At 63.6% G+C, this 211,228-nt stretch carries 201 protein-coding genes, 3 tRNA genes and 3 pseudogenes (1 of these 207 only partly in view); 103 read left to right on the top strand and 104 right to left on the bottom strand.

Annotated features, from left to right (window positions below; translation table 11 throughout):
* A partial coding sequence (locus G3I74_RS15650) for a hypothetical protein (protein WP_203594496.1) occupies window positions 1–1,631 on the bottom strand: 1,631 nt, incomplete at its 3' end.
* A gap of 76 nt (window positions 1,632–1,707) precedes the next feature.
* On the opposite strand from G3I74_RS15650, the gene G3I74_RS03925 reads away from it, so the two are divergent.
* The 6 genes from G3I74_RS03925 to G3I74_RS03900 all read left to right on the top strand — a co-directional run bounded on the left by G3I74_RS03925 (window position 1,708) and on the right by G3I74_RS03900 (window position 7,434).
* On the top strand, window positions 1,708–2,493 hold the full coding sequence (locus G3I74_RS03925; RefSeq protein ID WP_164209507.1) for a type I secretion C-terminal target domain-containing protein: 786 nt from the start codon (window positions 1,708–1,710) through the stop codon (window positions 2,491–2,493).
* 182 nt (window positions 2,494–2,675) lie between these two features.
* A protein-coding gene (gene prfB / locus G3I74_RS03920; RefSeq protein ID WP_164210291.1) for a peptide chain release factor 2 occupies window positions 2,676–3,777 on the top strand; the annotation gives its coding sequence in 2 pieces (ribosomal slippage) (window positions 2,676–2,750 and window positions 2,752–3,777; 1,101 coding nt in all).
* A 125-nt stretch (window positions 3,778–3,902) separates the two neighbouring features.
* Window positions 3,903–5,411 carry a lysine--tRNA ligase gene (lysS, locus tag G3I74_RS03915; protein WP_338063053.1) on the top strand — a complete coding sequence of 503 codons (1,509 nt, stop codon included), beginning with the start codon at window positions 3,903–3,905 and terminating at the stop codon, window positions 5,409–5,411.
* A complete protein-coding gene (locus G3I74_RS03910) occupies window positions 5,408–5,962 on the top strand; it encodes a lipocalin family protein (protein WP_164210252.1) in 555 nt (184 codons plus the stop codon). The genes lysS and G3I74_RS03910 overlap by 4 nt, the downstream gene beginning before the upstream one ends.
* Window positions 5,952–6,935: an NAD(P)/FAD-dependent oxidoreductase gene (locus G3I74_RS03905; protein WP_164210251.1), complete on the top strand. Its 984-nt coding sequence runs from the start codon at window positions 5,952–5,954 to the stop codon at window positions 6,933–6,935. Before G3I74_RS03910 ends, G3I74_RS03905 begins: the two co-directional genes overlap by 11 nt.
* Before the next feature lie 22 nt (window positions 6,936–6,957).
* Window positions 6,958–7,434, top strand: coding sequence for a UDP-N-acetylglucosamine-transferase (locus tag G3I74_RS03900; RefSeq protein WP_239056574.1), 477 nt, complete (start codon window positions 6,958–6,960; stop codon window positions 7,432–7,434).
* Here G3I74_RS03900 and lpxH read toward each other — a convergent pair.
* Both lpxH and G3I74_RS03890 read right to left on the bottom strand, forming a co-directional pair.
* Window positions 7,412–8,164 carry a UDP-2,3-diacylglucosamine diphosphatase gene (gene lpxH / locus G3I74_RS03895; RefSeq protein WP_338063052.1) on the bottom strand — a complete coding sequence of 251 codons (753 nt, stop codon included), beginning with the start codon at window positions 8,162–8,164 and terminating at the stop codon, window positions 7,412–7,414. The genes G3I74_RS03900 and lpxH overlap by 23 nt on opposite strands.
* A 31-nt stretch (window positions 8,165–8,195) precedes the next feature.
* A complete protein-coding gene (locus tag G3I74_RS03890) occupies window positions 8,196–8,792 on the bottom strand; it encodes a peptidylprolyl isomerase (RefSeq protein ID WP_164210249.1) in 597 nt (198 codons plus the stop codon).
* Window positions 8,793–8,895: 103 nt separating this feature from the next.
* Here G3I74_RS03890 and mtnA point away from each other — a divergent pair, with 103 nt between their 5' ends.
* Window positions 8,896–9,921 (top strand): S-methyl-5-thioribose-1-phosphate isomerase, encoded by a 1,026-nt coding sequence (gene mtnA, locus G3I74_RS03885; protein WP_164210248.1) that lies wholly within the window; start codon window positions 8,896–8,898, stop codon window positions 9,919–9,921.
* Window positions 9,922–9,958: 37 nt separating this feature from the next.
* Here mtnA and G3I74_RS03880 read toward each other — a convergent pair whose 3' ends face one another.
* Entirely contained in the window at window positions 9,959–10,381 is a 423-nt protein-coding gene (locus G3I74_RS03880) for a TonB-dependent receptor (RefSeq protein WP_164210247.1), read from the bottom strand.
* 89 nt (window positions 10,382–10,470) lie between these two features.
* On the bottom strand, window positions 10,471–11,094 hold the full coding sequence (locus tag G3I74_RS03875) for a hypothetical protein (protein ID WP_164210246.1): 624 nt from the start codon (window positions 11,092–11,094) through the stop codon (window positions 10,471–10,473).
* Window positions 11,095–11,266: 172 nt separating this feature from the next.
* On the opposite strand from G3I74_RS03875, the gene G3I74_RS03870 reads away from it, so the two are divergent.
* The 3 genes from G3I74_RS03870 (at window position 11,267) to G3I74_RS03860 (ending at window position 19,737) form a co-directional block, all read left to right on the top strand.
* Complete coding sequence (locus G3I74_RS03870; protein WP_164210245.1) at window positions 11,267–13,672, top strand: SUMF1/EgtB/PvdO family nonheme iron enzyme; 2,406 nt, start codon at window positions 11,267–11,269, stop codon at window positions 13,670–13,672.
* Window positions 13,673–13,868: 196 nt separating this feature from the next.
* Window positions 13,869–16,442, top strand: coding sequence for a DNA gyrase subunit A (gyrA, locus tag G3I74_RS03865; protein ID WP_164210244.1), 2,574 nt, complete (start codon window positions 13,869–13,871; stop codon window positions 16,440–16,442).
* 28 nt (window positions 16,443–16,470) lie between these two features.
* Window positions 16,471–19,737 (top strand): S41 family peptidase, encoded by a 3,267-nt coding sequence (locus G3I74_RS03860; protein ID WP_164210243.1) that lies wholly within the window; start codon window positions 16,471–16,473, stop codon window positions 19,735–19,737.
* A 275-nt stretch (window positions 19,738–20,012) separates the two neighbouring features.
* Here G3I74_RS03860 and gcvP read toward each other — a convergent pair whose 3' ends face one another.
* The 5 genes from gcvP to G3I74_RS03835 are packed head-to-tail and all read right to left on the bottom strand — an operon-like array spanning window position 20,013 to window position 26,101.
* Entirely contained in the window at window positions 20,013–22,922 is a 2,910-nt protein-coding gene (gene gcvP / locus G3I74_RS03855) for an aminomethyl-transferring glycine dehydrogenase (RefSeq protein ID WP_164210242.1), read from the bottom strand.
* Window positions 22,923–22,926: 4 nt separating this feature from the next.
* Window positions 22,927–23,829 carry a heme o synthase gene (gene cyoE, locus G3I74_RS03850; protein ID WP_164210241.1) on the bottom strand — a complete coding sequence of 301 codons (903 nt, stop codon included), beginning with the start codon at window positions 23,827–23,829 and terminating at the stop codon, window positions 22,927–22,929.
* Window positions 23,826–24,827, bottom strand: coding sequence for a COX15/CtaA family protein (locus tag G3I74_RS03845; RefSeq protein ID WP_164210240.1), 1,002 nt, complete (start codon window positions 24,825–24,827; stop codon window positions 23,826–23,828). Before G3I74_RS03845 ends, cyoE begins: the two co-directional genes overlap by 4 nt.
* A 9-nt stretch (window positions 24,828–24,836) precedes the next feature.
* Complete coding sequence (locus G3I74_RS03840) at window positions 24,837–25,409, bottom strand: hypothetical protein (RefSeq protein WP_164210239.1); 573 nt, start codon at window positions 25,407–25,409, stop codon at window positions 24,837–24,839.
* Window positions 25,406–26,101: an SURF1 family protein gene (locus tag G3I74_RS03835; RefSeq protein WP_164210238.1), complete on the bottom strand. Its 696-nt coding sequence runs from the start codon at window positions 26,099–26,101 to the stop codon at window positions 25,406–25,408. The genes G3I74_RS03840 and G3I74_RS03835 overlap by 4 nt, the downstream gene beginning before the upstream one ends.
* Before the next feature lie 70 nt (window positions 26,102–26,171).
* On the opposite strand from G3I74_RS03835, the gene G3I74_RS03830 reads away from it, so the two are divergent.
* A complete protein-coding gene (locus tag G3I74_RS03830; RefSeq protein WP_203594494.1) occupies window positions 26,172–26,408 on the top strand; it encodes a DUF2909 domain-containing protein in 237 nt (78 codons plus the stop codon).
* A gap of 36 nt (window positions 26,409–26,444) precedes the next feature.
* Here the strand turns inward: G3I74_RS03830 and G3I74_RS03825 are convergent, their stop codons facing one another.
* From G3I74_RS03825 to ygfZ, 9 genes are all read right to left on the bottom strand, one after another.
* Window positions 26,445–26,927 carry a peroxiredoxin gene (locus tag G3I74_RS03825; RefSeq protein ID WP_164210236.1) on the bottom strand — a complete coding sequence of 161 codons (483 nt, stop codon included), beginning with the start codon at window positions 26,925–26,927 and terminating at the stop codon, window positions 26,445–26,447.
* Entirely contained in the window at window positions 26,924–27,295 is a 372-nt protein-coding gene (locus G3I74_RS03820) for a response regulator (protein WP_164210235.1), read from the bottom strand. Before G3I74_RS03820 ends, G3I74_RS03825 begins: the two co-directional genes overlap by 4 nt.
* Window positions 27,296–27,306: 11 nt before the next feature.
* On the bottom strand, window positions 27,307–28,314 hold the full coding sequence (locus tag G3I74_RS03815) for an acrylyl-CoA reductase family protein (RefSeq protein ID WP_164210234.1): 1,008 nt from the start codon (window positions 28,312–28,314) through the stop codon (window positions 27,307–27,309).
* Window positions 28,315–28,342: 28 nt separating this feature from the next.
* Window positions 28,343–29,770, bottom strand: coding sequence for a dihydrolipoyl dehydrogenase (lpdA, locus tag G3I74_RS03810; RefSeq protein ID WP_164210233.1), 1,428 nt, complete (start codon window positions 29,768–29,770; stop codon window positions 28,343–28,345).
* Between the two features lie 30 nt (window positions 29,771–29,800).
* Window positions 29,801–30,991, bottom strand: coding sequence for a dihydrolipoyllysine-residue succinyltransferase (sucB, locus tag G3I74_RS03805; protein ID WP_164210232.1), 1,191 nt, complete (start codon window positions 30,989–30,991; stop codon window positions 29,801–29,803).
* Between the two features lie 14 nt (window positions 30,992–31,005).
* Window positions 31,006–33,813 carry a 2-oxoglutarate dehydrogenase E1 component gene (locus tag G3I74_RS03800; RefSeq protein ID WP_164210231.1) on the bottom strand — a complete coding sequence of 936 codons (2,808 nt, stop codon included), beginning with the start codon at window positions 33,811–33,813 and terminating at the stop codon, window positions 31,006–31,008.
* Between the two features lie 102 nt (window positions 33,814–33,915).
* Window positions 33,916–35,295 (bottom strand): adenylosuccinate lyase, encoded by a 1,380-nt coding sequence (purB, locus tag G3I74_RS03795; protein WP_164210230.1) that lies wholly within the window; start codon window positions 35,293–35,295, stop codon window positions 33,916–33,918.
* A gap of 23 nt (window positions 35,296–35,318) precedes the next feature.
* A complete protein-coding gene (locus G3I74_RS03790) occupies window positions 35,319–36,095 on the bottom strand; it encodes a PhnD/SsuA/transferrin family substrate-binding protein (RefSeq protein WP_164210229.1) in 777 nt (258 codons plus the stop codon).
* 109 nt (window positions 36,096–36,204) lie between these two features.
* Entirely contained in the window at window positions 36,205–37,002 is a 798-nt protein-coding gene (gene ygfZ, locus G3I74_RS03785) for a CAF17-like 4Fe-4S cluster assembly/insertion protein YgfZ (RefSeq protein WP_164210228.1), read from the bottom strand.
* Between the two features lie 42 nt (window positions 37,003–37,044).
* Between ygfZ and G3I74_RS03780 the strand changes: the two genes are divergently transcribed.
* The 17 genes from G3I74_RS03780 to der all read left to right on the top strand — a co-directional run bounded on the left by G3I74_RS03780 (window position 37,045) and on the right by der (window position 50,955).
* The gene (locus G3I74_RS03780; RefSeq protein WP_164210227.1) at window positions 37,045–37,212 is read left to right on the top strand and encodes a DUF1674 domain-containing protein; all 168 of its coding nucleotides are present in this window, start codon (window positions 37,045–37,047) and stop codon (window positions 37,210–37,212) included.
* 39 nt (window positions 37,213–37,251) lie between these two features.
* Window positions 37,252–37,629: a succinate dehydrogenase, cytochrome b556 subunit gene (gene sdhC, locus G3I74_RS03775; protein ID WP_164210226.1), complete on the top strand. Its 378-nt coding sequence runs from the start codon at window positions 37,252–37,254 to the stop codon at window positions 37,627–37,629.
* Window positions 37,626–38,006, top strand: a complete 381-nt coding sequence (gene sdhD / locus G3I74_RS03770; protein ID WP_164210225.1) for a succinate dehydrogenase, hydrophobic membrane anchor protein — start codon at window positions 37,626–37,628, stop codon at window positions 38,004–38,006. Before sdhC ends, sdhD begins: the two co-directional genes overlap by 4 nt.
* A gap of 1 nt (window position 38,007) precedes the next feature.
* Window positions 38,008–39,798, top strand: coding sequence for a succinate dehydrogenase flavoprotein subunit (gene sdhA / locus G3I74_RS03765; protein ID WP_164210224.1), 1,791 nt, complete (start codon window positions 38,008–38,010; stop codon window positions 39,796–39,798).
* 54 nt (window positions 39,799–39,852) lie between these two features.
* Window positions 39,853–40,638, top strand: a complete 786-nt coding sequence (locus G3I74_RS03760) for a succinate dehydrogenase iron-sulfur subunit (protein ID WP_164210223.1) — start codon at window positions 39,853–39,855, stop codon at window positions 40,636–40,638.
* 7 nt (window positions 40,639–40,645) lie between these two features.
* Window positions 40,646–40,903 carry a succinate dehydrogenase assembly factor 2 gene (locus G3I74_RS03755; RefSeq protein ID WP_203594493.1) on the top strand — a complete coding sequence of 86 codons (258 nt, stop codon included), beginning with the start codon at window positions 40,646–40,648 and terminating at the stop codon, window positions 40,901–40,903.
* A gap of 25 nt (window positions 40,904–40,928) precedes the next feature.
* The gene (locus tag G3I74_RS03750) at window positions 40,929–41,285 is read left to right on the top strand and encodes a hypothetical protein (RefSeq protein WP_164210222.1); all 357 of its coding nucleotides are present in this window, start codon (window positions 40,929–40,931) and stop codon (window positions 41,283–41,285) included.
* A gap of 69 nt (window positions 41,286–41,354) precedes the next feature.
* Window positions 41,355–42,464, top strand: a complete 1,110-nt coding sequence (locus G3I74_RS03745) for a PilT/PilU family type 4a pilus ATPase (RefSeq protein ID WP_164210221.1) — start codon at window positions 41,355–41,357, stop codon at window positions 42,462–42,464.
* A gap of 18 nt (window positions 42,465–42,482) precedes the next feature.
* Window positions 42,483–42,854, top strand: coding sequence for a PilZ domain-containing protein (locus G3I74_RS03740; protein ID WP_164210220.1), 372 nt, complete (start codon window positions 42,483–42,485; stop codon window positions 42,852–42,854).
* Between the two features lie 136 nt (window positions 42,855–42,990).
* Window positions 42,991–43,410, top strand: a complete 420-nt coding sequence (gene ndk / locus G3I74_RS03735) for a nucleoside-diphosphate kinase (protein WP_164210219.1) — start codon at window positions 42,991–42,993, stop codon at window positions 43,408–43,410.
* A 22-nt stretch (window positions 43,411–43,432) separates the two neighbouring features.
* Window positions 43,433–44,551, top strand: coding sequence for a dual-specificity RNA methyltransferase RlmN (gene rlmN, locus G3I74_RS03730; RefSeq protein ID WP_164210218.1), 1,119 nt, complete (start codon window positions 43,433–43,435; stop codon window positions 44,549–44,551).
* Window positions 44,548–45,339 carry a type IV pilus biogenesis/stability protein PilW gene (gene pilW, locus G3I74_RS03725; protein ID WP_164210217.1) on the top strand — a complete coding sequence of 264 codons (792 nt, stop codon included), beginning with the start codon at window positions 44,548–44,550 and terminating at the stop codon, window positions 45,337–45,339. Before rlmN ends, pilW begins: the two co-directional genes overlap by 4 nt.
* Complete coding sequence (locus G3I74_RS03720; protein ID WP_164210216.1) at window positions 45,332–46,297, top strand: helix-turn-helix domain-containing protein; 966 nt, start codon at window positions 45,332–45,334, stop codon at window positions 46,295–46,297. The genes pilW and G3I74_RS03720 overlap by 8 nt, the downstream gene beginning before the upstream one ends.
* Before the next feature lie 82 nt (window positions 46,298–46,379).
* On the top strand, window positions 46,380–47,657 hold the full coding sequence (gene hisS / locus G3I74_RS03715) for a histidine--tRNA ligase (RefSeq protein WP_164210215.1): 1,278 nt from the start codon (window positions 46,380–46,382) through the stop codon (window positions 47,655–47,657).
* Window positions 47,658–47,712: 55 nt separating this feature from the next.
* Window positions 47,713–48,366, top strand: a complete 654-nt coding sequence (locus tag G3I74_RS03710; RefSeq protein ID WP_164210214.1) for a YfgM family protein — start codon at window positions 47,713–47,715, stop codon at window positions 48,364–48,366.
* Complete coding sequence (gene bamB, locus G3I74_RS03705; protein ID WP_164210213.1) at window positions 48,363–49,529, top strand: outer membrane protein assembly factor BamB; 1,167 nt, start codon at window positions 48,363–48,365, stop codon at window positions 49,527–49,529. The genes G3I74_RS03710 and bamB overlap by 4 nt, the downstream gene beginning before the upstream one ends.
* A gap of 10 nt (window positions 49,530–49,539) precedes the next feature.
* Window positions 49,540–50,955, top strand: coding sequence for a ribosome biogenesis GTPase Der (gene der, locus G3I74_RS03700; protein ID WP_164210212.1), 1,416 nt, complete (start codon window positions 49,540–49,542; stop codon window positions 50,953–50,955).
* Here der and G3I74_RS03695 read toward each other — a convergent pair.
* On the bottom strand, window positions 50,952–51,440 hold the full coding sequence (locus tag G3I74_RS03695; protein ID WP_203594492.1) for a glutathione peroxidase: 489 nt from the start codon (window positions 51,438–51,440) through the stop codon (window positions 50,952–50,954). The genes der and G3I74_RS03695 overlap by 4 nt on opposite strands.
* Before the next feature lie 62 nt (window positions 51,441–51,502).
* Here G3I74_RS03695 and folD point away from each other — a divergent pair, with 62 nt between their 5' ends.
* From folD to G3I74_RS03680, 3 genes are read left to right on the top strand one after another with little or no spacing between them, the layout of a single operon-like run.
* Window positions 51,503–52,372, top strand: a complete 870-nt coding sequence (gene folD / locus G3I74_RS03690) for a bifunctional methylenetetrahydrofolate dehydrogenase/methenyltetrahydrofolate cyclohydrolase FolD (RefSeq protein ID WP_164210210.1) — start codon at window positions 51,503–51,505, stop codon at window positions 52,370–52,372.
* 15 nt (window positions 52,373–52,387) lie between these two features.
* A complete protein-coding gene (locus G3I74_RS03685) occupies window positions 52,388–52,912 on the top strand; it encodes a TRAP transporter small permease (protein WP_164210209.1) in 525 nt (174 codons plus the stop codon).
* A 6-nt stretch (window positions 52,913–52,918) separates the two neighbouring features.
* The gene (locus G3I74_RS03680) at window positions 52,919–53,869 is read left to right on the top strand and encodes a hypothetical protein (protein WP_164210208.1); all 951 of its coding nucleotides are present in this window, start codon (window positions 52,919–52,921) and stop codon (window positions 53,867–53,869) included.
* A gap of 9 nt (window positions 53,870–53,878) precedes the next feature.
* Here the strand turns inward: G3I74_RS03680 and G3I74_RS03675 are convergent, their stop codons facing one another.
* The 3 genes from G3I74_RS03675 to G3I74_RS03665 all read right to left on the bottom strand — a co-directional run bounded on the left by G3I74_RS03675 (window position 53,879) and on the right by G3I74_RS03665 (window position 58,095).
* A complete protein-coding gene (locus tag G3I74_RS03675; protein ID WP_203594491.1) occupies window positions 53,879–55,360 on the bottom strand; it encodes an acetyl-CoA C-acetyltransferase in 1,482 nt (493 codons plus the stop codon).
* Window positions 55,360–57,426: a 3-hydroxyacyl-CoA dehydrogenase NAD-binding domain-containing protein gene (locus tag G3I74_RS03670; RefSeq protein ID WP_164210207.1), complete on the bottom strand. Its 2,067-nt coding sequence runs from the start codon at window positions 57,424–57,426 to the stop codon at window positions 55,360–55,362. Before G3I74_RS03670 ends, G3I74_RS03675 begins: the two co-directional genes overlap by 1 nt.
* An 87-nt stretch (window positions 57,427–57,513) precedes the next feature.
* On the bottom strand, window positions 57,514–58,095 hold the full coding sequence (locus G3I74_RS03665; RefSeq protein WP_164210206.1) for a Maf family protein: 582 nt from the start codon (window positions 58,093–58,095) through the stop codon (window positions 57,514–57,516).
* Window positions 58,096–58,165: 70 nt separating this feature from the next.
* On the opposite strand from G3I74_RS03665, the gene G3I74_RS03660 reads away from it, so the two are divergent.
* The 15 genes from G3I74_RS03660 to G3I74_RS03590 all read left to right on the top strand — a co-directional run bounded on the left by G3I74_RS03660 (window position 58,166) and on the right by G3I74_RS03590 (window position 70,474).
* Complete coding sequence (locus tag G3I74_RS03660) at window positions 58,166–58,669, top strand: YceD family protein (RefSeq protein WP_164210205.1); 504 nt, start codon at window positions 58,166–58,168, stop codon at window positions 58,667–58,669.
* 29 nt (window positions 58,670–58,698) lie between these two features.
* Complete coding sequence (gene rpmF / locus G3I74_RS03655) at window positions 58,699–58,899, top strand: 50S ribosomal protein L32 (RefSeq protein ID WP_164210204.1); 201 nt, start codon at window positions 58,699–58,701, stop codon at window positions 58,897–58,899.
* 23 nt (window positions 58,900–58,922) lie between these two features.
* Entirely contained in the window at window positions 58,923–59,927 is a 1,005-nt protein-coding gene (gene plsX, locus G3I74_RS03650) for a phosphate acyltransferase PlsX (protein ID WP_164210203.1), read from the top strand.
* Between the two features lie 23 nt (window positions 59,928–59,950).
* The gene (locus G3I74_RS03645) at window positions 59,951–60,916 is read left to right on the top strand and encodes a beta-ketoacyl-ACP synthase III (RefSeq protein ID WP_164210202.1); all 966 of its coding nucleotides are present in this window, start codon (window positions 59,951–59,953) and stop codon (window positions 60,914–60,916) included.
* Window positions 60,916–61,869, top strand: a complete 954-nt coding sequence (gene fabD / locus G3I74_RS03640) for an ACP S-malonyltransferase (RefSeq protein WP_164210201.1) — start codon at window positions 60,916–60,918, stop codon at window positions 61,867–61,869. The genes G3I74_RS03645 and fabD overlap by 1 nt, the downstream gene beginning before the upstream one ends.
* On the top strand, window positions 61,866–62,603 hold the full coding sequence (gene fabG, locus G3I74_RS03635) for a 3-oxoacyl-ACP reductase FabG (protein WP_164210200.1): 738 nt from the start codon (window positions 61,866–61,868) through the stop codon (window positions 62,601–62,603). The genes fabD and fabG overlap by 4 nt, the downstream gene beginning before the upstream one ends.
* 153 nt (window positions 62,604–62,756) lie before the next feature.
* Entirely contained in the window at window positions 62,757–62,996 is a 240-nt protein-coding gene (gene acpP, locus G3I74_RS03630) for an acyl carrier protein (protein ID WP_164210199.1), read from the top strand.
* Between the two features lie 63 nt (window positions 62,997–63,059).
* Window positions 63,060–64,316, top strand: coding sequence for a beta-ketoacyl-ACP synthase II (gene fabF / locus G3I74_RS03625; protein WP_164210198.1), 1,257 nt, complete (start codon window positions 63,060–63,062; stop codon window positions 64,314–64,316).
* Between the two features lie 28 nt (window positions 64,317–64,344).
* A complete protein-coding gene (locus G3I74_RS03620; RefSeq protein WP_164210197.1) occupies window positions 64,345–65,688 on the top strand; it encodes an aminodeoxychorismate synthase component I in 1,344 nt (447 codons plus the stop codon).
* Window positions 65,685–66,500, top strand: a complete 816-nt coding sequence (locus G3I74_RS03615; RefSeq protein ID WP_164210196.1) for an aminotransferase class IV — start codon at window positions 65,685–65,687, stop codon at window positions 66,498–66,500. Before G3I74_RS03620 ends, G3I74_RS03615 begins: the two co-directional genes overlap by 4 nt.
* Window positions 66,491–67,492 (top strand): endolytic transglycosylase MltG, encoded by a 1,002-nt coding sequence (gene mltG / locus G3I74_RS03610; protein WP_164210195.1) that lies wholly within the window; start codon window positions 66,491–66,493, stop codon window positions 67,490–67,492. The genes G3I74_RS03615 and mltG overlap by 10 nt, the downstream gene beginning before the upstream one ends.
* Window positions 67,489–68,115: a dTMP kinase gene (gene tmk, locus G3I74_RS03605; protein WP_164210194.1), complete on the top strand. Its 627-nt coding sequence runs from the start codon at window positions 67,489–67,491 to the stop codon at window positions 68,113–68,115. Before mltG ends, tmk begins: the two co-directional genes overlap by 4 nt.
* Window positions 68,112–69,056, top strand: coding sequence for a hypothetical protein (locus tag G3I74_RS03600; RefSeq protein ID WP_164210193.1), 945 nt, complete (start codon window positions 68,112–68,114; stop codon window positions 69,054–69,056). The genes tmk and G3I74_RS03600 overlap by 4 nt, the downstream gene beginning before the upstream one ends.
* 4 nt (window positions 69,057–69,060) lie before the next feature.
* Window positions 69,061–69,399, top strand: coding sequence for a PilZ domain-containing protein (locus G3I74_RS03595; protein WP_164210192.1), 339 nt, complete (start codon window positions 69,061–69,063; stop codon window positions 69,397–69,399).
* A 13-nt stretch (window positions 69,400–69,412) separates the two neighbouring features.
* The gene (locus tag G3I74_RS03590) at window positions 69,413–70,474 is read left to right on the top strand and encodes a DNA polymerase IV (RefSeq protein WP_164210191.1); all 1,062 of its coding nucleotides are present in this window, start codon (window positions 69,413–69,415) and stop codon (window positions 70,472–70,474) included.
* Here the strand turns inward: G3I74_RS03590 and G3I74_RS03585 are convergent.
* Window positions 70,471–72,156: an AMP-binding protein gene (locus G3I74_RS03585; RefSeq protein WP_164210190.1), complete on the bottom strand. Its 1,686-nt coding sequence runs from the start codon at window positions 72,154–72,156 to the stop codon at window positions 70,471–70,473. The genes G3I74_RS03590 and G3I74_RS03585 overlap by 4 nt on opposite strands.
* 147 nt (window positions 72,157–72,303) lie before the next feature.
* On the opposite strand from G3I74_RS03585, the gene G3I74_RS03580 reads away from it, so the two are divergent.
* The 3 genes from G3I74_RS03580 to G3I74_RS03570 are packed head-to-tail and all read left to right on the top strand — an operon-like array spanning window position 72,304 to window position 77,703.
* The gene (locus G3I74_RS03580) at window positions 72,304–74,223 is read left to right on the top strand and encodes a CBS domain-containing protein (protein WP_164210189.1); all 1,920 of its coding nucleotides are present in this window, start codon (window positions 72,304–72,306) and stop codon (window positions 74,221–74,223) included.
* Window positions 74,220–74,660, top strand: a complete 441-nt coding sequence (locus G3I74_RS03575; RefSeq protein WP_164210188.1) for a nuclear transport factor 2 family protein — start codon at window positions 74,220–74,222, stop codon at window positions 74,658–74,660. Before G3I74_RS03580 ends, G3I74_RS03575 begins: the two co-directional genes overlap by 4 nt.
* Before the next feature lie 28 nt (window positions 74,661–74,688).
* Window positions 74,689–77,703, top strand: coding sequence for a DEAD/DEAH box helicase (locus G3I74_RS03570; RefSeq protein WP_203594490.1), 3,015 nt, complete (start codon window positions 74,689–74,691; stop codon window positions 77,701–77,703).
* Here the strand turns inward: G3I74_RS03570 and G3I74_RS03565 are convergent.
* Genes G3I74_RS03565 through G3I74_RS03545 form a run of 6 tightly spaced genes read right to left on the bottom strand, consistent with a single transcriptional unit; the run spans window position 77,700 to window position 82,583 of the window.
* Window positions 77,700–78,560 (bottom strand): cytochrome c oxidase subunit 3, encoded by an 861-nt coding sequence (locus G3I74_RS03565; protein ID WP_164210186.1) that lies wholly within the window; start codon window positions 78,558–78,560, stop codon window positions 77,700–77,702. The genes G3I74_RS03570 and G3I74_RS03565 overlap by 4 nt on opposite strands.
* A gap of 22 nt (window positions 78,561–78,582) precedes the next feature.
* Window positions 78,583–79,149 (bottom strand): cytochrome c oxidase assembly protein, encoded by a 567-nt coding sequence (locus tag G3I74_RS03560; protein ID WP_275401444.1) that lies wholly within the window; start codon window positions 79,147–79,149, stop codon window positions 78,583–78,585.
* Window positions 79,146–79,280 (bottom strand): hypothetical protein, encoded by a 135-nt coding sequence (locus tag G3I74_RS16075; protein WP_275401442.1) that lies wholly within the window; start codon window positions 79,278–79,280, stop codon window positions 79,146–79,148. The genes G3I74_RS03560 and G3I74_RS16075 overlap by 4 nt, the downstream gene beginning before the upstream one ends.
* 20 nt (window positions 79,281–79,300) lie before the next feature.
* On the bottom strand, window positions 79,301–80,914 hold the full coding sequence (gene ctaD, locus G3I74_RS03555; RefSeq protein ID WP_164210184.1) for a cytochrome c oxidase subunit I: 1,614 nt from the start codon (window positions 80,912–80,914) through the stop codon (window positions 79,301–79,303).
* Window positions 80,915–80,961: 47 nt separating this feature from the next.
* Window positions 80,962–82,110: a cytochrome c oxidase subunit II gene (coxB, locus tag G3I74_RS03550; RefSeq protein WP_164210183.1), complete on the bottom strand. Its 1,149-nt coding sequence runs from the start codon at window positions 82,108–82,110 to the stop codon at window positions 80,962–80,964.
* Window positions 82,111–82,112: 2 nt separating this feature from the next.
* Entirely contained in the window at window positions 82,113–82,583 is a 471-nt protein-coding gene (locus tag G3I74_RS03545; protein WP_164210182.1) for a DUF2244 domain-containing protein, read from the bottom strand.
* 294 nt (window positions 82,584–82,877) lie between these two features.
* Here G3I74_RS03545 and putA point away from each other — a divergent pair, with 294 nt between their 5' ends.
* The 6 genes from putA to G3I74_RS03515 all read left to right on the top strand — a co-directional run bounded on the left by putA (window position 82,878) and on the right by G3I74_RS03515 (window position 91,486).
* Window positions 82,878–85,982 carry a bifunctional proline dehydrogenase/L-glutamate gamma-semialdehyde dehydrogenase PutA gene (gene putA, locus G3I74_RS03540; protein ID WP_203594489.1) on the top strand — a complete coding sequence of 1,035 codons (3,105 nt, stop codon included), beginning with the start codon at window positions 82,878–82,880 and terminating at the stop codon, window positions 85,980–85,982.
* 2 nt (window positions 85,983–85,984) lie between these two features.
* Entirely contained in the window at window positions 85,985–87,556 is a 1,572-nt protein-coding gene (locus tag G3I74_RS03535) for an AAA family ATPase (RefSeq protein ID WP_164210180.1), read from the top strand.
* A gap of 4 nt (window positions 87,557–87,560) precedes the next feature.
* The gene (locus G3I74_RS16170) at window positions 87,561–88,439 is read left to right on the top strand and encodes a general secretion pathway protein GspB (protein WP_164210179.1); all 879 of its coding nucleotides are present in this window, start codon (window positions 87,561–87,563) and stop codon (window positions 88,437–88,439) included.
* 2 nt (window positions 88,440–88,441) lie between these two features.
* The gene (locus G3I74_RS03525) at window positions 88,442–89,146 is read left to right on the top strand and encodes a rhomboid family intramembrane serine protease (protein ID WP_164210178.1); all 705 of its coding nucleotides are present in this window, start codon (window positions 88,442–88,444) and stop codon (window positions 89,144–89,146) included.
* Window positions 89,147–89,308: 162 nt separating this feature from the next.
* Window positions 89,309–89,854: a hypothetical protein gene (locus G3I74_RS03520; protein ID WP_203594488.1), complete on the top strand. Its 546-nt coding sequence runs from the start codon at window positions 89,309–89,311 to the stop codon at window positions 89,852–89,854.
* Window positions 89,855–89,878: 24 nt separating this feature from the next.
* Window positions 89,879–91,486 carry an AbgT family transporter gene (locus G3I74_RS03515; protein ID WP_203594487.1) on the top strand — a complete coding sequence of 536 codons (1,608 nt, stop codon included), beginning with the start codon at window positions 89,879–89,881 and terminating at the stop codon, window positions 91,484–91,486.
* 28 nt (window positions 91,487–91,514) lie between these two features.
* On the opposite strand, the gene G3I74_RS03510 is transcribed toward G3I74_RS03515, so the two are convergent.
* The 3 genes from G3I74_RS03510 to gpmI are packed head-to-tail and all read right to left on the bottom strand — an operon-like array spanning window position 91,515 to window position 95,042.
* Entirely contained in the window at window positions 91,515–92,375 is an 861-nt protein-coding gene (locus G3I74_RS03510) for a divergent polysaccharide deacetylase family protein (protein WP_164210176.1), read from the bottom strand.
* The gene (locus tag G3I74_RS03505) at window positions 92,372–93,523 is read right to left on the bottom strand and encodes a murein hydrolase activator EnvC family protein (RefSeq protein ID WP_164210175.1); all 1,152 of its coding nucleotides are present in this window, start codon (window positions 93,521–93,523) and stop codon (window positions 92,372–92,374) included. Before G3I74_RS03505 ends, G3I74_RS03510 begins: the two co-directional genes overlap by 4 nt.
* On the bottom strand, window positions 93,510–95,042 hold the full coding sequence (gene gpmI, locus G3I74_RS03500; protein WP_164210174.1) for a 2,3-bisphosphoglycerate-independent phosphoglycerate mutase: 1,533 nt from the start codon (window positions 95,040–95,042) through the stop codon (window positions 93,510–93,512). The genes G3I74_RS03505 and gpmI overlap by 14 nt, the downstream gene beginning before the upstream one ends.
* Window positions 95,043–95,160: 118 nt before the next feature.
* On the opposite strand from gpmI, the gene G3I74_RS03495 reads away from it, so the two are divergent.
* The 3 genes from G3I74_RS03495 to G3I74_RS03485 are packed head-to-tail and all read left to right on the top strand — an operon-like array spanning window position 95,161 to window position 97,246.
* A complete protein-coding gene (locus G3I74_RS03495) occupies window positions 95,161–95,652 on the top strand; it encodes a rhodanese-like domain-containing protein (RefSeq protein ID WP_164210173.1) in 492 nt (163 codons plus the stop codon).
* A gap of 59 nt (window positions 95,653–95,711) precedes the next feature.
* A complete protein-coding gene (gene secB, locus G3I74_RS03490; protein ID WP_164210172.1) occupies window positions 95,712–96,233 on the top strand; it encodes a protein-export chaperone SecB in 522 nt (173 codons plus the stop codon).
* An 8-nt stretch (window positions 96,234–96,241) separates the two neighbouring features.
* Window positions 96,242–97,246 (top strand): NAD(P)H-dependent glycerol-3-phosphate dehydrogenase, encoded by a 1,005-nt coding sequence (locus tag G3I74_RS03485; protein ID WP_164210171.1) that lies wholly within the window; start codon window positions 96,242–96,244, stop codon window positions 97,244–97,246.
* Between the two features lie 7 nt (window positions 97,247–97,253).
* Here the strand turns inward: G3I74_RS03485 and G3I74_RS03480 are convergent, their stop codons facing one another.
* Window positions 97,254–97,736 carry a tRNA (cytidine(34)-2'-O)-methyltransferase gene (locus G3I74_RS03480; protein WP_164210170.1) on the bottom strand — a complete coding sequence of 161 codons (483 nt, stop codon included), beginning with the start codon at window positions 97,734–97,736 and terminating at the stop codon, window positions 97,254–97,256.
* 173 nt (window positions 97,737–97,909) lie between these two features.
* On the opposite strand from G3I74_RS03480, the gene G3I74_RS03475 reads away from it, so the two are divergent.
* Window positions 97,910–100,054 (top strand): adenosylcobalamin-dependent ribonucleoside-diphosphate reductase, encoded by a 2,145-nt coding sequence (locus G3I74_RS03475; protein WP_164210169.1) that lies wholly within the window; start codon window positions 97,910–97,912, stop codon window positions 100,052–100,054.
* Window positions 100,055–100,074: 20 nt separating this feature from the next.
* The gene (locus G3I74_RS03470; RefSeq protein ID WP_164210168.1) at window positions 100,075–100,833 is read left to right on the top strand and encodes a TSCPD domain-containing protein; all 759 of its coding nucleotides are present in this window, start codon (window positions 100,075–100,077) and stop codon (window positions 100,831–100,833) included.
* Between the two features lie 51 nt (window positions 100,834–100,884).
* Here G3I74_RS03470 and G3I74_RS03465 read toward each other — a convergent pair whose 3' ends face one another.
* The 5 genes from G3I74_RS03465 to G3I74_RS03445 all read right to left on the bottom strand — a co-directional run bounded on the left by G3I74_RS03465 (window position 100,885) and on the right by G3I74_RS03445 (window position 107,168).
* On the bottom strand, window positions 100,885–101,367 hold the full coding sequence (locus tag G3I74_RS03465) for a YajQ family cyclic di-GMP-binding protein (RefSeq protein ID WP_164210167.1): 483 nt from the start codon (window positions 101,365–101,367) through the stop codon (window positions 100,885–100,887).
* A 140-nt stretch (window positions 101,368–101,507) separates the two neighbouring features.
* Window positions 101,508–102,413, bottom strand: a complete 906-nt coding sequence (gene nrfD, locus G3I74_RS03460; protein WP_164210166.1) for an NrfD/PsrC family molybdoenzyme membrane anchor subunit — start codon at window positions 102,411–102,413, stop codon at window positions 101,508–101,510.
* Entirely contained in the window at window positions 102,410–103,012 is a 603-nt protein-coding gene (locus tag G3I74_RS03455) for a 4Fe-4S dicluster domain-containing protein (protein ID WP_164210165.1), read from the bottom strand. Before G3I74_RS03455 ends, nrfD begins: the two co-directional genes overlap by 4 nt.
* Before the next feature lie 26 nt (window positions 103,013–103,038).
* On the bottom strand, window positions 103,039–105,573 hold the full coding sequence (locus tag G3I74_RS03450; protein ID WP_164210164.1) for a molybdopterin-containing oxidoreductase family protein: 2,535 nt from the start codon (window positions 105,571–105,573) through the stop codon (window positions 103,039–103,041).
* A 269-nt stretch (window positions 105,574–105,842) separates the two neighbouring features.
* Window positions 105,843–107,168, bottom strand: coding sequence for a coproporphyrinogen III oxidase family protein (locus tag G3I74_RS03445; RefSeq protein ID WP_164210163.1), 1,326 nt, complete (start codon window positions 107,166–107,168; stop codon window positions 105,843–105,845).
* Window positions 107,169–107,317: 149 nt separating this feature from the next.
* On the opposite strand from G3I74_RS03445, the gene nhaC reads away from it, so the two are divergent.
* On the top strand, window positions 107,318–108,757 hold the full coding sequence (gene nhaC, locus G3I74_RS03440; RefSeq protein WP_164210162.1) for a Na+/H+ antiporter NhaC: 1,440 nt from the start codon (window positions 107,318–107,320) through the stop codon (window positions 108,755–108,757).
* Here the strand turns inward: nhaC and G3I74_RS03435 are convergent.
* The 4 genes from G3I74_RS03435 to G3I74_RS03420 all read right to left on the bottom strand — a co-directional run bounded on the left by G3I74_RS03435 (window position 108,726) and on the right by G3I74_RS03420 (window position 111,980).
* The gene (locus tag G3I74_RS03435; protein WP_164210161.1) at window positions 108,726–109,256 is read right to left on the bottom strand and encodes a hypothetical protein; all 531 of its coding nucleotides are present in this window, start codon (window positions 109,254–109,256) and stop codon (window positions 108,726–108,728) included. The genes nhaC and G3I74_RS03435 overlap by 32 nt on opposite strands.
* A gap of 149 nt (window positions 109,257–109,405) precedes the next feature.
* Complete coding sequence (locus G3I74_RS03430; protein WP_164210160.1) at window positions 109,406–109,807, bottom strand: periplasmic heavy metal sensor; 402 nt, start codon at window positions 109,805–109,807, stop codon at window positions 109,406–109,408.
* 128 nt (window positions 109,808–109,935) lie between these two features.
* Complete coding sequence (locus G3I74_RS03425; protein WP_164210159.1) at window positions 109,936–111,291, bottom strand: HAMP domain-containing sensor histidine kinase; 1,356 nt, start codon at window positions 111,289–111,291, stop codon at window positions 109,936–109,938.
* Entirely contained in the window at window positions 111,291–111,980 is a 690-nt protein-coding gene (locus G3I74_RS03420) for a response regulator transcription factor (protein ID WP_164210158.1), read from the bottom strand. Before G3I74_RS03420 ends, G3I74_RS03425 begins: the two co-directional genes overlap by 1 nt.
* 377 nt (window positions 111,981–112,357) lie before the next feature.
* Between G3I74_RS03420 and G3I74_RS03415 the strand changes: the two genes are divergently transcribed.
* Window positions 112,358–112,654 (top strand): type II toxin-antitoxin system RelE/ParE family toxin, encoded by a 297-nt coding sequence (locus G3I74_RS03415; protein WP_164210157.1) that lies wholly within the window; start codon window positions 112,358–112,360, stop codon window positions 112,652–112,654.
* Window positions 112,655–112,658: 4 nt separating this feature from the next.
* Window positions 112,659–112,943, top strand: a complete 285-nt coding sequence (locus G3I74_RS03410) for an addiction module antidote protein (protein WP_164210156.1) — start codon at window positions 112,659–112,661, stop codon at window positions 112,941–112,943.
* Here G3I74_RS03410 and G3I74_RS03405 read toward each other — a convergent pair.
* The 6 genes and pseudogenes from G3I74_RS03405 to G3I74_RS03380 all read right to left on the bottom strand — a co-directional run bounded on the left by G3I74_RS03405 (window position 112,937) and on the right by G3I74_RS03380 (window position 116,244).
* A complete protein-coding gene (locus G3I74_RS03405) occupies window positions 112,937–113,125 on the bottom strand; it encodes a type II toxin-antitoxin system RelE family toxin (RefSeq protein ID WP_164210155.1) in 189 nt (62 codons plus the stop codon). The genes G3I74_RS03410 and G3I74_RS03405 overlap by 7 nt on opposite strands.
* A gap of 100 nt (window positions 113,126–113,225) precedes the next feature.
* Window positions 113,226–113,615, bottom strand: a pseudogene (locus G3I74_RS16390) (transposase); the annotation flags it as partial.
* 48 nt (window positions 113,616–113,663) lie between these two features.
* A complete protein-coding gene (locus tag G3I74_RS16385; RefSeq protein ID WP_164210154.1) occupies window positions 113,664–113,915 on the bottom strand; it encodes a transposase in 252 nt (83 codons plus the stop codon).
* A 96-nt stretch (window positions 113,916–114,011) separates the two neighbouring features.
* Window positions 114,012–115,391 (bottom strand): alpha/beta hydrolase family protein, encoded by a 1,380-nt coding sequence (locus G3I74_RS03390; protein WP_164210153.1) that lies wholly within the window; start codon window positions 115,389–115,391, stop codon window positions 114,012–114,014.
* A 177-nt stretch (window positions 115,392–115,568) separates the two neighbouring features.
* On the bottom strand, window positions 115,569–115,781 hold the full coding sequence (locus tag G3I74_RS03385) for a helix-turn-helix transcriptional regulator (RefSeq protein WP_164210152.1): 213 nt from the start codon (window positions 115,779–115,781) through the stop codon (window positions 115,569–115,571).
* Entirely contained in the window at window positions 115,774–116,244 is a 471-nt protein-coding gene (locus G3I74_RS03380; protein WP_164210151.1) for a hypothetical protein, read from the bottom strand. The genes G3I74_RS03385 and G3I74_RS03380 overlap by 8 nt, the downstream gene beginning before the upstream one ends.
* Before the next feature lie 281 nt (window positions 116,245–116,525).
* Here G3I74_RS03380 and purT point away from each other — a divergent pair.
* Window positions 116,526–117,489: pseudogene (gene purT, locus G3I74_RS03375) on the top strand (formate-dependent phosphoribosylglycinamide formyltransferase); the annotation flags it as partial.
* A gap of 59 nt (window positions 117,490–117,548) precedes the next feature.
* Here purT and cmoB read toward each other — a convergent pair.
* Window positions 117,549–118,395: pseudogene (gene cmoB, locus G3I74_RS16280) on the bottom strand (tRNA 5-methoxyuridine(34)/uridine 5-oxyacetic acid(34) synthase CmoB); the annotation flags it as partial.
* Between the two features lie 153 nt (window positions 118,396–118,548).
* Window positions 118,549–118,749, bottom strand: a complete 201-nt coding sequence (locus G3I74_RS03365; RefSeq protein ID WP_203594485.1) for a class I SAM-dependent methyltransferase — start codon at window positions 118,747–118,749, stop codon at window positions 118,549–118,551.
* On the opposite strand from G3I74_RS03365, the gene G3I74_RS03360 reads away from it, so the two are divergent.
* From G3I74_RS03360 to G3I74_RS15645, 7 genes are all read left to right on the top strand, one after another.
* On the top strand, window positions 118,735–119,367 hold the full coding sequence (locus tag G3I74_RS03360) for an SIMPL domain-containing protein (protein ID WP_338063049.1): 633 nt from the start codon (window positions 118,735–118,737) through the stop codon (window positions 119,365–119,367). The genes G3I74_RS03365 and G3I74_RS03360 overlap by 15 nt on opposite strands.
* 284 nt (window positions 119,368–119,651) lie before the next feature.
* Window positions 119,652–120,902 carry an efflux RND transporter periplasmic adaptor subunit gene (locus tag G3I74_RS03355; RefSeq protein ID WP_164210148.1) on the top strand — a complete coding sequence of 417 codons (1,251 nt, stop codon included), beginning with the start codon at window positions 119,652–119,654 and terminating at the stop codon, window positions 120,900–120,902.
* Window positions 120,903–121,001: 99 nt separating this feature from the next.
* Entirely contained in the window at window positions 121,002–121,775 is a 774-nt protein-coding gene (locus tag G3I74_RS03350) for an ABC transporter ATP-binding protein (protein WP_164210147.1), read from the top strand.
* A gap of 34 nt (window positions 121,776–121,809) precedes the next feature.
* On the top strand, window positions 121,810–124,320 hold the full coding sequence (locus G3I74_RS03345) for an ADOP family duplicated permease (protein WP_164210146.1): 2,511 nt from the start codon (window positions 121,810–121,812) through the stop codon (window positions 124,318–124,320).
* A gap of 89 nt (window positions 124,321–124,409) precedes the next feature.
* A complete protein-coding gene (locus G3I74_RS03340) occupies window positions 124,410–125,792 on the top strand; it encodes a sigma-54-dependent transcriptional regulator (protein WP_164210145.1) in 1,383 nt (460 codons plus the stop codon).
* Entirely contained in the window at window positions 125,789–127,174 is a 1,386-nt protein-coding gene (locus G3I74_RS03335) for a sensor histidine kinase (protein ID WP_164210144.1), read from the top strand. Before G3I74_RS03340 ends, G3I74_RS03335 begins: the two co-directional genes overlap by 4 nt.
* A gap of 269 nt (window positions 127,175–127,443) precedes the next feature.
* Window positions 127,444–127,872, top strand: a complete 429-nt coding sequence (locus tag G3I74_RS15645; RefSeq protein WP_203594483.1) for a hypothetical protein — start codon at window positions 127,444–127,446, stop codon at window positions 127,870–127,872.
* Between the two features lie 1,059 nt (window positions 127,873–128,931).
* Here the strand turns inward: G3I74_RS15645 and ltrA are convergent.
* The 5 genes from ltrA to G3I74_RS03305 form a co-directional block, all read right to left on the bottom strand.
* Window positions 128,932–130,194 carry a group II intron reverse transcriptase/maturase gene (ltrA, locus tag G3I74_RS03325; protein ID WP_203594482.1) on the bottom strand — a complete coding sequence of 421 codons (1,263 nt, stop codon included), beginning with the start codon at window positions 130,192–130,194 and terminating at the stop codon, window positions 128,932–128,934.
* A 608-nt stretch (window positions 130,195–130,802) separates the two neighbouring features.
* Window positions 130,803–132,083 carry a hypothetical protein gene (locus G3I74_RS03320; protein ID WP_164210142.1) on the bottom strand — a complete coding sequence of 427 codons (1,281 nt, stop codon included), beginning with the start codon at window positions 132,081–132,083 and terminating at the stop codon, window positions 130,803–130,805.
* A 14-nt stretch (window positions 132,084–132,097) separates the two neighbouring features.
* A complete protein-coding gene (locus tag G3I74_RS03315; RefSeq protein ID WP_164210141.1) occupies window positions 132,098–133,009 on the bottom strand; it encodes an AAA family ATPase in 912 nt (303 codons plus the stop codon).
* Window positions 133,006–134,805, bottom strand: coding sequence for a hypothetical protein (locus tag G3I74_RS03310; protein ID WP_164210140.1), 1,800 nt, complete (start codon window positions 134,803–134,805; stop codon window positions 133,006–133,008). The genes G3I74_RS03315 and G3I74_RS03310 overlap by 4 nt, the downstream gene beginning before the upstream one ends.
* 59 nt (window positions 134,806–134,864) lie before the next feature.
* Entirely contained in the window at window positions 134,865–135,518 is a 654-nt protein-coding gene (locus G3I74_RS03305) for a hypothetical protein (protein WP_164210139.1), read from the bottom strand.
* Between the two features lie 385 nt (window positions 135,519–135,903).
* On the opposite strand from G3I74_RS03305, the gene G3I74_RS03300 reads away from it, so the two are divergent.
* From G3I74_RS03300 to G3I74_RS03280, 5 genes are all read left to right on the top strand, one after another.
* The gene (locus G3I74_RS03300; RefSeq protein WP_164210138.1) at window positions 135,904–136,380 is read left to right on the top strand and encodes a MerR family transcriptional regulator; all 477 of its coding nucleotides are present in this window, start codon (window positions 135,904–135,906) and stop codon (window positions 136,378–136,380) included.
* A gap of 92 nt (window positions 136,381–136,472) precedes the next feature.
* Window positions 136,473–137,513 (top strand): tyrosine-type recombinase/integrase, encoded by a 1,041-nt coding sequence (locus G3I74_RS03295; protein ID WP_164210137.1) that lies wholly within the window; start codon window positions 136,473–136,475, stop codon window positions 137,511–137,513.
* 267 nt (window positions 137,514–137,780) lie between these two features.
* The gene (locus tag G3I74_RS03290; RefSeq protein ID WP_164210136.1) at window positions 137,781–138,431 is read left to right on the top strand and encodes a thiopurine S-methyltransferase; all 651 of its coding nucleotides are present in this window, start codon (window positions 137,781–137,783) and stop codon (window positions 138,429–138,431) included.
* Between the two features lie 44 nt (window positions 138,432–138,475).
* Window positions 138,476–139,090: an inorganic pyrophosphatase gene (locus G3I74_RS03285; protein ID WP_164210135.1), complete on the top strand. Its 615-nt coding sequence runs from the start codon at window positions 138,476–138,478 to the stop codon at window positions 139,088–139,090.
* 61 nt (window positions 139,091–139,151) lie between these two features.
* Window positions 139,152–139,228, top strand: a tRNA-Asn gene (locus G3I74_RS03280).
* 152 nt (window positions 139,229–139,380) lie between these two features.
* On the opposite strand, the gene G3I74_RS03275 is transcribed toward G3I74_RS03280, so the two are convergent.
* Window positions 139,381–140,523: a PQQ-dependent sugar dehydrogenase gene (locus G3I74_RS03275; RefSeq protein ID WP_164210134.1), complete on the bottom strand. Its 1,143-nt coding sequence runs from the start codon at window positions 140,521–140,523 to the stop codon at window positions 139,381–139,383.
* Window positions 140,524–140,640: 117 nt separating this feature from the next.
* Window positions 140,641–141,711: a threonine aldolase family protein gene (locus G3I74_RS03270; RefSeq protein ID WP_164210133.1), complete on the bottom strand. Its 1,071-nt coding sequence runs from the start codon at window positions 141,709–141,711 to the stop codon at window positions 140,641–140,643.
* Between the two features lie 190 nt (window positions 141,712–141,901).
* On the opposite strand from G3I74_RS03270, the gene G3I74_RS03265 reads away from it, so the two are divergent.
* Together G3I74_RS03265 and G3I74_RS03260 are read left to right on the top strand one after the other, a co-directional pair.
* Window positions 141,902–142,966: an NAD(P)-dependent alcohol dehydrogenase gene (locus G3I74_RS03265; RefSeq protein ID WP_164210132.1), complete on the top strand. Its 1,065-nt coding sequence runs from the start codon at window positions 141,902–141,904 to the stop codon at window positions 142,964–142,966.
* Window positions 142,963–143,313, top strand: a complete 351-nt coding sequence (locus tag G3I74_RS03260; protein ID WP_164210131.1) for a hypothetical protein — start codon at window positions 142,963–142,965, stop codon at window positions 143,311–143,313. The genes G3I74_RS03265 and G3I74_RS03260 overlap by 4 nt, the downstream gene beginning before the upstream one ends.
* Before the next feature lie 27 nt (window positions 143,314–143,340).
* Here G3I74_RS03260 and G3I74_RS03255 read toward each other — a convergent pair whose 3' ends face one another.
* From G3I74_RS03255 to smc, 4 genes are all read right to left on the bottom strand, one after another.
* Window positions 143,341–143,781, bottom strand: a complete 441-nt coding sequence (locus tag G3I74_RS03255) for a universal stress protein (protein ID WP_164210130.1) — start codon at window positions 143,779–143,781, stop codon at window positions 143,341–143,343.
* A gap of 111 nt (window positions 143,782–143,892) precedes the next feature.
* Window positions 143,893–145,917, bottom strand: coding sequence for an NAD-dependent DNA ligase LigA (ligA, locus tag G3I74_RS03250; RefSeq protein WP_164210129.1), 2,025 nt, complete (start codon window positions 145,915–145,917; stop codon window positions 143,893–143,895).
* A gap of 17 nt (window positions 145,918–145,934) precedes the next feature.
* Window positions 145,935–146,690 carry a cell division protein ZipA gene (gene zipA / locus G3I74_RS03245; protein ID WP_164210128.1) on the bottom strand — a complete coding sequence of 252 codons (756 nt, stop codon included), beginning with the start codon at window positions 146,688–146,690 and terminating at the stop codon, window positions 145,935–145,937.
* Between the two features lie 70 nt (window positions 146,691–146,760).
* On the bottom strand, window positions 146,761–150,249 hold the full coding sequence (gene smc / locus G3I74_RS03240; protein WP_164210127.1) for a chromosome segregation protein SMC: 3,489 nt from the start codon (window positions 150,247–150,249) through the stop codon (window positions 146,761–146,763).
* Window positions 150,250–150,341: 92 nt separating this feature from the next.
* Here smc and queF point away from each other — a divergent pair, with 92 nt between their 5' ends.
* Window positions 150,342–150,731, top strand: a complete 390-nt coding sequence (gene queF / locus G3I74_RS03235; RefSeq protein ID WP_164210126.1) for a preQ(1) synthase — start codon at window positions 150,342–150,344, stop codon at window positions 150,729–150,731.
* 15 nt (window positions 150,732–150,746) lie between these two features.
* Here the strand turns inward: queF and G3I74_RS03230 are convergent, their stop codons facing one another.
* Window positions 150,747–151,571: a peptidylprolyl isomerase gene (locus tag G3I74_RS03230; RefSeq protein ID WP_164210125.1), complete on the bottom strand. Its 825-nt coding sequence runs from the start codon at window positions 151,569–151,571 to the stop codon at window positions 150,747–150,749.
* Window positions 151,561–151,833, bottom strand: coding sequence for a BolA family protein (locus tag G3I74_RS03225; protein ID WP_164210124.1), 273 nt, complete (start codon window positions 151,831–151,833; stop codon window positions 151,561–151,563). The genes G3I74_RS03230 and G3I74_RS03225 overlap by 11 nt, the downstream gene beginning before the upstream one ends.
* Before the next feature lie 189 nt (window positions 151,834–152,022).
* On the opposite strand from G3I74_RS03225, the gene G3I74_RS03220 reads away from it, so the two are divergent.
* The 3 genes from G3I74_RS03220 to G3I74_RS03210 are packed head-to-tail and all read left to right on the top strand — an operon-like array spanning window position 152,023 to window position 154,391.
* Complete coding sequence (locus G3I74_RS03220) at window positions 152,023–152,829, top strand: segregation and condensation protein A (protein ID WP_164210123.1); 807 nt, start codon at window positions 152,023–152,025, stop codon at window positions 152,827–152,829.
* Between the two features lie 16 nt (window positions 152,830–152,845).
* Window positions 152,846–153,562, top strand: coding sequence for an SMC-Scp complex subunit ScpB (gene scpB, locus G3I74_RS15820; RefSeq protein WP_164210122.1), 717 nt, complete (start codon window positions 152,846–152,848; stop codon window positions 153,560–153,562).
* Window positions 153,563–153,587: 25 nt separating this feature from the next.
* Window positions 153,588–154,391: a pseudouridine synthase gene (locus tag G3I74_RS03210; protein WP_239056560.1), complete on the top strand. Its 804-nt coding sequence runs from the start codon at window positions 153,588–153,590 to the stop codon at window positions 154,389–154,391.
* A 6-nt stretch (window positions 154,392–154,397) separates the two neighbouring features.
* On the opposite strand, the gene G3I74_RS03205 is transcribed toward G3I74_RS03210, so the two are convergent.
* The 3 genes from G3I74_RS03205 to G3I74_RS03195 all read right to left on the bottom strand — a co-directional run bounded on the left by G3I74_RS03205 (window position 154,398) and on the right by G3I74_RS03195 (window position 157,959).
* A complete protein-coding gene (locus tag G3I74_RS03205; protein WP_164210285.1) occupies window positions 154,398–155,027 on the bottom strand; it encodes a YiaD family glycine zipper/OmpA-like lipoprotein in 630 nt (209 codons plus the stop codon).
* Between the two features lie 80 nt (window positions 155,028–155,107).
* Complete coding sequence (locus tag G3I74_RS03200) at window positions 155,108–156,490, bottom strand: sigma 54-interacting transcriptional regulator (RefSeq protein ID WP_164210120.1); 1,383 nt, start codon at window positions 156,488–156,490, stop codon at window positions 155,108–155,110.
* Entirely contained in the window at window positions 156,487–157,959 is a 1,473-nt protein-coding gene (locus G3I74_RS03195) for an ATP-binding protein (protein ID WP_164210119.1), read from the bottom strand. Before G3I74_RS03195 ends, G3I74_RS03200 begins: the two co-directional genes overlap by 4 nt.
* A 133-nt stretch (window positions 157,960–158,092) precedes the next feature.
* Between G3I74_RS03195 and G3I74_RS03190 the strand changes: the two genes are divergently transcribed.
* Window positions 158,093–158,461 carry a DUF4168 domain-containing protein gene (locus G3I74_RS03190; protein WP_164210118.1) on the top strand — a complete coding sequence of 123 codons (369 nt, stop codon included), beginning with the start codon at window positions 158,093–158,095 and terminating at the stop codon, window positions 158,459–158,461.
* A 68-nt stretch (window positions 158,462–158,529) separates the two neighbouring features.
* Here G3I74_RS03190 and G3I74_RS03185 read toward each other — a convergent pair whose 3' ends face one another.
* From G3I74_RS03185 to G3I74_RS03170, 4 genes are all read right to left on the bottom strand, one after another.
* Window positions 158,530–159,096, bottom strand: coding sequence for a nucleoside deaminase (locus G3I74_RS03185; RefSeq protein WP_164210117.1), 567 nt, complete (start codon window positions 159,094–159,096; stop codon window positions 158,530–158,532).
* Entirely contained in the window at window positions 159,096–159,830 is a 735-nt protein-coding gene (gene rlmB, locus G3I74_RS03180) for a 23S rRNA (guanosine(2251)-2'-O)-methyltransferase RlmB (protein WP_164210116.1), read from the bottom strand. The genes G3I74_RS03185 and rlmB overlap by 1 nt, the downstream gene beginning before the upstream one ends.
* Window positions 159,827–161,959 carry a ribonuclease R gene (rnr, locus tag G3I74_RS03175; protein WP_164210115.1) on the bottom strand — a complete coding sequence of 711 codons (2,133 nt, stop codon included), beginning with the start codon at window positions 161,957–161,959 and terminating at the stop codon, window positions 159,827–159,829. The genes rlmB and rnr overlap by 4 nt, the downstream gene beginning before the upstream one ends.
* Window positions 161,960–162,024: 65 nt before the next feature.
* Complete coding sequence (locus G3I74_RS03170) at window positions 162,025–162,453, bottom strand: CBS domain-containing protein (protein WP_164210114.1); 429 nt, start codon at window positions 162,451–162,453, stop codon at window positions 162,025–162,027.
* Between the two features lie 150 nt (window positions 162,454–162,603).
* Between G3I74_RS03170 and G3I74_RS03165 the strand changes: the two genes are divergently transcribed.
* Window positions 162,604–163,107: a CBS domain-containing protein gene (locus tag G3I74_RS03165; protein WP_203594480.1), complete on the top strand. Its 504-nt coding sequence runs from the start codon at window positions 162,604–162,606 to the stop codon at window positions 163,105–163,107.
* Here the strand turns inward: G3I74_RS03165 and nqrM are convergent.
* Genes nqrM through G3I74_RS03125 form a run of 8 tightly spaced genes read right to left on the bottom strand, consistent with a single transcriptional unit; the run spans window position 163,091 to window position 170,258 of the window.
* Window positions 163,091–163,306: a (Na+)-NQR maturation NqrM gene (nqrM, locus tag G3I74_RS03160; RefSeq protein ID WP_203594479.1), complete on the bottom strand. Its 216-nt coding sequence runs from the start codon at window positions 163,304–163,306 to the stop codon at window positions 163,091–163,093. The two genes, G3I74_RS03165 and nqrM, sit on opposite strands and share 17 nt — an antisense overlap.
* On the bottom strand, window positions 163,307–164,365 hold the full coding sequence (locus G3I74_RS03155) for an FAD:protein FMN transferase (RefSeq protein ID WP_203594478.1): 1,059 nt from the start codon (window positions 164,363–164,365) through the stop codon (window positions 163,307–163,309). It abuts the gene before it with no gap.
* On the bottom strand, window positions 164,346–165,581 hold the full coding sequence (gene nqrF / locus G3I74_RS03150) for an NADH:ubiquinone reductase (Na(+)-transporting) subunit F (protein ID WP_338063048.1): 1,236 nt from the start codon (window positions 165,579–165,581) through the stop codon (window positions 164,346–164,348). The genes G3I74_RS03155 and nqrF overlap by 20 nt, the downstream gene beginning before the upstream one ends.
* Window positions 165,578–166,198, bottom strand: coding sequence for an NADH:ubiquinone reductase (Na(+)-transporting) subunit E (gene nqrE / locus G3I74_RS03145; RefSeq protein ID WP_164210113.1), 621 nt, complete (start codon window positions 166,196–166,198; stop codon window positions 165,578–165,580). The genes nqrF and nqrE overlap by 4 nt, the downstream gene beginning before the upstream one ends.
* Before the next feature lie 19 nt (window positions 166,199–166,217).
* Window positions 166,218–166,886 (bottom strand): NADH:ubiquinone reductase (Na(+)-transporting) subunit D, encoded by a 669-nt coding sequence (locus G3I74_RS03140; protein WP_164210112.1) that lies wholly within the window; start codon window positions 166,884–166,886, stop codon window positions 166,218–166,220.
* Window positions 166,887–166,888: 2 nt separating this feature from the next.
* Window positions 166,889–167,668 carry a Na(+)-translocating NADH-quinone reductase subunit C gene (locus G3I74_RS03135; protein ID WP_203594477.1) on the bottom strand — a complete coding sequence of 260 codons (780 nt, stop codon included), beginning with the start codon at window positions 167,666–167,668 and terminating at the stop codon, window positions 166,889–166,891.
* On the bottom strand, window positions 167,658–168,914 hold the full coding sequence (locus G3I74_RS03130) for an NADH:ubiquinone reductase (Na(+)-transporting) subunit B (RefSeq protein ID WP_164210110.1): 1,257 nt from the start codon (window positions 168,912–168,914) through the stop codon (window positions 167,658–167,660). Before G3I74_RS03130 ends, G3I74_RS03135 begins: the two co-directional genes overlap by 11 nt.
* Window positions 168,915–170,258, bottom strand: coding sequence for a Na(+)-translocating NADH-quinone reductase subunit A (locus G3I74_RS03125; protein WP_164210109.1), 1,344 nt, complete (start codon window positions 170,256–170,258; stop codon window positions 168,915–168,917).
* A 307-nt stretch (window positions 170,259–170,565) separates the two neighbouring features.
* Here G3I74_RS03125 and G3I74_RS03120 point away from each other — a divergent pair, with 307 nt between their 5' ends.
* The 3 genes from G3I74_RS03120 to G3I74_RS03110 are packed head-to-tail and all read left to right on the top strand — an operon-like array spanning window position 170,566 to window position 173,769.
* The gene (locus G3I74_RS03120) at window positions 170,566–172,080 is read left to right on the top strand and encodes a LysM peptidoglycan-binding domain-containing protein (protein ID WP_164210108.1); all 1,515 of its coding nucleotides are present in this window, start codon (window positions 170,566–170,568) and stop codon (window positions 172,078–172,080) included.
* Window positions 172,073–172,885, top strand: a complete 813-nt coding sequence (locus G3I74_RS03115; protein WP_338063047.1) for a M23 family metallopeptidase — start codon at window positions 172,073–172,075, stop codon at window positions 172,883–172,885. The genes G3I74_RS03120 and G3I74_RS03115 overlap by 8 nt, the downstream gene beginning before the upstream one ends.
* Window positions 172,882–173,769: a hypothetical protein gene (locus tag G3I74_RS03110; protein ID WP_164210107.1), complete on the top strand. Its 888-nt coding sequence runs from the start codon at window positions 172,882–172,884 to the stop codon at window positions 173,767–173,769. The genes G3I74_RS03115 and G3I74_RS03110 overlap by 4 nt, the downstream gene beginning before the upstream one ends.
* 10 nt (window positions 173,770–173,779) lie before the next feature.
* Here G3I74_RS03110 and folE2 read toward each other — a convergent pair whose 3' ends face one another.
* From folE2 to G3I74_RS03055, 11 genes are all read right to left on the bottom strand, one after another.
* Complete coding sequence (folE2, locus tag G3I74_RS03105; protein WP_164210279.1) at window positions 173,780–174,724, bottom strand: GTP cyclohydrolase FolE2; 945 nt, start codon at window positions 174,722–174,724, stop codon at window positions 173,780–173,782.
* Window positions 174,725–174,869: 145 nt separating this feature from the next.
* Window positions 174,870–174,946 (bottom strand) — tRNA-Pro (locus G3I74_RS03100).
* 48 nt (window positions 174,947–174,994) lie between these two features.
* Complete coding sequence (locus tag G3I74_RS03095; RefSeq protein WP_164210106.1) at window positions 174,995–175,351, bottom strand: MerR family transcriptional regulator; 357 nt, start codon at window positions 175,349–175,351, stop codon at window positions 174,995–174,997.
* Entirely contained in the window at window positions 175,332–175,631 is a 300-nt protein-coding gene (locus tag G3I74_RS03090; protein ID WP_164210105.1) for an integration host factor subunit alpha, read from the bottom strand. The genes G3I74_RS03095 and G3I74_RS03090 overlap by 20 nt, the downstream gene beginning before the upstream one ends.
* A 4-nt stretch (window positions 175,632–175,635) precedes the next feature.
* Window positions 175,636–178,011 carry a phenylalanine--tRNA ligase subunit beta gene (gene pheT, locus G3I74_RS03085; protein ID WP_164210104.1) on the bottom strand — a complete coding sequence of 792 codons (2,376 nt, stop codon included), beginning with the start codon at window positions 178,009–178,011 and terminating at the stop codon, window positions 175,636–175,638.
* Between the two features lie 11 nt (window positions 178,012–178,022).
* Window positions 178,023–179,027: a phenylalanine--tRNA ligase subunit alpha gene (gene pheS, locus G3I74_RS03080; protein ID WP_164210103.1), complete on the bottom strand. Its 1,005-nt coding sequence runs from the start codon at window positions 179,025–179,027 to the stop codon at window positions 178,023–178,025.
* Window positions 179,028–179,031: 4 nt separating this feature from the next.
* The gene (rplT, locus tag G3I74_RS03075; protein ID WP_164210102.1) at window positions 179,032–179,388 is read right to left on the bottom strand and encodes a 50S ribosomal protein L20; all 357 of its coding nucleotides are present in this window, start codon (window positions 179,386–179,388) and stop codon (window positions 179,032–179,034) included.
* An 18-nt stretch (window positions 179,389–179,406) separates the two neighbouring features.
* Window positions 179,407–179,604, bottom strand: coding sequence for a 50S ribosomal protein L35 (gene rpmI, locus G3I74_RS03070; RefSeq protein WP_164210101.1), 198 nt, complete (start codon window positions 179,602–179,604; stop codon window positions 179,407–179,409).
* 132 nt (window positions 179,605–179,736) lie between these two features.
* On the bottom strand, window positions 179,737–180,255 hold the full coding sequence (gene infC, locus G3I74_RS03065; RefSeq protein ID WP_164210278.1) for a translation initiation factor IF-3: 519 nt from the start codon (window positions 180,253–180,255) through the stop codon (window positions 179,737–179,739).
* A gap of 46 nt (window positions 180,256–180,301) precedes the next feature.
* A complete protein-coding gene (gene thrS / locus G3I74_RS03060; protein ID WP_164210100.1) occupies window positions 180,302–182,239 on the bottom strand; it encodes a threonine--tRNA ligase in 1,938 nt (645 codons plus the stop codon).
* A gap of 144 nt (window positions 182,240–182,383) precedes the next feature.
* A tRNA-Val gene (locus G3I74_RS03055) sits at window positions 182,384–182,460 on the bottom strand.
* A 163-nt stretch (window positions 182,461–182,623) separates the two neighbouring features.
* Here G3I74_RS03055 and mfd point away from each other — a divergent pair.
* Genes mfd through G3I74_RS03040 form a run of 3 tightly spaced genes read left to right on the top strand, consistent with a single transcriptional unit; the run spans window position 182,624 to window position 188,232 of the window.
* Complete coding sequence (mfd, locus tag G3I74_RS03050) at window positions 182,624–185,980, top strand: transcription-repair coupling factor (RefSeq protein ID WP_164210099.1); 3,357 nt, start codon at window positions 182,624–182,626, stop codon at window positions 185,978–185,980.
* A gap of 28 nt (window positions 185,981–186,008) precedes the next feature.
* On the top strand, window positions 186,009–186,902 hold the full coding sequence (locus G3I74_RS03045; RefSeq protein WP_164210098.1) for a CsiV family protein: 894 nt from the start codon (window positions 186,009–186,011) through the stop codon (window positions 186,900–186,902).
* A 1-nt stretch (window position 186,903) separates the two neighbouring features.
* Complete coding sequence (locus tag G3I74_RS03040) at window positions 186,904–188,232, top strand: MFS transporter (RefSeq protein WP_164210097.1); 1,329 nt, start codon at window positions 186,904–186,906, stop codon at window positions 188,230–188,232.
* Between the two features lies 1 nt (window position 188,233).
* On the opposite strand, the gene G3I74_RS03035 is transcribed toward G3I74_RS03040, so the two are convergent.
* Both G3I74_RS03035 and G3I74_RS03030 read right to left on the bottom strand, forming a co-directional pair.
* Window positions 188,234–188,578 (bottom strand): histidine triad nucleotide-binding protein, encoded by a 345-nt coding sequence (locus tag G3I74_RS03035; RefSeq protein WP_164210096.1) that lies wholly within the window; start codon window positions 188,576–188,578, stop codon window positions 188,234–188,236.
* Window positions 188,578–189,261, bottom strand: a complete 684-nt coding sequence (locus G3I74_RS03030) for an SDR family NAD(P)-dependent oxidoreductase (protein WP_164210095.1) — start codon at window positions 189,259–189,261, stop codon at window positions 188,578–188,580. Before G3I74_RS03030 ends, G3I74_RS03035 begins: the two co-directional genes overlap by 1 nt.
* Before the next feature lie 108 nt (window positions 189,262–189,369).
* On the opposite strand from G3I74_RS03030, the gene G3I74_RS03025 reads away from it, so the two are divergent.
* A complete protein-coding gene (locus G3I74_RS03025; RefSeq protein WP_164210094.1) occupies window positions 189,370–189,657 on the top strand; it encodes an FmdB family zinc ribbon protein in 288 nt (95 codons plus the stop codon).
* Window positions 189,650–190,147, top strand: a complete 498-nt coding sequence (locus tag G3I74_RS03020; RefSeq protein ID WP_338063046.1) for a Slp family lipoprotein — start codon at window positions 189,650–189,652, stop codon at window positions 190,145–190,147. Before G3I74_RS03025 ends, G3I74_RS03020 begins: the two co-directional genes overlap by 8 nt.
* 4 nt (window positions 190,148–190,151) lie before the next feature.
* Here G3I74_RS03020 and G3I74_RS03015 read toward each other — a convergent pair whose 3' ends face one another.
* From G3I74_RS03015 to efp, 6 genes are read right to left on the bottom strand one after another with little or no spacing between them, the layout of a single operon-like run.
* Window positions 190,152–190,970, bottom strand: coding sequence for a squalene/phytoene synthase family protein (locus G3I74_RS03015; RefSeq protein WP_164210092.1), 819 nt, complete (start codon window positions 190,968–190,970; stop codon window positions 190,152–190,154).
* 2 nt (window positions 190,971–190,972) lie between these two features.
* Window positions 190,973–191,857, bottom strand: coding sequence for an Hsp33 family molecular chaperone HslO (gene hslO / locus G3I74_RS03010; protein WP_164210091.1), 885 nt, complete (start codon window positions 191,855–191,857; stop codon window positions 190,973–190,975).
* 5 nt (window positions 191,858–191,862) lie between these two features.
* Window positions 191,863–192,525: an HAD family hydrolase gene (locus tag G3I74_RS03005; RefSeq protein ID WP_164210090.1), complete on the bottom strand. Its 663-nt coding sequence runs from the start codon at window positions 192,523–192,525 to the stop codon at window positions 191,863–191,865.
* Between the two features lie 5 nt (window positions 192,526–192,530).
* Window positions 192,531–193,253: a bifunctional 2-polyprenyl-6-hydroxyphenol methylase/3-demethylubiquinol 3-O-methyltransferase UbiG gene (gene ubiG / locus G3I74_RS03000; protein ID WP_164210089.1), complete on the bottom strand. Its 723-nt coding sequence runs from the start codon at window positions 193,251–193,253 to the stop codon at window positions 192,531–192,533.
* 7 nt (window positions 193,254–193,260) lie between these two features.
* On the bottom strand, window positions 193,261–194,595 hold the full coding sequence (locus G3I74_RS02995) for a TRZ/ATZ family hydrolase (protein ID WP_164210088.1): 1,335 nt from the start codon (window positions 194,593–194,595) through the stop codon (window positions 193,261–193,263).
* A 6-nt stretch (window positions 194,596–194,601) separates the two neighbouring features.
* Window positions 194,602–195,171, bottom strand: coding sequence for an elongation factor P (efp, locus tag G3I74_RS02990; RefSeq protein ID WP_164210087.1), 570 nt, complete (start codon window positions 195,169–195,171; stop codon window positions 194,602–194,604).
* Window positions 195,172–195,230: 59 nt separating this feature from the next.
* Between efp and epmB the strand changes: the two genes are divergently transcribed.
* A complete protein-coding gene (gene epmB, locus G3I74_RS02985; RefSeq protein ID WP_338063045.1) occupies window positions 195,231–196,268 on the top strand; it encodes an EF-P beta-lysylation protein EpmB in 1,038 nt (345 codons plus the stop codon).
* 76 nt (window positions 196,269–196,344) lie between these two features.
* Window positions 196,345–198,402 carry an EAL domain-containing response regulator gene (locus G3I74_RS02980; RefSeq protein ID WP_164210085.1) on the top strand — a complete coding sequence of 686 codons (2,058 nt, stop codon included), beginning with the start codon at window positions 196,345–196,347 and terminating at the stop codon, window positions 198,400–198,402.
* Between the two features lie 10 nt (window positions 198,403–198,412).
* Here G3I74_RS02980 and htpX read toward each other — a convergent pair whose 3' ends face one another.
* Window positions 198,413–199,294, bottom strand: coding sequence for a protease HtpX (gene htpX, locus G3I74_RS02975; protein WP_164210084.1), 882 nt, complete (start codon window positions 199,292–199,294; stop codon window positions 198,413–198,415).
* Between the two features lie 49 nt (window positions 199,295–199,343).
* Here htpX and gluQRS point away from each other — a divergent pair, with 49 nt between their 5' ends.
* The 4 genes from gluQRS to G3I74_RS02955 are packed head-to-tail and all read left to right on the top strand — an operon-like array spanning window position 199,344 to window position 202,888.
* Window positions 199,344–200,288, top strand: a complete 945-nt coding sequence (gluQRS, locus tag G3I74_RS02970) for a tRNA glutamyl-Q(34) synthetase GluQRS (protein WP_239056524.1) — start codon at window positions 199,344–199,346, stop codon at window positions 200,286–200,288.
* Between the two features lie 26 nt (window positions 200,289–200,314).
* A complete protein-coding gene (locus G3I74_RS02965) occupies window positions 200,315–201,274 on the top strand; it encodes an acetyl-CoA carboxylase carboxyltransferase subunit alpha (protein WP_164210083.1) in 960 nt (319 codons plus the stop codon).
* Window positions 201,255–202,583 (top strand): tRNA lysidine(34) synthetase TilS, encoded by a 1,329-nt coding sequence (gene tilS, locus G3I74_RS02960; protein ID WP_164210082.1) that lies wholly within the window; start codon window positions 201,255–201,257, stop codon window positions 202,581–202,583. The genes G3I74_RS02965 and tilS overlap by 20 nt, the downstream gene beginning before the upstream one ends.
* A gap of 26 nt (window positions 202,584–202,609) precedes the next feature.
* The gene (locus tag G3I74_RS02955; RefSeq protein WP_164210081.1) at window positions 202,610–202,888 is read left to right on the top strand and encodes an exodeoxyribonuclease VII small subunit; all 279 of its coding nucleotides are present in this window, start codon (window positions 202,610–202,612) and stop codon (window positions 202,886–202,888) included.
* Window positions 202,889–202,909: 21 nt separating this feature from the next.
* Here G3I74_RS02955 and G3I74_RS02950 read toward each other — a convergent pair whose 3' ends face one another.
* Window positions 202,910–203,518 (bottom strand): alpha-ketoglutarate-dependent dioxygenase AlkB family protein, encoded by a 609-nt coding sequence (locus G3I74_RS02950; RefSeq protein ID WP_164210080.1) that lies wholly within the window; start codon window positions 203,516–203,518, stop codon window positions 202,910–202,912.
* 84 nt (window positions 203,519–203,602) lie between these two features.
* Between G3I74_RS02950 and G3I74_RS02945 the strand changes: the two genes are divergently transcribed.
* Window positions 203,603–203,941, top strand: coding sequence for a high-potential iron-sulfur protein (locus tag G3I74_RS02945; RefSeq protein ID WP_164210079.1), 339 nt, complete (start codon window positions 203,603–203,605; stop codon window positions 203,939–203,941).
* Between the two features lie 40 nt (window positions 203,942–203,981).
* Here the strand turns inward: G3I74_RS02945 and lptG are convergent, their stop codons facing one another.
* Genes lptG through G3I74_RS02925 form a run of 4 tightly spaced genes read right to left on the bottom strand, consistent with a single transcriptional unit; the run spans window position 203,982 to window position 208,042 of the window.
* Complete coding sequence (gene lptG, locus G3I74_RS02940) at window positions 203,982–205,052, bottom strand: LPS export ABC transporter permease LptG (RefSeq protein ID WP_164210078.1); 1,071 nt, start codon at window positions 205,050–205,052, stop codon at window positions 203,982–203,984.
* Window positions 205,049–206,113, bottom strand: coding sequence for an LPS export ABC transporter permease LptF (gene lptF, locus G3I74_RS02935; RefSeq protein ID WP_164210077.1), 1,065 nt, complete (start codon window positions 206,111–206,113; stop codon window positions 205,049–205,051). Before lptF ends, lptG begins: the two co-directional genes overlap by 4 nt.
* Window positions 206,107–206,898, bottom strand: coding sequence for an NTP transferase domain-containing protein (locus G3I74_RS02930; RefSeq protein WP_164210076.1), 792 nt, complete (start codon window positions 206,896–206,898; stop codon window positions 206,107–206,109). The genes lptF and G3I74_RS02930 overlap by 7 nt, the downstream gene beginning before the upstream one ends.
* 13 nt (window positions 206,899–206,911) lie before the next feature.
* A complete protein-coding gene (locus tag G3I74_RS02925; RefSeq protein ID WP_164210075.1) occupies window positions 206,912–208,042 on the bottom strand; it encodes an N-acetyltransferase in 1,131 nt (376 codons plus the stop codon).
* Window positions 208,043–208,173: 131 nt separating this feature from the next.
* Here G3I74_RS02925 and G3I74_RS02920 point away from each other — a divergent pair, with 131 nt between their 5' ends.
* The 4 genes in view from G3I74_RS02920 to spt are tightly spaced (at most 16 nt apart) and all read left to right on the top strand, a layout consistent with a single transcriptional unit that may run on beyond the window.
* Window positions 208,174–209,967: a fatty acyl-AMP ligase gene (locus G3I74_RS02920; protein WP_164210074.1), complete on the top strand. Its 1,794-nt coding sequence runs from the start codon at window positions 208,174–208,176 to the stop codon at window positions 209,965–209,967.
* Window positions 209,968–209,983: 16 nt separating this feature from the next.
* Complete coding sequence (locus G3I74_RS02915) at window positions 209,984–210,916, top strand: NAD-dependent epimerase/dehydratase family protein (RefSeq protein WP_164210073.1); 933 nt, start codon at window positions 209,984–209,986, stop codon at window positions 210,914–210,916.
* Window positions 210,913–211,167 carry an acyl carrier protein gene (locus G3I74_RS02910; protein ID WP_164210072.1) on the top strand — a complete coding sequence of 85 codons (255 nt, stop codon included), beginning with the start codon at window positions 210,913–210,915 and terminating at the stop codon, window positions 211,165–211,167. The genes G3I74_RS02915 and G3I74_RS02910 overlap by 4 nt, the downstream gene beginning before the upstream one ends.
* On the top strand, window positions 211,164–211,228 hold the 5' end (the start) of the coding sequence (spt, locus tag G3I74_RS02905) for a serine palmitoyltransferase (RefSeq protein ID WP_164210071.1). Its footprint extends 1,120 nt past the window's final position; 65 of the gene's 1,185 nt are visible here — the first part of the coding sequence; the start codon lies at window positions 211,164–211,166; the stop codon falls past the right edge of the window. Before G3I74_RS02910 ends, spt begins: the two co-directional genes overlap by 4 nt.

The raw sequence follows: 211,228 nt of genomic DNA, 5'->3' as shown, positions 1-211,228 counted from the left end.
ACCGATACCGATACGGACTCGGATTCCGACTCCGACAGCGACTCGGACTCTGACTCTGACAGCGACTCAGATTCGGACACCGATACCGATACGGATACGGATACCGATACGGACTCCGACAGCGACAGCGACTCGGACTCTGACTCCGACAGCGACTCGGATTCGGACACCGATACCGATACGGATACCGATACGGACTCTGACTCCGACAGCGACTCGGACTCGGACTCCGACAGCGACAGCGACAGCGACAGCGACTCGGATTCGGACACCGATACGGATACCGATTCCGACAGCGACTCGGACTCCGACAGCGACAGCGACTCGGATTCGGACACCGATACCGATACCGATACGGATACGGATACGGATACGGATACCGATACGGACTCCGACAGCGACAGCGACTCGGATTCAGATACCGACACCGATACGGATACCGATTCCGATAGCGACTCGGACTCGGACTCCGACAGCGACAGCGACTCGGATTCGGACACCGATACCGATACGGATACGGATACCGATACGGACTCCGACAGCGACAGCGACTCGGATTCGGATACCGACACCGATACGGATACCGATTCCGACAGCGACTCGGACTCGGACTCCGACAGCGACTCGGATTCGGACACCGATACGGACTCCGACAGCGACAGCGATTCGGACTCTGACTCCGACAGCGACTCTGACTCCGACAGCGACAGCGACTCGGATTCGGACACCGATACGGATACCGATACGGATACCGATACGGATACCGATACGGATACCGATACGGATACCGATACGGACTCGGATTCCGACAGCGACAGCGACTCGGATTCAGATACCGACACCGATACGGATACCGATACGGATACCGATACGGATACCGATACGGATACCGATACGGATACCGATACGGATACCGATACGGATACCGATACGGATACCGATACGGATACCGATACGGATACCGATACGGACTCGGATTCCGACAGCGACTCGGACTCTGACTCCGACAGCGACTCGGACTCTGACTCCGACAGCGACTCGGACTCGGACTCGGATTCGGATTCCGACAGCGACAGCGACTCGGATTCGGACACCGATACGGATACCGATACGGATACCGATACGGATACCGATACGGACTCGGATTCCGACAGCGACAGCGATTCGGACTCCGACAGCGACAGCGACTCGGACTCTGACTCCGACAGCGACAGCGACTCGGATTCGGACACCGATACCGATACGGATACCGATACGGATACCGATACGGACTCCGACAGCGACAGCGATTCGGACTCTGACTCCGACAGCGACTCGGATACGGACACCGATACCGATACGGATACGGATACCGATACGGACTCGGATTCCGACTCCGACAGCGACAGCGACTCGGATTCAGATACCGACACCGATACGGACACCGATACGGACACCGATACGGATACCGATACGGACTCGGATTCCGACAGCGACAGCGACAGCGATTCGGACTCTGACTCCGACAGCGACAGCGACTCGGACTCTGACTCCGACAGCGACTCGGATTCTGACTCCGATAGCGACTCGGATGACGATGATGAGTCAGACCCAGGCGGTGAGTCCGACGATGGCGGCAAGGGGGATGGCAAGGGTCCAGGCTTGGATCGTTACACGGAGCCTTCAGCTGAACCCGATACCAATGATGACTCAGAGTTGGAGCGTCCCGTGGGAAGCGGTTTGCCACAGAATGCGTCGCATGCTCTCTACCTGGTTCTGGGCGATACCGGTGACTACGGCACCTTGAAGGTTGACTCGGAAAGCGCCCCAGAACTGCAGAAGGGCTGGTCGGTTGTTGACTGGGTGTCAGAAGGAGAAGGAACCTTCTACGATTCAGCGGGCGAGGAGATCGGCACTGAACAGCTTCCTGATTGGGCTGTTTTGGATGAAAGCGGATTGACGCTCGAAACTGGCACCTGGGATGCCGTATCAGGCGAAGCTGCTGAAGGTCAGAAAGTCGAAAGCCCGACTAATCTTAATGATCTGCTAGCTGAAGAGTCTGTCGATGATACTGTTGATCTGAGTTCTTCAGCTTCGGGCGGGTTGGCTGCAGATGTGGGTGACGAGTTCGCAAGCCTTGAGTCTCCGATCACGACCGGCCAAGCGACTGACCAAAGTCTTCTGGGAAGTGCAGAAGCGGTTGAATTGCCTCTAGCAGATGGAGACGGATCAGTTGACACCGATGTCGACGTGATGTCGGAGGTCGGCAGTGCAGCTGGTGAGCCCCTGAACTTAGGGGATCTTGTCGAAGGCGCGACGATAGATACCATCTCGGATTATCTGACCCTTAACTTCGACGGCAATGACACGATCATCGACGTCCAGCCGACTGCTCCAGGGGAAATGTCTCAGCAGTTCGTCCTGGCGGGTGTGGATATCACCGGTATGGGAGATACTGATCAGGAAATTCTGACTAACATGATTGAAGACGGCATGCTCAAGATCGATACCTGATCGATAGCGCTTCACGCAGTAAATCGGGGAGGCTCTTCGGGGCCTCCCCTTTTTTGGGTTCGGGCTTCGCGCCGGGATCGATGCCGGGCGCCCGCCGGGGGGTGGATTCGGGCGGCCTCGACCCGTTCGGGCCGTCGAGCCGGTAGAATCGGGACTTTCGCAAGAACACCGGAGACAATCGCCTGATGGAACAGACCGCGATCAAGACCCTGCTGGACGATCTGCAGCGCCGCGTGGCGGCGCTCAGGGGGTATCTTTGACTACGATGGCCGCGTAGAACGACTCGAGGAAGTCACCCGCGAGCTCGAGGATCCATCGGTCTGGGACGACCCGGAGCACGCCCAGGCGCTGGGCAAGGAGCGCTCCGATCTCGATCGCTCGGTCAGCGACCAGAAGACGGTGCTCGACGGCGTGGCCGACGCGGCCGAGCTGCTTGACATGGCCCTGGCCGAGGACGACGAAGACACCCTGGCCAGCGTCGCCAAGGATCTGCAGACGCTGGAAAAGCGGGTGGCCGACCTGGAGTTCCAGCGCATGTTTTCCGGCGAGATGGACGGCCGGCCCTGTTTCATCGATATCCAGGCCGGCTCCGGCGGCACCGAGGCCCAGGACTGGGCCGAGATGCTGCTGCGCATGTATCTGCGCTGGGCCGAGCAGCGGGGCTGGAAGTCCGAGCTGATCGAAGTCTCCGAGGGCGATGTGGCCGGCGTCAAGAGCGCGACCATCCGGGTGGAGGGCGACCACGCCTTCGGCTGGTGTCGTACCGAGACCGGCGTGCACCGGCTGGTGCGCAAGTCGCCGTTCGATTCCGGCAACCGCCGCCACACGTCGTTTGCCAGCGTGTTCGTTTCGCCCGAGGTCGACGACAGCATCGAGATCGATATTGATCCCTCGGACCTGCGCGTCGACGTTTACCGGGCTTCGGGCGCGGGCGGCCAGCACGTCAACCGGACCGAGTCGGCCGTGCGCATCACCCACGAGCCCACCGGCACCGTGGTCCAGTGCCAGACCGACCGCTCCCAGCACAAGAACAAGGACCGCGCCATGGGCCAGCTGCGCGCCAAGCTCTACGAGTTGGAGCTGCAGAAGCAGCGCGAGAAATCGCAGGCGGCCGAGGACGAGAAGGCCGATATCGGCTGGGGCAGCCAGATCCGCAACTACGTGCTCGACCAGTCGCGGATCAAGGACCTGCGCACGGGCGTGGAGCGGTCGGATACGCAGAAGGTGCTCGACGGCGACCTGGATGAATTCGTTGCCGCGCAGCTGCAGGCGGGGTTGGAGTGATCGGGTTACGGTTTACGGTTTACGGGTTCAGGAATTTGTGGCGGGCCGGGTTTTGGGCGCGTACTTGGTGATTTGACGGGATGATGGATGTGAGTGACAAGAAGGACAGTGGCGGTCAGGACACGGTGACGGTTGACGATGAAAACCGTCTGATCGCGGAGCGGCGGGCCAAGCTCAATGACCTGCGCGCAGCCGGTGCGGCGTATCCGAACGACTGGCAGCCGGATACCGAGGCGGCTGCCTTGCTGTTCCGCTTTGCCGACGAAGACACTTGGAGTCAGGAAGCGTTGGAGCGCCTGGACGAGACGTTCCGCCTGGCCGGGCGAATCATGAGCCGGCGCATCATGGGCAAGGCCAGCTTCGTCCATATCCAGGACGGGTCGGGCGAGAAGATTCAGCTCTATCTGCGCCGCGACGACCTGCCCGAGGGTGTCTACCAGGCCTTCAAGCAGTGGGATATCGGCGACCTGGTCGGGGTCTCGGGCCGGATGATGCGGACCCGGACCGGCGAGCTCAGCGTGCACGCCGATGATCTTTGCCTGCTGACCAAATCCTTGCGCCCGCTGCCGGAAAAATGGCACGGGCTGACCGACCAGGAGACCCGCTACCGCCAACGCTACGTGGACCTGATCGTCAACCCGCAGGTGCGCGAGACGTTCGTGCGCCGCAGCCGCATCGTGCGCGCGATCCGCGATTTTCTCGACCAGCGCGGTTTTCTCGAGGTCGAGACGCCGATGATGCACCACATTCCCGGCGGCGCCACGGCCAGGCCGTTCATTACCCACCACAACGCCCTGGACCTGGACCTTTACTTGCGCGTCGCACCCGAGCTGCACCTGAAGCGCCTGGTCGTGGGCGGGCTGGACAAGGTTTACGAGATCAACCGCAACTTCCGCAACGAAGGGGTCTCGACCCGCCACAATCCCGAGTTCACCATGCTGGAGTTCTACTGGGCGTACGCGGACTACAACCAGCTGATTCGGCTGACCGAGGACATGCTGCAGGAGATCGTGACCCTGATGCCGGGCCTCAAGGACGGGCGGGTGGAATACCAGGGCGAGGAGATCGATTTCGGTGGCACGTTCCGGCGCCTGAGCGTGGCCGAAGCGGTGGCCGAGCATTACCCTGACCTGGCCGAGGCAGACATGCGTGATGTGGGTCAGTTGCGCGCGGCCTGCGACAAGGACGGTATCCACGTCGAACCGGCCTGGGGCTGGGGGCGACTGCTGATGGAGCTGTTCGAGCACCGCGTCGAAGACCAGCTGATCCAGCCGACCTTTGTCACCGGCTACCCGATCGAGGTCTCGCCACTGTCGCGCCGCAACGACGATGACCCGGAGCTGGCCGACCGCTTCGAGCTGTTCGTGGCCGGGCGCGAGATCGCCAACGGCTTCTCCGAGCTCAACGATCCCGAAGACCAGGCCGAGCGCTTCCAGGCCCAGGTGGCCGCGCGCGACGCCGGCGACAAGGAGGCCATGCACTTCGACCACGACTACATCCGCGCGCTGGAATACGGCATGCCGCCGGCGGCCGGGGAGGGCATCGGCATCGATCGACTGGTGATGCTTTTGACCGACTCGCCGTCGATCCGCGACGTGCTGCTGTTTCCCTACCTGCGACCGGAGGCCGAATGAAAGCGCTGCTACACCTGCCGCTGGCCCTGGCCACGCTGACCCTGAGCACGCTGGGCATGGCGCGGGCGCCGCTGGAACTGGTCGACAACCTCGATCTTGAGCGCTACCAGGGCCGCTGGTACGAAATCGCGCTGCTGCCCAACCGTTTCCAGAAACGCTGCGTGTCCGATACCAGCGCGCTTTACGTCCTGCGCGACGACGGTCGCGTCCAGGTCACCAATCGCTGTCGCCAGGAAGACGGCCGCTGGCGGGAGGCCGAGGGCATCGCGCGCAAGGCCGACCCCGAAGGCCCAAACGCCGCGCTCGAAGTCCGTTTTGCCCCGAAGTGGCTGTCCTGGCTGCCGTTTGTCTGGGGGGATTACCGGGTCATCGCCCTGGACGAGGACTACCAGTACGCCATGGTCGGCTCGGACAATCGGAAATACCTGTGGATTCTGGCCCGCGAGCCCGGCCTGGACCAGCGCGTGTTTGATCGCTTGCGCAGCCAGGCCGAAGATCAGGGTTTCGACACCGAAAAACTGGTGATGAGCGAACACAGCGATGCCCCATGACGTCTGCGTGATCGGCGCTGGTTGGTCCGGCCTGGCCGCGGCAACGGAGCTGCAGAGGGCCGGACTGGACGTGGTCGTGGTGGAAAAAGCGCGCGGCCCGGGTGGGCGTTGTGCGACCCGCCGCCAGGACGGGTTCGCCTTCGATCACGGCGGGCAGTATTTCACCGCGCGCTCGTCGGCTTTTGCCGCGGCGGTGGAGGACTGGAAGCGGCAGGGACTGGTTGCGGCCTGGGCGCCGGAGATTCACGTGTTCGGACGGCGCCCGAAACTGGGCCAGTCGTCGCCGGCCGAGCGCCTGGTCGCCTTGCCGGGCATGAACGGCGTGCTCAAGCATCTTGCCGGTTCGCTGGATTGCCGCTTCGGCTGGCGCGCCGAGCGGCTGGTGCACGATGGGTCGGAATGGAACATCCACGGCGCTTCAGGCGCCGAGCCCGTCAAGGCCGCGCAGCTGCTGTTGACGGCACCGCCGCAGCAGTCCGCCGACCTGCTGCGCGGGGTTTCTGGTCTGGCCGAGCGCATCGCGGCGGTGCCAATGAGTCCGTGCTGGGCGCTGATGCTGGGGTTCGAGCAGCCTCTGGAGGCCGGTTTCGACGCGGCTTTCGACAATGACGGCCCCTTGTCCTGGCTGGCGCGCAACTCGTCGAAGCCGGCGCGCGACGGCGAAGCCTGGATCGCCCACGCCAGCGCCCAGTGGAGCGCCGACCACCTGGAAGCGCCGGCCGAGGAGGTTGCCCGGGCCCTGTTGGCTGCCTTCCGGTCACGCGTACCGGCCGTCGCCGAAGTGCCACCGGCGTTGCTGAGCGCGCACCGCTGGCGCTATGCCTTGGCGCCCGAACCGCTCAACGAGGCCTGCCTGGTTAATCAATCCCGCGCCCTGGTCGTTGCCGGCGATTGGTGCGCGGGCAACCGCATCGAGGGCGCCTGGACCAGCGGACGCGCGGCTGCCGAGGTCTTGTCGCAATGGCGGGACTGACCGAAAGCGGCGCGTGACGGGCATGGAAAAAGCGTCGATTTTTGTCAGCATCGCGGCGTTTTGTGATCCGTTCCTGCGCTTCACGATCGAGTCGCTTTTCAAGCAAGCCTCTGTGCCGGAGACGCTGGTGCTGGGGGTGGTCGACCAGAGCGCCGAGCCGATTGGGCCATGGCTGGCGGCGCAGCCGTTTGCCGACCAGGTGCGCTACCTCCACATCGACCCGCTGCATTCGCGCGGGGTGTGCTGGGCGCGCCACCTGGCGCAGACGCTGTACGACGACGAGGCTTATTTCCTGCAGGTCGATTCCCATACCTGGTTCGCTGCGCGCTGCGACGATGCCCTACGCGCTGGGGACCGCAAGATCGCTGGAGGATTTCATCGAGCGCAGCGGCATCGATTATCTGAACCTGCGCATCGGCTCGCCCAAGTCAGACCTGGTCAAGGCGTTGCGGTGATGAGTGAACTGCGCCCGTGTCTCAGTCCCGGTCCCGGATGCTGAGCTCGATTTCGCCGGCCGCGCCGTAGCCAAGCTCGAGCAGGCTGACCCCGTCCGGATCAACGCGCACCGCGCTGCCGCGACCGCCATGCCAGTCGCCCAGCACGATGCGCGCTACCGGCTGTTGATCGATATGACCCCGGTGAATGGCGGGTCGATGGGTGTGGCCGTGGATCAGGCGCCGGGCGCCCAGCTGCCGGAAGGTCTCGGTGACCGTCTCGGCGTTGACGTCCATGATTCGGTCAGGCTTTCCGCGATTGCGGTACGCGCTGATGCGGCGCGCCAGTCTGGCCAGCAGGCGGCGCCACCACAGCGGTCGCGACAGCGCGCGGGCCTGCCAGGCCGGGTCGCGCACGCGGGCGCGAAAGCGCTGGTAATCGTGGTCGTCCGTGCACAGGCTGTCGCCGTGGAGCATGGCGGTGGCCGGTGAGGCGCCGGGCAGCATGACCGGCTCTTCCAGACGCCGCATGCCGGCCAGCCGGCAGTAGTCATCGCCGAGCAGGAAGTCGCGGTTGCCGCACAGGAAATACACCTCGACGCCGGACGCGGCCACCTCGCGCAGCTCCGTGGCCACTTCAGATGCCAGCGCTCCGGCGCCGTCGTCGCCGATCCAGACCTCGAACAGGTCGCCAAGGATGTAGAGGGCGCGGCACCGGCGAACCGGCCCGCGCAGAAAATCGATGAACAGGCGCGTGCTTTCGGGCCGACCGGGCTCGAGGTGCAGGTCGGCGATCAGGTAGACCGGGCCCTGGTCGATCAGACGATCACTCAGGGAGCTCGACCCGCTCGATGATCACCTCCTCGACCGGCACGTCCTGGTGCATGCCGCGGCGGCCGGTATCGACGGCGCGAATGGCGTCGACCACGTCCATGCCGTCGCTGACCCGACCGAAGACGGCGTAGCCCCAGGCCTGGCCGGAGGCCTTGCCGCGATGATTCAGGAACTCGTTGTCGGTGACGTTGATGAAAAACTGCGAGGTCGCCGAATGCGGGTCGTTGGTCCGGGCCATGGCCAGGGTGCCGCGTTCGTTGGCCAGGCCGTTGTCGGCCTCGTTCTCGATCGGCTCGCGGGTTGCTTTCTGCTGGAATTCGGTGTCGAATCCGCCGCCCTGGATCATGAAGTTCGGGATCACGCGGTGGAACAGGGTGCCGTCGTAGTGGCCGTCGCGCGCGTACTGGATGAAGTTGGCCACCGATTGCGGCGCCTTGTCTTCGAACAACTCCAGGGTGATGGCGCCGTAGTTGGTATGCAGGATCACAGTAGGATTCTCCGTGGTCGGTTCGTCGGCAGACGACGAGTCAGTGGTTTGAGCCGCGGCCAGCAGCGGCAGCAGCAGGCAGAGCGAAAGCAGACGTTTCATGGTTCCGTTCCAGCGGGTCTGATCAGGGCCGCCAATGATAAGGCTTTTGTCGCTGGCGTGCTGTTGTTGGCGCTGCCGGCGCGCGTTGGCCTAGAATGGCCCCATGACCACGGTATTCGATGAAAGCAGCGACGGTTTCCAGGCGGTGCGCTTCGACGGCAAGCGCCTTGAGCTGATCGACCAGCGCCTGCTCCCGCAGGAAGAACGCTGGCTCCGGATCGACCAGATCGACGCCGTGATCGCGGCGATCGCCGACCTGGTAGTGCGCGGGGCGCCGGCGATCGGCGTCACCGCCGCCTACGGTGCCGTGATGGCGGCCCGGGCCCGAGGCGACGACCTGCGCGGCTGGCTGACCGATATGCAGCGCCTCGAGCAGGCCCGTCCAACCGCCGTCAACCTGGCCTGGGCGGTGGCGCGAATGCGCGAGGTGACCGTCCGGCTGGGCAGGCTCGATAGCGATGCGCTGGCCGATGAGGCGTATCGGATGCACCGCGCCGATATCGAGGCCAATCGGACCATGGCCAAAGCAGGCAGTGCCGTCATCGACCCCGGCAGCGGTGTCCTGACCCACTGCAATACCGGCTCGCTGGCCACCGGCGGGATCGGCACCGCGCTGGGCGTGGTGCTCGAAGGGGTTCGCAGCGGCCGGGTCGAGCGCGTGTACGCCGACGAGACCCGGCCATGGCTGCAGGGCTCGCGCCTGACGGCCTGGGAACTGGCCCGGGCCGGGGTCGAATTCCAGGTCCTGGTCGAGGGCGCCGCCGCCGCTCTCATGGCCAGCGGAAAAGTGGACTGGGTGATCACCGGCGCTGACCGCATCGCCGCCAACGGTGATGTCGCCAACAAGATCGGCACCTACGCGCTGGCCGTGCTCGCGCGCCACCACGGGGTGAAAATGATGGTCGTGGCACCGTCGTCGACCGTGGATCCGGCGATGGCGAGCGGGCAGGGCATCGAGATCGAGCAGCGCGACTCGGCCGAGATCTGGCGCGCAGCCGGCATCGAGTCCGTGCCGTCCGGCTTTGCCGCCTGGAACCCGGTTTTCGACATCACCCCGGCTGAACTGGTCGACTGCATCGTCACCGAAAACGGCGTCTTCTATCCAGACTACGACTTCAGCCAGCCTTAGGTAATCGACAGCCATCTCCCGGGGTCGCGCATGCTGCTCATTCGATCACCAGCTCGGCAGCGGGCGCGGCGCGGTTTGCCCTGCCGGCGTGGACCACCATGGCGCTCATCAGGACCAGGGAAGCCAGCACCAGAATGGAAGCTGATGCCAGTACCGGCTCGAGCCGGTCAGACGGGGCAGCGCCGCCGTAAAGCAGCAACAAGCCGCCGATCAGGCCAAAGACGCCCAGGTGATGTCCGGCCAACTGCAGGCCGCTGAGCAGGGCCGGCCGCGGGCCCAGCCACAAGCGACCGATCACGGCGTAGGCGAACGACAGCAGGAAGCCCACCAGCATCAGATGGGCATGGGCCACGGCCTGGCTGTGATCATGGCTGGCCGCCATGTAGATGCCCAGCCCCAGACCGCCAGTGGCATAGGCGAGTGCGCCGAGCAGGTGGAGACGATCGGTTCTTGTGTTCATGGTCAGGTTCTCCATGGCTTCGATTCAGGTCAGAAAATGGCCGTGCGGGCGCACGGCCAAAGAGCGTCTGATGGATTCGGGTACCGGTGCTATTCGGCCGGCTCCGGCGCGAACTCGCAGCTCACGGTCGGGTTGAAAGGCGCAAAGATGCCGTCGGGATTGTCGCGTCCGATCCAGACGTGCAGCGCCCAGATGTCCAGAGTCGGGTTGAACTGCAGCGGCTGACCGAGAATCTCGGGCGGTTCGGCACTCAAGGGGCCCGGGACGATGTATTCAACGCCGAGAAACTCCATCGAGCCGTCCGCCGTGGGGGCGTAGAGCAGGACTTCCGGCCGCAGCAGCGAGAGGGTGGCGGCAAAGTCTGGATCACCGAGTTCCTCAAGGTTGGCGACGTGATAGCCCATGCCGCCCATCGGGCTTTCCACGCATTCGCTGATCGTGGCTTGCCAGCCGGCGGCATTGGCTACATCGAAGCTGTAGAAAGCGCTGGTCGCCTGGCGCAGTTGGTTAAGCTGTCCGGCCAGGTCACGGCACTGGGGCGGGACGCGGCTTTCCGGGCGTCCGTCCAGCCAGTGATCGCATTCGCCGGCCACGCCGAACGAGCCAGCCTGATCGTGCTGGGCGAGGGTGTCGCCGGCTGCGGTGATCGCGGCCGAGCCGATCAACGCGGTAGCCAGAGTGCTGAGCAAGTGCTTGTGAAAAATCTGAATCATGTCGGTTCCTCCAGTGTTGTTGTCGATGGGGCAGCGGTCGTTCGCTGCTTGCCACTCAGATTGGGCGGCCGGGACCGACGAGACTTTCGAAAATCCTCAAAAGATGCTCAAAAGTTTCTCAAGAGGTATATTTGAACAATTCAGCAAAGAGTGCGGGCGGCCTCTGACTGACGTGGAAAACCGCATCATCTATCGATTTGGCGACTTCGAGCTGGACCCCAGGCTGGGGGTTCTGCGCGGACCGGACGGCGACAGGAGCCTGCGCAGGCAGACCTGTCGGCTGCTGGAGGTCCTGCTGGCGCGGGCGCCGGAACTCCAGGACCACAACACTTTGCTCGACCTGGCCTGGGGCCGCACCGCGCTCTCGCCCAACGTCCTGCCGCAGGCGATCAGCGAACTGCGCCAGGCCCTGGGCGACCAGGCCCAGTCGCCGCGCTATATCGAAACCCTGCACCGGCGCGGCTATCGCATCCTCTGCCCGGTCGAGCGAGTGAACGATGATCAGGCCGAGTCGCCATCTTCCGCCGAGCAGGCGTCAGCGGTCGAGGCTGATCCGGAAAGACCTCCTGATTCGGTCAACCGCGCCCTCGTCTACGGCACGCTGAGTCTGATCGGCCTGCTCGTCGTCGTTGTCGGGCTGTGGTGGCAGCAAACCGCGGCGCAGCGCTGGCTCGCGGAGGAGGCAGTCCCCGAGATCGAGGCGCTGAAGAGCGAGGACCTGGCTTCGGCGTGGCGGCGTTTGCGCGAACTCCGGGAACGCGGAATCCAGGATTTTCGGCTGGAACAGATGTGGCAGGATCTGACCTTGCCGAACCAGCTGCTCAGCGAGCCGCCCGGGGCGGACGTGGCGGTGCGCGGCTTTCGCGAGCGCGATGCCGACTGGATCGTGCTCGGTCAGACGCCGCTCGACGCGATCGATCTGCCGCTGGCCATGCTGCGTTTTAAGGTCAGTCTGCCGGGATATGCCGACATCGAGTCGGCACCTGGCATTCTGCCACTGGCCGAGACTTTTTTTCTGCAGCCCCGGGAACGCGTTCCCGAGGGCATGGTTTATGTGCCCGCCGGCGAGGTTTCTTACCTGCGCCAGCGCCGCAGCGTGCCCGGTTTCTGGATCGACCGCCACGAAGTGAGCAATCGGCAATACCGCGCGTTCGTCGAAGCCGGCGGCTATCGCCGGCCGGAGTTCTGGCAATACCCCGCCGAGGTCGATGGCCAGACCCTGGCCTTTGAAGAGTTGATGGCGCGGCTGGTCGACAGTACCGGCATGCCCGGGCCTTCGACCTGGGCCATTGGGACCTACCCACCGGGCCAGGACGAGCATCCGGTCAGCGGAATCAGCTGGTTCGAGGCGGCGGCCTACGCGCAATTCGCCGGCCGGCAGTTGCCTACGGTGTTTCACTGGCGCCGCGCGGCCGGGCTGGGCACACCGCAACTGCAGAACTTTTCCGACGTGCTGCTGGCGAGCACTTTCAAGTCCAGCGGCACCACGGCAGTCGGCTCGGTCGACAGTCTGGGCAGTTACGGCACCTACGACATGAGCGGCAATGTCGCCGAGTGGTGTTACAACGCCGACGGCAGGCTGCGTCATATTCTCGGCGGCTTCTTTCGCGAAGACGAATATCGCTTTGCCGATGTCGAGGCGCGTCATCCGCTCGAGCGCTCCGACGGGTTCGGTTTACGTCTGATAAGCACCGATGAGCCTGTGGATGACGGCCTGAGGGTTGCGATCCCCGCCCTGGAGCGCAGCCTGCCCGAGCCTGCCGATGACGAGACCTTCGCCATTTATGCCCGCCTGTTCGACTACGACGACGGACCGCTGGAAGCGACGGTCGAGGAGATCGACAATTCGCACAAGGATTGGCGGCGCGAGCGGATCAGTTTCCGGGCGCCGTACGCCGACGATCGCGTGCTGGTCCAGGTGTTCATCCCGCGCTCGGCCCGGCCCCCTTACCAGGCGGTGATCAACTTCCCCGGTGGCGACGCCCTTCTGCTCGATTCCAGTCGGCGCGCGGGACTGCATCACGTCGAGCCGTTCCTGCGCAGCGGCCGGGTCGTGGTCTATCCGGTCTACCAGGGCACTTTCGAGCGCAAGGTTGCCAGCGCGAGCGGGCCCATCGGCGTGCGTCAGTTGACCATCAACCAGGTCCAGGATCTGCGCCGCACGATCGACTACCTGGCCACGCGCGGCGACATCGACATGGAGCGTATCCTGTTCCACGGCGTGAGCTACGGGGCCAACCGGGCGCCTTTTTCGCTTGCGCTGGAGCCGCGTCTGCGTGCTGCCATCCTCATGTCCGGAGGGCTGGGCGTGTGGAGCCACATGCCGCCGGAAATTCAGCCACAGCACTACCTGGCCCGGGTGCGGATGCCGGTGTTGATGATCAACGGCGCGCAGGACTACAACTTCCCGCTGGAAACCGCCCAGCGCCCGTTCTTTGAGCTCCTCGGTACGCCGGCCGAGCTCAAGCAGCACGTGGTGCTCGACTGGGGTCATCTGCCGCCCCATTACAGCGACGTGATCAGGGCCTACCTGGACTGGGCCGATCGTTGGCTGGGGCCCGTTTCGCCGAGCCTTTGAGCCTGCTGTCGACGGTCTGTCCGGCACGGCTCCCGTGGTATTTCCCCAGGCGGGCTGAAAAGCTGGATGTGGTAATATTACGCATCTGCACGGGCCCCATTGACGGTCGCGCGATCTGCAAGAAATATGGTCGAAAAGACTCTTTCTTTCAGATAGTTAAAACATAATCTTAAGAAATAGTCTACGGATATTTTTGATGGCGGAACTGGCTCGGGAAGTGCTCCAGGTCAACCTGGAAGACGAGATGCGGCAGTCCTACCTCGATTACGCCATGAGCGTGATCGTGGGCCGGGCGCTGCCGGATGTCCGTGATGGCCTCAAGCCTGTGCACCGGCGCGTGCTCTACGCGATGCAGGTGTTGGGCAACGACTACAACAAGCCCTACAAAAAATCCGCCCGCGTCGTCGGTGACGTCATCGGTAAATACCATCCGCACGGCGACACGGCCGTCTACGACACCATCGTGCGCATGGCGCAGCCGTTCTCGCTGCGCTACATGCTGGTCGACGGCCAGGGCAACTTCGGTTCGGTCGACGGCGATTCGCCGGCAGCCATGCGCTACACCGAGGTCCGCATGGCCCGGCTGGCGCACGAAATGCTGGCCGATATCGACAAGCAGACGGTCAACTTTGTCCCCAACTACGATGAATCCGAGCAAGAACCCTCGGTTTTGCCGGCCCGGGTGCCCAACCTGCTGGTCAACGGCTCGTCCGGCATCGCCGTGGGTATGGCGACCAACATTCCGCCGCACAACCTGGGCGAGGTGGTCAGTGCGTTGCTGGCGCTGGTCGAGAATCCTCAGATGTCTGTCGACGAGGCCATGGCATACCTGCCGGGGCCGGATTTCCCGACGGCCGGCATCATCAACGGCGCCGACGGTATCAAGGAGGCCTACCGGACCGGCCGTGGGCGAATCTATCTGCGGGCGCGCTCGCACGTCGAGACCGAAGACAACGGTCGCAACCGCATCGTGGTCACCGAACTGCCGTACCAGGTCAACAAGGCGCGTCTGCTGGAAAAAATTGCCGAGCTGGTCAAGACCAAGAAGCTGGAAGGGATTTCCGAGCTGCGCGATGAGTCCGACAAGGACGGCATGCGCATGGTCATCGAACTCAAGCGCGGCGAAGTGCCCGAGGTGTTGCTGAACAACCTGTATCAGCAGACCCAGCTGCAGACGGTGTTCGGCATCAATATGGTCGCCCTGGTCGACAACCAGCCGCGCCTGCTCAACATCCTGGATATGCTCAGCGCCTTTCTTGCCCACCGGCGCGAGGTGGTCACCCGGCGCAGCCTGTTCGAGCTGCGCAAGGCGCGCGAGCGCGCCCACATTCTCGAAGGCCTGACCGTCGCCCTGGCCAACCTCGACGAGGTCATCGAGCTGATCAAGACCTCGCCGACCCCGGCCGAGGCGCGCGAGCGGCTACAGGGCCGGCGCTGGGACGCCACCGTGGTCAAGGCCTTGCTGGGCCAGAGCGGGGCGGAATTGTCGCGGCCCGAAGAACTGCTGCCCGAGTACGGCATGGGCGAGGGCGGTTATCAGCTTTCGCCGGCCCAGGCCCAGGCGATTCTGGACCTGCGCCTGCAGAAACTCACCGGTCTTGAGCAGGAAAAGCTCTCCGACGAGTACAAGGAAATCCTCGGCCAGATCCAGGAACTGATGCGCATCCTGTCCGAGCCCGACGCGCTGATGCAGGTCATCCGCGACGAGCTGACCGAGCTCAAGGACCGCTACGCCGATGAGCGGCGCTCGGAGATCGTTCGCGACCATCTCCATCTGACCATGGAAGACCTGATCACGCCCGAAGACGTGGTCGTGACCCTCTCACACGCCGGCTACGCCAAATACCAGCCGCTGGACCGCTACCGGGCCCAGAAGCGCGGCGGGCGGGGGCGCTCGGCCACCCGAACCAAGGACGAGGATTTCGTCGAGCGCTTCTGGGTTACCAACACCCACGACACCCTGCTGGTCTTTACCAGCGCCGGCAAGGTTTACAAGACCAAGGTCTACGAGCTGCCGCACGCCGGCCACAACAGCCGCGGCCGGCCCATGGTCAACCTGCTGCCGCTGGATGAGGGCGAGCGCATCAACGCCGTGCTGCCCACGCGCGAGTTCCCGGACGACTGGTTCGTGTTCTTCGCCACGCGCAAGGGCCGGGTCAAGAAGACGCCGTTGTCGGACTTCGCCAACATCCGCTCCAACGGCATCTGGGCGGTGCTGCTGGAAGACGACGACGAGCTGGTCAACGTGGCCTTTACCGACGGTACGCGCGACATTCTTCTGTTTTCCTCGGCCGGCAAGACCATCCGTTTTCACGAGACCGACGCGCGCGCCATGGGGCGCCAGACCCGCGGGGTCAACGGCATTCGCCTGAAGAAGGGCCAGCAGGTGGTTTCGATGCTGGTGACCGGCGACGAGCCGGACGATGTGCTGCTGGCCACGGCCAACGGCTTCGGCAAGCGCACCGCGCTGGAAGAATTCCCGGTCTACAAGCGCGGCGGGCAGGGGGTGATCGGCATCCAGGTCTCCGAGCGCAACGGCGAGCTGGTCGCGGCGCTGGCCGTGACCGCCGAAGACGACGTCATGCTGACCTCCAACGCCGGCACCCTGGTGCGCACCGCGGCGGCTGAAATCTCCCAGCTCGGTCGCAATACCCAGGGCGTGACCCTGATTCGCCTGGCCGAAGGTGAGCAGCTGATCGGCATGGCCCGCGTGGCCGCTTCCGACAATGACGACGACGTTGACGAAGAGAACGTCGAAGCCCAAGACTAAAACCTGCAAATCTCGAAGGATCTTCAACATGCCAAGCCCTCGCTTTCGTACCTTGGCCGTGCTCGCTCTGGCCGCCTTTTTCGGTGCCCAGGCCATGGCCCAGACCAAGCTGCTGCGCTTTCCCGACCTGCACGGTGACCATGTCGTGTTCAGCTACGGCGGCGATCTCTGGATGGCTGCCGACGATGGCGGCACCGCCTGGCGGCTGACCAGCCATCCCGGCAAGGAACTGTTTGCCAAATTCTCCCCGGATGGAGACAGCATCGCCTTCACCGGTCAATACGGCGGCGACGAGCAGGTCTTTGTGATGCCGGCTGCCGGCGGCGAGCCGATCCAGCTGACCTGGTACCCGGCCACCGGTCCGCTGCCGGCCCGCTGGGGTTACGACAACCAGGTCCAGGGCTGGACGCCGGACGGCGAGCAGGTCCTGTTCCGCTCGCAGCGCGATGCCTGGGGATCGAGCACGGCCACCCTGTTTACGGTCTCTCGCGATGGCGGGCTGCCCACGCGTCTGCCCATCCCCGTTTCCGGGGCCGGCACCTACACCGATGCAGGCGAGGCGGTGTTCTATTCGCCGCTGTTTCGCGATTTCCGGACCTGGAAGCGCTACCAGGGCGGCTGGTCCCAGGATCTGTGGCTGTTCGACCTGGAAGCCGGCGATGCCCGTCAGGTCACCGACCATCCGCGCACCGACCGCGACCCGATGTGGATCGACGGGACGGGTTATTTCGTCTCCGACCGCGACGGCAAGCTCAACCTTTACCGGGTCGATCCCGACAGTCGAGAGGTTGAGCAGCTGACTTTCCACGCCGACTGGGATGTGCGCTGGGCCAGCGCCGGTGATGATGGCCGGATCGTCTACGAGCTCAACGGCGAGCTGCGCATCTTCGACACCCGCTCGGATTCGGATACCGGCATTTCGATCCGGGTGCCCGATGACGGCCTCAACCGCCGGGTGCGTACCGTTCAGGTCGGCGACCAGATCAACGGCGCCAGCCTCAGCCCGACCGGGCAGCGGGTCCTGTTCGAAGCCCGCGGTAACGTGTTCAACGCCCCGGTCGGCGACGGCATCGTGCGCGATCTCACCCATCGATCCACCGCCCACGACCGCGAGGCGAGCTGGTCGCCGGACGGACAGCGGATGGCCTTCATTTCCGATATTTCCGGCGAGGAGGAGCTTTATGTTGCCGCAGTGGACGGCAGCGATACGCCGCGTGCGCTCACCTCCGGCAACCAGACCCGTTTCTATCGCCCCGTTTTCTCACCGGATGGCGAGCACATCGCGTTGTCGGACAAGGACGGGCGAATCCTGGTGGTCCGGGCCGATGGCGAGGGCGAACTGCGCGAGGTCGGGCGCGATCCAGGCTGGCGCAACCGCGACTATAACTGGTCGCCGGCCGGCGACTACCTCGCCTTCAGCCAGGTTCAGCGTTCCGGTTTGCGCGCGCTTTATCTCTACAGCGTGGCCGACGACGAAACCCGCCAGATCAGCGAGGGCCTGTTTTCGGAGTACCAGCCGCGATTTTCGGCCGACGGTGAGCACCTGTTCTTCCTGGGCGACCGCGAGTTCGCGCCCCAGATCGGTCAGCGCGAATGGAATTACGCGACCAATCGCATGACCGGCATTTTTGCCCTGGGCCTGAGCCGTTCATCGCCCAATCCGTTCGCGCCGGAAGACGTCGAGGAGCAGGGGCTCGATCCGGAAGACGACAGCGCTGAGGGTGACAACGGCGACGAGCCGACCGAGCGCACGGCCATCGATTTCGACGGCCTGATGCAGCGCGTGATTCGGGTGCCGGTCGAAAACACCAACATCGGCGCTCTGGCGGTGGTCGAGGGCGGTCTGCTTTTCGTCGAATCCGACGCCTTTTTCTATGGGCGTGGACCGGAGCGCCCGCCGCGCGTGCGGCTGTTCCAGTTTGAAGACGCCGAGGTCGTGGACTTTCCTGCCGGCATCTCGATCAGCGACGTCAGCGCCGACGGCAAGCGTATTCTGGGTCGACAAGGCGGTCAGTGGCAGGTATTCGATGTCGCCAAGGAAGGCGGCGACCCGACCACCGTAGCGACCGCCGGACTGCAGACGACCGTGGACCCGGTGGCTGAATGGGCGACCGCCTTCGACGAGGTGTGGCGCCGATTCAGGGATCATTTTTACGTGGAAAACATGCACGGCTACGACTGGGAGGCGCTGCGCGAGGCCTACCGGCCCTGGCTGGAGCACGTGGCCCACCGCTCTGACCTCAACTACCTCATCGGCGAAATGATCGCCGAGCTGAACGTGTCCCACGCCTACGTCAGCGGCGGCGACGAGGGCCTGCCCGATCGCCCGGCGGTCTCGCTGATCGGGGCACAGTTCGAGATCGATCAGGGCCGCTACCGGATCAGCGAGATCCTGGAAGGCCAGAATGACGAGTCCCGTTATCGCTCGCCGCTGACCGAAGTCGGCGTCGACGCGGCGAAAGGCGACTACATCATCGCCGTCAACGGTCGGGAGCTGACCGGTGATGAAAACATTTACCGGCGGCTGCACCTGCCGTCCGGTCAGGCGGTGGAGCTGACGGTCAGCGCGCGCCCCGACGGTCGTGATGCGCGCACCGTCCGGGTTGATCCGATCGGCAACGAGACGCCACTGCACTACCTGGCCTGGGTGCTGGACAACCACCGCCGGGTGACCGAAGCCACCGACGGCCGCGTGGGCTACCTGCACGTGCCGGACATGGGGGCCAATGGCATTCGCGAGTTCATCAAGTGGTACTACGGCCAGATCCGCAAGGACGGGCTGGTGATCGACGTTCGCTCCAACGGCGGCGGTAACGTCTCGCAGATGCTGATCGAGCGACTGTCGCGCAAGCCGCTGTCGCTGGGGTATTCGCGCACCATGCCGTATCCCTCGACCTATCCCAATCAGGCCTTCAACGGCCACCTGGCGGCCGTGCTGGACCAGAATTCGGCCTCCGATGGCGATATCTTTCCCTGGCAGTTCCGCAACGCCGGGCTGGGCCCGCTGATCGGCAAGAAATCCTGGGGTGGTGTCGTCGGCATCACCAGTCATGGCCCGCTGATCGACGGCGGGTCGGTGAACGTGCCGGAATTCGGCTTTGCCGATATTGAAGGCAACTGGGTGATCGAAGGCGAGGGCGTGGAACCGGATATCGAGGTCGACAACGATCCGGCCAGCGTGATCGCCGGCGAAGATCCTCAGCTGGATCGGGCGATTGAAGAGGTCATGTCCAGAATTGAGGCCGATCCGCCAGGCTTCCCGGAGCGACCTGAAGACCCGGTCAAACTCGACTAAGAATCGCCAGCCGACGCAAGATCAACAAGCGCGTACGCCCGTCAAGGCCTCTCCACGCGTCGAAGCGAAGCGGGTCTGCGTGCTTGTTGATTGCCGTCCGGATCAGGCAGGGCGGCGTACGTCCCAGCGCCCGGTTTACGGCGACGGGACAAAGGCGCCCGAAGGTCCGCTTCAGTTCGACGCGTGGCGAGGCCTTCAGCGGACCTTCGGGCGCCTTTGTCCTGCGGACTTGACGCTACCGGTATGACGGCTTTTTTAGCTTGCGGTGCGTGGTCTCAGCCCGTTTCCAGCCAGTCGCTCAGCGGCGGGCAGGAACAGACCAGGTTGCGATCGCCGTAGACGTTGTCCACGCGACCAACCGGGGCGAAGAACTTGCCGAGCCGCAGTTCCTTGACGGGCCATCCTGCGTCGGCTCGGGTATAGGCGTGCGGCCAGTCATCGCTCCCCAACTCTTCGATCGTATGAGGGGCGTTCTTCAAGGGATTGTCCTGCGCATCCCAGCGCCCGGTGGCGACCTGCTCGATTTCGCGCCGGATGGCGATCATGGCCTGAATGAAACGGTCCAGTTCGGCCTTGGACTCGCTTTCGGTGGGCTCGATCATCAGCGTGCCCGGCACCGGCCATGACATGGTCGGAGCGTGGAACCCGTAGTCGACCATGCGCTTGGCCACGTCTTCTTCGGTGATACCGGCAGCCTCCTTGAACGGGCGCAGGTCGATGATGCACTCGTGGGCAATGCGGTCATTGTTGCCCGTGTAGAGGATGTCGTAATGCCCCGACAGTCTTGAGGCGATGTAGTTGGCATTGAGAATGGCCACCCGGGTCGCATGGGTCAGCCCGTTGCCGCCCATCATTCGGATATAGCTCCACGAAATCGGCAGGATACCGGCGCTTCCCCACGGTGCAGCAGCCACGGCTCCGTTGGACCCATGCGCGGGCGCGAGCAGCCCGCAGACGTGCCCGGGAAGATGCGGCGCCAGGTGCTTGCGCACGCCAATGGGCCCCACACCCGGACCGCCGCCGCCGTGCGGTATGCAAAAAGTCTTGTGCAGGTTGAGGTGGCAGACATCGGCGTAGTCGGCGACCTGTGACAACCCGACCAGCGCGTTGGTGTTGGCGCCGTCAAGATAGACCTGGCCGCCGGCGGCACGCACCTTGTTGCAGATGGTGACGATGTCTTCCTCGAACACCCCGTGGGTGGAGGGATAGGTCACCATCAGGGCAGCCAGACGGTCGCGGTGGACAGCGATCTTGCTTTCCAGATCGGCCAGGTCGACGTTGCCGCTGGCGTCGCAGCCGATGACCACGATCTCCATGCCCACCATCTGGGCGCTGGCCGGGTTGGTGCCGTGTGCGGACGACGGGATGAGGCAGACCTTTCTGTGCGACTCACCGCGCGATTCGTGGTAGGCCTTGATCGTGAGCAGTCCGGCGTACTCGCCCTGGGAGCCGGCATTGGGCTGCAGGGACACCGCCGCGAAGCCGGTGACCTCGCGCAGCATGCCTTCAAGCTGGTCGATCAGCTCATGGTAACCGCGCGCCTGGTCCCAGGGGCAGAACGGGTGCAGCTCGGAAAATTCAGGCCAGGTGACCGGGATCATTTCGGCCGTCGCGTTGAGCTTCATGGTGCACGAACCCAGCGGGATCATGGCGTGGGCGAGGCTCAGGTCGCGATTTTCCAGGCGCTTCAAGTAGCGCAGCATCTCGGTCTCGGACCGGTAGCGGGAAAAGACCTCGTGGGTCATGAACGGCGACTGTCGTCGCAGGGCCTGCGGAATGGCCGAGAAATCGGGCGCGAGATCGCGATCGAGCGAATCCAGGCCGATGGCTTGATCGACGAACACGCCCAGCAGCTGCTCGAGCTGGCGACGTCCGGTGCACTCGTTGAAAGAGATGCCGATAAATCCATCGCGATCGGCGCGAACATTGATCCCGGCCTGCTGGAGTCGATGAATGACCGCCGCGCGGCGCGGCTCGTCCAGCCGGATCGAGAGGGTATCGAACCAGCTCGAGTGCTCCAGCTCGAAACCGGCCTGCTGCAGGCCCCTGGCCGCCAGACAAGCGAGTCGATGAACGCGCCGGGCGATGCGCCGGATTCCTTCCGGACCGTGCCAGACCGCGTAGAAACCTGCCATGACCGCGAGCAGGGCCTGCGAGGTACAGATATTGCTCATCGCTTTTTCGCGGCGGATGTGCTGCTCGCGCGTCTGCAGCGCCATGCGCAGAGCGCGCGCACCGTGACGATCCCGCGATACCCCGATGATCCGGCCCGGCACGCTGCGCCGGAAGTCTTCGCGGGTGGCGAGGAACGCCGCGTGCGGGCCGCCGTAGGCCATCGGCACGCCGAAGCGCTGGGCCGATCCGACCACGACGTCGGCGCCGACCTCGCCGGGCGGGGTGAGCAGGGCAAGGGCGAGCAGGTCGGTGGCCACGGCGACCAGCGCGCCGGTTGCCCGGGCCGCGCTGATCACGGATTCGATTTCGCGGACTTCGCCGCTGGCGCCTGGATACTGGCACAGCACGCCAAAGCAGTCCTGCTCATTCAGCGCGGCGGCAAGATCGTCGACGATGCGCACGTCGAGATCCAGATGGCGCCCGCGATTGACGACCACGTCGATCGTCTGCGGCAGGCAGTTGGCGTCGACCAGAAAGACATCGCTTTTGGCCTTGCGGTTGACCCGTTTCAGCATCGCCATGGCTTCGGCGGCGGCGGTGGCTTCGTCGAGCAGGGAGGCGTTGGCCAGATCCATGCCGCTCAGGTCCATGACCATTTGCTGAAAGTTCAGCATGCCTTCCAGGCGCCCCTGGGAGATCTCGGCCTGGTACGGGGTGTAGGCGGTGTACCAGCCCGGGTTTTCAAGCACGTTGCGAAGAATCACCGGCGGCGTCAGGGTGGGGTGATAACCCAGCCCGATCATGCTGTGACGAACGGTGTTGCGTCCGGCGATGCTGCGCAGTTCTTCGAGCACGCGGGCCTCGGTTTCAGCCGCCGGCAGCTGCAGCTCGCGTTCCTGGCGAATGCTGTCGGGCATGGTCTCGTCGATCAGCGCCTCGAGCGACGTGCTGCCGATGCTGTCGAGCATCAGCCGCAGGTCGTCGTCGCCCGGCCCCACGTGACGGCCGATGAATTCGTCGTGGGCCTGGAGTTCGCCGAGCGGCGAGGTGGTGTGATCATTTTGAGGCATGGGGTCAGGGCACCAGGGTCAGGGATGGAGGCAGGTAATGATCCAGCAGCAGAAAAGCGAACAGCATCATCAGGTAGACGATTGAATAGCTGAACATGCGCATCGGCAACATTTCGTCGTCGGAGCGCAACAGGGCCACCGCGTAGCCGAGAAAACCGGCGTTGAGCACGCTGGCACCGGCGAGGTACACCAGCCCGTTCATGCCCAAAAGCCACGGCAGCAGCGTGACCAGCGCCAGGATGATGCTGTAGAAAAGGATTTGCCAGCGCGTATAGCGGGGACCGTGAGTGACCGGCAGCATGGGGACATCGGCGGCGGCATAGTCATGCCGCCGGTAGATGGCCAGCGCCCAGAAATGCGGCGGGGTCCAGACAAAGATGATCAGGAAAAGCACCAGCGCGTAGGCGTGGATTTCACCGGTGACGGCGACCCAGCCCAGAAGCGGCGGGGCTGCGCCGGCGGCACCCCCGATGACGATGTTTTGCGGCGTGGCGCGCTTGAGAAAAACCGTGTAGATCACCGCGTAGCCGACCAGACTGAAAAACGTCAGGATGGCGGTCAGCGGGTTGACGAAATAGACCAGGATCACCATCGATGTGGCGGTCAGGGCCATGGCAAACGAGAGCACCTGGCGCTCGTTGAGCTGACCCTGGGGTAGCGGGCGGTTGCGCGTACGCGTCATCATCTGGTCGGTGCGTGCGTCGATCAGGTGATTGATGGCCGCGGCCCCGGCGGCGGCCATGCCGATGCCCAGGGTTCCCCAGAACAGGATGTCCAACGGCACGATGCCGGGGGTGGCCAGCGCCATGCCGACCACCGCGGTGAATACGATCAGGCTGACGACCTTGAGCTTGCAAACGGCCAGAAAATGGCTCAGTCGCACCTGTGAGAGGACCTGGGTATTCATGCAGTGCTTGGCTCCCGATACGTGGTTCGGTGCAGAAGGTAGACCATGGTGCCCAGCAGCAGGGCGGCGACGCCGTTATGCGCGACGGCGACGGCCAGCGGCAGGCTCCATACGATGTTGAGAATGCCCAGCGTGACCTGGGTTGCCAGCAGAGCGCTGAGCAGCGCAGCCGGGCGCGAAAGCCCGGGCGTGTGAAACAGTCGCCACAGCAGCCATCCGAAGATGCCGACCACGATGACCGCGCCGATACGGTGGCTCAGATGAATGGCAACGCGCGCCTGCTGATCGAGAATCCCGCCCTCGTAATCCACGCCGACGCCGCGCCACAGCCGAAACCCTTCGCTGAAATTGCTTTCCGGCCACCACTGGCCGGTGCAGGTCGGGAAATCAGGGCAGGCCAGGGCGGCGTAGTTTGTGCTGACCCAGCCGCCGAGCAGCACCTGTGCCACCAGCACCACCGTGGCCAGGACGATCGCGGGCCGCAACTTGCGCTGCGGCAGGTTGGGACGAACCTGGCGGGGACGGGTGCGCAGATAGAGCAGGACCAGCAGGCTGAAGGTCAGCATGCCGCCGGTCAGGTGGGCCAGCACGATGGCCGGCTTGAGCAGCAGGGTGACGGTCCAGGCACCCAGTGCGCCCTGGAACAGGATCAGGGCCAGCAGCAGCAAGGGCAGCTTGACCGGCTGGCCGGGTTCGCGGCGCTTTCTCCAGGCCGCTGCTGCCAGGATCACGACCACCAGGCCCAGAAGGGCCGCGGCGTAGCGATGCACCATTTCCCGGATTGCGGCCCCCACGTCCACCGCCCGGTCGATACGGACCTGCTCGGCCAGGGCGAGATCGCTGTCGGACGCCGGCCAGGTCAGGTGACCGTAGCAGCCCGGCCAGTCGGGGCAGCCAAGCCCGGCATCGGTCAGGCGCACCCAGGCGCCCAGAACGATCACGACCAGGGTGAGACCGCAGGCAAACAGCGCAAGTTTGTTGTAGAGGGAACGGCTCATGGCACCGGGTCAGTCTCGCTGGGTCCAGGTCAACAGGCGACGCAGATCACGGCGTATGCCGTTGTGGTCGGCGTCGATGGGATATTCCATTATTATATTGGCCATGGGGTCGGCGATGTAGAAGCCGCCTTGACGCCAGCCGTCCGGCAGCTGATCCAGGATTGTCCGGGAAGACGCGCCGTCCAGAATCAGAAAATCCTCGGCCAGTTCAGCAATTGCGCTGACCGTCGCCTGGTCCTGATCCTGCGGGCTTAAAAAGGCGAGCCCGATGTCGGGCTGGTGACGATCCTGGGCCAGTCGCACCTGTCGCAACCAGTAGAGGTTTTCCAGGCAGCGCTCGCCGCAGTCCCCGGGGGCAAGGTAAATGAGCTGCCAGCGATCCATCAGCTCCGCGCGCGACACCTGACGATCCCGCGCATCGGTGACCGAAAAATCATCAAGCTCGATGACCGGCGAGATCAGCTCGCCGTGATTGCGGCCACCGCCGGGCCGCCACTCCAGCCACTGGCTGTGCATCAGCGTGGCCAGCACGACCGGGATGAGAAAAACGGCGAAGACACCGAGAATGGCGATTCGATTCATCTTTGACGGAACTTCCGGATTGTGAGGATCAGCCAGATCAGGAATATGGCCAGCCCGATGCTGACCCACTGGAAAGCGTAGCCGATGTGGCGTTCAGGCCCCATGTTGACCCGCGGCCAGGCGTCTCCGCTCAGGTGGGCAGGGTGGTCCGGGTCAAGCAGCAGGACATCTTCTGCCACCCGGTCTCCCAGGGCCTCGCGGATTCGTTCAGTATCGTAGTAGGTCATGAGGTTGGGCCAGTTGTCCGGGTCCAGGGGCGCCGCTTCGCCGATCTGCAATCCGACGCGCGGCGCATCGCTTGCCCGGGCCGTGATGGTGATCGGATCCTGCGGCGTCCTGAACCGGGGCGCTTGCCTGGCGTCGCGCTCCCACGGCTGCCAGCCGCGGTTGACCATGTAGATGGTTGACGAGCCCTGCACATGGAATGGCGTGAAGACATGCACGCCGGGGTGGTTGTTGCGGATCTGGTTGTCGAGCAGCACGTGTTTTTCCGGATCGAAACGACCTCGGGCGGAAACGCGCGCGAATCTTTCCGGCGCCTGGTCGGAGCCCAACTCCAGCGTGGACGCGTTCTGCCACTGGGCGAGCCGTTGCTCTTTTTCTTCGGCGCGTTCGACCTGCCAAAGCGCCAGCCGGGCGCACAGCAGCAGCGCCAGCAGCGCCACTGCATGGGGCAGCCAGGTTCGGATCATTAGGGAAAGCCGGCGAGTCATCACGAACTCTCGTTATACTCCGCCGGCAGTCAAATCGAGGTCATTGAACTTGCTGGGCAAAATGCTGATCATCGGGACCTTTCTGGGGATCCTGTACACGCTGGCGTCAAGTTTCTATTTTCTGGTCAAGGACGACAGCGACAGCGATCGAGCGGTGCGCCGGCTGACGCTGCGGATCGGGCTGTCGCTTGCCCTGATCGGCGCGCTGTGGGCCGGCTTTCAGCTTGGCATCATCGAGCCGCAGGGGGTCAACCCGGTGCGCTATCCCGCTCCAGTCGGCAATTGAGCCGCCGGGCCGGGTTTCATGCGCCGGCCAGACCGGTCAGATTTGCTCCAGCACGTACTCCGCGCTTGAGACGCGGAACTCGCCCGGCCCCTCGACCAGCAGCTTTGCAACAACACCGTCGCGCACGATCATGGCAAAACGGTGGCAGCGCTGACCCATGCCGAAGGCGGAGGCATCCATCTCCAGGCCCAGGGCCCGGGTAAACTCGCCGTTGCCGTCGGCCGCCATCGTGATGTCGTCGCCCACGTTGCCGGCTTTGCCCCAGGCATCCATCACGAACACGTCGTTGACCGCCATGCAGACGATTCGGTCCACCCCTTTTTCACGGAGGGCCTTGGCGTGTTCGACAAACCCCGGCAGATGTTCGGCGGAACAGGTCGGGGTAAAGGCGCCCGGGACGGCAAACAGCACGACCAGGCCGCTGCCCAGCAGTTCGCTGCTGTCGACCGGGCCCGGACCGTTGCTGCCCATCACCGCCAGCGGGGCGCTGGGGATTTGATCTCCGGCGGAAATGCTCATGTCTCGTTCTCCAGAATTCTTTGAATGGTTGCCAGGAGATGTTTGCGATCCACCGGCTTGGTGATGTAATCGGCCGCGCCCTGACGCATGCCCCAGACGCGATCGCTTTCCTGATCCTTGGTGGTCACGAATATCACGGGGATGTTAGCGGTCTCGGGCTTGCGGGCCAGCTTGCGCGTGGCCTGAAAGCCGCTCATGTCCGGCATGACCACGTCCATCAGGATGACATCCGGGCTTTCGCTGACGGCCATGTCGATCCCGTCGGGCCCGTTTTCGGCAGCATAGACCTCGTGCCCTCCACCCTCGAGTATCTTGCGCAGGGCGTAGAGTTGGGTTTCGGAGTCATCGACGATCAGAATTCGGGCCATGCGCGTTCTCCTCAGCTGCCGATGCGGACCGGGATGCGGCCCCTGCCGCCGCCGGCCAGCAGTTGTTCGAAAGTCTGCTGAAGATCCTCCAGACCAATGGGTTCCTGGGCGATCTTGTCGAGGTGGCGGGGTTTCCAGTCACCGGCCAGCCGTGCCCAGACGGTCTCGCGCAACGGGTAGGCGCAGCCGGAGGAGTTGATGCCGACCAGACTGATGCCGCGAATGATGAACGGCATCACCGTGGTCTGCAGGCCGATTCCTGCGGCCATACCGCAGGCGGCGATGTTGCCCCACGGGCGGATGACCCGGGTCAGGCCGCTGAGCATGTCGCTGCCGACCGTGTCCAGGGCGCCGGCAAATCGCGCTGATGCCAGCGGCGTTTCCGGCCAGTGCAGGTCGTGGCGCGAGATGCATTGGCCGGCGCCCAGCTCGTGCAGCCAGTCGAATTCGTCGACCTTGCCGCTGATGGCGCTGATCTCGTAGCCGGCCCGGGAATAGATATCGACCGCCAGCGAGCCGACGCCGCCGGATGCCCCGGTAATGCAGATCGGTCCCATGTCCGGTGTCTGGCCCAGCGCCTCCATCCGGTACAGCCCGAGCGCGGCGGTGAATCCGGCCGTCCCCAGGCACATGGCTTCATACAGGTCAAGCCCGTCGGGTCGCGGGATCAGCCATTCCGACGGGACTCTCAGGTACTCGCTGTAGCCGCCGTCGCGGACTTCGGATAGTCCACTGCCGGTCATCAGGACTTCGTCACCTTCACGAAAATCGGCGGCGCGCGACTCGATCACGGTGCCGGCGACGTCGATGCCGCCGTTGAGCGGGAAGTCACGCAGGATCTTGCCCTTGCCGGTACCTGCAAGGGCATCCTTGTAATTGACGCTGGACCAGGCGACCTGGATCACCACGTCGCCTTCGGACTGATCGTCGATCGATTGTTCGACGATCTCGGATCGATAGCCGTCTTCGTCGTCGAAAATCCGAAAGGCGCGGAAGCTGTCTGGAATTTCGCTGCTCATGGTGATTTCGCCTGCTTCCCGAAGGGGACTAGTTGGCCTTGTGAATCGCGCGTTTGTCGACGGCCAGCGCGGCTTCGTGAATCGCCTCGGACAAGGTGGGATGGGCATGAACGATGCGGGCCAGGTCTTCACTGGCGCCGGCGAACTCCATCGCCACCACGATCTCGGCGATCATTTCCGAGGCGGTGGGTCCGATGATCTGGGCGCCGAGAATGCGATCGGTCTCGGCATCGGCGAGAATCTTGACCTGCCCGGCGGCCTCGCCCATGGCCAGTCCGCGCCCGGTGGCGGCAAACGGGAAGCTGCCGGCCTTGTAGTCGACGCCGGCTTCCTTGAGGTCTTTTTCGGTCTGGCCGACCCAGGCAATCTCGGGGTCTGTATAGATCACCCACGGGACATGGTCGAGATTGATGTGGCCGTGCTGGCCGGCGATGGTCTCGACCACGGCCACGCCCTCCTCGGAGGCCTTGTGGGCCAGCATTGGCCCGCGCACCAGATCGCCGATCGCCCAGACGTTGTCGGCCGATGTGCGGCAGTGCTCGTCCACGGCCACCTGGCCGCGTTCGGTCAGCTCCACGCCGCTGTCTTCGGCCAGCAGCGCTTCGCTGGCCGCGCGTCGGCCCACCGCGACCAGCAGTTTGTCGAAGACTTCGGTTTTCTCTTCATCGCCCTCGGAATAAGTCACGCTGACCTTGCCGTCGACGAGCTCCGCGCCGGCGACTTTGGTGCCCAGGCGGATGTCCAGCCCCTGTTTTTTGAATTCGCGCACCGCGGCCCGACTCATGTCCTTGTCGATGACCGGCAGCAGCTGGTCCATGGCCTCGAAAAGAATGACCTCCGAGCCCAGGCGCTTCCAGACGCTGCCCATCTCCAGCCCGATGACACCGGCACCGATCACGCCCAGACGCTCGGGGACCGCGTCGAATTCCAGCACGCCGACGTTGTCAACGATGTGCTCGCCGTCGATTGCCACGTTGGGGATGGTGAACGGCACCGAACCGGCGGCCAGAATGACGTGTTCACCATGCACTCGATAGGTCTCGCCCTCGTTGGGGGCGACCTCGACGACGCGGTCGGCCAGCAGCTGTCCGCGACCATTGGCGAACTCGATCTTGTTGGCCTTGAACAGCTGCAGCAGGCCACCGTTGAGCTGCTTGACCACCTGGCGCTTGCGGCCAATCATCTGGCCGATATCCATGGCTACCGATTCCACGGAAATGCCATGGGCGGCGTAGTCGTGCTGGATGTGGTGATAGTGCTTGGAGGAGTCCAGCAGGGCCTTGGAAGGCACACAACCGACGTTGAGGCAGGTACCACCCGGCGCCGGCTTGCCGTCTTCGGCCTGACGATCGTCGATCAGCAGGACTTTCATTTCCAGCTGCGCGGCGCGAATGGCAGCCACGTAGCCGCCGGGGCCGCCGCCGATGATGATCAGATCGAATTCCTTGTCAGACATTACGCTTTCCTTGAATCAGCTTTAAGTGCTCTAAAGTCCAAGCAGCATGCGCGCCGGGTCCTCCAGCGCCTCCTTGACGGCGACCAGGAACTGCACGGCGTCCTTGCCGTCGACGATGCGGTGGTCGTAGGACAGGGCGATGTACATCATCGGCCGGATGACCACCTGGCCGTTTTCGGCCACGGGCCGCTCCTTGATGGCGTGCATCCCCAGGATGGCACTTTGCGGCATGTTCAGCAGCGGCGTGGACAGCAGCGAGCCGAACACGCCGCCATTGGTAATGGTAAAGGTCCCGCCCTGGAGGTCCTCGAGCTTGATCGTGCCCTTGCGCGCCTGGCCAGCAAAGTCGGCGATGGCGCCCTCGATGTCGGCCAGGCCCATGTGCTGGACGTCGCGCAGTACCGGCACGATCAGGCCGCGTTCGGTGGATACCGCGATCCCGATATCCTGAAAGCCGTGGTAGACGATCTCGTCGCCGTCGATGGATGCGTTGACGACGGGGTGCTTGGCCAGCGCCTCGCAGCAGGCCTTGACGAAGAACGACATGAAGCCGAGCTTGACGTCGTGGCGCTTGATGAAATCTTCCTTGTAGCGCGCCCGGATGTCCATGACCGCCTGCAGGTTGACCTCGTTGAAAGAGGTCAGGATCGCCGCGGTGTTCTGGGCGTCCTTCATCCGCTCGGCGATGCGCGAGCGCAGGCGCGACATCTTGACCCGTTCTTCGGGCCGGGCGCCGCCACCCTGGAGATGCTTGAGGACGTCACCCTTGGTCAGCCGGCCGGCGCGGCCGCTGCCTTCAATGGCGGACGGATCGACCTCGTTTTCAGCGACCATCTTGCGCACCGACGGGGCCATGTCGTCTCCGCCTTCGGCCGGCGCCTTTGCGGGTGATGCGGACTTTTCTTCTGTCCTGGGCGCGGCGGAAGGGCCCTCGTCGTCCTTTTTCTGCGCCGGCTTGTCGTTCTCCCCGGCCGCCGGTGCTTCGCCTTCGGCCAGCAGCCCCAGGACCTGGGCTTCAGTCACCGTATCGCCTTCCTCGGCGCTGATGCTTTCGAGTACGCCGTTGGCAGGGGCGGGGACTTCCAGCACGACCTTGTCGGTTTCCAGGTCCACCAGGTTCTCGTCTCGCGCGATCGCGTCGCCCGGCTTCTTGTGCCACTTGGCCACCGTGGCGTCGGAGACCGACTCCGGCAGGTTGGGTACCTTGACTTCAATACTCATCGATCTTTACTCCTTCACTCCATTCCCTTGCCGTGAGTCAGGGCATCGCTCACGAGTCGTTTTTGCTGTTCCTGATGGATCTGGTAATAGCCCACGGCGGGTGATGCCGAGGCGTTTCTGCCGACGTATTTCAAATTCTGATCCGGCCGGATGCAGGCCTGGATGTGGTGCCGGATCTGGAACCAGGCCCCCTGATTCAGGGGCTCTTCCTGGCACCATACAATCTCGTCGGCCTGGCTGTAGTGCTCGATGATGGCCTGCAACTCTTCCCGGGGGAAGGGGTAGAGCTGCTCGACCCGAACCAGCGCCACGTCGTCCTTGTTCTGGCTGTCGCGCGCTTCGGCCAGGTCGAAATAAACCTTGCCGGCACAGAAGACGACCCGCTTGACCGTTTCCGGAGAGGGCTTGTTCGGATCATCGATGACGACCCGGAAAGCGCCGTGTTCGATTTCGTCCAGGCCGGAAGTGGAGGCCTTGTGTCGCAGCAGCGACTTAGGCGTCATCACGATCAGTGGCCGGCGGAAGGGCCGCAGCATCTGGCGTCTGAGCATGTGGAACATCTGGCTCGGCAGCGAGGGCACGCAGACCTGGATGTTGTTGCCCGAAGCCAGCTGCATGAACCGCTCAAGTCGAGCTGACGAGTGCTCCGGACCCTGGCCCTCGTAGCCGTGCGGCAGAAACATCACCAGCCCGCACAGCCTTCCCCACTTCGTTTCGCCGGAGGTGATGAACTGGTCAATGACCACCTGGGCGCCATTGACGAAATCACCGAACTGGGCCTCCCAAATCACCAGCGAACCCGGGTCGGCGGTGGCATAGCCGTACTCGAAGCCGAGCACGGCCTCTTCGGACAGCAGGGAATCGATGATGGTGACCTTGCGCTCGTTGTCGGTCAGCTCGCTGAGCGGGATGAACGGGCGCCCGTCGACCTGGTTGTGGAGCACCGCGTGTCGGTGGAAGAAGGTGCCGCGTCCCGAATCCTGTCCCACCAGGCGCAGACCGTGGCCGTCGCGAATCAGGCTGGCGTAGGCCAGGGTTTCGGCGCAACCCCAGTCCAGCGGCATTTCGCCGGCGATCATCTTGCGGCGCGAGTCGATGATGCGTTCGACCTGGCGGTGGAGCTTGAAGTCCTCGGGCACCGTGGTGATGGTTTCGCCCAGCGACTGGATGTCCGGGGCGGTCAGGCCGGTCTCGGCCGGGTCGCGCCAGTCGCTGTCGAGGTACGGCTCCCAGTCGACCGTGACCAGGGCGTCTTCCTCGGCCACCAGTTCCACGACCGGCTCTCCGGAGTCGAGCTTGTCGCGGTAGCGTTCGCCGGCCTGGCCGATCTCATCCGGGTCCACCAGCCCCTCTTCGATGAGGCGGTCGGCGTATTGCTTGCGCACCGGATCGAGCTTGCGAATGATCTGGTACATGCGCGGCTGCGTGGCGGCCGGTTCGTCGGCCTCGTTGTGGCCGAGCCGCCGATAACAGATCAGGTCGATGACGACGTCTTTTTTGAATTCGCGCCGGAAATCGGCGGCCAGCCGGGTCACGAACAAGACCGCTTCGGGATCATCGCCATTGACGTGGAAAATCGGGGCCTGGACCATCTTGGCCACTTCCGTGCAGTACAGCGTCGAGCGCGCGTCGATGGGGTTGGAGGTGGTGAAGCCGATCTGGTTGTTGATCACGATATGGAACGTGCCCCCGACGGCGAATCCGCGCGCCTGGGACATGTTCAAAAGCTCCATGACCACGCCCTGTCCGGCAATCGCGGCGTCCCCGTGCACCAGGACCGGCATGACCTGCTCGCGTGACTCGTCGCCCAGGCGGGTCTGGCGAGCCCGGGCCGATCCGGCCACGACCGGGTTGACGATCTCCAGGTGCGAGGGGTTGAAGGCCAGCGCCAGGTGCATGACCCCGCCCGGCGTGCGCACGTCCGAGCTGAAACCCATGTGGTACTTGACGTCGCCAGAGCGATTGGGGTCGTCCTTGGCCATGGCGCCTTCGAACTCCGCAAACAGCTCGCGCGGACTCTTGCCCAGGATATTGACCAGCACGTTCAGTCGGCCGCGATGGGCCATGCCGATGACCATTTCCTGGACGCCCTGGCTGCCGGTGTGGCGGATCAGGGTATCGAGCAGCGGGATCAGGCTTTCTCCGCCCTCCAGCGAGAAGCGTTTCTGGCCGACGTACTTCGAATGCAGGTATTTTTCCATGCCCTCGGCGGCCGACAGCTTGTCGAACAGCCGCAGGCGCTCTTCCTGCGAGGGCGTGAAATCACCCCGTGCCCCCTCCAGTCGCTGCTGCAGCCAGCGGCGCTGGCGGGTGTCGGTGATGTGCATGTACTCGGTGCCGATGCTGCCGCAATAGGTGCGGCGGCAAATGTCGACGATATCGCCCAGCGGGAGATGATCCGGCCCTGCCAGGGTGCCGGTGTGGAACGAGGTCGTCAGGTCCGCCTCGCCCAGGCCGTAAAAATCGATTTCCAGATCGGGTACCTGGGGGCGCTCGCTGAGCTTCAGCGGGTCGAGCCGGGCGCGTTGGTGACCGCGCACGCGAAAGGCGTTGATCAGCCGCAGTACGCCGGCCTGCTTGAAGTCTTCGGCACCGCCCCCTGGCGCCTGCACGCCGTTGGCGCCGATCTGGCGGAAATGCTCGAGCATCGCCAGATGACGGGAATCTTCTCCGGTTTCGTTCAGGCTGGAAAACAGGCTTTGCCACTGGCTCGGCACGGCGTCCGGGCTGTCCAGCCAGGTCTCGTAGAGCTCCTCGACGTAGGCGGCGTTGCCGCCGGACAGGTGCGATGCCCGGTACTGCTGCTGAAGCTGCTTGCTCATGGGGTAAAGCCTGCGAAATCGGGGATTCGACGCCAATGGGAGATTATAACCGCGCGGACCTGCACACGCTCGAGCGTGTGTCCGGATTCGATGAAACCGTGCTCAGACAAAACGGGGCAGGGCCAGTGCCATCTCGCGGGCGTTGCCGGTATAGTCGGCCGGCGCGAGCGCGAGCAGACGACGGCGTTCGTCTTCGGGCAGGTCGAGCTGCTCGATGAATGCCTGCAGGGACGCCCGGTCGATGCCGCGTCCCCGCGTGAGTGCCTTGAGTTGTTCGTAGGGTTCCGGCAGGCCATGCAGGCGCATCACGGTCTGAACCGCCTCGGCGAGCACCTCCCAGGATTGATCGAGGTCCGCCGCCAGCCGGGCCTCGTCAGGGGCGATCCGCTCCAGACCCCGCAGGATCGATCCCCAGGCCAGCTGGCAGTAGCCGAAAGCGCTCCCGATGCTGCGCTGGACCGTGGAATCGGTCAGGTCCCGCTGCCAGCGCGAGACCGGAAGCTTGCCGGCCAGGTGCTCGAGCAAGGCGTTGGCGAGGCCGAGATTGCCTTCGCCGTTTTCGAAGTCGATCGGGTTGACCTTGTGCGGCATGGTCGACGATCCGACTTCGCCATCGACCAGCCGCTGGCGAAAGTATCCCAGCGAAATGTAACCCCACGCGTCGCGGGCAAAGTCCAGCAGCACGGTGTTGATGCGGATCAGCGCGTGAGCGATTTCGGCGGTCATGTCGTGCGGCTCGATCTGGGTGGTGTAGGGATTCCAGACCAGTCCCAGTTCTTCGACCACCGACCGGGCCAGCTCGGACCAGTCCAGGTCCGGGCAAGCCACGAGGTGAGCATTGAAATTTCCGACCGCCCCGTTGATCTTGCCGCTGATCTCTACCTGTGCGAGCTGCCGGCGCTGCCGCCTAAGCCGAAACACGGTATTGGCGATCTCCTTGCCCAGCGTGGTGGGCGAGGCGGTCTGGCCATGCGTGCGCGACAGCATCGCCAGACCGGCATGGTCGGCGGCCAAGGCTTCCAGGCGGCGGTCGATTCGGCCGAGCAGGGGGTCGAGCGCCTCGAATATCGCGGCCTGGATGATCAGCGCCCAGGCCAGGTTGTTGATGTCTTCGGAGGTGCAGGCGAAGTGGATGAATTCGCGGTGTGGGGCCAGCGACGGCCGCTCGCTCAGGCGCTGCTTGAGCCAGTATTCAACCGCCTTGACGTCGTGGTTGGTCGCAGCCTCGATGCGCTTGACCTCGGCGGCGTCTTTGAGCGAAAAGTCCTTGACCAAATCTGCGAGGAATTGCCGGTCGTCGGCGCTGAGCGGCGGCAGGGCCGGAAAATCCGGGTGGGCGGCCAGGGCTTCGAACCAGGCGACCTCGACCTGGACTCGACGGCTGATCAGCCCGCTCTCCGAGCACAGCTTGCCGAGGGACTGGAGGCGGTCAGCGTAGCGACCGTCGAGCGGAGAGAGTGCGGATAGCGCAGGTGAGCTCATGACAGGCGGGATGATACCGTCTCTTAAAAGTTGCCGTAGATCTGTTCCAGCCACTGCTCCAGACCGACGTATTCGTCGGCGGAAGCGGGCACGAAGCGATCGATATCCAGTTCATGCAGAACTCCGAAATGGTCCGGGTCCTGATGCAGATTGAGCAGGGCGTCGCGGACGGTATCGCCGACGGCGGCCTCAAGTGAAGGCGCGGCCGCAACGCTCATGTGAGGAAACTCGGTGGAGGTGGCGACCTGCCTGAGGTTGACGTAGCGCGAAACCAGATCGTGGGGGACGATGGCGGCGTCGGCTTCCATGGCAAAAACGCTCTCCACCGCGTCGAGCCATGAGGTGGCGCTGGACTGGATCAGCGGCTGCTGCATCGGGTTGGGGTACCAACTTGCGAGCACCAGATGCCCCAGACTGGGCGCCGGAAGGCTGGAGACGCGCAGGCCGACGAAGTTTTCCAGTTCAAGCTCGTCGCCCGGTAGCGCGGTCAGTAGCGAAAACGTGGCCGGCGAGCTGGCCTTGGCCAGTGGTCGATAGCCATCGCGCTCGATGCGTAGCGCGACCAGGTGGGCGTCTTCCAGCACCAGGTCCGGTTGTTCTCCCCGCCGGATGTCAAGCCAGTGACGGTGAAAGTCTCGGGCGGTTGCCAGTTCGAAGCGGTATTCGGTCGTTTCGTTGAGGTAGGCCAGCAGTGGCTGGAAAACCAGCTCGGCCTGTTCCGGAGGGAAGGTCGGGTGCACCTTCAGTCGGTACGTCTGGGCCTGCAGCGGTGCTGCGAAAAGACCGATCAAAAGCGTCACTGCCAGCATGCATGCGACAGGCCACGGCGAGTGCTTCATCGAAAACGTCCGGCCGGGAGGCTGACTGTGAACAAGAGCCTGAGTACAAATCGTTGTGTCGCCAGATTGGCTAGCATAATTCAGCCGGTTCGCAAAGTCGACCAGCCGTGTCGCCGCAAACAATTGTCGCACCTGGCTGGCATTGAGCTCCGGCAACGGCCAGGCCGATGGTCGCTTCCTGTCCCGTTAAAGTTCCCAGAATGCGCCCCAGACGTTGGCCGTTCTCATCGCTCAGATCCCCGTCCTGAGTCTCGACTCGACCGGCCAGGCGAAACCCGACCAGGCGTTCCTTGGCCTTGCCCAGGTAATGGACCCGCGCAATCACCTCCTGGCCCGGATAGCAGCCTTTGCGGTAGCTCAGGCCGCCGCGCTCTTCCAGACCCAGTGCCTGCGGCAGGAACTGCTCGCTGCGCCCCGGCGCCAGCCAGGCAATGCCGGCACAGAGATCCAGGGCCTGCCACCGGGCAATGGCTTCAGGATTCTCAGGCGCTAGCGCCTGGCCGGTTCTGATGCCCCTGGAAGGATCCGGTCCCAGAACGCGGGTCGGATCTTCCGGCGGCGACAGGCAGCCGGCCACGGGAAGCGGGGCCAGCAGTTCCACCTTGCGCCCGATGGCATACATCGGCAGCCGTGCGGTCAGCGTTTCAAGCTGGTTGGCTGGCGCGATGAGGTCGACTTCGGCGTCGCGGCTGCGCGCCAGCATCACGCTGATGACCTTACCCTTCGGATTGCACCATGCTGAAAGTCCCCATTGCTGGCCCCGGTCCCCGTCGAAGGCGGTGGTGAACTGGGCATGGGCGAAGGCAGACGCATCGTCGCCTTTCAGGGTCAAAGCGGTCAGGTGCGGCAACGGTATCCAGTCAGACATTGGTGATCGATCATGAACGGACTCAAGGTACAATCCTACGCTATGAGTGAGGAAGCAAACAGGGGCGAACAGCTCCCCGAAAAGAACGATTCGTCCGCCCGGCCCCCGAAAGCACCGACCCCGCCCAAGGAAGTCGGCGGCCGCAAAGACGGTCTGGATCCCACTCGCTACGGCGACTGGGAAAAGAATGGACGCTGCATCGACTTCTGAGCGCAGCACTGATCCACTTTTTCGACAGGAACATCTCCTATGGCGACTGACAATCGACCAATCTCCCCGCACTTGCAGGTTTACCGACCCCAGCTGACCTCCGTGCTGTCCATCAGCCACCGCATCTCCGGCGTTTTGCTCAGCATCGGGTTGGTCCTCGTGGTGGCCTGGCTGCTGGCGCTGGCCGCCGGACCCGAGCGATTCGCCGCTCTGTCGGGATTCCTGGCAAGCGTGCCCGTGCTGCTGGTGCTGGTTGCCTGGACGGCGGCGCTGTTCTACCACCTGCTCAACGGTATCCGGCATCTGTTGTGGGACGCAGGCTGGCTGCTCGACCTGCGCGGGGCCTACGCTTCGGGCTGGACCGTGGTCGGCTTGGCGGGTGCGCTGACCGTGATTGCCTGGGGGGTGTGGCTGTGAATCTGAGAAATCCGCTTGCCGAAGCCCACAACCATGGTTCAGCCGGAGACGGTGTCGGTCACTGGTGGGCGCAGCGCTTCAGCGCAATTCTGCTCATTGGCCTGACGGTGTGGCTGGTGCTTGCCCTGTCGGCACTGGTTGGCGCCAGCCATGCCGAAGCCGCCGACTGGCTGGGACGCCCCTTCAATGCGGCCATGGGCATCTTGTTTGTGGTTACCTCGCTGTATCACGCCAAGCTGGGCCTGCAGGTCATCATCGAGGACTACGTTCACCAGCGTGCGGTCGAGGTCACGCTGCAGCTGCTGGTCAAGATTGCCGCCATCGTCGCCGGTTTGCTGGCGGTCCTGGCCATCCTCAAAGTGGCTTTTGGAGCATAAATTGAGCAACGCATACGAGATCACGAAACACGAATACGATGTCCTGGTCATCGGCGCCGGCGGCGCCGGCCTGCGCGCCACCATGGGTCTGGCGGCCACCGGTCTGACCACGGCCTGCATCAGCAAGGTGTTCCCGACCCGCTCGCACACGGTGGCGGCGCAGGGCGGCATGAGCGCGGCCCTGGGCAATATGGGCGAGGATGACTGGCGCTGGCACATGTACGACACCATCAAGGGGTCGGACTGGCTGGGCGATCAGGACGCCATCGAGTACATGTGCCGCGAGGCCATTCCGTCGGTGATCGAGCTGGAGCACTTCGGGGTGCCGTTCTCGCGCACCGAGGAAGGAAAGATTTACCAGCGCCCCTTCGGCGGCATGACCACCCGGTTCGGGGAAGGCACTGCCCAGCGCACCTGCGCGGCGGCTGACCGGACCGGGCACGCGATCCTGCACACGCTCTATCAGCAATCGCTCAAGCACGAAGCACAGTTTTTCATCGAGTATTTCGCCCTGGATCTGTTGATGGACGATGACGGTGCCTGCCGCGGCTGCCTTGCCTGGGACCTGGCGTCCGGCACGCTGCATGAGTTTCGGGCGCACGCGGTCATCCTGGCCACCGGCGGCTACGGTCGCGCTTACTTTTCAGCGACTTCGGCCCACACCTGCACCGGCGACGGCAACGGCATGGTGCTGCGCGCCGGGCTGCCGCTTCAGGATATGGAGTTTGTCCAGTTCCACCCGACCGGGGTCTACGGTGCCGGTTGCCTGATTACCGAGGGCGTCCGGGGCGAGGGCGGCTATCTGACCAATTCCGACGGCGAACGCTTCATGGAGCGCTACGCCCCCAACGCCAAGGACCTGGCCTCGCGCGACGTGGTATCGCGATCGATGACCATCGAGATACGGGAAGGTCGCGGGGTGGGTTCGAAGAACGATCACATTCACCTCAACCTGCAGCATCTGGGCGCGGACGTGATCAATGAGCGTCTCCCGGGCATTGCCGAGACCGCCAGAATCTTTGCCGGCGTGGACGTCACCCGTGATCCGATTCCGGTTCTGCCCACCGTCCACTACAACATGGGCGGGATTCCGACCAACTATCACGGCGAAGTGGTCACGCTTAAAGACGGTGATCCGGACGCCGTGGTGCCGGGGCTTTTCTCGATCGGCGAGGCCGCCTGCGTGTCCGTGCACGGGGCCAACCGGCTGGGCTCGAACTCGCTGCTAGATCTGATCGTCTTCGGCCGGGCCGTGGCAAAACGCTGCGGCGAGACCATCAAGCCGGACCAGTCGGTGCGGCCGGTTGCGCGCGAACGGGTCGATCAGCTTGTGGGCGAATTCGACCGTCTGCGCCATGCCTCGGGCAGCGAATCCACCGCTTCGATCCGCGATCGCATGCAGCAGGTCATGCAGCAGGATGCGGCGGTCTTCCGCACGGGCGAAACGCTGCAGCAGGGCTGTGAGCGCATTACCGATGTCCGCTCGGCATTCGATAACGTCAAGGTCAGCGATCATTCGATGATCTGGAACTCCGACCTGGTCGAGACGCTGGAGCTGCGTAATCTGATCGGCAATGCGGTCACCACCCTGATGTCGGCGGAAAACCGCAAGGAGAGCCGCGGCGCTCACGCTCGCGAGGACCATCCCGACCGCGACGACGATAACTGGATGAAGCACACGCTGACCTGGATGAACGAGGACGGCAAAGTGCAGATCGACTACCGGCCGGTGCACATGTATACCCTCACCGATGATGTCGAGGTGTTCCCGGCCAAGGCGCGGACCTATTAGCTGGCCCCTTAAGGCCAAGTCTGCCTGAAACAAGCTGCCTACGGACGAACGATCATGGCTGAATTCCGACTTCCGAAGAACTCCAGAATCAACCAGGGACGGCACTTTCCGGCACCGGAAGGGGCAAGCAACGTACGCACGTTCCGCGTTTATCGCTGGGATCCCGACAGCGGTGAAAATCCGCGCATCGATTCCTACGATCTGGACCTGGACGAATGCGGGCCGATGGTGCTCGATGCGGTGCTCAAGATCAAAAACGAGATCGATCCGACCCTGACCTTCCGCCGCTCGTGCCGGGAAGGGATCTGCGGCTCCTGCGCCTTCAACATCGACGGCACCAATACCCTGGCCTGCACCAAGGCCATCGACGAGGTCAAGGGGGATGTTCGCATCTACCCGCTGCCGCACATGCCCGTCATCAAGGACCTGGTGCCCGATCTCACCCATTTCTACGCCCAGTACGCCTCGATCAAGCCCTGGCTTCGCACGCAGAGCCCGGCGCCACCGGACAAGGAGCGGCTGCAGTCGCGCGAGGACCGGGAAAAAGTCGACGGCTTGTACGAGTGCATCCTGTGCGCCTGCTGCTCGACCTCGTGTCCCAGCTACTGGTGGAACGGCGAGCGCTACCTCGGTCCGGCCGTGCTGCTGCAGGCTTATCGCTGGCTGGTGGATTCCCGGGACGAAGCCACCGGAGAGCGTCTCGATGATCTCGAGGATCCCTTCCGGCTGTACCGCTGCCATACGATCATGAACTGCGCCAAGACCTGTCCCAAGGGTCTCAACCCGGCCAAGGCGATCGCCGAGATCAAGAAGATGATGCTGGCCCGGCGCAGCCTCTGACCGATCGGTGACTGACGCTGCCGTTCCGCGGGATCTGAAGTGGCGCTGCCGCCGGGGCATGCGCGAACTCGATACCCTGTTGACCCGATGGCTGGACCAGCATTGGGCAAGCGCCGGCGAAGATCTGCAGGGGTCTTTCCGGGAACTGCTCGATGCCGAAGATGATCAGCTGTGGAACTGGCTGCTGGGCCGCAGCCGGCCTGAATCCCGCTCCTTGTGCATGATCGTCGATGACATACGGGGAACGGCGGTCAGCAGGGACTGAAATTTCGCTGCGGCCGGCGCGCGCCATGGCCGCGTGCAGCGTGATGCTGACCTTTCTGGCCGCCTGTTCGCTGGTGTTCGCGGACCTCGATTGGGGCACAGTCTTTATCCTGGGGGTCGTTGCGATGGTGCTCGGTGGGCGCGCGACGGTGCGGCTGCTCAGGCCGGCGCTGACGCTCAACCCGGACATGGACGGTCTTTCGTATCGGCGCGGTGGCCGCTGGTCGCGCCGCGTTCGGTATTCTTTTGTCAGCCCCTGGTTCATCGGCTGGCGCGGGGACGGACTGGCCGCGTTTGGCGTGTTCCGCGGCCAGCTCTCAAAAGATGAATTCCGCCGCCTCGCCAGATGCCTGCGCCAGAGCGGATCATCGCTGCCGGAGTGATACACTGAAGCGATTCGTTGCGACCGCAGGCGGTTGCAGCCGTTCTTCGTCTCGTCAGGAAACTTGCTTGTGACGCTAGAAAAATTCCTCCAGGCCATGGTCAAACACGGTGGCTCGGATCTCTTTTTCAGTGCTGGCTCCCCGGTCGGCATCAATATCGAGGGCAAGACCCGGTTTCTCGGGGAACAGCGCCTGACGACCGCCGATACCCGGCAGTTGGCCTACTCGGTCATGAACGACAAGCAAAGCACCGAGTTCGAGCGCGATATGGAGATGAACCTGGCCCTGGCCCTGGAAGGGGTGGGGCGCTTTCGCGTCAACATCTTCCGCCAGCGCGGATCGGTCGCCATGGTTATTCGCCACATCAAGGGCGAGATTCCCTCGATCGAGGAGCTGAATCTGCCGATCAAGCTGCAGGATCTGATCATGCTGCCGCGCGGGCTGGTGCTGGTGGTCGGGTCAACCGGGTCGGGCAAGTCGACGACACTGGCCTCGATGATCGATCATCGCAATTCGCATCGATCCGGCCACGTTCTGACGATCGAAGACCCGATCGAATTTCTCCACCCGCACAAGCGCTCCATCGTCGATCAGCGCGAAGTCGGGCTGGATACGAAAAGCTACGAGGTGGCGCTGAAGAACGCGATGCGCGAAGCCCCCGACGTGATCCTGATTGGCGAGATTCGCGATCAGCAAACGATGCAGCATGCTGTCGCCTATGCCGAGACCGGTCATCTCTGCCTGTCGACGCTGCACGCCAACAACGCCAACCAGACCCTGGACCGGATCATCAACTTCTTTCCCGAATCGGCCCACCGGCAGCTATTCGTGGATCTGTCGCTGCACCTGCAGGCCATTGTCAGCCAGCGTCTGATTCCCACGGTGGACGGCAAACGGGTGCCCGCCGTCGAGCTGCTGCTGCGTACGCCCTATATCGCCGATCTTATCCTCAAGGGTGAAGTTCACGGCATCAAGGACGCGATGAAGGAAGGCTCCCAGCACGGCATGCAGACCTTTGACCAGTCGCTGTTTCGACTGTTCGAGCAAGGCAAGATCACCGAGCAGGAGGCGCTGCAGAACGCCGACTCGCGCAACGACCTGGGGCTCAACATCCGACTTTCCCGCGAACAGGGCGCCCACGATACGCCCGATTCCTGGGAAATCAATCCCACGGCCTGAAGGGATCAGGAGCTCAGCATGAGCGAAGACCGAAGACAGTTCCAGCGCGTGACCTACGAATGCCCGGCGATGTTGAGCTGGGGTGGTCACGAGCCCCTTGCAGTCGAGGTGGAGAACCTCTCGCTCAAGGGCGTGCTGCTGCGCGGGTTGCCGGAAGGGCAGGGGCCCCGGCCGGGCCAGTCGGCGCAGCTGGAGGTCAGCCTGGCGCCGGATGTGGCCATGAGCATGGCGCTGGAGGTTGCGTTTTCTTCGGAGAATCGGGTGGGCGCCCGCTGGGTGGAAATCGATGTCGAAGGCATGACCCATCTGCGGCGTTTGCTGGCGCTTAATCTCGGGGACGCCGAACAGGTGGATACCGAGCTGGCCCATATGCTGCATCCCCGGACCTGAGCACTGCTCCGCCCGGACGAGGCGGACGGCGACTTCTCTGTCCATCGCGCGGCACGCTCCGTCGTTGAACCGTGCGGGGCTGCGGTACAATGCCTGGTTTTGCCAACCCCGCGATCCGATTTGCTAAGGAGAAGTCATGGAACGTACGCTTTCCATTATTAAACCCGACGCCGTGGCCAAGAACGTCATAGGCGAAATCTATTCCCGTTTCGAGCATGCAGGGCTGAAAATCGTTGCCGCGCGGATGAAGCACCTGAGCCGCGAAGAGGCGGAAGGCTTCTACAGCGTGCACCGCGAGCGCCCATTTTTCGCTGACCTGGTCGAGTTCATGACCTCGGGTCCGGTCATGATCCAGGTGCTTGAGGGTCAGGACGCGATCACGCGCAACCGGGAACTGATGGGAGCGACCGATCCCCGCCAGGCGGCACCGGGAACGATCCGCGCGGAATTTGCTTCCAGTATTGACGCCAACGCCGTGCACGGATCGGATGCGCCGGAGACGGCGAAGCAGGAGATCGCCTTCTTTTTCGGCGCTGATGAGATATACTCTCGGTGATTTTCAGGGGTTTTCTGCGCAGATGCCGACCTCGGCGGATTTGAAAACCAATCTCATCGGGCTGGACCGGCCGTCTTTGGAACGGTTTTTCGCCGACTTTGGCGAAAAACCCTTTCGCGCCCGCCAGCTGCTGCAGTGGATTCACCAGCGCGGCGTGACCGATTTTGCGCTGATGACCGATCTGTCGCGCGCCCTGCGCGATCGTCTTTCTGCCGTCGCCGAGATCTGCCCGCCGCGCGCCATTCGGGAACAGGTCTCGAGTGACGGGACCGTCAAGTGGCTGCTCAGCGAAAGCGGCGGCAGCGCCGTCGAGACGGTGTTCATTCCCGAAGCCGATCGCGGGACCTTGTGCATTTCTTCCCAGGTCGGTTGCATGCTCAACTGCACGTTCTGTTCAACCGCGACCCAGGGGTTCAAGCGTAACCTGTCGGCAGCCGAAATCATTGGCCAGGTGTGGTTTGCGGTCAATGCCCTGGCTGATCCCCGCCTCGGCGAGCGCAGGGTAACCAACGTGGTTTTCATGGGGATGGGCGAGCCGCTGCTCAATCTGGGCGCGGTTCGACCGGCGCTTTCGCTGCTGCGCGATGATCTGGCCTATGGCCTGGCGTCGCGGCGAGTGACGATTTCCACCGCCGGGGTGGTGCCCGGCATCGACGATCTGGCCCAGGGCGATGAGTTCGCCCTGGCCGTATCGCTGCATGCGCCCGACGATGAGCTTCGTACCCGCCTGGTGCCGCTGAATCGGAAATATCCCCTGGCCGAGCTGATGGCGGCCTGTCAGCGTTTTGTGCGGGTCCACCACCGGCGTTCGATCACTTTCGAGTACACCATGATGGCGGGCGTTAACGACAGCCGTCGCGAGGCTCGGGGCCTGGTTCGCCTCCTCAACGGTTTGCCTTGCAAGCTCAATCTGATCCCGTTCAACCCGTTCCCCGGCACGCCCTTCTTGCCGTCTTCACCTGACGCGATTTACGAGTTCCAGAAAGTGACCCGCGCGGCCGGCATCGTCACCACCGTCCGCAAGACGCGCGGTGACGATATTGACGCTGCCTGCGGCCAGCTGGTCGGAAAGCTGCTGGCGCCCAGCGAGCGCCGTCGCCTGGTTCAGGAACAGCTGGCCCGGCAGGCGTTACCGGCATGAAATGTCGCCTTCTCAGATTGCCGCTGCTGGTGGGCTTGCTGGGGCTTGTCGTCAGCTGCGCGACGACGCCGTCTTCGTCGACGAATGTGCGCGACGGCATGGATCGGGTCAGTCCGGTTCGTGCGGCCGAGGTCAATACCCGGCTGGGCATTGGTTATCTCGAGCGTGACGAGCTGCAGCTGGCCATAGAAAAGCTGCAAACGGCGCTGGAGCACGACGATGCGCACACGCCGGCCTACCTGACCCTGGCCCTGATCTACGAGCAGCTTGGCGATACCCGCCAGGCTGGACGGTACTATCGCGAAGCCTCGCGGCTTGCGCCGATCGATGGTTCCACCCAGAACGCCTACGCGGTGCACCTGTGTCGCCGGGGCGAATTCCGGGAAGCCAATCGCCACTTCCAGCGGGCGATGGAGGATCCTTTCTACGCAACGCCGGAACTGGCGTACGGCAATGCCGGGGCCTGTGCCCGCCGGGCGGGCCAGCTTGAGCAGGCCGAGACCTATCTGCGCCAGGCCCTTGAGATCGATCCGAACTACGCCGACGCCCTGTTTCAGCTTGCCGCGCTGCAGCTGGAGCGCGGTGAAGCTTTCCGCGCCCGCGCATTTCTCCAGCGCTTCGAGAGCGTGGCCGCGGCCGATGCGGCGACCTTGATGCTCGGCTATCGAATTGAAGAAACACTGAACAATCCTGGCCAGGCTGAACAATACGCCGCGCGCCTGGAGCAGCAATTTCCCGACTCCGCGGAAGTTCGGGAACTGCGCGGCCTGAGGCAGGAAAATGACTGATAACGATATTTCAACCAGCACTGATTCTTCAGAGCCGGATCAGCTTCGGCTGGCCGTGGGTCGCGCCGAAGAAGAGATCGGCATCCAGATTCGCCAGCAACGGCTCAAGCGTCGCGTCAGACTGGAGGCGGCGGCGCGGGACCTGAAGCTTTCCGTTGTCACACTGGAGCGCATCGAGCAAGGTGAACTGGATCAGCTGGCACCCATTTACCGACGCGGCTACGTCCGCAACTACGCCCAGTACCTGGGCCTGGACCCCGAACCTCTGCTGGCCCTGATCGAAGGGGTTGAGCCCGCCGCCCTGCAACCGGTGATGCCCGGGCGCAAGCGTCCACCAAAGTTCGATCGAATTCTTAAGTTTTCTACCTACCTTATTGTTACTACTCTAATTATTCCACCTCTTGTCTTGATTTATATCCAGGGCGGGTCACGTTTTATCGAGCGGGAACCGGTCATTTCGGAGCAGGTTGCCGCCGAATCTACTGGAACGTCCGAGCAGCGCATCGCCGATCGCGTTGCCCGGGCGCTATCGCTGGACGACGCCCCGGATCAGGGGGAGACCGATCAGACGAATGAAAGTGCGACGGTGGCCGCTTCGGCACTGCCTCTGGCGTCGATTCGCCCGCTGCGGGATCCGGCAGCGGCGCTGACCAAGCCCGATGCCGCAGCCGCCTCGGTCGAATCCGAGCCAGAGCCGGCCGGTTCGGTGCTGGTCATCGAGGTGCTCGAAGACAGCTGGCTGGAAGTGTACGCGGGTGACGGGCAGCGCCTGGAGTACGATCTGCTGCGCAGCGGCGATCGCCGTCGTTTCGAAGCTGATCCGCCGTTTCGACTGCTGCTGGGGCGCGCCAGTGCCATCGCCCTGGAGCTCGACGGCAAGCCGGTCGAGTTCGACGGCCAGGATCGCGCCGATGTCGCCAGTTTTGACCTGCTGGCCGACGGCGGAATTCGCCGCTAAGCGGGCCACTGACAATTTCAATCCAACCCGTCGCCCCATTTGCACGGGGGCGCGTCGGCAGATCTGACTCTTTCGGGAAGCAATGAACAACATTCAGTCCATTCGCGGCATGCATGACATCCTGCCGGCCGCCACTCCGACCTGGCGCTGGCTGGAGCAGCAGCTGGCCGAGCTGTTCGACGCCTATGATTTCCGCGAAATCCGGATACCGCTGGTGGAGAAGGCCGAACTCTTCACCCGCGCCATCGGCCAGGCCACCGATGTGGTCGAAAAGGAAATGTATGCCTTCCCCGACCGGAACGGGGACACCCTAAGCCTGCGACCGGAAGGTACGGCCGGCGTTGTTCGCGCGGCCATACAGCATGGTCTGCTGGCGAGCCCGGGGCTGAAAGTCTGGTATCGCGGACCGATGTTTCGCCACGAGCGACCCCAGCGGGGACGGCAGCGCCAGTTCCATCAATTCGGCGCGGAAGTGTTCGGCTTGTCGGGGCCGGATATCGACGTCGAGCTGATCGCGCTGGGCGAACGCATCTGGAAGCGTCTCGGCCTGGAACGCGGCATCCGCCTGGAAATCAACACCCTGGGTGATCGCGAAGATCGCCAGCGCTACCGGGCCAAACTGATCGACTATCTCAGTCCCCGTGTCGACGAACTCGATGGTGACAGCCAGCGCCGTCTCCACACCAACCCGCTGCGAATCTTCGACAGCAAGCATCCGCAGACCCGGGCCATCATGACCGAGGCTCCGGGGCTGGCCGACAGCCTGGGGGCCGAAGCACGAGCTCACTTCAAGGAGGTCTGCAAAATGCTCGAGGGGCTGGGGATCGCGTACCGCATCAACCCCGGTCTGGTGCGCGGCCTGGATTACTACTGCCGCACGGTTTTCGAGTGGATCACAGACGACCTTGGTGCGCAGGGCACCGTCTGTGCCGGCGGGCGCTACGACGATCTGGTCGCGGTGCAGGGCGGCAAGCCCGCGCCAGGCATCGGGTTCGCGCTGGGCGTGGAGCGCCTGGTTGAACTGCTGGCGCATCAGGGCAGGGAACGCAGCCAGGCACCCCAGGTCTATCTTGTGTGCCAGGCGCCGTCGATCGAAGGATTACGCCTGGCCGAAGAACTTCGGGATCAATTGCCGGGCCTTCGTCTGGCTTGTAACCTGGGCGGCGGCAGCTTCAAGGCCCAGTTCAAGCGCGCCGACCGCAGCGGCGCACAGTATGCGCTGGTACTGGGAGAAAGCGAAGTCGCGGCCGGTCTCTGCCAGATCAAGGATCTGCGTGGTGATGCCCCGCAGGAGACGCTGGCTCGCCAGGTGCTGGCTGAACGCATCCGGCAACTGCTGCCCGGCCTGAGTGCCGACTGAATTATCATGTCCGGCCTGATTGAAGAAACCGGATCCAACGAGCGGAAGATGAAAGATGGCTGTTGAACTTTACGACGAACACGAGCAGGGCGAGCGCGTCCGAAACTGGATCCGGGAATACGGTGCGGCGATCGTGATGGGCCTGGTGCTGGCCTTCGGCGGTATCTTCGGGTTTCGCTACTGGCAGGAGCATCAAAGCGCCCAGAACGCGCTGGCTGCCGACTACTTCAACCGGATCCAGAACGAAATCGAGGCCGGTCAGACCGATCGGGCCCAAGAACATTTGGAGAGCCTGCAGCAACAGGCCGGATCCAGCGGATATGCCGGCCTGGCCGCCATGGCGATGGCTTCAGCGCACGTCGAGGAAGGCCGGCTTGAGCCCGCTGCGCGCCTGTACCGCGAGGTGCTGGACAATCGGCGCATGGAAATGCTGTGGCCGGTCACGCGGCTGCGCCTGGCTCGTGTACTCGAGTCCCAGGGTGATGCGCGGGCCGCGCTGGACGCCCTGTCCGACACCCCTGCACCGGGTTACGAGGCGTCCTGGAACGAACTGCGGGGTGACCTGCTGCTGGCCGTCGGTCAGGTAGAACAAGCCAGGTTGGCCTACCAGGATGCACTTTCAGAACTCGGGAGCCAGGCTGGCAGCCAGCGCCTGCTGCAGATGAAGCTCGACGCCACCGGCCCCGGCGCAGGCGGGGAGAGCTCGTGATTTTTGCGATTCGAATGGCTCTTCTGGTCGGTCTGGCTTTCGTTCTGGCGGGCTGCCAGACCATTGGTGGCTGGTTCGACAGTAGCGAGGCCGACGAGGGTCCGGCGGAACTGGTGGATTTTGCGCCCACCGCCGAGCCGCGCCGACTCTGGTCCGCCGATGTCGGTCGGGGGATCGACGACAGCCGGCCTGCTCTGCGACCGGTGTACGATCGGCAGGAAATCTGGGTCGCCGATCACCGTGGCCAGGTCAGCGTCGTGGACGCCGATTCCGGACGCTCCGTGGCGCGCTTCGAAACCGACCTGCCGATTTCTGCCGGGCCCCGGCTGGAGGAAGATCGAGCCTACTGGGGTACTTTCGACGGCGAACTGGTCGCCATGGATCGCTCCGACGGCTCCATTCTGTGGCGTGCGCGTCTGTCTTCCGAAGTGCTGTCCATGCCCATCGTCCAGGATGGCGTGATCGTGGTGCGTTGTATCGACGGTCGGGTCTTCGGGATCGATCGCCAGACCGGTGCTCGCACCTGGGTTCACGATCGCAGCGTACCCCTGCTGACCCTGCGCGGCAACAGCGATCCGCTCGGTCGGGCAGGTCAGGTCTTCATCGGTTACGAAGACGGCGCCGTCAGTGCACTGCGGGCGACCGACGGCAGTCTGCTTTGGGAGCAGCGCGTGAGCGTCCCGGAGGGCCGAACCGAACTGGAGCAGCTATCGGATATCGACGGACCAATGGCCATCGTCGGTTCGGAGCTGTATGTGGTGACCTACAAGGGCCAATTGGCCGGCCTGGCGCTGGATTCGGGGCGGGTGCTCTGGAGCAAGGACCTGTCCTCGCACCAGGGGGTGAGCCTGCAGCGCACCCGGCTTGCCGTGGCTGATCGCGACGACGCCGTCTGGCTGGTGGATCGCCGCAATGGCGCCACGCTATGGCGCGATGATCGCCTGAGTCGCCGTCAGATTACCCGCCCGGTATTTTTCGGGAATTTCGTCGTGACCGCTGACCAGGCAGGCTATCTGCACTTCTACGATGCCGATCAGGGCGAGTTTGCCGCGCGCAGCCGCATCGGCCGCAAGGCGCCGGCAACCGCTCCGCTGGTGATAGGCAACACGCTGTATGTGCTGGATGTTGACGGTGACCTGACCGCCTGGCGGATGGACGGCTGAGTCCGCGATCATGAGCACCGACGGCTTGCCCGTGGTAGCGATCGTGGGCCGGCCAAACGTCGGTAAATCGACGCTTTTCAACGGCCTGACCCGGACCCGCAATGCGCTGGTCGCGGATCTTCCGGGCGTGACCCGCGATCGAATCTATGGTCGGGCGGAGCTGCAGGCGCGCCCCGTCTTGCTGATCGACACCGGCGGCCTGGAGGCGGCCGGCGATGACGTCGGGACAGGGCGCGAACGCCAGACGCGACTGGCGGTGGCTGAGGCCGACCTGGTTGTCCTGCTCACCGATGCCAGGGCCGGCGTCGTGCCGGCCGATGCCGAGATTGCTGCCTGGCTTCGCACCCTGGACAAACCGCTTGTGCATGCGGTCAACAAGATCGATGGGCTGGACGAGGATGCCGTGCTCGCCGAAAGCCTGACCCTCGGGATTCACCCCTATTGCCTGATATCGGCCAGCCACCGGCGCGGTCTTGATCACCTGTCCGGCGTCATCTCCGGCGGGTTGCCGAAGGCAGCCGAAGAGGCGGAAGCGGCGCCGGTCGAGGGCATCCATCTGGCCTTGATCGGACGCCCGAATACCGGCAAATCCACGCTGTTGAACCGTTTTCTGGGCGAGGAGCGGGCGTTGGCCACGCCGGTGGCGGGCACCACCCGCGATCCGATTCACGCCCGCGTCGAGCGCGATGGGCAGAAATTCCACCTGGTCGACACCGCCGGAATGCGGCGGCGACCGGGCAGTCATGAGGGCATCGAGCGTTTCAGCACGATCAAGGCGATGCAGGCCATGGAGCGCGCGGGCGTGGTGGTGCTGATGATGGACTCGACCGAAGGCATTACCGACCAGGATGCGCGCCTGGCCGGGCACGTGGTCGAGGCCGGCAGAGGACTGGTGCTGGCGCTGAACAAGTGGGATGGCTTGGGCGAAAGCCAGCGCAAGACTGTTCTCATCGAGGTCGGTGAACGGCTGCAGTTTGCCCGTCATGCGCCGGTCGTCACCCTGTCAGCGCTGCACGGCAGCGGTCTCGGCGAGCTGACCGGGGCAGTGGTTCATGTCCACCGGCGCGCGAGCACCGACTTGCCGACGCCGGCGCTGACCCGCGCATTGCGTGCGGCGGTCGAAGCGCATCCACCGCCCGGCGGCAAGGGGGGTAGCGCCAAGCTGCGCTACGCCCACGCCGGCGGCCTGTTCCCCACGCGCGTCGTCATCCACGGCAATCGCACGGCCCAGTTACCCACCCAGTACCGGCGTTATCTGATCAATGCATTCCGGCGCGCCTTTGACCTGACGGGGGTCGCGGTGGAGCTGGTGCTCAAGGATTCCGACAACCCGTATGCCGGACGCCGCAACACGCTGACGCCCAGGCAGTTGCAAAAGCGCAAGCGGCTGCGCAGCTTTACCCGCAAGAACAGGCGCCGCGGCTAGAGCGACCAGGACTGGAGGTTGCGCGCGACCTCGTGCAGCAGCCCCGGATCGTCCGGTTGGGTTGCCGAGGGCCAGTGTTCCACAAGCTGTCCGCGCCGGTTGAACAGGTACTTGTGAAAGTTCCAGCGCGGCAGGATGTCGGGGCCGAGCTGCTCGACCATGTCGCGAAACAGCGGATGGGTGCGCGGGCCAATGATCGAGTACTTTGCCGTCATCGGAAAGGTGACGCCGTATTCTTCGCGCACCAGACGCGAAATCTCTTCCTCGGTGCCGGGCTCCTGTTCGCCGAAGTCATTGCAGGGAATCCCGAGAACCACCAGTCCGGACTGCCGATAGTCAAGATACATTCGCTGCAGCGACGCGTACTGCGGGGTGAAACCGCATTCCGAGGCGGTATTGACGATCATGATGGGCTGATTGCGGTAGCGTTCGAGCGACAGCGAACCACCTTCCAGCGCGGCGAACGAGTATTCGTACAGATTCACGAACAGGACCTCCCGTTGGACTGCCTTCATCCTACCGCCTTGCCGCTACAATGTGGACCATCATGAGTGATGTTCAAGCCAGTCTGCTCGACGGGCGCGCGGTCGCCGACCGTCTGATCGGGCATGTCCGCGACGCGGTGGCCGTCCACGTCGACCGCGGTGGCCGTCGACCCGGCCTCGCCGTGGTTCTGGTTGGCGATGACGCCGCCTCGGAGGTCTACGTCGGCAACAAGATCAAGGCCTGTGAACGCGCCGGTGTCCTGTCCCGCTGCCATCGGCTTCAGCACGGCGTCGGGCGCGGCGAGTTGCTGGCGCTGATCGACTCACTCAACGAAGATCCGGAGATCGACGGGATTCTCGTTCAGTTGCCGCTTCCCGGGCACCTGGACGAAAAGGCGGTGACCGCGCGGATCAGTCCCGACAAGGATGTGGACGGGTTCCATCCCTACAACATCGGCCGACTGGCGCAGCGCGATCCGGCGCTGCGGCCGTGTACGCCGCGAGGCGTCATGAGCCTGCTGAGCGCCTATGACATCGACCCCAAGGGCCGGCACGTGGTCGTTGTCGGCGCTTCCAATATCGTCGGCCGTCCGCTGGCGCTCGAAATGCTGCTTGCCGGCGCGACGGTCACCGTCGCCCATCGGTTTACCCGCGACCTCGAGGGCCACGTGAACAGTGCGGACATCCTCTGCGTGGCCGTCGGCAAACCCGGCGTAGTCGAGGCACAATGGGTTCGTCGGGGCGCGGTGCTCATCGATATCGGCATCAGCCGCAATCGCGAGGGGCGTATCCACGGAGATCTCGATCATCCGGCCTGTGCCGCGCGTGCGGCCTGGATCACGCCGGTACCGGGCGGCGTCGGACCGATGACCGTAGCGACACTGCTTCAGAATACGGCCGAGGCCGCCGGTCTCGTGGTACGGGCGCCGTGACCATTCGGTGACCCGATGAGTTTTTCCGCGACGGGCCTTGCCCGCTCCTTGCGCGAGCTGGATCTGGTCCTGTCCTGGCTCGAAACCGGCCTGATTGTCTGTCTGTTCGGCGCTCTTGTCGTTCTCGGCCTGGGCCTGCTGGTGGCCGATGCCACCGGGCATTTCGCGCCGGGCACCGTCCGCGGCCTGATCGGCGTCGTTGTGACCTGGCTGGTGATGGCGGGATGTGCGCGCATGACCGCCCGGGGTGAACACCCCGCCGTCAGGCTGGCGGGGGTCCGGCGAGCCGGAGGGCGGCAGGAGGTGATTCAGGTCGGCGTTTCGATGCTTTGTGCTCTGGCCTGTCTGGGGCTGGCCTGGGCGGGCTGGAAGTTCCTGGTGCTGGACATTTCGCTGGGGTCGAGCAGTCAGGCCGGGGTGCCGTCCTGGGCTGCGCTGATTGCCGTTCCGGTTGGTTTCGCGGTGATGACGGCACGGTTTCTGGCCCAGGCCGCGGGCGCTGTCCTCAAGAGCGGATGGCCCAGGTCAGCGACAGGATAAGTCCCGTTGGCCGTCCTCATCCTCGCGCTGGCTCTGATCGGGCTGCCCCTGTTCGCGGTGGCGGCATTCGGCGCGCTGTGGGCTTTTCGGCAGGCCGGTCTGGACAGCGCGGTGCTCATGCTGGAGTTCCATCGCCTGGCCGAGTTTCCCGAGCTGGCCGCTTTGCCTTTGCTTGTTGCGGCCGGTTTGATGGTTCAGCGAGACCCTGCGGTGGCGGCATTGCTCCAGCGTGGCGACGCCCGAAGCCCGTTAGCGGTGCTGTTGGCGGGTGTGATCGCGCCGGGATTGACGCTGCTGGTCTTTGCTGTGGCCGCCGCCGCCCTCGTGCCGGTGACAGCACCCAACCATGCGGAGTTGCTGCGGGCGGCCCTGCCCGTTGTTGCGATCGCGCTGGCGGTCAAGCTGCTGTCATCGCCGGGCCGGCGGAACCTGCCGGGAGTCTCCGGCTCTGCGCTACGCGTCCTCGTACCGCCGGCGATACTGGTCGGCCTGTTCTACGCACCCGGGTTGAATCCGATCCCGGTGGCGGCGCTGGTTCTGGCCTGGGTCGCGCTGGATTCGATGGTGCTTCGGCGTCAGCTTGGCGTCGCCGAGATCGCGACGATCGTCATCGATGCCGTCGTCCGCAGTGCGCCGGCGCTACTGGTTCTGGGCCTGGCCATTGCCTGGATTTCGGTTGGGCAACACCGCTGGGTATTGCCGGGAGACGGGTCGGCCGGGTTGGTGTCGAACGTGCTGCTTCAGGTAGCAGTCTGGACGTTCAGCGCGGCCCTGACGGTGATCGCCGGGGCGATGATCCGCCATCCGACGGTCACCATGGCCCTGCTTGCGCCGCCGGGCGTTCTGGTGGCCCAGGCCAGCGGCTTGAGTCTGATCCTGCAGGGCCTTGGCATGGCGATCGCGCTGTCGCTGGCTGACCCGCTGCGGAAGTCCTTGCGCCGATCGGGGTCCGGCTGATCTGAGGGATCAGTCCGGTTTGTCGACTGGCTCGTCTGCCGCCTGATGTTCCGCCTTGGTCTGGGCACTCGTTTCCTTGCGCACGGATCGTTGGCTGGAGGTTTTTTTCTTTTTCTTTCGTTTGCTTGCGGCTTTTTTCTTAGAACCTGCTGGAGGTGATGCCTCGGCAGAGCCGGTGGCCCGGGCAGCGCCTGCGCCCGGTCGTTCGACCGGACGCTCGACGATCGCGGCCACGCCCATGCCGCCGGCCGTGCAGACCGAGATCAGACCGCGTCCGGATCCCGCCTGCTCGAGAATGGCAGTCAGGGTCGAGAGGATGCGCGCCCCGGTCGCGGCAAAGGGGTGTCCGATCGCCACCGAACCGCCGCGGACGTTCATGCGTGAGCGGTCGATACTGCCCAGCGCCCCGTTCAGGCCGAGGCGATCGCGGCAGTAGCGCTCCGACTCCCAGGCCCTGAGAGTGCACAGCACCTGGGCGGAGAAGGCTTCGTGGATCTCGTAGAAGTCGAAATCGTCCAGGCCCAGGCCAGCGGCACTAAGCATTTCGGCCACCGCGACCGTCGGGGCCATCAGCAGGCCTTCGTCGCTGTCAACAAAATCCACCGCTGCGGCGCGACCGGCGCTCAGATAGGCCCGGATGGGCAGGTCATTGGCCCGGGCCCAGTCCTCGGAGCAGATGAGCACGGCGGCCGCTCCGTCTGACAGCGTGGTGCTGTTGCCGGCGGTGAGGGTGCCCTGCTTGCGATCAAAGGCCGGCTTGAGCGCGGACAGCTTGTCGACGCTGGTGTCGGGGCGAATGATGTTGTCGCGCACCACCCCGTCATGCGGAATCACCAGATCGTCGAAAAAACCCGTCTCCCAGGCGGCGGCGGCCTTGCGATGGCTTTCCACCGTCAGTTCATCCTGCTCGCCGCGCTCGATCTGCCATTCGCGGGCCATGCGCTCGCAGTGCTGACCCATCGACAGCCCGGTCCTTGGCTCGGCGTTGCGCGGGGGCTGGGGGGTAAGCTCCGAGAGCCTGAATCCCTTGAAAACCTTGAGCTTCTGGCTGAGGGTGCGAGCCTTGGACAGACGGATCAGGCGCTGAGCGAAGCGGCGCTGGAGAACCACCGGCGCATCGCTGGTCGTATCGGTGCCGGCCACGAGGGCGCATTCGATCTGGCCGGTGGCAATCTGACTGCCCGCCAGCAGGGCGGCCTGCAGGCTGGTCCCGCAGGCCTGTTGCAGCGTCACCGCGGGTGTCAGTGGCGAAAGCGTCGTCGACAGGACCGCCTCGCGAGCCAGGTTCCAGTCTTTCGAATGGGTGGTCACCGCGCCGGCCAGGACCTGGTCGAGCTTCTTGCCTTCCAGGCCATATCGTTCGACCACCCCCTGCAGGGCGGCGGTCAGCATGTCCTGGTTGGTCTGGTCGGCGTAAAGCGTGTTCGAACGGCAGAAAGGAATGCGGACTCCGCCGGCGATGACGATCTTTCTCAGGCTGGTCTCGGGCATCAGGCGGACTCCTCGGTGGCGGTCCGGGACTGATCATCTGTCGGGGACTCGGACTCGCTGCGGTTGGACAGGTAATGCATGGGACCGCCGCGAAACGGGGCGAAGCCGGTGCCGAAAATCATCCCGGCATCGAGCAGATCGGCGTCTTCGACGACCTGGTCTCCCAGACAGGCGCGGCATTCGTCGAAGTAGGGGCGCATGAGTTGCTCGGCGAGGTGGTCCAAGTCGTAGCCTTCGTGGGCGCTGGGATCGCGCTGGGGCTTGTCCTTTTTCCAGACATAAAAGCCTTCGCCTGACTTCTTGCCCAGCTTGCCGTCGTTGACCATCTCCTCGAGCACCTTGCGATCTTCGCCGGCTTCTTCGCCCATCAAGGTGTCGATCACGCCCAGGCCAACGTCCAGGCCCACCGTGTCGGCGAGTTCGACCGGACCCATCGGCATGCCGAACTGCTCGGCCGCCTTGTCCAGCGCTTCGCGCGGGATACCCTCGCGATGCATTTTCATGGCGTTTCGCATGTAGGGGGCGAGCACGCGGTTGACCAGGAAGCCGGGCGTGGAAGTTGCCGGCAGGGCGTATTTGCCGATCTGGGTGGCGAAACTGCAGCCGTCGTCCACCCGTTCTGGCGCGCTCCGGGGGTCATGCACGACTTCGACCAAGGGCATCTTTGCCACGGGATTGAAGAAATGCAGGCCGATCAGACGACTGGGGTCGTCGAGCACATCGGCCAGTTCGTTCAGCGGAATGGCGGAGGTGTTGGTGGCGATGATGGCGTGCTCGGCGACCCGTCCTTTGAGGGCGGCGAACAGCTCGCGCTTGGCGTCCCGGTTTTCGAAGATGGCCTCGATGATCACGTCGGCTCGGGGTACAGCCTGGCCATCGACGTCGGCGACCAGGCGTTGCCGCGCGGCGGCCAAGGCTTCGGGCTTTTTGAACTTGCGGCGGAACAGGCGCTCGGCGCGCTTGATCGCCGGCTCGACATATTTCATCTCGCGGTCCTGCAGCGTGACTTCCAGCCCGCGCGAGGCACACCAGGCCGCAATATCGCCGCCCATGACGCCTGCCCCAATGACATGAACCCGGCGCGCCTTGAAATCCGAGCGACGACCCTGTCCCTTGAGTCGCTCCATGAGACGGAAGACCCGGCGCAGGTTGCGCGAGGTGTCGCCAGCGAGGAGACGCGGCACCTTCTCCGCTTCCAGGCGGATCATGCCCGCCTGGTCGTTGCCCGCGGCCTCGAAGGCATCGATGAGCTCGTAGGGCGCCGGATAGTGGTCGCGCTTTGCCTTGGCAGCGGTCTGCTTGCGCATCTGCGCGGCCAGCAGCTTGCGCGCCGGAGCAATCGTCGTCAGCCGGTCCACAAGACCGGGCCGCTTGTGGCGCTTGCCTCGCAATACGGCGTTACGGGCGGCCCAGCGCAGGGAACCGTGGATGTCGACGGTTTGATCCACCAGTCCCATGCCGCGGGCTGCACGTGCTCTGAGCATGCGGCCGGTGAGCATGATCTGCATGGCCTTGAGCCCGCCCATGGCCGAAATCGCACGGCCGGAGCCCCCGAACCCGGGGTAGATCCCCAGATTGACCTCGGGGAAGCCGATGCGGGTGTGATCGGCATCCAGGGCAATGCGCCAGTCGAAGCACAGCGCCAGTTCGAGGCCGCCACCCAGGCAGTACCCCTCGAAAGCGACCACGGTTGGAAAATCGAGCTGCTCGATACGCTCAAAAAGGTCGTGAACCCTGCGCACGTTGTATGCCAGCACGTCAACATCCGTGGTGGCATCAAATTCGCGAACGTCGGCGCCAACGATAAAGCTGCCGCGCTTGCCCGAGGTCATGACCAGGCCGGCAGGCGGTGTCTTTTCGAGCTCGCCGATCAGCACATCAAGCTCGGCGAGCACCTCGGTACCGAGGCTGTTGACCTTTTCATCGCCGTGATCAAGGGTCAACCAGGCGATATCATCGAGATCATGCTCGATCTGCCAGTGTTTGCAGGAACGATTGTCGTGGCGATTGTCGTGACGATTGTCGTGGCCACTGTCCTGACCTTTGTCGCGGGCTTTCGAGGACATGCTCGGATGCTTCCCATTCAGCTACGTATGGTCGGAAGTGTAGCATTTTCAGGGCCGCCCACCGGCCGGAGAAGGCCGCAGCGCCGATTACGGCAGATGGATCCCGAAGCGTCCCAGCAGGCGGATCGTGGCGATCAGCGGAAGCCCGACCAGCGCCGTCGGATCATCGCTTTCCAGAGACTCGATCAGGCTGATGCCCAGGGCTTCGCTCTTGAACGCGCCGGCACAGTCCAGCGGCTGTTCCAGCCGGACATAGCGATGGATCTGCTCGCCATCCAGGCGGCGCATCCGGACCGTGGTTGGCACGCTCTCAACGTAAAGTGCCTGGCCGTCGGTCACGCAAAGCGCGCTGTGGAACAGTATGGTCTGGCCCTGAAGCTCCGCCAGCTGGCGCTCGGCTCGCTCGGCGGTACCCGGTTTGCCAAGAGCCCGGCCTTGGCATTCGACGACCTGGTCGGAGCCGATGACCACCGCACCTGGCACCGCATCCGCCACGGTTTCCGCCTTCAGGCGGGCGAGGCGCAGGGCCAGAGCAGCCGGCGTTTCGCCGGCAAGAGGGGATTCGTCAACCTCCGGCGCCAGGGTGGAGAATTCCAGCTGCAGGCGGTCGAGCAGGGCGCGTCGATACGGCGAGGACGAAGCGAGAAGCAGGCGGGGCGAAGAAGCCATGGTCAGCATTGCAAAGACAAGTCAGCCCATATTGTGGACCAGACATTTCCGATGATACAATGGCCGGCTTATGTCGCGAGACTACCCGGACTGGCTGGATCCGTTCAAGGCCGCGCAGGCGAGGCGAGAGTTTTCAGGCTCGATCCGGCTTTCGGATCTGCGTCCCGTTCGCGGGCTGATTGACGATCCGGGTGAGGCCGAGATCGACTTCGAGCTGAGCTTCGATCTGGATGACCAGCGCGAGGTTCGGGTGCGGGTTCACGTGAGCGGCGAGGTGCCGATGGTCTGCCAGCGCTCGCTGCGACCGTTTGGGCAGTGGATAGACAGCGAGTCGGTGGTGGCCATTGTCGCCTCGGAGACCGAAGTTGACCGACTGCCGGAAGATTACGAGCCGCTGCTGATCTCGGAGCCGCGGTTAAGCGTCGCTGACCTGGTGGCCGAAGAAGTGCTGCTGGCTTTGCCGCTGGTGCCAAAGGCGCCCGACTCGGAACCGGTCGGGACGCAGGCGGCGAAAGAGGCTGAAAGCCATCGGCCGTTCGCGGTACTGGCGGCGTTGTCCCGCAAGCGCGATTAGGATTTGACTGTACAGGAGTTACAAAGCACATGGCCGTTCAGAAGAACCGCAAGTCCCCAGCCCGTCGCGGCATGCGCCGGTCGCACGATGGTCTTCAGTCGCCAACGCTGTCCGAAGAGGTCAGCACCGGCGAAACGCACCGGCGTCATCACGTGTCGGCCGAGGGTTTCTATCGCGGACGCCAGGTCATCGACGTCGCGCCCGAGATCGAGGACGAAGAAGAGTCCTGACCCGGGGCCGTCCCACCGGGGTCATGAACAACCGCTCAAAGATCACTGTCGCCCTGGATGTTCTTGGGGGCGATGGGCTGGTCGCGCTCAATCTGGCCGCCGCGCGGCAGGCGCTGGACGCAGACCCGGATCTTGCCATCCTGGCCTGCGGGCCGGGATCTGAAATCGGGTCGGTCCGCGACGAGTGGCCGGCGCCACTGGGCGCTCGACTGAAGATTCACGACGCTGAGACCGGCCTGGCAGCCGATGCCGGACCGGCCGAAGCGCTTCGCCGTGGACGCGACAGCAGCATGGGCGAAGCCCTGCGCAGGATCGGTGAGGGTGAAGCCGATGCGGTCGTCAGTGGCGGCAGCACCGGTGCCCTGATGGTCCTGGCGCGGCATCTGCTGGGAACCTGGCCGGGCGTCGACCGGCCGGCGCTAATGGGCGCGCTTCCGACCGTGCGCGGCACCTGCTGGATGCTGGATCTGGGCGCCAACCTGCACGTCGATGCCCGACGCCTGCATGAATTTGCCCGTCTTGGTCGGATTACGGTCAGCCTGCTCAACGAGCGGGAACCCGTCGTCGGTTTGCTCAACGTCGGTACCGAGCCCGGCAAAGGTCCGGACCTGGTGCGTGAAGCCGGACGGCTGATCGACGCCGATCGGGACCTGAACTACGGCGGGTTCGTGGAGGCCGATCAGGTGTTTGCAGGCCGCGTCGACCTCGTGGTTTGCGACGGTTTCTCGGGCAATATCCTGCTCAAGAGCGCAGAAGGGGCGGTCCGACTGATGTTCGACGAGATGCGCGCCCACCTTGGCGGCAGCCTGTGCGGCTGGCTGGCCCGTCCCCGTCTGCGCCGTCTTCGTGACAGCCTTGACCCGGCGCGGCATAATGGTGCTGCGCTGCTTGGAGTTCGCGGCGTGGTGATCAAGAGCCACGGCGGCGCCAGCACAGCGGGCATGGCCCATGCCATCGGACTGGCCGCCCGCGAAGTTCGCGGTGGCTTGAGTCAGGCCATGGAGAGCCAGTTCCGGGCCGTCGATTAGCGCCCGTAAGAGGGAATCTGAAAATGTACGCGCGCATCATTGGAACCGGCAGCTACCTGCCCGAAAAAGTCCTGACCAACAAGGACCTCGAAGCCTTCGTCGACACCACCGATCAGTGGATTCGCGACCGCACGGGGATCTCGGAACGCCGCATCGCGGCCGATGGCCAGACAACTTGCGACTTGGCCGAGGAGGCGGCGCGCGCAGCGCTCGATGCTGCCGGCCTGCAGCCGACCGATATCGATCTGCTGCTGGTCGGCACAACCACCCCGGACGTGGTTTTCCCGTCGACCGCGTGCCTGCTGCAGTACCGTCTGGGCATGGGCGAATGCGGCGCCTTTGACTTGAACGCGGCCTGCTCCGGTTTCCTGTACGGGCTGTCTGTGGCCGACCAGTACATTCGCGCCGGCACGGCCAAACGCATCCTGGTCGTCGGGGCGGAGACCCTGACCCGAATGCTGGACTGGAGCGATCGCTCGACCTGCGTCCTGTTCGGTGACGGTGCCGGCGCCGCGGTACTGGCGGCGGACGAGGAGCCCGGCATTCTCTCCACCCATATTCACGCCAACGGCGCCTACCGCGATCTGCTCAAGGTCGACGTTGGCGTCTCGCGCGGGTTCCTGCCCCAGCCGCGCGGTGGCATCAGCGTGCACATGAGCGGCAACGAGGTTTTCAAGGTCGCGGTCAATACCCTGGGACGGATCGTCGATGAAACGCTGGAAGCCAACCGGCTCGACAAGAGCGATCTGGACTGGCTGATTCCGCACCAGGCCAATATGCGCATCATCAAGGCCACGGCGAAAAAGCTGCAGATGGCCATGGACCAGGTGATCGTGACCGTTGACCGCCACGGCAATACCTCGGCGGCGTCGGTACCGCTGGCGCTGGACGAGGCGGTGCGCAGCGGGCGCGTGCGTCGCGGAGACCGTCTGCTGCTGGAAGCCTTCGGCGGCGGCTTCACCTGGGGCTCGGCGCTGATTGTTTACTGATGTCTAGGCTGGCCATCGTTTTTCCGGGGCAGGGGTCGCAGTCGGTCGGCATGCTCGCCGACCTGAACCGTTCCGATAGAGTGATCGAGGAGACTTTCGCCGAAGCCGGCGAGGTTCTGGGACAGGATCTCTGGGCGCTGGCCAGCGCAGGACCGGCCGAAGCGCTCAACAGCACCGAGTTGACCCAGCCGCTGATGCTGGCCGGGGGTGTGGCCGCATGGCGCAGCTGGCGCCGGGCCGGCGGAATTGCCCCCCAGGTGGCTGCCGGACACAGCCTGGGGGAATATTCGGCGCTGGTCGCGGCCGGATCAATGCAGTTTGACGATGCCGTCCGAGTCGTGGCCGAACGGGCGCGCCTGATGCAGGAAGCCGCGCCCCCGGGCAGAGGGGCCATGGCGGCCGTGCTGGGTCTTGACGACGACGTGGTCGAGGCGATCTGCCGCGAAGTCGCTGAAGACCAGGTTGTCTCGCCGGCCAATTACAACTCTCCCGGGCAATTGGTCGTGGCCGGAGACAGTGCCGCGGTAGAGCGCGCGACCCACGCCTGTCTTGAAGCCGGCGCCCGGCGAGCGCTGAAGCTACCGGTCAGCGTACCCTCGCACTGCGCGCTGATGGCGCCGGCCAGCAAGCAGATGGCGGCGGTTCTGGCCGAGATCGAGTTCCGGACGCCGGCGTTCCCGGTCCTGCACAACGTCGACGCGGTCGCCCGCTCGACGCCCGAGCGTATCCGCTCGGCTCTGATTGATCAGCTCTCGGCGCCGGTGCGCTGGACGGCAACGGTGCACGCCATGGTCAAGGAGGGTATCTCGGTCGTGGCCGAAGCCGGGCCGGGGCGGATTCTCTGCGGCCTCGGCAAAAGGACCGACCGCAGCGTCGAGTGGGTGGCGCTGGAAGATTCCGGTGCGCTCGCGGCACTCGCCTCCAGATTCACCGAAAACGGAGGAAAGCAATGACAACGAGCATGCACGAAGAGGTGGTGCTGGTCACCGGTGCCAGCCGTGGTATCGGCCAGGCCGTCGCCCGCAGGCTGCGCCAGGACGGCGCCGCCGTATTCGGTACGGCCACCAGCCCGGCCGGGGCCGAGGCGGTGTCGGCCGAGCTGGGCGATGGGCGCGGCCTGGTGCTGGATGTGACTGACGCGGGCTCGATTGACCAGGCGCTGGCAACCATCGGCCAGCGATGCGGTCCGGTTACAGTGCTGGTCAACAATGCCGCGATTACCCGCGATCAGCTGCTGATGCGGCTCAAGGACGAGGACTGGGATGCCGTGCTCGAAGCCAATCTGAAGGGCGCAATGCGAATGTGCCGGGCGAGTCTGCGCGGCATGCTCAAGGCGCGTCGCGGGCGCATTATCGGCATTTCATCGGTGGTCGGCTACGCCGGCAATCCAGGCCAGACCAACTACGCCGCCGCCAAGGCTGGACTGGCCGGTTTTTCGCGCGCCCTGGCCCACGAGGTCGGCAGTCGCGGGATCACGGTCAATGTCGTTGCCCCCGGTTTCATCGATACCGACATGACGCGCGCGCTGACTCCGGAGCAGCGCGAGCGTCTACAGGGTACAATTCCCCTCGGTCACCTGGGCCGCCCGGAAGACGTTGCCGCTTGCGTTTCATTCCTGGCCGGTCCGGACAGTGGATACATCACAGGCCAGACCGTTCACGTCAACGGCGGCATGTACATGACCTGACCCGGCGAGCAATGAGCGGGTCTATTGATAAAAGCAAGCAACACCGGATCAAAGCGTTGCCTTTCGGGGTAGCGGGATCCTGCAATAGTGACGCTGATCGACACCCCGGTGCCGGCCAGCGTTGTGGTTGAGTGATTCTAGAGGACTATCAACATGAGCAGTATTGAAGATCGGGTCAAGAAAATCGTCATCGAACAGCTCGGCGTCAAGGAAGAAGAGGTGACGCCCAGCGCTTCGTTCGTGGATGACCTGGGTGCGGACTCGCTCGACACCGTCGAGCTGGTGATGGCGCTTGAAGAAGAATTCGAGTGCGAAATTCCAGACGAAGAGGCCGAAAAAATCACCAGCGTCCAGCAGGCGATCGACTACATCGCCAACAACGTCGATAAATAGCCTGGCCTCGGCTGGAGTTGCTGATGAGATCGGTGAGCGAGCGAGTTTTCGGGCGCGCCCGGCATGCGCGGTGATCGCCGGATCGTGGTCACCGGCCTGGGCTGCGTCTCGCCGGTCGGTAACGACATCGAGTCAGCCTGGTCGGCCATCAAGGCCGGCCGCAGCGGCATCACATCCCTGACGGCTTTCGATGCCGAGCGGTTTCCGGCGCGCATCGCCGGCGAAGTGCGCGACTTTGAAGTGGAGCGCTACCTGAGCCCGAAGGAAGCGCGTAAATCCGATCGTTTCATCCACTACGGCATGGCCGCCGCGATCCAGGCGATCGAGGATGCCGGGCTGGAAGAGCATCCTGACCGTCCGGATCGCTACGGACTGGCGATCGGCTCCGGGATCGGCGGTATTGCAACGATCGAGCAGACCTACCAGAGCTTCCTCGACGGCGGGCCGCGCAAGATTTCACCGTTTTTCGTGCCCGGATGCATCATCAACATGATCGCCGGCAATATCTCCATCCGCTACGGTTTCCAGGGTCCCAACATCAGCATCGTGACCGCGTGTACGACCGCGACCCACAATATCGGTGAGGCGGCGCGAATGATCGCCTACGGGGACGCCGACGTCATGATCGCCGGGGGCGCCGAGTACGGCACGACACCGACGGCCTACGGCGGCTTTACCGCGGCCCGCGCCTTGTCCACGCGCAACGAGGATCCGGAGCGGGCCAGCCGTCCCTGGGATCGCGAGCGCGACGGCTTTGTGCTCAGCAATGGCGCCGGGGTACTGGTACTGGAGGAACTCGAGCGGGCGCGCCGGCGCGGCGCGCGAATCTACGGCGAGGTGATCGGTTTCGGCATGAGTGGCGATGCCCATCACATCACCTCGCCACCGGACGGCGGGGAGGGGGCTGCACGCTGCATGGCCAATGCGCTGGCCGATGCCGGCGTGAATCCCGACCAGGTCGACTACATCAATGCCCACGGGACTTCGACCCAGGTCGGAGACCGCGCCGAATGCGAAGCGGTCAAGCGCCTGTTCGGCGATCACGCCGGGCAGCTGATGATGAGCTCGACCAAATCCATGACCGGCCATCTGCTGGGCGCGGCCGGGGGCGTTGAGGCCATTTTCAGCCTGCTTGCGCTCGACGAACAGGTCGTCCCGCCGACCATCAATCTCGATCACCCAGATCCGGATTGCACGGGCCTGGACCTGGTGCCGGGCGCCGCCCGCGACACAAGCCTGGAGTATGCCTTGAGCAACTCGTTCGGTTTTGGAGGCACCAACGGTTCGCTGCTGCTGCGGCGTTACCCTGCCTCGGTTTGAGTTCGACAGCCGGCGTCCGGGGAAGCCCATGACCGGGCCCTGCGTTCGCCGCCTCGACGATCGCCCTGATCTCCTCGCCGTTCACGGGTTTTATCCTGATCAATGGTCTTTTCTTCTCGCCAGCGAGGCCGGTTCGCCGTCGCTGGGACGCTGGTCGATGCTGCTTCGCCAAAGCGGCGAAAGGCTTTGTTCATTCGGGTCCGATGGACCCGGGGGGGACGGTTTTCTGGCGCGCTTGCGCAAGCTTGTTCCGATCGATCCGGCGGCAGCAACCGCCTGGTCGCAGGCGGGCCTGCCGTTTTGCGGCGGATGGTTCATTTACCTCGGGTATGAACTCGTCGGGCAGATCGAACCTCGACTGCAGCTTCCCGCCTCGGACGACGGCCTGCCGCTTGCCTTTGCCGCCCGTTGCCCGGCGGCCCTGCTGTTCGATCACCAGGACGGCGCGACTTGGCTGGTCGGCGAGACCCCGGAGTGGCTGGAGCGCGCGACCGCAGAGCTGGCCCGGATCGAGCCCGGCGCTGCAAGAGAGCCTGCATTGCCGATGCTGCGGATCCAGGCCGACCCACCCGAGCCATTCATCGCCGGCGTGCGCCGGATCCGGGAGTGGATTGTTGCGGGCGACGTGTTCCAGGTCAACCTCTCGCGCGGCTGGCGGGTTTTGGCCGACGAGCCGATGGACGAAATCGCACTGTACCGGGCGCTGGCTGCGGCCAATCCAGCGCCATTTGCCGGCATGGCGCGGCTGCCCGGAGGAACCGTGATCAGCTCTTCCCCCGAGCGCCTGGTCGAGCTGCGTGACGGCCTGGTCCAGACCCGGCCCATTGCCGGCACGCGGCCGCGCGGGCGCGACGACCGGCACGACCGGGACTTGTCGAGCGAGTTGCTGGCGCACCCGAAAGAGCGGGCCGAGCACATCATGCTGATTGATCTGGAACGCAACGACCTGGGTCGCGTATGCACCAGCGGATCGGTGGAGGTCAATGAACTGATGGCGGTCGAAAGCTATACCCACGTGCACCATATCGTTTCCAACGTGCGCGGCCGCCTGCGCCCGGGATGCCACCCGGTCGATGTCATCGCGGCCGTCTTCCCCGGCGGAACGATTACCGGTTGTCCCAAGGTTCGCTGCATGGAGATCATTGCCGATCTCGAGCAGCGCGGACGCAGCTTCTACACCGGGGCGATGGGTTATCTCGGCCGGGATGGCGCAATGGACCTCAACATCCTGATTCGATCCATGGCGGTTTCAGGCCAGCAGCTGGCGTTTCGAACCGGCGCCGGGATCGTGGCCGATTCCGATCCCGAGGCGGAACTGGCCGAGACCGAAGCCAAGGCGCGCGGCCTGCTGCAGGCGCTGGGAGCCGCATGAATACCCTGATCGACGGCAGCCCGACCCACGACGTGCCGGCTGACGATCGCGGGCTGCTGTTCGGTGAAACCGTGTTCGAAACGATGGCCTTTTGCGACGGCCGGGCACCGCTGTGGGATTTGCATATGGCCCGATTGACGCGCGGCGCCCAGGCCATCGGTCTGGAGGTGCCCGACAGCGGGCTTTTATGGCGTGAATGCGGCCGTTTGCTGAAAGCAGAACAGGCACGACGGGCGGTGATCCGGATCACGCTGACCGGCGGCAGCGGCGGGCAGGGGTACTGGCCGCCGACAACACCGGGAACGAGGCGAATCGTGCAGCGACGCCCCTGGCCGGCAACGATCGAAGGTCAGCGCCGGGATGGGCTTGCGGTCGTGATCAGCCGCTTTCGCTTGGGGCCGGTGTGGCCGCTGTCAGGATTGAAGCACGGCAATCGCCTGCTGCAGACGATGGTGGCGCGGGAATGTCGCGAGCGCGGGGCCGAAGAGGCGGTGCTGCTCGACGATCAGCACCAGCTCTGCGAAGCCGTCAGCAGCAACCTGGTGCTGGTGACCGAGGCCGGGGTGTTGACCCCGCCCCGTGCTGAAGTGGTGGGCGTGGGGCTGTCCTGGCTCCGCGAATATTCGGGTGCCGGGCTGGCGGTGGGCAGCGTCGGCGTCGAACAGCTGGAGACGCTGAGCGAAGTGCTGGTGATAAACTCGGTAGCCGGCATTCGCCCGGTGATTTCGGTGGAAGACAAGCCTTTTCCGATTGGCCCTGTTTGTCGCCGCTTGCAGTCGATCTGGCAGAAAGAACTGTTCCCATGCGCGTGATCCTGACACTTTTGCTGCTGATGCTGGTGATTTCGGCGGTACTGCTGGGCGGGCAGGCATGGCGGCAGTGGCAGCAGTTCCAGTCCTTGCCGATCAACCCGGACGGGGAGTTGAATCTCTGGCTGGGGTCGGGTACGAGCTACGCCGGGCTGGTGCGGGATCTGCAGCATCTGGGGCTGGCCGGACCAGGCTGGGAATGGCGCCTGCTGGGTCGTCTGCGGGCCCCGAGCCTGAAAGCCGGGGAATACCGAATCGCGCCCGGCACGGACCTGGGCAGCCTGCTCGATCAGCTCGGGCAAGGCCAGACCCGGCAGCATCGGATGACCATTGTCGAGGGCTGGACGCTGGAGCGGCTGCGAAGCGAGCTTGCGGGCGATCCGCGTCTGCGATCCCGCACGGCCGACCTGGCGGACGACGAGCTGATGAGCAGGCTGGGTTGCGAGGATTGTTTTGCGGAAGGCTGGTTCCTGCCCGAGACGTACTTTTTTACCCGCGGCAGCAGCGACATCGAGCTGTTGCGACGGGCCCACGAGGCCATGAAGACCGAGTTGTCAGCCAGCTGGAGCGGGCGCGACGCGGACGTGCCGCTGGCTTCGCCGGAAGAGCTTCTGATCCTGGCGTCCATTATCGAGCGTGAAACCGGGGCCGAGGCCGAGCGGGCGCGGGTGGCCGGGGTTTTTGCCCGCCGCCTGAACCTGGGCATGCGCCTGCAGACCGATCCGACGGTGATGTACGGCCTCGGCCCGGAATTCGACGGCCGCCTCCGTCGAGTGCATCTGCGCAGCGATCATCCCTGGAATACCTATACCCGGCATGGCCTGCCGCCGACGCCCATCGCGCTGCCGGGTCGCGACAGCCTGCGCGCCGCTGCCCGGCCGGCCGCGGGCACGGCGTTGTATTTCGTCTCCCGGGGCGACGGCACCCATCAATTCTCCGACACCCTGGACCAGCACAACGCGGCCGTCAACCGCTACATTCGGGGTCGGCCATGACGCCGGGCCGCTTCATTACCCTTGAAGGCGGGGAGGGGGCCGGCAAGACCACGGCCGCCGAGCAGGTCAGCGCCTGGCTCGAACAACACGGCCGTCAGGTTGTTAGAACGCGTGAGCCCGGTGGCACCGCTGCCGCGGAGGAAGTCCGACGGATACTGCTGGATCCGGCCACGGGCGAACTTGAGCCGATGACCGAACTACTGCTGATGTTTGCAGCGCGCGCAGAGAATCTGGCGCAGATCATCCGACCGGCCCTGAATGCCGGTCAGGACGTGCTGTGCGATCGATTCACCGACGCCAGCCGGGCCTACCAGGGCGGTGGCCGTCGACTGGGGATCCAGATGGTTGATCGACTCGCAGCGATTGTTCATCCGGATCTGGAACCCGATTTGACGCTTTTGCTGGACGTTCCGGTCACCGTCGGGCTGGAGCGGGTGCGACAGCGCGGTGGCCCGGCCGACCGTTTCGAGCGTTCGCGGGCCGATTTTCTGGAACGGATGCGCGCAGCCTACCTGGCCCGGGCGCGCATGGAGCCGGAACGGATTGTGCTCATCGACGCCTCGCAATCCCTGCCGGCGGTGCGTGCATCGATTTTTCGCGCCCTGGAGGCGCGGCTTCAGTGACGCTGCCTTGGCTTAAAAGTTACCAGCGACAGCTGGACGATAGCCTGACCCACGAGCGGCTCGGCCACGCGCCCATGGTGCATGGCCCGGCGGGTCTCGGCAAGCGGGGCCTGGCGCGCTGGCTGACGGCGCGTATTCTCTGCCTGCAGCCGGCCGCCGGGCAGCCCTGCGGCCAGTGCCAATCGTGCCGGCTTCTGGAAAGCGACACGCACCCGGACCTGTTCATCGCCGCGGTGCCGGAGGACAAGACCCAGTTACCCGTGGACGTTATCCGCGATCTCACCCAGGGACTGCAGCTGACACCGTCCATCGGGTCGACGCGTGTCGGGCTGGTCGAGGAAGCCGACCGGATGAATCGCAACGCCGGCAACGCGCTGCTCAAGACGCTTGAAGAGCCGTCGTCGCGCGCCTGGCTGATACTGGTCAGCGATGATCCCGACGCGCTGCCGGCGACGGTGCTCAGCCGCTGTCAGAAGATCATCGTTCATCCGCCGGACGGGCAGGCGGCTCGAACATGGCTCAGGGCGCAGGCGCCGGAGGTGGGCGAGCCCGACATCGACCTGGCGCTTCAGGCCAGTGGCGGTGCGCCGCTCCGGGCACTGGAACTGCTGGAGGGCGACGGACTGGCCTTCGGGCGCGAAATTCGTCAGACCATGCTGGACGCCGTCTGCCGTCAGCCCCCGTCGCCCGCGGTACTCGCTGCCTGGTCCACTCGTCCCGCCGAAGCCTGGCACTGGCTGGCACACTGGGTACGCGACTTCATGGATTCAGCGCTGGCGCCCGAAGAGCGCGATGTCCTGGCGCCCGACCCCATCGCGCTGGCCCGCTTATGGCAACAGGCCCTGGAGGGCAGGGCGATGGCCGGGACGCCGGTGCGGGCCGACCTGCTGCTGGGAAAATGGCTGCTAGAATGGGGCGCACAGTTCGGTCGGCAGAGTTGAAACCATGGCGCAAAAAGGGATCTTGTCTTACAACATCGAGAACAAGCAAGAGCTTTACGCGGCCTACATGCCGTTTCTCATCAACGGCGGCCTGTTTGTGCCCACGCGCAAGAGTTTCCGGCTCGGCGATGACGTCCTGATCCTGCTCAGCCTCATGGGTGAGGAAAGAATGGCGATTCCCGGCAAGGTGGCCTGGATCACGCCTCCCGGCAGCCAGCGCGGTATCAACAGCGGCGTGGGCATTCACTTCGGCGACGGTCAGGAGGCAAAAAAGGCCCAAACGGCGATCGTCTCGCAACTGGCCGGTATGCTCGACAGCGACAAACCCACTCGCACCATCTGAAAGCAGTGCCGCCATGCGCCGGGTGATCCATGTCGACATGGACGCCTTTTATGCCAGCGTTGAACAGCGTGACAATCCCGCTCTGCGTGCCCGCCCGGTCATGGTCGGGGGCCGATCTGCGCGCGGCGTGGTTGCGGCGGCAAGCTACGAGGCCCGACAGTACGGGGTACGCTCGGCCATGCCGGCTGCCCGCGCCCGCAAGCTGTGCCCGCACGGGGTGTTTCTGCCCGCCCGTTTCGAGCGCTATCGCGAAGTCTCGAGCCGGATTTTTGCCATTTTCCATGCGGTCACCGACAAGGTCGAGGGGCTGAGTCTGGACGAGGCCTACCTGGACGTCAGCGAGCTCGCTGACCGTGTCGAGGACATGGTCGAGATCGGCCGGCGGCTGAAACGCGAAATCGCCAGCGAAACCGGTCTGACCGCCTCGGTCGGCATGGCCTCTAACAAACTGCTGGCCAAGCTTGCCTCGGACGACGACAAGCCCGACGGTTTCGTGCTCATCGATTCCGGGCGGGTCCAGGCGTTTCTTGATCCACTGCCGGTTCGCCGCCTGCCCGGCGTTGGAAGCAGGAGCGAGGAGCGACTCAACGACGCGGGCGTGTTGACCGTGGGACAGCTGCGGTGCACGGCGCCGGATCTGCTGGTTCGGCTGTTCGGTGCCCAAGGGCTGGTGCTGCTCGAGCGCGCTTTCGGCCGCGACGACAGGCCGGTCAAGCCCGACCGCATCCGGCGTTCCATCAGCCAGGAAAAAACCTTTAGCGAAGATATCCACGACCTGCCCGCGCTTCGGGCGCTGATTGACGATCAGTCCGCCAGGGTGGCCGCTCGGCTGGTCGCCCGGCAGCTGCAGGCACGAACGGTCACGCTCAAGTTGCGTTCCAGCGGTTTTTCAACAATCACCCGCAGTCAGTCGCTGCCGGCCCACACCCGTTCAGCAGAAGTGATCGCCGGCACCGCGTGGCAACTGCTGCAGGACTGGAGCGGCTGGCGTCGGGCCTTTGCCGTTCGCCTGATCGGCGTCGGCGTCTCGGGGCTGAACGCCAGCCCCGAGACCGACCCGAAACCGGATGGTTAATCGGAGCTTTGCGGTGTCCCGTACTGGTCGCGCAGTTCCCGCCTGAGAATCTTGCCGACGTTGGTCTTGGGCAGCTCATCGACGAACTCGACGTACTTGGGCACCTTGTAACCGGTCAGTTCGTTGCGGCAGTAGTCTCGCAGTTCCTTGACGCTGAGGCTGTCGTCCTTGCGCACCACCACCACCTTCACGACCTCGCCGGATTTTTCGTCGGGTGCGCCGATCGCACCCACCTCGAGGACCTTGGGGTGGGTGGCGACGATGTCCTCGACTTCATTGGGATAGACGTTGAAGCCCGACACCAGGATCATGTCCTTCTTGCGATCGACGATATAGAAATAGCCGTTCTCGTCCATCCGCGCCATATCCCCGGTCTTGAGCCAGCCTTCATCGTCGAGGACCTTGGCGGTCTCGTCGGGTCGATTCCAGTAGCCCTTCATGACTTGCGGGCCCTTGACGCACAGCTCGCCGGTCTCGTTGACGCCGACAGGGTTGCCTTCGGTGTCGATGACCCGGCACTCGGTCGAGGAAATCGGCAGGCCGATGGCCCCGTTATAGTCCTCCAGGTCCATGGGGTTGATGCAGGCAGCCGGCGAGGTTTCGGTCAATCCGTAGGCTTCGACCAGCGTCACCCCGGTCGTCTGCTTCCACTTCTCGGCGACCGCGCGCTGCACGGCCATGCCGCCCCCCAGGGTCAGTTTCAGGTGAGAGAAATCCAGATCGGAAAAGCCCGGTGCATGGAGCAGGCCGTTAAACAGGGTATTGACGCCGGTGATCGCGGTGAATTTCTCCTTGCCCAGTTCCTTGACGAAGCCGGCCATATCGCGGGGATTGGTGATGAATACATTGCGCCCGCCGAATTTCAGGAACACAAAGCAGTTCGCGGTCAAGGCGAAGATGTGATAGAGGGGCAGGGCGGTGATGATGATCTCCTGGCCCATTTCGATATCGTTGCCCAGCCAGGCCGAGGACTGCTGCATGTTGGCCACCATGTTGCCGTGGGTCAGCATGGCGCCCTTGGAGACCCCCGTGGTGCCGCCGGTGTACTGCAGGAAGGCAAGATCGTCGTGGGTCAGCTTGACCGGACTGAGGGTTTCGCGACTTCCCTCTGCCAGTACCTTGCTGAGCCGGGTCGCGTTGGGCAGGTTGTACGCCGGGATCATCTTCTTGACTCGACGCAGGACAAAATCCATGATCGTGCCCTTGGGGAAGCCGATCATCTCGCCAACGGAGGTGATGATGACGTGCTCGACATCGGTATCGTCGATCACGGCTTCCAGCACGTTGGCGAAGTTTTCCATGATCACGATCGCTTTGGCACCGGAGTCCTTGAGCTGGTGCTTGAGCTCGCGAGCGGTGTAGAGCGGGTTGGTATTGACCACCACCAGACCGGCCCGAAGGGCGCCGAATACCGCGATCGGGTACTGCAGCACGTTGGGCATCATGATGGCGATTCGGTCGCCCGGCTTTAAGCCCAGAGCCTGCATGCGCGCGCCGAAGGCGCGACTGTATTCGTCGACCTGCGCGTAGGTCAGTTCCTTGCCGAAGTTGACGTAGGCAACCCTGTCGCGGAACCTCTCGCAGCTGGAATCGATGACGTCGACGATCGACGAGAACTCGGCCAGATCAATCTGGGCCGGCACGCCGTCGGGATACGCCGACAGCCATGGTTTGTCAGTCATTGGTACTACCCCTGATTGTTTTGTTGGTCAAAAACTCAAGCTTGGCATACCCGGAAGCTGCAGACAAGTGACCGTCGCAGAGACGGCCGGTTTGCCCCCTGGCGAAACCGGGTATATCATCGCGGTGGTTTCGATCCGGGCGGTGACATGGGCGAGCAGAATGTACAGGGCTCCGGCGACGAAAGTCTGCGCAGGGCGTTCATGAAAGCCCTGCTGGACGAAGTCCGGGCGCTGGAGGACATGCACACACGCGGCATGTTCGAAGACGGCGTGCGCCGGATCGGGGCCGAACAGGAAATGTTTCTGGTCGATCAGGCCAATCGTCCGGCCCTGTCGGCGATGCAGGTGCTTGACCAGACCGACGATCCGCGCTTCACCCACGAACTGGGCCTGTTCAATCTGGAGGCCAATCTGTCGCCGCTGGATCTCGGCGGCGACTGCCTGCGCAAGCTCGAAAAGGAAGCCGAAGAGGTGGTCGAGCTGGCCCGGGAGGCTGCGGCGAAAGTCGGTAGTCGGGTGGCGCTGGTCGGGATCTTGCCCACGCTGACAAAGGATCATCTCAGCCTTAACGCCATGGTGCCCATGGCGCGCTACTTTGCCCTCAACGAGGCCCTGCTCAGGCTGCGCGGCAGCAACTTCCAGATTTCCATCAAGGGCATCGATCAGCTCAATCTCAATCACGACAACCTGATGCTCGAAGCCTGCAATACCAGCTTCCAGGTGCATTTCCAGGTGGATGCCGACGAGTTCGCCCGTCTCTACAACATCGCCCAGGTCGTGACCGGTCCGCTGCTGGCGGCTTGCGTCAATTCACCGATTCTGCTCGGCAAGCGCCTGTGGCACGAAAGCCGGATCGCCGTGTTCGAGCACTCCATCGACGCTCGCTCCCAGGCCCACGCGGCGCGTGGTCACAAGCCCAGGGTGCATTTTGGCGATCAGTGGGTGGAGGAGTCGGTGATCGAGATCTTCAAGGAAGATATTGCCCGATTCCGGGTGATTCTGACCACGGAATTCGAGGACGATCCGATCGGGATGGTGGCCCGTGGCGAGGCTCCGAAGTTGAACGCCCTGCGCCTTCATAACGGCACCGTGTATCGCTGGAACCGGGCCGTTTACGGCATCTCCGCCAACGGCAAGCCGCACTTGCGGATCGAGAACCGGGTCATCCCGTCCGGGCCGACCGTTCTCGATGAGGTCGCCAATTCCGCCTTCTTTTTCGGCATGATGGCCAAGTTGTCGCGCTCGGTGGGCGACATTCGGGATCATTTCAATTTCGGCGACGTCAAGGCCAACTTCATGGCCGCCGCACGCGAGGGCCTTCGGGCGCAGCAAATCTGGTTCGACGAATCGCAGATGACCGCCCAGGAGCTGATCCTCGACGTTCTTTTGCCGGCTGCGCGCGAAGGGCTGAGCGAGGCGGGGATCGACGCTGAAGACATCGACCGCTATCTCGGTGTCATCCAGGCCCGGGTCGAACGCCGCCGAACCGGCTCGCGATGGCAGCTGGAATCGCTGGAGCAGATGCGCGGCTCGGCCAGCCCGCATGAATGCTTGCGAGCGCTGACCGGGAGCATGATCGAACAACAGGAACTGGGCAGGCCGATCGCGGAGTGGACGTTGGCCAGGTTCTGCCACGACCAGGACTGGCGCGACAGCTATCGCACGGTCGGACAGTTCATGGCGACCGATCTGTTCACGGTTCGGCCGGACGATATCGTCGACTTTGCCGCCAGCCTGATGGAGTGGCGTTACGTCCGCCACGTGCCGGTCGAGGATGATTCCGGTCAGCTGCTGGGCCTCATCTCCCAGCGCCAGTTGCTTCGTCTGGTCGCACGCGGCGCACGCGGTCCCGAGCCGGTCACGGTGCGCGACATCATGCACGCCGAGCCGCTGTCGATCAGCCCGGAAACCACCACCGTGCAGGCCATTCGCATGATGCGCGAAAAGCGCCTGAGTTGCCTTCCGGTCGTGGACCCCGAGGGCAAGCTGATCGGTTTGGTGACCGAGCACGACCTGGTGGCAGTCGCCGGTCGGCTGCTGGAAAGCTACCTCGGCGAATCGCATTGAAGCCTGGGCCTTTGCTGGGCCTGCTCGCCCTGCTCACGCTGCTGGCCGGCTGTAGCCGACCGCTGGCTGAAGAACAGATTCGGCAGACGCTGCAGGCCATGGCTACAGCGCTGGGCGAGGGTAATGCGCGCGCCTTCATGGCGCCGGTGGCCGAGGACTTCGCGGCCGATACCCGGCAGCTCGATCGACGCGCCGCCCGCCTGCTTCTTTTCCGGGAAATGCGGGCCCACCAACGCATCCGCGTGCGCCTGATCGATATTGAAGTCGACCAGGCCACCGAAGATCGCGCCAGCGCGCGCTTCCACGCCGTGTTGACCGGCGGTACCGGTCTGATTCCCGATGAGGGTGGCTGGTACCAGGTCAATACCGGCTGGCGCCGCGACGGCAGCGACTGGGAACTGATCAACGCGTCCTGGAAACGCGTGGCGGGACGCTGATTCTCAGCTTTTGAGAATGCCCCTGGGCATGCTTCTGGTCATGGATGCAATGCCCTTTGCTGCGCCGATCGCTGAGTGGTTTAAATCCCAGTTCGATCAGCCCACGCGGATCCAGCGCCTTGCCTGGCCCCAGGTGAGGCGCGGCAAGCATTGCCTGATCGCCGCGGGAACCGGGCAGGGCAAGTCGCTGGCCGCGCTACTGCCGTTGATCGATCGACTGTTGGCAGAGCCTGTTACAGGGCGCATCCTCTACGTCGCTCCGCTGCGGGCGCTGTCGAACAACATGGCCGATGGCCTGCTCGCCCAGCTCGGTACGCTTTGTGCCCGAAGCCGGCGAAAGCTGACGGTGGCGGTTCGTACCGGCGATACCCCGGGAGCCGAGCGACGACGTCAGCTGCGACGGCCACCGGACCTCATGTTGACGACGCCGGAATCCCTGTTCGTGATGCTGGGCAGCGCCGCCGGACGTCGGGCGATGTCGCTCGTGTCGGCCGTTATCGTTGATGAACTGCATGCCCTGGGCGACAGCAAGCGTGGCGCTCACCTGGCGCTGTCGCTTGAGCGGTTGAGCGCCGTTGCGGGGCCGCAGACGCTGCAGCGCGTCGGCCTGAGCGCCACCGCCCGTCCGCTGACGCGAATGGCGCGCTTTCTTGTCGGCAATGATCGCGAGTGCGAGATCGTGCACGTCGGCGCGGCCGTGCCGGTCGACGTCAGGCTGGAAATCGGCCCGGATCCGCTGCAAAGCCTTGCCGGCGAAGCGCGATGGAGGTTCGTGGCGGATCGCATCGTTGAGCTGGTTTCGTCTGCGGACCGGGCCTTGATCTTTTGCAATACCCGCGCGCTGGTCGAGCGTCTGGCCGCCACCTTGACCGAGCGCCTGGGCGATGAGCGGGTGGCAGCCCACCACGGCAGCCTGGGTATCAAGCGCCGCACGGCCGTCGAGCAGGGGCTGCGCGACGGTCGCTTGTCGGCGGTGGTTTGTTCGTCTTCGCTGGAGCTTGGTGTCGACATCGGCGAGCTGGAGCAGGTCATCCAGATCGGCAGCATCGGTTCGGTCAACGCCCTGCGGCAGCGGGCCGGACGGTCGCGCCACCGGCCCGGCCAGGCCCCCAGGCTGCATTTGTTTCCGCTGACGCTGAGCGATCTGCTCGACGCCCATGCGCTGATCGGGGCACTCGCCAGGGGGCGAATCGAGCCCTCGGGTCAATGGACTGACCCGCCGGTGGACGTGCTCGCCCAGCAACTGATTGCCATGGTGGCCGCCGGCCCGGGTCGGGTGGAGGATTTCTGGCCCAGAATCCGTCGGGCCGCGCCCTGTGCGAATCTGTCAGAGGAGGACTTCGCTGCGCTGGTCGATATGCTGCACGACGGTTACATCAGGGGTCGTGAGACCGGGCGCGGACCGCTGCGCAAGGGTGCCGGCAACACGCTGTACCCGGCGCCGGAAACGCCGCTTCGAAGTCGCCTCAACGTCGGTACGATTCCGGAATGGTTCGACTACGAGGTGGTGGACGCCAGCAGCGGGCAGGTGCTCGGACGGCTGGACGAGGAATTCGCCTTTGAATCCGCGCCCGGCCAGGTGTTTCAGCTTGGCGGCCGGCATTTTTCGATCCAGCGCATTGTTTCCGGTCGCGTGGAGGTGCGTCCCAGCGAAGCCGAGGAAGCCGCCTTGCCATTCTGGTTCGGAGAAGGGCCGGGGCGCTCGGCGAGCGTCTCGCTGCAGGTCTGCCGTCTGCTCGCCGGCGCCGGTCTTCATGGCGGCCGCGAAGATCGGCAGCTCAGGGCTTTTCTGGATGAAAGCCGACGAATCCTGGGCGTCCTGCCGGGCTGGCACCAGATCGTGCTTGAACGGTTTCCCGATCCCGGAGGCGATGAACACATCGTCGTGCATTCCCCGTTCGGGCTTCGGCTCAACCGCGCCTGGGGACTGGCCCTGCGCAAGCGTTTCTGCCGCCAGTTCAATTTCGAGCTACAGGCCGTGGCAACCGACAACGCGGTGCTGATCTCCCTGGGCGCCACCCACAGCTTCCCGCTGGCCGAGGTCATCGGCTATCTCCGCTCCGACACCCTGACCGATGTGCTGATCCAGGCGGTGCTGGATACGCCGCAGTTCGCCACCCGCTTTCGCTGGTGCGCAACAACCGCGCTGGCTATTGACCGGCGCGACGCACGCGGCCGCGTTCCAGCTCAGATCCAGCGCAACCAGGCCGAAAATCTGATCGCACGGATCTTCCCGGATCAACTGGCTTGCCTGGAGAATCTGTCAGGGCCCCGACAGGTGCCCGACCATCCGCTGACCGACCAGGCGCTGCAGGAATGCCTGTGCCGACATATGGATCTGCCCGGCCTGATCCGGCTGTATCAGCGTATCGAGTCCGGCCGTATCGGCGTGCGCTGCGTTGAGACAAGCGCGCCCTCGCCGCTGGCGCAGGGCGCCATCCATGCCCCGCGCCATGCTTATCTCGATCCGGCTGATGCCGAAGAACGACGGACCCGCACCTTCGAGGATCGTCGGCGACCGTCAACGCTCACGGCCATGGTTGGGGGCACGAAAGGCAGGCCTGCATGGTCGACGGCCGAAGGCCTGGAAGATGCGCTGCAGCGTTTTGCCTACCTGCCCGTCGAAGAGGCGGAGCGAGCCGGCGCGGGGCGGGCTTTTGCCCGCCTGTCCGCGCAGCGCGTGGCTTTTGCACTGTCGAACACCGGGGGTTTAGCGGTGTGGGTGCACTTAGATCACCTGGGGGCCTGGCTTGGACTGCAGCCGGACGTGCGGGTTTGGCCACACCTGCCGACGGGAATGCGCCCCGATCCCGTGGATTCTCACGAGGCTCTGTGCCGGCTGGTGTTGGGGGCGATCAGGCGCCGGCCGGCGGTTGACGAACAACGACTGGTTGAGGAAAGCGGACAGAACCGGGAGCGCGTTCAGGCCGCGTTGGCCTCGCTGCAGCACGAGGGCCTCATTCGTCAGCCGCATCAGGACCCGAACGGCGGCTGGAGCGAGCGTTCCGGGCGACAGCTGCCGATGCCTGCGGGTTGCGCTTAGACCACGTAGACGAACAGGAACAGACCCAGCCAGACGACGTCGACGAAATGCCAGTACCAGGCTGCGGCTTCCCAGCCAAAATGGTCCTTCTTGCTGAAGTGGCCGAATGCACAGCGGATGGTTATCACGATCAGGATGATCGTGCCGATGACAACGTGCAGACCATGGAAGCCCGTCAGCATGAAAAACGTCGAGCCATAGATCCCCGAGCCCAGCGTCAGCCCCAGATCCTGGTAGGCATGAACGTATTCATAAGACTGGATCACCAGAAACAGGCAGGCCAGCGCCACGGTGGCGATCATCCACAGCAGCAGGGCGGTGCGCTGGCCTTTCTTGAGCGCCCAGTGGGCAATCGTGATGGTGACCCCGGAAGTCAACAGAATCAGGGTGTTGATCAGCGGCAGCCCCAAGCCGGGAATGGTCTGGAAATCCCCGCCGAGCTCGGCCGGACCGTGCGTTGGCCAGGTCGCCTCGAACTGCGGCCAGAGAAACTGGTTGGTCATCGCACCGGTTCCCTCGCCGCCCAGCCAGGGAACGGCGAACATCCGGGCATAGAACAGCGCGCCGAAAAAGGCACCGAAGAACATGATTTCAGAAAAAATGAACCAGATCATGCCCTGGCGGAACGAGGCATCGACCGCGGCGTTGTAAAGGCTGGCGCGGGACTCGCGAATGACTTCAGAGAACCAGCCAAAAATCATCAGGATGATGATCCCGGCACCGATCGTCAGCAGCCAGGGCCCGATCGATCCCTGGTTGAGCCAGTTGGCCGCACCGATCATGAGCACGAACATGCCGACCGATCCGACGATCGGCCATTTTGCGGTGGGTGGGACGAAATAGCTGCTCTGTGCCATCCGGTAAGACTCCCTCAGATCTTCAAGGCGCGGCGGCCAGGACCGCCGTCGCTTCGTCGTTTTTATAGATGATATAGGAAAGGGTGACCAGGCTGGTGCCGGCGGGAAGATTTGGATCGACGATAAATCGAACCGGCATGTCGCGCGACTCACCCGGCTCTAGCAACTGCTCGGTAAAACAGAAGCATTCGGTCTTGTTGAAATACAGCGAGGCCTGGCCGGGCGAAACGCTGGGCACGGCCTGGGCGACGACAGGCTGGTCGGAGCGGTTGTAGGCCACGTAGGTGGTTTCGTACAGCATGCCGGGGTGGACTTCCATCATCCGTTCGGTCGGCTCGAATCTCCACGGCAAAGAGGAATTGACCGTCGCATCGAAATGCACCGTGACCAGCCGCGAAAAGTCGGGCTCGGCGCTGAGCGCCTGCTCGACGTTCGCCGTCACCGCTTCGCCGGTTCGACCGCCGATCCCGGTGATTTCGCAGAACTTGTCGTACAGGGGGACCAGCAGGTATCCGAAGCCGAACATGGCAACGGCAAGGAGGGTGAGCATGCCCGCTGTACGGACGGAATTGCGTGTCGCGAGGCTCAAGACAAATAGCCCACCACGGTGCGACCGATGAAGAACAGATAGATCAGCAGCACGATACCGGCCAGGATCAGGGCGGTTCGGACGATGCCGCGCCGCCTGTCCCTGTGCATCTGGCTTTTGGTTTTACTCATGATTGTCTTCTTCGCCGCGCTCAGGTCAGCTTGTCCTGGTGGACGGCGACCCGGTCGTTGACCAGCGGCGGCGTGTCAAAGGTATGCAGCGGCGCCGGTGAAGGCACCGTCCACTCCAGGCCCTGAGCGCCTTCCCAGACCTGGGCGGTGGCTTTTTCGCCGCCGCGCGCGCACTGCCAGATGATGTAGACAAACAGCAGCTGGCCGAAGCCGAACATGAATCCGCCGATCGAGGAGATCAGGTTGAACTCGGCAAACTGGACGGCGTAGTCGGGAATGCGTCTGGGCATGCCGGCCAGCCCCAGGTAATGCTGCGGGAAGAACAGCACGTTGACCCAGATCGTCGACCACCAGAAGTGAAACTTGCCGAGCTTCTCGTTGTACATGTGTCCGGTCCACTTCGGCAGCCAGTAGTAAACCGCCGCCATGATGGCAAACACCGCCCCGGTCACCAGCACGTAGTGGAAATGGGCGACCACGAAGTAGGTGTCGTGGTACTGGAAGTTGGCCGGCACAATGGCCAGCATCACGCCCGACAGTCCGCCGATGGTGAACAGCACCACAAAACCCAGGGCAAACAGCATCGGTGTTTCAAAGCTCATCGAGCCGCGCCACATGGTCGCGATCCAGTTAAAGATCTTGATCCCGGTCGGCACCGCGATCACCATCGTGGCGTACATGAAAAACAGCATCGCACCCAAAGGCATGCCGACGGTGAACATGTGGTGGGCCCAGACGATGAACGACAGGAACGCGATCGAGGCGGTGGCATACACCATCGAGGTATAGCCAAACAGCGGCTTGCGTGAAAACGTCGGGATGATCTCCGAGACGATCCCGAAGGCCGGCAGGATCATGATGTAGACCTCGGGATGCCCGAAGAACCAGAAGATGTGCTGATAGAGCACCGGGTCGCCGCCGCCGGCGGCATTGAAGAAGCTGGTGCCGAAGAAGCGGTCGGTCAGCAGCATGGTGACGGCACCGGCCAGCACCGGCATCACGGCGATCAGCAGGAAGGCCGTGATCAGCCAGGTCCAGACAAACAGCGGCATGCGCAGCAGGGTCATACCGGGCGCGCGCATGTTGAGAATGGTCGCGATGATGTTGATCGCGCCCATGATCGACGAGATGCCCATCAGGTGGATGGCAAGAATCACGAACGCCAGGCTGTTACCACCCTGGAGCGAGAGCGGCGGATACAGCGTCCAGCCGGCCGCCGGCGCCCCGGTCGGCATGAACAGGGTGGCCAGCAGCATGGTGAACGCAAACGGCATGATCCAGAACGACCAGTTGTTCATCCGCGGCAGCGCCATGTCCGGCGCCCCGATCATCATCGGCACCATCCAGTTGGCCAGGCCGACAAAGGCCGGCATCACGGCCCCGAAGATCATCACCAGGGCGTGCATGGTGGTCATCTGGTTGAAGAATTCGGGATGGACCAGCTGCAGGCCCGGCGCGAACAGCTCGGCCCGGATCACCAGCGCCATGGCGCCGCCGACGAAGAACATGATCAGCGAGAAAATCAGGTACAGGGTTCCGATTTCCTTGTGATTGGTCGAAAACAGCCAGCGCGCCAGCCCGGTGGGGTGATCGCCGTGATGGTCATCCTGATGCGTTGAGGTGGCAGTAGACATGTCGGGTTCCTGTTGTTTCCGTATCTTTTGCGATGCGATCGAAATGGTCAGCCCTGATCCAGCTCGGCGATGGATGCGGGCTGAATGATTTCTCCCTCGGTGCCTTCATCGTTCCAGGCATTGCGGGCAAAGGTAAGGGCGGCGGCGATGTCTTGCGGCTGGAGACGGTCGCGGAAGCCGTCCATGGCGGTGCCTTCCCGGCCGTGGAGGACCGTTTGCAGTTGCGATTTCAGATCGCCGCTCGGCACGCCGTTGCTGACCAGGGCAGGGAAGGCCGGCTCAAGCCCGCTACCGTCGGACTGGTGGCAGGAAGCGCACTGGGCCTGGTAAACGCGCGAGCCGTGGTTCATCAGTTCCTCCCGCGTCCACAGGCGCGCCGCGTCATGCGCGGTCTGCGCCATTTCCTCGCGCTGTTCGGCGACCCAGGCCGCGAATTCTTCCTGAGATACGGCCTCGACCACGATCGGCATGAAACCGTGATCGGCCCCGCACAGCTCGGCGCACTGGCCACGATAGGTGCCTTCTTCCTCGATCAGCGTCCAGGCCTCGTTGACCATCCCGGGCACGGCATCTCGTTTCCAGCCCAGGTCCGGGACCCACCAGGAATGGATCACGTCATCGGAGGTCAGCAAAAAACGAATGCGGGTTCCTACCGGCACGACCAGCGGATTGTCGACATCGAGCAGGTAGTTGTCGACTTCCCGTGGGTTGACGCCGGATCCGAGCTGACGGGCGCGATTGCTGTCGCGTTCCAGGGCAGAGTAGAAGCTGATGTCTTCTTCGATGTACTCGTATTGCCACAGCCACTGGTAACCGGTGATCTTGATATTCATGTCGGCGCCACCGGTGCGCTCCATGTCGATCAAAACGCGCGTCGCCGGCACGGACATCACCACCAGGATCAGCACCGGGATGGCAGTCCAGATGATCTCTGCCTTGGTCGAGTGCGAAAAGCCGGCGGCATCGTGCCCCTTGGACCTTCGGTGAACGACGATGGAGGTGAACATGGCGGTAAAGACCAGCACCCCGATGATCGTCACGATGCCCAGGACCGTATTGTGCAGCTGGAATACATCACCGCTGTAGATGCTCACGCCCGGGGTCATGTTGTCGCCGACGGCGAAAATGCCCCAGGTGATCACGCTGATCACGGCCAGCACGGCCAGGCCCACAATCAATTCGTTGGTTCTTTTCATCCTCAGCTTACCTGTATGGGTTTTGCGCTACCCCAGGCCGACTGCGGTCGCAGCGCCCGGTCAAGCATTCTTGCCAGCTGTGCCCGCTCCCCGACCGGAAGAAAGGCGCCGATTTCCCGGCGACGGCCCTGGTTGCTGACAAAGACGTGCAGTTCGGCAAAGCGTCCCCGTTCCGTCTGTATCCGCACCCAGGCCGCCGGCCACTCGCTGCGCTCCTTGTGACCGGCGCGGAAGTGCTCAACCACGAGCCGGTCGCCTTCGATCCACAATCGCTCCCGGGCCCAGTTACGCCGCCAGGCACTGCGGAAGCACCAGCCGACGGCCAAAAGATGCAGCAACGCCACCACCAGAATGGGCCACAGCCCCATCAGGACGGGCCAGGCGACCACCAGCAGCGTCACCAGGCACAAACCGGCGAAGACCGCCATCAGCCGATCCAGCGTCATCGAGACGTTCGACATCGCCTCGATCACAAGGCAATCCGCTGATTTTTCAGGTTGTTGCTGAGCAATCATCCGGCGAGCGATCGATGGGTTAGGTGAGCGACCGCGCTATTGTAGCCGAGTGCATTCGACGGCGGTATGCGTTTTTGTTCATGTGTGTCAATGATCCAGGTCAAAAAAACCGAATGGGCCGCCAGACGTCAGGGCGCGCCGGGCCGACCACAGACCGAGCCTGCGGTACACTGCGTTTGTCGCTGTGCTCAACAATCCAAAGGCCGCTTCAAGATGCCCTCCGCCAGTCAAGTTTTCGTCAAATCCGACCGTATGGACGCCGATGAACCAACCCGGGCGCTGGATGCTTCCTGGGCCCTTGACGAGACCGTTCATGTGCGGCACTTGCTCAACGAAACCGGCCTGGACGCTGCCGCGCGAGCCCGGGTATCGGCCGGCGCTGTCGGGCTGGTGCAGCGGGTACGCGAACGCAGCCGCGACGCCGGCGCGATGGAAGCCTTCATGCGTGAATACGATCTCTCATCCGAAGAAGGGGTCGTCCTGATGTGCCTGGCCGAAGCCCTGCTGCGCATTCCTGACAGCGAGACCGCCGAAAAGCTGATCGCCGACAAGCTCGCCGAGGCCGACTGGGAATCTCATCTCGGCCGCAGCGAATCGCTGTTCGTGAACGCCTCGACCTGGGGCCTGCTGCTGACCGGCCGGCTCGTGCGCGTGGGCGCCTCAAACGCGCGCGATCTGGGCTCGACCCTGGCGCGACTCGCCAACCGTTCCGGCGAGCCGGTGATCCGTATGGCTATCCGCCAGGCCATGCGGATCATGGGCCACCAGTACGTCATGGGCCGGACGATCGAAGCCGCGCTCGAGCGCGGCGCCCGCCGGGAGAACCGGCGGTTCCGATATTCCTTTGACATGCTGGGTGAAGCGGCGCTGACCGTCGACGACGCCGAGCGCTATCGCAAGTCCTACGAGGCCGCCATTCGCGCCATCGGAACAACGACCGACAATATCGATATCTTCGAGTTGCCGAGCATATCGGTCAAGCTCTCCGCGCTGCATCCGCGCTACGAGCCTGCACGCGAGGAGCAGGTTCTGCACGAGCTGGTGCCGATTTTGCGAGAACTGGCCCTGCTGGCGCGCGAGCAGGGCATTGCGCTGACCGTTGATGCCGAAGAGGCCGAGCGCCTGCAGCTGTCGCTGCAGGTGTTCGAGCGCGTCCTGGCCGATCCGGCCCTGGCCGGCTGGGACGGTCTCGGGCTGGCCCTTCAGGCTTACCAGAAACGCGCCTGGGCGGCGATCGACTGGCTGGCCGACCGGGCCAGGCGCAGCGGACACAGGATTCCGGTGCGCCTGGTCAAGGGTGCCTACTGGGATACCGAGATCAAGTTCGCGCAGGTCGAGGGGCTGGACGACTACCCGGTCTTCACCCGCAAGTGCAACACCGATCTGTCCTACCTGGCCTGTGCGCGCAAGCTCCTGGACCAGCCCGAATGCTTCTACGCGCAGTTTGCGACCCACAACGCCCATACCATCGTCGCCATCGCCGAACTGGCCGGGGATCGGCGTGATTTCGAATACCAGCGCCTGCACGGGATGGGCCAGGAGCTCTACGACGAAGTCCTCGACAGCAAGGCATTCAACGGCGCCTGCCGGGTGTATGCACCGGTGGGCAACCACAAGGACCTGCTGCCTTATCTGGTCCGGCGGCTGCTGGAAAACGGCGCCAACACCTCCTTCGTCAACCGCATCGTTGACGAAAAACTGCCGGCCGAAGAGGTGGTCAGCGATCCGATAGCGCAGGTCGAGGCGCTGGACGAAATCCGTCACCCGCGTATTCCCCTGCCGGTTGATCTCTACGGCGAGCACCGACGCAATTCCCGGGGCATCAATTTCGCCTGGGAGCAGGCGATCGCGACGCTGGCCGAGCAGATGGAAGAAGCCGGTCGCGGATCCTGGAACTTCGCTGGCGCCGGGGCCGAAAGCCACGAGGATTTGTCTTCACCGGCCAACCTTGCCGACCGCACCGGCCGGGTGGACTGGTGCGATCCCGAGGCCGCTTCCACCGCGGTCGGGCGAGCGCTGGCGGCGCAGCCCGACTGGGATCGGCGGGGGGCCGCCGAGCGGGCCGGGATTCTCGAGGCCATCGCCGAATCGCTCGAAGACAACCGCGCCGAACTGATGGCGCTGTGTGCCCGCGAAGCCGGGAAAACCCTGCCCGACGGCATTGCCGAAGTCCGCGAGGCCGCGGATTTCTGCCGCTATTACGCCCGCCAGGCGCGTGATCACCTCGCCGGGGCGATTGAGCTGCCGGGTCCGACCGGGGAGTCCAACCAGCTCAGACACCATGGGCGCGGCGTTTTCGTGTGCATCAGCCCGTGGAATTTTCCGCTCGCGATTTTTACCGGCCAGGTGGTCGCGGCGCTGGTTGCCGGCAACAGCGTGATCGCCAAGCCGGCCGAGCAGACGCCCCTGATCGCCCTGCGCGCCCTTGAACTGATGCACCGTGCCGGCGTTCCGCGCGACGTTCTGATCGGCATGCCCGGCGCCGGGGCGCTGGGCGCCGCGCTGACCCAGGATCCGCGCATCAGCGGCGTGGCTTTTACCGGCTCCACCGATACGGCGCGGATCATCAATCGCACGCTGGCTGAGCGCGACGGTGCGCTGGCCACGCTGATCGCCGAGACGGGGGGGCAGAACGCGATGATCGTGGATTCCTCGGCGCTGCCGGAGCAGGTGGTTCGCGACGTCATCAGCTCGGCCTTCCATAGCGCCGGCCAGCGCTGTTCGGCGCTGCGCATTCTGTGCCTGCAGAGCGATATTGCCGATCGCGTGCTGACCATGCTTGCAGGCGCCATGCGCGAAGTTCGGGTCGGCCCACCGGGGCTGCTCGGTACCGATGTCGGGCCCGTGGTCGATTCTGCCCAGCTCGAGATGCTCCAGGCCCATTGCCGCCGCATGGACGACCAGGCCCGGCTCATCGCGCGCGCGCCGCTGCCCGACGGCCTGCCCGACGGCTACTGGTTCGCCCCCAGCGCCTACGAGATTTCCGGTATCGATCAACTCGAGGGTGAAATCTTCGGGCCGGTGCTCCACGTGGTTCGATACCGGGCGCGCGATATCGATCGCATCATCGATCAGATCAATGCCACGGGATACGGGCTCACCCTGGGCGTTCACAGCCGCATCGACCAGGTCCAGCAGTACGTTGCCGGGCGGGTCAAGGTCGGCAACGCCTACGTCAACCGCAACATGACCGGCGCCGTGGTCGGCGTGCAGCCCTTCGGAGGCGAAGGCCTGTCCGGAACCGGTCCCAAAGCCGGCGGCCCCCAGTATCTTTTCCGCTTCACCACCGAGCGCACGCGCACGGTCAACACCGCGGCCGTGGGCGGCAACGCATCGCTGCTGGCGCTGTCTGACTGACCATGTACGAGCACTTTTACGGGCTGAGCGAGCGCCCGTTCGCGATCACCCCGAACCCGCGCTTCGTTTTCCTGAGCCGTCGCCACCAGGATGCGCTGGCGCACCTGCTCTACGGTGTTGGCACCGGCGGCAGCGGCGGTTTCGTGCAGTTGACCGGGGAGGTGGGTACGGGCAAGACCACGTTGTGCCGTCTGGTGCTGGAAAAAGTCCCCGAGAATACCCGGGTCGCGCTGATCCTCAACCCCATGCTCAGTCCACCCGAGCTGCTCCGGGCCATCTGCAGCGAGCTGGGCATTGAGGTCGCGGATGCAGGCCAGAGCATGCAGCAGCTGCTCGACAAGCTGTATCGGTACCTGCTCGAACGTCATGCGGCCGGCGAGCGGGTTGTCCTGATTGTTGACGAGGCGCAGAACATGAGCCGGGAGGGGCTGGAGCAGATCCGTCTGCTCACCAACCTGGAAACCGCCACCGACAAGCTGCTGCAGATTCTTCTGCTCGGGCAGCCGGAACTGCGCGAACTGCTGGCGAAACCCGAACTGCGCCAGCTCGCCCAGCGCATTACCGCGCGCTACCATCTCGATCCGCTCAACCGCGACGAAACGGCCGCCTACGTCCTTCACCGTCTGAACGTGGCCGGTGCTTCGCGCTGTCCCTTCAGCGACAAGGCCCTGCGCACGCTGTACGAGGTTTCCGGTGGCGTGCCCCGGCTGATCAACATCATTGCCGACCGCACGCTGCTGGCCGGCTTTGCCCGCGAAAGCGAACGCATCGATCCTGGCCTGGTTCGTTCGGCAGCGCGCGAGGTCTCCGGTGACGACGATCCGGAGACCGGTGGCGGAGGATGGCTTCGGGGGGTCGTCGCCTCGGCGGTCGTGGTCGCCGTGCTGGCCGGCGGTGCCTGGCTGGCCTGGACGCTGACAGAGACACCGCCGAGCGAGAGCGCGGCGGTTCCGCAGCCCGCCTGGCAGGCCGTGCTGGCCGACAGTTCACCGGAATCGGCAGCCGTGGAAGCAGCAGCCGCCTGGCCGGGCCTGAACCGTCGAGGGGTTGCCGAGGCCTGCGCGTCGTCCGAGCCTGTCATCGACGGCGTGGGCTGCGTTTCGCTTCGCGGCAACTGGGCCTATATCCGCCAGATCGGGCTGCCCGCCATTTTGCGTCTCCCGGACGGTTCCGGCGGCCTGGAGCGGCAGGTGCTGCTGGTCGGCATGTTGGGCGAGCAGCTGCTGCTGCGCTACCAGGGCCAGGAGTTGCGGGTGCCTGCTGGCCAGCTCGACCGCTGGTGGCTTGGGGATTTCTACGTCGTGTGGCCGGATACCGGTGCGCTGTTGAGACCCGGACAGTCCGGTTCAGCAGTCGCGCAGATGAAAGACCTGGCCGCGCGATTGGAGACCGGTCGCTGGACCGGCGGGGTCGATGAATCTTATGATGAGGCGTTCACCCGCTGGGTTCAGACATTCCAGCGCCGCAACGGGCTGCGGGACGACGGCATGATCGGCCCGGTCACCCGCCTGTTTCTGAAAGCGCCGCACCTGGACGGTCCGTCGTTAATGCTCGATCTCAACGGAGCCGGCTAAAGACGTGTCCTACATTCTCGACGCTCTGCGCAAGTCCGAAAGCCAGCGCCGATTGGGTCAGCCGCCGGATCTGGACGCCGCCCCCGGTCTGCCCGAGTCCCGTTCAGGCCCCGGCCTGCGGCCGTGGCAGTGGGTCACGACCGCCATTTTGTTGACCCTGGTGGCGGTCGTGGTCGGGCTCTACGGGTTCGGGGCATTCGACTGGCCAAGGTCGGACGAGCCGACGGCGAGGGTCGAACAGGCCGCGCAGGAACCCACGGAAACCGCGTCGCCACAGACCGAGGCCGGCGCCCCGGATTCCGAGTCAGCGTCCGAGGCCGTTGAGGCGTCCGAACAGCCCGAACCGGTTGAGCGCCGCAGAAGAACCGTGGTCGACAGACGCTCGCCTTCGCAGGAACCCGCCACATCGGTGACGCGGCCGGCACCGGCGCGCCCCGGCGCGGTTGCCACGCCGCCCCCGGTGATCCCGGAAGGCGCCAGAGAGCGCCTGGTGACCGATGCCCAGCAGGCCCAGCAATTGATCGAGGCCGAGTCGGAGGCTGCCTTGGCCGCTGAAACCCCGACCGAGCAGGAGGCCACCGCCGAGGCTGTCGCAGACCCGTTGCCGGAGCAATCCTCGGAGCCGTCAGACGAGGATTGGACGCCCGAGCGCACCGAGCATCTGGAGGCCTGGGAGCTGCCGTTTGCCGTCCGCCAGGAGCTGCCGGAACTGAATCTGAGTATTCATGTTTTCAGCGCCGAGCCGTCTGAACGTTTTGTCCTCATCAACGGTGAGCGCCGTCAGGAGGGCGAAAGCCTGGGGGGCGGGGCGCGTCTGGCCGAAATCAGTCGACAAGGTGCGCTCGTCGATTTTCGCGACTACCGTTTTCTGATCAAGCCGTGAGAATGACAGCGTCTCTGGAACGCGCCGCCGCACCGTCCTGGGTCTGGCCCTGGCTGTTGACCGTGATTTCCCTGGCCATGATCTCGGTCAGCGCCGCGTACCTGGGAGGCGAACTGCAAACCTCCGAGCGCTGGCTGACTTTCTGGAGTTTCCAGCCCGCCGACATCATTGCCGCTTTTGGCGATCCGCTGACGCATTCATCGCTGATGGTTCTGGGCGGCCTGTTTTCGGCCTTGCTGCTGCACGTGGACTGGGTCCACCTGCTGGGCAATCTGGCCTACTTCTGGGCCTTTGGCGTCAGCGTGGAAAAAGCGGTGGGCCACTGGCGATTCGCGTTTCTGTTTTTCCTGCTCGGCGGAGCGGCCAACCTTTACGCGGCCTTGCAGCTGCACGAGATCCGGAACCTGCCGGTCATTGGCGCCAGCGGCGGCGTTTCGGCCATCATCGGGGTCTATCTGGGCCTGTTCCCGCGCCGGCGCATGGGGCTGTGGCTGCCGCTGGGCCTGTACCTGCAGTTCGCCCGCGTACCGGCAATCCTGGTCATCGGCTCCTGGTTCACCCTGCAACTGCTCTACAGCGTGTTCGGCCCCGCCTCGCACGGCGTGGCCTGGTCGGCGCACCTGGCCGGCTTTGCCCTGGGGGTAGCAGCGGCCATGCTGCTGCGCATCGCGCCTGGAACCATTCGCCTGGCCTATCGGGATGACTGATGTCCAAGGCCGGCTTCCGCGCGGCCGGCGAGCGTTCTTGACGCTGGCTGAGCCAGTTCGTGTGTGCTAAGGTTCGGCGCTGTTGAATCGCCCGTGGACAGGGTTATGCAAGGAACTGTTCGGCAGCTGGCCCTCGCCGCATTTGTGCTCAGCCCTGCGGCGATGGCAGAAACGGAATCCAGCCAGCAGATCTTTTGGGACAACCTCACGGCGCTGTGCGGCTCGGCTTTCGCCGGTGAAATGACCGGGTTTTCGCGCCCCGCCGACGATGGCTGGCTGGACAAAGACGTGGTCATGCACGTGCGCGAATGCAATGATCAGGAAATCCGCATACCGCTCCATGTCGGCAACGATCGCTCGCGCACCTGGGTGCTGACCCGGCAAGACGACGCCCTGCGACTGAAGCATGACCACCGTCACCAGGACGGCAGCGAAGACGCGGTGACCTGGTATGGCGGCCACACCACGGATGACGGACGCGCCTGGCGCCAGACCTTTCCGGTCGATGCTTTCTCAAAAGCGCTATTTCTCGCCCAGGGGCTGGATGCGTCAGTCGGCAATTTCTGGTCGATGGAAATCCGGCCGGGCGAGCAGTTGTTTGCCTATGAGCTGGTCAGGTCCGGGCGGCGATTCCGCGCCGAGTTTGACCTGAACCGTCCGGTCGAGCCGCCGCCAGCGCCCTGGGGACACGACGACGCGACCGAGTAACGCAGACCTTATCGGGAACTTAGCATGAGCGAAAAAGACAACAATAGCGCCTCTTCACCCAATCCGGACCTGCACAAGGTCTTGCCCGGCAAGCGGACCTGGCTGGAAAGATCGCTGGGCGCGATCGAGACGGTCGGCAACAAGCTGCCGGACCCGGCGGTGTTGTTCTTCCTGCTGATGGTCGTCGTCTGGGTCCTGTCGGCGGTGCTGGCGCCGATCCAGTTCGATGCCGTCCACCCCTCGACCGGCGACGCCATCCAGGTGGTCAACCAATTGTCAGGTGATCAGATGGCGAATTTCCTGGTCAACATGGTCCAGGTGTTCGTCAACTTCGCGCCGCTGGGCATCGTGCTGGTAGCGCTGCTGGGCGTGGGCGTGGCCGAGCACACCGGGTTCATCAACGCCGGACTGCGGCGTCTGCTGGGCTGGACCTCGGTCCGCCTGCTGACGCCGATGCTCATCCTCGTCGCCATCGTTTCGCATACCGCAGCCGATGCCGGTTATGTCGTCGTCATACCGCTGGGCGCGGTGATCTTCTACGCTGCCGGTCGCCACCCGCTGGCGGGGATTGCCGCCGCCTTTGCCGGCGTATCGGGCGGCTTTTCAGCCAACTTCATTCCTTCCGCCATCGACCCGATGCTGGCGGGTATCACCGAGGTCGCCGGCCAGGTGCTGGATCCCGAACTGTATGTCAACCCGCTGGCCAACTGGTTTTTCATGGCTGCGTCCAGCATCATCGTCATCGGGGTCGGCTGGTGGCTGACCGACAAGATCGTCGAACCCCGCCTGATCAAGGACACGCCGGTCGACGGCGATATGTCCGACATGCCGACGATGGAGCCCTTGAGCGCGCACGAAGCGCGCGGTCTGTTCTGGGCCGTCGTGGGTATCGCGCTTGCGCTGATCCTGCTGACCATCGCCGTGCTGCTGCCGGACTCCCCGCTGCGTGATCCCGACCCCGGCCTGGCCTTCCACGAGTCGATCACCTCGTTCGGTGCACCGCTGATGCGCTCGATCGTGCCGCTGATCTTCATTCTGTTCCTCATTCCCGGGATCATCTACGGCTACGTGGCCGGCACCATCGAAAACCACAAAGACATCATCAAGGGCATGACCCGGGCCATGGAGTCGATGGGCTACTACATCGTCATGGCCTTCTTTGCCGCCCAGTTCATCGCCGCCTTCAGCGCCTCCAACCTGGGCATCCTGCTGGCCGTCAACGGGGCCGAGTTCCTGCAGGCGCTCAACCTGCCGGCCCAGATGACCATCGTCGGCATTATCGGCCTGACGATGTTCGTCAACCTGTTCGTCGGTTCTGCCTCGGCCAAGTGGCTGATCATTGCGCCGATCTTCGTGCCCATGCTGATGCAGCTGGGGATTTCGCCGGAGCTGACCCAGGCCGCCTACCGCGTGGGCGATTCCACCTCCAATATCCTCACTCCCTTGCTGCCGTACTTCCCGCTGGTGGTGGTGTTTTGCAAGAAGTACTTCAAGGGCGCCGGCATCGGCACGCTGATTTCCATGATGCTGCCCTACGCGGTCGCGCTGGCGATCATCTGGACGGTGTTCCTGTTGATCTACTGGACGCTCGGAATCCCGCTTGGTCTTCAGGCAAGCTATGTCTACCCTTGAATCTCCGGGGCAGTAAATATCCCGTCGGCTACTCGGTCGACGGACGATAGGCGCGAGCAGGCGCTGCCTGGCCAATCGGAACTGGCTGAGGCCCGGTTGCGCTGGTCAGGTCACTGACCGGCACGAGCTCGATGCCGCTGCCTTCCAGCGCGGGTATCGCTCGGGCCAGGAAGGCCACGGTTTCCCGGTAGGGGTGGCCAATCGCGATGGCCTGGCCATCATCGCGAGCCCGTTCGATCAGCCGCTTCCAGGCCTGAGCGATCGCTTCTGCAGACCGCTCATGGTCCAGGAATACCTGGCGCTGGGCGGTCGCGATGCCGGCGCGGCTCGCTTCCCGGGCCAGCTGCGTGTGCGGCGTGGTCCGGCTGTCGACGACAAACAGCGGCTTGTCGCGGTGCCGGTTGAGCAGAACCAGGCCCTCGATCAGGCGGCGGGTGGATCCGGGATCGGCGGTGAAAAGGCTGCCCTGATGGTTGTTCAAACCGACCGCGTGGGGAACCTGCCGGGCAGCGCGGTCCAGGTGCTGGCGCATGCGCTCGGCCGACCACTCCCGGCGCGGGCAGAGCGCCGTTTCGCAGTCGCCCGATCGGACATGGCTGAGCGGGAGGTGAACCAGCGCTTCGCGTCTCTGGCGGGCCGCCCGCGTGGCCAAATCGGTGGCGCCAGGCCCATCGGGGAGGATGGCAACGGCGATACGCGAATCGAGTGTCAGTACCGCCCGATCCAGATCGGCCTGATAGCCCAGATCGTCGATGATGATCGCGATCCGGGCCGGCGGGCTGGCCGCAGCCGTGGAGACGAATGCGGCGACGACAGTAGCGGCGATTGAAGCAGCAATCTTGGCCGACCACGGAATCGGCACGGTGAAGATGCGGACCGGGACTTTCACGGATCGGTCAACCAGTCCGACGGATCGACGGGCTCGCCGTCGCGCCTGATTTCGAAGTACAGGGCATCGCGATCAGCCCCGCCCGAGCGCCCGACCGAGGCAATGACATCGCCCGGGTTGACCCAGCTGCCCACGTCCTTCAACAGGGTCTCGTTATGGCCATACAGGCTCATGACGCCATCGCCGTGATCGATGATGGCCAGCATGCCATAGCCGCGCAGCCAGTCGGCGTAGGCGACCCTGCCGTGGGCGATGGCGCGGACTTGTGCGCCCGCTGGCGCTTCCATCAGCCAGCCAGCCCAGCGCATTTCGCCGCCGCGCGGATCTCCGAAGCTCTGGACCAGCCGGCCTTCCAGCGGGGGTGCCAGCGTCCCGGCCAGATCGAGGATAGAAGGCACCTCCACGTCCATGGGGACCGCCTTGAGCGCTTGAGCGAGCTCCTCGATGAGCGCTTCGAGTTCTTCGGCGTCGCGGCAAAGTTCATCGATTCGTTCGCTGCCCGAGGCGATACGTTCGTCGATTTCGCGTAACGCGCGGTCGCGCTTGGCGCGCTCTTGCTCGATGCGCGCTGCCGTTTCGATCTGGCTGGCTTCCAGCTCGGCCAGACGGGCCAGCTCCCGCTCCAGGTCGCGCCGATCTTCGATCAGCGATTGCTGCAGGCCCTGCAGGTCCTCGATCAGCGCCAATCGCTGACGCGACAGATGCCCGTGGTAGGCCAGGTGGCGCCGCAGACGTCGAGGATCCTGCTGGTTGAGCAGCAGCTGCAGACCAGACGGGGTGCCTTGGTGGTGGATCAGCCGAAGCTGGGCGGAAAGGCGCTCGCCAATGTCGTCGACCGATGCGCTGGTGCTGTCGATCCGTCCCTCGAGGGTTTCGATGTCCCCAGCGGTCTGGGCCAGGCGACGGCGCGTCTCGTGTCGGGCCTTGCCGGCATCTGCCAGCGCGCGCTCGGCGTCTGCCAGCGCGCGCTGCTGGTTTTCGCGCTGTTCGAGATCGGCATCAATGCGCGCCTGAATGCGTTCGATCTGGGCGCGGAGTTGCGCCAGATCACGTTCCAGTTCGGCGGGGTCCTGCGGTTTTGCCGAAAGGCCGAAGACCGGCAGCAGGGCGGCCAGGAAAACTGCCACGCGCCGGTCATGCCGAAGCATCGAGCAGCGAACGTCCGGTCATCGCCGCCGGCTTTTCCACACCCAGCAGGGCGAGGATGGTGGGGGCGAGATCGCGCAGGCTGCCGTCGCTGATTCCCTCGGGCGGACGCGGACCGTAATACAGCAGCGGGACGGGGTTGAGTGTGTGGGCGGTATGCGGTTGTCCTGTCTCGGGATCGCTCATCTGCTCGACGTTGCCGTGATCGGCGGTGATCAGCATTTCGCCGCCAGCCGAATCGATGGCTTCTCGCACCCCCCCGAGGAGCCGATCGACGGCTTCCACCGCCGAGATGGCGGCGTCCAATCGACCGGAGTGCCCGACCATATCCGGATTGGCGACGTTGCACACGATCAGGTCATGGCGCCGCTCGGTGATGCAGGTGATCAGTTTGCGGGCGAGTTCCGGGGCGCTCATTTCCGGCTGCAGATCGTACGTGGCCACCTTCGGAGAGGGAATCAGCACCCGCTCCTCATCGGCAAACACCTGTTCCTGGCCGCCGTTGAAAAAATAGGTCACGTGGGCGTATTTTTCGGTCTCGGCAATGCGCAGCTGTTTCATGCCGGCACGCGCGACCACCTCGCCCAGCAGATCGGGCAAGGTAACCGGCGGGAAGGCGACATCGCACGGCAAATCGTCCTGGTAACGGGTCATGGTCACCATCGCGGCCAGCGCCGGTCGGGACGCCGGGAACTGGTCGAAGTCCGGATCACAGAAAGCCCGCGTCAGCTGGCGGGCGCGATCAGCCCGGAAGTTGAAAAAGATCACGACATCGCCGTCCCGGATCTCGGCGCCCGAGCCGATCAGGGTCGGCTGGACGAACTCGTCGTCTTCGTTCCTGGCATAGGCGGCGGCCAGCGCCTCGCCGGCGCTGTCGGCCTGGAGGTCGCTGCTCGCTTCCACCATGGCCTGCCAGGCTCGCTCGGTTCGGTCCCAGCGCTGGTCGCGGTCCATGGCGAAGTAGCGGCCCGACACGCTGGCCACGCGCGCACCGTCGATTTTGCCGACCGTCTCTTCGAGGCGGCGTAGCGACGGTTCGGCGCTGCGCGGCGGAGTGTCCCGCCCGTCGAGAAAAGCATGCACGGCAATCGACTTGATGCCGGCCCGATTGCACAGCGCCAGCAGCGCGAACAGGTGCTCTTCGTGGCTGTGCACGCCGCCTGGTGAGACCAGGCCCATCAAGTGGACCGTTCCACCGGTTTCCTCCGCTTTGTCCAGGGCCTGTTGAAACGCCGGGTTGGCTTCGAAATCACCCTCGGCGATGGCCTTGTTGATCCGCGTCAGTTCCTGGTAGACGACGCGACCGGCACCGATATTCATGTGTCCGACTTCGGAATTGCCCATTTGTCCGGCCGGCAGCCCGACATTCTCGCCGGAGGTGTTCAGGAAGCCGTGGGGGCATTGCGCCCAGAGCCGGTCCCAGTTCGGCGTCCGGGCCTCAGAGATGGCGTTGTCCGGGGCTGGGGCGCGATATCCCCAGCCGTCCAGAATAAGCAGCAGCAGCGGAGCAGGGCGGTTCATGATGGTTCCGGATCGTGCGACCAGGCTCGATTATTTCACACACCGGCGTCGGTTGTGCTGGCGCGAGATGGCGGAATCAACGATAATGGGGAGTTTTGACCACAGGCCAGCGACCGGCATGGACCAGTTCATCGAATTCATCGGCAACAACCTGCTTTTGAGCGGACTCTTCGTCGCCGTGGTGCTCGCGTGGGCGGCCTGGGAGGTCGCGCGACTGGGTCGAAAATGGAAAGAGCTTGGAACCCTGGAGGCGGTTCGGCTGATCAACCGCGAAGATCCTTTGATCATCGACGTCTCCAACAGCACGGACTTTGCCAAGGGCCACATCAACGGCGCGCTGCACATGCCGCCGTCACGGATCGAGGCCGGCAACCAGCAGCTGCTCAAGCATAAAGAGCGCCCGGTTCTGGTCTACTGCCAGCGCGGCCAGGTGTCACCACAAATGGCCAACCGCCTGGTCAAGCTGGGTTTTGAGCGGGTCTACGCGCTGACCGGTGGCCTGACCCAGTGGGTCAGCGACAACCAGCCGCTCAGCCGTCAAAAGGACAAGTCCGGCAAAAAGGGCAAGCCGCGCAAGAAGCAGGCTTCGCCTGAAAACGAGCAGGGCTGAGCGCACTTTGCGCTATCCTGCAAACCGATTGATCAACTTTATCGAACCAGAGGAATCACATGGCTGAAGAGACAGCGGGCAATTCCGCCGGCGCCCAGGCGGGAGCCACCGAAAACAGCGGCATGCAGATGGTCATGCAGCATATCTACCTCAAGGACGCTTCCTTCGAGGCCAAGTCGCCGCAGGAACTGGACCAGTCCGGTGGGCAGCCCGACATCAACCTGAACCTGGCGCAGCGCACCGCCAAGGTTGCAGAAGACCGCATGGAAGTCATTCTGACCGTGACCGTGACCGCCAAGCAGGGTGAAAGCACGGCGTTTGTCTGCGAGGTCCAGTACGGCGGTATCTTCCAGTTCGCCAACGTCACCGAAGAGCAGATGCCCTACGTTATCAACGTGCTCTGCCCGAACGTGCTGTTCCCGTACAACCGGGCCCAGATCGGCTCCATGATCACCGCCGGCGGGTTCTATCTGCCGCCGCTGCAGCCGATCAATTTCGAGGCCGTGTTCCGCCAGCGACTGGCAGAATCACAGCAGCAGGCCGAGGGCCAGGCGCCGGCCGAAGACAGCAGCGTCAACTGATCACCGGGATGGACAGCCGGCGGATTGGAATCCTGGGTGCCGGATCGTGGGGCACCGCACTGGGTATGCATCTGTCCCGGCGCGGACACCGCGTCCGCCTCTGGGACATCGATGAAAAGCACGTAGCCGCCGTGCAGGCCGATGGCTGCAACGAGCGTTTCCTGCCCGGGATTGAGTTCCCCGACCGGTTGGACATCAACGCCGACCTCGAACAGGTCTGCCAGGCCAGCCAACAGCTGCTCATCGTCACCCCCTCGCATGCTTTTGTCGAGACGCTGGACCGTATCCGACCCTGGCTGTCGGTCGAATCCGGCCTGGCGTGGGCAACCAAGGGTTTCGAGCCCGGCAGCGCAAGGCTGCTGCACGAGGTCGCGCGCGAGGCGCTGGGCAACGATCTTCCGCTGGCGCTGATCAGCGGACCGTCCTTCGCCCGCGAAGTGGCCCAGGGGCTGCCCACCGCGGTCACGGTTGCGGCTTCCACGCCGGATTTTGGGGCGGCGTGGGCCGAATGGCTGCACGGCGACAACTTCCGCGCCTACTACACGGCCGATCTGCCGGGGGCCGAGTTGGGCGGTGCGCTCAAGAACGTGCTGGCGGTGGCGTGCGGCATTGCTGACGGCCTTGGCCTTGGCGGCAATACGCGGGCGGCGCTGATTACCCGCGGGCTGGCTGAAATGATGCGCCTGGGCAGGGCGCTGGGCGCGAGCCCGCTGACGCTGACCGGCCTGGCGGGCGTCGGTGACCTGGTACTGACCTGTACCGGGGACCTGTCGCGGAATCGTCGGCTTGGCCTGGCGCTGGCCGAGGGCAAGAGCCTGGAGACCGCGGTGGAGGAAATCGGCCAGGTTGTGGAAGCCGTTCGCACCGCTGAAGAGGCCATGCGGCTGGCCCGGCGTCATCACGTGGAAATGCCGATCACCGAGCAGGTTTACGGCATCCTGTTCGAAGGCTGGAGCCCGAGCAAGGGCGTTCGGGTGCTGATGGAACGCGAGCTCAAGTCCGAAACCGAGTAGCCGATCACTAGCCTCTTGGAGTCGGATCGGCGGCGCCGGCAAACGCTTGCTGGCGCCAGGCCTCGTAGAGCACCACAGCGACCGCGTTGGATAGGTTGAGGCTGCGCGCGCCCGGGCACTGGGGGATAAACAGGCGTCTTTCCGGTGGCAGGGCCTGGAGTTCTGCGTCGGGCAGACCTCGCGTTTCGCTGCCAAACAACAGCACGTCGTCCGGCTCGAAATCCCAGCTATCCAGTCGAGACTGCCCGCGCGCACTCAGGGCCACCCACCGCCGATCACCCAGGGCTTCTCGACAGGCCTCCAGGTCGCGATGGCAGCGGTAATCGGTCTGGCCTCGATAATCCATCCCGGCGCGCCTGAGGCTGCGCTCGTCCAGCCGGAAACCCAGGGGTTCGATCAGATGCAAACGCGCCGGTGCGTTGACGCACAGGCGCATGATATTGCCGGTGTTGGGCGGAATTTCGGGCTGGAACAAGACGATATCGAACATGGCCGACAGTGGGAAAACGACACTTGATTCTATTGGCGACTCCGCGTAAGGTACATGACCGCAACACAATATGTTGTGGCTTGCGGCCATATAAAGCACAACAGGTTGTGAACAAGCGCGTTGGCAACCTGTGCATAAGTACAAACTGTTCGTATTAATCAAGAGGTTGTGGCATGAGTGTTTCGGCAGAAGCCTTGACGGCGGCGCTTCCGGAAATCGCGTTTCAGGAAGCATCGCTGGACATCTGGGACAAGAAGTACCGGCTGAAAGCAAAAACGGGGGAAGTTCTCGACACCGAGATCGACGATACGTATCGGCGGGTGGCCCGTGCGCTATCGAGCGTGGAGGCCACGCCTGAACTGCGCGAGCTCTGGTTCCGGGAGTTTCTCTGGGCGCTGCGGCGCGGCGCGATCCCGGCCGGGCGGATTACCTCCAACGCCGGGGCCCAGGCCCACAAGCCGGCGACTTCGACCATCAACTGCACGGTCTCCGGCACCATCGGCGATTCCATGCACGACATCCTCGGCAAGGTCCATGAAGCCGGGCTGACCCTCAAGGCGGGCTGCGGGATCGGCTACGAATTCTCGACCCTGCGGCCCAAGGGCGCCTACGTCTCCGGCGCCGGCGCCCATACCTCCGGGCCGATGTCGTTCATGGACATCTACGACAAGATGTGCTTTACCGTCTCCTCCGCCGGCGGACGCCGCGGGGCGCAGATGGCGACCTTCGACATCTCCCATCCCGACGTGATGGACTTTATTCGCGCCAAGCGTGAAAACGGCGTCCTTCGCCAGTTCAACTGCTCCCTGCTCATCACCGACGATTTCATTCGCGCGGTGCAGGCCGATACCGACTGGCCACTGGCTTTCCCGGTGCTAAAAACCGAAGTTGATGATCTCGATCTCAAGGATCCTGAACAGGTGGTCTGGCGCGACTGGCCGGCCACCGAAGGCTACGTAACCGACGAGGAGGGGCTGGTGGCCTGCAGGGTCTACCGCACCGTGCCGGCGCGGCGGCTGTGGAACATGATTATGACCTCCACCTACGATTTTGCCGAACCCGGCTTCGTTCTGGTCGATCGCATCAATGAGCAGAACAACAACTGGTGGTGCGAGAACATCCGGGCGACCAACCCCTGCGGCGAGCAGCCGCTGCCGCCGTATGGTGCCTGCCTGCTCGGTTCGGTCAATCTGACCCGGTTTGTGGAAGACCCGTTCACCGAGCAGGCACGCTTCAACTGGGACGAATATCGACGCACGGTCAAGATCTTCACCCGCATGCTCGACAACGTCGTCGAGGTCAACGGCCTGCCGTTGCCCGAACAGCAGCGCGAGATCGAGTACAAGCGCCGGCACGGCATGGGCTTTCTCGGTCTCGGCTCCACCCTGACCATGCTGCGCATGCGCTATGGGCAGCCGGACTCGCTAGAGTTCACCGAAAAGGTGGCGCGCGAAATGGCCGTGGCCGGCTGGGAAACCGCACTGGAGCTGGCCGAGGAAAAGGGTCCGGCGCCGATTATGAAAGACGAATTCGAAGTCACCGCCCAGATGCTGCGCCTGCGCCCGGAGATGAAAAAAGACGGCTACAAGCCCGGCGACCGGATACCGGGACGCCTGCTGCATGCCCGCTACAGCCGCTACATGCAGAAGGTGGCCGAAGTCGCACCCGAGCTGGTCGATCGACTGGCCGAAACCGGCGCGCGTTTCAGCCACCACACATCGATCGCTCCGACCGGCACCATTTCGCTGTCGCTGGCCAACAACGCCTCCAACGGCATCGAGCCCAGCTTTGCTCACCACTACAACCGCAACGTGATCCGCGAGGGCCGAAAGAGCAAGGAGAAGGTCAGCGTCTATTCCTATGAGCTGCTGGCTTACAGAACCCTGATCAATCCGGCAGCCATGCCGTATTCCGAAAATCCCGACGAACAACTGCCGGACTACTTCCTGACCGCCGAGACCATCACCCCCCGGGAGCACGTCGCCATCCAGGCCGCGGCCCAGAAATGGATCGATTCCTCCATTTCCAAGACCGCCAACGTGCCCACCGACTACCCGTACGAGGATTTCAAGGACATCTACCTGTTTGCCTGGGAGCAGGGGCTCAAGGGTTGCACGACCTTCCGCTTCAACCCCGAGGCCTTCCAGGGCGTGCTGGTCACCGACAAGGATCTCGAGTCAACGACGTATACCTTCGAGCTCGAAGACGGATCGACCGTAGAGCTCAAGGGACACGAGGAAGTCGAGTATGACGGCGAGCTTCATACGGCGGCCAACCTGTTCGATGCCCTCAAGGAAGGGTATTACGGAAAATTCTAGCTTCAGGCGAGAGAACCATCATGACGGTAAAAATCGACAAGAAAATCGTGGGTTATCAAGTGGGTGATAACAAAAGCCAGAATATGGATGAGGGTGAATCCGCGGCGACTGCACCGCGCAAGGCCGAAATCATCCGCATGCATGAAAAGCTCGAGCGTCCGGAAGGGATGGAATGCCTGGAGGGTGCCACCTACAAGATCCGCACCCCGCTTGACGACCACGCCCTGTACGTGACGATCAACGACATCGTGCTCAACTCCGGCACCGAACACGAGCAGCGGCGACCGTTCGAGATTTTCATCAACTCCAAAAACATGGACCACTTCCAGTGGATCGTGGCCCTGACCCGGGTCATGTCGGCGGTCTTTCGCAAGGGCGGCGACGTGACCTTCCTGTGCGAAGAACTACAGGCCGTGTTCGATCCCAAGGGCGGCTATTTCAAGCCCGGCGGACGCTTCGTGCCCTCGATCGTGGCCGATATCGGAGCGGTGGTCGAGCACCATCTCAAGCGTATCGGCCTGATCGAGCCCGACGAGCTCAGTGAACAGCAGCAGCTGATCCTCGAGCAGAAGCGGGCCGAATACGAAGCGCGAGAACAGCAGGATTCCTCGGCCCCGGCGGCGGAAAAAAAAACCCTGACTGAAGCGGCGGCGCCGGATTCAGCCGAAGCCTCCTATCCGGCTTCGGCTGCCGTCTGCCACAAGTGCAGCACCAAGGCCATGGTGGTGCTGGACGGTTGTCAGACCTGTCTGGCCTGCGGGTATTCCAAGTGCGGCTGAACCTTGCCCGATTGAAAAACGGCGGGCAGGGCAGCGCAATCCCGCTGCCCGCTAGTCGCGAAAATTCTTGAACTGCAGCGGCAGCCCGAGCTCGGCTCCTTTCAACAGCGCGATGACGGCCTGGAGGTCGTCTCGCTTCTTGCCCGACACGCGGACCTCGTCGCCCTGAACGCTGGTCTGCACCTTGAGCTTGGCTGCCTTGATGCGTTTGACGATGTCGCGCGCATCGTCCCGGTCGATCCCCTCGCGGATCAGGACCTGCCGGCTGGCGGTCTTGGCCATGATTTCCGGATCCTGTGGATCGGCGCACTCCAGGTCGATACCGCGTTTTGCGAGCTTTGAATACAGCATGTCCAGCATCTGGTCGAGCTGGAACTCCGACTCGGTCTTGAGCGTAATGAGCTGATTGGCCAGGTCAAAAGAAGACTCGGTTCCCTTGAAATCAAAACGGGTGGCGACTTCCCGATTGGCCTGATCGACGGCGTTGGCCAACTCATGGTGGTCGACCTCCGAAACGATATCGAAACTGGGCATAGAGAGATTCCTGGCGGCTAAGTTGCGTTCCATTCTAGTCGCCCGGCTGCTCCAGACGCGTCTTGCCCCTTGCGACAAAAAAAACGCCCCGGGTCAGCGACCCGGGGCGTTCTACTGCCGGCCTGTAAAGCGGGGCCAGTTCAGATCACCAGCGGCTCCCAGACACCGGCCAGCAGGACCACCGCTCTCAAAAACAGAACGCCGGCCAGGGCCGCGACCGAGGAGACGATCAGTAGCGGCTTCTTCTTTCCGATCAGCAGGCTCAGGCCACCGATCGCCAAGGGCACAAAAATGCCGATGCCGATCACGCCGATCCAGGTCATCAGGGCCAGGTCACCGGAAAACATTCGCGCCGCCCCGATCTGGGCGCCCATCGTGCCAACGGTGAGGCTGATGTGGATGAAGGCCAGCACCGCCAGCAGTTTCATCACGTCCAGCCCCATTCCTAAACGCAGCCCGAACGCAGCTTCCCGCTCGTCGGTCCAGCCCAGGACATAAAACAGCTCGATCAAGGCAACCGTTGCGACGCTGGCGCTGATGACCCAAAGCACCGGAATCAGGGCCGTGTTCCATAACGGCACGCCGGCGGCGGTCGACAGCAGAAAGCCGCTGTAGACAGTGGACCCGAAGCCGGCGAAGGCGAACAGACCGAGGAACAGATTGCTCTTGTTCAACACCGCGGCCCAGCGCAGGAACCAGAAACGCTGCAGGTACGGGATATTGGCAACAACAACGACGGCTGAAAGCACCAGGTGGACCGACAGGATGGCAAAGCCCCAGAACATCCACGACTGAAAGTTGAACGACAACTCCAAAACGGCGTAGAAGATCGTGACCGGGAGATTCCACCAGCGGGTCAAGTGGCTGACCACGAACAGCAGGCCGACGATCAGCGATACAAGAATCGTGATCGCCAGCGGTGCCTTGCGGCTGAAGTAGTAGGCCACGGAGCCCATGCCGGCAATGCCGACAAACCAGAGGAAGATCGCGATCGTCCAGCTCCAGTGGGCGACATCGGCTTGAAGGGTAAGGTCGGCGACATTCATGATGAGCTCTCCACGATGAAGTACTTGGGTTTGGTGCCGGCGGTTTCGAGCAGCACGCGGTTGGGCAGGCGTCGAAGCGTCTGGCTGACGCTGCTGCTCGGATCGTTCAGATCACCGAAGTCGCGCGCATTGGCCGGGCAGGCCTGGACGCAGGCCGGCTGCTGATTGGCCGCCACCAGCTCCAGGCAGGCGCTACCCATGCATTTGTTCGGCAAACCCGTCTCCGGATGCATCCAGCGCACGTTGTACGGGCAGGCTGCGACACAGTAGCTGCAGCCGATGCACAAACGCTCGTCGATGTCGACCAGGCCGTCGGTGGTGTAGTGCACGGCGCCGAACGGGCAGGTGTGCACGCACGGCGCATCCTCGCAGTGCTGGCACTGGTTGAGCATCATCGTGGGCTGTCCCTGCGCATTCTGGCTTTCGATGCGCCGGATGTTGGAGGCCAGGGAGTCCCAGCCTTTTTCCTTGCGATGCATCATTTCCGGGGCATTGGTTGCCGTACAGGCGATGATGCAGGCTCCGCAGGCGGTGCAGTTGGCCTCGTTCCAGACGTGGGCCAGCCGGCGGGTCGGTTCTTGTCCTCTGCGTAAACGCATGTTGATTCTCCTCTAGAAGACGCTAGTCAAACAACCCGGCGAATACGCACGGATGCATTGTTGAAGGCACTGCCGGTATGCGGGTCGATCCAGCCGGTCGTGAACCAGTGGGGGTTGACGCCCTTGCCCAGGGCCTCGAAGCCCTCGGTCTGCTGCAGGATCGGCTGGCGATTGCCACCCACGTACGAATAGGTATACAGGGTGCCCGGATGAATCCTCGGGGTCACTTTCATCGTGGCCGTGGCAACCCAGCCGGTATCCAGCCCTTCGAGCTCAACCTGGGCGCCATCAGTAATCTGCAGGCGCTCGGCGTCTTGCGGGTTGATCCAGACCGAGTTGTCGGCCAGGTACTGGGTCGAGAACGCCAGGCCGGCGACCGCCGATGAACCGGACGCGCTCTTGCCGTTGGTCATGTAGAACTCGCGGTTGCTCGACGGCAGGGTAAACGCAGGCGGATCGAACTGGCGGGCCAGTCCGGACTCGCGGTATCCCTGGCGCACCGGGTGGAAGGCATAGATTTCGAGCTTGCCGCTGGGCGAGGCAAACGACCGCTTGTAGGGCACGTTGCCGTACTCGATATCGCGGAAGGTGATGAAGCCTTCGCGCAGCAGCTCTTCTTTGACCTGCGCGGGGTTGCGCCCCCAGTTTTCGGCCAGGCCTTCGATGCGCTTGTCCTCGATCGCACCTAAATATTCTTGCTGGAACAGCTTGGGATCGTTGTAGAAACGATCTTCGTAGCCCAGCGCGCTGGCCCGGTCCGGGTAGAGGCGACGGACGATTTCAAAGGCGATCCACTCCATCGGCCGCACATCGGCGCCCGGCGGCGGTTCGGTCACGGCCTGCGCCATGGCGGCGGTGGGCGAGAACGTCCAGCCCACCCCGCGCAGCTTGCGGCGCTCGAGAAACATGTCGGCCGGCAGGACATAATCTGACCAGTCGCAGACTTCCTGATGAATGATGTCGGTGGTCACGACCAGGTCGAGATTTCGAAGCATCTCTTCGATCCGCTTGGTGTTGCTGTCGCGATGGAACAGCGTTGCATCGACCACGAACAGCCCGCGGATACGGTAAGGCGCGTTGTTGTCACCCAACACCGAATCGACGACGGCGTGGAAGGTGCCGTTGGTTTCCGGATACATCTGCTTGTCGATGGGCGTTCCTGGGGGCGGCAGCTGGAGTTCATAGCCGTGGCGGGTCTTGAGCGTGCCGTCGGAACCGCGGCTGAGCGAGCCGCCGGGCACGCCGTGGCCGGGCCGGAAGCACAGACCGCCGGGCTTGTCAAAGTTGCCCAGCAGGCCGTTGACCGTCATCAGCGCCATCACCGCGTCGGTGTCGTTGCCGTTGCGGGTGTTGTACCAAGTGTCTTCGACCACGCCCTGCATGCTGTGCAGGGTGCGAGCGATGCGTACGATGGTGGCCACCGGCACCTCGGTCATCTGCGCAACCTGCTGCGGGCTGTAGTCGGCCAGATGTTCGACCAGCAGGTCCCACGCCGTCCTGACGGCAACTTCGCTGCCGTCGGCCAGCGTGACGGCGCCTTCGTAGGACAGCACCGGCACCAGGCCTTCGGCGTCGTGATCGACGATGGCGGCGCCGTCGTAGACCTTGAACAGGTTTTCGTCGCCGTCTTCCTCCAGGTCGGCCTGGCTGAGCGGCTGACCGTCGACCTTGATCAGGTAGGGCAGGTTGGTATATCGCCGGACGAAGTTCTCATCAAAGCGGTTTTCGTCGATGAGAATCCGGGCCAGGCCGAGCATGAAGGCGGCATCGGTGGCCGGCTTGCAGGAAATCCACTCGGCGTCGCCGTAAGCCGTGTCGGGGTGGGCCGGGTTGAGGAAAGCTACCTTAGCGCCTTTTTCCTTGGCCTTGGCCAGGCGCCACTGGGCGCCGACCGGCGCGCTCAGGGTGCGTCCGGGCAGCAGCACGAAGCGGCAGTTGTCGTAATCCGGATCGACGGAGGCATGGTGGTGAAAGCCCGAGCCCATCATCCAGCGGCGGGCAACGACGCCAGCGGTGTTGCAGCTGCTGGCCTGGCTGATCAGGTTCGGCGTGTTCAGCATCTGGAACCAGGAGATCTCTTCAGACAGGTTGTGGCGGGTAAACGCCAGCGCCCGCTCACCGTCTTCGTCGATGATGGTTTCCATCCTGGCAGCGATTTCGTCGAAAGCCTGATCCCAGCTGATTTCCTCGAACTCGCCGGAACCGCGCTCGCCCACCCGTTTCAGGGGCTTTTTCAAACGCAGCGGGCTGTTCCAGGTCGACGGCGCGGTCGCGCCGCGGCCGCACATGCCGCGCTGGGGATGTTCGGGGTTCTGATTGCCGAAGATGACGAAATTCTTGCCGTCGGCCGGCGCGTCGGTCTTGACCAGACCGGTCAGGCCGCACTGGGCGCCGCACTGCAGGCACAGCGTGTGGCGAACCTCGTAGCCGGCCTGCTTGAGGCCTTCGATGTCGGCACCGTCGGGGCCAAAAAAGGTGGCTGCATCACCCCAGCCCTTGCTGACCAGCGCCGCGCCGATACCGGCTGCGGTCGCGCCACCAAGGAATGTTCTTCGCTTCATTCCCGTTCTTTCGATCGTAGTCATTCCGCCGTCTCCATAGTCTTGTCAAGGCGATCCGGTCAATTCCGGTGGCAGGTATCGGTTGATTAAGGCGATACCACGCTCGGGGCGTATAAGACCAAAGTTGGAGAACTAACGCATTGATGCACATCAATTAGAATTAGCTTAATCTAATATAAATACATGCAAGATGCATTTATTCGCGGTTGCGCTGTTTCAGTAAGAAGGGATAATCCGCGCCCGGCCGGAACCCAGGCGCGGTTGACTGCTCAGTAAGCGCCGGGCGGCCGCAGTTCGGGGGTGGGGACGCGGATCTGCAGGGGACCCGGCGCGTCGAGTTCTTCCTTGATGGCATGGCGCATCAGGTCGCGGAAGTCGGAGACGGCCATGAAGAACTCGCGCATGATCAGGATCCAGACCCGCATGCCGTAGCGGGTCAGCACCAGCTTGTCGCCTTCATCGCGCACCGCGCCCATGATCTTGAGCCCGAGAATTTCCGGCGCAAGCTTGCGGAAAAAGCCGGGATATTTCGCTTCGGCGACTTTCTTGTCCAGCGACAGGCCGAACAGGTTCATGAGCATGAAATAGCGCAGCCGGTCGCGCGGCGTCAGAGCCTGCTGGCGGCTGATGCCGAACTTGCCCGCCGCGATCTGACGGTTGTAGTGGTTGAGCGAAAAAGTGCTGGAGTAAAGCATCCCGTCCAGGTAGCTCAACGAACCCGAACCCAGCCCCAGATACTCTTCGTTCTCAATGACGTACTCGTCGGTGGTATCGCCTTTGTGATTAAAGCACCAGGCCGAAGACGGCGTGTAATTCGAGGGCAGGGCATCCAGGATCAGGCGGTACATGTGTCCCTCGCGGTTGAAATCAACCTCGCCCATCATCTTCAGCATCTTGCGCATCGTGCTCTCGGCGCTCATCAACGGATAGAAGGTGGTCTGGGTAATCTCGAGTTCGCGGGTGATCAGATCGACGTCGCGCAGCAGCGACTCATCGGTCTGATGCGGCAGGTTGAAGATCATGTCGGCGTTGAGGGTTTCGAAAAAGCCGTTGGCCCGTTCCAGGCCGGCCATCACGTTTTCCGCCGACCCGTATTTCTCGTACCGATCCATCTGCTTGAGCAGGTCGTTGTCCAGGCTCTGCACGCCCACCGACAGGCGCGTGACCCCGGCATCGCGCACGATCTGCATGGTCTCCGGCGTCAGGTCATCGGGGTTGGTCTCCACCGAGATGCTGTCGATCGGGCTGAGTTTGCGCACCAGCTCCAGCGTTTCGGCCAGTTCCCGGGGCATGACCGTTGGCGTGCCGCCACCGACGTAGATATCGCCAAAGCGGTAACCGGCTTCATGCGCCATGCGAATTTCCTGCCGCAGGCTATTGAAATACTTGACAGCCTTGTCTTCCTTGAAGCAGACGCGGTGGAAAGAACAAAACGGGCACAACACCACGCAGAACGGGATGTGCAGGTAGAGCATGTAGGTGCGCGATGTGTCCGGTGGCGGCAGCGTCTCGCTGGGTGTTAAGCCGTCGAACTTGGTCAGGCGTTTGCTGTTGTGACGGAAGCCTGCGGTCAGCACGCGATCCATGATGGTCATGAGGCAGTCCTGCTTGATGGAGAAAACCGAGGGGATTGTAACGATAATCAACGGTCGCGCCGTCAATCCCGCGCCAACGCGCCCACCGGCGACGATTGGGCTTGGTGTAACATTCCCGAAGTCCTCCGGCCTGACCGAACCCCGACGCCATGACTTCCGCGAAGCGCACGCCGTCCTACCTCCAGGCTCTTGTTCCGCTGATCGCGCTGATCGCCATGCTCGCGGCCTCGGTCTGGCTGTTCGGCGACAGTTCGTCTTACGGACCGAACCAGATCGCGCTGCTGATCGCGGCGGCCATCGGCAGCCTGATTGCCCTGACCAACGGTTACCACTGGGACGAGATCCAGGCCGGCATCGTCGAGGGCATTTCCATCGCCCTGGGTGCCATCCTGATCATTCTGATGGTCGGCGCCCTGATCGGGACCTGGCTGCTGGCCGGCGTCGTGCCGACGCTGATCTACTACGGCCTGGAGCTGCTCAACCCGGCCTGGTTCTATGCCGCCAGCTGCCTGATCTGCGCCATCGTATCGCTGTCTATCGGCAGCTCCTGGACCACCGCGGCCACCATTGGCGTGGCCCTGATCGGCGTGGCCGTGGGCCTGGATCAGTCGCTGCCCATCACCGCCGGTGCGGTGCTTTCAGGCGCTTATTTCGGCGACAAGATGTCGCCGCTGTCGGATACCACCAATCTGGCGCCGGCGGTGGCTGGCACGGAGCTGTTCGCACACATCCGCTACATGGCCTGGGTCTCTGTCCCAGCGCTCGCCATTTCCTTGCTCGCTTACCTGCTGATCGGGGGCGGGAGCGAAGTGCTGGCCGATGCCGGTGGGCTGGCGGCGATGCAGCAGCAGCTGGACGCGCTGTTCAATATCAACGTCTTCATGCTGGTGCCGCTGGTTGTGTTGTTCGGCCTGGCCGTGGCCAGGATGCCGGCGCTGCCAAGCATTTTCATCGGCGCCCTTCTGGGCGCGGTCTGGGCGCTGGTTTTTCAGCCGGATCGGGTCGCGGCCATGGCTCAAGGTGACGGACTGCTGGCGGCCGTCGAAGTGGCGTGGCTGACCCTGGCCGACGGCACGGAAATCAGCAGCGGCGACGCCGACCTCGACCGCCTGCTCAGCGGCGGCGGCATGTCGAGCATGCTCAACACCGTCTGGCTGGCGCTGTGTGCCATGACCTTCGGCGCGGTGATGGAAAGCACCGGGCTGCTGCGCAAGCTGCTTGCCGGTATCGCCGGAATGGTCCAGAGCACCACCTCGCTGGTGACCACCACCATCCTGACTGCGTTCGGCACCAACGTGATGACGGCCGATCAGTACATGGCCATTGTCCTGCCGGGCCGGATGTTTCGGGCCGAATTCCGCCACCGCGGACTTGATCCGCGGGTGCTGTCGCGGTCTCTGGAAGGCGGTGGGACGATTACTTCCCCCCTGGTTCCGTGGAACACCTGCGCGGTCTACATGTTCGGCGTGCTGGGGGTCAGCCCGCTGCAGTATGCGCCCTACGCGTTCTTCTTGCTGCTGGTGCCGCTGATCGGCATCCTTTACGCGGCGCTGGACTTCAAGATTCTGCGGCTTGATCCGGCGCGCTGAGCGGGCAGGAAAATTCGAAATCCAGCTCGATCCCGTTGCGGTATTCTTCCAGCGCCGCCAGGCTGGTCGAGCGCAATCGCGTCGTGCCGCTGGCCGAGGTTTCCGATCCGCTGACCTGGCCCATCTCGGGCAGGATCCGCAGCGTGGTGTAGCGGTAGATTTCCTCTTCGGGCGTGACCTGGACCAGCTCGACGCTATCGGCCTGCTCAAAGTCGACTTCGGAAACGCGATCGGCCTCGTCGCCCCAGAACCCGACGGTGAGTTCGAAGCCGTGGCCCTGGGCCTGTAGCTTGTAGAAAGGCGCCTCGAAATCGCACTGCACGCGATGAATGGGTCGCTGCAGGTGATCGTCCCAGGACGCCGTACCGACCACGGTGTCCGGGAGCCCAGCTGTTTCCGCGGCGCCGGCACTGCCTGTCTCGGGCTCGTCCGAACAGGCCGCGGTCAGGCCGGCAATCGCCATCACTGCCACCCGCGCATAGAATGTTGGCTTGATCATCGTAGTCCTCGCTGGCTGCGACTTGAACAATGTGCAAATGATCGCATACGGCCGTCGAGAGGCCTCCACGCAGCGGCATAATCAAAAGGCGGCAGCCGGCCGGGTCGGGCAGGCTGCCGCCACCTTCACGAGCGTTGCGGGCGAGAGCGTCAGGAATTGCCGTCGGGACGATGCTTGCCGCGCCCGCCACCGCGCTCGTCCATCCGATCCCGGCGGCCTCCGCGCCGGCCCTGTGCGCCACGCTGGGCCATGGCGTCAAACTTCTGCGCCTGCTCATCGTCCAGCAAAGCACGAATCTCTTCGCGCAGCATCACGCGAGCCTGGCGACGCTCGGCCCGGTTTTCGCGACCCTGCTCGCGCTTGTCCCGGCGATGGGCCTGGTACAGCGCCTGAATTTCGGTCTCCTGCTCGGTCGTCAGAGACAGGCGCTCCGACAAACGGGGCACGGGGTCGGGATGGCCCTGGGCCAGCGCGTTGCTGGTGATCGCCAGGCTGCCGACCAGGGCCAAGGCCAGGGTCAGCTTGCTTAGTACGGGGGTCTGGGTCTTCATGGTCGGCTCCTTGAGAAATGGTTTAAATCTCGCTTCTGACAATGCGAAGCTCGGGGACCATTCTGCGACCGGGTCGCGTAACAAGGGGTGGCGCTATGCCACGTTTTGTCAGGAAACGTTACGCGGCTTCAGGCGGGCAGGGCGAGCGTGACGCTAAGCCCGCCCGCGGGGCGATTTTCCGCACGAATCGTCCCGCCGTGGCGCTCGACGGCGGTCCTGGCGATGGCCAGACCCACGCCGCCGCCCGCGCCGGTTTCGCTGCGCTCGATCGAAAGGCGCACGAACGGCTCGAAAATCGCTTCCAGCTGGTCGGCGGCGACGCCGGGGCCCTCGTCGCTGATCGTGACTTCGACCATGCCGGGGTCGCCTGCGCGCGCGCAGGCCCGGACCTGGATCTCTCCGCCTGCCGGCGAGTGGGTAACCGCGTTTCGCAATACGTTTTCCAGCGCCCGCCTCAGCCACTCCGGGTCGGCCGATAGCGCAAGACGGTCGGGCAAGTCGGCCTGGAGATGAACGCCGGCAGCATCGGCTTCCAGGCCAATCGAGTCGATCAAATCGCCCAGCATCTCCGACAGATCCATGGGCTGGTAGGCCAGCTGCGCCTGATCGCGAACCCTGGAAACGCTCAGAATCTGGCCGATCAGCTCATCCAGGCGCTGGATTTCCAGGGCCGTGCGGTCCAGGTGGCGCTGGCGGTCCTCAGGCGTTCGCGCTTGCTCGACCAGCGTCAGCGCCATCTGCAGGCGCGTTAACGGCGAGCGCAGTTCGTGCGAGACATCGCGCAACAGCTGCTGCTGGCCGGCGACCAGGCGCTCAAGCCGGGCCGCCATGTCATCGAAATCCCGGCCGAGGTCGCCGAGCTCGTCGCCGCGCTGGATCAATGTCCTGTCGACCCGCGTCGTCAGACGACCCTGGCCCAGCGCCTGACCGGCGCGGCGCAAAGCGCGGATCGGTTGGGTCACGCTGCGCGCCAGAAACAGGCACGCGATACCGCTGATCACCGCGGCCACGGCCAACACACCCCAGGGCCCCAGCGGACCGACCAGACGCAGCACCAGTGGCCGGGCAGGGGGCACAAGCAGCACCAGAAACTCGCCATGCCGGGGATGACTGATTACCTGCGCCCCCGGCAACGGCGCCTCCAGGGCTCGTCCCGACAGCCAGTTACTGACCACAGCGCGCGCCCTGGTCGGCACGCGCCGCCCCAGCAGCTCAGATCCAGTATCGTCGATGACCAGCACGGTGATGCGACGGTGACGTTGCTGATCTCCTCGGGCCCAGCGCGCCAGCGCCGCGGGGCCGCCGCGATCCAGTACCGCCTGGGCCCGCCCACCCATGCCCTCGGCAAAACGCTGAGCCCGCTGACCCATTTCGGCGGCCGCGTCCTGGTCTCGCTGAAGCTGCAGGTTGACCAGCACCACCGCGCTCAACGTCAGGACGATCACCAGCCAGAAGCCCAGAAAAATGCGCAGGTACAGCGGCATCAGCCAGGCCCACTGGTGAGCAGGTAGCCACGGCCGCGAACGGCCTGAATCCGGATCCGTTCGCGCACGCTGGCCGGGAGCTTGGCGCGCAGGCGACTGACGTGGGTGTCTATGCTCCGGTCCATGGCATGCAGTTCCCGGCCCAGCGCGTGCCGCGCCAGTTCGTCCTTGCCGAGGACTTCGCCGGGTCGCTTCATCAAGGCCTCCAGCAGTGAAAATTCGGCCCCGGTGAGGGCGAGCGGTTCTCCATCCACGCTCACGCGCCGCTCGGCGCTGTTCAAGCGCAAACCATGCAGCTCGACCCAGGGCGCGTCGCCGCTGTCGCGGACGCGACGGGTCAGCGCCCGCAGTCTGGCCCCCAGCTCGCGCGGGTTGAACGGCTTCGGCAGGTAATCGTCGGCGCCGAGCTCCAGCCCCACGATGCGGTCGGTGTCGTCACCGCGCGCGGTCAGCATGATCACCGGCAGCTCGCTCTTGGCGCGCAGGGCGCGCAGCACGTCAAGCCCGTTCATGCCCGGAAGCATGATGTCCAGGATCAGCACATCGAAGCGATCGGAAAGCGCAGCGTCAAGCCCGTCCGGCCCGCGGGCTGCGGTTTCGACCTGCCAGCCATCGGCGCTGAGGTACTCGACCAGCATGGCGGCCAATTCTCGATCATCGTCGACAAGCAGGACACGGCGACAGGGCATGGGCCAAGCATAGCCCGCGGATCCGGCCAGGGCCACTAGACGAACAAATAAAAATGGAAGCCCCATAAGCTTCTAACCCTCTGATTATTGGTAGGCTCGCCAACTTAAAATGGCAACATACGCAAGCGTATGTTCTTATAAAGCCCGGGCTTTTCGCGAAACCAAGCAAAAATCGCAACAAATCGTGCGTTTCCAAGAAAACGAGGAAACTATTCGTCGGGCAACCGACTTAGCTAATGCCCCATACCGTCACATACTTCAACGCTGGACACGCCCCGGCGGAGGCCTACCAGTGTAGAGAGTGGAATTCATTTTGCGGAGGATTAACGTGATTCTCTCAAGTTGACTTGATGTATCCAATCGGATACGATTGGCTTGTGTATCAGATTCGCCAGACCGACGTCTTCGACAAGTGGCTGAATCGATTACGCGATAGACGTGCGAAGGCGCGAATTATCGCCCGCCTCGATTCAGCCAGACTTGGCAATCTCGGGGACTGCAAATCGGTCGGACCCGCAATCCGGGAGATGAGAATTCATTTCGGACCCGGCTACCGGGTGTATTTTTCAAGAAGAAAGAATGTCGTGCTCCTGTTGCTATGTGGCGGATCGAAAACCACGCAGCGTCGTGATATTGAGCGCGCCAAGAAGCTATTGGATGAGATTGAGGAATGAACCTATGACAAAGGTCACTGACTTTGACCCCAGTGTTTATCTCGATGACGAATTGACAATTGCGGAGTACCTGACGGCGGCCCTTGAAGATGAGAATCCGGATGTCTTTCTTTCTGCGGTTGGCAATGTCGCAAAGGCTCGCGGCATGACCCAAATCGCCGAACAGACAGGGCTTGGCAGAGAAAGTCTTTACAAAGCAATGGCACCCGGTGCCAAGCCGAGATACGACACCGTTTTGCGCGTGCTGAACAGCTTGGGCGTGAAAGTAAGCCTCTCACCGGTTCAATAAGTTTGAGCTGGATGGTGACAGTTCACTTCCTGCTTGTTTCTCGCGCCCAGGAGATCGTTCTGAAGCGCTTCGATGCGGTCGAGGATTCGCTTAACGTCTTTCTTTGGGCTGGCCCGCAGGTCCTTGGCGACCGACAGCTTGGCGATGGAAAAGCTAAGCGAAAAAAGCGCCGAACCAGGCACTTGATTCTCACCCCAGAGTTCGATCGCGTCTCGGCGTGTTGATTTGCACCGATAGTTGATCCCTCGGGGGTCACTTTTGGGTGCAAATCAACAAGTACGGGCTGTTGGGTGCGAATAGGCCGTGGAAGCGGGTTAAGTTGAGACGCGGCGGCGGCACAAGCGCCGCCAGCCGAGCGATGAAATCCAGTAGCTCGAAGATCACGTCGGTCGTTCCGTGGCGGTACGGGGTTTTCAGTGTGTAGCCGATGTCGCCGCGTGCCGTCAGGAACAGGCGCTTTTCCGACACGGGAGGACGGCAGATGTATCCGCACAGTCGCTCGAGTTTGTCGCGCTGGCAGGCTTTGACCGCCACACCGGCGTGCAAGGAGAACCCCGCCACGTTGCCGGGGCCGCCAGTTGCCCAGTCCTGCTTATCGAAAGTCGGTAGAGTCTGGAGGGTGAATACCTTGCGGCCGCGGTGTGGGCCGATGGCAATGCGGTAGGTGATGGAGTGGCCGACCAGATCGGTCACGCGCAACGGCATTCCGGCTTCGCTTCATTACGCTGGCGCGGAAAGTCGCAAAGCCTCCATTGCCTGCGCTGGGTCCTCTTCGTCCAGCACATCGCTAAAGTCAAGCTGCTCGATGTCGCGCTCCAGTAAGCCTTCGCGTTCCAGCATCCGCCCCACCCGGCGGGCGGTGGTGTGGGCCAGTTGCGTCAACTGGGCCGACGTCGGTTCGCGTACCCAATGGAATCGGGCTCGGTTGTCGTGGGGCGAATCCACCACGTAGACCCCATCGAGAAACAGCATGTGGAGCCGAAGCGCGTCGCCGGGCGGCGCGTTTCGTTAGCGTGTTGTTTCGTGGACCGGGAAGGCGATCCGGCTGCCGGCGACCAATCGACCCTGTCATTGCGCGTTCGATCGGAGCCATTCCGCGACCGCCTTCAGCGCTACCGGCGAGATCGTCTGTTCGATCGTCGCGTATTCGCTCGGCGCGCCGCTTTCGGCCTCCTGGAAGAAATGGTTCAGTCCGCCAAGCGTGCGGACATCGCCACGATCCCCCAGCGCATCGCGCAAGGCTTCTGCCGCGCCGGCGACATCCACCTGTTGGTCCTTGCTGCCGTATAGCGCCAGCACCGGGATGCCGGCTGACCGTAGTGCGGGTCGCGGGTCGAAGCTCAGCGTGAATTGCGTCTGCGGTTGGCCCAGCGCCTGCACCAGTTGGTTGACGATCAGGCTTTCGTTGCCGCCGAACGCCGCGAGCTGGTCTTCGGCCAGGCTGGCCAGCAGTTGCTCGGCTGCAGCACGCATGGCCGGTTCGGGATTCGCGCCGGGCTCGAGCCGCAGGGAAGCCTCGGCTACTGCAAGCTGAAGAGCAGCGATGGGGGATTGCGCAGCCTGGGCGTTCAGTCCCGCGATGCCGGGTAGGGCCGGCGCGCCGAGCAGCACCAGCGCATCGGCCGCCTGTTGGTTTTCGATGGCCAGTGCGCTGAGCCTCCCGCCCTCGGAGTGGGCAATGATTCCGACCTGCCCTCGGTCCACCGAGTCGTGGCCGCGCAGGAAATCGGCCGCAGCGGCGATATCGCCGGCCAGCTGCCCGGCGGTGGCCGTCGCGAAATCTCCTTCCGATTCCCCCACGCCGCGCTCGTCGAACCGAAGCACCGCAAAGCCGGCGCGGGTCAGGTGGTCAGCCATTACCAGCAACCAACGGTGATTCATGAACGTCCCGTCGCGGTCCTGCGGCCCGGCGCCGGAAACCAGCACGACTCCCGCGTGCCGACCGTCGTCACCGGGCAGCGTAACCGTCCCGGCCAAAGTCGTGCCGAGGTTCGAAAACCTGACGGACTCCGAACGGTAAGGCAGCGGCGGCTTCGGTTCCTGCGGCCGAACCGGGCCGGCTTCACCCCGTTCCGCGCGCTTGAGCACCATCGGGAAGGACTGTCCGGCCTGGCTGAATCGACCTTCAACGCGTTCTTCTGCAGCCGTCCACCGGCCCCGGAAGCGTGCGTCGCCCGCCATCGGCATCGTAATCATGATCGAATCGCCAGAGATCTCGACCGATTGCAGCGGCAGGCCCGAGGCGCCCTGGGCGGGCACGTCCATGCTTCCGGCCCATGCGCCGTCGGCATCCATTTCGAGGCGATAGACGATTTCCAGCTCTTGTTCGCCGGCCTGCAGCGTCCCTCGCCAGTAACCGGCAGGCCAATCGGCCGGCGTTTCGGCACCCAGCGCGGCCGCACCGAGAACGAGGAGCAAGGTGATGTTCATTCGGAAAAGCGCATTCATGTGTGGATCTCCATTGGTCAAGGAAAAGAATTGGTGCGAGCTGAGCGGGAGCGCTTCGGATGACGGTTTCGGGTTGAAATCAGGTCAAGCGGGCTCACGGGGGCGGCGAGTGCCGGCCCTGCCGTTCATGAATTGGTGGTCGCGCTCAAGCGGTTATGCCGGAACGTTGAACCGGCCTCAGGCCTCGTCGTTCAGGACGAAGATTTCCTCCAGCGGCACCTTGAAGTAGCGCGCGATCTTCAGCGCAATGATCGTCGACGGCACGAATCGACCGACTTCGATGGTGCTGATGGTCTTTCGCGAGACGCCGATCGCGTCGGCCAGTTCGGCCTGGCTCAGCCGGTGCTCGGCGCGGAACACCCGAATCCTGTTGTCCAGTCGCTCACTCATCGCTGCTCGACCGGGTGTAAAACAGGAAAAAGATGCTGAACAGCAGCAGCATCAGGGCCAGCACGGCCTTGATGGTGATCTCCAGCGGCATGGACGGAAGCCGTTCCAGCACCAGGTTGTCCAGCGCTTGTAGCAGCACGAGCACCAGGAAGCTCACCATCCAGGAATTGGCCATGGCTTTGCGGAAAGCGGTTTGCAGAAAGCCGTCTTCGACCAGATGCTGACGGCGCTGGCTCGCGCTCATCGGCCGAATCTTCGCAAAGAACAGCAACGCCATCAACCCGAGAATGGCGATTCCCAGTACCTTGACTGCGATATCGATCACCGAGGCAATCGATTCGCTTACGAAGAACTCGGCGACCGACAGGCAGAACACCAGTGCAATGGCAAACATCGAGTAGGCCACCAGTTGAACGGTGCGATCGGCGAGTTCTGCTGGCGAGGTGGGGCTTCGTGCATTCATGCGATTTCTCCGGAGGGGCCGTAATTCAAGGGTTCCAAAAAGGTTACTAAGAGTTACTAAATGATACCTTTAGGTTATATTTTGCCAGAGATTCCGGATTTGTCAACCCCGGCGATCCGACGTGCCGGACCCGCTGGAGAACCCGATCCAACACCCGCTCCCGGTCGCGAGTCGCGGTCGGGCTAGACTTTCCCGGTTGATGGAAGAGCGCGCGGCCGTTCGATGCGAACCGGGCGACCGGACCTTCTGATCGGCTCGACGACCGGGAAGAACAAGCCAAGATGATCGGGACACCGTTTTTCGAAACCGCAACCCGAGTGATGCTGTGCGGCGGCGGTGAGCTGGGCAAGGAAGTCGTGATCGAGCTCAAGCGGCTGGGCTGCGAGGTGATCGTGCTCGACCGCTACGAACAGGCCCCGGCAATGCAGGTGGCCGATCGGAGCCACGTGATCTCAATGCTCGACGGCGAAGCGCTGAAAGAGATTGCACACCGCGAGAGGCCGGCGTTCATCGTGCCGGAGATCGAGGCGATCGCGACCGACGCGCTCGTCGAACTTGAAGCGCAGGGCTTCAACGTCGTGCCCACGGCCCGGGCAGCTGACGATGAACCGCGAAGGCATCCGTCGGCCGGCGGCCGAGGATCTGGAGCTGCCGACCTCGAACTACGAGTTCGCCGACACCTGGGAGTCTTTCCAACTTACAGCCCACAAGATCGGCTTCCCCAACATCGTCAAGCCGATCATGAGTTCATCGGGTAAGGGCCAGTCGCTGCTGCGGGGCGAGGACGATCTCGAGGCCGCGTGGCGTTACGCGCAGGAGGGCGGCAGGGCAGGGCAAGGTCATCGTCGAGTCGCTGATCGAATTCGACTATGAGATCACGCTGCTCACGGTCCGCCACGTCGGCGGTACGTCGTTCTGCGAGCCGATCTGGCACCGGCAGGAAGACGGTGACTACCGGGAGTCCTGGCAACCCCAGCCCATGAGCGAAGCTGGGCTGGCCCGCTCGCGCGAGATCGCCTCGAAAATCACCGGGGCGCTCGGCGGTCTCGGGCTGTTCGGCGTCGAGTTGTTCGTCAAGGGCACGAGGTCTGGTTCAGCGAAGTCTCGCCGCGCCCGCACGATACCGGGATGGTCACGCTGATCTCGCAGCCGCTGACGGAATTCGCGCTGCACGTACGCGCTTTCCGCGGTCTGCCCCTGGGCGGAACCGGGCCGGAGATCGGGTCATACGGTCCAGCGGCTTCCGTTGCGCGCAGCGGGGGTGGGTGGCCTTCGATCGTCCAGGCGCCGTCTTCAGTAAGCGCGCGGGCCAGGGACTGGAACGGCATCCACTCGGTGGCGCGCTGTTCGTGGATGGTAGTGGGCGTTGCGTCGACGACCCGGGAATCGTCGAATCCGGCCTCGGCCATCCAGCGCAGCACGCGCGACTCGGTCGGCGGGTGATAAACGTTGCGCATGTTGGCGTAGCGGTCGGGCGGATCGAGTTCGTCGTCCTCGCTGCCGGGAATGATCAGCGTCTCGACGACGGCGGTTCGGCCGCGCGCAAGCTGGTCGCGGATCCGCTGGAGATGTTCGAGCGGTCCTTTGAGGTAGTAGAGCACGCCGAGCGACAACGCCGCGTCGTAATCGGCCTGCCCGAGCAGGTCCTCGAACTTCAACGGCAGGAGCCGATTGGCGCAATCGCCGGTGAAGTGCCGGATGGCTCGGTACTGCATCCAGAACACGACGGTGGGGTCGCAGGCGACGACCTCGCGCGCCGGCATCGAGCATGCGCCAGCCGAAGTAACCGTTGCCGGCGCCGATGTCGAGCACGCGCTTGCCCTCGAGTTCCAGATGCGGCGCGATCCGGTTCCACTTCCAGTCCGAACGCCATTCGGTGTCCATGACGACACCGCCGAGGTTCAGCGGCCCCTTGCGCCACGGGATCAGGGTCTTCAGGGTTTTGGTCAGCGCTCCTGGACCGTCGAACGGTGCACCGGCGACCAACACGCTGTCGTCGATGCGCCAGCCGGTTTCGACTTCGGGTAATGCATCAGGCGCCACTTGCCATTTCGACAGATCGCCGTGGTGGGTTCGTTGCACGATCGTTGCTTCGAGGCGGGCGGCAGTCGTTCGATCGAAGTAGGTTGTCAGGTCGAGGTTCGCCGCCATTCGCTTTCCGTTCGCTGGTTCGCTGGTTCGTTAACCCGTTGACCCATTGAGCCGTTATTCGTACTTCGTAAGTTTTTCCTTTCGCCTTGCCCTTTGATCCCTTGCTCTTTTCAGGCGCCTTTTCTCCCTGCGCCTCTGCGCGAGATCGGTTTTCTACTGCACCGCAGCGATGCAGCAGAAGTTGAACGCCTGGAACCAGTCGTGCACTTCGGCGAAGCCGGCCTGCTTTAGGCGCCGGTGGTGCGCTTCGCGGGTTTCGGGGATGAGCACGTTTTCCAGGGCCTGGCGCTTGCGCGTGATTTCGAGATCGGAGCAGCCCTGGGCACGCTTGAAGTCGAGATGGTGTTCGTCCATCCAGGTCTGTGCATTCGCAGGTTCGAACGCAAGTACCTGCTGAGCGCCGTCCTTCAGTTTATGGTCAGAGGACCGGACAGCACCGCACTGCAGCATCAGGTGAATCAGGCCATGACCCAGGCCCTGGAAATCCTTGGCGAAACAGACGGTGTCGATTACCAGACCCAGCAGTACAACGTGCACCCGGTCTACAGTCGCCGCGATGATCCCGAGACGCTGGAGCAGCCCATCTGGCAGGCCCAGCAAAGCTTGCGCCTGAGCAGCCTCGACAGCCCCGCCGTTCTGGCGGCCGTGGCTGAACTACAGGCCCAGGGACTTCAGGTGCAGCATCTGGGCTATTCACTATCGCCGGCCGCCTATCGCCAGGCCTCGGAATCCCTGCTCGAAGCCGCCATCGCCAGTCTGCAGCGAAAAGCACAGCAAACCGCGCAGCTGCTCGACAAGCAGCAGGCCGAAATCATCGAACTTTCGCTCAATGACGGTCCGAACCCAGGCTTGCGCGCCATGTCCATGGCCCGAACAAGCGCAGATTCGGCCGAAATGGCCACCCCGGTGGCCGCGCCGGGCAGAACAACGGTGACCGTGTCGGTATCCGCCCGGGCGCTGATCAGCCCCTGAGGGCCGGCGGCGGGATCGTCCAGGACTTCCGGATCCACGTCGCGACTCAGAACCTCCCGTCCACGCACGGCAGCGCCAGATCCTTGATGGTGACCCGCTTGAGTGTGCGTTCGACGTTGTAGAGACCATACGGATGAATTGATTGGCCGCTGGCGCGCTTCGGGAGCGGACACGGGCATTCCGATTTCGGGAAAGCAACGCCGGGATCCCCCATCTGCCAGTTATTAGAAAGCTGGTATTTCAATCAGTTACAACTTTGGCATGCTTCATGCTAGAAAGACGGCATGGACATCATTCGCCCTGAACTCAAGACCCATCGCAAACGCCGCCAGATCGCCTGGATAGGCGGCGGCATGGTGTTGGTCGCCGCGCTGGTTCTGGTCGTCATGAACATCGAAGCAGCCTTGCCGACCGCGTCCCGATCGTCGACCTGGGTCGACACGGTCGAGCGCGGCAGCTTCACGCGTGAGGTGCGTGGGCCAGGCAGCCTGGTGCCCAAAGTCATTCGCTGGATTCCCGCCGACAGCGGCGGGCGGGTGGAGCGCATCATTGCCAAGCCCGGGGTCAGCGTAGCATCCGATACAGTGCTCGTTGAGCTGTCGAATCCCGAACTCGGCGAGCAGCTCGAGGAAGCGCGCTGGGCGGCCGAGGCCGCGCAAGCCGACCGCGACGCCCTGGCCGCGGAACTCGACCGTTCAGTACTCGAAGCCCAAGCCAGCCTGGCCACCCTGAGCTCGGATGCGCAATCCGCGCAGCTTCAGGCCGAAGCCGAAAAAGAGCTGTCCGAAAAGGGCATCGTCTCGGCGATCCAGTATCGCCAGTCCCAGCTTCGGGTGGCGCAGCTCCAGACCCGCCTGCGCCTGGAACACGAGCGCATCGAACGTCTGGGCGCTTCAAACCGCGCCCGTCTGGCCGCCGAGGATGCGCGCGTCGAGCAGGCCCGCAGACTCATTCGGCGGCGGGAGGAACAGGTCGATGGACTGCGCATCACCGCCGGCATGTCGGGCGTGCTGCAGGAAATCGCGGTCGAACCGGGCCAGCAGGTCGGTCTGGGCGGCAATGTGGCGCGGGTGGCCCAACCTGATGAATTGATCGCTGAACTGCGCATCGGCGAAACCCAGGCGCGGGAAATCCAACTCGGTCAGCCGGTGCGCGTTGATACGCGCAATGGCATCGTCCGGGGACGGGTCATGCGCATCGATCCGGCCGTGCAGAGCGGAACCGTCCAGGTCGATGTGGAACTGACCGGTGAACTGCCGGCCGGCGCGCGGCCGGACCTGTCCGTCGACGGCACGATCGAGCTTGAGCGCCTGGCCGACGTCTTGCACGTCGGTCGCCCGACCGCCGGCCAGCCCGACGGGCGTACCTCGCTTTATCGGCTGGTCGATGACCGGGTGGCCGAACGCGTCGTAGTCGAGCTCGGCCGCGCATCGGTCGGACGAATCGAAATCCGCGCCGGGCTGGCCGAAGGCGATCGGGTCATCCTGTCCGACATGTCGCAGTGGTCGGAACACGACCGGATCGCTCTGAAATGAACCCCAACCGAAGCCCTGAAACCGACGCGAGGTGTCATCACCGGCTCGACCCGGGACCTCGACTTTTGCAAACTCCAAGCCCCAACCCTGGATCCAGCCATGACCCAACTGATTGAAATGACCGATATCCGCAAGGTCTTTTACGCCGACGAAGTGGAAACCCATGCCCTGGCCGGAATCCACTTGTCGATCGATGCGGGCGAGTACGTGGCCATCTCCGGCCCATCCGGCTGCGGCAAGTCCACCCTGCTGTCGCTGATCGGCTTGCTCGATGCACCGACCGATGGCCGGTATCGACTCAACGGCGTGAGCGTCGAGGACATCAATGCCAGCCAGCGGGCCAGGATCCGCAACAAGGAAATCGGCTTCATCTTCCAGGCCTTCAATCTGATCGGTGATCTCAACGTCCTCGAAAACGTTGAGCTGCCGCTGACCTATCGCGACGGCGTGAGCAAGAGCGAACGCCGTGAGCGAGCGATGGAAGCACTCAAGCGGGTCGGCATGGCCCATCGCATTCGCCACTTCCCGTCGCAGCTATCCGGTGGTCAGCAACAGCGCGTCGCGGTCGCGCGCGCGCTCGTCGGCGAGCCGTCGGTGCTGCTTGCCGACGAACCGACCGGCAATCTGGATTCGAAAAACGGCGAAGCGGTGATGGCGCTTCTGGCCGAGCTGCATGCCGGCGGGGTAACCATTTGCATGGTCACGCATGACCCGCGCTACGCCGATTTCGCCGACCGCCAGGTGTTCGTCTTCGACGGCCAGATCGTTGACGAAGAAACCCTCCACAAGCTGCGGCAAGAAGAAGAGCAGCGCCTGGAAGAGCAGATTGGCCAGGCACGAGCGCGACGCGACACGATCGTCGATCACGCCTGATTCAAAACGCCCGCCGACAGGGAGAACCGATCCAATGAATGTACCGCCACTGATCCGCGACGCGCTGCGCCCGCTGCTGAGACGCAAGGTCGTGAGCGGCCTGATCGTGGTCATGCTGGCCCTCGGCGTCGGCGTCAATACCGGCATCTTCTCGATCTTTCACCAGGTGTTGCTGGAGAAACTGCCGATCGCCCAGGCCGAGCAGCTCCACGCGCTGGCCTCGCCCGGGCCAAGGCAGGGGGCGAACAGCGCCGACGGCACCGGCGACGATCTGTTCGTGTTCAGCTACTCGATGTGGCAGGACCTCAAGGCCATCGACGCGCCGCACCAGGGATTGGCGGGTTTTCGCAATTTCGGCGCGAATGTCGGCTTTGACGGCCAGACCACGAGTGTTTCGGGCAGCTTTGTGACACCCAATTACTTTGAAGTCATGGATCTGGCTCCAGCGCTGGGGCGGCTGTTCCGGCCCGGCGAGTACACCGAGGCCGGCGAGGGCGCTACGGTGGTGCTGGCCTACGACCACTGGCGGCGCGAATTCGGTGCCGACCCGGACGTTGTCGGCCGGACTCTCATCGTCAACGGCCGGGCCATGGAGATCATCGGGGTCGCGCCGCGCGAGTTCGTCGGGGTCAATCGCTTCGACCCAACCGACATTTTCGTGCCCATCACGATGGTCAGCGAACTGGCGAATATGAGCTGGCGGATCGAGCCACGCGATAATTACTGGATCTATCTGATCATGCGGCTGTCGCCGGAGGTCGCGCCGGAGCAAATCGCGGCGATCCTGGAGCCGCGCTATCGCACCATCCTGCGCGAACGCGATGCGCCGCTACTCAACGAAGTCAGCGATTCGTGGCGGGCGCGTTTTCTGGCCCGCGGCCTGGAGCTTCATCCGATCGGCGTCGGCATGTCGAACGTCGGCGACGTCGGACGCACGCCGCTGACCTTGCTGCTGACCGTCACCGGCCTGGTATTGCTGGTCGCGTGCGTCAATATTGCCAATCTGCTGCTGGCCATGGCGATCAGCGATCGCGGAGAGACGGCCGTGCGCATGGCGCTGGGCGCCGGTCGCCGCAAGATCATGCTTCGCCAGCTGCTGCAGCTCGGTTTCCTGGCGCTGCTGGGCGCGCTGGCTTGCGTGCCGGTCGCGATGGCAACCCTGCATGTCGTGCTCAGCCTGATTCCCGATTCGGTCAGTTCACCGTTAAGCGCGTCGCTGGACTGGCGGGTGCTGGCGACCGGGATCGGCGTGTCGCTCGGGGCGATGCTGCTGGCCGGGGCCGCGCCGCTGCTGCAGGCGCTCGGCAGCCGTCCGGTCGCGGCGATTCGCGAGCAGGCCGGCCGCTCCGGCGGCAGCCGTTTTTCCAGTCGTCTGCGCTCGACGCTGGTCACCGGCCAGATCGCGCTCGCGCTGACCTTGCTGGTCATCTCGGGGCTGTTCATCCAGAGCCTGTTCAACGTCGCCCGCGTCGACCTGGGCATGAACATCGATCAGGTCGTGACGTTCTCGATCTCGCCGGCCCGGAACGGCTATCCGGCCGAGCGCTCCGCGATGTTGTTCGCCGAGCTCGAACAGCGCCTTGACGAACTGCCCGGGGTCGAATCGGCGACGATCTCTTCGGTGCCGCTGCTGACTTACAACAACTGGGGCAACAACGTTTCGGTCGAGGGCTTCGAGGCGTCGTCGGATACCGATACCCGATCCAACCTCAACGTTGTCGGGCCGCGCTTTTTCCAGACGCTGTCGATTCCGCTGATGGCCGGGCGGAGCTTCACCGAACAAGACACCGAGGGAAGATCAAAGGTCGCGATCGTCAACCGCGCGTTTGCCGAGAAGTTCGACATGGGCGACGCCGTGATCGGCAAGCGCATGGCGCGCGCCACCGGCAGCGGGGTCGAGCTCGACATCGAGATCGTCGGGCTGGTCGCCGATGCGCGTTATTCGACGATCAAGGACGACCCGCCGCCGCAGTTCTTTGTGCCCAGCGGGCAGACACGCGGCCTGGGCGGCGCGGTGTTCTATGCGCGCACGCCGGGTGATCCCGAAGCGCTGATGCGCGCCATTCCGCCGCTGGTCGCCGAATTCGACCCGAACCTGCCAGTGGAAAATCTGACAACACTCAAGCGCGTTTCGCGTGAGACCATCATCATCGAACGCCTGATGGGCACGCTGGCCACGCTGTTCGCTGCCCTGGCCACGCTGCTGGCCGCCGCCGGCCTTTTCGGCGTACTGAATTTCTCGATGGCGCAGCGTTCGAACGAGCTCGGCCTGCGTGCCGCGCTGGGCGCCAGTCCGACCGCCCTCAAACGAATGATGCTGCGCCACGCCCTGGTGCTTGCCGTGACCGGCATCGTGGTCGGCACCGCGCTGGCGCTGCTACTGGGTCGCGTATCGGCCGGCTTGCTGTACGGCATCTCGCCGTTTGAGCCGCTGATCTCGGTGAGCGCCGCAGTGATCCTGCTGGCGGTGGTACTGGTCGCCGGCTGGCTGCCGGCCAGAAAGGCCGCATCCGTACAGCCTGTCCAGGCGCTGCGATATGAATGACCAGCGTCGGTTGCCCTATACCTTCGCCGCATGACGTACTCTAAACATTGATCCAGTTCGGTTTTAGCGACCCTCTCGAAACCTGACCCATGACTTCAGGCCGCGCCGAATCCGCCACAATCCTGGTCGTCGACGACCAGGCCGACGTGCGCGAGGCCGTGTCTTTGCTGCTGGCCGATGAAGGCTACAGCGTGCTGGGCGCTGCCGCCCCCCAAGGCGCGCTTGCGCTGCTGCAAGATCAGCCGGTCGCGCTGGTGCTGTTCGACATGAACTACAGTCGGGATACGACCTCAGGCCGCGAAGGGCTGGAGTTGCTGGCCGTCATGCGCGCGCTGGACAAACACCGGCCATTGGTCGCCATGACCGCCTGGGGGTCGATCGATCTGGCGGTCCAGGCACTGCAGCAGGGGGCGGCGGATTTTGTCGAAAAGCCCTGGGACAACAACCGCCTGTTGACCATCATCCGGACCCAGCTCGAGCGCTCGGCCGCGGTCGAACGCGCCCGGCGCGTCGGGCGTGCGGCAGCACTCGAGCGCGCCGACAAAAGCCCCGGCGGCATCGTGGCCGAGGCCGAGTCAATGCGCAGGCTGCTTGACATGACCCGGCGCGTCGCCGACTCCGACGCGCCGATCCTGATCACCGGCGAAAACGGCGTCGGCAAGGGTCTGCTCGCCGAACAGATTCATCGCTGGTCGCCGGTGGCCGACGAGGTTTTCATCACGGTCAACATGGGCGCCATCCCCGAATCGCTGTTCGAGGCCGAAATGTTCGGCCACGCCAAGGGGGCGTTCACCGATGCCAGGGAGGCCCGCGCCGGGCGCTTCGAGCTGGCCGATGGCGGCACCCTGTTCCTCGACGAGGTCGGCAACCTGCCGGCCGCGCAGCAGGCCAAGCTGTTGCACGTGCTCGAAACCGGCGAATTCGAGCGCATCGGAGAAACCCGCACGCGCCACGCTCGCGTGCGCGTGATTGCGGCCACCAATGCCGATTTGCAGGCGATGGTGGAGGCCGGCGAGTTCCGGCGCGACCTGTATTTCCGCCTCAATACCATCGAGCTGCGCATTCCGCCCCTGAGCGAGCGGCCGGCCGATGTTCTGCCGCTGGCCGAACGATTCCTGAGCATTCAGAATCGCAAGTACGCCCGCTCGCTAGCCTTTTCAGACGCCGCGCTGAAAGCCCTGCGCGAGCACGAGTGGCCGGGCAACGTGCGCGAGTTGGCCCATGCGGTCGAACGCGCGGTGCTGCTGGCCGGCGATCAGTCCATCCAACCGGAGCACCTGATGCTGGTCGGGCAGTCGCCCTCGGCAACCGGCGCTCAACCCATCGTCGCGCTGGAAGACCTGGAGCGCCAGATGATCGAGCGGGCGCTGAACCACTTCGAGGGCGATGTCCTGCACACGGCCGAGGCGCTGGGTTTGAGCCGCAGCGCCCTGTATCGCCGGCTGGAAAAATACGGCATCAAGACCGCATGAGGCTGTCGCTGCGACAGCGCGTCTGGGCGGCGCTGGTGGGCGGTGTGCTGTGGACCGTTGCCCTGCTCGTCGGGGTCGCCTCGGCCTGGTCCTGGCTGGACCTGCATCCGGGCTGGCTGCTGGCGGGAACGCTGCTGGTGCTGGCGCTTCTCATCGGCCTGGCGGCGCGCCTGACCCACTGGGCGCTGCGCCCGCTGGCCGGGGCGTCGACCGTGGTCGAGGCGTTACGGGACGGCGATTACAGCCTGCGTCTGCGCGAAACCCAGCTGCTCGGTCTCGATGAGCTGGCCCACTCGATCAACCTGCTGGCCGATTCGCTGAGAGCGACGGCATTGAACAAGCGCGAGTCCGGCCTGCTGCTGGGCAAGATTCTCGACGAGATCGAGTTGCCGGTGCTGGCGTTTCGCGACGACGGGGTTCTGACCCTGAGCAATCCGGCCGCGCGCCGACTGATCGGTCTTCGGCTGCATGACGGCATCGATGCCGAAACCCTGGGCCTTGCCTACCTGCTCGACGACGAACTTGGCGCCAGCGTGCGTCTCGTGATGCCGGGCGGCAGCGGCCGTTTCATGGTGCGTCGGCGTCACTTCCGGCTCGGCGGGGTACCGCACCGCCTGCTGGTACTGGCCGAAGTCGGCAGCGTGCTGTCGAGCGAACGCAACGAAGCCTGGCAGGGACTGGTCCGGGTCATGAGCCATGAAATCAACAACAGCCTGAGTCCGATCAAGTCGATGGCCGAGACCTGGCGAGCCCGGATCGCGCGCAGCGGGGGTGATCTCGATATCACCGCGCTGGGCGACAGTCTCGAGCTTATCGCGCGGCGCGCGGCCTCACTGAGCCGTTTCGTCGGCCTGTATGCCGGTCTGGCCAAGCTGCCCCCGCCGAGTCGTGCACCGATCGACATCAGACAACTGGCCACCAAGGTCGCCGCGCTGGAAACCCGGCTGGCGGTCAAGCTCGATGGCCCGCCCTGCCGGTTCCACGCCGATGGCGATCAACTGGAGCAGGCGCTGATCAACCTGGTCCGCAACGCGGTTGAGGCCTGTCTGGACCAGGACCAGCCGGAAGTAACGGTCACCTGGGGCGTACGTGCCGACGAGCTCGAGCTTCACGTCATCGACAACGGCCCTGGCCCCCCAGACAGCGCCAACCTGTTCGTGCCGTTCTTCACCACCAAGCCCGGCGGCAGCGGGATCGGACTGGCACTGGTGCGACGCATTGCCGAACTCCACGGCGGCGGGCTGGAACTGCTGGGGCGCGACGATATCGACGGCGGCGCCGTGGCGCGCCTGTGGCTGGGCTGCGGCATCAGCGAGAGGCCCGGCCAGCTCGGCAGCGAGTCAAGCTCGGCCGCGACCGTCACCACATCGCCGCCTCAATAGCGCCTGATATGCTATGTCTTCTTCATTGCGCCATGATCAAATATCGGAGCATGGTCAAGGTAATGCCAAGTCATGATTCAAGCCCTTTTTCGAGTCCACACCGTTCTCCTCATCTTGGCCCTGTCGATGCCCGGTGCTATCCCGGCCCAGGCCGAGGATCGGCCCGCGCCCGTGTAGAACTGGTCGAGCGTGCGATTGCCACGGCTGAGGCCGCCATACCCAACCCCGCTTTCCTTTCGGGAAGGGAATGGGCCGAGCTCAAGCAGACCATGCGCAAGCGCGACGACAGCAAGCCGCTGACCGGTCCGGTGCAAGTTATGGTTTCCCGATTTTTGCGAATGTCATTTGTGCTTGTTGGCATAGCATGGGCTCTATCTGCCCAAGCAGAAGATAGTGGCTTTCCGGACTGGCTCGGCGGGAAGCCTGATGTTGAAATGAAAACTGACAGGTGTGGAGTCTATGAATGGGTTTTTAATGAGGCCGATAGCCAGAGTGAGGGAACAGCGAGCAAGGATGAGTTGGCATCTAAACGTTTGACCAATATTGCTAACAAACTTGTCGAGCACCACTTGTCTAACCCCGCCGAGAGCTATGGCGCAGAAGTTAAGTACTTGGTGATTGGTGACCACGGTTCGTTTCATTTTGAATTTCATATTGGCAGCACAGAACTTAATCAAATTATGAAAACCGGCTGTTGACGCTAAAAAGCCGGCCGGTTAAGCTGAGCGTTATGTCGAGTAAATCAGATTGTCTCGGATCTTTGCCGTAGAAGGAGATTGAAATGAAGAACCAAACCTTACCTCTTGCCGGTCTTGCCTTTGGCGGACTAGGTCTATTTCTGGGAATGGCAATGTCTTCGTCCATACCCAGCACCCCGCTCATTTACGGAGCAACCGTAGCTGTGTACGCTGCTATAGCAGCGGCCGTATTTGCGGGTGTTCAGACGCGGAACCGCGCTGTTAGGTGTGACCGAGATTAGTCTGTTCATTCCTCACGCTAACGTAACTGAACGGCCTGGTTTTATCGGAAAATGGCCGTGGAGCCATGAGTTTGGCCTACATAACAAGTCGTATACGGATTCCTCCCGCAACCCGAGACGGTGAACTTCATGAGGTTGGATTCGATGCAAGCGTATATTCGGCCTCTTGTTGACAGGCTGCGAGCAGCGGTCGGGCCATCATGAGTTCCGCGCACCGCGGGCCATTCGCTCAAAGCGGCATTGGCTATGCCGAACTTGTTATCGGCCTTGTGCTGTACCGGTCCAACCTGTTGTGTGATAAAGCGTCCAGTCTCTTCGCAAACGGTCTTGCTTTTTCCGAGCAGCCCGGCTTTGCGATTTTCTTTGAGCCGGTATGTTTTGAGAAGCATAAAGTGGCCACCGTGAGATTCTATGTCACCGGTCAACCCACCGTATGCAGTTTCGGGTCGAAGTCGACGTTTTTCTGTACTAGCGCGAAGGCCACTCGGGCGAGCTTGCGCTTCGGAGTCTTCATGGGACTTCCGGAACTGTCAGACCATGAAGGGCTCCGGACCATCCTGGCGCGGCGGCACGAGGTGTACAGCCAAGCCCGCGATCGACATCCGCAGCGCTGGAGTGGCGCCACAAGAAACTGATCATCGACCGGCGCCGTATGGTTGAACCCGGAAAAGGAAAACCGGCCGATGAATCAGGCTGCTTGAGCATGAAAAAGGCGGTCGAGTCGGCCGAGGGAACTGCCCCCTCGGCCGCTCACAGAACCCGGCGTGAGCCTCTCGACTCACCGGGCTCTTGTTGCTCCAACCACAAACTCGCCGCGGCCGCTCCAGTGAGCAAACAACGAGGGGGACCGACGCTTCTGTCGATCCAGCCATGCATAGGCGCGAGTCTTGTGCCCTCTCAGGCGCTTGTATTTCCGCATTGCCCAGCGAACGATCAGGGCGTCAACGTAGTTGGCCAGGGTCTGGAACTCCGAACCCCGAAAACGGCAGTAATACCGCATCCAGCCACGCAGGCGGGGTGCCGTCCAGTCAGCCAGTGCTTGAAGATCATGGTGGCTGTACCGGAACACCCCGCTGTCACGCAATCGTTGGCGCATTGCTTTCAGGGCCGTCCGGCTAACGGCCGGGGTAAAGCCCGTCTTCAATGTGCCGTCGCGTCGCCTGATCCGCCGGGGCCTGAACGTATAGCCAAGGAAGTCAAACTGAATGACCGGATACTTGCCCGGACGCTCGCTGTCCTTGCAATAGACCACCCGGGTTTTGTCCGGGTGGAGTTCAAGCCCGCAGCTTTGCAGCCGAGACGACAGATGCTCGCGCATCTGCAGCGCCTCGGCCTCGCTGCGACAATGCAAGATGCCATCATCGGCATAACGACAAAACTCGATCTTCGGATGATGCGTGGCTAACCAGTGATCCAGCGCATAGTGCAGGAACAGGTTGGCGAGCAACGGCGAAAGGGGTCCACCCTGCGGTGTGCCGACCGTTCTCTCAATCACTGTTCCGTCAGCGCGCTGCATCGGCGCAGTCAGCCAACGCTCCACATGGAGAAGAATCCATCGCTCCTGACAATGATGACGAAGGGCCCGCAGCAGCAACGCATGATCGATGTTGTCAAACAGCCCGCGGATGTCGTACTCCAGCACCCAGTTACGGCGCCAGCAGCGCTGGCGAGTCACTGCGAGTGCGTCGTGGGCCGAACGTCCCGGCCGGTACCCGTAGGAGTCCGGGTGAAACACCCGCTCCAGATCAGGCTCCAGAGCCAGGACGACGGCGGTCTGGGCGATCCGATCGCTGACGGTCGGCACACCCAGCATCCGCTCTCCACCGGACTTCTTGGGTATCGGAACCGCTTTGACCGCAGGCGGAAAGTAGCTGCCTGAAGAAAGCCGGTTCCAGATCCGGTAGAGGTTGCCATTCCGGTTTTCATCAAACTGCTCGATGGAAACCGCATCGACCCCCGCTGCACCGCGGTTGGCCTTCACGCGGCGATAGGCTTCCCATATCAGCCGCTTTGGAATTACAAACGGTTTTGTCGACGTCAAGGGTTCATCCTCCCGAGGGAGTTGGCCATCGGGTCGACTGGAACAACCCGGCCCCTTTGCTCCGCAGCCATTACAGCCGCATCATCGCTCATACGGGCCGGTCCGTCCTCAAGCCATGCATCGGTACTCAGTGCCTTGCTTTGTGTCACTTGGCACGCTCCCTTGGCATCATGACTTGAGTTCCCGCAGTTCCGCCGAAGCGCCTGGATCGAGATCACGCCACTTCTATGCCGGACACCACCCACCCAGTCAGCAGGCTTCCGGTAGGTTCGTCCCGGGGATAGTTGTCGCCCCCGGTTTTGATGTCGGCTGTACAATTTCGACACGTCAACAGTGATTCGTCTGCACTCGTCTTCTCGATCCATACCTGACACACCACATGGATGCGCCTTCTCCCTCGACGCTCACGACAACGGTCTTCAGCCAATGCCGCTCGAGGGTGGTTTGGAGCCGGTCCCTGCAGACAGACTCCGGCGGGTCGGTTCCGCCATCACTTCGGCAGCTTCTCATGCTGCCCGGTTAGCTCCCGCTAACCGAAACCGCATTGCTGCGGCACACACATCTAGCTTGACAACCACCGCCAGCAGAGCTGGGGGCTCCTCTTTGTACTAGGTTACTGATTCTGCGAGTTTTCGTTCGTGCGCTGTTCGAAAGTGCAGCGGGATCACAGAATTCGCCAAATAAATCACCGATTGAGTAGTGTGTACGGGAAGCAACATATTGCGAGTGTCCCCAAAGTAAAACCCATGAAATGCCACTGAATCGGAATCATAGGCAAACTCTAAGTCTCGAGCATCGCAAGGCATGGTATAATGCCTGTGTATCTGGCATCTCAGAAGAAAAATATAAAGGGTCTCATAAACTTTAAGATTGACTACATGTTCGATCGCAGACCTGCTGATATAGCAAGCGCATACATCTTCAGAGACCCGCTGATCAAGTGAAGTCCAAAAATATAGACGCGCTCTGGATCCTTTTTTTCTGTATAAACCCAGCTCTCGCATTGATCCGGCCCAAAAAGCTGAGATCGTTTCTCGATCCCTATCGAGGAACTCATAAAGACCGATCTTAAGTGACTCTCGTTCATAAAGAGACGCTAAGTCTCTCCTCCTCTTTTTGAGTGCTTTTTGCTCAAATAAAACCTCCGCATCAATTTTTTTACACGCAGCTTCATATGCTTTCCTGATAAGCGCTTCGCTAGCCTCTGAAGATCGCCTTCTGGTGTCAGAGACACAATAGATCTTTGACTTTGATCCATGTGTTACAGCACTATATGCACTAGCATATGTCATGCAATTGTTGGTAATCTTATTGAAAAAATCAAAATAAAATTTGCGGACTCCAGTTTGTCTCTGATTCATAGGATGGAACGGCTTATAGTTATTTTTCATCTCCTTCAACGTGGCGATAGCATCGAGGGACAATTTATTGAATTCTTGGACCAATCGGCGCCTCTTAACGCGATTAGATGCTACTTTCCGCAAATTATAATCTGCATTGTTCAAATAAAGACTGGTAGAGTGGATAGGGCATTCATGTACCCACGGTAATTCGAACATGACGGAGTGGACGCCACTTTCCGCACACTCCTCACAAATCTTTGAATCCCTGCGGGGGCTGAGAATGTTAAGTTTCCTGATTTCGCTGAGAAACATCGGCTGTGGGATCTCTGAGATTATTCTTTGATAGTACGCTTTCCGAAGAGCTCTGCGGCGTAAAACCTTGGGATGAATAAAATCATCTTTTAAATAACATTCAGGGCAGTCGGCTAAGTCAAGTTTAGCAAAAGCCTCTTCACTTACCCCGTTTGCTCGCAGGATATTCCATGTGACTTCTAAAGAACTTGAGCTATGGTGGTCCCACATTCCTCCATGCGCAACGTCAACCATATCAACCACCTCCGCTATTCTGGAAGGATTCCAGACGCCTTCACTGCTCCATAGATGTAGCTCTCGACGTCTTCAGAATGAGGGATACGATGTACGAAATCGAGGAAAAATGTGCGAATTGCACCAATCAAGTAAAATGTTGGCCACTCACTGTACCCGCTTGGCTTGATTTTGTCGGTCCAGATGCGCCAAAAAAAAGGCAGCAGATCACAAAGCTTGGCGCCTTGTAAACAAGACTCCAGTAGATAGAATGATGAAGGCGTCTGAGAACCGAGCCAGGCTGTTGGATCGTCAAATATTAAAAGGATTTGTTGCAATTCATTGCGGGTTCTGACCCCATGGAATCGATACTCGGAGTTGAAAAATCGACCCTTAATGTGATCTGTCTCTGGACCAAAAAGTTTTTTCTGACGATCTTTGAGTTCAAGCGTTCCTACTTGTGTAACAAGCAGGTTAGTGCCTTGATGCAAAAGATCGTTGTGTAGACAAATGAGCCATCGCAGCTCCTGTAAGCTCAGATCCTGAGCCTCATCAATACATAGAATTACCTGTCGTTCCATATTTTGCCTAGAAATGATGTCAATTTGGCCCATCAGCTGTTCATATAGAGCAATTGCTGTTCGAGTATGCGTTATGTCTTTTCGCAAAGCCAAGAGTATCGCTGACCAGAACTTTTTGTCAGTTTTCCTTTGGTCTCTCTGCACTGAATAATAAATGAAAGGAACAGATCCTCCTGACCGAGTCGAGATGCTCTCTGATGCATATTTGATACCAGTCGTTTTTCCGACCCTTGGATTCCCGTAAACAAATCCACCTGGAGTTCCTACCCAGAGCCACTGCTGAACAGCAAGCATAAGATCTTCAACCTGAGGAGTTTTGAGCATAATTTTTGCTTCTAAGGAACAACCTTGGTTTCCACCGCTCACTGACATTGTCCAGGTCTCCATTCAATGGCGCTGATAGAATATTCCGATTGGTCCGCCAAGTATTTCTGATCTTCGGACGGGTTTCTATTCGTCCCGTTGCTGTCAAAAAGCGGTTTGATGTTCCGAATTCGCATGTATTCCCGGATCGCTTCTGGATTATCAATTCCTTTTTCTAGGTGCTCAGTGTATTCGGCAATGGGGTCGCCGACTGAGAATCTATCAAGCAGTCCAAGTTTTTTTATCTTCTTTAACGTTCTCTCGCTTAGTGGTTCTGAAAGGAGTCGACGTGGGGCATGTAGGCGACCAATGAACGTTCCATCTAACTCGTATGCGTCTGCAGACCGTATGTCGAGAAGATTGTATTTGACGTAGATCTGACGTCCGGAAAATGAGGGAGCAAGACTCGGCCCCATATATCGGTTGTAGAGCAGATTCACATGCGGAGTAAGGCCGTTGTAAAGGTGCACCTTGCATCTGACGGTTTTGATGAATGGAGATGATTGATCAAACCATGACTTGTTAGCTTGCACAGGTAAGGCGCCTTCTTCGATCGATCGCTTCAGATATTCGACTGGAGATAAATTCTGCAAATAGTCTCGTGGAAGGTTGTTATGGTGCGCGATCAACTTATGAACGATTCTCAAAAGAGTCAGGTTGGTAAGGTGTGGGACTCGTTTTCTACGCTTGGAAGGCTCGCGACGGTGATCATTGATCCCAGTTCCGGCCGTTGACGGAAGCGTGTGTATGTGGGCCTCAAGCTCTCTGAATGTCGATTCGACAAGCTGTCGTGCAAGTGGATGAGCGGGAAGACCATGGACGATTGCGGCACCGAAACGGTTCACAATCAGATTGCTCACGGTATGGGCGTAGTGAGCCATCGCGTTATCAACACGAATTTCCCGGGGGATAATTCTTAGTCTGGGATCAAAGTCGGCTGGAACAGCCGGGATCATTGGCTCTTCGGTTCTTAGGAGACCCTGATCAAGAGCGTCGCTACCTCGAAAGATCATGTGTAGACAATGCAAAACGCTCTCTTGTGAGGGATTTCGCAAGTAATCGTATGCGTATCCTAAAATCGCCGTACTCGACTTTTCTATTGCCAGTCCAAGCCAGAAGCGCGGGATTCGAATCGCTCTCATCACTCTTCGGGCACGGTCGGGCATCACATCTGAGCTTTCTACATCGATTTTATGATGATCAAACTCAACTATCCCAGGCAGCAAAAAGCCAAAATTGACCTCATCTTTTTTCGGACCAGCCCTAGAAATTCGATTGAACCGGCTATCAAGAATCTCTGATTTACAACGGTGATAGCACTTTCTTAAAGACTCGAGCCCCTGGCTCGCGGTGCAAAACGGGTAGTCATCCAGCCCATACCCTTTTTTCCTCAGCATGGCCAAAATCTCCTCATGGAGACCTGCCATTGTTAGATGTCGCTGGTGGGGTGCATGTCGATCTGCGTTTGAAATCGACTTGCGGATGTGCACCTCAATCTCGGGGTTATCCTGCAAAAGGCGACCAAATTGGCCGCGAAAGCCGAGCGCGGAGCCACTGGCCGGCAGCGGCTTGGAGGTAGCGATTCGCGTATAAGGAACAAGGGCAGCTGTCAGTGCAGGCAGTGGCTGAGTTTCAGAGGTTTCAAGCGCCCGCTTAAGGAGTTTGCTGACTGTTGACGGCGCCAAGCCAGTTGCTTTGCCAGCTGAATAGATGGTCTGCCCACCCAAAACCAAAGCAACAGCTCGCTTTCTTTTCTTGAAGATCTTTATCTCTGACGGCGTCAAATTCTCAAGATTCACGGCTGACCAATGCGAGATGTTACTAAGCTCTGGATTCATCGCCAATACTTGCCGCCAGCTCATAATATACGGGCCTTCATTCTGGCGTTGAGAGGCTCAATTTTGATGTCCGGAAATTCAAGACGATGGCAGTGGGCTAAGACACAGAAAGCACCAATGAAAGCTGCCCGCGGTATATGCCGGAACTGGGCACTCAGATCGTCAATGGAAAGCGTTTTCCACGAGAGAAATTGAGACCTGATCAGATCTACAGTCTGTTCGGTTGATGGGTCATCATGAAAAAGCGAAACATACTGGCAGATCAGCAGCCAATTCTCAGCCTCAATAGATCGCGCATAGATAGAATCTGTGAGTACGAGCGCATAGGTCATCCCTAGCTTCTTCAAGGTCGCTGTCGCCTGCTGAACGGGTCGACCTTGTGCTTTCTCCGCTGTAGTTACCTCGTAGACGTGCTCACTGTTGTCCGTTCTTTGGACATAGAAATCCGGTCGATAAGACTTTCTTTTTCCAATAGGGGGATCCAGTCGGAGGTCAAACGGTTGGGGTACATATCGTTTGACTTCTCGATCAGCTTCTAGAAGCGCGGCAAAATAGAATTCGGCGCGGCTTTCGAATCGGCTGATCTGCGCGGTGTGACCGGGCATCCAGCGGTGATGCAGGTTCAGGCTGATCTTCTTTTTGCGGCTTATCGGTCGTTGATTCGGTACGATCACTCGTTTCCTCCACTAGGCTGTCGTGAGACAAAACGCTCTCGCAACCCCCGTTGAAAAGGGTTGACTTCGGTTAGGGGAGGGTAGAGAATCAAAGGGCAACGTCGCGGTGATTCTAATATCCCGCCCCAAAGCCCGGGCAGCTCCAATTGCCCGGGCTTTTTTATTTGCTGTGTTTATAAAATCGTGATACGCTTATTTTTTGAGAATAGTTTCGTGAAAAATAAAAATACGTCGACTATCACTTCTCTTAGCAGAGTTTTATTTTGTCTAATTAAGAATACATTTTTTATCACATATAGAAATGCTGATCTAGTCAAAAATATTCTGAATTTGTCCGTATGTTAAAAATGTTTGACAAAAAATAAAGCATCTGGTATAAAAAAGCATGTTTCGTTATAAAATCACCAATGTCGCGGAAATCCTGGAGGTTCCCGCAAGCAAGCTCCGCTACTGGCGTCAAAACATACCGGGGGCATGGGATCGTCGGGAAGACCAGAGGTTAGTGTGGCCGGAGCTTTTGAGCCTCGCGGTTATTGCACGTTTTAGCGAACAGGCAAGATTAGAGACAGCTGTCTTCGCGGGATGCTTCGAGACGCTGGTCAATCTTCTGTGTGGATATCATCCGATAGACTTGTTCGATCAGCGGTTGCTCTTCAATCCGAATCAAGGGTTGTTTGAGATTGTCTCGGTTGAAGAGAACGTTTATGAGAAGCTGGCTTCGGGGGATTGGGTGGTTAGCCCGCTGGGCGAAATCGTTCGGCAGATTTTCGACTGTTTGTTTTCTACGGAACTCGGCGACGAGGAGAAAAGCCATTCGGTCGCCAGTTCACCCGAGACTGAAAAGCTCAAACCTGCGGCCTGAAAGTCTGTTTCCACGAACTTATGTTAATGTATATTAACAAAGATAGAAGGCCGAAATAGGGCAATAATTGCAGGGAATTTCACGGCCTAATAATGGAAGGCGAAATCGAAAATCTGAGAACGCTCCTGGTACAACCGGAGCCGGACCAGTTGCTACCGCCGTCCATCATTCAGCTAGACCAAAACGTTGTTCGCAAACTCGACCCAGATAGCTGGGACTTTCCGGCTCAGCTTCGGCTGGATCCTGCCGCGCATTATCTGTTGTCGCTTCGGTCAGCAGCGAGCCGTCGGACCCAAGCGGCTCATCTGAGAAAGCTCGCTCGATTTCTGGGCGCAACCGATTGGCACCAAATCGATTGGGCTGGATTGGGGTATTCGGGCGCCAACGCAGTCCTGGCCAGACTGGCCGCCGACGAGCCAACCGCTGCGGCGTTCAACGGCGCGCGGGCCGCGCTCCGCGGCGTTTTCCATCAGGCATTCATGTTAAACCACATTGGGCACGAGGTCTTTCTTCGCGTGCAATCGATCAAGGGCGAGCGCGTTCCTCGAGACAAAGAGCCTGCTGGGCGATATTTGAGCTCTGGCGAGCTCGAGCTGCTGCTTTCAAACTGTAATGACGATACCAATCGCGGCCGTCGTGATTCCGCCATTGTTGGGTGCCTGGCTTTTGCGGGCTTAAGAAGGTCGGAAGCCGCCGCGCTCGAAATCGACGACATTCAGTTGGGACAAGAGATCCGAGTCCGTCGCGGAAAGGGTCGCGTGTCACGAATGATTCCTATGATCGCGCTGGCGACCAGGCTCCTAGAGACGTGGATGCAAGTTCGGGGGATTGGCCCAGGGAGTTTGTTTCGGCGAATCAGCTGGAAGGACCGAATTCTCGACGGCGGCATCACAGACCAAACCATCTACGACGTTGTACGCGCCAGGAGCCCCTTGCATCAAGTCTCTCCGCACGATCTTCGTCGCACCTTTGTTTCGAATTTGCTAGCAGCGAGCTTGGACTTAAATGCCGCGAGGCGACTTGCCGGCCATTCAAGCACCGACACAACGGCTATTTATGACCGCCGGGCTGAGATCGCAGACAGATTGGCGATGGAGAAACTTAGCGAGAAAAGCGCCGAACTAGGCGCTTGATCCTCATCACAGACCAGAATCCCGCTGCGGGGCGTTAGTGCGGATCGTTGTGCACGAATTGTTTCCGGGGTTTGTTGGAGGTAACGAATTGTTTCCATGGTTAATTTGATTGTTGCCGGGGTTGCTTGGGAAAAGTTTCCGGAATTACTTGTTCGTGTAGCCACGGCTAAAGGGTTAAGATTCGTGTCGGCCTAGAGTTCGCATAATGTATATTATGTAAAATAATAGAAGATCCGAGCTGCAGCTGGCGAGCGGTACAATGAGCGCATGGACAAGGAATTCTGGCATCAGCGCTGGCAGGCTGGACAGATCGGTTTTCATACCCCCGAGGCGCACTGGGCGTTGCTTGCGTACTGGCCTGAGCTCGTACACCAGATCGACGAGCCGGTTTTGGTGCCGCTGTGCGGCAAGACACTGGACATGCGCTGGCTGTGCGAACGAGGCCACCCAGTCACCGGGATCGAGCTGAACCCGATTGCCGTTCATGATTTTTTCGCGGAATGGAAGCGTCGACCCACGCCCATCGAACAAGCCGATCAGGCCTTAAGCGGCCTGGAAGCCGACGGCGTTTCGTTGTGGCAAGGGGATTTCTTTGCCTTCAAACCCGCCACAGCCTACCGCGCATTTTACGATCGGGCCGCATTGATCGCGCTGCCGCCAGCCATGCGCAAGAGTTACGTAGAACAGCTTCGAAAGTGCCTGGCCAAGGGTTCCATCGGGCTTCTTGTCACTCTGGAATATGATCAAAATCTGAAGGGTGGACCACCTTTCTCAGTTTCATTCGAGGAAGTTGCGGAGATGACTGGATTCGATTCAGTGCCGCTGGAGCGGCGCGACGTTCTGGACGAAAGCTCGAAGTTTCGCGCTCATGGCATCACGAGCCTGCACGAGACCGTTTACCGCCTCACCGCTGTTTGACCCGTTTATACTCAAACTCGCACCGTTCGGAGACACATAGCCCCATGCCTTCATTTCCGCAGCCTTTTTATCGCTGGCGTCCGCACCCCTGGCACGGCCTGGAGGTCGGCAGAGAACCACCTTATCTGTTGCACGCCTACATCGAAATCACACCCTTCGACACCGTCAAGTACGAAATCGACAAGAAAACCGGTTACCTGCGCGTCGATCGGCCCCAGCGAACCTCGTCCCAGCCCCCTACCCTGTATGGCTTTATTCCCCGGACCTTTTGCGGTCAGCGCGTCGGCGACCTGATCCCGGCGGCCAAGCGCGGCGACGGCGATCCGCTCGATATCTGCGTGTTTTCCGAGCGCCCGATTACCCGTTCGGAGGTTTTGCTCAACGTCCGCGTAATTGGCGGACTGCAGATGATCGACGACGAGGAAGCCGACGACAAGATTGTCGCCGTGCTCGAAAACGACCCGCTGTGGGGTGATGCTCGGGATATCAGCGAGTTGCCCGACAGCCTGGCAGAGCGCCTTCGTCATTACTTTTTGACCTACAAACTGCTTCCGGGCGAAGCCACCACCACCCACATCGACCAGATCTACGGCCACGAGCACGCCAGCAAAGTCGTCAAGGCCTCGATCGAGGACTACATCGACGAGTTCGGCGACTGACCGGGAGACGAATAGCGGTTGACCAATGGGCGCGATTTCGGGATAATTCCGCCTTTACCGTTCCCCGGTAGCTCAGTTGGTTAGAGCGGGTGACTGTTAATCACTAGGTCGTTGGTTCGAGTCCGACCCGGGGAGCCAAGAAAATCAGGGGGTTAGGGAGTTCTCCCTAGCCCTTTTTTCTTTGGGAACCGCTTTCGCAGGTTTGCCATGTATCCCTGGGTTCATCGCCGCACCTGCGCCGCGGCCCAAAACCTGGGGCCAAGCATGCGGCGCTGGCGCTGTAACATGCCTCAGTCCCGCGGCGTTAGCTTCAGCAGCCGCCCCTGGCTTTCGCCGCGCTCGTCCTCAAGCGCCCAGACGCTGCCGTCCGGCGCCTGCTCGATGGCCCGTATGCGCGCGCCCATGTCGTAGCGCTCGAGTTCGGTGGCATCCATGCCGTCAAAGCGGATGCGCACGATGGCCTGGGAAGACAGTCCGGCGGCGAATGCGTCCCCGCGCCAGTCATTGAACAACTCGCCTTCGTAAATCATGAAGTCGCCCGGAGAGATTACCGGGGTCCAGGTGATCACCGGCTCGGTGAACTCTGGGCGGGTGTCGTGATCGGGCATCTCGCGCCCGTCGTAGTGATCGCCGTTGGAGACCACCGGATAACCATAGTTGGCGCCACGCACGATGCGGTTCAGCTCATCGCCGCCGGCCGGCCCCATCTCGATCACCCAGAGCTGGCCGTCGGCATCGAAGGCCATGCCCAGGGGGTTGCGGTGGCCCAGGGTCCAGATCTCGTCGTAGGGGCCGACCCCGTCAACCAGGGGTTCGTCTTCGCGGTAGTTCACGAAGGGATTGTCCGACGGGATCGAACCGTCCTCCTCGAGGCGCAGGATCTTGCCCATGTTGCTCTGCATGTCCTGCGCCGGCGTGAATTTCTGGCGGTCGCCGGAGGAGATCCACAGGTAGCCCTCGTCGTCGAAGGCCAGCCGATGGCCGTAGTGGCCGTCGTCGAGCACCTTCGGATACTGGCGCCAGATGACCTCGGCATCGGCGAGCCGGCCGCCGCGATCGCCAAGCTCGAGGACGGCGCGCATGACCGCAGCCCCGCGGGTATCGCCGATTCCGCTTTCGGCGTAGCTTAAGTAGATGATGCCATTATCTGCGTAATCAGGGTGCAGGATCACGTCGCCCAGCCCGCCCTGGCCGCCATAGTCCACGTCCGGCAGGCCTTCAACCGGCCGCGACTGCTCACCCGCCTGCGACACCACGCGCAGGTTGCCCTTCTTCTCGGTGACCAGCATGCGACCGTCGGGCAGGAAAGTGATGGCCCACGGTTCGTCGAATGAGGTGATCGGTTCGATCGAGAACGGCGCCTCGTCCTGAGCCTGGGCGGTGAAGGCAAGCAGGATTGCGAGCAGCGCCAGCGGTGCGGATCGTCGGTTCATGGGTGGCCTTTCGTTGTTGAATCAGACCACCACCTTAACGAATACGGCGTCGGCATACAGGAAAGACCCGCAATGCAATCACGCGCATGGGTCGCGTTTGAATGCCGATCGGATGCTTCAGGCCCGCGCCAGCAACTCGCTGCTGGCCAGGGCTGCGCCGAGGTGGGCCAACCAGAACTCGGGGGCATGTTGCATGGTGCTTCGCCCCACGCTGATCTCGCAGATGCTGTTGCCGTGATCGTCAACAGCGCGCGGTTTCGGCAGCACGATCACGTCGTGCTGCGCGCTGTATTCGGCGGTCGCCTGCATCAAAGCCTCCGGCGCAAGCCCGATATGCAGATGAAACATGGCCGCCTGCGGCACAGGCGGATTCGCCTGCACACCGGGAAGGCTCGCCAGCAACGGGCCCAGGGTCCGGGCATAGGTCACTGCATCTGAAATGCTGGCCAGGTTGTCCTCGATGCCCTGCTCCGCCGCCAGGATGTAGGGATAAAAAGCGGGCAGATTGCCGCCGGCGCGTCGGGCCCAGACTTTCGCCTCGGCAATGAAGTCGGTTTCGCCCGCCAGCACCGCGCCGGCGATCCCGCCGATGTCCTTGTACAGGCTGACATAGACCGAGTCGGCCTGGGCGCTGATCTCGGCCAGGCTTCGACCGTAGTACGCCGGACAATGCCAGAGGCGAGCGCCATCGATATGAACGGCAACGTCGTGACGGTGCGCCCAGTCGACCTGGGCCCGAAGATCGTCCCACTCGGGAAGCTGGCCGCCGATCTCGCGCATCGGCAGCTCGAGCACCAGCGCGGCCAGCTCTTCCGGCGCCGACACGTGAAGGTCAGCAAGCGTCAGAACTTGTCGAGGATGACCGAGCAGCTGCCCCGTCAGCCCCCAGAGCGCCTGGTAGCCGTCCTGTTCGTGCAAGACCAGGTGCGATGTCGGATGCAGGCCAATGCCGGTCTTGTCGCGCCGGTCGGCATGAATCTTGAGCGCCAGCGGTTGCGCCAGGGTGCCGCTGGGCAGAAACACCGCCGCCGGCTTGCCCAGCATCGCAGCGATGCGGTCTTCGAAATCCTCCACCAGCGCACCCGTACCGTAGACGTCGGGAGCCTTCTCTCCTTCTGCTCGCGCGGCGAGTCTTTGCAGCGTGCTGGCCATGGACTCCGGTGGATGACGGACGATACAGGCGGTCATGGATACTGGCACTCTTTAAGCGTGGTTGCGAGGGGTAAGGCAAGGCCCGGTCAGCGCACAATCGAGCGGCCACGACTATAAGACCAGCTGCCGGGCGGCGTCCAGCCCGGTCGCCATGTCGGCGTCGTTGCTGGAAAAACCGGCTGGTTTTCGCTGCATAATGGGGTCAAACCCACAGCGGAACCTGCTCATGCCCACCATCCAGGCCTACGGCGCCCAGTCCGAAACCTCGGCCATCGAGCCGCTATCGATCGATCGCCGCGCCCCGCGCCCCGACGATGTGGCCATCCGCATCGACTACTGCGGGATCTGTCATACCGACATCCACTTTGCCCGCAACGACTGGGGCCGGACGGTCTACCCGGTCGTGCCGGGCCACGAGATCGTCGGCACCGTGACCGCGGTCGGCGGCGAGGTGACCGGCTTCAAGCCCGGTGATCGCGTCGGCGTGGGCTGCCTGGTCGATTCCTGCCGCGAGTGCTCAGCCTGCGAGGAAGGGCTGGAGCAGTATTGCGATGCCGGCTTTACCGCAACCTACAACGGCGAAGACCGTCATGACGGCTCGGTCACGTTCGGCGGATATTCGGAAGCGATCGTGGTCAGCGAGCGCTTCGTCCTGCGCATGCCGGAAAAGCTGGACGCGGCCGCTTCTGCCCCGCTGCTGTGCGCCGGCATCACCACTTATTCCCCGCTCAAGCACTTCGGCGTCGGCCCGGGCGACCGGGTCGCGGTGGTCGGCATGGGCGGGCTGGGGCATATGGGGGTCAAGTTCGCGCGCGCCCTGGGTGCTGAGGTCACGCTGTTTACGCGTTCGGAATCCAAGCGCGAAGAAGCGTTCCGGCAGGGCGCGCACAAGGTCGTGATCTCGACCGACGACGACCAGATGGACTCAGTCGCCAATACCTTTGACTACATTCTCGACACGGTCCCGGTTGCGCACGATCTCAACCCCTACGTCAACGCCCTCAAGCGCGACGGGACGCTGATCCTGGTCGGGCTGCTTGAGACGGTGGAGCCGCCGCTGGATGCCGGCGCCGTGGTCTTTCGGCGCAAGCAGGTGGCCGGATCCCTGATCGGCGGCCTGCCCGAGACCCAGGAAATGCTGGATTTCTGCGCCGAGCACGACATTGTCTGCGATATCGAAATGCTCGACATCGGCAACATCAACGAGGCCTACGAGCGGATGCTGCGCTCCGACGTGCGCTATCGCTTCGTCATCGACATGGACACGCTGCGCGCGGGAGCCAATGCATGAACGACAGGCAATTTGACGACGAGTATCGCCTGCGCCGCCATCGGCAGTTCGTGCTGGAGCTGGAGCGCGAAATCGGCCCGATCAACCGGCAACTGGTGCACGAAGACATGCCCCGGCTGACGCGGGCGCACTGTCTGGAATTGGCCACGGTGGTCGCCCGCAGTCGGGCGACCTACCTCAATCTTGCTCTTAAGCTGGGTCAGAGCAGCGCTGACCGGCTGCCGGACGATGACCGGATTCTGGAACTGCGCGAGGCCCGGCGGCGGTTCGAAGAGCTACGCGATGCCTTTACCGCCCTGGAGCGGGCCATCGAATGCGGTTACGTCGACATTGAGCTGGACGATTGATGACCCAATCGATGACCCGATCGCTAATCAGGTAATCACCGTCACCGGGCTCTCGGCGTGGCGCAGCACCTTGTCGCTGACGCTGCCAAGCATCAGCGAGCGCATGCGCGACAGGCCGCGGCGCCCGATAATGACGAGCACCGAATGATCGTCTTCGGTAAAGCGGATGATCTCTTCGGCGGGATCGCCGACCGAGGTTTCCTGCTCGACCTTGTCGATCATGGCCTCACCCACGCCTTTGCGGGTCTTGTCGAAGGCGCGCTGGGCGGCGGCCTGGGCGGCCTGGTCGATATCGGTACGAGACATCCCGGCAATACCGATGACTTCGACCGAGGCGGCCGGAAAAACGTAGAACAGACGAACGCCGATGTTCATGGCTTCGGCCATTTCCATGGCAAAGGTAGCGGCCCTGATTGAGTTTTCCGAACCGTCGACCGGTACCAGAATCTCCCTGATGTGTTCGCTCATGATGTGCTCCTCGCATCCTGTTGCAGGATTGCAGCAAGCGCTGCACCCTCATGGTAGCAGCCCGCGCCTGCTGCTACCTGTTTGGACCGTTTCAGGGGCGCAACGTTCGCTTCAGTCCGACCGCCGGAGCAGCGTTTTGAGCGCTTGCTCGTCAAGTACTTCGACCCCGAGTTCGCGCGCCTTGTCGAGCTTTGAACCCGGGTCGGTGCCGGCGATGACGGCGGTGGTTTTTTTCGACACGCTGGAGGTGACTTTCGCGCCCTGCGTTTCCAGGGCCTGGCGGGCTTCGGAGCGCGTCAACTGCTCCAGCGATCCGGTCAGAACATAGGTTTGGCCGGCCAGCGGCAGGTCGTCGGTCTTGCGCGGCGTCTCGGGTTCGTACTCGACGCCTGCCGCCAGCAGCTGGTCGATCACTTCGCGGTTATGGGCCTCGTCGAAGAACGCCTCGATGTGTGCGCCAACCACGGGTCCGACGTCGGGCACCGCGGCCAGGGCTTCGGCATCGGCCTCGGCAACCGCTGCCAGGCTGCCGAAATGACGCGCCAGCTGCGCGGCGGTGACCTCCCCGACCTCGCGAATGCCCAGGGCGTAGAGCAGCCGGGCCAGCGTCGTGCGGCGGCTGCGCTCGAGCGCGTCGACCAGGTTGGACGCCGACTTCGCGCCCATGCGATCGAGCTGCTGCAGCGCTTCGGCGTCGAGCCGGTAGAGGTCGGCCGGGCTGTGCACCAGGTCGGCCTCGACCAGCTGGGCGACGAGCTTGCTGCCCAGGCCCTCGATGTCCATGGCCGCGCGGCTGGCGAAATGCTCGATGGCGCGCCGGCGCTGGGCCGGGCAGACCAGCCCGCCGCTGCAGCGCGCCACCGCCTCGCCTTCGACCTGCTCCACGGCCGAACCGCACGCCGGGCACTGATCCGGCATCTCCCAGACGCGGGTATCGTCCGGACGGCGATCCAGCACCGGCGCCACGACCTCGGGGATGACGTCTCCGGCCCTGCGGACCACGACCCAGTCACCCGGACGCACGTCCTTGCGCGCGACCTCATCGGCGTTGTGCAAGGTGGCGTTGGTCACCGTCACGCCGCCGACAAAGACCGGCTCCAGCCGCGCCACCGGCGTCAGGGCCCCGGTGCGCCCCACCTGTACCTCGATATCCAAAAGCCGGGTGATTTCCTCCTGGGCCGGAAACTTGTGGGCCAGCGCCCAGCGCGGCGCGCGGCTGACAAAGCCCATCTCGCGCTGCTGCTCCAGTGAATCGAGCTTGTAGACCACGCCGTCGATTTCGTAGTCCAGCGCCTGGCGGCGCTGGCTGAACCTCGAGTAGGCGCCATCCAGACCCTCCATGCCGGTGACCACGTCAACCTCGGGGCTGACCGGCAGGCCCCAGTCCTGCAGCTGCTCGAGAATGGCCGAATGGGTCTCCGGCAGACCGTCTTCGGTCGCCGCCCCGTAGCAGTAGAAATGCAGCGGCCGCTGCGCGGTCACGGCCGGATCCAGCTGGCGCAGGCTTCCGGCCGCGGCGTTGCGCGGGTTGACAAAGGTTTTCTGCCCGGCTTCGGAAAGACGCTCGTTGAGCCGCTGGAAACCGGAACGGGTCATGAATATTTCTCCTCGAACTTCAAGGAGTTCAGGAATCTTTCTACCACGGAGCTTTAATGGAATTGCGCGCACTGTGCGCACGTTGGAGGTGACGTCTTCGCCCTGCTTGCCATCGCCGCGCGTCGCCCCGAGTACCAGCCGGCCGCGCTCGTAGCGCAGGGCGATGGCCAGCCCGTCCAGCTTGGGCTCGACCGCGTATTGCACCTGGTCAAGATCCAGGCGATCGCGGATCCGGCGATCGAAGTCGGCCACCTCCTCGGCGCTGAAGGCATTGGCCAGCGACAGCATGGGGATGCTGTGGGTCACCGTCTCGAAGCCTTCGGCCGGTTCGGCGCCGACGCGCTGGGTCGGCGAGTCGGGGGTGATCAGCTCGGGCTGCTCCGCCTCCAGGGACTGGAGTTCGCGCAGCAGGCGATCGTATTCGGCATCGGAAATCGTCGGCTGATCGAGCACGTAGTAGCGATAATTGTGCTCGCGGATTTTCTCGCGCAGGCGCTCTGCCCGCTCGCGCGCGTCAGCGTCTTGCTGCTCGGCCGCCACCGCTCGACCCCGAGACGTCAGCCGCCGCCGACAAGCCCGTGCCGACGATCGTATTCGCGCATGTCTTCGCGGATCTGGGCAATGCGCTGGCGGGTCAGCAGGCACTTGCCATCGTCAAGCAGTTCGGCATCGAGCAGTTCGGCGATGCGGCGACCGGTGGCCAGCATGGCGTCCCAGGCATCCAGGGCGCTGACCGGGCCCGGCAGGGTCACGAACAGGGCGACGCCCGGGGTATCGAACACGTTCCATTCGCTGGCATCGAAATGGCCCGGCGGGGTCAGGTTGGCCATGCTGAATACCGGCCGGACATCCCCTTCGTGAAGGCGGTGGAAGATGTTCATTTCGCCGAAGGTCAGCCCCGCCTTGACCGCGGCATCGAGCAGTTCCGAGCCGTTGATGGTTCGCTCGTCTCGGCGCCGTACAAAGAGGCTGATGATCTTGTCCGGCTGCATCCGCCCCGGCGCCGTCGCGGCCGCCTCGCCTGGCTCGTCGGCCGTTGGCTGAGGGTGATCTTTGAGTCCGCCCGCCCCCGAATCGTCGGTGGCCGAGAAGGCGGGAAAGCTGGTCTGCCAGGCTGCCGGATCGGTGTCGGCGTCGGCACGGGTTTCTTCGGCGTATTCATTGCCCTCCGAATCGCCCAGGCTGGGCTCGCGCCGTCGCTGCAACCAGCGGGCATGGTTGGGCCGGGATTGCCCCCGCGGGCGATGAAAGAGCACGATGGCGGCCAGGATCACCAGGCCGAGCAGGATCAGGATCAGGCGCAGATTGTCCACGACGATTGACCGAGTCCGGAGAGAACAGCGACGAGTTTACCGCATCACTCCACGATCGCGGGGTCTGCCTTCAGCTTTCGGCCAAGGCCACGGCGCGATCGAGATCCACGCTGACGATACGCGAGACACCCGGCTCTCGCATGGTCACACCCAGCATCTGGTGGGTGACTTCCATGGTGACCTTGTTGTGGGTCACGAGCAGAAACTGCACCTGATCAGACATTTCGCGCACCATGTCGGAAAAACGTCCGACGTTGGCGTCGTCCAGCGGCGCATCGACCTCGTCGAGCAGACAGAAGGGTGCCGGGTTGAGGTTGAAGATGGCGAACACGAAAGCCACCGCCGTCAGCGCTTTTTCGCCGCCCGACATGAGGTGGATGCGCGCGATTCGCTTGCCCGGCGGCCGCGCCATGATCGCCACGCCGGCTGAAAGCCAGTCTTCTCCGACCATCTCCAGATGACCGTGGCCGCCGCCAAAGAGGCGGGGAAACAGGGTCTGCATGTTCTTGTTGACCTGCTCGAAGGTCTCGCGAAAGCGCGTGCGCGAATCGCGATCAATCCGCCCGATCGCTTTTTCCAGGGTCTCCATGGCCTCCTCGAGGTCGGCGTGCTGGCGATCCAGGTAGGCCTTGCGTTCCGCCTCGGTGTCGTGCTCTTCGATGGCCGCCAGGTTGACCGGCTCAAGCTTGCGGATTCGCGCCTCCAGCTGTTCAAGCTCCTGCTGGTATTGCCCGGTTTCCGCGTTCTCTGGCAGCTCGGCCAGAAGGTCGTCGGGCTGGCCGCCGAGCTCCGTGATCCGCTCCGACAGCGTTTCGGCCCTGAGCCGGGTTTCGTGCAGCGCCAGCTGCAGCTGCTGCTGGCGCTCACGCACTTCTTCGGCCGACGAGGCCGCCGCCTGACGAGCCTTGTCCTGCTCGCGCCAGCTGGCCTCCAGTTCTTCCAGGCTTTGCCGCGCATCGCGTAAGCGGGTTTCCACCGCCAGACGCCGTTCGAGGAGTTGATCGCGCTCCTTTTGCTGCATTTGCACCGGTTCGTCGCCCTGGGCCAGCGCTTCGCTGAGCTCCATGTAGCGGTTCTGCAGCTGCCCGACCTGGTTATCGATGCGGGCAATGGCCTGGCGCAGCGAGTCCAGCCCGGCACGGGACGACTCCAGCTTCAGCGACACTTCCTCGCGCAGTTCGCGCTGTTGGCGGTAGCGTGCGCGGGCCTGTTCCCGGGCCGAGTCCAGCTGCGTTTTCTCCCCCCGCAATGGCTCCCGACCCTGCTCGGCCTGCTCCATGGCAGCCAGCGCCTCCTGAAGCTCGCCACGCGCGGTCGCTACGGCCTGGCCGTCTTCGTGCTGGCGCCGTTCAAGCGCATCAATCTCTTCGGCCGCCTGCGAGCGCTGTCGCTGCAGTGCCTCCAGGCGGCTGTCCAGCGTGCTGATCCGGCCCTGGGCCTGGGCGCGCTCGCGCTCAGCCTGGTGAATGGCTGCCTCACGCTTGTGCAGCATCTGCTCGACCTGCTGGAGCTGGCTGCGCGCTTCCTTGAGCTCGCTTTGCAGCTCGCCGATCCGGTTTTCGTCAGCGCTGATCTCTCGCTGCAGGGTACGGATTTCCTCCTCGCGCTGAAGCAACCCACTGCGGTCGGCCTCCAGCGCCGGCTGACGCAGCCAGCCGCGTCCCATCCAGGTCCCATCGGGCGTAATCAGCGAGATCTCGGGGTCCAGCTGCCCGCTTTTCGCCCTGGCCTCGGCCAGATTTTCCACGCACTGCACGCGCGCCAGCAAGGCCGACAGCGCCCCTGCACCGCGAACATGGCTGGCCAGGGTGCCAGCAGGCGCCGACGCGTCCTGATCGGCGGCGAACACCGCCAGGCCCAGGGCCGGGGGCTCGGCGTCCGCCAGCGCTTCAAGACGCTCGCTTGCCACCCCCTGCAGCCAGTCGGCCAGAACGTGTTCCACCGCGGCCGTCCAGCGCGCCTCGGTTACCCGAATGCGCTCGAGCAGGCGGCTGGCGGGGTCTTCGCCGTGTTTGCTCAGCCATTCGGCCGCCTCGCCCTGTTCGTCGGGCTGGCGATTGAGCAGGCGCAGCGAGTCCAGCCGGGCGGCATGTTCGTGGCGTCGGGCGCGCGCCGTTTCCAGGTCGTTGCGCAGCGATTCGATGCGCGTTCGCTGCCCGCTGATTTCGCGGCGCCCGGTCTCGGCGGCTTCACGCGCTTCACGCAGGGCTTGCGCGCTGCGCTCGGCCCCGTCTTTCGCGGCCGCCTGATCGGCCTGCAGTTTTTCCAGCGCCTGGTCGTCGTTTTGACTCCGCAGCACCTGCAGACGCTCGGCGGCCCGGCCCATCCGGTCATCCAGATGCTCGATGCGCTGGCGCAGCAGTTCTGCCCGGTTTGCCGCCTGACTGGCCGTGTGCTGGTGTTCCTGCCAGCGCTGCTGCCAATCGATCAGCGCCTGTTCGGCGGTTTCCAGCGCCTGGGCAAAGGTCTTTTCCTCATCCCGGGCGGTTTCCAGGCGGGGGGTGAGCTCGGCGATCAGTTCGGTCGTCTGGCTGACCTGGGCCTTGTCGAGGATCAGGTGCTGCTTGAGCTCATTGAGCTGATGCTCGGTCTCATCGTATTCGGTCTGCTGGCGCTGGCGAATATCGCGCTGATGCTCGATGGACTGCTCAAGGCGAGCAATTTCCCCTGCGACTTCATAGAGTTCAGCCTGAATCTTAGACGCAGTCTCGCCCGCTTCGTGCTGCTGCTGGCGCAGCGATTCGAGCTCTTTTTCGGCGGCGCGCTGGTCAGCCAGCGCTGACTGCAGCTGGTTTTCAACCTGCTGCAGCTCTTTTTGCCGGGTCTCGGCCTGCCGGGTGGTCTCGCGCCAGCGCAGCGCGGTCAGGCGTGCTTCGTCTTCGCGGTAGCGGGCCTTGAGCTTGCGGTAGCGCTCGGCCGCCCGCGCCTGGCGCTTGAGTTTTTCCAGCTGCTTGCCCACTTCTTCGCGCAGATCGGCCAGGCGCTCGAGATTTTCGCGGGTGTGGCGGATACGATTTTCGGTTTCGCGCCGGCGCTCCTTGTAGCGCGAGATGCCCGCTGCCTCTTCGAGAAATGCGCGCAGTTCCTCGGGCCGGGCCTCGACGATCTGCGAGATCATGCCCTGCTCGATGATGGCGTAGCTGCGCGGCCCCAGGCCGGTGCCGAGAAACAGGTCGGTGATGTCCTTGCGCCGGCAACGGGTACCGTTGAGGAAATAGGCCGACTGCCCGTCGCGACTGACCTGGCGCCGCACCGAGATCTCGCTGTAGCTGGCGTACTCGCCGCCGGCGCGTCCGTCGCTGTTGTCGAACATCAACTCCACGGTGGCCGTGGTCACCGGCTTGCGCGCGCTCGAGCCTGAAAAAATGACGTCGCTCATCGACTCCCCGCGCAGCTGCCGGGCCGAGCTCTCGCCCATGACCCAGCGCACGGCGTCGATGATGTTGGATTTGCCGCAGCCGTTGGGGCCGACGATGCCCATCATGTTCGACGGGAAACGTACGGTGGTCGGCTCGACGAAGGATTTGAAGCCCGACAGTTTGATTGCGGTCAGTCGCATTGACGCATCAGCCAGAGGTTTTTGTTCTAATACCGCCGGCCGGGCCCGTGCCCGACCAAGAAACCATCACTCGACCAGGGAGAACCCGCCGCGTGCCCAGTCAGCCCAGTAAAGAGCTTGAAGTCTTTCCCAATCCGCAGCCGGCGCGGGATTATACCATTCGCATCCGGATCCCCGAGTTTACCTGTCTCTGCCCCAAAACGGGGCAGCCGGACTTCGCCGAACTGCTGGTCGAATACGTGCCGGACCAGTTCTGTGTCGAACTCAAGGCGCTGAAGAACTACGTCTGGAGTTTCCGCGACGAGGGCGCCTTCCACGAAGCGGTCACTAACCGAATACTGGGCGATCTGGTCGCCGCAACGCGGCCGCGTTTCATGCGTCTGAGCGCGGACTTCAACGTGCGCGGCGGCATCTACACCGCGGTGGTTGCCGAACACCGTAACCCGGACTGGCAGGCGCCAACCCCGGTCCACCTGCCCTGAGGGTCGTGCCGACGTTCAGTCGCCGACCTCCTCGACCGGCAGCATTGGTGTGATCTCGGCGGCCTGATACAGATCTTCGACCAGCGCTTCCAGGCGCTGGCGCACCAGCTGGCGCTCGATGCCTTCGCGCACCTGATCCAGCGCAGGCGCTTCCAGGTCCCGACTCGCCTGAACGCGCAGCAGCCGCCAACCCTGCGGCGTTTGCAGTGGTGCTGACAAGACATCGCCCTCGGCGGCGCCCTCCAGCATCGGCCCGAGTTCAGGACCCAGCTGACTGCGGTCGACCCAGCCGGTCGGCTCAACCAGCCAGCCTTCGCCGGCAGCGGCCTCGAGCAGGTCATCGAAACTGGCCTCACCATCCTGCAGTTCTGCCAGCCGCAGCAGGGCGTCGGCCTGCCTGGGATAGGCAATGGTCTCGAGCCGGAACTGTCGCTCGCCGGAGCGCTCGATCTGGTTGTTGTAGGTTTCGCGAATGGCCTGTTCGGTGACCGGAAACTCTTCGTGCACGCGCGAGAAATACCGCAGCTGCAGGGTTTCCATGTCGCGCAAGGCCCGCTGAGCGCGCACTTCGGGCTCAGCGGCCAGGCCTTCGCGCTCGGCGGCATTGGCCACCGCGCGCAGGCGAATCAACTCATCGAGCAGCTCGCGCATGGCGTCGTGATCGTCCTCGTCGATCCCGCGCTGGGCCATCATGAACTCCAGCATGGGCAGTGAAACCGGCTGACCATCGACCTCCACCAAAATGACGTCATCGGGGCTGATCAGCCGGTCGTTTTGCTGCTGACAGCCGGCCAGGACCACGGCCACTGCGATCAGCAAAAAACCCAGATTACGATTCATCGGCAGTCAGCGCCTCAATGTTGAGTGCATGGATATCGGTGGTCATCAACTCGCCCATGGCGGCATAGACCTTGCGATGGCGAGCCAGTCTTGGCAGCCCCAGGAAATCATTGCTGACCACCCGAACCCGGAAGTGGCCGCGCCCGTCGCGTGCGCCGGCGTGGCCGATATGGAGGTGGGACTCGTCGATGACTTCCAGGCTGTCGAGACTCAGCACCGATTCCAGACGCTGCCGGATCATGGCGACGCGTTCTGCGCTCATTGCAGCACCGCCGAGGCCCGACGGTTGGGTCCGTTTTTGCTGTCAGGTTCAATGATCGCGTACCGCATGGCGCTTGCCGTCCTTGTGTTCAGTCCATCCTGGGCGGCATTGTAACGCCCGCAGCGCCGATCGCTCGACCGATCCCGCGGTGACGGCACGGTCGTCTGCGTTAGCGGATACACTGGCGCCATGAGCGACGTCACCCCAGTGATTGGTCAGCAGGAGATGCCCTTTGCCGTGGTGCAGGGCCAGCCGTTGCTGCAGCTACCGGATGATCTGTATATTCCGCCGGATGCGCTGGAGGTTTTCCTCGAGGCCTTCGAGGGACCGCTGGATCTGCTGCTTTACCTGATCCGGCGCCAGAACCTCGACATTCTGGATATTCCGATGGCCGAGATTACCCGGCAGTACACCGGGTACATCGAGATGATGGCCGGCATGCGCCTGGAACTGGCGGCCGAGTACCTGGTCATGGCTGCGATACTGGCCGAGATCAAGTCGCGCATGCTCCTGCCGCGGCCGCAGCCGGAAGAAGAAGACGAGGGTGATCCACGCGCCGAGCTGATCCGGCGGCTGCAGGAATACGAGCGCTTCAAGCAGGCGGCCGAAGACATCGATGAACTGCCCCGCCTGGAACGCGACCTGGTGGTCGCAACGGCCGGCGTCGAAGATCATGGCCAGGTGCGCGTGCCGCCCGAAGTGGACCTGCGCGAACTGCTGCTGGCCCTGCGCGACGTGATGGCGCGAGCCGACATGCTGGCCCATCACCAGGTTCAAAGCGAGCCGCTGAGCGTGCGCGAGCGCATGAGCCGCATCGTTGACCTGCTGTCGACGAACCGTTTCGTCGAGTTCGGCCAGTGTTTCGATCTCGAAGAGGGACGCATTGGCGCAGTCGTGACCTTCCTGGCGCTGCTGGAGCTTTTGCGCGAACATTTGATCGATCTGGTCCAGCAGGATCTGTTTGCCACCATTTACGTACGCGTACCGGCGGACTGACAAACACGAGCATGGCATGGATATCGCTTACCTGAAAACCGTTGTCGAAGGCGCCCTGCTGGCCGCCGGCGGCCCCTTGAGCCTGAACCAGCTCAATGCCCTGTTCCCCGACGAGGAAAAACCCGGTCACGGACCGCTCAAGCAGGCCCTGGCGTCGCTGGATGCGGATCTAGAGAATCGAGCCGTGGAACTGACGGAAGTGGGCAGCGGCTACCGCATCCAGGTCCGGGCCAGCCTGATGCCGGTTATTTCGGCCCTGTGGAGCGAAAAACCGCCGCGCTATTCGCGCGCGCTGCTGGAAACCCTGGCCATCATCGCCTATCGTCAGCCGATCACCCGCGGCGAAATCGAGCAGATCCGGGGCGTTTCCCTGAGCGCCAACATTCTTCGTACGCTGCAGGAGCGAGAATGGATCAAGGTCGTCGGACATCGCGACGTGCCGGGCCGGCCCGAACTGCTGGGGACAACGCGCGCATTCCTCGACTACTTCAACCTTACTTCGCTTGATCAGCTGCCGACCCTGGCGGAAATCAAGGACATCGACAACCTCGAGCCCGAACTGGAGCTGATCCATCCAGCCGCAGCCGAGCCAGCCGAAGCCATTCAAGATGAACCCTCCACCGACCCGGAAAAAGAGCCGTCACAAGAGCGCGAGCCGAACTCCCTCTCAGACGAACCGCAAGACGACCGGCAAACCCCGCCGCCGAACGCGCAGCGCGACGGTTCCGCCTGAGACCGTCCAGGCCGGCACCGAACGGCTGCAAAAAGTCCTGGCCCGGGCCGGTCTGGGCTCGCGCCGTGGACTGGAGAGTCGGATCGAACAAGGCGAAGTGCTGGTCAACAAGGTCCCTGCCCGACTCGGCTCCTCGGTGGGCAGCGGCGACCTGATCGAGCTGGATCAGCGCGAATTCCGGGTCCAGGCGGCCTCGCCGGGCCATCGAACGCTGATCTATCACAAGCCCGAGGGCGAGGTGACCACCAACAGCGACCCGGAAGGCCGGCGAACCGTGTTCGACCGCCTGCCCCGACTCAAGGAAGGACGCTGGATCTCGGTCGGCCGGCTCGACCTCAATACCGCCGGACTGTTGCTGCTGACCACCGACGGTGAATTGGCCAATCGCATGATGCATCCATCGGGCGGGGTCGATCGCGAGTACCTGTGCCGCATTCGGGGCGCGGTCTCCGAGGAGCAGATCCAGCAGCTGCTCACGGGTGTCGAACTCGACGACGGGCCGGCCCGTTTTTCCGACATCGTTCCTGGCGAGGTCACCGGCGGCCATTCGTGGTACACGGTGGTCATCCTGGAAGGCCGCAACCGGGAGGTGCGGCGATTATGGGAAGCGGTCGGCGCCCAGGTAGCCCGGCTCAAGCGCGTACGCTTCGGACCGGTGTTTCTGCCACCCGCCGTTCGACCGGGACGCTATCAGGAGCTTTCGCCGGAAGATCACCGCGTGCTGCGCGAGGACGCGGGACTGCCCCCGCAGCCGATCGAACTGCTTCTCCAGCCCATGTCGATACGGGCCGCGGGCAAAGCGCCGCCGCAGCGCCGCGGCAAGGGCTGAGCGCGCTCAGTCGGTAATCGGCATCAGGGTCAGTTCGACCCGTCGGTTCATCGCCCGTCCCGCCGGCGTATCGTTGTCGGCCACCGGATAGTCCGGACCGTAGCCATAGGTCGCGACCCGCGCCGGACTGACGCCTTGCGAAATCAGGTAACGCCCGACAGTATCGGCTCGCTGCTCGGACAGGCGCAGGTTGTAGCTGCGCGACCCGGTTGAATCGGTATGCCCGTCGATCACCAGCACGGTACTTTCAAATTCCTCCAGCACCAGTGCCACCGAGTCCAGGACCTCGAAAAACTCCGGATTCAGCGCAGCCGAATCGAAATCGAAGGTCACCTGCGCCGGCATATTGAGGATGATCTCGTCCCCGCGCCGGGTCACGCTGACGCCAGAGCCGGCCAGCTGGCGGCGCAGCGCTTCTTCGTTGCGGTCCATGTACGAACCAACGGCCGCCCCGGTCAGGGCGCCCACGCCTGCCCCGATGGCCACGCGCTTGAGGCGGTCACCGCCGGAGATGGCGCCGATCACCGCGCCGATGCCCGCCCCGATCGCCGCCCCCTGCCCGGTGCGCGTCGGACGCGGCTCTCCGGTCCACGGATCGGTGGTGGTGGCACAGGCAGCCAGGGTGACAATCACCATGACCAGGAGAATGGATCTGGATCGGCGGGTTGGGTTCAAGCGAATACTCCTGATGGTCGAAAACGAGGTGCATTGAGCTTTCATTCTACGCCTGTCTCCTCCAGCCAGCGATACAGGGTCCTGCGACCGACCCCGAGAAGCGCGGCGGCGCGACGCTTGTTGCCATCGACCCGTTCAAGTACGTATTGGACGTAGCGCTGCCGCAGCTGCGCAAGGCTGGGCAGCATGTCGCCCTCCAGCACAGCTGCGGGAATGTCCGCGGCAACCGAGACCGCGGGCGCAGATGGCTTTCGAACCCGTTCGGGCAGATGTTCGGGACGGACCTCGTCGTCGTCGCAAAAAGCCACCGCCCGCTCCATGGCGTTGCGAAGCTCGCGCACGTTGCCCGGCCAGGAATAGCGTTTCATCGCCGCCAGCGCGCGCTCGGAAAGCCGGCGCGCCGGGCGTTGCCGGGCCGCGGCAAAACGGCCTAAAAACCGCATCGCCAGCAATTCGAGATCATCGCCGCGCTCGCGCAGCGGCGGCAGCAGAAGCTGAAAGGCCTCGAGACGATAGTAGAGATCTTCCCGAAACTCGCCGGAGGCGGCCTTGCTGGCCAGGTCGACGTTGGTGGCCGCGATCACGCGCACGTCGACCTGGTGTTCGCGGTCGGCACCCACGGGGCGGACTCGCCCGTCCTGCAGGGCTCGCAGCAGCTTGGCCTGAAGCGCGAGGGGCATCTCACCGATCTCATCGAGAAACAAAGTCCCTCCCTCGGCCTCGCGAAACAGCCCGGGTCGGGCCTGTTCGGCACCGGAAAAGGCTCCGGCGGCATGGCCGAAGAACTCGCTTTCCAGCAGCTCGGCCGGAACCCCAGCGCAGTTGACGGCCAAAAAGGGCCTGGCCGCGCGTCCGCTTTCGGCATGGATCGCCCGTGCCACCAGGTCCTTCCCCGTTCCGGACTCACCGCTGATCAGGACCGGTCCGTCGGCCAGGGCAATACGCTGAATTCGATCGATCAGCGACTGCATGGCCGGGCTGTTGCCTTCCAGGCCGTGAAAGTCCGGCGCGTCAAGCAGCCCGCGATAACGACGAACCTGGTCTTGCAGCCGGCGGTTGGCCAGCAGACGTTCCACGCTCAGCAGAAAATGATCCATGTCCAGCGGCTTGGTCAGGAAGTTGTCGGCGCCGGCCTTGAGGGCGGCAACGGCACGGTCCACGGTGCCGTAGGCGCTGATCATCAGGACCGCGGGCTGAAAATCCAGCGCCTTGAGATCTTCAATCAGCGCCAGCCCGTCTTTGCCCGGCAGCTGCAGGTCGCTGACCACCAGGTCCGGTCTGCGGCGCTCTATCCACTCCAGGGCCTCCTCGGCGCTGCCGAAGGCCTGGGCAATATAACCTTCTGCCTCGAGCTCCTCGATCAGCAGCTCCGCCAGGGCCTGGTCGTCTTCCACGACCAGGATGGTGCTGTCCGCCGCGCTCACGTCGCCTCCCCGAAAGTGAGCGTGAAGCGCGCGCCCCCCAGCACCGGCGATCGATCAACCGTCACGACCGCGTCGTGCTCTTCGGCAACGGATCGAACAATGGCCAGCCCCAGGCCGGTGCCCTGCCCGTTTTCGCGGCGGGTCTGGAACGGCTCGAAAATCTGCGTGACCAGCCCCTCTTCAACGCCGCTGCCATCGTCCTCGACCTGGATCTTGACGCCTTCGTCGCCGCAGCGCTCGGCGGAAACCCGCACCCGCGTGGTGGCTGCCTGCAGCGCATTTCGCACCAGATTGAGCAGCGCGTGCTCAAGTCTGATTTCATGTCCGGTAATGGCCAGTTCGGGCGCTGTCCTGACGACCTCGACGTCAATGCCGAGGGTCTCGCGTTCCGGCCCAACGCTGCCACTGACCGCGTCCAGCAAACGCTCGACCGGGATCGTGACCGGGGCCTGATGATCACTGCGGACGAAGTCCATCAGCTGCCGGATCAGCTGCCGGGTGCGTTGAATCTGGCTGCGCATTCTCGCCAGTCGGCGCTGCGCCTCCTCGTCGGGATCGCCGTGTTGCAGCAGGCGCCGGGCATCGCCGTCGATCACCGTCAGCGGCGCTCCAAGCTCATGCGCCACGCCGGAGGAAAACCGGCCCAGTGCGGCCAGATTCTCCTGCTCGCGAAGGCGCTCGGTCATGCGCAGATGCTCGCGCCGCTGTTGTTCGATCCGCGCTTCCATCTCGGCGATCGCGTCGAGCATGCGATTGAGGCCGCGGCCCAGCGCAACCAGTTCGCTGGGGCCGCTGACCGGGGCGCGATGATCACGATCACCGGCCTCGACTCGGCTCATGCTCCCCAGCAGCGTGCGCACGTGGCGACTGACCGCCTGGCGGTGCCCGAACAGCACCACCAGCACCATCAACGCGACCACGGCCGCCCAAACCCACCATCCGCGCTCGCGAATCCGGGCCAGCTGGCCGGCGATGTCGCTTTCCTGGCGCACGACCTGGAGCAGCCCGATAATGCGCCCCGTCGCCCCGGTCAGCGGAACGAAGTACGAATAAACCTCCTCGCCGGCCAGCTCGGCGTATTCGCCCAGCTCCTGACCCAGTTCGACCAGCTCGGCGGCCTGGATCTGGGCGCGGGTACCCGGGCGGGCCTCGCCGGCGACAACAACGCGCCTGCCGTCATCGTCATAGACGTAGGCACCATAGACGCGGCCGATTTCGAAGACCGCGTCCAGAGACTGCGAAACACGGTCCAGATCACCTTCCGCGTAGGCCTGCTGAACCGGCATGCGGATGGCCCGGGCCACCAGCTCGATTTCCTTTTCCAGCCGCCGCTCGACCAGCCCCTCGACCGCCTGGAACGTGGTCCAGACGACAAACGCGGCCAGCAGCGTCAGCGGCAGCAGGATCTGAAGAATCAGGCGGGTTCTGAGACTGTGCATATGACGTTGATTACGAGACACATGCGTCATGATGACACATCAGCTCGTCTTCTGTTCGGAAACCGAGAATACAAACCATTGAAAAACAAGCACTCGATATTTTGGCATGATGCATGCATATACATTACTGCGATTCACCCAAACCGCAAACAGGAGTAGCGTAATGAAGATTCGCAATAGCTTGATGTCCCTCGTCATCGCCCTGAGCTTCGGCCTGACCGCCGCAGTGGCCCAGGAAGGTCAAATGCAGCAGCCGCCGGCCGATATCGATGTTTCCGATCAGCAGCTCGAGCAGTTTGCCGAAGCGCAGACCTCGATCATCGAGATTCAGCAGGACTTTTCGGAGCGTCTGCAGGGCGTGGAAGACCCCGAGCGGGCACAGGAGCTGCAGGTGCAGGCCAACGAGGAAATGACCAGCGCCGTCGATGCTGCCGGACTGGACGTGGAGTCTTTCAACGCCATCGCCATGGCGATCCAGAACGATCCTGAACTGCAGCAGCGCCTGACCGAGATGCTGCAGAACACGCAGTAAACGGCAACACCAGGCAGCGAAAAAGGCCGGATCCCGCTCGGGGTTCGGCCTTTTTTTCGCTTTTCGTCTTAATAGATTCGCCGACCGCTGCGCGCGTAGCGGCGGATCACTTCAGCCGCGGCCGAGCGAAGAATTCCCGTGCGCACTGCAATCCCGCGCGCGGCCAGCTGTGAGATCCACTGATCAGAACGGTCGCCCTCATCGAATCCGGCCGCCTCTGCATCAACCTTGCTGGCGCCGCACACAAGGGTACTGACCCCCGACCAGGGAACGGCACCAAGGCACATCGCACACGGCTCGCACGAACTCACCAGCTCCACCGGACCCAGGCCCGTCTCGGCCAGGCTCGACAGCCCCAGACGTTGCTGGGCCAGGCTCAAGGCCAGAATTTCGGCGTGGGCGGATGAGCAGTTGCCCGGCTCGACCCGATTGACCCCGACCGCCAGCACCCGGCCGGACTCGGCTGCGACCACCAGGGCCCCGAACGGCCCGCCGCTGTCGTTGGCAACGTTTTGCTCCGCCAGGCTGATGGCCACCCGCATTCTCTCTTCCGGACTTTCCAGCACCGGCGGTAAACTGGCCAGGAAGTCGTTGACCCAGGCCGGCAAGTGGATCTGAATACAGGGCGCCCGCATCAGGCACCCCCGCGCGCGCGCAGCGCTTCGAACAGCGCCACGCCGGCGGCCACGGAAACATTGAGGCTCTCGATCGCGCCGGGCATGGGGATACGGACAAGCTGGTCGCACTGCTCGCGGGTCAAACGGCGCATGCCGCGCTCTTCGCTGCCCATGACCAGGGCGGCCGCCCCGTCCAGATCGGCCTCGTACAGGGTGGATTCCGCGTCGCCGGCCAGGCCGACCCGCCACAGCCCGTAATCGCCAATCATGCGCAGACTGCGCGCCAGATTGGTGACGATCGCGAACGGAATTCGTTCCGTAGCTCCGGCTGCCGCGCGACGGCTCGCGGCCGTCAATCCGGCGGCCCGATTCTTGGGAACGACGACCGCGCTGGCACCGGCAGCCGCCGCCGAGCGGATGCAGGCACCCAGGTTATGCGGATCGCTGACGCCATCGAGGACCAGCAGCAACGGTCGCTCTTGCCGTTCGAGCAGCTGCTCCAGCCCGCTTTCTGTCAGCGGTTCGCGGGGCCGGAATTCGACGATCACCCCCTGGTGGCGAATACCGTCCGAGCGGCGGTCCAGCGCGCGGGTGTCGCAGTGTTCGATCGAGATGCCGGCGGCACTCAAATCCTGGCCAAGACGCGTCAACCGATCAGAAGATGGGTTCAGCCAGACCCGGACGATGCGCTCGGGGGCGACATCAAGCAGGCCCGAGACCGCATTAACCCCCATCGCCATCTCACGCCTCATGGCTCTGGCGAATCCTCGACCAGGCGCAGATCGATCTTGCGTTCCTCGACATTGACCGCCGCCAGTTCGACGCGAACGCGATCGGCCAGCCGCAGACGGATGCCGCGACGCTTGCCCGTCAGGCTGTGACCAACCGGATCGAAGTGGTAATAGTCATTCGGCAAGGCCGTCACGTGGACCAGCCCGCTGACGCCGTAGTCGGGCAGCTCCACGAACAGACCGAAACTGGTCACGCCGGTGACGATGCCGTCAAAGGTATCGCCGAGGTGGCGCTGCATGAACTGCGCTTTCAGGCGTTCGTCCACGTCACGCGCGGCCTCCTCGGCCCGGCGCTCGGTCCACGAACAGTGCCGGCCCAACTCTGCCATCCGTTCCTCTCCATAGGGGAAACTGCCCCGATCGCGTTTTCGCACCAGGTGCTTGATGGCGCGATGCAGCAGCAGGTCCGGATAGCGTCGAATCGGCGAGGTGAAGTGCGCATAGCTGGCCAACGCAAGGCCGAAGTGTCCCCGGTTTTCGGGCTGATAGACCGCCAGAGACAGCGACCGGAGAAGCACGGCGTTGACCAGCGGCCGCAGCGGCGAGTCGGCCACCTGGTTCTGGATGGCGGCGAACTGGGCCGGTTCGGGCTCGTCTTTCCAGCGCACGCTCAAGCCCTGGGCCCGGAGAAATTCCTCCAGCGCTTCGAGCTTGTCCGACTGCGGCGGCTCGTGGACCCGGTAAAGCATCGGCAGCTGATCGCCGACAAAGCGCGCCGCCTCGACGTTGGCGGCAATCATGCATTCTTCGATCAGCCGATGGGCGTCGTGGCGGGTGCTCAGGCGAATATCGGCCACGCGCCCCTCGGCGTCGAACTGAAAATAGACCGCCTGCGAGTCGAAATCCAGCGCCCCGCGCCGCTGCCGCCGCCGCGCCAGGCCGAGGTAGACCGCGTAGAGCTGTTCCAGGGGTTCGAGCACGTGGGCAAAACGCTCGCGCAGATCAGCGTCACCGCCGTTGACGATGCGCTCGACCTGGTCGTAGGTCATGCGCGCATGCGAGCGCAGGACGGCCTCGTAGAAGCGGCTACCCAGCACCTTGCCGCGATCGTCGAGTTTCATGTCGCAGACCAGGCAGAGGCGGTCGACCTCCGGGTTGAGCGAACACAGCCCGTTCGACAGCGCCTCGGGCAGCATGGGGATCACGCGATCGGGGAAATAGACCGAGGTGCCGCGCTGGCAGGCTTCGGTATCAAGTGAACTTTCGGGCTGGACGTATTCGGCCACGTCGGCGATGGCCACGATCAGCCGATAGCCGTCGCCGCGCGGCTCGGCATAGACCGCGTCATCGAAATCGCGCGCGTCGGCACCGTCGATCGTGACCAGCGGCAACTGCCTCAAATCGACGCGATTAGCGGCGATGTCGGGATCGATTTCGTCGCCGAAGGCCTTGGCCTGGTCAGCCACCTCGTCGGGAAACTCGGCCGGCAGCTGGTAGGAAAACACGGCCATGTCGGTGGCAATGCCCGGCTCGTCGGCCTGTCCAAGCACCGCGATCAGCTCTCCAACCGGTCCCCGATGCGCGCTGGGCGGTCGCTCGATGCGCGCGACCACGATCTGGCCGGGGCTGGCATCACCGACCCGCTCCAGCGGAATCAGGATGTCCTGGGTCAGGCGCGGGTCGTCCGGCACAACGGTAGCGACCCCGCTTTCGATCATCAGCCGGCCGACGACCTGGGCGTGGGCGCGCTCGACGACCTCGACGATACCGCCTTCCTTGCGTCCGCGCCGGTCCACACCGGTGACGGCGGCCAGCACCCGATCGCCGTTGAAAACCTGGCGCATCTGGCGCGGCGAGAGGTACAGATCGTCGCCGCCAGCATCCGGGATAACGAAACCGAAACCGTCGGCGTGCGCGCTGATGCGCCCGGCGACCAGGTCCATCTCGCGCGCCAGGCCGTAGGCGGCGCGGCGGTTGCGGACCACCTCGCCGCGGTTGACGAGATCAACCAGCAAGGGTTTGAGCAGACGGTCCGAGGCGGCCTTGTCCAGGTCAAATATCGCCGACAGCCGGCGCCGCGTGAGCGGACGGTCCGCCTCGGCCAAGGTACGCCGGAGATCGTCCAGCGTGATCGGTTTGGGTTCATTCATGGCGGTCATGATACTCCGCCAACGCTGTTCTTCGGGCCCGAAAAGGGGCCGGCGGTCAAACGGAATCAGCCGCGGACGTAGCTTTCGAGCTGCTCGATCAGGCGCTTTTGATCCCCGAGAACGGCATTGACGAGATCCCCGATCGAGACCAGGCCGAGGAGCTTGCCGTTTTCGACCACCGGCAGGTGGCGAATGCGTTTTCCGGTCATCAAGGCAAGGCCTTCTTCAGCAGTCGCACGCGGGTCTATAGTGACCACGGGCGCGTTCATGACCTCTTCCACCGTCGTCTCACGCGAGGATTTCCCGGCGAGGATGACTTTGCGGGCATAGTCGCGTTCAGAGAACATCCCTTTCATTTCGCCGTCCTGCATGACCAGCATGGCGCCGACGCGATAGCGCGCCATTTCCCGGACCGCGTCAATAACGAAATCATCCGGCCTGACCGACCAGATTTCGTCTCCTTTCCCTGCCAGAATCTGACGAATGTTATGCACCCTCTGCTCCTTTTGAGTCTGTTTGTTATGAAGTGCAGTATAGCCTCAGGCCCGGGCCGCGAAAAACCGTCCCGCTCGGCCCGAACGAGGACTGACAGTGTTTATACTCAAGTCCTCAGCTGACGTGGTTTCCAGGGAGTCTTCAGAAGAGTGAATCAGCCCACCACCCCGCAGGCCCAGGACTTCATGACGCGCAAGGTGCATACCGTGACGCCCGACATGTCGCTGGCCGAGGCCATCCGGTTTCTCAAGCGCCACAAGGTCTCCAACGCACCCGTGGTCGAAGACGACGCCGAAGGTCACCGCCTCCTGGTCGGATTTCTGTCGGAAGGCGACTGCCTGGAACACCTCTCCAACGAGGTTTTTTTCGGCTCGCCGGCGCCGCGCCAGACGGTAAAAACAATGATGAAGCGACATCCGGTATGCGTGGAGCCGGAGATGGATATCTTTACCCTGGCCTCGATCTTCGTCAACCACCGCTACCGGCACCTGCCGGTCGCCGCCGAGGGACGCCTGCTGGGCATCGTCAGCCGCAGCGACATCCTGCACGCGCTCAACGGCTTCTACCAGGAAGCCTTCAAGGAAAGGAAATCGAAGAAGTTTCCGCCCAACCTGGCCGAAATCATCAACCACCGCTTCATTCTGAAGCGCTGAGGGCGCGCCGATCCCGCTCGGCGGCAACGGCTGGATCGGTGCTGCAACTGCCGGGGGTGCGCCCGCACGGGCATTCGCCTGTTCCGCCAATGCCCCCGCACGAACCCTTGATCGGCTCTCTGCCCATCAGCACGCCGACCATCATGGCCAAAAACAGAACCAGCATTACGACGGCGCTTACGATCACGGTGGTCAGCATCTAGGTCTCTCCGGTGTTCAGCAGTTGCTCGAAGGCCGGCGTCATGCGCTCGCTGAGCGCCTGCTCGTCGGCCACAAGCCAGAATACCGCCAGTCCACGCTCGCTGGCAAACCGCCAGGCCTCGTCGATGGCCATTACGCTGAGCGCGGTCGCCAGGGCATCAGCAGCGGCGGCGGTGTCGGCGGCCACCGTCACCGAGACGGTCGAATGGCTGATCGGGCGGCCGCTGCGCGGGTCGATCAGGTGGGAAAAGTGCTCACCCTCGGCTTCGAAGAAGTTGCGGTAGTTGCCGCTGGTGGCGATGGCCAGATCGCTGACCTCCACGATCGTGACGGCTTCGCGCCGATCGGCGGCCGGTCGCTCGATACCGACCCGCCAGAGCGTCCCGTCGGGCCGGGTGCCGCTGACGCGCAACTCGCCGCCGATATCGACCAGAAAATCCTCGATCCCGACCGAGAGCAGGTGCTCGGCCACCACGTCCACGCCCCAGCCCTTGGCGATACCCGATAGATCGAGGTAGAGCTCACCAGGCTGGGTCAGGCGGGCGCGGTCGGCGTCGTAGACCAGGCGCTGCCAGCCGACACCGGCCTTGACCTGGTCGATGCGCTCGGGCGGCGGGATGGTGCGTTCCGAGTCGCCGGGACCAAAGCCCCAGAGGTTGACCAGCGGACCGGCGGTGGGATCGAAGGCGCCATCGGTCTGCTCGGCCCAGTACAGGGCCTCGCCGAGCACGCGGGCAAATCCGGACGGCAGGTCGAAGGCGGTGCCGGGCTCGGCGCGGTTGAAGCGGCTGATCGCCGAGTCAGGCCGGTAGGTGCTCATCTCGTCGTTGACCTGCTCCAGCACCGCCTCGATCTGAGCCCGAAGTTCGTCGCTGGCGAACCCGTCCGGTACGCTGCCGAGGCGCACCATCCAGTAGGTCCCCATGGTCTGGCCCTCGAGGGTCAGCGCTTCGGGCGGCCGACTGCAGCCGGACAGGCATAGCACCAGCAGCGCCAGCAGCAGCAAACGCGTGCGGCCGGCGGTCTGTCGAGCGCGTTCAGCCACCAAAGTCGTCAAGCAGAATGTTTTCTGGCTCCACGCCCAGGTCGTCGAGCATGCTCAAGACGGCGGAATTCATCATCGGCGGCCCGCACAGATAGTATTCGCAGTCTTCGGGTGCCGGGTGATCGTTGAGGTAATTGTCCAGTGCCACCTGGTGGATGAAGCCGGTGTAGCCTTCCCAGTTATCTTCGGGCAGCGGGTCGGACAGGGCCAGATGCCATTCGAAGTTGGGATGCTCGGCGGCCAGCTGATCGAATTCTTCGACGTAGAAAGCCTCGCGCAGGGAACGCGCACCATACCAGAACGTGATCTTGCGGTCGGTTTTCAGGCGGTTGAGCTGGTCGAAGATATGGGCCCGCAGCGGCGCCATGCCGGCACCACCCCCGATGAACACCATCTCGGCGTCGGTGTCCTTGGCAAAGAACTCCCCGAACGGGCCGAACACGGTCACCTTGTCGCCGGGCTTGAGATTGAACAGGTAGGTCGAGGCAATGCCCGGTGGCGCATCGGCCTGGCGCGGCGGCGGCGTGGCAATACGAATATTGAACTTGAGCACGCCTTTTTCTTCCGGGTAGTTGGCCATGGAATAGGCGCGGACGGTTTCTTCCTCGCGGTTGTTGAGGCTGAGCTTGAAAAGGTCGAACCGGTCCCAGTCCTCGCGGTATTCCTCGAGCACCTGGAAGTCGCCGAAGCGGGCCTCGAAGCTGGGGATGGCAAACTGCATGAAACCGCCGGCGCGGAACTTGACGTCCAGCCCCTCGGGGAGTTTGAGCACCAGTTCCTTGATGAAGGTCGCGACGTTGTCGTTGGAGATGACCTCGCACTCGATCTTCTTGACGCCGAAAAACTCTTCGGGCACCTCGATTTTCATGTCGCGCTTGACCGCGACCTGGCACGACAGGCGCTTGCCGGCGCGAATCTCGCCGCGCGAAAGTTTCTCGCGCTCGGTCGGCAGCGCGTCGCCACCGCCTTCGATGACCTTGCACACGCACTGACCGCAGGTCCCGCCGCCGCCGCAGGCCGACGACAGGAAAATCCCCTGCTCGGCCAGCGTGCCCAGCAGTTTGCCGCCGGCACTGGTGGTCACCGCCTTGTCGGGATCGCCATTGATTTCGATATTGACCTCACCGGTGCTGACCAGGCGCGAGCGCGCGACCAGGATCAGCGCCACCATCACCAGCACGCTGCCCGTGAACATGACCACCCCGGCGATGATTTCGGTCCAGATCACAGCTGTACTCCCGCAAACGACATGAAGCCCAGCGACATCAGGCCGGTGATGATGAACACGATCCCCAGACCGCGCAGGCCTTCGGGCACGTCGCTGTACTTGAGCTTTTCGCGAATCGCGGCCAGCAGCACGATCGCCAGCGCCCAGCCCACCCCGGCGCCGAAGCCGAACACCACCGACTCGCCGAACTGGTAGTTGCGCTCGACCATGAACAGGCTGGCGCCGAGAATGGCGCAGTTGACCGTGATCAGCGGCAGAAAGATGCCCAGCGCGTTGTACAGCGCCGGGACGTAGCGATCGAGAAACATCTCCAGGATCTGGACGATGGCGGCGATCAGGCCGATGTAGCACATCAGGCCCAGAAAGCGCAGGTCGACCTGCTCGAGCGCCGCGATGCCGGTCCAGGCCAGCGAACCCTCGTCGAGAAAATTGTGCAGGATGAAGTTGTTGACCGGCACCGTCAGGGTCAGGACCACGACCACGGCAATGCCCAGCCCGAGCGCGGTTTCGACCTTTTTCGAGATCGCCAGGAAGGTACACATGCCCAGAAAGAAGGCCAGCGCCATGTTCTCGACGAACACCGCGCGCAGGAAAAGGCTGAGGTAATGTTCGAACATCAGGCGCGCTCCTATCGCATCAGAACGCCGGAGAGGTCCGGGTATTGGGCACGATCTCGAAGGGTTCTTTTTCGACCTGCTCGACGCGCACGCTGCGCAAGATCCAGATGAACCCGCCGATCAGGAAGAACGCGCTCGGCGGCAGCAGCATCAGGCCGTTGGGCTGGTACCAGCCGCCCTCGCTGACCAGCGGCAGCACCTGGACGCCGAAGATGCTGCCCGAGCCGAACAACTCGCGCGAAAAGCCCACAATCAGCAGCACCACCGAGTAGCCCAGCGCGTTGCCCAGCCCGTCGATGGCCGAAATCAGCGGCGGATTCTGCATCGCAAAGGCCTCGGCCCTTCCCATGACGATGCAGTTGGTGATGATCAGGCCGACGAACACCGACAGCTCGCGGCTGAGCTGGAAGGCGAAGGCCTGCAGAAACTGATCGACCACGATCACCAGCGTGGTGATGATCGTCATCTGGACGATGATGCGGATATTCGAGGGGATGATGTTTCTGATCAGCGAGACGAAGAAATTCGACAGCGTCAGCACAAACATCACCGCCAGACACATCGTCACCGTCGTGCTCAGCTGGGTCGTGATCGCCAGCGCCGAGCAGATCCCGAGAATCTGCAGGGCGATCGGATTGTTGGCGAACACCGGCCCCAGCAGCACGTCGCGTGTTTTCAGTTGCGCCATGTCTACAACACCTCTCCGGTTTGCATTCGAGTTTCAAGCCGGGCCAGGTAGGGACCATAGCCCTGCTCCCCCAGCCAGAAATGAACCATGTTCTCCACCCCGCGCGAGGTAATCGTCGCGCCCGACAGGCCGTCGATGCGGTGCTCGGCATCGACTACGCCTTCGGGGGTGGCACCACGATCAACCCGGAACCGGACATCGCCGTCGGGGTCGCGGACTTGCTTGCCTACCCAGTCTTGCTGCCAGCGCGGGTTTTCGATTTCGCCGCCCAGCCCCGGGGTCTCGCCGTGCTCGAAAAAGCTGATACCCGAGACGGTTTTCAGATCCGCCTCCAGGGCCAGAAACGCGTACATGGTTGACCAAAGGCCATAGGCGTGGACCGGCAGGATCACGCTTTCAAGGGTACCGTCTTCGGACCGGGCCAGAAAGACCTCGCCATAGTGGGTCCGGCGACCGATTCCGGCCGGGTCGCCGCTCAGCGCGTTCGACTGGGCTGGATCGCGGACCGCTCGGACCGGGTCAAACCCACCCGGCGGATCGACGTATTCACCGCTGTCGAAATCGACCACCCGGCGCTCGACCCGCTGGAAAGCGCGCTCAACGTCCATGTCCTCCATGTACAGGCCGGCGGCCTTGAGCACGTTGAGCTGCCGGAAAGTCTCGCGATTTTCGGCCTGGAAAGGGCGCAGCGTGACCGCCGCGGTCGATACGATGACGGCGCAGACCAGGCAAACGACGGTTGCGATCCGCAGGACGTTGGCTGCGCTGTTCTTATCCCTCACCGGCCACCTCCTGCAATCGTCGTCTGCGTCGGGCAACATTGGCCTTGATGACCACGTAATCGATCAGCGGCGCACACAGGTTGCCGAACAGGATCGCCAGCATGACACCTTCGGGGAATGCCGGGTTGATGACCCGGATCAGCACGACCATGACGCCGATCAGGATACCGAATACCCACTTGCCGGCGTTGGTCATGGATGCCGAGACCGGGTCGGTGGCCATGTAGACCAGGCCAAACGCGAAGCCGCCCAGGGTCAGGTGCCAGTACCAGGGCATCGCGAACATCGGATTGGTTTCGCTGCCGGACCAGTTCAGCAGCGTCGCCATGCCAACCATCCCCAGCAGCATGCTCAGCATGATGCGCCACGAGGCAATCCTGGTGGTAAGCAGGATCAGCGCGCCAATGGCGATCACCAGGGTGGATGTTTCGCCGATCGAGCCCTGGATTCCGCCCAGCGCGGTCTGCATCCAGGTCAGGTCCACCTCGGGTGACAACGACGCATTGGCGGTCAGCCCAGCGCTGTAGTCGAGACCGCCCTGGGCGGCCATGGACAGCGGCGTGGCGCCGGAAAACCCGTCCACCGCCGTCCAGATCGAATCGCCCGTCAGGCTGGCCGGATAGGCGAAAAACAAAAAAGCGCGGCCGGTCAGGGCGGGATTGAGAAAATTCTTCCCCGTGCCGCCGAAGACTTCCTTGCCCAGCACCACGCCGAAGCTGATGCCGAGAAACACCATCCACAGCGGGATGGTCGGTGGCAGGATCAGGGTAAACAGGATCCCGGTAACGAAAAAACCCTCGTTGACCTCGTGGCCGCGCTTCCAGGCAAACAGCCCTTCCCAGATGAATCCGCCGACGTAGGTGACGATGAAGATCGGCACGTAGTAGACCGCCCCGTGCAGCAGGTTCGCGACCCAGCTGGTGTGATCAAAGCCGGCCAGCAGGGCCACCAGGTCGGTCCGCCATCCCGGAATCGGGTCGTAGCCGAACTCGCTGATCTGCAGGTTGGCCTGGTAGCCGACGTTGATCATGCCGAAAAACAGCGCCGGCAGCGCCGCAAACCAGACCGTCATCATCACCCGCTTCAGATCCAGGCCGTCGCGCACGTGGGCGGTCGCCCGCGTGGTGCTCGGCGGGCTGTAGAGCATGGTGTCGAACATCTCGTAGAAGACGTAAAACCGGTGATACTTGCCGCCGCGCTCGAAGTGCGGGGCGACACGCCGGTCCACGAAAGCTCTCAGTCCCACTCAACCCTCCTTCTGAATCTGCTCGAGCACGTCGCGCAGGATCGGCCCGTATTCATACTTGCCCACGCAAACGTAGGCGCACAGCGCAAGGTCTTCCTCTACCAGCTCAAGTGCGCCCAGCGCCTCGGCCATTTCCAGATCGCCGACCACCAGCGAGCGCAGCAGTTGCGTGGGCAGGATATCAAGCGGCATGACCGTCTCGTACTGGCCCAGCGGGACCATCGCCCGCTCGCTGCCGTTGGTGGTGGTGGTCAGATCCAGACGCCGGCCCGGGCGCAGCCTGGACAAGTAGATATTCAGCGCCGAATGGCGCTCCAGGCCCGGCGAAAGGTAGCCGAAAAGGCGACGATCCCGATCTTCGCGCACCACCGTGATCTGGTTCGACCAGCGGCTGAGCCAGGCCAGCGGTCCGCGCGCGTGGTGGCCGTTGAAAACCGAACCCGAAATAATCCGGTTGCTCCCCTCGACCAGTTCATCCCGACACAGGTCTTCGACGCTTGCACCAAGCCGGGTTTCAACCAGCCGCGGGCGCTTGACGCGCGGCCCGGCCAGCGCGATGACTCGCCGCGTGTAGCGCTTGCCGGTCGCAAACAGGTGGCCGAAGGCTATGACGTCCTGGTAATCGATACTCCAGACCACCCGGCCCCGGCCGACCGGGCACAGGTAGTGGATGTGCGTGCCCGGGTTACCGGCCGGATGCGGTCCGGCGAAAACTTCCTCGCGCACGCGCTCGCCGCTGAAGCTGGGCAGGCCGGAGTGCGGTGGCCGACAGACCCAGACCGGGCCATCGGTCAGCGCCTGCAGTACCTTCAGGCCCTTCTCGAAGGCCTGAAGCTCGGACTCGACGATGACCGCCGGGTCAGGCGCGAGCGGGTGGGTATCGATCACCCGAACGAAGATCGCCGCGGGCACAGAATCAATCGCCGGGACCTGGCCGAAAGGCCGGGTCCGCAGCGCCGTCCACTCGCCGGACTCGATCAGCAGGGCCCGCACCGCCTCGGGTGCCAGGCGGGCGGCCGACCCGGGGCGAAAAGCACTGAAATCCTCATCGCCGCCGTCGCCCGGCTCGATGACCACGGACTGCATGAAGCGTTTCTCGCCGCGGTGGATGGCCTGGATACGACCGGCTGCCGGCGCCGTGTAGCGCACGCCCGGGTTTTTCTTGTCCTCGAACAGCAGCTGACCGCGACGCACGCGGTCGCCCTCGGCGACGTGCAGCGTCGGGCGCATGCCCGGGTAATCGCCGCCCAGAACCGCCACGGAGCGGACCGCCGACCCGGGCTCGATCCGCTGTTCCGGCGGCCCGGACAGCGGCAGTTCCAGACCTTTCCGAATCCGGATCATCCTCGTTGTATCCCTCCAGCCTTGATCATTGGCGCCTTTTGTCTCATTTGTCTGTTCGGCAGCCAAAAAGCCGCCATACGCTAGCAACAGAATACCGTTGAAATCAAGGCCTGATGAGTTGGATTTTTCTTTCGGCTTGACCGTGCCTCCGCTTGAGCGATAATGACCAGTTGCTTTCGTTCTCCGGAGGTGTCGTCTGTCTTTCCATGCCCATATACTTCGTCTGGCCGCACTCGCGTCGTTCATCTTTCTAAGCGCCTGCGCGACGGTAACGCCCCGACCGGAAGATACGACAACCAGCGCGCCATTGCCTGCCGTACCGTTCTACCTGCGCGCAAGCCTGGATGAGCCCTTCGATGTGGTTGACCGCGCGCTGCGCCGCGTCGGCAGGGGACCAGAACCGGTCCGGGCCGCGGATGCCGGCGAGCCCCGGGAAACCGATCTGTTCACCCGGCTGGTGGATCGCTTTGAATTTGCCGCATGCCCTCAAGACAGTCGAGCGCTGGAATGGGCGCAGTGGTTCGGGGACCGGCCCGACTACATGGCCCGCGTTCTGGACCGCGCCCATCCCTGGATGCACGACATCACCAGCGAGCTCGAACGCCGCCAGATGCCCGGCGAGCTGGCCCTTTTACCGATCGTGGAAAGCGCATACGATCCGTTTGCCTATTCGCACGGCCAGGCTTCCGGCACGTGGCAGTTCCTGAGCCCGACCGCGCGCGATCACGGCCTGGAGATCAACGACTGGTATGACGGCCGACGCGACGTCTACGCCGCCACCCGGGCGGCCCTGGACTACCTCGCCTACCTCAATGATCTCTTCGAGGGTGACTGGAACCTGGCGCTGGCGGCCTATAACGGCGGCCAGGGCCGCGTGGGACGCGCGATTCGCAGCAATCGCTCACGCAATCGTTCCACCCGGTGGGACGCCCTGCCCCTGCCCCGGGAAACCCTGGCCTACGTACCCAAGCTGCACGGGCTGGCCTGTTTGTTTCGCGAGCCGGAACGCTTCGGCTGGCGCCGGCCGGTCTGGCGCGACGAGTCGCTGATCGCTCGGATCGAACTGCCCGGTCCGACCGATGTCGTGGCCGTCTCTGCGCTGGCCGATCTCGACATCGCCGAACTGGTGGCGCTCAACCCCGGCCTGAACCGGCACCTCACCCCGCCGGACGGTCCGCATCACCTGATCGTGCCGGTCGCAAAGGCCGAAGACGTGATGAACGTGCTCCCGCAGGCCCATAGCCGCCAGCGTGTAGATTTCGAGGAAATCGTCGTCCGCCGCGGCGATACGCTCTCGAGCCTGGCCCTTCGCCACCAGACCAGTCTCTCGGCGCTGCGCGAGGTCAACGGGCTTCGCGACGATCACCTCAGCATCGGCCAGCGTCTCCGGCTGCCGTCCACTCAGGCCACAGTCCAGACCGATTTGCCCTGGTCAGACGGCTATCCGGAACTGGCGCGACTGCAGGAGCGCCTGCTGCCGACCCGGCGTTTCCAGCACCAGGTGCGGCCGGGCGAAAGCCTCTGGATCATCGCGCGCCGCTACTCGGTCAGCGTCGCGGATGTCCAGCGCTGGAACGGGCTGGGATCGGGCAGCCTGATTCAGCCCGGGCAGCGCCTGGTGATTCACATGGAAGGCCCTGCCGGTCGCGGGGCGGCGCCTGAACCCGTGCGCTACACCGTGCGCAGCGGCGATTCGCTGTGGCTGATCTCGCGCCGCCTGGACGTTCGCCTGGCCGACCTGCTGCGCTGGAACGGCCTCGACGAGGACAGCGTACTGCGGCCGGGACAGGTGCTGACCGTGCGCGGAGGTGATCGTGCCTGAGCTGCGGAATCTGCTTTTTATCGCGTTGCTGATCGTCGCCCCGGGACACGCCGAAGTCGATCTTTCGGGCAATCTGACCCAGGGCGGCCTCCTGATCGGCTCAGCGCCGCCGGGCAGCAGGGTCATGCTGGACGACCAGCCCATTATGGTGACCGACGATGGCCGCTTTCTGGTGGGTTTCGGCCGGGACGCAGAGGACGCGCAGCGCCTGGTCGTGCGCCTGCCCGACGACCGCAGCTGGGAGAAAGCGCTGATCCCCGAGCCACGCGAGTTCGACATCCAGCGCATTGACGGGCTGCCCCCTGAAAAGGTCACACCGCGCCCGGAAGTCCTGGCGCGAATTCGCGATGAAGCGGCGCTGGCGCGCGAGGCCCGCACGCGCCGCGATGAACGCGTCGACTGGGAGGCCGGCTTTGTCCGACCGCTGGCGGGTCGTGTCACCGGCGTGTACGGCTCGCAGCGCATCCTCAATGGCGAGCCCCGGGCTCCGCACTGGGGCCTCGACATTGCCGCGCCGACCGGCACGCCGGTGCAGGCACCAGCCGGCGGTATCGTCAGCCTGGTGCACTCGGACATGTATTTCTCCGGCGGCACTCTGTTCATCGATCACGGTCACGGTCTGGTCTCCGCTTTTCTTCACTTGAGCGAAATCCTGGTCGAGTCCGGACAGCGGGTGGAACAGGGCGATGTGATCGCCCGGGTTGGCGCCAGCGGACGCGCCACCGGTCCGCACCTGGACTGGCGCATCAGCCTGGGCGATGTCCGTATTGATCCCGAGTTGCTGCTTGCCGGCGACGAAGAATGAGCCCAAAAGCCATCGTGCTGGTCACGGGCGCGCTGATCCTGAGCGCCTGCGCAACAATCCCCTCCAGAAATGACGAGGCGACAGCCGGGTCGGAAACGGGCGCGATCGGAAAGCTGGAAGCACTCGCCGCGCGGATGCCCGGGCGCTACGGCGCAGCGCGCCGACTGGACGAGGAAAGCCCAGGCGTGCAAATGACCCTCAGCGCGCGCTTCGGGGAAAATTCAGATCTGCTGCTGGAACTGCGCGAAGAGCGCGAGTCCCGCCAGCGCGGCTTTATCCTGGCACTGGAGCGGGTCGGCCCCTCGCCTTTCATCCCCGGGAGATTCATTCCCCTTCAGTCCGATGGCACAGCTTCTGCCCGGGGCTGCCGGATGCGCTTCCGTCTGCGGGGGGATGTCATTTCCGGCGAAACCGACCCGGCGCAATGTCGCTTTGGTACCGGAGAGCAGGCCGTCGGGCTGCTCAAGGAAATCGCGCTGGATGGCAGCCAGATCGTGATCGCGGATCAGTTATCCACCCCGGGCGGCGACGCCGACGCAGAGCCCGATATCCTGAGGCTTCATCGCCTGGGTGAGTTCCGGGGTCAGGTTCGGGTTCGCGATCGGGACGGGTCCGGCTGGCGGACTGCGGAGCGAATGGCGGTCGATGTCGGTGGACGCCGGTTCGAACCCGTGGATGCGGCCGGCATGAGCCTGGGCATCCTGGTCGGGTTGGACCTGATCGCCGGACAGCAGCCGGGGGAACCGCTGCTCTACCTCCAGGTGACCGAAGCGCGAACCGGCCAGGTTCTCGGACAGTCCTGGGGCGAACCCCAGGCTGCACGAATCGGCCTGGCGCTGGAGCGGGTTCAGGTCGACCTGGAAAGACGCCCGCCCCGGCGCTGAGGGCAGAAGATCAGACCTTCCAACCGGTCGGATGGCCGTCGATCGGCTGATAGCCCTCTTCAAGCCCCTTGGTCACGATGGCGACCGCGTTGTGGGGATGCAGACTCTCGAAGTGGCTGATCCGGGCCCAGAAATCACCGACCCGCTCCTGTTCGCTCAAGGCTGTCTGAACCCGCCGCGCGGCGTCTTCGCAAAACATCAGGTTCTGTCCGTTCAGAAGGGCGAACGCCTGTTCGTCTTCGCGCTTGACGGCGGCCTGGACCGGGGTTTTGAGCGCATCCTCGATCACGTCGATCATTTCCACGAAGGGGAAGGCCTCGAAGGTCGGCGCCAACTGCAGACGGATATCGGCCGCCGAACGCTGCGAGTGCGGTGTGGCCAGAATGCCCTGCTCACTGCCCAGCCATTCGTGGACCGTGCCTGCATCCAGCATATTGGCATCGCCAAAGTCCTTGCGGAACTGCTCCTGGATGAGCTGGCGCGCGAGAGCCGCGGAGCACGGACAGGTGCTGGAGTAGATCACCTGGAAAGCCATCTCCATCGCAAAATCGCGACCGTTGAGGCTGGCAATAAGGCTGATCGGGTACTGCTTCCAGCCGCTGTTGTCGCTGACCAGCGCTTTTCGCCGAATCAGGTACTCGAAATCCAGACGCACCATCGCCTGGGTGCTGAGATCTTCGTGCGACTCGAGAAAGTCGCGCAGCAAATGTCTCAAAGCCGCCGGCGTGATCGAGTGCTCCGCCAAAGCCCGGTCCAGGTGCAGGTATAGTCGGGACATGTGGATCCCGCGCTTTTCCGGTTCGGCCAGGTTCACGAAGGCGCTGATGCGAGCGTTGGTCTGGACTTGCCGTCCGTCGGGACCATCGAGCAGGATCGGCAGTTCGATCTCGTTCATCCCGACCCAGTCAAGTTTGCCGGCCACCTGAACCTCGGCGTGACTGGCGATATCGGGCATGCGGGCTAGCTTGGTTTTTTCGGTCATGATCCAGTGGTCTCCAGTTCCAGTGGCCGCGACGCGGCATTGCTTTTCGATGCGCGATTACACGCCAGTGACAATAAAGGAACTGTGAGCGGGAAAGAAACGGCGAGTGAAAGAAAAATGGTCGGAGCGGAGAGATTCGAACTCTCGACCCCCACAACCCCATTGTGGTGCGCTACCAGGCTGCGCTACGCTCCGACCGACAAACTTGCGCGCTTATTTTAACCGCAAACTGCGCGGTTCGCTTCAGCGCCGAAGAACCTGCAGTACGTCCTCGAGTTCCATGCGCATCTGACGCACGAGTTGCTGGCTGCGCGTCACGTCGTCCTGCGCATCATCGCCTTCCAGCTGCTGCCGGGCCCCGAGAATCGTAAACCCCTGTTCATGCAGCAGGCTGCGAATCTGGCGAATCATGAGCACATCGTGGCGCTGATAATAACGCCGGTTGCCGCGCCGCTTGACCGGTTTGAGCTGAGGAAACTCCTGCTCCCAGTAGCGCAGAACGTGCGGCTTGACCAGGCAAAGGTCGCTGACCTCACCGATGGTGAAGTAGCGTTTGGCCGGGATCGGCGGTAGCTCCTGATTACTTCCGGGATCCAGCATAGCCTTCCACTCTTGCTCGCAGTTTCTGACCCGGACGGAATGTCACCACCCGCCGGGCGGAAATGGGAATTTCTTCTCCCGTCTTGGGGTTTCGACCCGGGCGCTGGCCCTTGTCACGAAGCTGGAAATTGCCGAAGCCGGACAACTTGACGTGATCGCCTGTCTCCAGCGCCGTTCTGATCGATTCAAACCAGGCATCCACAAATTCTTTCGCTTCCCGCTTGTTCAGCCCGACTTCGTCGAACAAGGTGGCTGCCAGGTCGGCCTTGGTCAACGCCATACGCTTATCCTCTCAGTTTCGCCCCAAAGCTCTGGCCCAGACCGTCAACGACACGACCCACAACCCGATCCACTTCTTCATCCGTTAGGGTGCGCGAAACATCGCGAAGAATCAACCCTATAGCCAGACTTTTATGCCCACTTTCGATACCTTCTCCGCGATATTCATCAAAAATGACGCATTTTTCGACAATTTTGCCGCCCGTTCGTCGGATTTCCGCCATCAGGTCAGAAGCCGGCGTCTGCTCCGGCACCACAACGGCGATATCCCGACGCAAGGAGGGATAGCGTGACCCGCGACGGTGGCTGGGCAGAACCGACGCACGAATTCGATCAGCGTCCAGTTCGGCGACGAACGCCGTACCGGCCCAGTCCAGCGCCCGTGCCAGCGCCGGATGCACCTGCCCCAGGGATCCGATCGGCTGATCATCGAGATACAGTTCGGCAGCCTGGCCGGGGTGCAGCCAGGCTTGCTCGGAGCGCTCGAAACGAAGTTCCCCTTGAATCCGGTTGAGCGCCAGCAATTGTTCGACCTCGCCCTTGAGATCGAAAAAATCGATCGGGCGGCCGGCACCAAGCGCGTGCTCGTTGCTGAGTCGGCCGGTCATGAACAAAGCCAGGCGGTTCGGCTCATGAAAGCCGTCGCAGTCATTGACAAAACAGGTTCCTAGCTCGAAGAGACGAAAGTCGTCCTGCTGGCGACGGAAGTTGGCGCCCGCCGTCTTGAGCAAGCCGGGCAGCAGGCTGGTGCGCAGAACCGCCATATCGCGGTTGAGCGGATTCGCCAGTCGTTGCGCGCCTTCAGCCATTCCGAGCCGCGCCAGATCCTCCTCGCCTATGAAGCTCCAAGTGATGATCTCCTGGAAGCCCCGGGCGGCCAGCTGCCGGCGCAGGGTACGGAGCGGCACCTCCGCCTCGGCGCTCGGTGCCAGCCTCAGGCGCCCGCCCGGCGACCGGCTCGGCAACTGATCGTAGCCCTGCAGCCTGGCGACTTCCTCGATCAGGTCGACCTCGATCTCGATATCCCGCCGGGCCGACGGCGGAATGACTCGGAACGCGCTGCCTGCGGGTTGCACCGACATGCCCAGACGAACCAGCGTAGAACCGATTTCGGTATCCGACAGATCCGTGCCGAGCAAGCGATTGACGCGCTCCGGTCGCACTTTCACCTCGCGCGGGCCCGGCAGATGCGCCCGATCGAAAGCTTCCAGCACGGGACCGGGACGGCCGCCGGCAATGGCCATGACGAGCTCAGTGGCCCGCTCAATGGCCTGACGCTGAAGTTCGGGGTCGACGCCGCGCTCGAAGCGATGCGCCGACTCCGTGGCCAGGCCCAGGCGGCGGCCGCGACCCACGATGGTCGCCGGGTTGAACCAGGCCGATTCCAGCAGGATATCGGTCGTGGCGTCGCTGACGGCCGAGTCCAGCCCGCCGATGATGCCACCAATGGCCAGCGGGCCTTCGCGGTCGCAGATCAGCAGCATATCGGGATCCAGCTCAACCTCGCGCTCGTCGAGTAGAACCATGCGCTCACCAGCCTGAGCTCGTCGAACCCGGATGCCACCCGACAGCTTGTCAAAATCGAAGGCGTGCATGGGCTGCCCGAGTTCCAGCAACACATAATTGGTGACATCGACAATCGGGCCGAGGCTGCGAATCCCGCAGCGGCGCAGGGTTTCGACCATCCACAGCGGGGTTTGCGCGCCCACGTCCACCCCGCGGACAATCCGGCCCAGGTAGCAGGGGCAATCGGCGGGCGACTGCAGCTCGATGTCAAGCGCGAAATCGTCGACCGCTGGCACCGGGGCAAACGTGGGGCCGGTCACCGGCACGCCGGTCAATGCCGACAACTCCCGCGCCAGTCCCCGTGCCGACAGGCAGTCGGACCGGTTCGGTGTCAGATCGATGTCCAGGACGTGATCGTCCAGCCCCAGGTAGGCCGTGAGGCTTTTCCCCACCGGCGCGTCGTCGGGGAGTTCCATCAGGCCGGCCGCGTCATCGCCCAGACCCAGCTCCGGTTCCGAACACAGCATGCCCTCCGAGGCAACGCCGCGCAGGCGGGCCGGTTTGATCTTCAGCCCGCCCGGCAACACGGAACCGACCGTGGCCAGCGGCGCCTTCAGCCCCACCCTCGCATTCGGCGCGCCGCAGACGATGGTGCGCTCCTGATCATCGCCGACCACGCGGCAGACGCGCAGACGATCGGCGTCCGGGTGCGGTTGAACATCGACGATTGAACCGACCACCACACCGTTCAGCGCCGGGGCCACCGGGCTGCAATCGTCGACTTCCAGGCCGGCCAGGGTGAAACGCTCGGCAACACCGGCTGCGTCCAGGTCGGTGTCGACCCAGGATTTGAGCCACTGGTAATTGATCTTCACGCAAGGCCCCTTTAACGAAACTGGCGCAGGAAGTTGAGGTCGTTCTCGAAGAACAGCCTCAGGTCATCGACCCGATAACGCAGCATCGCGAACCGTTCCACGCCCAGCCCGAAGGCGTAGCCGGTATAGCGTTCCGAATCGATACCGCAGTTTTCCAGCACGTTGGGGTGCACCATGCCGCAGCCGAGTACTTCGAGCCAACGCCCGGGCGAGCCGTCCGCCTCGGTCCAGCGCACGTCGACTTCGGCCGAAGGTTCGGTGAACGGGAAATAGGACGGGCGCAGGCGCACTTCCAGTTCATCTTCAAAAAAAGTATTGACGAAATCCGACAGCAGCCCCTTCAGGTCGGCGAAAGTGACGTCGGTATCGACCAGCAGGCCCTCGACCTGGTGAAACTGCGGGGTATGGGTCTGGTCGGAATCAGCCCGAAAAACGCGCCCGGGCGCAACAATCCGCACCGGCGGCTGGGTTTCCTTCATCACGCGAATCTGGACCGGCGAAGTATGGGTCCGCAGCAGCCGTCCGTCGGGCAGATAGAAGGTGTCGTGCATCGCCCTGGCAGGATGATGCTCGGGAAAGTTCAGCGCTTCGAAATTGTAGTAATCGTCTTCGACTTCGGGTCCCGTGGCGACGCTGAAGCCAAGCTCACCAAAGATGTCCAGGATCCGATCCAGCGCCCGGCTGACCGGATGCTGACCACCGGCTTCGTGCGATCGACCCGGCAGCGTGACATCCACCTGCTCGGCCGCGAGCCGGGCATGCAGCTGCTCATCGGCCAGGGTGTGCTGACGTTCCGCAATCGCCGTTTCCAGCGCCTGCTTGCAGCGGTTGACGGCCTGACCGGCTTCGCGACGCTGGTCCGGGGGAAGCTGGCCGAGCTGCTTGAGCAACCCGGTCAATGCCCCTTTCTTGCCCAGATAGCGCACCCGGACCTCGTCCAGGGCGCGCGCGTCTCCGGCTTCGGCAACCAACTCCTGAGCCTGCGCCAGCAGGTCTTCGGGAGAAAGGCTGCTCATGGCGTCAGGCCAGACTGGCCTGAGCCTTTTCCGCCAGGGCCTTGAAGGCCGCCTTGTCGTGTACGGCCAGATCGGCGAGCACCTTGCGGTCGATCTCGATCTCGGCGCGTTTCAGGCCGTTGATGAAGCGGCTGTAGGACATGCCGTGCTCGCGCGCAGCGGCGTTGATTCGGGTAATCCACAAGCTGCGGAAATCGCGTTTGCGCTGGCGACGGTCGCGGTAAGCGTATTGACCCGCCTTGATGACCGCTTGCTTGGCGACCCGGTAGACCTTGCGACGGGCGCCGTAGTAGCCCTTCGCGCGATTGAGAACCTTGCGATGGCGGCGACGGGCCACCACTCCACGTTTGACTCTGGCCATGTGATTTCTCCTCGGACCTTACAGCTTGGGCAACATCTGGCGGACGGCTTTCTCGTCGGACTTCGATATCAACGTCGTGGACCGCAGGCGCCGCTTGCGCTTGGTGTCCTTCTTGGTGAGGATATGGCTGTGGAAGGCGCGCTTGCGCTTGATGCGCCCGCTGCCCGTAGCCCGGAAGCGCTTGGCAGCACCCCGGTTGCTCTTCATCTTCGGCATTTGTGATCTCCTGTTGCGGCTCCCGCAAAAAGGGAGCGGTTTTTTAATACCTTCCTGCAGCGTCTGTCGCGATGCCGACGCGACGGAACTTGATTCGAGCTGCAGTCCGGCGAGTTATACGCCCGCTACGGGCTAGTGTTTCTTCGGCGCCAGCATCATGACCATCTGGCGCCCTTCCATGCGCGGGAACTGCTCGACCGTGGTCTCCTCGGACATTTCATGCTCGACACGCTTGAGCAGATCACGCCCCAGTTCCTGATGGGCCATTTCTCGGCCCCGAAAACGCAAAGTGACTTTAACTTTGTTGCCTTCTTCTATGAATTTCTTCAAGTTTCGCATCTTGACGTCATAGTCATGATCGTCTGTGCCCGGGCGAAACTTGATCTCCTTGACCTGAATCTGCTTCTGCTTCTTGCGTGCAGCCTGCGCCTTCTTGGAGGTCTCGAATTTGTACTTGCCCCAGTCCATGATGCGACAGACCGGAGGGTCGGCCTGCGGCGCGATTTCCACCAGGTCGAGGCCAAATTCTTCGGCTCTGGCCAGCGCGTCGCGGCTGCTCATCACGCCGATCTGATCTCCCTCTGGACCCACCACGCGCACTTTCGGAGACGTGATGTCCTCGTTGCGCCGAGTCTGTTTTTCGCTTGCGATGTGTGCTGCTCCTTGGTTGATTGAGCTTTATGACCTGCACTTCAGCTCAGGCTGAAGGGGAATTATCTCCGATTACACCACGCTGTGCCACTTCCGCGTGCAGTCGCTCGACCAGCGCCTCGACGCTCATGGACCCCAGGTCGGTGCCATCGCGCAGCCGCACGGCCACCTGACCGCGCTCGACCTCGCGGTCGCCGACGATCAGCAGATAGGGAATTTTCTCCAGCGTGCGGCCGCGGATTTTATAGCCCACCTTTTCGTTTCTCAAGTCGGATTCGACCCGCAGGCCGCTTTCCCTTAGCCGCTCGCAGACGTCCTGGGCGTAATCGGCCTGGGCGTCGGTGATGTTCATCACCACCGCCTGCACGGGCGCCAGCCAAAGCGGCAGATTGCCCGAATAATGCTCGATCAGGATGCCGGTAAAACGTTCCAGCGAGCCAAACAAGGCCCGATGCAGCATCACCGGGCGCGCTTCCCCACCGTCGGCGGTGCGGTAAGTGGCATCAAAGCGCTCGGGCAGGTTGAGATCGACCTGCAGGGTGCCGCACTGCCAATCGCGGCCGATCGCGTCGCGCAGCACGAACTCGATCTTGGGCCCGTAGAAAGCGCCTTCGCCCGGGTTATAGGTGTAGTCCAGCCCCATGGCGTCGATGGCGCCCTTGAGCGCGCCTTCAAGCTTGTCCCAGGTAGCATCGTCCCCGATCCGGTTTTCCGGCCGGTCGGCGAACTTCAGCCGGACGTCGTCAAATCCGAAATCCTTGTAGACCGACAGGTTGAGCTCGATCACCTTTCGGCACTCTTCTTCCATCTGCTCTTCGGTGCAGTAGATGTGGGCGTCGTCCTGGGTGAAATGACGCACCCGCATCAGGCCGTGCAGCGCGCCCGAGGGTTCGTAGCGATGCACCTTGCCGAATTCGGCCATGCGGATGGGCAGGTCGCGATAGCTCTTGAGGCCGTGCTTATAGAGACTGACCGAGCCGGGACAGTTCATTGGTTTCAGGGCGAAAACGCGATCGTCCTCGGTCTTGGTCGTGAACATGTGCTGGTGATAATTCTGCCAGTGGCCGGAGGTTTCCCACAGCGAGCGGTCCATGACGTCGGGGGTGTTGACCTCGACGTATCCGGCCGCCTCCTGGCGCTGGCGCATGTAGTCGATCAGCTGCCGGAACAAGGCCCAGCCGCGCGGCAGCCAGAACACCGCCCCCGGGGCATCGTCCTGGAAGCGAAACAGGTCAAGCTGTTTGCCCAGGCGCCGGTGATCGCGTTTCTCGGCCTCTTCCAGGCGCTTGAGGAATGCCTTGAGCTGTTTCTTGTCGGCCCAGGCGGTGCCGTAAATGCGCTGCAGCATTTCGTTGCCGGCATCGCCGCGCCAGTAGGCCCCGGCCAGCTTGGTCAGCTTGAACGCGCCGAGCTTGCCGGTGGAGGGGATGTGCGGCCCCCGGCACAGGTCGATGAAATCGCCCTGCCGGTAGAGCGAGATCGTCTCGCCGGCCGGAATATCGGCAATGATCCGAGCCTTGTATTCCTCACCCTGGTCGCGAAAGAATTCGACCGCTTCGTCGCGGTCCATAATCTCGCGCGAGACGGGCAGATCATCGGCGACGATGCGCTGCATCTCCGCCTCGATGGCCTCAAGATCCTCCGGTCGAAACGGTTCTTCGCGCGCGAAATCGTAGTAAAACCCGTTTTCGATGACCGGGCCAATGGTGACCTGGGTTTCCGGGAACAGGCGTTTGACGGCCTGGGCCATCAAATGCGCGGTGGAGTGGCGAATGAGATCCAGTCCTTCCTCGTCGCGGGCGGTGATGATGCGCACACTGGCGTCGGATTCCAGGCAATGGTTGGCATCAACCAGGCGACCGTCCACTTCCCCGGCCAGCGTGGCCTTGGCCAACCCCGATCCGATCGACGCCGCGACATCGGCAACCGTCACCGGCCCGTCGAAGCGTTTGCTCGAACCGTCAGGAAGATTGATCTGAACCATGTCTGCTCACTTGCACTAAAAAACAAAATCCGAAGCGAAAAAAGGGCGCCATGCGCCCCTGACCTCTGAGTTTGCAACCCGGTTGTTGACAATCCGTCAAAGAAGCCGGAAAACCAGCCCATGGGCCGGACAGGATGGTGTAGATGGTGGGCGATACTAGATTTGAACTAGTGACCTCTGCCATGTCAAGACAGCGCTCTAACCAACTGAGCTAATCGCCCCTCTGGACAAGCCCGTTAGTATAGATGAAAGAAGTCTTTCGGGCAAACGCCATCCGGCACTCGCTACAATGGCGGGCCGACTCGCTCCGATAGCTCAATGAATCACCACTTTTCCGTTCTCAATCCGCCACCTTCGCAGCCTGGCACAAGGCAGGACTGGCCCTTGCTGGAGGGGCTCGGCCTGGCCCTGGCCCTGGCGGCGCTGGGCCGACGTCAGGGCGGCCCGCTTCTGGTCGCCGCCGCCGACGGCTACAGCGCCCGTCAGCTGCGCGATGACCTGGCAAGGCTCGACGGACCGCCGGTCGAATTGTTTCCGGACTGGGAGACGCTGCCCTATGACCTGTATTCACCGCATCCGGACCTGATCTCGCGCCGGCTGGACCTGCTCTCGAGACTGCCCACACTGGCTCGCGGGGTGGTCATCGCACCGGTCACCGCGCTGATGCAGCGCCTGGCACCCGTCGCCTGGATCCGCGGCCAGAGCATCAAACTCGCCGTCGGACAACAGATCGATCCGGCCGCATTCCGGGCCCAGCTGCAGGACGCTGGCTACCAGCCGTCAGAGCAAGTCTGGCAACCGGGGCAGTTTGCCACTCGTGGCGCGGTCATCGACCTGTGGCCCATGGGCCAGGCCTTGCCGTTTCGACTGGAGCTGTTCGATGACGAGATCGAAACCATCCGCAGCTTCGATGCCGAAAGCCAGCGCTCGATCGAGAAGCTGGAGGGAATCGATCTGTTGCCGGGACGAGAGTTTCCCTTCGACGAGGACAGCCGGGGCGCGTTCCGGCGGCGCTTCCGTACCCGCTTCGACGTCGACCTGCGGCGCGCGTTGCCCTACCAGGAGGTCGGCGACGGCATCGCCGGCCAGGGATTGGAGCAGTACCTACCGCTTTTTTTCGACCAAACCAGCGCACTAACCGATTACCTGCCGGCCGAACATCGCCTGGTCGTACTCGACGGCGTCGACGAGGCGGCCCGATCCTACGGTGAGCAGATCGAACAGCGTCATGAACAACGCTCGGGAGACATCGAGCGCCCTGCCCTGGATCCAAACGAGCTGTTTTTCGACGGCCGTGAACTGGCCGCCAACCTGGCCGCACGCGCCAGCGTCAGAATCACCCGCAGAAAGCCGGCCGCGGCCGTTGTTCGCTCGCCGGATCCGATCGACCTGGACCAGCAGCCGGAAAAGGCGGTGGCATGGCTCAAGCAGCAGCCGGCTCGCGTACTGCTGGCCGCCGACACCGCCGGGCGTCGGGAACTGATCAGCGAAAGCCTGCGATCGGCCGGCCTGCAGCCCCGGCCAGTACAGTCCTGGGCCAGCTTTGCCAGCCAGAACGACCCGGTCAGCATCGCCGTGCTGCCGGTCTCCAGCGGCGTCATGCTGGAAAACGACGGCATCGCCGTGCTGAGCGAAAACGAGTTGTTTCCCGGCCATGCCCGCAGGGTTTCGCGCGAGCGGCGTACGGGCCAGGATCCTGAAAGCCTGGTCAAGAGCCTGGCCGACCTTCAGCCCGGCGCCCTGATCGTCCACCTTGAGCACGGGATCGGACGCTACCGCGGCCTGGAGGTGCTGGAAGTCGGCGACGGCCGCGGCGAGTATCTGACCCTGGAATACGAGGGCGGCGACAAGCTCTACGTGCCGGTCACCGACCTCGAACTGGTCAGCCGCTACACCGGCGCCGATCCGGACGCCGTCAGCCTCCACCGACTGGGCTCCGACCAGTGGAAAAAGACCCGTCGCAAGGCCGCCGAAAAAGTCCGCGACGTCGCCGCCGAGCTGCTCAATCTGCAGGCGCGGCGGGCCGCGCGCGCCGGCTTTGCCTACGGCCTTGACCGCGGGCTGTATGCGCGTTTCGCCGCCGGCTTCGAGTACGAGGAGACCGACGATCAGCAACGCGCCATCGACGCCGTCCTCGCCGACCTGGCCTCCGACCAGCCCATGGACCGAGTGGTCTGCGGCGACGTAGGTTTCGGCAAGACCGAAGTCGCCCTGCGGGCAGCCTTTGCGGTTGTCGATTCCGGTCGCCAGGTGGTCATTCTGGCCCCGACGACACTGCTGGCCGAGCAGCACCATCGGACCTTCTCCGATCGCTTCGCCGACTGGCCGGTGCGCGTGGAGCTGCTGTCTCGCACCGGCAAGCACACCGCCCAGGTCCTGGCCGGACTGTCAGACGGGACGGTGGATGTTGTCATCGGGACCCATCGGCTGCTGCAAAAAGACGTGCAGGTCAAGGATCTGGGCCTGGTCATCATCGACGAGGAGCAGCGCTTTGGCGTGCGCCAGAAAGAACGCCTGAAGGCCTTGCGGGCCGAGGTCGACCTGCTGACGCTGACCGCCACGCCGATTCCGCGGACGCTGAACATGGCCATGAGCGGTCTGCGAGAGCTGTCCATCATCGCCACCCCGCCGGCTCGGCGGCTGGCGGTCAAGACCTTTGTCAGCGAATGGGACACGCCAACCATTCGCGACGCGGTCCTGCGCGAATTCCAGCGCGGCGGCCAGGTCTATTTCCTGCACAACGAGGTCAAGAGCATGCCACGCATGGTCGCCGAGCTGGCCGAACTGTTTCCGCAGGCACGTATCGGCATGGCCCACGGTCAGATGCCGCCGGGCGAGATGGAGCGCACCATGCGCGATTTCTACGCCCGCCGGATCAACCTGCTGGTGTGCTCGACCATTGTCGAAAACGGTATCGACGTACCTACCGCCAATACCATCATCATCAACCGCGCCGACAAGTTCGGCCTGGCCCAGCTGCATCAATTGCGCGGCCGCGTCGGCCGTTCCCATCACCTGGCCTACGCCTACCTGGTGACACCGCCACGCAAGGCCATGACCCGAGATGCGCAAAAGCGACTTGAAGCGATTCAGTCCATGGAAGAACTCGGCGCCGGTTTTACCCTGGCCAACCACGATCTCGAAATCCGCGGCGCCGGCGAACTGCTGGGCGAGGACCAATCCGGCCAGATCGAAGCGATTGGCTTTTCGCTCTACTCCGACCTGCTCAATCGCGCGGTCGAGGCACTGCGGTCCGGTGCCGAACCGGACCTCGACGAGCCGATGGCGGTGACTGGCGAAGTCGATCTGCACGTGAGCGCCATGATCCCGCCGGACTACCTGCCCGACGTCCATCAGCGGCTGGTGCTCTACAAGCGGATCGCTCAGGCACGCGACGAACAGGCGCTGCACGAACTTCAGGTCGAGATGATCGACCGTTTCGGTCTCCTGCCAATCGAAGTCAAGCACCTTTTCGCAAGTGCCGAACTGCGGCTCGACGCCCGTCGTCTCGGTATTCGTCGCCTTGAGGTCGGGCCGGCGGGTGGCCGCGTCGAGTTCATCAATCAGCCCGATATCGACATGACCGAACTGATCCGCATGATCCAGAAAGAGTCCCACACCTTCGAGCTGCCGGCCGATGATCGGCTGAGGATCAAGGGCGAATATGAAGCGCCGGAACAGCGCCAGGCGCTGGCGCTGGAAGTGCTTGAAAGACTGGACCCGCGCCGCAAAGCCGCCTGAGACCGACCGATCGGGTACACTCGCGCTGGTGAAAATCTCGCTGCTATCCGTTCTTTGCCTTTTTTTCGCCCTGCCCGCCCTGGGGCAGGACGAGCCCGGGACCGTGGTGCGCGTGGAAGTCATCGTCTTCCAGCACACCGACGGTCGTCCGGACGACTGGCCGGCCGGGCCTGGTAATGGCTTCAACGCCCTGCCCGACCCCCGCGAACGCGCGCGGCTGGCCTCCTGGACCGCGCGCCTCGCGCCGCTCGACGCGCCATCCGCGACAGTAACCGCGGACGCTGCACTCAGGGACCGGCTTGACGACCAAGCCGATCCGGCAACGCTGGACCGAAGGCGTCAATTGCGACCGGCCGTGGCTTTTATTCAAGCAAGCGGGGAGCGGCTACAGGGCCCTATCTGGCCGGACTTTTACGTCGCGCTGCCGAGCTTCTCTCAGACCATCCAGCAAGCGGTCCGGCGCCTTCAGGACAGCCCCCGGCACCGCGTTCTGACCAGCATCGCCTGGCTGCAGCCGCTGAACCGGCAGACCGGGAGTTCACCGGTGCGGATTCGCGGCAACGAAGCGCTGACCATCGACTGGACGCAAACCACGCCGACCGCCATTTACACCGACCCCTCCATCGAACCGCCTGACGCTTTGCCGGTCATTGACTACCGCCTCGACGGCAGCCTGCACCTTCGTCAGCGCCAGTTCCGCCACGTCAATCTCGAGCTGGTCTGGAGCGAGGCGGTGCCCCGGATCGACCGCGCCCCCTCGATCGGGCACGAACGAGTCGTCCACCGCCTGAATCTGAGCCGACCGGTCAAAATGGATCGGCTTGAGTACTTCGACTCTCCGTGGCTGGGTGTCCTGGTCCTGATCCAGGAATGGGAACGGCCCGAGTCCGGTTCTGCCAAGCAGATGAACGAAGCCCCCTGACATGTCGAGGTTCGATGACTTTCTGGTCAGCCGCCAGATCGAGCGCGCTTACCAGGCCCTGGTCAACGAGGAAGATGCGCGCGTTTGCAAGGACATCGATGATGACGCCTGCCGCGTCGTTCCCGGCAATTTTCTGCTCCAGGTCGCGACCCAGTTTTTCACCAAGCTCGGCGACGCCATCGCCAACCCAAAGACCGTCCTCGCGTGGATGCTGAGCGCGCTCGGCGCCCCGGGGGTTTTCACGGCGTTCCTGGTGCCCGTGCGGGAATCGGGCTCGCTGATTCCGCAACTCGTCATTGCCAGCTACGTGCGCCGCCAGGCGATCCGTAAATGGACCTTCGTTGTCGGCTGCGTGCTTCAGGCACTGGCGGTTTTCGCCATGGCGCTGATCGCGGTGGCCCTGCGAGGCGCGCCGGCCGGGTTTGCGCTGATCGGCGCACTGATCGTCTTCAGCCTGGCGCGTGGATTGTGCTCGGTCGCATCCAAGGATGTCCTGGGCAAGACCGTGCCCAAAACGCGGCGCGGCCGAGTCAGCGGCTGGTCGGAGTTTCTGGCCGGCCTGGTCACCATCGGTGTCGGGACGGTGCTGCTGCTGGATATCGGCCGCGAAGGCAGCATGGCCACCTACCTGATCCTGCTGGCCTTCGCCGGTGGGCTGTGGCTGATCGCGGCCGGCATTTACGCCCTGGTGCGCGAGAGCCCGGGCGCAACCGACGGCGGGGGCAACGCCCTGAGCGCGGCGCTGGAGCGACTGCAGCTGTTGGCCACCGACCGGCCTTTTCGACAGTTCGTGATCGCCCGATCCCTGCTGTTGTGCTCGGCACTGAGCGCACCGTTTTTCATCATGCTGGCCCATGAGCAGACCGAAGGCGCGCTGCTGGTGCTGGGTCTGTTCGTCATCGCCGACGGGCTGGCCAGCCTGGTCTCGGCCCCGTTCTGGGGGCGATTCGCCGACAGCTCCAGCCGGCAGGTCATGATCTTCGCCGGGGTCGCTGCTGCGGCCGTCGGCCTCGGGCTGGTGGGTATTGTTCAGACGGTACCTGCCCTGGCCGACAGCCATTGGCTCTACCCGCTGTTTTTCTTCCTGCTCGCCATTGCCCATGCCGGCGTACGACTGGGCCGCAAGACCTACATCGTCGACCTGGCCGGCGGCAACAAGCGTACCGACTATGTCTCGGTCAGCAACACCGTGATCGGCGTGGTGCTCCTGCTGACCGGCAGCGTGGGCGCGCTGACCGCAGTCATGCCGGTTTCGGGCGTGATTCTGATTCTGGCGGCGATGGGCCTGGCCGGGGCCTGGCTCAGCGCGCGGCTGCCCGAAGTGACCTGAATCAGCCGGGCGGCCAGTCGAGCTGGCGCCCGCCGAGCAGGTGCAGGTGGATGTGAAACACCGACTGACAGCCGTGCCGGTTGCAGTTGAACACCAGCCGGTAGCCGTCTTCGCTCAGGCCTTCGGCACGGGCGATGTCGCGGGCCGCTAGCAAAAGCTCTCCCATGAGCTCGGCATCGCCGTCTTCAAGATCATTGATGGTGGGAATGCGACGCTTGGGAATGATCAGAATATGCGTGGGCGCCTGGGGATCGATATCGCGAAAGGCCAAAACGCGGTCGTTCTCGAACACGATGTCGGCGGGGATGTCGCGGTTGATGATTTTCAGGAACAAATCGTTGCTCATCACATGACTCCGGTCTGGATGCGTTGTTGAATCTGCGCTGCAGCCGATTCTGAATTCGGCAGATCGCCGGGTGTGTCGGTTGGCCAGGCGGCGCTGCGCAACGGGCTGAAAAAAGGTCCGGGATCGATCTCCATCGTCCGCGGACCGCGCGGCCCGAGTTCGGCCGACAGTGTTGCGGCCATCTGCCGCCGTCCGGCCTGGCAGATGCCGTATGCGCCCCAGCGCGCGGGTTTTTCCAGGCAGTCGGTATTGTTGATCAAGGCGATGGTGCCGCGCTCTCCAGCGCGCAGCAGCGGCATGAGCGCCGAAGTCAGCAGCTGCGGGCCGGTCAGTCCGACCTGCAGCGTGGTAAACCATTCATCAGCCGGCTGGTGTTCCAGTGGCCGCAGCGCGCTGAAGTAAGCGGCGGCGTGTACCAGCACATCCAGGCGCCCGAAGCGCTCTTCGACCACCAGCGCCAGCTGGGCGTAATCATCCGGTCCGGCGCCGGCCAGATCCATGGGATACAGCGCCGGCGCTTCGCCGACCGCCGCCAGCTGATCATGCAGCCGATTGAGTCCGCGCTCGTTACGATCCAGCGCGATGCAGTCGTCCCCGAGCGCAAGGACCCGACTAACCAGGGCGCGTCCGAGCGCGCCTGCTGCTCCCGTAACCAGCCAAACCGGGCGGACACTCCTGTTCATCGCCTGATGCGCCTCTGCTTTCTCACGACTTCCAGGTGAGCGCCGATTGTCGCAGATTCGAGCCATCCGAATGGGCTACCATGGGCCGCTCGATTTCCCGGAACGGCCATGCCCTTCTACGAATACATCAGCGCCGCCGAACAAGGCTGTGATCACTGCCGCGACGGCTTTACGGTGCTGCAGCGGCTGAAAGATCCAAAGCTGGCCGTTTGCCCTGAGTGCGGACATTCCGTCAGACGGCTGATTTCGCCACCCAATGTTGTCAGCGGCAAGGCCCACATGCTCAAGACCTCAAGCATCGAACAGGCCGGCTTCACCCAGTATCGGAAAATCGGCAAGGGCGTCTACGAGAAAACCGCCGGCAAGGGCCCGGGAGTGATCAGCGCCGATGACTGACCCCGGTGTTTTTCGGCCCTTGATGTTGCTCATCCCGCTCCTGCTCGTCGCCTGTGCAACCAGCCCTGTGGCTACCGAAAGTGACCCGGTGCTGCCGCTGGGCCCGGCCCACGTCCTTGAGGGTCAAAGTCAGGAGGGCGACCGCGTGATCTGGGGCGGCCGCATCGTGGCCGTGCGCAACCTGGCCAACCGCACCGAGATCAGCGTGGTGAGCTATCCGCTGGACCGCGCCGATCGCCCGCGGCTGGACGAGGAGCCCGGTGTGCGCTTCCTGGTCCGTCGCCCCGGCTTTCTGGAACCGGTCAAATACGCGCCGGGGCGTTTTGTCACCGTCCTCGGTACCGTCGTCGGGATCGAGCACGCCGAGGTGGACGAGTATCGGCTCGCCCATCCCGTACTTGCCGCCGAGCGCGTGCACCTGTGGCCGGCCGAGGCCTCGCGCTGGCAGTCGCGCACGCAGTTCAGCATCGGCCTGGGAATCAGTCTTTAGCCTTTCACTTTTGCTGGGCCAGGCGGCGGGCGGCGCGCCAGGCCGTCCATACGTTGCCGGCATGACCCGGCAGGATTCGGCGCTGCACGATCACGCCCGGTCGGCGCACCAGCTGGCCGGCCAGACGGCGATCCAGGGCCCAGTGAATGTGCAGATGACGATGGCGGGTCGATAGACGACTCCGCGCGGCATTGCCTTCGCGCACCGCCCGCTCCAGCAGCGTGCGCACCAGCCCGTCCCATCCCGGGCCAGTCCGGGTGTTGATGGCATCACGACGCGCGACCTGAAACTGCGCCTGCAGATCCAGCGGCACCAGCCAGCGATCGTTACGGGCATCCAGCCCCAGATCGCGAACGATGCGTATCAGGTAGCTGGCGCCACCCAGCGCGGCTGCGGCCGAATCGTCCTGTTCTCCCTCCTCGGCCAGGCGCGCTTCCAGGCGGCCCGCCTGGCCGCCGATGGCCAGGCAGTGGGACCACAGCTGCTCGTAGCGCTCGAAGCGCTGGTTTATCGCCGCCGAGCCAATCGAGGCCAGCAGCGCCAGCAAAAGATCCGGCGATACGCGCTCATCAGCGCCGCTATCGGTCATGGCCTCAAGCGCCGGGTGCGGCGCGCCTTCGGCCAGTGCCTGGTGCCACCAGCCCAACCTGGCCTCCCGAACCGGCTGTTCGGCGGCCGGATCGTCCAGCGCGGCCAGCTCGGTGATCAGGCCACGCAGCGCGAGAATGCGTTCGCGCTGGGGTGGGTGCACGAAAAGCAGGCTCGCGGCCAGCGGATTGCCCGGCACCAGCAAGCGATCGCGGCACCACTGCAGCGCGTCCACGATCAGTGCACGGTCGGGCCGATCTGCGGCGCTTCACCGTGCAGCAGCGCGGTCAGATCCAGGCGGTCAAAGCGGTATCGCTGATTGCAGAACTGGCAGCGAACCTCGGTGGGCTCGGGTTCGGCGGCCATCTGTCGAAGTTCCTCCTCGCCCAGGCTGACCAGCACTTCGCTGACGCGATCGCGGCTGCAAGGGCAGTGAAACGCGAGCTCGCGCGGGGGAAACAGTCGCCGCGATTCCTCGTGAAAAAGCCGTCGCATCAGGGTTTCGCCGTCCAGATCCAGGATTTCGTCCCGGCTGGCGGTGGCAAAAAGTTGCTGCAGCCGGTTCCAGTCCTCGCCATCGGTCGGGCGGTCGGGCATGCGCTGCAGCATCAAACCGGCGCCCCGGCTTTTGCTCATGGCCAGATGAAAGCGCGTCGGCAACTGTTCGGAGCGCTCGAAGTAGGCGGCCACCGCCTCGGCCGGGCTGTCACCCTCCAGGGGCACAATACCCTGCCAGCGCTGACCGCCGTCGGTCGGATCCACGGTCAAGGTCAGGATCGAGCCGGCACCTGCGCAGGCGCGCAATTGATCCGGCGGCGGCCGCTCGCCGCGGTCCTCGTCCCACGACAGCATGCCCCGCAATCCGCCGGCGTCGGAGCAGTCGGCCAGCAGCAGCTTCAGCGGTCCCGGGCCGCGCAGCTGCAGACTGATGCGACCGGAAAACTTCAGCCCGCTGGACATCAGCGCCACCACCAGCAGCGCCTCGCCCAGCAGTCGCGCCTCGTCGGACGCGTAGTCACCGCGCGCGAGCACCTCCTCGACCACGCGCTCCAGCCGCACGAAAACGCAGCGCGCGCCGATCTCCTCGAATAGAATGCCTTGTAGATAATCCTTATAAACCATTGGTTTTACTTAATTACATCGTGGATTTCCTGGGGGTGCTGCAAGAGACAAGCGGCACCCCAGGTGGCAGGGTCCTGACCCGGTGCCACGTATCCCCAGGTCGCGGCGGCGGTCAGGCAACCGGCCCGTCGACCGGCCTCGATGTCGCGCAGGTCATCTCCGACCATCAAGGCGTCGCCCGGATGGACACCAAGCCGACGACAGGCCTCCAGCACCGGCGCAGGATGGGGCTTTGGGTTATCCGTGGTGTCGCCGCCAATCACGCAGGCAAGCACCTCATCCCACCCGGCCGCCGAGACCACAGGCGCGGCCAGTCGCGCCACCTTGTTGGTGACCACGGCCAGCAACATTCCTTCAGAACTCAGCTGCTGCAGCATGGCCTCAACCCCCGCAAAGGCCCGGGAATCGACCCAAAAGCGCTCGCCGTAACGCTTGAGGAAGCGCGCGCGCAGCTGCTCGCGATCAAGGTCGGGACGATCGGCGAATCCGGCCTCGATGATGCCGAGCGCGCCGCGCGATGCATGATGGCGAAGCCCAGCGTAGTCCAGCGGCGGCAGTTCGTGAATCCGGCGCAGCCAAGCCAGCGCCGAGAGCAGGTCCGGTGCGCTGTCGACCAGCGTGCCGTCGAGATCGAACAGCACCGCCCGGATGGTCCGGGATGCGCCCATGCCAGTCAGTCCGGCTTGTGCGCGTGGACCAGGTAGTTGACCCGCGGCGGTCCGCCGATACGCACCGTGCGAGAGAACGGGTTGTAGTCCATTCCGCTGATGTCGCGCACATCCAGCCCGCTGGCGCGAACGGCCCCGGCCAGCTCGCCGGGGCGAATAAGACGGTCGTAGCGATGGGTCCCCTTCGGCAACAGGCCCAGGACGTACTCCGCGCCGACGATGGCCAGCGTCCAGGCCAGCGGCGATCGATTGATGGTGCTGAAAAACAGCTGCCCGCCGGGCCGGCACAGCGCGGCGCAGGCGGCAACCGTGCTGGCGGGGTCGGGCACGTGCTCCAGCATCTCCAGGCAGCAGACGACGTCGAACGACTCCGCCTCGGCCTGGGCGAGTTCCTCGGCGGTGATCTGGCGATAGTCGATATCCAGCGCGCTTTCGGCGGCGTGCAGGCGCGCCACGCCCAGCGGCTTTTCGGCCGCGTCGATGCCGGTGACCGAGGCGCCGGCCAGGGCCAGAGACTCGCACAGCAAGCCGCCGCCGCAGCCCACGTCCACAACCCGAGCGTCCTGCAGCCTGGCGCGCGCCGCAATATATTCCGTGCGCGGACCGTTGAGATCGTGCAGAGGGCGGGAATCACCAGCCGGATCCCACCAGCGCGCGGCAAGCTGATCGAACTTCTCTGCTTCCTGAGGATCCAGATTCCGATCCGTCGTGCCCGCCTCGCTGCTCATGCTCTGATCATGCTCGTGTCTTTTGGTCAATTTGCGCAAGACGACGTTGCCACACCCTGCTTTCTTCACGAATGCGGTCTGCATCCAGGGTCTGCAGGCTGCCGTCGCGTACCAGCGCGCGTCCGGCCACCCAGACATCGCTGACCTGGTGCCGGCCCGTGGCATACACCAGCTGCGAAACCACATGATGCACCGGCAGGGTTTCTATCCTGTCAAGATCAACGGCGATGACATCGGCCTGCTTGCCCGACTCCAGCGACCCGATATCTTCGTCCAGGCCCAGCGCGCGGGCGGCGTTGATGGTGGCCATTTCCAGCGCAAGATGGGCCGGAATCGCCTCGGGATCACCGCTGTAGCCTTTGCCCAGCAGCGCCGCCAAACGTGTTTCGGCGAACATGTCCAGGGTATTGTTGCTGGCCGCGCCGTCGGTACCGATGCAGACGTTGACATCGCGCTCGACCAGCGCCGCGACCGGGCAAATCCCGCTGGCCAGCTTCAGGTTCGAGGCCGGGCAATGCAGCACGTGGACCCCGGCGCGTGCGACCCGGTCCATGTCGGTCGGCGTCAGCTGGGTCATGTGGACGGCCAGCAGGCGATTGTTGAACAAGCCCAGTTTTTCCAGCCGGTCAATCGGATGGCAGCGGTACTGCTGCTGGCTGGTTTCGATTTCGCCGGCCGCTTCCAGCAGGTGGAGGTGCACCGGAATATCGAGTTCTTCTGCCAGTTCGCGAATCCGGGCAAAGGCAGAGTCTGTGACCGTATAGGGGGCGTGCGGGGCAAAAGCCGTGGTGACGAGCGGCTCGTTGGCCAGGTCCTGGTGAACGGCCAGGCCGCGCGCGAAGTACTCGTCCTCGGTGGTCGCCCAGGCGGTCGGTACGCTGATGATCGGCATGCCGACCACGGCCCGCATTCCGGCCCGGATGGCGGTGCGGGCCGCGACATCGGGGAAAAAGTAGTTGTCGTTGAAACAGGTGGTGCCGCCCAGCAACATCTCGGCCACGGCCAGCTCGGTGCCGACGCGCACGTAGTCGGGCCCCACGCATTGCTGTTCGGCCGGCCAGATGTGATCCTCCAGCCAGCGCATCAGCGGCAGATCGTCAGCCAGACCGCGCAGCAGGGCCATGGCGCTGTGGGCATGCGCGTTGACAAGCCCGGGCAACAATGCGCGACCCGGCAGGGCAATGCGCTGCGCCTCGGGAAACGCGTCGTCCAGCTTTTCCCGCGGGATAACCGCGCTGATCGTGTCGCCGTGCATGACCAGCGCATGGTGTTCCAGGACCTCTCCGGCCGGATGGACCGGGACGATCCATTCCGGCAGCAGGGCTGTGACCGGCTCGCTCACGGCCCGCTATTCCTTGACCCGGGAGACGTATTCACCCTTGCGCGTATCGACCCGGATCACCTCACCTTCCTGGACGAACAAGGGCACGCGCACGGTTGCCCCCGTTTCCAGCCGCGCCGGCTTGCCGCCGCTGCCGGATGTATCGCCCTTGAGCCCGGGGTCGGTTTCAACGATCTGCAGCTCCACGAAGTTGGGCGGCAGCACGATCAGCGGCTCTCCGTTCCACAGGGTCACCTGGCACAGATCCTCTTCTTTCATCCACTGTTCGCTGTCGCCGATGGCCGCTTCACCTGCCGCCAGCTGCTCGAAGCTCTCCGGGTCCATGAAATGCCAGAATTCGCCGTCGGAATAAAGGTACTGAATCTCCTTTTCGAAGATATCGGCCGCTTCAACCGAATCGCCGGACTTGAAGGTCTTTTCGATGGTGCGTCCGGTCTTGAGGTTGCGCACGCGGACACGACTGAAAGCCTGACCCTTGCCGGGCTTGACGAACTCGTTTTCGACGATGGTGTAAGGATCACCGTCGAGCATGATCTTCAGGCCCGACTTGAACTCGTTGGTGCTGTAGGTAGCCATGGTTACTCCAGATTACAATACGCAGCGGACCCGGCGATCAAGGCCACGACCGAAGCGACGTGAAAGGACAAGCAGCGATGCTGGACAAGGATTCGCTTAGTGTATCGCGAACTCCGATCCGGCCCAACAGCAACTGGCGCGAGCAGCTTCGGGAAGGATTTTGCGATCCGGACTCGCTGTTGACCTTCCTCGGTCTCGAGTCGAACGTCGCCCCCGCCAGTCGCAGGCCCGATTTCCCGATGCGCGTGCCGCGTGCCTTCGCCGAGCGCATGACGGCCGGCGCCATGGCTGACCCGCTTTTGCTGCAGGTTCTGCCGGACCCGGACGAGGCCAGAGCGCATCCGGGGTTCGGCACCGATCCAGTTGGCGATCTTGACAGTCGCTCTGCGCCAGCCGTCCTGCACAAGTACCAGGGCCGGGCACTGCTCATGACCACCGGCGCCTGCGCCGTCCACTGTCGCTATTGCTTTCGCCAGCACTACCCGTACGCCGGGCAGACCATCGGGCCGCGAAGATGGCAGGAAGCGCTTGCCTACCTGGCCCGAAACGAGGACATCGAGGAGGTCATTTTCTCCGGCGGCGACCCGTTCATGCTGCAGACCCGAAAGCTGTGCGAACTGACCCGGGATCTGGCGAGCCTGCCCCACATCCGACGGCTCCGCATCCACACCCGCATGCCGGTTGTCCTGCCGGACCGGGTGACCGCCCATCTGCAGGCGTGGTTGAGCGAATTGCCCTGGCCGGTCGTCATCGTCATCCACGCCAACCACCCGCAGGAGTTCGACCCGTCGGTCGACCACGCCCTGGAACGACTGCGCCTGACCGGCGCTCACCTGCTCAACCAGGCCGTATTGATGCGCGGCATCAACGACCAGGTCCACACCCTGGCCCGGCTGATGGAGCGAGGTTTCCTGGCCGGCGTTCTCCCCTATTACCTGCACCTGCTGGACCGGGTGGCCGGGAGCAAGCGCTTCGAAGTCGACGAGCCGATCGCCCGGGAACTCCTGCACGGTTTGCGCATCCGCCTGCCGGGTTATCTGGTCCCGCGCCTGGTTCGTGAACAACCCGGCGAGCCGTTCAAGCTGCCGGTCCTGTAGCCGGCGCGCAAGAGGCCAACAGCATGCGCAGACAATGCTGCTACCATGCCGGGGTGAACTCCGGAACATCGCGCGCATGAATTCCCTTCTGCCGGTCAGGGCGCTGCTGGTCACGGACGACCCCGCCGGCCCCAAGCGGGTCGATCGATTGCTGGGTTCCGACAGCGGCATCGTGCTGGTTTACGCCGATACCGCCAACGCCGTGACCAGAGCCTTCGAGGAGCACCAGATCGACCTGGTGGTGGCCTATGCCGACAGCAGCCTGCCGGAGTTGTTCGACGCAGTCCATCGGCAAGTGCGCGAGCTCGGGCAGCCGATCGCCGTGATTGGAATCGTCGATCCGGAAGACGAGGCCGCCGCCGCCACCCTTGGCCGGGCGGGAGTCGAAGGGTTTGTCACCAGCGACAATGAACGCCGACTGCATGCCATCCTCCTGCGCCAGGCCGAGTTGCTGCGCGCGAAGCAAAGCGCGAGTCTGGCCAATCGCAGGCTCAGCGAGATCGAAGAACGCTATACCCTGCTGCTCGACAGTTCCAGCGAAGCCATCGCCTATCTGCATGAGGGATTGCATATCTTCGCCAACCCCGCCTACCTGGCGATGTTCGGGTTTGACAGCTTTGAAGAGGTGGAAGGCCTGTCCATGCTCGACCTGCTGGAAAGCACCGACCAGGACACCGATCTGAAACAGGTACTCAAGGCCCTGGCGCATGACGAGATCCCCGGCGCGCCACTGCTGGTCAACGCGCAGCGCGCCGACGGCAGCCAGTTCAGCGCGGTCGTGATGTTCTCGCGCGCGCGCTACGGCGGCGAGGCCTGCGCCCAGATGCTTGTGCACGAGGATCGGGCCGACGCCGACCCGGCGTTGACCGAAGAGCTCCGCCGCATCAAGCAGTCCGACCTCCTGACCGGCCTGCTCAATCATGCCGCCTTAATCGACCTGCTCAAGCGAATACTGGAATCCCACGCCGACAGCACCGATCTGGCGGTGATGATGATGTCGATCGACGATCACGAACGCGTGCAGTCTCGCGTCGGCATCGGCGCCAGCGATCAACTGATCCGCAGCCTCACCGACCTGTTTGTCGAGGCAGTCGGTGAAGAGATTCCAATGGCGCGTCTGCGCGATCACATTTTTGCCGTCGTCCTTGAAAACCACAGCGAAACCCAGGCCGACGCCGTATCACGGCAGGTGGTCGAAAGCTGTCAGGGACAGGTCATTGAGATCGGTGAAATCAGCCTTCCGGTCACCGTCAGCGTCGGTGTCACCCAGGGCAGCAGCGCCAACCCCGTTGCGGAGAACTTGATTTCCCAGGCCGACCTGGCCCTGGCCGAAGCCCTGCGCTCCGGCGGTAATGGGTACGTGCGGTATCGTCCACGGATTTCCTCGGCAACCGATGACGGGGACCTGGCCTGGGGTGAGCGCCTGGTGCATGCGCTGGACCACGACGAAATCCAGCTGCTGTCGTCGCCGGTGACCAGCATGGACGAGGACGATTTCATCATCCACGAAATCGAGTCCCGGCTGCGCTCCCAGGACAGCGACGAGGTGGTCATGCCATCGGTATTCAGCGCCGCCGCCGGCCGCCTGGGGCTGGCGTCAAGAATGGACAAGGACCTGCTCCGGCGCCTGGCGCTGGAGCTCAAGGAGCGGCAATTCTCGCGCGACGACTTGTGGATGGTGACGCTGTCCCTGCAATCGGCCCTCGACAGCAGCTTCTGCGATCACCTGGAAGCGCAGATGAAGCGCGATGTACTGCCCGCCCGACAGATGATCTGGGCGTTTCGCGATCTCGAGGTCCAGGACAAGCTGCGCCAGACCCAGGAGTTCATCCACCGCTTCGGCCCCATGGGCTGCCGGTTTGCGGTCTGTGACGTCGTGCCCGACAGCGCCACCGGCCCGAGCCTGAGGTTTCTCGAGCTGGATTTTCTGCGCCTGGCGCCCGAGATGGTTCAAAACCTTGGCGGCAATGAAACCCTGCGCGACCAGCTCGCCGAACTGGTTCGCGAGGCCTCACGCAATCACGTTCGGATCGTGGCGCCGAAAGTCGATGACACCAGCGACCTCGCCACCCTGTGGCAGCTCGGCATCACCCTGGTCCAGGGAGAGTTCGTGCGCGAGCAGGCGGGCCTGTAGCCGCAGCGGGTCAGCGCGCGCCTTCGGCCAGCGCGCGAATCCGCTCCTCCAGCGGCGGATGACTCATCAGCAAGCGCCGCATTCCCTGCCCGACCCGACCGCGAATCCCGAACGCTTCGACGGATTCCGGCAGCTGCGCCGGCTGACTGCTGGCGCCCAGACGCTTCAGGGCCGCGATCATGTTGGCGCGGCCGGCAAGCCGGGCTCCGCCGGCATCTGCCCGGAACTCGCGCCAGCGCGAAAAGGCCATGACGATCATGCTGGCCAGGATTCCGAGCACGATCTGCAGCACGATGACCGAAATGAAATACCCCGGCCCGTAACCGCGATCGGATCGAAACACGGCCCGGTCGATGATCTGGCCCAGAACCCGAGACAACAGCAAAACGAACGTATTGAGCACGCCCTGCAACAAGGTGAGCGTAATCATGTCCCCGTTGGCCACGTGGGCAACCTCGTGACCCAGCACGGCCTCAACCTCATTGGGTCGCATCCCCCGCAACAACCCGGTGCTGACCGCGACCAGGGCATTATTGCGCGACGCACCGGTGGCGAAGGCATTCGGCTCCGGCGCGTCGTAAATCGCGACGTCGGGCATGCCGATCCCGCTTTCGGCCGCCTGACGCCGGACCGTATCCACCAGCCAGCGTTCGGTCTGGTTCGAGGGTTGCTCGATGATCTGCGCGCGCGTGCCCATCAGCGCAATGCGCTTCGACATCAGCAGCGAAATGACTGCGCCCCCCATGCCGAAGATCAGCGCAAAAAGCAGGGTAGCGGCATGATTGACGTTGATCCCTTGCGCCACCAGCCAGGGCTCAAGGAGATTCATGACGATACCCAAAACGACCAGAACAGCCAGATTGGTCCCAACAAACAGCAGGATTCGCTGCATTTCCTGAATTCCTCTTTTGACGGATAAGGTAATAAACCGAAAGCATACAATGGCTGCTGTGGAGCCCGATTCCAAGATGGTCGAAGCGCCGTGCGCCCTGGAGGTCAGCACGCCAGTCGGACGGTTCGCGCCCTCACCGACCGGGGATCTGCATTTCGGTTCGCTGGTGGCCGCCGTCGGCAGCTTCCTGGACGCTCGGGCCCGCCAGGGCCAATGGCTGGTCCGAATCGAGGACATCGATCCGCCGCGCGAGGTCGCCGGCGCCGCCGAGCGCCAGCTCGCCGCGCTGGCCAAGTTCGGCATGACGCCGGATCGGCCGATCATGTATCAAAGCCGTTCGCGGCTTCGCCACGAAGCCGCGCTCGACCAGCTGCTCGACCTGGCCCTGGCCTATCCCTGTGGCTGCAGCCGCAAAGACCTGCCGCCCGACGGAATCTATCCCGGAACCTGCCGCAGTGGAATTCCGGAAGGCCGGCAGCCTCGCTCCGTACGATTCGCCGTTGGCGAGAGCGAGGTTGCCTTCGATGATCGGGCGCTGGGACTGCAGCGCCAGGTGCCGGCTCGTCAGTCGGGGGATTTCATCATTCGGCGCGCCGATGGCCTGATCGCCTATCAGCTCGCCGTGGTCATCGATGATGCGGCCGCGGGCGTGACCGACGTCGTCCGGGGCGCCGATTTGCTCGACTCGACCGCGCGGCAGATTCTGTTACAGCGGGCCCTCGGCTTTTCAACCCCGCGCTATTTGCACCTGCCGGTCATCGTCGACGCGAACGGGCGCAAGCTCAGCAAATCGCGGGCCGCCGATCCTGTGGCGGCGCTCCCGGCAGGGGCAACGCTCGCGCTGGCGCTCGAGGCACTGGGCCATCCTCCCCCGCCTGGCTGCCAGAACCTGGCGTCGCTTTGGACCTGGGCCCTGGAACACTGGAAGCCGGCGCGGATTCCGCTCGGCCCGGTCACCGTGCACGATGGTCGGGTCGAAAGCTATACTCCGTGATCGCCCCGAAAATACGCGTTGCCTGAATGTCTGCCAACTATCTCGATTTCGAGCAGCCCATCGCCGAACTGGAAGCGAAGATTCGCGAGCTAAGAAACGTTGGTTCGGACAACGAACTCAATATCGAAGAAGAGATCCGACGCCTGGAGGCCAAATGCCGGGAGCGAACCGAGGCGATCTTCGCAGAGCTCAGCGACTGGCAGATTTCGCAGTTGGCCCGACACCCGGAGCGACCCTACACGCTGGATTACGCTGCCATGATCTTCGACCGGTTCGAAGAACTGCACGGTGACCGGGCTTACGCCGACGACCCGGCCATCGTGGGCGGACTGGCGGAACTCGACGGCCGCAGCTTCGTGCTGATCGGGCAGCAGAAAGGTCGCGACACGCGCGAGAAAGTGCGACGGAACTTCGGCATGCCCCGGCCCGAGGGATACCGCAAGGCGCTGCGGCTACTGGACATGGCCGCGCGGTTCCGGCTGCCGGTGGTGACCTTCATCGACACACCGGGCGCCTATCCGGGCGTCGGGGCCGAAGAACGCGGCCAGTCCGAGGCCATCGCCACAAACCTCGCCCGCATGGCCCGGCTGCCGGTGCCGATCATCTGCAACGTGATCGGCGAAGGCGGCTCCGGCGGTGCTCTGGCCATCGGCGTTGGCGACCGCACCAACATGCTGCAGTACAGCATCTACAGCGTGATCTCCCCGGAGGGCTGCGCCTCGATCCTGTGGAAGGACGCGGATCGGGCCGCAACCGCCGCCGAGGCATTGGGCCTGACGGCGCCCCGGCTCAAGTCGCTGGGACTGATCGACAAGGTTATCAAGGAATCGGCCGGCGGCGCTCATCGCAACCCGCAGGAAGTCGCCGTGCGACTCAAGGAGACCATCATCGCCCAGACCGAAGTGCTGCTGAGAAAGCCGGTCGAAGAACTCCTCGAAGAACGCTACCAGCGCCTGATGTCGCCGGGTGTCTTCGAAGAAGCCTGAAACGGACACCGGTCAGGCCCGCGGGCTTGACCCCTGCCTGGCGGCCTGGCCGGGTGCCGGGAGCATTGTGGTCGCTTTCAGCGGCGGTCCCGACTCGGCCTGCCTGCTGCATCTTCTGGCCGAGCAAAACCCGACCCGGCCCTTGCAGGCGATACATATCGACCACGGCCTCGACCGGGGCAGCCGCCAGCGCGCTGCCCGGGCCAAGGAGATGGCCGAGGCGCTGGATATCCCGTGCCGGGTAGAGCGTGTACAGGTGCGGCGCTCAGGATCGATCGAGGCCAACGCGCGCCACGCCCGCTACGAAGTCCTCATGCGCTATATCGGTTCCGGCGATGTCCTGCTGACAGCGCACCATGCCGATGACGTGGCCGAAACCCTGCTGCTGCGGCTACTGCGAGGTTCCGGCCCAGGGGGCCTGGGCGGCATCCCCGGCCAGAGGCGCTTTGGCGGCGGACATCTCATCCGGCCGCTGCTGGGCTGGCGGCGCGAAGAGATCCAGGCCTACCTTGACCGCCATCAGGTCATCAGCATCCGCGATCCGGCCAATGATCTGGTGAGCCTGGATCGCAATTTTCTTCGCCACGAGATTCTGCCGCTCTTGCGCGGACGCTTTCCCGGATGCGTCCAGGCTTTCAACCGCACGGCGAGGCTTAATCGGGCGGCCGGAGAAGTCCTTGCGCAACTGGCCGATTCCGATCTCGAACGGATCGAAGCGCCGGGTCCCTGTCTGCCGCTGGAAGCGCTTTGCAAGCTCGAACCCTTTCACCGGGCCGAAGTGATCCGGCGCTGGTGCCTCAGGCACGACCGGACCCCGCCGCCGGGCCAGCGACTGGACGAGTTCATGCGCCAGATCGACCATGCGGCCGCAGACCGCCAGCCGATCCTGGACTGGGAAGAAGGCCGTCTTCAGCGTCACGGCGCCGGCATCTGGCTGCGCTCGCCGGCGAGGGCACAGGTCGCCTGGAGGCTTCGCTGGGACGGTGCCGATGTACTGCAGCTGCCGGAACCGTCGGGTTCGCTGCGTTTTTCCGCGCCTCCGCCGCGCTTTGAGCTGAGCGTGCGCTCCGGCAGCAACGGCGAACGACTGCGGCTGCACCCGAATTCCGGTCGACGACCGGTCAAGAAGATCCTCGCCGAAGCCGGCGTACCCCCCTGGCAGAGAAACGAGTGGCCCCGCATCTGGCGCGATAATCGGCTGGTCGCACTCGGCGACCGCTGGCTGGACCCGGCGTTCTCGCGCCTGCTCCAGGAGCACGGCGTTCAACTGTTCTGGCACAGCGAACTGCGACGACACGGGCACGCCTGACGCAGCGCCACGCTACAATGACCGTCATGAGCGATCAACCTGAAACCCCCTCTGCCGACAACCTTCCAGAGTTCGAGTCAGCCCTTAAAGAACTGGAAGAAATTGTTGAAAAACTTGAAAATGGAGAATCTTCTCTGAAGGATTCTCTGGAGCGCTTCGAGCGTGGAGTGACCCTGAGCCGGCACTGCCACAGCATGCTGGAACAGGCCCGACACACCGTGACCGTGTTGTCCGATCCGGACGATCCTGATTCGGAGCGTCCCTACGCGCCCGATGCCGAAGCCTCCGCCGGACCCAGCGGCTGACCGGTCACCGGGAAGCGATCCTCAGTTCGCGATGTATCGAAAGGTTAGATTGATTCGGGCATCGCGCACGCGCAGGGCGCGTGGTAGCTGATGCAACCAGAAGCGCTGCACATCGCCGCTCATGACCAGAAGACTGCCTGAGGCCAGCTCGAACTCCAGTCGTTCGGCCTCGCCGGATCTGGGTTTTAGCGTAAAGCGGCGACGCGCCCCGAAACTGAGCGAAGCAATCACCGGTTCGCGCCCGAGCTCGGGCTCGTCGTCGGCATGCCAGCCCATGTAGTCACGCCCGTCGCGATAGAGATTGCACAGTACGCTGTTGAATCGCTGTCCGGTATGCTGCTCCACCACTTCTCGCAACCTGAGCAAATGCGCCGTCCATGGACGCGCCTCCAGCGTCAGCCCCGAATACCGATAACGGATACCAGCCTCGCCGCGAAAGTCGGTCAATCGGGGCTGCGCGATCGCGCGACCGAACGTTCGCACCGGCAGCTGGCGCCAGTCCAGATCGTCCCGCAGGCGCTCGAAGACCTCGCGCGACGGACAACCTGGAGCAGCGCAGGGACGGTATTCCACCCGTCCGGCCGGCGGCAAATCCACGATTCGGGCAGAGTCAACGGATTCGATCGACATCACAACTTCGGCTCTGTTTGACTGGTAATCTAAGCAACCGGTATTGAGGCCGGATGAGTTTGCAATCGATGAGGAGAGCTTTTCATGAAAACCTGTTCACGGCGTAATCTGTTTCGCCTGGCCGGCGCCGGTTCGCTGGCGCTGCTTCTGCCTGCCATGACGCGCATGTCGGCCGGCACCGCCTGGGCCGAGGATGAACGCCTCGACCCCGATGGCGCCCAGGCCAAGGCCCTGGGATATGTTCACCACTACAGCGACGTCGATCAGTCGCGCTGGCCCCGCTACGAGGAAGGCCAGATCTGTGCCAACTGCCAGCTCGCCCAGGGCGACCTGTCGGCTGAATGGTTCGGCTGCAGCATCTTCCCCGGAAAGCAGGTCGCGAACGAGGGCTGGTGCAACGCCTGGGTCGAACGCCAGGGCTAAGAACGTCAACCAGGCCGCTGGGCCGGTCATCGCGGCCGGCTCAGCGGGCTTTTGACAACAGCCACCAGGAAAACCCCGCCAGCACAACCGCCGGACCGAGCGCCACCGCGATCACCGGCCAGCCCAGCACCAGCCCCAGATACGCAGTCAGTTCCGCCAGCAGTTCGAAACCGAGCCCAAGGGTGAGGGCCGCCACCAGACGCAGACTGACCGCCCGGCTTTTCAGCGGCACCGCCGCTGTCGCCATGGCCGCCAGCACCATGCCCAGACAGGCCAGCGGCAGCGCCAGACGTCGCCACAGCACCATTTCATATTCGGCCGAATCCTGGTCGCGCGCTTTCAGGCCATCGACGTATTGCCAAAGGTCCGTCAACGGCAAGCTGGCAGGCGGCCTGAGCAGCAGCTCCAGCTGGCGCGCCGACAAAAAAGAGTCCCAGCGCTGCTGCTCGGCGTGGCGAAGCGGCGATTGAGCCTCATCCCGGTAGTCCCGAACCGTGACCGATTCCAGCGTCCAGTCGCCATCGCTGCGAATCACGGCGGTCTCGGCTTCGATGTGAACCGAAAGCCCCCCGCCCGGATCGAATCGATACAGGTTGATGCCGGTCGGTATGCGCCCCATGCGAAGGTCCTGGACGTTGAGAAATTCCTCTCCGCTGCGCAGCCAGAGACCGTGTGACGGATGCCATAGACCGCTTTCACCGAGTGATGCGCCCATCAACCGTTCCGGGCCTTCCTGCATCAGGGGTGTCAGCCACTGCAGACTGGCCAGCGCCAGACCGGCGACGAGAAGACCGGGCATCAGTGCGATCCCCGTCAGCCGCCACAGCGAGACACCGGCCACCCGCATCACCGTGAGTTCGCTGCGCACCTGCAGTGCCCCGATGGCCGAGGCGGTCGCCAGGACGGTGATCACCGGCAACAGGTCGATGATCCCCTCGGGCAAAACGCGCGCGGCCGAGAACGCGACCCCGGCCAGATCAGCGACGCTGCCCAGGCCGTCTTCCAGACCTTCCAGCATCTCCAGCAGCCACAACAGCGCGCCGAGCGCGGCCGCCGTAATCAGATAGGCCGCAAGCAGACGGCCGACGAGGTATTCGCGCAGGATTCTCACAGCGGCGGCCCCGGCCCACGCTGCACCAGCCAGTAGCGAACGCCCAGTACCATCAACACCACCAGGGGCACGGCAAAACCTCCGGGAACGAACGGAAATCGGGCTTGTTCCACCCAGTTGATGACCACGCCCATGGCGCTGAAATACAGCGTCCCCACCAGGGTTGCGCTAAGCACCCGGGCGGACTGACCGCTGCGCGGATTGATCCGGCTCAGGGCCAGACCGGCCAGGCCCAGCACCAGCACGGTGACCGGGCCAACGAGGCGCCATTGCAATTCGGCCATCTCGGTGGGGGTTGGATCGTCCAGCAGACGGCGCGTTGACATGGCCCTGCGCAGGCGCTCGCGACCCGGCGGTTCCCGTACCCGAAGCAGCATGGCGAAACGATCAAAACGGGCAACGATATCGGGTTCGCCTTCCGACGCCATGGTGTAGCTGTGCACATCGCCCTCGAACACGAGACGGACAACACCATCCCCGGCGGATTCCTGGATCAAACGCTGAGCGCGAATCAGGCCGCTGAACTGCTCGGCGCGCTGGCGCACCATGACGTCTTCCAGGCCGGCTTCGGAGCGGCCCTGGGCATAGATCAGCCACTGCTCGTCGCCGACCTGGAAGCGCCCGGGCTCGACCCGGTCCAGGTTCAGTTCCGCTGCCATTTCGCGCTCCAGCTCATACAGCGTGGCATACGCCCAGGGCCGGAACAGCATCGATGCGGCGGCAACGACCACAATCATCAGGATCACGGCAACCAGCAGCGCCTTGACCACGCGCCGTCGCCCGCCACCGACTGCGGCCAGCGCGATGATCTCGTGGGCCGCCTGCAGCCTGCCCAGACCGATCACCGTGCCCAGCAATAGAGAGATCGGCACCAGCACATCCAGAAACAATCCAAGGCGCAGACCGGCCATGCGCAGGACAATGCCCATGGGCAGCCCTTCCAGGGCCGCCCTGCCCAGCAACTGACTGGCATAGAAAACCAGCACGACGACGGTCAGAAACACAAAGATTCCAATCACCGGGCGCAGCATTTCGCAGGCCAGGTAGCGCTCGATCAGCATTGCGACCGAGCCTTTTCAGCCAGCACCTGCTCGACAAGAGCCAGGTCAGCCGCGCTGTCGACATCCACGGCGGCCAGCGGGTCGGGCACGTGGACCGGCCGCACCTCAGCGCCGAGCCGCGCTGACAGCGCCGAAAAGGCCCCCTCGACGCTCAACCGGCCGGCCAGATATCGACTCAGATTGCGCCACCCCAGCATCGACACGATGCGCCACGGTTTCTTGCGCTGCTGCTCGACTTGCTGCCACTGATCCAGGATTCGCTCCACGCCGGCGCGGTTGTTGACCAAGAACAGGTTGGTTCCGCAGCTCGAGCCGTTGCTGAATCGATAGCGCGTGCGGCGGCTGCCAGGAAAACGCGCCATGACCTCATGCCAGTCGGTCAGCCCGACCGCGAGATCCGCCGTTCCGATCGGACATGCCCCGAGCAGATGCTCAAGCCAGGCGGTGTCCATCAACACATGATCGGCCGTGAGCAACAGGCAGCGGCGCGATCTGCTGGTGGCCAGGGCCTGCCGCACACTGCCGGCGAGCGAGGCGGCCGGCTCGACCCAGACCAGCTCCGCGCCCGCTCCTGCCGCCCCTTCCCGTGCGGCTTGCCGATAGCGCGCGCTGTCGGGCGCGACAACGATCAAGCGCCCTTTTGTTCGCCAGTTCGTCAGGGTTGCGACCACGCGCGTGAGCATGGCTCGGCCGGCGATCGGCACCAGAGCCTTGCCGGCCACGCCAGCGGCAACCGCCAGCGGGTCATCCGTGCGCCGGTCCCCGGCCAGAACGATCCGGTCCACCGCCCGCTCCGAATCAGTCCAGCGCGCGGCCATACATCCGATACCGCTTGTAGAGATCGCCGCCCATGGCGTGGATCAGAGAGTTCATGCCCTGGTTGGTTTCCAGGATCCACGACATTTCGACATGGCGAATGCCGTCTCGGTGAAGCGCATGGCGCACGTTGTCGATCATGCCAAAGCTGATGGCTGCTCCCAGCGGTCCGCGCTGATGCTTCCTGGATACACCCATCAAGGGCACCCTGGCTGTGCTTGCACCGCGCCGCTTCAGGCGCCAGAGCAGCCGGATCCAGCCGGTCGGAAAAAGCCGTCCACCCAGATCACGGATCAGCTCGTTGATGTTGGGCAAGGCGATGAGAAAACCGGCCGCCTGGCCGTCGATCTCGGCAACGCAGGCATGATCCGGGTTCAGAATCCGGCGGATCTCGCGACCGGTGTGGGCAAACTCGGCTCGCGTCAGCGGCACAAATCCCCAGTTGTCGGCCCAGGCATCGTTGAACAATTCCCGCAACAGTTCCACCTCCTGGCCATAAGAATCCATGTTCAGCGGGCGAAACGAGAGCCGGCGCCGGCTGCGCTCGAGCAGGCGGCGCATGGCCGCAGGGGCGACAAAATCCGGCGCAACGCGATAGGCAAGCAGGTCCATTTCGCGAACCAGTCCGGCGCCCTCCAGCAGTTCGCGATAGTACGGTCGCGCATGCCCCATGAGGATCATCGGGGGGGTGTCGTAGCCCGACACGAGCAGACCGCAGGACTGGTTGATGCCCAGATCATAGGGGCCGCGCATCCACGTGCAGCCCTGCTCCCGCAGCCACTGCGATGCCGTCTCGAACAAAACAGAGGCCACTTCGGCTTCGTTGGTGCACTCGAACTGCCCGAAATAGCCGACCCGGCGGCCTTGTTCCAGCGGCTGCAGACGGTCGACCTGAGCGCTGATCGATCCGACCACCTGTCCGGCCCGGCGGGCCAGGAAAAGCTGTCCATGGGCGTGCTCAAACCAGGGATTTTCGTCCGACCACAAGGTCTTGCGCTCAGCGCGCAGGGGCTCAACCCAGGCCGGATCATCGGCATAAAGCTTGCGGGAAAGACCCCAAAGATCTTCCCAATCACGACGATGGTCGACGGCAGAAACGATAACGGGCGACATGGTTGACGAATGTAACGGATTTGGACCGAATGTTTTCTTTGCCGTGACGGCGCTCTATAATGACCGATTCGTCCGTTCCCCAGCAGGTGCCGTGCGGGCCTTGACTAAAAAGAAGGGAAACCCAAGTTTTGATGCCGCAGCCGACCCCGACAGACAACTCCCTACCCCTCAAGACATCCGGTTACCGCAGCCTCGCCGAGGCGCTTGATTACGCCTCCCGCGGCGCAACCGGGTGCAATTTCTATGATGGCCGCGGCAAACTGCAGTGCGCCCTGACCTACACCGAACTTCGGCACAAGGCCCAGGATCTGGCGGCCCGGCTGCATGGCATGGGGCTCGAGCGCGGCAGTCGAATCGCCCTGGTCGCTGACACCCATCCTGATTTTCCGGTGTTCTTTTTTGCCTGCCAGTATGCCGGCCTGGTGCCGGTACCGCTGCCTGCTGCCGTTCACCTGGGCGGTCGCGAAGCGTTCGTGGCGCATCTGCGCGCGATGCTGGAAGACTGCCAGGCGCGCGCGGCGTTTGCGCCGGAAAATTTTGCCGGGTTTCTCGAAGAAGCGTCTGTGGGACGGGGACTGGCGTTGTCTGGCACGCTCGATGCTTTCATGCGCCTGGAGCCGGCCGCATCATTGCCGCCACCACCGCGACCCGATGAACTGGCCTACCTTCAGTACACCTCTGGCAGCACCCGGTTTCCGCGCGGGACCATGATCACCCAGGAAGCCGTGCTCGATAACCTTGCCGGCATCCTGCAGTTCGGGGTACAAATCCGGCGCGGCGATCGCTTCATGTCGTGGCTGCCGTACTACCACGACATGGGCCTTGTCGGGCTGATCCTGGGCCCGGTGATTTCCCAGCTTTCGGTGGACTATCTCGGCACCAGGGAGTTCGCCATGCGGCCGCGGCTGTGGCTGAACCTGATGTCGCGCAATCGTTCAACCATTTCCTTCAGCCCGCCTTTCGGTTATGCCCTGTGCGCACGTCGACTCCGCCCCAGCGACCTGGAGAAGTTTGACCTCAGCGCCTGGCGCGTGGCCGGGGTTGGCGCCGAGATGATCCGCGCGGCGTGGCTGCAGGGTTTCGCCGATGCGCTGCAGCCGGCGGGCTTCGATCGCTCGGCTTTCCTGCCCTGCTACGGCATGGCCGAATGCTCGCTGGCGGTGAGCTTCGCGCCGCTGGGTCAGGGCCTGGAGACCGACCGCCTGGACGCCGAACGCCTGGCCGGTGAGCGCATCGCCGAGCCAGCGAACCCGGCAGCCGCCGACCGGCGGGTGACTGAATTCGTCAACTGCGGGCGTCCGCTGCCCGGCTTCGAGGTGGAAATCCGCAAAGGCGACGGCCAGCTGGCTGCGGAGCGCGAATGCGGCGTCATCCACCTGCGCGGCAAAAGCGTCATGAGCGGCTATGCCAACAATGCCGACGCAACCGCCGCGGCGCTTGATTCAAAGGGCTGGCTGAATACGGGCGATGTCGGCTACCGCGCGGGTGATGCGCTTTTCATCACCGGCCGGGCCAAGGATCTGCTGATCATCAACGGCCGCAACATCTGGCCGCAGGATCTCGAGTACGTGGCCGAGCAGCAGCCGGAAGTCCGCGCCGAGGACGCCTCGGCTTTTGCCATTCCCGGAGAAGACGGCAGCGAAGTGGCCGTCCTCGTGGTGCAGTGTCGCGAGCAGGACAGTTTCCGCCAGGCCGCCCTGGTTGAACGCCTCAAGCAGCGCATCCAGAGCGAGTTCGGAATCGCCTGCCTGATTGAACTGGTGCCGCTGCATACGCTGCCGCGCACCTCTTCCGGCAAGCTCTCGCGCAGCGGCGCCCGGCTGGACTTCCTCAAGCGCAACGATCTTCAGGATCGTCCGATCCTGCCGCGGGAACTGGTTCAACGCACGCCGCACACCGAGGCGGCTGAACCCTCAGGAAACTGATTTACCCGCGCCGGTCGTGAGTTCCCGCCAAAGCGTTGCGCTGACCGGCGCCAGCGGCTTTGTCGGCAGGGTTCTGGTGGCAAGACTGCTCGCGTCGGGATACCGCGTCCGTGCGCTTTCGCGTTCGCCCGGACGCTGCCTGCAACACGAAGACGTCACGGAAATTATCGGAGACCTGGCCACGCCCGGGGCCCTGGCGGAACTGGTCAAGGGCAGCGACTGCCTCATCCATCTGGCAGCGGCCATTGCCGGCCGCCGTCAACGCGACTTCGAGCGGGTCAACGCGGTCGGTACGCGCAAGTTGATCGAAGCGATGGAGCAGACCCATCCCGGCTGTCGCCTGATCCACATTTCCAGCCTGGCGGCCCGGCTGCCGCAAATCTCTCATTACGCCCGCAGCAAACGCCAGGCCGAACAGATTGTTGAAAGCAGCCATCTGGACTGGCTGATTCTCCGTCCGCCGGCGATCTACGGCCCCGCCGACCCGGCACTGGCGCCGCTGTGGCGAGCGCTGGCGAGCGGCTGGCTGGTGCAGACTGGACCTGCGCGGGCTCGCTTTTCGCTGCTGCACGTCGACGATCTCTGCGATGCCATTGTCCACCTCATCGACCGTCCCTGGCCCCTGCGCCGCACCGCCTGTCTGGACGACGGTCACCGTGCGGGCTACACCTGGTCCGAGCTTGCCAGGCTTGCCGGCTCGCTTCGCGGCCGGCCGACACGCACACTCAGGCTGCCGCGCTTCGCGCTGTCGCTGATGGCAACCGCCAATCTGGGCATCAGCTATCTGACGGGCCACCAGCCTCTGCTCACGCCCGGCAAGGTGCGCGAACTCACACATCCTGACTGGGTTTGTGGTGATAATGTGGCGCTTGCGTCATCAGGCTGGCGGCCGAAACGGCAGTTGGCATCGGCGCTGACCGAACTTCCCGGATGGAGTACCCGTTCTTGACCGACTTGCGCAAACAGTCCGAGCAGGCGATCCAGGTGGCCCTCGGGCGGGCACTGCCCGAGCAGGGTGATATCGACTGGCAGGCGGCCCTGACCGGCGATGTCGGGCTTGATTCGGTCCAGATCATGAACCTGGTCATGGAAATTGAAGACGAGCTGGACCTTTCGGTTCCGGTCGAGATGCTGGCCGAAATCCAGACCCTCGACCAACTTGCCGAGCGTTTGTGCCACCTGCAGAAGGAGCGCTCATGAGCCTGTTTGACAAGTTTCAGCCCCTGTCGGCAGCGCAATCCGCGTTGAGCGGCACCGGGCC

Origin of the sequence: Wenzhouxiangella limi (assembly GCF_010499265.1) — a bacterium.
Taxonomy (GTDB): Bacteria; Pseudomonadota; Gammaproteobacteria; order Xanthomonadales; family Wenzhouxiangellaceae; genus Wenzhouxiangella; species Wenzhouxiangella limi.
Note: the sequence above shows the minus strand (reverse complement) of the source record. Positions and strands in the feature narration are given on the sequence as shown.

Excerpts from the sequence above, each read along its gene's own strand:
- G3I74_RS03910 (WP_164210252.1), top strand. The coding sequence starts at position 5,408 with ATGAAAGCGCTGCTACACCTGCCGCTGGCCCTGGCCACGCTGACCCTG.
- G3I74_RS03905 (WP_164210251.1), top strand. The coding sequence starts at position 5,952 with ATGCCCCATGACGTCTGCGTGATCGGCGCTGGTTGGTCCGGCCTGGCC.
- G3I74_RS03900 (WP_239056574.1), top strand. The coding sequence starts at position 6,958 with ATGGAAAAAGCGTCGATTTTTGTCAGCATCGCGGCGTTTTGTGATCCG.
- G3I74_RS03890 (WP_164210249.1), bottom strand. The coding sequence starts at position 8,792 with ATGAAACGTCTGCTTTCGCTCTGCCTGCTGCTGCCGCTGCTGGCCGCG.
- mtnA (WP_164210248.1), top strand. The coding sequence starts at position 8,896 with ATGACCACGGTATTCGATGAAAGCAGCGACGGTTTCCAGGCGGTGCGC.
- G3I74_RS03880 (WP_164210247.1), bottom strand. The coding sequence starts at position 10,381 with ATGAACACAAGAACCGATCGTCTCCACCTGCTCGGCGCACTCGCCTAT.
- G3I74_RS03875 (WP_164210246.1), bottom strand. The coding sequence starts at position 11,094 with ATGATTCAGATTTTTCACAAGCACTTGCTCAGCACTCTGGCTACCGCG.
- gyrA (WP_164210244.1), top strand. The coding sequence starts at position 13,869 with ATGGCGGAACTGGCTCGGGAAGTGCTCCAGGTCAACCTGGAAGACGAG.
- G3I74_RS03860 (WP_164210243.1), top strand. The coding sequence starts at position 16,471 with ATGCCAAGCCCTCGCTTTCGTACCTTGGCCGTGCTCGCTCTGGCCGCC.
- gcvP (WP_164210242.1), bottom strand. The coding sequence starts at position 22,922 with ATGCCTCAAAATGATCACACCACCTCGCCGCTCGGCGAACTCCAGGCC.
- cyoE (WP_164210241.1), bottom strand. The coding sequence starts at position 23,829 with ATGAATACCCAGGTCCTCTCACAGGTGCGACTGAGCCATTTTCTGGCC.
- G3I74_RS03845 (WP_164210240.1), bottom strand. The coding sequence starts at position 24,827 with ATGAGCCGTTCCCTCTACAACAAACTTGCGCTGTTTGCCTGCGGTCTC.
- G3I74_RS03840 (WP_164210239.1), bottom strand. The coding sequence starts at position 25,409 with ATGAATCGAATCGCCATTCTCGGTGTCTTCGCCGTTTTTCTCATCCCG.
- G3I74_RS03835 (WP_164210238.1), bottom strand. The coding sequence starts at position 26,101 with ATGATCCGAACCTGGCTGCCCCATGCAGTGGCGCTGCTGGCGCTGCTG.
- G3I74_RS03825 (WP_164210236.1), bottom strand. The coding sequence starts at position 26,927 with ATGAGCATTTCCGCCGGAGATCAAATCCCCAGCGCCCCGCTGGCGGTG.
- G3I74_RS03820 (WP_164210235.1), bottom strand. The coding sequence starts at position 27,295 with ATGGCCCGAATTCTGATCGTCGATGACTCCGAAACCCAACTCTACGCC.
- G3I74_RS03815 (WP_164210234.1), bottom strand. The coding sequence starts at position 28,314 with ATGAGCAGCGAAATTCCAGACAGCTTCCGCGCCTTTCGGATTTTCGAC.
- lpdA (WP_164210233.1), bottom strand. The coding sequence starts at position 29,770 with ATGTCTGACAAGGAATTCGATCTGATCATCATCGGCGGCGGCCCCGGC.
- sucB (WP_164210232.1), bottom strand. The coding sequence starts at position 30,991 with ATGAGTATTGAAGTCAAGGTACCCAACCTGCCGGAGTCGGTCTCCGAC.
- G3I74_RS03800 (WP_164210231.1), bottom strand. The coding sequence starts at position 33,813 with ATGAGCAAGCAGCTTCAGCAGCAGTACCGGGCATCGCACCTGTCCGGC.
- purB (WP_164210230.1), bottom strand. The coding sequence starts at position 35,295 with ATGAGCTCACCTGCGCTATCCGCACTCTCTCCGCTCGACGGTCGCTAC.
- ygfZ (WP_164210228.1), bottom strand. The coding sequence starts at position 37,002 with ATGTCTGACTGGATACCGTTGCCGCACCTGACCGCTTTGACCCTGAAA.
- G3I74_RS03780 (WP_164210227.1), top strand. The coding sequence starts at position 37,045 with ATGAGTGAGGAAGCAAACAGGGGCGAACAGCTCCCCGAAAAGAACGAT.
- sdhC (WP_164210226.1), top strand. The coding sequence starts at position 37,252 with ATGGCGACTGACAATCGACCAATCTCCCCGCACTTGCAGGTTTACCGA.
- G3I74_RS03760 (WP_164210223.1), top strand. The coding sequence starts at position 39,853 with ATGGCTGAATTCCGACTTCCGAAGAACTCCAGAATCAACCAGGGACGG.
- G3I74_RS03750 (WP_164210222.1), top strand. The coding sequence starts at position 40,929 with ATGGCCGCGTGCAGCGTGATGCTGACCTTTCTGGCCGCCTGTTCGCTG.
- G3I74_RS03740 (WP_164210220.1), top strand. The coding sequence starts at position 42,483 with ATGAGCGAAGACCGAAGACAGTTCCAGCGCGTGACCTACGAATGCCCG.
- ndk (WP_164210219.1), top strand. The coding sequence starts at position 42,991 with ATGGAACGTACGCTTTCCATTATTAAACCCGACGCCGTGGCCAAGAAC.
- rlmN (WP_164210218.1), top strand. The coding sequence starts at position 43,433 with ATGCCGACCTCGGCGGATTTGAAAACCAATCTCATCGGGCTGGACCGG.
- pilW (WP_164210217.1), top strand. The coding sequence starts at position 44,548 with ATGAAATGTCGCCTTCTCAGATTGCCGCTGCTGGTGGGCTTGCTGGGG.
- G3I74_RS03720 (WP_164210216.1), top strand. The coding sequence starts at position 45,332 with ATGACTGATAACGATATTTCAACCAGCACTGATTCTTCAGAGCCGGAT.
- hisS (WP_164210215.1), top strand. The coding sequence starts at position 46,380 with ATGAACAACATTCAGTCCATTCGCGGCATGCATGACATCCTGCCGGCC.
- G3I74_RS03710 (WP_164210214.1), top strand. The coding sequence starts at position 47,713 with ATGGCTGTTGAACTTTACGACGAACACGAGCAGGGCGAGCGCGTCCGA.
- der (WP_164210212.1), top strand. The coding sequence starts at position 49,540 with ATGAGCACCGACGGCTTGCCCGTGGTAGCGATCGTGGGCCGGCCAAAC.
- folD (WP_164210210.1), top strand. The coding sequence starts at position 51,503 with ATGAGTGATGTTCAAGCCAGTCTGCTCGACGGGCGCGCGGTCGCCGAC.
- G3I74_RS03685 (WP_164210209.1), top strand. The coding sequence starts at position 52,388 with ATGAGTTTTTCCGCGACGGGCCTTGCCCGCTCCTTGCGCGAGCTGGAT.
- G3I74_RS03675 (WP_203594491.1), bottom strand. The coding sequence starts at position 55,360 with ATGCCCGAGACCAGCCTGAGAAAGATCGTCATCGCCGGCGGAGTCCGC.
- G3I74_RS03670 (WP_164210207.1), bottom strand. The coding sequence starts at position 57,426 with ATGTCCTCGAAAGCCCGCGACAAAGGTCAGGACAGTGGCCACGACAAT.
- G3I74_RS03665 (WP_164210206.1), bottom strand. The coding sequence starts at position 58,095 with ATGGCTTCTTCGCCCCGCCTGCTTCTCGCTTCGTCCTCGCCGTATCGA.
- G3I74_RS03660 (WP_164210205.1), top strand. The coding sequence starts at position 58,166 with ATGTCGCGAGACTACCCGGACTGGCTGGATCCGTTCAAGGCCGCGCAG.
- rpmF (WP_164210204.1), top strand. The coding sequence starts at position 58,699 with ATGGCCGTTCAGAAGAACCGCAAGTCCCCAGCCCGTCGCGGCATGCGC.
- plsX (WP_164210203.1), top strand. The coding sequence starts at position 58,923 with ATGAACAACCGCTCAAAGATCACTGTCGCCCTGGATGTTCTTGGGGGC.
- G3I74_RS03645 (WP_164210202.1), top strand. The coding sequence starts at position 59,951 with ATGTACGCGCGCATCATTGGAACCGGCAGCTACCTGCCCGAAAAAGTC.
- fabD (WP_164210201.1), top strand. The coding sequence starts at position 60,916 with ATGTCTAGGCTGGCCATCGTTTTTCCGGGGCAGGGGTCGCAGTCGGTC.
- fabG (WP_164210200.1), top strand. The coding sequence starts at position 61,866 with ATGACAACGAGCATGCACGAAGAGGTGGTGCTGGTCACCGGTGCCAGC.
- acpP (WP_164210199.1), top strand. The coding sequence starts at position 62,757 with ATGAGCAGTATTGAAGATCGGGTCAAGAAAATCGTCATCGAACAGCTC.
- fabF (WP_164210198.1), top strand. The coding sequence starts at position 63,060 with ATGCGCGGTGATCGCCGGATCGTGGTCACCGGCCTGGGCTGCGTCTCG.
- G3I74_RS03620 (WP_164210197.1), top strand. The coding sequence starts at position 64,345 with ATGACCGGGCCCTGCGTTCGCCGCCTCGACGATCGCCCTGATCTCCTC.
- G3I74_RS03615 (WP_164210196.1), top strand. The coding sequence starts at position 65,685 with ATGAATACCCTGATCGACGGCAGCCCGACCCACGACGTGCCGGCTGAC.
- mltG (WP_164210195.1), top strand. The coding sequence starts at position 66,491 with ATGCGCGTGATCCTGACACTTTTGCTGCTGATGCTGGTGATTTCGGCG.
- tmk (WP_164210194.1), top strand. The coding sequence starts at position 67,489 with ATGACGCCGGGCCGCTTCATTACCCTTGAAGGCGGGGAGGGGGCCGGC.
- G3I74_RS03595 (WP_164210192.1), top strand. The coding sequence starts at position 69,061 with ATGGCGCAAAAAGGGATCTTGTCTTACAACATCGAGAACAAGCAAGAG.
- G3I74_RS03590 (WP_164210191.1), top strand. The coding sequence starts at position 69,413 with ATGCGCCGGGTGATCCATGTCGACATGGACGCCTTTTATGCCAGCGTT.
- G3I74_RS03585 (WP_164210190.1), bottom strand. The coding sequence starts at position 72,156 with ATGACTGACAAACCATGGCTGTCGGCGTATCCCGACGGCGTGCCGGCC.
- G3I74_RS03580 (WP_164210189.1), top strand. The coding sequence starts at position 72,304 with ATGGGCGAGCAGAATGTACAGGGCTCCGGCGACGAAAGTCTGCGCAGG.
- G3I74_RS03570 (WP_203594490.1), top strand. The coding sequence starts at position 74,689 with ATGCTTCTGGTCATGGATGCAATGCCCTTTGCTGCGCCGATCGCTGAG.
- G3I74_RS03565 (WP_164210186.1), bottom strand. The coding sequence starts at position 78,560 with ATGGCACAGAGCAGCTATTTCGTCCCACCCACCGCAAAATGGCCGATC.
- G3I74_RS16075 (WP_275401442.1), bottom strand. The coding sequence starts at position 79,280 with ATGAGTAAAACCAAAAGCCAGATGCACAGGGACAGGCGGCGCGGCATC.
- ctaD (WP_164210184.1), bottom strand. The coding sequence starts at position 80,914 with ATGTCTACTGCCACCTCAACGCATCAGGATGACCATCACGGCGATCAC.
- coxB (WP_164210183.1), bottom strand. The coding sequence starts at position 82,110 with ATGAAAAGAACCAACGAATTGATTGTGGGCCTGGCCGTGCTGGCCGTG.
- putA (WP_203594489.1), top strand. The coding sequence starts at position 82,878 with ATGGACGCCGATGAACCAACCCGGGCGCTGGATGCTTCCTGGGCCCTT.
- G3I74_RS03535 (WP_164210180.1), top strand. The coding sequence starts at position 85,985 with ATGTACGAGCACTTTTACGGGCTGAGCGAGCGCCCGTTCGCGATCACC.
- G3I74_RS03525 (WP_164210178.1), top strand. The coding sequence starts at position 88,442 with ATGACAGCGTCTCTGGAACGCGCCGCCGCACCGTCCTGGGTCTGGCCC.
- G3I74_RS03520 (WP_203594488.1), top strand. The coding sequence starts at position 89,309 with ATGGCAGAAACGGAATCCAGCCAGCAGATCTTTTGGGACAACCTCACG.
- G3I74_RS03515 (WP_203594487.1), top strand. The coding sequence starts at position 89,879 with ATGAGCGAAAAAGACAACAATAGCGCCTCTTCACCCAATCCGGACCTG.
- G3I74_RS03505 (WP_164210175.1), bottom strand. The coding sequence starts at position 93,523 with ATGCTTCGGCATGACCGGCGCGTGGCAGTTTTCCTGGCCGCCCTGCTG.
- gpmI (WP_164210174.1), bottom strand. The coding sequence starts at position 95,042 with ATGAACCGCCCTGCTCCGCTGCTGCTGCTTATTCTGGACGGCTGGGGA.
- G3I74_RS03495 (WP_164210173.1), top strand. The coding sequence starts at position 95,161 with ATGGACCAGTTCATCGAATTCATCGGCAACAACCTGCTTTTGAGCGGA.
- secB (WP_164210172.1), top strand. The coding sequence starts at position 95,712 with ATGGCTGAAGAGACAGCGGGCAATTCCGCCGGCGCCCAGGCGGGAGCC.
- G3I74_RS03485 (WP_164210171.1), top strand. The coding sequence starts at position 96,242 with ATGGACAGCCGGCGGATTGGAATCCTGGGTGCCGGATCGTGGGGCACC.
- G3I74_RS03480 (WP_164210170.1), bottom strand. The coding sequence starts at position 97,736 with ATGTTCGATATCGTCTTGTTCCAGCCCGAAATTCCGCCCAACACCGGC.
- G3I74_RS03475 (WP_164210169.1), top strand. The coding sequence starts at position 97,910 with ATGAGTGTTTCGGCAGAAGCCTTGACGGCGGCGCTTCCGGAAATCGCG.
- G3I74_RS03470 (WP_164210168.1), top strand. The coding sequence starts at position 100,075 with ATGACGGTAAAAATCGACAAGAAAATCGTGGGTTATCAAGTGGGTGAT.
- G3I74_RS03465 (WP_164210167.1), bottom strand. The coding sequence starts at position 101,367 with ATGCCCAGTTTCGATATCGTTTCGGAGGTCGACCACCATGAGTTGGCC.
- nrfD (WP_164210166.1), bottom strand. The coding sequence starts at position 102,413 with ATGAATGTCGCCGACCTTACCCTTCAAGCCGATGTCGCCCACTGGAGC.
- G3I74_RS03455 (WP_164210165.1), bottom strand. The coding sequence starts at position 103,012 with ATGCGTTTACGCAGAGGACAAGAACCGACCCGCCGGCTGGCCCACGTC.
- G3I74_RS03450 (WP_164210164.1), bottom strand. The coding sequence starts at position 105,573 with ATGAAGCGAAGAACATTCCTTGGTGGCGCGACCGCAGCCGGTATCGGC.
- G3I74_RS03445 (WP_164210163.1), bottom strand. The coding sequence starts at position 107,168 with ATGACCATCATGGATCGCGTGCTGACCGCAGGCTTCCGTCACAACAGC.
- nhaC (WP_164210162.1), top strand. The coding sequence starts at position 107,318 with ATGACTTCCGCGAAGCGCACGCCGTCCTACCTCCAGGCTCTTGTTCCG.
- G3I74_RS03435 (WP_164210161.1), bottom strand. The coding sequence starts at position 109,256 with ATGATCAAGCCAACATTCTATGCGCGGGTGGCAGTGATGGCGATTGCC.
- G3I74_RS03430 (WP_164210160.1), bottom strand. The coding sequence starts at position 109,807 with ATGAAGACCCAGACCCCCGTACTAAGCAAGCTGACCCTGGCCTTGGCC.
- G3I74_RS03425 (WP_164210159.1), bottom strand. The coding sequence starts at position 111,291 with ATGCCGCTGTACCTGCGCATTTTTCTGGGCTTCTGGCTGGTGATCGTC.
- G3I74_RS03420 (WP_164210158.1), bottom strand. The coding sequence starts at position 111,980 with ATGCCCTGTCGCCGTGTCCTGCTTGTCGACGATGATCGAGAATTGGCC.
- G3I74_RS03410 (WP_164210156.1), top strand. The coding sequence starts at position 112,659 with ATGACAAAGGTCACTGACTTTGACCCCAGTGTTTATCTCGATGACGAA.
- G3I74_RS16385 (WP_164210154.1), bottom strand. The coding sequence starts at position 113,915 with ATGCTGTTTCTCGATGGGGTCTACGTGGTGGATTCGCCCCACGACAAC.
- G3I74_RS03390 (WP_164210153.1), bottom strand. The coding sequence starts at position 115,391 with ATGAATGCGCTTTTCCGAATGAACATCACCTTGCTCCTCGTTCTCGGT.
- G3I74_RS03385 (WP_164210152.1), bottom strand. The coding sequence starts at position 115,781 with ATGAGTGAGCGACTGGACAACAGGATTCGGGTGTTCCGCGCCGAGCAC.
- G3I74_RS03380 (WP_164210151.1), bottom strand. The coding sequence starts at position 116,244 with ATGAATGCACGAAGCCCCACCTCGCCAGCAGAACTCGCCGATCGCACC.
- G3I74_RS03360 (WP_338063049.1), top strand. The coding sequence starts at position 118,735 with ATGGTGTTCGTCCATCCAGGTCTGTGCATTCGCAGGTTCGAACGCAAG.
- G3I74_RS03365 (WP_203594485.1), bottom strand. The coding sequence starts at position 118,749 with ATGGACGAACACCATCTCGACTTCAAGCGTGCCCAGGGCTGCTCCGAT.
- G3I74_RS03355 (WP_164210148.1), top strand. The coding sequence starts at position 119,652 with ATGGACATCATTCGCCCTGAACTCAAGACCCATCGCAAACGCCGCCAG.
- G3I74_RS03350 (WP_164210147.1), top strand. The coding sequence starts at position 121,002 with ATGACCCAACTGATTGAAATGACCGATATCCGCAAGGTCTTTTACGCC.
- G3I74_RS03345 (WP_164210146.1), top strand. The coding sequence starts at position 121,810 with ATGAATGTACCGCCACTGATCCGCGACGCGCTGCGCCCGCTGCTGAGA.
- G3I74_RS03340 (WP_164210145.1), top strand. The coding sequence starts at position 124,410 with ATGACTTCAGGCCGCGCCGAATCCGCCACAATCCTGGTCGTCGACGAC.
- G3I74_RS03335 (WP_164210144.1), top strand. The coding sequence starts at position 125,789 with ATGAGGCTGTCGCTGCGACAGCGCGTCTGGGCGGCGCTGGTGGGCGGT.
- G3I74_RS15645 (WP_203594483.1), top strand. The coding sequence starts at position 127,444 with ATGCGCAAGCGCGACGACAGCAAGCCGCTGACCGGTCCGGTGCAAGTT.
- G3I74_RS03320 (WP_164210142.1), bottom strand. The coding sequence starts at position 132,083 with ATGGTTGACGTTGCGCATGGAGGAATGTGGGACCACCATAGCTCAAGT.
- G3I74_RS03300 (WP_164210138.1), top strand. The coding sequence starts at position 135,904 with ATGTTTCGTTATAAAATCACCAATGTCGCGGAAATCCTGGAGGTTCCC.
- G3I74_RS03295 (WP_164210137.1), top strand. The coding sequence starts at position 136,473 with ATGGAAGGCGAAATCGAAAATCTGAGAACGCTCCTGGTACAACCGGAG.
- G3I74_RS03290 (WP_164210136.1), top strand. The coding sequence starts at position 137,781 with ATGGACAAGGAATTCTGGCATCAGCGCTGGCAGGCTGGACAGATCGGT.
- G3I74_RS03285 (WP_164210135.1), top strand. The coding sequence starts at position 138,476 with ATGCCTTCATTTCCGCAGCCTTTTTATCGCTGGCGTCCGCACCCCTGG.
- G3I74_RS03275 (WP_164210134.1), bottom strand. The coding sequence starts at position 140,523 with ATGAACCGACGATCCGCACCGCTGGCGCTGCTCGCAATCCTGCTTGCC.
- G3I74_RS03270 (WP_164210133.1), bottom strand. The coding sequence starts at position 141,711 with ATGACCGCCTGTATCGTCCGTCATCCACCGGAGTCCATGGCCAGCACG.
- G3I74_RS03265 (WP_164210132.1), top strand. The coding sequence starts at position 141,902 with ATGCCCACCATCCAGGCCTACGGCGCCCAGTCCGAAACCTCGGCCATC.
- G3I74_RS03260 (WP_164210131.1), top strand. The coding sequence starts at position 142,963 with ATGAACGACAGGCAATTTGACGACGAGTATCGCCTGCGCCGCCATCGG.
- G3I74_RS03255 (WP_164210130.1), bottom strand. The coding sequence starts at position 143,781 with ATGAGCGAACACATCAGGGAGATTCTGGTACCGGTCGACGGTTCGGAA.
- smc (WP_164210127.1), bottom strand. The coding sequence starts at position 150,249 with ATGCGACTGACCGCAATCAAACTGTCGGGCTTCAAATCCTTCGTCGAG.
- G3I74_RS03230 (WP_164210125.1), bottom strand. The coding sequence starts at position 151,571 with ATGAATCGTAATCTGGGTTTTTTGCTGATCGCAGTGGCCGTGGTCCTG.
- G3I74_RS03225 (WP_164210124.1), bottom strand. The coding sequence starts at position 151,833 with ATGAGCGCAGAACGCGTCGCCATGATCCGGCAGCGTCTGGAATCGGTG.
- G3I74_RS03220 (WP_164210123.1), top strand. The coding sequence starts at position 152,023 with ATGAGCGACGTCACCCCAGTGATTGGTCAGCAGGAGATGCCCTTTGCC.
- scpB (WP_164210122.1), top strand. The coding sequence starts at position 152,846 with ATGGATATCGCTTACCTGAAAACCGTTGTCGAAGGCGCCCTGCTGGCC.
- G3I74_RS03205 (WP_164210285.1), bottom strand. The coding sequence starts at position 155,027 with ATGGTGATTGTCACCCTGGCTGCCTGTGCCACCACCACCGATCCGTGG.
- G3I74_RS03195 (WP_164210119.1), bottom strand. The coding sequence starts at position 157,959 with ATGACGCATGTGTCTCGTAATCAACGTCATATGCACAGTCTCAGAACC.
- G3I74_RS03190 (WP_164210118.1), top strand. The coding sequence starts at position 158,093 with ATGAAGATTCGCAATAGCTTGATGTCCCTCGTCATCGCCCTGAGCTTC.
- G3I74_RS03185 (WP_164210117.1), bottom strand. The coding sequence starts at position 159,096 with ATGCGGGCGCCCTGTATTCAGATCCACTTGCCGGCCTGGGTCAACGAC.
- rlmB (WP_164210116.1), bottom strand. The coding sequence starts at position 159,830 with ATGAGGCGTGAGATGGCGATGGGGGTTAATGCGGTCTCGGGCCTGCTT.
- rnr (WP_164210115.1), bottom strand. The coding sequence starts at position 161,959 with ATGAATGAACCCAAACCGATCACGCTGGACGATCTCCGGCGTACCTTG.
- nqrM (WP_203594479.1), bottom strand. The coding sequence starts at position 163,306 with ATGCTGACCACCGTGATCGTAAGCGCCGTCGTAATGCTGGTTCTGTTT.
- nqrE (WP_164210113.1), bottom strand. The coding sequence starts at position 166,198 with ATGTTCGAACATTACCTCAGCCTTTTCCTGCGCGCGGTGTTCGTCGAG.
- G3I74_RS03140 (WP_164210112.1), bottom strand. The coding sequence starts at position 166,886 with ATGGCGCAACTGAAAACACGCGACGTGCTGCTGGGGCCGGTGTTCGCC.
- G3I74_RS03125 (WP_164210109.1), bottom strand. The coding sequence starts at position 170,258 with ATGATCCGGATTCGGAAAGGTCTGGAACTGCCGCTGTCCGGGCCGCCG.
- G3I74_RS03110 (WP_164210107.1), top strand. The coding sequence starts at position 172,882 with ATGAGCCCAAAAGCCATCGTGCTGGTCACGGGCGCGCTGATCCTGAGC.
- folE2 (WP_164210279.1), bottom strand. The coding sequence starts at position 174,724 with ATGCCCGATATCGCCAGTCACGCCGAGGTTCAGGTGGCCGGCAAACTT.
- G3I74_RS03095 (WP_164210106.1), bottom strand. The coding sequence starts at position 175,351 with ATGCTGGATCCCGGAAGTAATCAGGAGCTACCGCCGATCCCGGCCAAA.
- G3I74_RS03090 (WP_164210105.1), bottom strand. The coding sequence starts at position 175,631 with ATGGCGTTGACCAAGGCCGACCTGGCAGCCACCTTGTTCGACGAAGTC.
- pheS (WP_164210103.1), bottom strand. The coding sequence starts at position 179,027 with ATGAGCAGCCTTTCTCCCGAAGACCTGCTGGCGCAGGCTCAGGAGTTG.
- rplT (WP_164210102.1), bottom strand. The coding sequence starts at position 179,388 with ATGGCCAGAGTCAAACGTGGAGTGGTGGCCCGTCGCCGCCATCGCAAG.
- rpmI (WP_164210101.1), bottom strand. The coding sequence starts at position 179,604 with ATGCCGAAGATGAAGAGCAACCGGGGTGCTGCCAAGCGCTTCCGGGCT.
- thrS (WP_164210100.1), bottom strand. The coding sequence starts at position 182,239 with ATGGTTCAGATCAATCTTCCTGACGGTTCGAGCAAACGCTTCGACGGG.
- G3I74_RS03040 (WP_164210097.1), top strand. The coding sequence starts at position 186,904 with ATGTCGAGGTTCGATGACTTTCTGGTCAGCCGCCAGATCGAGCGCGCT.
- G3I74_RS03035 (WP_164210096.1), bottom strand. The coding sequence starts at position 188,578 with ATGAGCAACGATTTGTTCCTGAAAATCATCAACCGCGACATCCCCGCC.
- G3I74_RS03030 (WP_164210095.1), bottom strand. The coding sequence starts at position 189,261 with ATGAACAGGAGTGTCCGCCCGGTTTGGCTGGTTACGGGAGCAGCAGGC.
- G3I74_RS03025 (WP_164210094.1), top strand. The coding sequence starts at position 189,370 with ATGCCCTTCTACGAATACATCAGCGCCGCCGAACAAGGCTGTGATCAC.
- G3I74_RS03020 (WP_338063046.1), top strand. The coding sequence starts at position 189,650 with ATGACTGACCCCGGTGTTTTTCGGCCCTTGATGTTGCTCATCCCGCTC.
- hslO (WP_164210091.1), bottom strand. The coding sequence starts at position 191,857 with ATGGTTTATAAGGATTATCTACAAGGCATTCTATTCGAGGAGATCGGC.
- G3I74_RS03005 (WP_164210090.1), bottom strand. The coding sequence starts at position 192,525 with ATGGGCGCATCCCGGACCATCCGGGCGGTGCTGTTCGATCTCGACGGC.
- ubiG (WP_164210089.1), bottom strand. The coding sequence starts at position 193,253 with ATGAGCAGCGAGGCGGGCACGACGGATCGGAATCTGGATCCTCAGGAA.
- efp (WP_164210087.1), bottom strand. The coding sequence starts at position 195,171 with ATGGCTACCTACAGCACCAACGAGTTCAAGTCGGGCCTGAAGATCATG.
- G3I74_RS02980 (WP_164210085.1), top strand. The coding sequence starts at position 196,345 with ATGAATTCCCTTCTGCCGGTCAGGGCGCTGCTGGTCACGGACGACCCC.
- htpX (WP_164210084.1), bottom strand. The coding sequence starts at position 199,294 with ATGCAGCGAATCCTGCTGTTTGTTGGGACCAATCTGGCTGTTCTGGTC.
- gluQRS (WP_239056524.1), top strand. The coding sequence starts at position 199,344 with ATGGCTGCTGTGGAGCCCGATTCCAAGATGGTCGAAGCGCCGTGCGCC.
- G3I74_RS02965 (WP_164210083.1), top strand. The coding sequence starts at position 200,315 with ATGTCTGCCAACTATCTCGATTTCGAGCAGCCCATCGCCGAACTGGAA.
- G3I74_RS02955 (WP_164210081.1), top strand. The coding sequence starts at position 202,610 with ATGAGCGATCAACCTGAAACCCCCTCTGCCGACAACCTTCCAGAGTTC.
- G3I74_RS02950 (WP_164210080.1), bottom strand. The coding sequence starts at position 203,518 with ATGTCGATCGAATCCGTTGACTCTGCCCGAATCGTGGATTTGCCGCCG.
- G3I74_RS02945 (WP_164210079.1), top strand. The coding sequence starts at position 203,603 with ATGAAAACCTGTTCACGGCGTAATCTGTTTCGCCTGGCCGGCGCCGGT.
- lptF (WP_164210077.1), bottom strand. The coding sequence starts at position 206,113 with ATGCTGATCGAGCGCTACCTGGCCTGCGAAATGCTGCGCCCGGTGATT.
- G3I74_RS02925 (WP_164210075.1), bottom strand. The coding sequence starts at position 208,042 with ATGTCGCCCGTTATCGTTTCTGCCGTCGACCATCGTCGTGATTGGGAA.
- G3I74_RS02920 (WP_164210074.1), top strand. The coding sequence starts at position 208,174 with ATGCCGCAGCCGACCCCGACAGACAACTCCCTACCCCTCAAGACATCC.